The following is a 229266-nucleotide window of genomic DNA, read 5'->3' as shown; positions in this document are numbered from 1 at the left end:
CTGGCGGTGAACTCCTCGCCCGAGCCTGTCTCCAACCTCGGCGCGTCCCTCGCCGGGGACGTGTCCATGCTGAGCGTCACGACGCTGGCCGTGCTCTACCCGGTGCCCGCCGCGATCGTCGCGGCGATCCTGCTTGCCCTGCTCCTGTGGCTCGCCTGGACGTTGATGTCGCGCATCCGCCGTGGGCTGCTGTGGTTGCGTGGCCGGCTGACGCTCAGTCATGCCGACGGGTGACCGCCTCGCAGGTAGGTTGCGTCCATCCGCCGGATTCGACGCAGCTGTGTCAGCGCCACATGTACACTGCCGCGGTGACCAACAGCTCTGAGACCCGGTTCGCGGTGGCCGCGGAGGTCGTCGTCCTGACGCTGCATGACCACCGCCTGCACGTGCTGCTGACCAGGGTGACCCTCCCGGGCTTCACCGGCCGGTTCTCGCTGCCCGGCGGCTTCGTGCAGCCGGAGGAGAGCCTGGAGGAGGCCGCGTACCGTGAGCTCCGTGAGGAGGCACACGTCGCCCCCGAGGACGTTCGCCTCGAGCAGCTCCGCGCCTACGGCCAGCTCCCCGATGAGACCCGGGCAGAGCACGTCGTCTCCGTCGCATGGGTCGCGCTCGGTGCCGATCTGCCCGACCCGGACGAGTTCTTCGCCGAGCGCGCGAAATGGGTTCCCGTGGACGAGATCGCTGAGTGGAATCTGGCGTTCGGACACGAGGCGATCGTCCGCGACGGCGTCGAGTGGGCCCGCGAGCGCCTCGAATCGACGACGCTCGCCACTGCCTTCTGCACCGAGCCGTTCACGCTGCCCGAGCTGCGTCGGGTCTACGAGGCCGTCTGGGGCGCGACGATCGACCCGCGCAACTTCCAGCGCAAGGTGCTGCACGCCGGGGGGTTCGTCGAGCCGACGGGGGAGGTCGTCCACGGCCGGGGACGCCCCGCGCCCCTGTTCCTCCGCGGTGGTGCCAGCCGCCTGCACCCCGCCATCCTGCGGCCAGAGCCTCACCACCAGGCGGTCGACGGGACTGTCGGCGCTGAATCCCTCCCGCAGATCACCCTCTGACAAGGGGCTGGGCCCTCGCCGCGCCCGGGAGTGTGTACCTGACGCGGATCGTGTAGGGTGATCGCTCGTTGCCCCTATAGCTCAGTAGGCAGAGCGTCTCCATGGTAAGGAGAAGGTCTGCGGTTCGATTCCGCATGGGGGCTCTGGACCCGGGCTTCGACCCGGGTCCCGGTGTTTTCAGGGGCAATCAGCGACGACGCCGAAGCCCCGCCGCCACCAGCCCGCCCACCGCTGCGACGGCCACGACGACGACCGCTCCGATCAGCCACGGCGACCAGCCGCCCGCCTCGGCGGACGGATCGACGGCCGGCGCGCGTGATGCCTCCCACGGCCCGCCGAACGCCTCGGCCGCCAACTGCAGGGCGGTGGCCTCATCCGCGGGCTGGCTGCAGAGGTTGGTCGAGTACGTGTCGGAGGAGCCGAACCCCCACAACACCATCTCGGTGCCCACCGGCAGCCCGCTGACTCCGCAGGATGCCTCGTCCGCGCTGGTGGTGACGGTCACCGTCGCCGCAGGGTCTCCCTTCCAGACGCGCGTGACCGTCGCGGAGTAGGTGAGTTCCCCGGCCGACGCGACGGGCGGCCCCAGCGTGACCGATGCGATGACGTCGACGTTCTTCACGAGGTCCGCGTCGTCGGGCGCGGCGCAGGAACAGGCGGCGGCGGGGGCGGCGTTGACGGTGTGCAGGAACCCGATGCCCAGCACCGCCAGCAGGAGCGACAGGATCCAAGATGAGGCGCGCATGACCCAGTGTCCCGCAGACCGTCATGGGTTGTCACCGGCGCGTGGAAGACTGTCGGCATGGAGTTCGCCTCGCTGTACAGCCACGGTTTTGCGCGCGTTGCCGCATGCACGTTCCACGTCGCGCTGGCCGACCCGGCCGCCAACGTCGCGCGGATCGTCGAGCAGGCGACCGCCGCGCACAACGACGGGGCCGCCGTCGCGCTGTTCCCCGAGCTGTCGCTGTCCGGCTACTCCCTCGACGACCTGCTGCTGGCCGACGTCCTGCTCGACGCCGTCGGCGACGCGATCGTCGCGCTGGCGGAGGCCACCGTCGAGTTGACGCCGCTGATCGTGGTCGGGGCGCCGCTGGAGGTCGGCGGGTCGCTGTACAACTGCGCCGTCGTGCTGCACGAGGGGCAGATCCGCGGCGTCGTGCCGAAGACCTACCTGCCCAACTACCGCGAGTTCTACGAGAAGCGGCACTTCGTCTCGGGCGCCGATGCCCCGTCGACCCTGCGACGCCCGGGCTGGCCCGGGGCCGACGGCGACGGCGAGATCCCGTTCGGCACCGACCTCATCTTCCGCGCCGGCGACCTGCCCGACCTGAGCGTCTTCGTCGAGATCTGCGAGGACATGTGGGTCCCGCTGCCCCCGTCGACCCGCGCTGCACTGGCAGGGGCGAACGTCGTGCTGAACCTGTCGGCGTCGCCCATCACGATCGGCCGCGCGGAGGACCGCGCGCTGATGGTCCGCTCGCAGAGCGCCCGCGGCGCCGTCGCGTACGTCTACGCGGCCGCCTGCTTCGGCGAGTCCACCACAGACCTGTCCTGGGACGGGCAGACGATCGCGTACGAGGCCGGCGACCTGCTCGGCGCCTCCGAGCGCTTCCCACTCGAGGGGTCGCGGCTGGTGGTCGACGTCGACCTCGACCGGCTCCGGCAGGAGAAGCAGCGCCAGAACTCGCTGCACGACAACGCCGTCGCATCGGGGGTCGGGCCGGATGACTTCAGGTGGATCGAGTTCACGCTCGACCCGCCGTCGTACGACCTCGGCCTGCGGCGGCCCCTCGACCGGTTCCCGTTCGTGCCCGACGACGCCGCCCGGCTGGAGCAGGACTGCTACGAGGGCTACAACATCCAGGTCTCCGGGCTGGAGCGGCGCATGCTGTCGATGAGCGGCGGCGACCCGGCGAAGGCGCCGAAGATCGTGATCGGCGTGTCCGGCGGCCTCGACTCGACGCACGCCCTGATCGTCGCGGCGAAGGCCTGCGACCGGCTCGGCCTGCCCCGCACCCACATCCTCGCCTACACGCTGCCCGGGTTCGCGACGTCGGGGCACACGAAGAACAACGCGACGATCCTGTCGCAGGCGCTGGGCGTCACGTTCGAGGAGGTGGAGATCCGGTCGATGGCGCAGTCGTTGCTGAAGGCGCTGGGCCACCCGGCCGGCGACGGCGAGCCCGTCTATGACGTCACCTATGAGAACGTCCAGGCCGGGCTGCGGACCGACTTCCTGTTCCGGGTCGCCAACCATCGCGGCGGTTTCGTGCTCGGCACCGGCGACCTGTCGGAGCTGGCGCTCGGCTGGTGCACCTACGGCGTCGGCGACCAGATGAGCCACTACGCGGTCAACACCGGCGTCCCCAAGACGCTGATGCAGCACCTCATCCGGTGGGTCATCAGCTCCGGCCAGTTCACCGAGCCGCAGGTCAACGAGACCCTCGACTCCATCCTCAACACCGAGATCTCGCCCGAGCTGATCCCCGTCGCCGACGGTGCCAAGCCGCAGTCGACGCAGGACTCCATCGGCCCGTACTCGCTGCACGACTTCACGCTCTACTACCTGCTGCGGCGCGGCTACCGGCCCAGCAAGACGGCGTTCCTCGCCTGGCACGCCTGGCGCGACGAGGCGGCCGGCGACTGGCCGGCCGGCTACCCGGACGAGGACAGGACGTCATACGACCTCGCCACCATCAAGAAGTGGATGCGCGTGTTCCTGCGCCGCTTCTTCAGCAACCAGTTCAAGCGCACGGCAATCCCCAACGGCCCGAAAGTGCTGGCGGGCGGGTCGCTGTCGCCGCGCGGCGACTGGCGGATGCCGTCCGACGCGTCGTCGGCCGCCTGGCTGTCCGAGCTCGACCGCAACGTCCCGGAAGATCTGCTGATCGGCTGAGGTCGTCCACTTCGGTTCCCTGAGCCTGACTTCGGTTCCCTGAAGGTGTCTCCTTCGGCTCCATGAGCCTGTCATCGGTTCCTTGAGCGGGTCTTCGGTTCCCTGAGCCTGTCTTCGGTTCCCTGAGCTCGTCGAAGGGCGCCGAGCGGAGCGAGGCGGAGGTCTCGGGTTGGACCCTTCGCTTCGCTCAGGGCGGTTCGACAGGCCTGTGCTGAGCTTGTCGAAGTGCTCAACGACCCGGTGGCATTGAAGGGCTCACCGACCCGGCTGGGCTGAGACAAGGGCTGACCGACACGGTTCCGAGCGTGTCCCGTTCGGTTCCCTGAGCTCGTCGAAGGGCGCCGAGCGGAGCGAGGCGGAGGTCTCGGGTTGGACCCCTTCGCTTCGCTCAGGGCGCTTCGACAGGCCTGTGCTGAGCTTGTCGAAGTGCTCATCGACCCGGCGGCATCGACAGGCTCAACGACCCGGGATCGTCGATGACCTCAACGACCCGAGCGGGTGACTGTCGGTGGGGGTGCCTAGGGTGGAGCCCATGCGCGATGACTGGAGCGACGTTCCACCGGACGACGACTGGGCGCCGCCGCCGGAGGACGACTTCCTGCCACCCGACGACCTCCACGGCGCGGGCTGGGAGGCCGGCCTCCCGCGCCGGGGCATCGAGCCGGAACCCCGTCAGTCGGCGGGGCCGCTGGAGCGCACCACCGTCGCCGAGTGGCCTCCCGCGCCACGCGACGAGGCCGAGACCGTGCTCCGTCGCCTCGTCGGCCGCGACGACGTGGCGCTGCGCGAGGACCAGTGGTCGGCGATCGAGGCGCTGGTCAACGACCGCCGCCGCGTGCTGGTCGTGCAGCGCACCGGCTGGGGCAAGTCGGCCGTCTACTTCGTCGCGACGGCGCTGCTGCGCGCCCGCGACGCCGGGCCCACAGTCATCATCTCGCCGCTGCTCGCGCTGATGCGCGACCAGATCGCCGCGGCCGAGCGGGCCGGCATCCGGGCCGTGACGATGAACTCGGCCAACGTGACCGAGTGGGACGAGGTGCGCGAACGCATCTCCTCAGGCGACATCGACGTGCTCCTCTGCTCGCCCGAGCGCCTCAACAACCCGGACTTCCGCGACACCGTGCTGCCGCGCCTGTCCGCCGACGCCGGGCTCATCGTGGTCGACGAGGCGCACTGCGTCTCCGACTGGGGCCACGACTTCCGGCCCGACTACCGGCGCATCAGGGACCTGATCGCCAACCTGCCGGTCAACATCCCGGTGCTGGCGACCACGGCGACCGCCAACGAGCGCGTCACGCGCGACGTCGCCGAGCAGCTGGCCGTGCATGCCGACGGCAGGGCCGAGGACGTGCTGGTCCTGCGTGGCTCGCTGGACCGCGAGTCGCTGCACCTGGCCGTGCTGCCGGTGACGGACCAGCCGACCAGGGTCGCGTGGCTCGTGGAGGCGCTGCAGAGCTTCCAGGGGTCCGGCATCGTGTACACGCTCACGGTCGCGGCCGCGAACCAGGTCGCGGAGCAGCTCCGCGAGCGGGGAATCGACGCCCGGGCGTACACCGGACAGACCGACAACGCCGAGCGCGAGCAACTCGAGGCCGACCTGCTGGCCAACCGAGTCAAGGCGCTCATCGCGACAAGCGCACTCGGCATGGGCTTCGACAAGCCGGACCTCGGCTTCGTGATCCACCTCGGCGCGCCGAGCTCGCCCATCGCGTACTACCAGCAGGTCGGACGTGCGGGTCGCGGCGTTGCCGACGCCACCGTCGTGCTCGTTCCCGGCGAGGAGGACGGCGCGATCTGGAGCTACTTCGGGTCGCTGGCGTTTCCCGCCGAGCGCCAGGTTCGCGAGGCGCTGTCGGTGCTGGGGGAACACGGCACGATGTCGCTGCCGAAGCTCGAGACCTACGTCGATCTCAAGCGCAGCCGCCTGGAGCAGATGCTGAAGGTGCTGGACGTCGACGGCGCCGTCCGCCGCGTCAAGGGCGGCTGGACGGCCACGGGGCAGTCGTGGACCTATGACGCCGAGCGATACGAGCGCGTCGAGCAGTCCCGGCTCCACGAGCAGCAGGCCATGAAGGACTACGAGGCCACCGCCGGGTGCCGCATGGCGTTCCTGCGCGCCCAGCTCGACGACCCCGAGCTGGTCGACGGCTGGCGCTGCGGTCGCTGCGACCGCTGCTCCGACCTGCACCTCCCGCCGTTGCCCGACCGCGCGGCCATCGACGCCGCCCGCGCCGCGATGGACCGCCCAGGCATCGAGATCACGGCGCGTCGGCAGTGGCCCTCGGGCATGAGCGCGCTCGGCGTGAGCCTCTCCGGCCGCATCCCCGTCGACGAGCAGGCCGAGGCCGGCCGCGCCGTCGCCCGGCTCGACGGCCTCGGCTGGTCCGCGCCGCTGCGCGACCTCTTCGCGCCCGACGCCCCCGACTCCGAGGTGCCCGTGCCGCTCAGGCACGCACTGGCCCGCGTCCTGGAGGCGTGGCCGGAGGCGTCCGAGATCGACGGGATCGTCTACCTCGCCTCCGCCACCCGGCCCCGGCTCGTCGAGCATCTGGCCCAGGGGTTGGGAAGGATCCTCGACCGGCCGATCGTCGGCGAGATCCGGCCCAAGGATGGCTCCGAACCGGGCCGGCACGACGTCGGCTCGGCGCTGCGGCTGGCCGGCATCGCCGGCAGGCTGGAGCTGGCGCTGTCCGACCAGGCGCGCGCCGGTCTGCCCGGTCGTCGGATCCTGCTGGTCGACGACCGCACCGACTCCGGCTGGACGCTCACCTTCGCCGCCCGGCTGCTGCGCCAGGCCGGCGCGTCGGTCGTGCTGCCGTTCGTCCTGGCTCAGGAGTAAGGCGGAGGGCGTCGAATCGGCGGGTCGTCAGCCGCAGAGCGATTCCGCAGGCTGCAGGGCCTCGCGGAGCTGCTGCTTTGCCGCGGCGTAGCGGCTGCGGGCCGTCGACGGGTTGACCCCGAGCACTTCGGCGGCTTCCGCGACCGTGAACCCGTCCCAGTGGACGAGGGTGACCAGGTCGCGCTGGTCGGGGCCCAGGTTGTCAATCGCCGCCCTGACCGTGACAGCGTCCTCAGGTGACGCTGTAATCGGAACCGTGAACTGGGACCGAAGCTTGGCGGCCAGCGCCAGACGTCGACGCCGACCGCGCCGTTGGTTTGCGAGCACGTTTCGCGCGATGCCAAACAGCCACATCCTCAGCGGTGTTGCCTCCGCAGGGGCGTCAGCGAGGCGGCGCCAAGCCTGGAGCATGGTCTCGGCAAGGAGGTCCGCAGCGTCGTCGCGCGGGTCCACACGCCGCTCGAAGTAGGCGAGTAGGTCGTCGGCGTTGAGGCGCAGGGCAGCGCGCAGCTCGGCGCTCACTTCTCGCCGCACTCGAGGTACCCGGAGACTGAGCTGATCGTTTCCATCGGGAGGCCCCTGGACGCGAGATAGACCTCGAGGTCGTCGTAGAAGACGCGCAGCGTGCCGCTCATCTCCGCTTCCCAGTCTGACACGCGAGGGGCGGCCTCTGGCTGAGTCAACAGCTCCTTCTCGCTCTCGCGGAAGTCACTGCGTGCCTCGTTGCGGTCGATGGACGCCCAGTCATAGCTGGCGGCGAAGCCGTTTGCCGCGTCGCGGGTCTTGACCTGGATGTCATGCGGCCAGTCCTGGGTCATGGGCTCGCCGCCCATTTCGTCGTGGGTGTAGAACTCGACATCGAAGTGTGTGGTCTGTCCGTCGGGGCACACGACCGGGATCTCGGGCGACATCAGTTTCTGGGCCACGGCAACCGCGAGTCCACCGCTGAACAGTAGAGCCGTGGTGGTGGCGATCACGCCAACGATGCGAGGTGACCTTCGTGGGCGGGCCTTCGCCTCCGTCGTGGCGACGAGAGCTGCGAGCTGGTCGTGTAGCTCGTCGCCACGCTGAAGAAGTGGCGGAGTTGCCGTCATGAGCCGTTCGTCCAGGTCCATCATCAGGCCTTTCATCGGGGTGCGTTCATCGGGTACCTGTCCGCTAACCGCCGATGTGTCCATTCTGAACCTAGGGCTCCTCCGACGGAATCCCGGGTTCAGCCCGACGCAGGCGGGATGACTGCCTGGGATCCGGCCCATTCGCCAGGTAGTGCCTCGAAGGTGACGGGGCTCTGGGCCGCCAGGTGCGATCGGGGAGCCCCAGAGGGAAGCTGGCTTTGAGACCCGGGCGTTTAGGTAAGGCTCCCCTCATGTAATACTGGCCGGGTGACAGCCACCGTCGTCGAAGCAACCGAACGCCCCGCCTACCGCGCCTTCGAGGTGCGCGTCGCGGCCAGAACGCAGCTGAGCCCGCATTTCGTGCGCCTCACGTTCGTCGGCGACGACCTCCACGAGTTCGGCACCGCCGGCCTCGATCAGCGCATCAAGCTGATCCTCCCTCATCCCGTCACCGGCATGGAGACGTTCCCGCGCACGCAGGACTGGTACTCGCAGTGGCGGCTCCAAGACGAGGACGCCCGATGCGACGTGCGGACCTACACCGTCCGCGCCGTCCGCCAGGAACTGCGCGAGGTCGACGTCGACTTCGTGTGCCACGGCGACACAGGCCCCGGCTCGGCGTTCGCCTGCTACGCGAGCGTCGGCGACGAGCTCGTCATCATCGGCCCCGACGACCTGAGCCCCGGCCGCGAGCTGGGCATCGACTACCGCCCCGGCTTCGTCGACTCCCACCTGCTGGTCGGCGACGAGACCGCCGCACCCGCCATCTGCGCGATCATCGAGTCGCTCGGCGCCGACGCCCGTGGGCTGGCCGTCATCGAGGTGCCCAGCGCGGAGGACGCCCTGCACGTGGACGCGCCCGCCGGCATGACCGTGAAGTGGCTCGCCCGCGAGGGTGCCAGGGGCGAGCGGCTGACCGCCGAGGTGCGCGACTGGGTCGCCCGCACCTGTGCCGCCCGCTGCTGCGACACCTGCGACATCGCAGCCCTCGAGATCCCCGACGACGAGCTCCTGTGGGAGGTGCCCGAGGGCACCAGCGCCGACGGCGGACTCTACGCCTGGCTCGCGGGCGAGGCGGGCGTGATCCGGTCGCTGCGCCGGTTCCTCGTCGGCGACGCTGGCATGGACCGTCGCCGTGTCGCGTTCATGGGCTACTGGCGCGTCGGCGCCGAGGGCTGATCACCGCGCCTCCTTGACGCCACCCTTCTTGGCAGACGCCACCGTTGCGCGCAGACGCCACCCTCGGTCACCGATGCCACCGCCATGGCGATGGCATCGGTCGTTGGAGGTAGCGTCTGTCGGTAAGGGTGGCGTCTGTCGGTAAGGGTGGCGTCGGTCAAGAAGGGTGGCGTCGGTCAAGAAGGGTGGCGTGGTGGTCAGCGCTGATGCGCAGCGCCGGACGCGGTGGCTAGATTGACGCCATGCAGGCATCCCGCGCCGTCCACCGCACCACACGGCTGGTGATCTGCGCCGCGGTGGGGGTTGCCGTCGGGCTGCTGGTCGCCGCGTTCGCGTCCCCGCACCTGGCTGCCTCGGCCGGCTGGACGGGCGGAGTGCTCTTGTACTGCGTCTGGACCTGGGCCAAGCTCTGGCGCCTCGACGCGAGGCAGACCGCCGCCAACGCACGCCAGGAGGACCCCGGGCGCGGACCCACCGACCTCGTGCTGGTCCTCGCCTCGCTCGCCAGCGTCGGGGGCATCGGCTTCGTGCTGCTCGCAGGCCAGGCCGCCGACGACGCGTCCGCGGCACTCGGCGCGACCACCGTCGCCGCCAGCTGGGTCCTCGTACACACCGTCTACGGCGTCCGCTACGCCGACCTGTACTTCTCCGCGCCCAGCCCGCCCATTGACTTCGGCGACGAGGCTCCCACCTACTCCGACTTCGCGTACCTGTCGTTCTGCCTCGGCATGACCTACCAGGTCTCCGACACGACGTTGCGCACCGGCCAGCTGCGTCGCGCGGTGCTCGCGCACACGTTGCTCAGCTACTTCCTGGGTGCGGTCGTGCTGGCGTGCACCATCAACCTGGTCTCCGGGCTGGCGACGCACTGATCGACCGCCAGGAGAGGGCACGGAGCCGGGAAAGCCAGTCCCTTCGCTGCGCTCAGGGCCCTTCGACGAGCTCAGGGAGCCGGGGGTGGGTCCTTTGACAGGCTCAGGGAACTGGGTCGGGTCGCCGAGCTTGTCGAGGTGCCTCGAGCGGAGCGGGAGGGGTGACCCCTCGGCAGGTGAGTCCCTTCGCTGCCGCTCAGGGCCCTTCGACGAGCTCAGGGAACCGGGATAGCCCCTTCGGCAAGCTCAGGGAACTGGGTCGGGTCGCCGAGCTTGTCGAGTGCCTCGAGCGGAGCGGGAGGGGTGACTCCTCGGCAGGTGGGTCCCTTCGCTGCGCTCAGGGCGCTTCGACAGGCTCAGGGAGCCGGGTTGGCTCAGGGAGCCGGGGTGGGTCCTTTGACAGGCTCAGGGAACTGGGTCGGGTCGCCGAGCTTGTCGAGGTGCCTCGAGCGGAGCGAGAGGGGTGACCCCTCGGCAGGTGAGTCCCTTCGCTGCGCTCAGGGCCCTTCGACGAGCTCAGGGAACCGGGTTGACTCAGGGCCCTTCGACGAGCTCAGGGGACCGGATCAAGAGCGCTCCAGCACCTCGGCGACTGTCGTCCACTCATGGCCAAGGGCCTCGGCGACGGGCTGGGACGTCAGGCGGCCCGCGTGCGTTGCGAGGCCTCGGGCCAGTGCCGGATCGACGCGCATCGCGTCATGCCACCCGAGCTGGGCCAGCTCCACCAGGTACGGCAGCGTCGCGTTCGTCAGCGCCCTGGTCGAGGTCCACGGCACGGCGCCCGGCATGTTGGCAACGCAGTAGAACACCGACTCGTGTACCCGGAACGTCGGCTCCTCGTGCGTCGTGGGGCGGCTCGACTCGAAGCAGCCGCCCTGGTCGATCGCCACGTCGACCAGCACAGAGCCGGGTCGCATCCGCGCGACCATCTCGTCGGTGACAAGCCGCGGAGCCCGCGCGCCGGGGATCAGCACCGTGCCGATGACGAGGTCGGCGGCCGTGACCTGCTCCCGGACCGCCAGCGCCGACGACGCGACAGTGTGGACCCGCCCGCCCCAGCGGCGACCCGCGTCGCGGAGCTTGTCCAGGTTGGTGTCCAGCAGCGTGACGTCGGCGCCCATGCCGACGGCGACCGCAGCGGCGTTCTGTCCAGCGACCCCGGCGCCCAGCACCACGACCTTCGCCTCGGGCACACCCCCGATGCCGCCCATCAGGATCCCGCGCCCGCCGCCGACCCGCATCAGCGCCTGCGCCCCGACCTGCGGCGCCAGGCAGCCCGCGACCTCGCTCATCGGGTACAGCAGCGGCAGCATGCCGGCGGCCGTCTGCACCGTCTCGTACGCGATGGACGTGGTGCCGGCCGTGAGCAGGGCCCTCGTGAGGGCGGGGTCGGCGGCCAGGTGCAGGTAGGTGAACAGGACGAGGTCGTCGCGCAGCAGCGGATACTCGGAGGCGACGGGCTCCTTCACCTTGCACACGAGATCCGAGAGGTCCCAGACCTCGGCCGCGTCGTCGAGGATGGTGGCGCCCGCGGCGCGGTACTCGTCGTCGCTGATCGACGACCCGCCGCCGGCACCCGCCTCGACGGTGACGTGGTGCCCGTGGGCGGTCAGCTCGTGCACCCCGGCTGGCGTGATCGCCACCCGGAACTCGCTGTTCTTGATCTCTCGTGGAATCCCGATGCGCACGGCTGCCTCCTGGGGTCAGGCTAGGGCCTCGGCCAGCTCCGCGCTGGTGGGGCCGGCTGCCGACCCGAATCGTGATACGGCGAGGGCGGCCGCTGCGTTGGCGCGCCTCACGGCGGCCGGGAGGTCCAGCCCGTCGGCGAGAGAGGCGAGCAGCGCGCCGGCGTGCGCGTCGCCCGCGCCCGTCGTGTCGACGGCGGTGGAGGGGAAGGCGGCGACGCGGAACGGCGCCTCACTGCGCCGGTGGACCCAGGCTCCTTCGGGGCCGACACGCGCGATCACCGTCGCGTCGTCGGGCAGCCGACCCCAGATGCCCAGCGGGGCGTCGACGGGCTCCCCGATGATCCCGAGCTCGCGTTCGTTCAGGCTGAGGATCGTGGTGTGCGCCAGCACCGCGTCGAGGACATCGCGGGGGATCTCCCCGAGCAGGGGGCCGGGGTCGAGCAGCACCGCGACGGGCCGCAGCCGCGCGAGGAGCCGCGCGACGGCCGGCCCGGTCGACGGGTAGAGCAGGTCGTACCCGCTGACGTAGAGCGCGTCGTCCGCCCGCCACGCGACGGCGTCGAGGTCCTCGTCCGTCAGCGTCTGCTCGACGCCGGGGCTGGTGACGAACGTGCGCTCGCCGTCGGGCTCGATGAAGCCGATGCAGCAGCCGGAGTCGCCGTCGAGGGCGCGGGGGAGCAGCACGTCGGTGCCTGTCGCGGCGAGTTCGCGCCAGATCAGGTCGCCGATCAGCCCGCTGCCGACCCGTCCGGCCAGCGCCGTGGGCATGCCGAGCCGCGACGCCGCCGCGATGACGTTGAACAGCCCGCCAGCCTGCGCGACCACTGGACCGCCCATGACGTCGCCGCCGCGCTCCGGCAGCCGCGGGACCGTCATCATCTGGTCGACGATGACGGATCCGAGGATCACGAGCCGGGCGATCATCCACGCACCGCCATCAGCTCGGAGGCCACGCGGCGCAGGTCGAATCCGGGGTTCGCGGCCTCCAGGAACGCCACCGCGTCGGGCGGGAAGCCCTCGACGCCATGCCGCGCGCCCAAGACCGCGCCGGCCATCGCCGCGACGGTGTCGGAGTCGCCGCCGAGCGAGGCCGCGGCGCAGACGCCGCGCCAGGGATCGTCGGGGAAGGCGGCGACGATCGCCAGCGCTGCGGGCACCGATTCCTGCGTCGCGACCGAGGTGCCGACCAGCGTGGCGATCGCCTCGCACGGGTCGTCGGCGGCCGCGGCCAGCGAGATCGCCCACATGATGCGCATCGCCACCGACGGGCCGGCCGTGTCATGCCCGCGCAGCGCGCCGAGCTGGGCCGCCTCGACTGCGGTGCCGAGCTGGTCAGCGACCGTCGCGCCGTCGATCCCGGCCGACACTGCCGCGCCGATGGCGGCCGCGCCGGCGTTGCCGAGCGTGGTGTTGTGCGTCAGGACGTTGACCTCGGCGAGGCGGGCGACGAACGGCTCCAACGGCAGCGCGCGGTGCGCGATCCCGAACGGCGCGACGCGCATGGCGGCGCCGTTGGTGTCGCCCCAGCGGCCGGTCTCCGTCGCCGGCGTCCCGGCCCGGAAGGCGGTGATGGCGCGCAGCGTGGAGGGGCCGAGCAGGTCCAGCGAGCCCGCGGCCTCCATCCGCTCGTGCCAGGCGATGAGCTCCACCGCGAAGGAGTCGAGATCGACGGCGCCGTCGCCCTCGATCAGCAGCCGGGCGAGGATCATCGCCTGATGCGTGTCATCGGTGACGGTCCCGGCCAGCTGGCCCGGCGAGATGGGGTTCTCTGCCGGACCGGCATGGAAGGTGTCTAGCTCCCCGAACAGGTCGCGGATCCGCGACCTGGTGAGCAGCTGCGTCGGCATGCCGAGCGCGTCGCCGAGCGCGAGCCCGATCAGCGCCCCTTCCGCTCGCGTGTTCATGCCGCCACCCTACGGTTGCGGCTCGGCGCGTTGCAGGACCCCGAGCCCCTCCAGCCAGGCGCGCGTGTCGTCGTCGCTGACGAACAGGTGCGCCTGCCAACCCTCGGCCGCGGCTGCCTCGACGTTCGCGATCCGGTCGTCGACGAACGCGATGCGTTCGGCCGGGAGCCTGAGGTCGGCGGTGACGAGGCGGTAGATCTCGGGGTCGGGCTTGACGACGCCGTAGCTGGCCGAGATGAAGAGCCGGTCGAGGTCCTCGCGCCAGGGCGCGCGGTCGGCCATGACCTGCATCGCGTGGGGAGAGTTGCTGAGCACGGCGACCTGGCGGCCGGCCCGGCGGCAGTCGCGCAGCAGCTGCCTGGCGTCCGGCCGCAGCCCGGTCCAGATGCCGGCGTCGAGCAGCGCGATCTCATCCATGAACTCGGCGTCGGTCGGCCGGTCGAGGGCCTCGAGCAGCGGGGCCCAGTAGGCCGCGTCGTCGGCCCCGGTGTCGTATGCGTCGCGCCCGACCCAGTACAGCGGCGCCAGGTCGTCGACGGGTACGACGAGATGCTCGGCGATCATCGGTAGCAGGTCGGGCGGCGAGGCCAGCACCTCGCCGAGGTCGAACACGACAGCCTGGATCATGGGTCGAGCCTAGTTGCGGGCTCCGACATGGCCTAGGTTCGGGGTCATGCTCTCGCTGAGGTCCATCGCGCTGTTCATCGCCGCCGCCGTGTGCGAGATCGGCGGCGCCTGGCTGGTCTGGCAGGGCATCCGCGAGCACCGGGGCTGGCTGTGGATCGGGGCCGGCGTGGTCGCGCTCGGCCTCTACGGCGCCGTCGCGACGCTGCAGCCCGATGCCAACTTCGGCCGGATCCTCGCCGCATACGGGGGCGTGTTCATCGTCGGTTCGCTCGCCTGGGGCATGGCGCTCGACGGGTTCCGCCCCGACCGCTGGGACGTGGTCGGGGCGTTGATCTGCCTCGTCGGCGTCGGCATCATCATGTACGCCCCGCGGGCGTCGTGACGCCGGCCGCCCGGAGGGCGTCGTCGGCCGTCGTACCTGGCTGACGTGATCGGGGCGGCGGTCAGGGGAGGGTGAGCCCCGCGGTCGCCCGGGCAGCAAGCCGGTCGGCGACCAGCGAATCAGCGCAGCGGACCAGCTGGTCAGGGTCGGGCCAGGCGACGTCGGCCAGCGGCACCGGACCGTGGGCGGCACGTAGCGCGGCCATGATCCGGCCGCGGCACTGACGGTCGGTGCCCTCCCAGGCCTGCGCCACGCGCGGTGCGCCGTCCCACTCCGGGCGGCCGGCCGCGAGCCAGGCGCAGTGCCGGGCGACGGGGCAGGCCTCGCAGCGGGGCGCCCGTGCGGTGCAGACCACGGCGCCCAACTCCATCGCGGAGGCTGACCACAGCGCGGCCTCCGCGTCGTCGTCGGGCACCCACTCCCAGGCCGCGGCCCGCTCCGCGGCCGTCTCGTGCGCCGCCGGATGCTCGACGCCTGTCGCCAAGCGGGCGAGGACCCGTCGGACGTTGACGTCCAGAACCAGGGACCGGCGGCCGAACGCGAACGCGCGCACCGCGGCCGCGGTGTAGCGGCCGATGCCCGGCAGCGCGAGCAGTTCGGCCTCGTCGTCGGGCACCTTGCCGTCGTGGCGGTCGACGATCGCCGTCGCCGCATCGCGCAGCCTGAGCGCCCGGCGCGGGTAGCCGAGCCGGTCCCAGGCGCGCAGCACCTCGTCGACGGGGGCGGCTGCCAGGGCTGCGGGCGTCGGCCAGCGGGTCAGCCAGTCGCGCCATCGCGGCTCGACCCTCGACGCGGGGGTCTGCTGCAGCATGATCTCGCTCACGAGCACGCCCCACGGCGTGACGTCGGCGCCCCGCCACGGCAGCGGCCGGTGCACGGCGGCGAACCAGGCGGCCAGCTCGTGCCGGACGGCGGCGCGGTCGTGGGTCACGTGTGTCCTTTCGCTTCGCTCAAGGCCCTTCGACCAAGCTCAGGGAACCGGGTGCGGCCCAACGACCAAGCTCAGGGAACCGGGTCGTTGAGCCTGTCGAAACGCCCTGAGCGTAGCGAAGGGCCGAGGTGCCCTTCGACAACCGGATCGTTGAGCACTTCGACAGGCTCAGCACGGGCCTGTCGAAACGCCCCGAGCGGAGCGAGGGTTCGATGGCGGGCACGGGCGGCGGCTCACGGGGCCGGTGGCTGGGGCAGACGGTCGGCGACGGCGGCCTCGACCTCGGCGAAGCGGGCCACCGCGGTCCTCACCTGTTGCTCCAGGCCCGGAGCGGCGAGCAGCAGCCCGTCGAGGTAGAGGCCGGGCAGGTCGGCGGCGGAACCGTCGAGTGCCCCCGAGTCGATCATCAGCCGCGCGGCCTGCGCGTACTCCAGCGCGATCTTGCCGCGCAGCTCCGCGTCGTCGAGGCGCTTGAGGCCGAAGAGCGTGCTGGAGTACTGCGGATCGGTCAGGCAGCTGCCCCAGTAGAGCTGGGCGGCGTCACGGAGCTCGGCGTGCAGCGCGGCGACCCCCGCCTCGTCGACCGCGGCCCGCGTGTCCTTGACGAACCCGCGGATCGTCCGCGCGACGTTGCGGCGGTCGCCGCCGAGGGAAGCGTTGCGGCCCGCCACCGCCAGCTCGAGCCAGAACCCGACGAAGCGGTCGCCGGTGCCGAGGCGTCGGCCGAAGCGGGCGCGCTCCAGCGCGGTGCGGGGTTCACTCACGTCTGCCATGCAGAGACCCTAACAAGCCGGTCCGCTGGCCTCGCCCCGTGGTGGCCGCAGGGCGCCGGGGGAGGGCCGGCGGTAGGCGGCGCGGTCGTGAGGTCGCCCGTCGCGGTGGGCCGCCAAGAAGTGTCGCCGGTCACGTCCGATCACATGGGTGCGTTGGTGAACCGGGAGTAGTGGCCCTGGAAAAGGGCGTCGATCTTGCCCGTCTCGCCGTTGCGGTGCTTCGGGATGTGGAAGGCGGCAAGGCCGCGCTCCGCGTCGGTGGGGTTCTGCGTGTACATCTCCGGGCGGTGGATCATGATGACCATGTCTGCGTCCTGCTCGAGCGAGCCGGACTCTCGGAGGTCGCTCAGCTGCGGGATGCCGTCCTTGCGGGCCTCGGTGTTACGCGACAGCTGTGACAGCGCGATGACCGGGATCTCCAGCTCCTTGGCGAGCAGCTTTATCTGGCGGGAGAACTCCGAGACCTCCAGCTGGCGGGACTCGACCTTCTTGCCGGAACTCATCAGCTGGATGTAGTCGATGGCGAGCAGCTGCAGGTCATTGCGCTGCTTCAGGCGCCGCGCCTTGGCGCGGATCTCCATCATCGTGAGGTTGGGGGAGTCGTCGATGAAGAGGTTCTTCTCGCCGAGGACCGCCGACTTGTCCGTGATGCGCTGCCAGTCGGTCTCGTCCATCTTGCCGCCGCCGCCGCGGATGCGGCCGAGCGGGACGGTGGCCTCCGCCGACAGGATCTTCATCACGATCTCGGTGCGGCTCATCTCGAGCGAGAAGAACGCGGCGGTGAGGTCGTGGTGGATGGCGGCGCTGCGGCAGATGTCGAGCGCGAACGTCGACTTCCCGACGCCGGGTCGGGCGGCCACGATGATCATCTGTCCTGCGTGGAAGCCGTTGGTGAGCCGGTCGAGCTCCGTGAATCCGGTGGGGACGCCCGAAAGTGCGTCGCCGGAGGACTGGATGGACTCGATCTCGTCGAACGTGGGCTCCAACAGCTCGCGGATGGACTTGTAGTCCTCGGAGGCCTTCTTCTCGGTGACCTCGAAGAGCGTCTGCTGCGCCTCGTCGACGATCTTGTCGACCTCGCCCTGGCCCTGGTAGCCGAGCTGCGCGATGCGGATGGAGGCGTTGACGAGGCGTCGGAGGACGGCCTTGTCGCGCACGATCTCCGCGTAGTAGGGCGCGTTGGCCGCGATGGAGACGCTGGAGAGCAGGTCGTGGAGGTAGACGGCGCCGCCGACCTTCGCCAGCTGGCCGATCTTGCCGAGCTCGCCGGCCACGGTGATGGCATCCGCCGGCTCGCCGCGGCCGTAGAGGTTGATGATCGCGTCGAAGATCGTCTCGTGGTTGGGGCGGTAGAAGTCGACGCCGCGCAGCACCTCGACGACGTCGCTGATGGCATCCTTCGACATCATCATGGCGCCGAGCACGCTCTGCTCCGCCTCGAGGTCCTGGGGCGGGGTGCGATCGAGGTCGCGGTCGTCGTAGACCTGAGCGGCCTGGGACATGTGCCACCTCCAACGCGCGAGAAATCTGCCGGTAGCAAGGCTAGGGCACGGGTCCGACGGTTCCTCGGCCAGCTGACGTGCCCACCGCCCACAGCTGTGGACAACTCTGTGGACGCCGTGTGGACAGCTGAGGACAACCCGGGCGGCCCCGGCGGAGGGATGTGAACGAAGCTGTGCACTTCCCTTGAGCGATGTTATCAAACCGTTATAAATGCCCCTGGTGTCTCCTTCGGGGGATTTGTCCACAAATCCCCTTGGGTCCTGAGCTCGCACCGGCTGCTCCATCGGTCGGCCATATCACGGCCCCCGCCGCGTGGCAATAGCGGAACCACAAGGGGTGATGCACTTCAGTGCCGCCGGAGGTGTCGAGGTGGCCGAGTTCTGCATGCCAAGTGCTGCCGCGAGTTGTCCACAGGTTGACCGGTTCGCTGTGGATAGCCGTCGTGGTGCCTCGGTCCCCCCTGTGCCCCGGGGCTCCCGGTGGGCTCGCGCCACCGTCGGCCGTTTCGACGGCCCCGCGCCGCCGTCGGCCACACCCCCTTGTGTGGACGCCAGCGCCATTCGCGTGAATTTCGTTGGCGTCGGTGAACTTCGTTGGCGCCTGCGGATGAGGGGGGCCGTGGTTGAAGGGGGTACCCCCTGGGGGTATAGTCACAGAAGGAGGAACCCATGAACGAGCACGCGCACCACGGCTACACGCCCCAGAAGGCGGAGTACCTGCGTCGGCTGAAGCTGATCGAGGGTCAGGCGCGCGGGATCGCGCGGATGGTGGAGGAGGACAAGTACTGCATCGACGTCCTCACCCAGATCTCGGCCGTGACCAGTGCGCTCAAGGCCGTCTCGATGGGCCTCCTGGAGGACCACCTGTCCCACTGCGTCGCCGACGCCGCCCGCAAGGGCGGACCCGAGGCCGACGAGAAGCTCGACGAGGCCATGCAGGCCATCCGACGGCTCGCGAAGTAACCGAACCCCACCACCCAAGGGAGCAAGAATGATCGCCACGTACACCGTCTCGGGCATGACCTGCGGCAACTGCGTCAACCACGTCACCGAGGAGGTCTCCGAGGTCGAGGGCGTCAAGAACGTCAACGTGCAGCTCGAGGGGACCATGTCGGTCGAGTCCGACGAGCGCATCCCTTTCGACTTCATCGTCGAAGCCGTCCGTGAAGCGGGCGACTACACCGTCGTCGAGGCCTGAGAAGAGGCGTAACCCACCCGTGTCCACCACCACGATCAACCTCGACATCTCGGGCATGACCTGCGCCTCGTGCGCGGCCCGGATCGAGAAGAAGCTCAACAAGGTCGACGGCGTGTCCGCGACGGTCAACTTCGCGACCGAGAAGGCGACCGTCGACGCCCCGGTCGGGCTGACCGCCACCGACCTGATCGAGGTGGTGGAGAAGGCCGGCTACGGCGCGAGCCTTCCCGCCCCGACCCGGCGCAACGACGACGAGACGGCGGAGCTCGGTCGACGCGCCGTCACGTCGTTCGTGCTGAGCGTCCCCGTCGTCGCCGTGTCGATGGTGCCGGCGCTGCAGTTCGACGGCTGGCAATGGCTCGCGCTCGTCGCGTCGACGTTCGTCGTGCTCTGGCTCGGCCGCGGCTTCCACAGGGCCGCCTGGGTCAACCTGCGGCACGGCACCACGACGATGGACACGCTGGTCAGCCTCGGCACGCTGACCGCCTACGCCTGGTCGCTCTACGCCATGCTGTTCGGCCACGCAGGCATGATCGGCATGAAGCACAGCTTCACGTTCGACCTGGTCGCGCAGGACGCCATGGGCTTCATCTACTTCGAGGCCGCCGTCACGATCATCTCGTTCCTGCTGTTGGGCAGGTGGATCGAGGCCCGCGCGAAGAGCGAGTCCGGGGCGGCGATGCGGGCGCTTCTGGAGGTCGGGGCGAAGAGCGCGACGCTGCTGTCGGACGGTCGCGAGAGCCAGGTCGATGTCGCGAGTCTGCGCGTCGGGGATCGTGTCGTCGTGCGACCCGGCGAGAAGGTCGCGGTCGACGGGGTCATCGTCGAGGGTCGCTCCGCCGTCGACGCCTCCATCATCACGGGCGAGTCCCTCCCCGTCGAGGTGGACGAGGGTGACGACGTCGTCGGCGGCTCCATCAACACCACCGGCAGGCTGGTGGTGGAGGCCCGCGCCGTCGGCTCGGACTCCCAGCTGGCCCGCATCGCGCAGATGGTCGAGGAGGCGCAGACCGGCAAGGCCGACGTCCAGCGCCTCGCCGACAAGGTGTCGGGCATCTTCGTGCCCGTCGTGCTCGCCGTTGCCGCCGTCACCCTGATCGCACACCTGGCACTGGCGCACGGCTGGACCATGGCCCTCTCGGCCGCGATCTCCGTCCTGATCATCGCCTGCCCCTGCGCCCTGGGTCTGGCGACGCCGTCGGCCCTCATGGTCGGCACGGGTCGTGGCGCGCAGCTCGGCACCGTCATCCGCGGCCCGCAGGCGCTGGAGCGGGCTCGCCGCGTGGACGTGGTGATGTTCGACAAGACCGGCACCCTGACCACCGGACAGATGTCCGTCGTCGACGTCGAGCCCGCCGACGGGGTGACCCGCGACGAGCTGCTGAGGCTGGCCGCTGCCGTCGAGTCCGGCTCCGAGCACCCGATCGCCCGCGCGATCGTCGCGACCGTGCCCCAGCACGAGCCGGTTTCGGGGTTTGTCAACGTGGCCGGGCGCGGCGTCAAGGGCGAGGTCGACGGTCGCGTCATCTACGCCGGGTCCCCTGTCTTCATCTCCGAACTCGGCCACCTGGCCCCGACCTGGCGGGGCAACCTGCTCGGCAGCATCCTGGAGATCGCCGACGACCACGACGTGCTCGGCCGCATCATCGTCTCCGACACCGTCAAGGACAGCGCCGCCGTCGCCGTGGCGCAGCTCAAGGACCTCGGCATCACGCCCGTGATGCTGAGCGGAGACAACGAGGCGACCGCCCGCTCCGTCGCCGGCCAGCTCGGCATCGACGAGGTGCGCGCAGGGGTGACCCCGGCCGGCAAGGTCGAGGCCGTCCACGAACTCCAGGCCGCTGGCCACCGGGTGGCGATGGTGGGCGACGGCGTCAACGACGCGGCCGCGATCGCGGCCGCCGACCTCGGCATCGCCATGGGCACCGGCACCGACGCGGCCATCGCCGCAGGCGACATCACCGTGATGCGCCACGACCTCGGCGCCGTCGTCGACGCGGTGCGGCTGGCGCGCGCCACGCTGCGCACCATCAGGTCCAACCTGGTGTGGGCGTTCGGGTACAACACGGCCGCCATCCCGTTGGCCGCGATCGGCATGCTGACGCCCATGATCGCGGGCGCCGCGATGGCCTTCTCGAGCGTCTTCGTCGTGCTCAACAGCCTCCGGCTGAGGGGCTTCAGGTCGTCCGCGAACCAGCCCTCCTTGAAAGATTAAGATTTCTCAGGAAGCGTTTGGAGTTTCTCAGGAAAGGCTCTAGGCTTAGGCCGTCCGGCGTACCGGACGTGGACCACACTGGAGCTCACCTGATGGCAAAGATCCTCATCCCCGCGATCGCCGGCGGGGCAGCGCTCGCCCTCGTCGGCACGGCCGCCATCGCCACGGCGCTGCAGAAGAACGACGTCACCCTCACGGTCGACGGCGTCAGCAGCTCCATCGCGGTGCGTGAGACCACCGTCGGGGACGTGCTCGACCTGCAGGGCATCGACCTCGGCACGCACGACGTGGTCCTGCCCGCCGCCGACACCACCATCACCGACGGGATGGAGATCTCCGTCGCCTACGGCCGCGAGCTCGCGCTCACCGTCGACGGCGAGCAGCGCACCGTCTGGACCACCGCGCAGACGGTCGGTCAGGCGCTCTCGCAGCTGCAGCTCGACGACGCGGACTCCAAGCTGTCCGCCACCCGCTCCGTCGGCATCGGCCGCGAGGGCCTCGACCTCGAGGTCTCCACGCCCAAGGAGGTCACGCTGAAGGCCGACGGGGCCAGCGCGGCCGTCCGCGCCGCGGGCACCGTCGCCGACCTGCTCGCGCAGGAGGGCATCGAGGTGGACGCCGACGACGAGGTGAAGCCGTCGCCCGAGACCGAGCTGAGCGAGGGCATGACGGTGAAGTACGTCGACGTCGAGGTCAAGACCAGCACGAAGAAGGTCTCCGTCGCCTACGACACGAAGAAGGTCAAGACGGACAAGCTCGCCAAGGGCACGACCAAGGTCACAACCGAGGGCGTCAAGGGCAAGGCCACCGAGACCCACACGGACACCTACCGCAACGGCAAGCTGGTCTCGTCGGAGCTGACATCCACCAGGACCACGAAGGAGCCCGTCACCGAGGTCGTCCGGGTGGGCACCAAGGAGACCGAGAGCACCGCGCCGTCGGACCTGACGCCCGCCTCCGGCACCACCTGCCGCGCGTCCTACTACGACACGGGTTCCGTGACAGCCAACGGCGAGTCCTTCAACCCCGACGGCCTGACCGCCGCGCACCTCAGTTTCCCGTTCGGGACCAAGCTGAAGGTCACCAACAAGGCCAACGGCAGGACGACCATCGTCCGCATCAACGATCGCGGCCCCTACGTCGGCGACCGCTGCCTCGACCTGTCCCGCGGCGCCATGCGCGCAGTCGGCGGCCTGTCGTCCGGCATCATCACGCTGACGTACGAAGTTGTCTCCTGAAACTATTTCCGGAAAAACACCCCGATCAACTTGACTGGTCTGACCTTTCTACGTCTATAGTTGAAGCGTGCCTCGCGAGGTGCACAAGAAGCCCGGTCCCCTGCCGCCCCCCAATGCAGCGGGCCGGGCTTCTCCTTTGCCCAGCCGCGGTTGAGCCGTGTGGCACAGCCGGGCGGGACGCGCCGAATCGTCGGTGAGGGGTTGACCGCGGCGGTAGGTTCTAGGGCATGGGACACCGCATAGAGACTGATTCCATGGGCGACGTCGAGGTCGCCGACGACCGCTACTGGGGCGCGCAGACCGAACGCAGCCTCCACAACTTCGACATCGGCCGCGACACCTTCGTATGGGGTCGGGCGATGGTCAAGGCCCTCGGGGTGCTGAAGAAGGCCGCCGGCGAGGCCAACGCCCAGCTGGGCGAGTTGACGGCCGAAAAGGGCGAGCTCATCGCCCGGGCCGCCGACGACGTCATCTCCGGAGAGCTCGACGACCACTTCCCGCTCGTGGTCTTCCAGACCGGGTCCGGCACCCAGTCGAACATGAACGCCAACGAGGTCATCGCCAACCGCGCCATCGAGCTGGCCGGGGGAGTGCGGGGCTCCAAGAAGCCCATCCACCCCAACGACGACGTCAATCGTGGCCAGTCGTCCAACGACACGTTCCCCACCGCGATGCACATCGCCGTGGTCACGGAACTCAACGAGCGCCTCTACCCGGCCATCGTCGAGCTGCGTGACGTGCTGGACGCGAAGGCCAGGGAGTACGACGACGTCGTCATGGTCGGCCGCACGCACCTGCAGGACGCCACGCCCGTGCGCCTCGGCCAGGTCATCGGCGGCTGGGTCGCGCAGATCGACTTCGCGCTCGAGGGCGTGAAGGCGGCCGACGCCCGCGCCCGTGACCTCGCGATCGGCGGCACCGCCGTCGGCACCGGGCTCAACGCCCATCCCGACTTCGGCCGGACCACCGCCGAGCGCATCTCGGCCGAGACCGGGCTTGAGTTCCGCCAGGCCGACAACCTGTTCGCGGCGCTGTCCGCGCACGACTCCCTCGTCGAGGTCAGCGGCGAGCTGCGTGTGCTCTCCGGGGCGCTGATGAAGATCGCGAATGACGTGCGCTGGTACGCCTCCGGCCCCCGCGACGGCATCGGTGAGCTGCTGATCCCCGAGAACGAGCCCGGGAGCTCGATCATGCCCGGCAAGGTCAACCCGACGCAGTGTGAGGCCCTGACCATGGTGGCCGCGCGGGTGTTCGGCAACGACGCGACCGTCGGCTTCTCCGGCACGCAGGGCAACTTCCAGCTCAACGTGTTCAAGCCCGTCATGGCGCATGCCGTGCTGGAGTCGATCCGCCTCCTCGCCGACGGGGCCCGCTCCTTCAACGTCCACTGCGCCGTCGGCATCGAGCCGAACCTGCCGCGGATCGAGGAGCACCTTGCCTCCAACCTGATGCTGGTCACGGCGCTGAACCGCCACATCGGCTATGACAAGGCCTCCAAGATCGCCAAGCAGGCGCACCATCAGGGCATCTCGCTGCGCGAGTCCGCGCTGGCCAACGGCCTGACCGAGCAGGAGTTCGATGAGTGGGTCGTGCCGCGCGACATGACCGGAAAGTGACCTGAGACATCGGGGCCCTCGGCGTCGCCGAGGGCCCCGATGCGTGTCAGGCGACCGACGAGGCGCGCACGACCAGGTGCGGTGCCATGTACTCGACACCGTGGGACACGTTGCCCTCCATGGCCTCGGCGAGCCGCTGTGCGGCGAGCCTGCCGATCTCCTCGAGGTTCATCTCGATGCTGGTCAGCGTCGGGCGGGCACCCGTCGCGAGGATCTCCCAGTTGTCGTGCCCTACCACCGAGACGTCGTCCGGTACGCGACGACCCTCGTCGCGGAGCGTGTCGAGGGCGCCCCGGGCTATCTGGTCGTTGCCGCACAGCACGCCGTCGACCTCGGGGTACTGCGTGAGGATTGTCCGCATCGCCGCGCGGCCCCACGGCTCGGTCCAGGAACCGAAGAACGCGTCGCCGCCCAGTGACTCCAGGCCGGCCTCCGACAGGCGCCGCTTCGCACCGTGCACGCGCTCGACGGCCGCGCCGTAGGTCGTGTCGCCGGCGATGATCGCGACGTGGCGGCGCCCGGCCGCGAGCAGATGTGAGACGCCGAGGTCGCCGGCCGCGACGTTGTCGGACACGATCGAGCAGTCCTCGGGGTCGTCGGACGGCGCGTAGGCGTAGACCACAGGCACGGGGAGCCCGCGGCCGAGCGTCGGGCGCGTGTCGGGGCGGGCGCCGACGATGATGAGGCCGTCGACGCGGCGCTGCATCAGGACGTCAAGGTGGTAGCGCTCCCGGATGGCGTCTCCGCGGGCGTCGCAGAGCAGCACCGAGACCTTGTTGACGCCGAACGCGTCCTCCGCCCCCATCAGCAGGGGGATGGAGAAGCGGCCGTCGAAGTCGTGGGTGATGAGCCCGACGGTGCCGGAACGGCCCGTCTGCAGCGACTTCGCGAGCGTGTTCGGCACGAAGTTCAGGCGCCGGGCCGCCTCGACGACACGCTCCCGCGTGGTCTCGGCCACGTCGGAGCGGCCGTTCAGGGCCTTCGACGCCGTAGACACGGAGACGCGCGCCAGCTGTGCGACGTCGATGAGCGTCGCGCTCTTGGGGTTGCGCCTCGCGGCGGCTTCGGTCCTCGGCACCGTGTCCTCCAGGTCCCGTCTCCGGCGGCTTTGCAGGGTGAGCATCTCCTCGTGGGAGTTTCGGTCACCATACCGGAAACCATTCCGATCGGGTGCATTGACGCAATCGAGTTGCCATGTCAAGATTCCCTCAAACGTTTTCGAGCATTTCGTGGTGCCGGTGAAGGTGCCGTCGCGACCACGCCCTAGGAGTGACCATGGTTTCCGCTTCCTTCCTGCCCGTCGCGCCCGGCGGCGGACGGCTGCAACCCGTCGGCATCGACCAGATCCGCATCCTCGGCGGCTTCTGGGGTGACCGGCAGCAGCTCAACGCCGACAAGCTCATCCCGCACTCCCTGAGGTGGGAGACCAAGGTCGGCTGGATCGAGAACTTTGTCCGGGCAGCCGAGGGGACCATCGGGGGCCGCCACCAGGGCCGCGAGTTCGCGGACTCCGACGTGTACAAGCTGATCGAGGCCATGGCCTGGGAGGTCGGCCGCACCGGGGACGAGGACCTCGACGCCGAGATCGAGCGCCTCGGCGCGCTCATCGAGGCCGTGCAGGGCGACGACGGCTATCTCAACACCCGCTTCGGCAACCCCGGCCAGGAGCCGCGCTACTCGGCCTTCGCCTGGGGGCACGAGCTGTACTGCTACGGGCACCTGATCCAGGCCGCCGTCGCGCGGATCCGCACCGGTCACGAGGGAGCGATCGTCCGCGTCGCGATCAAGGCGGCCGACCACGTCTGCCGCGAGTTCGGCAAGGGCGCACGCGAGGACGTCTGCGGGCATCCCGAGATCGAGGTCGCGCTGGCCGAGCTGTCGCGCGCCACCGGGGATGCCAGGTACCTCGAGCAGGCCCGAATCTTCCTGGACCGCCGCGGCCACGGCATCCTCCCGGACATCGAGTTCGGCCGCTCCTACTACCAGGACGACGAGCCCTTCCGGGAGTCGACCGTGCTGCGCGGCCACTCGGTCCGCGCTCTCTACCTGTGCGCGGCGGCCGTCGACATTGCCGTGGAGAAGGGCGACGCCGAGCTGCTGGAGATTGCGCGCCTGCAGTTCGACGCGACCATCGCCCGGCGTACCTACATCACCGGAGGCATGGGATCGCACCACCAGGACGAGGCGTTCGGCGTCGACTTCGAGCTCCCCCCGGACCGCTCCTACTGCGAGACCTGCGCGGGCATCGGGTCGGTCATGGTCGCGTGGCGGCTGCTGCTGGCCACCGGCGACCTGCGCTACGGAGACGTCATCGAGCGCGCGCTGTACAACATCGTCGCGGCGTCTCCGTCCGAGGCGGGCGACGGGTTCTTCTACGCCAACACGCTGCACCGCCGCACCCCGGCCATGCCCGCCGACCCCGACGAGGCGCTGCCGCGCGCCAACGCGTCGCTGCGCGCCCCGTGGTTCGAGGTGTCCTGCTGCCCGACCAACGTGGCCCGCACGTTCGCCAGCCTGTCGACCCTGGTCGCCACGGCCAGCGACGACGCCGTCCAGATCGTGCAGTACGCCCCGGCGAGCATCGAGGCCGAGGTCGCCGGCAGCCCGGTCCGCCTCACCATGGCCACCGGCTACCCCTACGACGGCCGCGTCGTCGTCACCGTCGACGAGGCCGAGGCCCCGTTCGACCTCGAGCTGCGCATCCCCGGCTGGGCCGCGGGCGCCACCCTCGGCGGCGAAACCGTCGAGCCCGGCACCTGCCGCATCGAGGGCCTGACCACCGACGACGTCATCGAGCTCGACCTGCCGCTCGCCCCGCGGCTCGTCCGCCCCGACTCCCGCATCGATGCCGTCCGCGGCACGGTCGCCGTCGAGCGCGGCCCGTTCGTGCTGTGCGTCGAGTCAGTCGACCTGCCGGGCGGCCTCGACGTCGCCGAGATCGAGGTGCTCCGCGGGGCCGAGCCGACGGCCTCCGGCCGCGGCGCCGCCATCCGCGGGCGTCGCGTCCGACACGCCGCAGCCCCCTGGCCGTACGGCCCGGACGCCGCCGTCGCCGAGGGCGACGCGGAGTTCGACATCACCCTGGTGCCGTACCACTCGTGGGCGAACCGGGGCCCCGTGACGATGCGGGTGTGGGTGCCAGAGCAGGCCTGAGCCCACACCATCTCCTGCGCATCGACGAGCGGGCGGCCCTCACCGGCCGCCCGCTCGTGCGCTGCGACCCTTGCGCTGCCCCTCGTCAGAAGCGATAGGCTGACCGGACCTGTCGCGGGCACCGTCGCCCACCACCCTGGAAGGGACCTCTCAATGCTGAAGGGGATCGATCCGATCGTCACGCCCGAGTTGCTGTCCGTGTTGGCGCGGATGGGGCACGGCGACACCCTCGCCGTCGTCGACCGGAACTATCCGGCCCACTCGACCGGGCTGGAGGTCGTCGCCATGCCGGGCGTCGACACCACCCGCCTCGCGGCCGCGCTGTTTGCCCTCCTGCCCGTCGACACGTTCATCGAGACGCCCCTCGCGCGGATGCTCCCCGTCGACGATCCCGACGGCGAGCTGCCGGTGCAGGTGGAGTTCATCGCGGCCGCCGAGCAGGCCGAGGGACGGAGCATCCGGGCCGAGGGGGTCGAGCGGATGGACTTCTACGCCCGCGCGCGGCGCGCCTTCGCCGTCGTCGCGACCAGCGAGGACCGCCCCTACGGCTGCTTCCTCGTCACCAAGGGCGTGGTGTTCGAGGACTGACGTCCCGGACCCAGCCCGCTTCACCACCCCGGAGGATCCCGTGGCCCGTGTCGTCGTCGTCGGCTCGCTGAATGTCGACCTTCATCTCCTGCTCCGCCGCCACATCCTGCCGGGGGAGACCCTCATCGCGTCCGGCGGCACGTTCTCGCCGGGAGGCAAGGGCGCCAACCAGGCCTGCGCGGCCGCACTCGCCGGCGCAGACGTGACCATGTGCGGCGCCGTCGGCGACGACTCGTCCGCCCCCGTCGCGACGACCCTACTGGCCGAGGCCGGCGTCGACCTGACCCACGTCCGCCGCCTGTCAGGGGCGACGGGTCTGGCCGTCGTGAGCGTGGACGCGGAGGGCGAGAACACCGTCGTCGTGGTGCCGGGGGCCAACGCGGCCGTCACGCCCGAGTTGGTCAGGGGATGGGAGCCCGTCATCGGGGCGGCCGACGTCGTCGTGCTGCAGGGCGAGATCCCGGCCACCAGCGATCTCGAGGTCGTCGGCTGTCGGCCGAGGCGCCTGATAGTGAACCTCGCGCCGGTCATCGACGTCGCCCCGCAGTTGCTGCTGGCCGCCGACCCGCTCGTCGTCAACGAGCACGAGGGGGCGGCGGCGCTTAAGCAGCTCGGCGGACCCGATGTCACCGAGCCGGCCGACGTCGTCGCCGGGCTGCGGGCGGCCGGGGTCGCGTCGGTGGTCATGACACTGGGGGCGGCCGGGGCGCTGGTCGCCTCGTCGGGCGGCACGGTGTCGGTTCCGTCGCCCCGGGTACGCCCCGTTGACACCGTCGGGGCCGGCGACGCCTTCTGCGGCGCGCTCGCCGCGCGGGTCGCCGACGGGGATTCCCTCGAGGTTGCCGCGGCCTTCGCAGCGCGTTTCGCGGCGTACACGGTCCAGTTCGAGGGCGCCCAGGCCTCCTACCCGGCCCCCGGAACGGCCCTCCCCGACTGACGCACCGGGCCAATACCTGCCGCCGCGCCGACCACATCCAGGCCGTCGCGCCCGACCCTTCCCGCCGACGCCAACGGTATGCACGGACGCCAACGATATTCGCGCGAATGTCGTTGGCGTCCGTGTTCTTCGTTGGCGACGGGGCGACGGGGCGGGGGATCGGGCTGGGCGAGACTATTTCGTTATCTGCGAACTATTGACACGGTTCAACCCCGCCGCATAGTCTCGTGCGTGTTGATTCACTGATGAATAGATATGCAGGACGCCATGACTCATCCCCCTCAGGCCATCGGTCTGATCCTCGCGCTCGACCAGGGCACGACGAACAGCAAGGCGCTGCTCGTCGATGCCGCCACGGGCGCGGTCGTCGGGCGGGGGAGCGCGGGCGTAGCGATCTCGTATCCCCGCCCGGGGTGGGTCGAGCAGGACGCGGACCAGCTGTTCGACGCCACCATGAGCGCCGCGGAGCAGGCCCTCGCGACGGTCGACCCCGGACGCGTCGCCGCGGTGTCGATCTCGAACCAGCGTGAGTCCGTCGTCTGCTGGGACGCCGCCACGGGCGAGGCCTGCGGCCCGGTCCTCGGCTGGCAGGACGCCCGCACCGCCGACGAGTGTTCCCGGCTGGCCGCCGACGGGCTCGACGCGGTGGTGCTCGCAACCACAGGCCTCTCGCTCGACGCCATGTTCTCCGCGCCGAAGATGCGCTGGCTCCTCGACCGCGCCGTCGCCGACGGGCACCGCCCAGACGACCTGCGCGTCGGCACCGTCGACACCTGGCTCGTCCACCGGCTGACCGGCGAGTTCCTCACCGAGTCGGGCAACGCGTCGCGCACCATGCTGATGGACCTCCGCACGCGCACCTGGGCGCCAGCGCTGCTCGAGGGATTCGGCGTGCCGGCCACCGCACTCGCGACCATCGTCGGGTCCGATCACAGTTTCGGCCGCGTCCGCGACGGGCTCCCGATTCCCGGCGGGGTGCCGGTCGCCACGGTCCTGGCCGACTCGCACTCCGCCCTGTACTTCCACGGCCAGGGACGCGCCGGACAAGCGAAGGCCACCTACGGCACCGGGTCATCGGTCATGCTGCCCGCCGCGCTCCCGGCTGCCGGCCCCGTGGCCCTCGCCGGCGGCGTGGCCGCCACCTGCGCCTGGGAGACCGACACCCCGGTCTACGCGCGGGAGGGGAACGTCGTCGCCACGGGGGCTGCGCTGGCCTGGGCGGCCCGGATGCTCACCGACGGCGACGTGCCCGCACTCGGCGAACTCGCCGGCCTCGCAGAGGATGCCGGGGGAGTCTCCCTCGTGCCGGCCTTCTCCGGCCTCGGCGCCCCCTACTTTGACCGCGGCGCGGTCTCCGTCTGGTGCGGCATGACGGCAGGCACCACACGCGCCCAGCTCGCCCGCTCCGCGTTCGAGGCCGTCGCGCACCAGGTCGCCGACGTCGTCGAGGCGATGACCGCCGACGGCGCCGCCGACATCGAGACGCTGCACGCCGACGGCGGCGCGACGGCCTCGGCGCTCCTCATGCAGCGGCAGGCTGACCTGCTCGGCCGGGACGTGCAGGTGTCCGGCGTCGCGGAGGCCTCCGCGCTCGGCGCCGCGCTGCTCGCCGCCCGTTCCATCGACCCGGAGGTGGCCTGGGAGGCCCACGAGGCGCGACGCGTCGTCCCGTCCCAGAACCCCGGCGGCGCAGCAGCCGACCGGGCCGCCTGGCGCTCGGCGGTCAGCCGTGCCCGCCACACCACACCCGCGGGCTGACCCGCTCCACCCGAACCGAACCCCTAGGAGAAGACAGATGGCAGGCAGAGTCGCCAGACCACTGTGGAGACGAGGCATCGTCGTCTGGCCCGTGCTGATCGTCGTGCTGCTGGTCCTCATGTTCGTCAACACGACGTTCGTGAAGGCCGGCAGCCAGGCGCAGGCGGCCGACACGGCGGTCGAGTACGCCGACCTGAACTACGAGTCCGTCGTCGTGCCCACGATCCAGGACGCCGCGCAGCCCCTCGCCGACATCGCGAACGGCATGGTCGACGACCCCGAGGCGACGGGCGAGGAGTTCGGTCGTCGGGAGGACGCCGACAAGCCGTTCAGTTTCTCAGTGACCGCGACCGGCACCCTCGCCGAGGGGTCGTTCGGTGAGGTCGGCCTCGAGGTCGACGGGCTGCCCGAGGGCATCACCGCAGGCATCGCCATTCCGCCGCTCGGCTCCTCCACCGCGATCCGCGACGCCGGCACCGATCTCGGCTTCGGGTCCTTCACCAACCAGACCGAGTACCAGAACGTGGCCATCGAGCTGAACAAGCGTGCGGCGGAGACCGTCTTCGCGGACCTCGACCTCACCCAGATGCTCGGCCAGCAGGTCACGGTCACCGGGGCCCTGACCTGGTCGTCGAAGACGGGCGGCGAGGTCACGCACGCGACCATCGTGCCCGTGCAGATCGAGACCGGATCATGACCCACGCCGCACAGGAGACCGTCCTGCTCCGGGCGGAGGCCGTCACCAAGGCCTACGGCGGCACGCACGCGCTGCGCGGCGTCGACTTCGAGGTCCGGGCCGGCGAGGTGACCGCACTGATCGGCGAGAACGGCGCGGGCAAGTCCACACTGATGAAGATCCTGGCCGGCGTCGAGCGGCCGAGCTCCGGCACCATCCTCCTCGACGGCGAGCCGGTGACGTTCTCGAGCCCGACCGAGGCGCTCGACAACGGCGTCGCGATCATCCACCAGGAGCTCAACCTCTGCCCGAACCTGTCCATCTCGGACAACATCTTCCTCGGCCGCGAGGAGCGCCGCGCGGCGGGACTCGCCGTGGACTACGGGAGGCAGCAGTCCGTGGCCGCCGAGGTGCTGGCACGGCTGGAGGAGGAGATCGATCCCGACACGCTCGCCGGAGACCTCCGACTCGGGCAGCAGCAGCTCGTCGAGATCGCCCGCGCGCTGAACGAGGAGGCCCGCGTCCTCATCATGGACGAGCCCACCAGCGCGCTGTCCCACTCCGAGGTGCAGGTGCTGTTCAAGGTCATCGAGGACCTGACCCGCCGCGGCGTCGCCATCATCTACATCTCCCACCACCTCGACGAGTGCCTCGAGATCGCCGACCAGGCCGTGATCCTCCGCGACGGCGCAGTCGTCGCGAGGGCGGCCATGGCCGACGTGGACATGCAGTGGATCGTCACGCAGATGGTGGGCCGCGAGGAGTCCGACCTGTTCGCCGACCTCACGCACGACCCCGGCGATGTCCTCCTCGAGGTGCGCGACCTCGTCGTCGCCGACCCTGACACCCACGGCCGGCTCGCGGTCAGGCGGGTCAGCCTCGACGTGCACGAGCGCGAGATCGTCGGCATCTTCGGGCTGATGGGCGCCGGTCGTACCGAGCTGCTCGAGGCCCTCGCCGGACGTAACAAGGTGCTCGGCGGAACCGTCAGCCTCGCCGGCCGGGACGTCGGCCACCTGCAGGTGTCGGAGCGCATCGCCGACGGCATCGTGCTCGTGCCGGAGGACCGGCAGCGGGACGGGCTCGTCCAGTCGCTGTCCATCGGCATGAACATGGCGCTCGCCTCGGTGCTGCGCTTCATCAAGGGCGGCTTCGTCTCAGCCGGTGACGAGCGACGCACCTCGGAGGAGACCGGCCGCCAGGTGCGCCTCAAGATGGCCAGCCTCGACGCCGCCATCGGCTCGCTGTCCGGCGGCAACCAGCAGAAGGTCGTCATCGCCAAGGCACTCATGACTGAGCCGCGCGTCGTGCTGCTCGACGAGCCGTCCCGCGGCATCGACGTCGGCGCCAAGGCCGACATCTTCACCCTCATGGCGCAGTTCTCCAAGGAGGGACGCGCCGTCCTTTTCGCCACCTCCGAGGTCAGCGAGGCGCTCTTCGCCTGCGACCGGGTGCTCGTGATGAACCGCGGGGAGATCGTCGCCGATCTCGACCCGCGCCACGCCACCCGCGAGCAGCTCATGGCGCTCGCCGACACCGGTACGACCACCACCGAGGACTGAGTCATGACATCCACCACCGCCGAAGCCCCAGCCGTCCGCCGCCCACTGTTCAAGAACCGGTCGTTCGGGGAGTTCCTCCTCGATCAGCGGGCCTTCGTGGCGCTGATCGTCCTGATGATCGTGTTCTCCCTCCTCTCGGACCACTTCCTCACGGCCGACAACCTCGTCACCATGACCAGGCACGTCGCCTACAACGCGATCCTCGCACTCGGCGTGCTGCTCGTGATCGTGACGGGCGGCATCGACCTGTCCGTCGGCTCCGTCGTCGGCCTGTCCGGCATCGTCGCCGGCGTCCTGCTGCAGGGCTGGGAACTCAGCCTGTTCGACGTCACCGCGTACCCCGCCGTGTGGGTCGTGATCGTCATCGCGCTGGCGGTCGGCGCGCTGGTCGGGGCGTTGAACGGCCTGCTCATCACCCGATTCAAGGTCGCGCCCTTCATCGCCACCCTCGGCACGATGTACATCGCCCGCGGCGCGGCGCTGCTGATCTCCAACGGCTCCACGTTCCCCCGCCTGCAGGGCGAGGCCGAGCTCGGCAACACGGGCTTCAGCTTCCTCGGGGTCGGGCGCCCGCTGGGCATCCCCACGGCCATCTGGATCATGGTCATCGCCGCGGTGCTGGTCTGGGTCCTGACCCGCATCACGCCGTTCGGCCGCTGGCTGTACGCCACCGGCGGCAACGAGCGGGCCGCCGAGCTGTCCGGCGTCCCGGTGAAGAGCGTCAAGATGCGCGTCTACATCATCTCCGGCATCTGCGCCGCCATGGCCGGCCTGATCATCGCCTCGGAGCTGACGTCCGCCGCGCCGCAGACGGGCACCGCGTTCGAGATGAACGCCATCGCCGCCGTCGTCATCGGCGGCGCATCGCTCGCCGGCGGTCGCGGCACGGTCAAGGGCGCCCTGATCGGCGCGTTCGTGATCGGCTTCCTCTCCGACGGGCTTGTCCTCGTCGGCGTCTCCAGCTTCTGGCAGACCGTGATCAAGGGCCTGGTCATCGTCCTGGCCGTGATCCTCGACCAGAGCCAGGAGCGACTCAAGTCCTCTCGGGCCGCCGCCCAGGCAGCCCAGAGCGTCAAGCGCGAAGCAGCGGAGCGCGAAGCCTCCGCCGCGACCGCCTGACAGTCCCACCGTCCACCCACTCATCACCACCCACCACCAGCAAGGAAGTGAAACCGATGCGAAGCATCCTCAGCAAGGGCGCTGTTGTCCTCTCCGCAACCACCGCCCTGTTCCTGAGCGCCTGTGGCGCCTCGAGCTCGACCACGTCCACCACCGCCGCCGAGACCTCGTCGGCCGCAACCTCGTCGAGCGCGGCGGCCCCCGCCGAGGCCGGCGGCCTGATCTCCGTCATCACGCCGGCGCACTCCAACGTGTTCTTCAAGGCGGAGGCCGACGCGGCCGTCGCCGCCGCGGAGAAGCTGGGCTACACCGCCCAGGCCGACTCGCACGACGACGATCCGAACAAGCAGTCCGAGCTGATCGACGCCGCCATCTCCAGCAAGGCCGTCGCGATCATCCTCGACAACGCCGGAGCCGACGTGACCGTGGGCGCCGTGCAGAAGGCCAAGGACGCCGGCATCCCGGTCTTCCTGATCGACCGCGAGATCAACGAGACCGGCGTCGCCGCGGCCCAGATCGTCGCCAACAACTCCCAGGGGGCCGGCCTGGTCGGCGAGGCCTTCGTGGAGGCGATGGAGGGCAAGGGCGACTTCATCGAGCTGCTCGGCCGTGAGACCGACACCAACGCGGCCGTCCGCTCGGATGCCTACCACGCCGTCATCGACCAGTACGCCGACATGAAGATGGTCGCCCAGGAGACCGCCAACTGGGACCAGCAGGAGGCCTTCACCAAGGTCTCGACGCTGCTGCAGGCCAACCCTGACGTCAAGGGCATCATCGCCGGCAACGACACCATGGCGCTCGGTGCTGTGGCCGCGGTCGACGCAGCCGGTCTGACCGGCGACGTCATCGTCGCCGGCTTCGACGGCAGCCCCGACGCCGTCGCCGCCATCAAGGAGGGCAAGATGCTCGCCACCGGCCTGCAGCCCGCCGTGAAGATCTCCGAGATGGCCGTCGAGCAGGCTGACGCCTTCATCCGCACCGGTGACACCGGCCAGGAAGAGAAGCAGTCCGTCGACTGCTACCTGATCGACGCCAGCAACGCCGACAAGTACACCACCTTCGCCCTCGAAGACTGACCACAACCCGACGTGGGGGCGGCGGCCCCGTCGCCCCCACGTCACCCAACCACAACACCGAAACGGAGTTGACCCACCATGTCCACACCTCAGTTTGGCGCCGGCCTCTGGAACTTCGCGAGCTACGTCGACCGCTACGCGACCGACGGCTACGCAGAGCCCGTCTCGACGCTGGAGCAGATCCGCCTGGCAGGCGAGGTCGGTGACCTCAGCTACGTCGACCTGAACTTCCCCTTCTCGCACGGCGCGACCATCGACGACGTGAAGGAGGCGCTGGACAAGGCCGGCCTCAAGGCCATCGGCGTCACCCCCGACATCTATCTGCGCCAGTTCTCCCGCGGCGCGTTCACCAACCCCGACCCCGCCATCCGCGCCGAGGCCCTTGAGCTGCTGCACCAGGCCGCCGACGCCGTCCGCCAGCTCGGAGCGAAGTACGTCAAGGTGTGGCCCGGCCAGGACGGCTGGGACTACCCCTTCCAGGTCAACCACCACGACATCTGGCAGCTCGCCAAGGACGGAATGCGAGAGCTCGCCTCCGCGCACCCCGACCTCAAGTTCGTCATCGAGTACAAGCCGCGCGAGCCCCGTGTGAAGATGCTCTGGGACTCCGCAGCCCGCTCGATCCTCGGCATCAAGGAGATCGGCCTCGACAACATCGGCGTCCTGCTCGACTTCGGCCACGCCCTGTACGGCGGTGAGTCGCCCGCCGACGCGGCGCAGATGCTGATCGACCACGGACTGCTGTGGGGCATGGACGTCAACGACAACCTCCGCGGCTGGGACGACGACCTGATGGTCGGCTCCGTGCACATCACCGAGGTCTTCGAGTTCTTCTACACCCTGCGCATCAACGGCTGGGAGGGCGTGTGGCAGCTCGACCAGTTCCCCTTCCGCGAGGACACCGTCGAGACGGCCCGCACGTCGATCCGCTTCCTCAAGGCGATCAACCGCGCGCTCGACGAGCTCGACTACGAGGCGCTCAAGGACGCCCAGGCACGCCAGGACGCCATCGGCGCCCAGCGCATCGTCCAGGACGTGCTGCTGTCCTGCATGCGCAAGGAGGCCTGAGCACGATGACCGCGACCACCGTCGGGCCCCACTTCGGTCTCGTGCACGAGGTCACCACCACGCTGCTCGCCGCCCCGGACAGGGAACTGCCCGTCTTCGAGCGCGTGGATCTCGGCGACCGCGGGGCCGCCGTGCTCCAGCTGCGGAGGGCCGCCACCGAGATCCGGCGCCGGGCGATCCAGACCGTCGGCGCTGCTGGGGCCGGGCACATCGGTGGCGAGTTCTCGATCATCGACGCCCTGGCGACGCTGTACCTGGCCGTGCTGAACACGTCTCCGGCGCAGGCCGAGGCCGGCGATCCCGAGCGCGACCGCCTCGTCCTGTCCAAGGGACATGCTGCCAACGCCCTCTACACGACGCTGGCCGCGGCCGGGTTCATCTCGCCCGAGGCCCTTCGGACCTTCCTGCAGCCCGAGTCGATGCTCAACGGGCATCCGGCGCGCAACAAGATCCACGCCGTCGAGGCCAACACCGGGCCGCTCGGGCACGGGCTGCCGATCGCCGTCGGGATGGCCGTCGCGGCCGAGCTCGATGGATCGGAGCGCCGCACGTTCGTGCTGCTCGGCGACGGCGAGCTGCAGGAGGGCTCCAACTGGGAGGCCCTCATGACCGGCGGGCACCGGAAGCTGCGCAACCTCGTCGCGCTCGTCGACCGCAACCGCCTGCAGCAGGGGGCGAAGGTCGCCGAGACCAACGACCTCGAACCGCTCGCCGACAAGGTCCGCGCGTTCGGGTGGGAGGTCGTCGAGATCGACGGCAACGACATCGGCCAGCTGCTCGACGCCTTCACGGGTGCGCCGGCGGCCTCCGGGAAGCCGACGTTCATCATCGCCCACACCGACAAGGGGTTCCCCGTCAGCTACATGCGCGACAACGTGGCCTGGCACCACAAGGTGCCGAGCACGGAGCAGGTCGCGCAGGCGCTGACGGAGCTCGACGAGATTCTTGCCTCCATCGAGGCCGAGGAGGAGAAGTGACCGAGACTCTGTACGACTGCCGCGACGCGTGGGCCGAGACCCTCGCGGAGCTGGCCAGGGAGGATGAGAGGGTCGTCGCCGTCGTCAACGACTCGGTGGGATCCTCGAAGCTTGGCGCGTTCCAGCAGGAGTTCCCCGCCCGTACCGTCAACGTCGGCATCGCCGAGCAGGACATGGTGGGGGTGGCCGCGGGGCTGGCCAACGGCGGGAAGATCCCGTTCGTCTCGGCCGCCGGGTGCTTCCTGACCGCCAGGGCCATGGAGCAGATCAAGGCCGACGTCGCGTACTCGCAGTACAACGTGAAGCTGATCGGGCAGTCGCCCGGCGTCTCCTACGGCGACCTCGGCCCGACGCACCACTCCATCGAGGACTTCGCCTGGATGCGGACCCTGCCCGGCCTCGTGGTGCTCGCACCGAGCGACCCGCAGGAGACCGAACAGGCGCTCAGGTGGGCAGCCGCTCACGAGGGGCCGGTCTACATCCGCATCGCGCGGATGGGCGTCCCGGCCGTCACGCCCGAGGGCTACGCCTTCGCGCCCGGCCGGGCCGTGCGGCTCCGTGACGGCGACGACGTGGCGCTCATCGCCACCGGGGTCACCGTCGCGCGGGCGCTGGCCGCGGCCGAGGTGCTCGCCGCGGAGGGCATCGCGGCTCGCGTGATCTCGATGCCGTCGGTCAAGCCGCTCGACCGTGAGGCGGTCCTCGCGGCGGCGAGGGAGACCAGGGGAATCGTCACCGTCGAGGAGGCGCTCGTCACCGGGCTCGGCGGGGCCGTCGCGGAACTCGTCTCGGCCGAGCAGCCGACCAGGGTGCTGTCGGCAGGGTTCCACGACCAGTTCGCGAACACCGGGGCGGCGGGCTGGCTGCTCGACCACCACGGCATCAACGCCGAGGGGATCTCCGGGCTGGCGCGCAGGATCGCACGGGCACAGGCCTGAGCATGGTGCCCGACGGGTCGTCGCGCGAGGGCGCGGCGACCCGTCCAGCACGATGCGGGTAGGTTTCTCCTGGATCCGAGCGGCGACAAGGGGTGTGAGAATGTCGGACGGTTACACGCCGGTGGTGGGCCTCGACACGGCCGAGCTGATGGTCAAGGTCGCGCGGCTCTATCACGAGCGGGGGATGAAGCAGCAGGCGATCGCCGAGCAGCTCCATCTGTCCCAGTCGCGCGTGTCGCGGCTGCTCAAGCAGGCCGCGGCCCAGGGCATCGTCCGAGTCAGCGTTGTTCCGCCGGCCGGTCTCGAGCCGGACCTGGAGGACGAGGTACGCGACCGCTACGGCCTCCGTGACGTCGTCGTCGTGCGGACCGGGAGCCTCAACAGCGAGGAGATGCTGCCGGCGCTCGGCGGCGTGGCAGGCCGGTATATCGAGGCGACGCTGACCGGCGAGGACGTCGTCGGGCTGTCCTCCTGGTCGCGGACGCTGCTGCGCGCCGTCGACGCGATGAGCATCGGTCGTACGCGGCTGGCCACCGCCGTGGTTCAGCTGATCGGTGGGGTCGGCCGGGCCAAGGCCCAGCTGGACGCCACCCGGCTGGCGTCGCGGTTGTGCGAGGTGACCGGGGCGGAACCGTATCTTCTGAACGTGCCTGGCCTCGTCTCCACCGCCGCGGCTCGCGACGCGCTCCTGGCCGACCCCAACTTCGTCCGCACCGCCGAGCGGTGGCGTGACGTCACCGTCGCGCTGGTCGGCGTGGGCAGCCTGTCACCGTCGCCCCTGCTGCGTGACTCGGGTAACTCCGTCTCTGAGGATGAGGTCGAGTCGCTGCGGGCGCTGGGCGCCGTGGGTGACGTGGTGCTGAAGTTCGTCGACAGCGAGGGCAGGCGCGTCGGCGCCGACCTGGACCAGCGGACCGTGAGCATCGACCAGGAGACGTACCTGCGGATCCCCCGTCGCCTCGGCGTGGCCGGCGGCGAGGAGAAGTTCGAGGCCATCCGGGCCATGCTCCGCGGCGGCTGGCTCAACGTGCTGATCACCGACGACACCACCGCCCGTCGCCTCGTCGCGACCTCCGACTGACCGAGTCGGGTGAGCGGGTCAGGGGCGGCGGCGCAGGGTGTCGACGAGGGCCCGGAGCGGGGCGACCATGTCGACGGTGGGGTCCTGCAGGAACTGCAGCTGGAGCCCGTCCGCGGCGGCCTGGAGGAGTCGGGCGGTCGTCTCGGGGTCGGGTACGACGGTCGCCTCGGAGGTTCCTGCCGCCGACGCCGAATGGGAGCCAAGGGCCTGGGCGAGGCTCGCGCGGAGGGTGGTGCCGCGCTCGAGGAAGTAGTCGTGGGCGGGGTGCTCGGGGTCGGCGGCCGCGACGGCCATCCGTGAGAACAGCTCCACCAGGCCGGGGACGCTCGCGTTGTGCTCGACGACCTCCAGGAGCGCCTCGACGGGGTCGTCGGCGTTCTCGAACGTCCGGTTGTCGCGCTCGTCGCGTCGGCGCAGCACCTCGACGAAGAGGTCGTCCTTGGAGGTGAAGTAGTGCAGCAGCCCGGCCTGGCTCAGCCCGACCTCGTCGGCGATCTCCTTGACGGAGGCCCCGTGGAACCCGGCGCGCGCGACGACGTCGAGCGCACTGACAAGGATCTCCTCGCGTCGGGCGAGGCCCTTCGCGTAGGGACCTCTCGGCTGTGTCGACATGTGCACATCTTAAACCGAACGACGCTTGCCTTTTGAAAACCAAGTGTCGTAAGGTTTTTCCAGACATCGCCGTCCGAGAGGATCCCCGTGACCGACATCACCGACCTGACGCTGGAGGAGAAGGCCTCCCTCACCAGCGGAGCAGACTTCTGGACCACCAAGGCCGTCGACCGGCTGGGCGTGGCCTCGATCATGATGACCGACGGCCCGCACGGCCTGCGCAAGCAGTCCGGCGCCACGGACCACCTCGGCCTTGCGGGCAGCGTGCCCGCCACCTGCTTCCCGCCCGCCGTCGCGCTGGCCTCTACCTGGGACGCGGCGCTGGCCGAGCGCGTCGGCGAGGCGCTCGGCGTCGAGTCGGCGATCGAGGACGTGGCGGTCATCCTCGGCCCCGGCATCAACATCAAGCGTTCCCCGCTGTGTGGCCGCAACTTCGAGTACCTGTCGGAGGACCCGCTCGTCGCCGGGGTGCTGGGCTCCGCGCTCGTCCGCGGCATCCAGTCGAAGGGCGTCGGCGCGTCGCTCAAGCACTTCGCGGCCAACAACCAGGAGACCGACCGGATGCGCGCCAGCTCCGACGTCGACCCGCGGACGCTGCGCGAGATGTACCTGCGCGCGTTCGAGCGCGTCGTCTCCGGCGAGCAGCCGTGGACCGTCATGTGCTCCTACAACCGCATCAACGGCGTCTACGCCTCGGAGGACCCGTGGCTGCTGACCGACGTGCTGCGAGGCGAGTGGGGCTTCGCGGGTCTGGTCGTCTCCGACTGGGGTGCGGTCAACGACCGCGTCGTCGGCCTTCCCGCCGGTCTCGACCTGGAGATGCCGTCCAGCGGCGGCCGCACCGACGCCCAGCTCGTCGCGGCGGTGCGTGAGCAGCGGCTGTCGGAGGCCGCCCTCGACCTCGCCGCCTCCCGCGTCCTCGACCTCGTGGCCAAGGCCGGGCGGCGCCCCGTGGCGGGCCCGCTCGACGTCGACGCCCACCACGCGCTGGCCCGCGAGGCCGCCGCCCGCGCCGTCGTCCTGCTCAAGAACGACGGCGGCCTCCTGCCGCTGAGGGCGGGCAGCAGCGTTGCGGTGATCGGCGAGTTCGCCCGGACCCCGCGCTACCAGGGGGCCGGCTCGTCGCTCATCAACCCGACCCGCCTCGACCCGGCGCTCGACGCGCTGGCCGCCGACGCCGACGTCACCTTCGCGCCCGGCTTCACCCTCGACGACACCGGCGACGCCGCCTCCCTGTGCGCCGAGGCCGTGGCCGCTGCGGCGGCCGCCGAGGTTGCGGTGGTGTTCCTGGGCCTCCCCGCGGTGGAGGAGTCCGAGGGCTACGACCGTACCCACATCGACCTGCCCGCCGTCCAGCTCGAGACCCTCGCCGCGGTCCGCGCGGCGAACCCCAATGTCGTCGTCGTGCTGTCCAACGGCGGCGTCGTGGCGCTGCCGTTCCGCGACGACGTCCCGGCGATTCTCGAGGGTTGGCTGCTCGGCCAGGCCGGAGGCTCCGCCACCGCCGACGTGCTGTTCGGCCGGGTCAACCCGTCGGGCCGGCTCGCCGAGACCATCCCGCTGCGGCTGGAGGACAACCCGAGCTACGGCAGCTTCCCCGGCGAGTTCGGGCACGTCCGCTACGGCGAGGGGATCCTCGTCGGGTATCGGGGCTACGACGCGAAGCGCCAGGCCGTCGCCTACCCGTTCGGCCACGGGCTGAGCTACACGACGTTCTCCTACTCCGAGCCGTCGGCCGTCGTGACCGCCGACGGCGACGTCGACGTGACCGTGCTGCTGACCAACACCGGCACCGTCGCGGGACGGGAGGTCGTCCAGGTCTACGTCGGACGCGCGGAGTCCGCCGTCCAGCGCCCGCCCCGCGCGCTCGCGGGCTTCGCGTCGGTCGAGCTGGCGCCGGGGCAGTCGACGTCGGTCACCGTCCGCGCCGAGGCCCGCGACCTCGCCTACTGGGACGTCCGCGTCGACCGCTGGATCGTCGAGCCGGGCGCCTACACGTTCGAGGTCGGTGCCTCCAGCCGCGACCTGCGCGGAAGCGTCGTCGTCGAGCTGGAGGGTGACCAGGTGACCTTGCCGATCAGCCTGGACTCCACCATCGGGGAGCTCGCCGACCACCCCGTAGCGGGTGCGATGGCCCGCCAGATCCTGGAGGTGCTCGACCAGGCCGGAGACGGCGCGGCGGAGATGATGGCCTCGGTCCCGATCGGCCGCGTCGCCACCTTCCCCGGCATGCCCGTCACGCTGGAACAGGTCCGCGAGCTGATCGACACCGCCAACGCCGACCTCTGAGGGCCCCTCCGGCGAGCCGGGCCGTCGGGTCGTTGAGCACTTCGACAAGCTCAGCACAAGCTTGTCGAAGCGCCCTGAGCACAGCGAAGGGGGGCCAGCCCGGTACTGCGCACAACTGTGGCCAGAGCCGGAGCACGCGCCGTATATCCGAGTGCTCCGGCTCTGGCCACTCTTATGCACGGGTTCACGGATCGCTGAGCACTTCGACAAACTCAGCACGGGCCTGTCGAAGCGCCCTGAGCTCGACGAAGGGGCACGCCCCCGCCCCACGACGTTTCGTCAGCGCTGGCGCGCTTCCGTCAACGCCCTTCGACAGGCTCAGGGATCCGGATCGGCTCAGGGAACCGCAGCGGCTCAGGGAACCGGATCGGCTCAGGGAACCGGGGATTCAGCCCGTCGGAACGCTGGAGTTCAGCGAAGGTGACGGCTCGGTTCGGGCACAAGTGTGGCCTGGGCCGGAGCACGCGCCCTATATCCGAGTGCTCCGGCTCTGGCCACTCTTGTGCACAGAAAGGCGCGTGGGCTGAGGCCGGGAGAGAACGCCGCGGGCGAGTGGCCAGGCGTCGCGGACGAGGCGGGCGGGGTCAGGCGTCGACGAGGGCGCCGGCGAGCTCCTCGTAGATGTCGAGCATCGCGTGGGCCTGGGAGTCGATGCTCCACTGGCTGGCCAGCTCGACGGAGCGCGTCTTTGCCCGGGTGCGCCAGGCGTCGTCCTCCAGCCGGTCCATCACGCGCAGCAGGCCGGCGGCGAGCGACGCTGGGGTCGGGCGGGTGAACTCGCCGTTGACGCCCGGCTCGACGACCAGGTCGAGCTCGTGGTCGACGGAGACGATCGGCAGCCCGGCCAGCGCGGCCTCGTGCAGCACGAGGGCCTGGGTGTCGGTCTGGCTGGCGAACGCGAAGATGTCGGCCATGCAGTAGTAGGCGCCCAGCGCGTCGCGCTTCTGCTCGCCCGGCAGGATGATGCGACCCGCGGCGCGACCCTCCTGCAGGATCCGCTTGATGTGCGTGTACCGCTCCCAGTCGCCGACGATGCACAGGCGGGCGTCGGGGCGCTGGGCGTGCACGAGCGTGAAGGCATCGGCGAGCAGCGGGATGCCCTTCTCCGGCGCGATCCGGCCGGCGTAGATCACCATCGGGCCGTCCGGATGCGGGAACGGCGGGGGGCCGGAAGGCAGCGGGTCGACGCCGTTCGGGACGACCCGGACCGTGATGTCGGGGGCCATCTGCAGGCACCGCTTCGCGGTCTTGGGCGACGGTGTGGTCACCAGGGTGGCGCTCTCCAGCATCTTCTGGCACACGCCGAGCAGCAGCGCCGTCGACCGCCCGCGGTCCTCGTAGCGGACCTCGGCCATCTTCAGGTCGTCCGAGTCGACGAGCTCGCCGCGCGACAGGGCGGTGAAGGCCCTCAGCACGCCGGTCAGCAGCGGCAGGACGGCGGAGTAGTGGTCGGCGTAGGCGTCGAAGTCGGTGTGCCAGGTCAGCAGCATCGGGATGCCGAGCCGGCGGGCGGTCATGGCGCCCAGCGCGCCGACGGTCCCGAAGCCGTGGACGTGGATCACGTCGGGGGCCATGTCGGCGACCCGATCGATCGTGCGCTCGAAGTGCCGGCCGTTGGCGACGCGCGTCGGCATCTTCGGCACCCTGACCGACGGCAGGCGGATCTCGGTTCGGCCGGTCCGTCCGAAGTGCGGGTTGGGGCCCTTGGCCGCTGGGGCGACGACGACGACCTCGTGGCCCGCGTCGAGCAGATTCCCCTCAAGCTGCTGCACCGCGAACATCAGCCCGTTGCTTCCGGGCCCGTAGTTGTCGACGAACTCGGCCACCTTGATGGGCCGGCGAGCGCGCTGTGCGGAGGAGGTCACCCGGACACTCTATCGGCATCCCTCAGTGCGTCGGCTCCGCCCACGGGCGGGTCGGGCTCAGACCGGGGTCGTGTCCCTGGCGAGCGACACGACGCGGTCGCAGACCCGGATGATCTCAGGGTCGTGCGTGATGACGAGCACGGCGGCGTCGCGGAACGCGGTCCACACGTCGGCCATCAGGGCGTCGGCCGTCTCGCGGTCGAGGTGCTCCGTCGGCTCGTCGAGGATGATGAGATCCCTGCGGCCGACGAGCAGCCTGGACAGCGCGAGGCGCCTCCGCTCACCGCCGGACAGGGTCGTGCCGTCCTCCCCGATGGAGCGGGAGGGGGCGAGGTCGAGGCCGGCGCGGTGCAGGGCGTCGTGGATCTGGTCGTCCGTGGCGTCCCGGAGTCCGACGCGGACGTTCTCTCCGACCGTGGTGGCGAAGATGTGTGCGTCCTGCTCGAGGTAGCCGACGCGACCCGTGCGGTGGACCGAGCCCGACAGCGGCGGGATCAGCCCGAGCGCTGTCGCGGCGACGGTCGTCTTGCCGATCCCAGACGGGCCCACCAGAGCGACCCGCTCGCCGGGCGACACACGCAGGTCGAGGTGGCTCAGCACCTCGCCGGTGTCCGGCCAACCGACCGTCACGTCCTTGAACGAGAGGTCGGGGGTCTCTCCCTCGCCGTCCGTCACATCCCCCTCGCCGACGGGGTCCGCGTCGAGGATCTCCGTGATGCGTCCCAGCGCGGACCGGGACCTTGTCCACGTCTGCGCCGCCTGGGTGAAGGCCGCGAAGACCTCGTGCAGCGCCAGCGGCGTCAGGGCGAGCACGGCCAGGAACCGCGGGTCGAGGTCGACGGCGACGATCGCCACCGTCCCGAACCACAGCGCCGCGGCGACGGCGATGCCCGCTGCAAGGATCTGCCCGCCGGTCGCCAGTCCGCGAACCCAGGCGCCGCGCGCCTCGGCGCGGCGCAGTTCGTCGTCGACCTGCAGCAGTCTGTCGAGCGCGGCTCTGTCGGCTCCGTAGGCCACCAGATCGGTGGCGGTGTGGGCCAACTCGCGTGTCTCGTCGGCCAGCCGTCCCCGAGCGGGGACGACGGCGACATCGGCCGCGCGGCTCAGCCGCATCGCCACGAGCGGCAGCCCGATGCCCGCCAGCAGCGCCGTCGCCAACAGCCACAGCGCGGTCGGAAGGTTGAGCAGCGAGATGGCTCCGGTCGTCGCGACCACCACGACTGCGGCGGACGCGAACGGCAGCACGACACGAACCACGAGGTCCTGGATCGCGGTGACGTCAGCGACGACCCTGGTGAGGAGGTCGCCGCGGCGGCGGCCGATCAGCGTGGTGCCGGCCAGCTTGTCGTAGACGCGGATGCGCAGCGCGCCCTGCATGCGCAGGGCGACATCGTGGCCGACGACGCGCTCGAGGTAGCGGAACACGCCGCGGGAGATCGCGAAGGCGCGGACCCCCACGGCCGGGGCCTGCAGGAACAGGACAGGCGGAGCGAGCGCGGCGAACGAGATCAGCCAGGCGCTGACCCCCATCAGCGCGACGGACGACAGCGAGGCCAGCGACGCCAGCAGGATGGCAAGCACCAGGCGACGGCGACCGTTCGGCACCGCCGCGAGCAGGCTGGTCAGGAGCTTCCTCATGCGGGAACCACCTCCACGACGCGGTCGGCGGCGGCCAGCACCGCGGGTCGGTGGGATACCACGAGCACGCCGGCGCCGGTGGCGCGGACCGTGTCGATCACGTGGGCCTCGGTGTCGGCGTCGAGGCCGGCGGTGGGCTCGTCGAGGATGAGGAACCGGGCGCCGCCCAGCCTGATCCGCACGAGGGCCCTGGCCAGCGCGACGCGTCGCCGCTCCCCGGCTGAGAGGCCCTCGCCGTCGTCGCCGACGTGCTTGTCGGCCTGGAAGTCGGCGCCCGCCTCGGCCAGCGCGGCGGCGACCGCGGCGGCGTCGGCGGTGGGGTGCCCGAGCCGGACATTGTCGCCGACGGTGCCGTCGATCAGTCCCGGCTCCTGTGCCACCCAGGCCGTCCGCGCCCGCCAGGACGCCGCATCGATCTCGCGGAGGTCGACGCCGCCGATCAGGACGCGGCCGGACTCCGGCGTGATGAAACCCATCGCCATCGCCAGCGCGGTCGACTTGCCGCCGCCCGACGTGCCGCTGAGCGCGACAACCTCACCCGGGGCGACGCTCAGCCGGACCCCGTCGGTGGCGGGGGAGTCGTCGCCGGGGTAGGTGTAGGAGACGTCGTCGAGAGTCAGGGGGCCGTCGGGGGCGGGCGTGGTGCCGGTGGGGGAGGTGGCCCCGTCGATGATCTCGAAGGCGGCATCGGCAGCGGCCACCCCGTCGGCGGAGTCGTGGAAGTGCACGCCCACCTGGCGGACGGGCAGGAACGCCTCGGGGGCGAGGATCAGCACGAACAGGGCGGTCGGGAAGTCGATCTGGCCGTAGACCAGCCGGAAACCGACAGTGACGGCGATCACGGCCACCGACAGCGACGCGAGGATCTCGAGCGCGAAGCTGCTGAGGAACGAGATCCACAGCGTCTTCATCGTCGCCTCGCGGTAGTTCTCCTCGCCCAGCTCGACGCCGCGGCGCTGCGCGCGGGCCCGTGCGAAGGCCTGCAGGGTGGGCAGGCCGGCGATCAGATCGGCGAAGTGGTTGGCGAGCCGGTCCGCGACGGAGAAGCTGCGGGCCGTCGCCTTCTGCGTCGTCCAGCCGATCAGCGCCATGAAGACGGGGATGAGCGGGAGTGTGAACGCGACGATGAGCGCGGACTCCCAGTCCGTCACCAGGATCGCGGCGCCGACGATGAACGGCACGGTCGCGGCGAGGCCGAGCTGGGGGAGGTACTTGGCGAAGTACCCGTCGAGCGCGTCGAGGCCCTGCGTGACGATGCGCACCAGGGACGCCGACGAGGCGCCTTCGACGGGGGTGGCCAGCCGGGCGGCGAGCACGTCGCGGCGCAGCTCCGACTTCACGGACGCCGAGGAGTGGTGCGCCAGCACGGCGCTGGCCCAAGCCAGCAGTCCGCGGCCGGCGAAGACGCCGAGCAGCAGGAGCAGCGTGGCGGCCGAGTGGGCGGGGAAGGCAGCCGCGTCGAACACGCTGGTGATCCAGTCGGCCAGCAGGCGCGCCTGCACTATGAGCAGCACCGCGGTGACGATGCCGACGGCGACGCTGGACACGAGGAATACCTGGGTCGCCTTGGCGCGTCGGAGCAACCGGGGATGGATGGGGCCTGCCATATCGTCGCCAAGTCTTGCATGTGTTGCTGTGCCCCTGCGCGGCACGGCGGGAGAAGGACCCGGTTCCCTGAGCCTGTCTCCCGGTTCCTTGAGACTGTCTCCCGGTTCCCTGAGCCTGTCCTCCCGGTTCCCTGAGCCTGTCGAAGGGCGCCGAGCGGAGCGAGGTGTCTCCCGGTTCCCTGAGCCTGTCGAAGGGCGCCGAGCGGAGCGAGGTGTCTCCCGCTTCCGGCGGACCTTTCGCCTCGCTCAAGGCGTTTCGACAGGCTCAACGACCCGGGGCGGGGAACGGGAGGGCCCCGCACCATGCGGTGCGGGTGGGACCTTTCGCTTCGCTCAAGGCGTTTCGACAGGCTCAACGACCCGGGGCGGGGAACGGGAGGGCCCCGCACCATGCGGTGCGGGTGGGACCTTTCGCTTCGCTCAAGGCGTTTCGACTGGCTCAACGACCCGGGGCGGGGAACGGGAGAGCCCCGCACCATGCGGTGCGGGTGGGACCTTTCGCTTCGCTCAAGGCGTTTCGACAGGCTCAACGACCCGGGGAGGGAACGGGAGGGCCCCGCACCATGCGGTGCGGGGCCCTCGCTCTGGCTCCCTGAGCCGGTCTGCCCGGTTCCCTGAGCCTGTCCTCCCGGTTCCCTGAGCCTGTCCTCCCGGTTCCCTGAGCCTGTCGAAGGGCGCCGAGCGGAGCGAGGTGGGCTCCCTGCGCCGCTTCCCGACTCCCGGGGTGGCGTGCACAACGATGCCTATGTCGTGCGTGCTGGCACATACGCTCAGCGCTCCCGGTATAGGCAATTGTTGTGCCCGGTTCCCTGGCTTGGCCGAGTCCCCTGAGCCTGCCGAAGGCGTCAGGCGGCGGGCTCGACCTCGTCGGGGATGTTCTTCGTCGAGATGCGACGGTGGAACACCCAGTAGCTCCAGCACTGGTAGGCCAGCACGATCGGGACGAAGATGATCGCGGCCCACATCATGATGGTCAGGGTGGTCTCGCTCGAGGCTGCCGTGATGATGTTCAGGCGCTCGGTCGCCGCCACGGTCGTGTCCTGAGCGAAGCCTAGGTTGCCGTAGAGCTTGATGAAGATGCCGATGAACAGCGTCAGGATCGTCGCGCCGGTCAGGATGAAGCCCCAGCCGTCGCGGCCCTTGCGGATCATCAGCGTCGCGCCCGCGATGCAGACGATGGCCAGGATCCCGCAGATCCACGCGGCGACGGTGAAGTCGCCGAACTCGGAGTTCGCCGGGTAGAAGATGTTCTGGCACAGCACGAAGGCCGCGACGAGCACCGTCGCGACGATGCCGGCCTTGCCGCCGAAAGCCTCGGCCCGCTCGTGGATCTCGTACTTGGTCTTCAGTGCGATGAACGCCGAGCCGTGCACGAGGAACAGCGTCACGAGCATCACGCCGCCGAGCAGCGCGAACGGTCCGAACAGGCCCCAGAAGGAGCCGTTCCACAGCAGATTGTCGTTGGCCAGCCCGATGATGAAGTTCGCGAACCCGACGCCGAACACCAGCGAGGGCAGGAAGGAACCGATCGTCGCGAACCAGTCGAGCATGTTGCGGTAGCGGGTATCGGGGTGCTTCGAGCGGTACTCGAAGGCGACGCCGCGCAGGATCAGGCCGACCAGCACGAGCAGCAGCGGCAGGTATAGGCCGGAGAACAGCGAGGCGTACCAGCCTGGGAACGCCGCGAACATCGCGCCGCCTGCGGTCAGCAGCCACACCTCGTTGCCGTCCCAGACAGGGCCGATGGTGTTGACGATGACGCGCTTGTCCTTGTCGTTCTTGCCGAGGACGGGGATCAGCATGGCCACGCCGTAGTCGAAGCCCTCGAGGAAGAAGTAGCCGAGCCAGAGCACGGCGACCAGGCAGAACCAGACGGTGGCGAGCACGGGCACCTGGGGTGCGCTCTCAAGAAGGTGAAGCATGTCGTCCGTCCTCTCAGTACGCGAAGGTCAGGGGGGCGTCGGGATCCTTGATGACCTCAGGTGGAGCGACGTCGGGCAGGCCCTTCTTCGCGTACTTGAGGAACAGCCACACCTCGATCACGGCCAGGAAGCCGTAGATCAGCGTGTAGACGATCATCGAGAACAGGACCTCTCCATTGGAGACGGTCGGGGACACTCCTGCGGCGGTGGGCAGTACGCCGGCGACGAGCCACGGCTGGCGACCCATCTCGGTGAAGATCCAGCCGAAGGAGTTGGCGGCCAGCGGCAGCAGCGGCATGGCGAACATCAGCAGGGTCCAGATGCGACCCGCCGGGGGGAACTTGTTCTTGCGGGTCATCCACAGCGTCAGCAGTGCGAGCGCGATGCCCAGCATGCCGCAGCCGATCATCAGACGGAACGTCCAGTAGGAGACCGCGACGTTGGGCATCGGGTCGACGTCGTGGGTGGCGGCAAGGGTCTCGGCGTACTGCTCCTGGAGAGTCGTCTGGCTGCCGTCGCGGCGCATGAAGCCGTCGGTGGCGAAGCTCTCGCGCAGGTCGTTGATGCCGAGGACCTCGTCGTGGCCGGACAACGCGGACAGGAGTCCGGGCACCTCGAGCGAGAAGACCGCCTCGGTTCCCTCGCGGTTGCCGATGGTGAAGATGGAGAAGGGGGCGTTGGTCTTGGTGTAGAACAGAGCCTCGGCCGCCGCCATCTTCATGGGCTGGACCTCGGTCATCACCTTGGACTGCAGGTCGCCGGTGTACATGGTGACCGCGGAGGCGATCAGCAGCACGACCGCGCCGAAGCGTGTGCCGAAGCGGTAGGTCTTGGCGTCGCCCTCGCGGGCCTCGCCGTCGCGGCCGATCTTCGCCAGATGCCAGCCGGAAATGGCGGCGATCAGGCCGCCCGCGACCATGTAGGCACCCGCGATGACGTGCGGGAAGGTGACGAGGAACACGGGGTTGGTCAGCACCTCGAGGAAGCCGGAAACGCCGTCAAGCTCCGCGCGGCCGTTGTTGTAGATGGTGCCGACGGGGTTCTGCATCCACGAGTTGGCGGCCAGGATGAACACAGCCGACAGCATGGTGCCGAACGCGGCGAGGTAGATGCACATCAGGTGCAGACCCTTCGGCAGCTTGTCCCAGCCGAAGATCCACAGGCCGATGAACGTCGACTCGAGGAAGAAGGCGAGCAGCGCCTCGAGGGCGAGCGGGGCGCCGAACACGTCGCCGACGAAGCGGGAGTACTCGGACCAGTTCATACCGAACTGGAACTCCTGCACGATGCCGGTCACCACGCCGAGCGCGAAGTTGATCAGGAAGAGCTTCCCGAAGAACTTGGTCAGCCGGAGGTACTGCTCGTTGCCGGTGCGCACCCAGAAGGTCTGAAACACGGCCACCAGCATCGACATGGCGATCGTGATCGGCACGAAGAAGTAGTGGTAGACAGTGGTGATCCCGAACTGCCATCGGGACAGGGCTACAGCGTCCATGGCGGAAAACTACTACTCGAGGTCGTAAACCGACAACATGTCGCAAAAAATCCGCGCGGCGGGCCCTATGCTGAGCGCATGCCGTCCCGGGGAGAGCTTGAGCAACGCATCATGGAGGTGCTCTGGTCCTCCGACGCGCCCAGGAGTGTCGCCGACGTACACGCGATCCTGACCGTCGAGCGCCCGCTCGCCTACACCACCGTCATGACGGTGCTCGACAGGCTCGCGAAGAAGGGGCTGGTGACCCGTGAGCTGGTCGCCCGCGCCTGGCGCTACGAGGCGGGCTACTCGCAGTCCGACCTGCTCGCCGCCGAGCTCGCCACAGCCCTGCAGTCCGTCTCGGGTTCCGTCCGGCGGGAGGCCCTCACGCGGCTGGCGAAGCTGCTCTCCGACGAGGACCTCACGGCCCTCCGCGACTGACCGTCGCCCGCCCCGTCGCCTCCGTCCGCCAGGTCATGCTGTCGGCATTCCGTGCATAAAAGTGGCCAGAGCCGCAGCACGCGGATATACGAGGCGTGCTGGGGACCTGGCCACAGTTGTGCGGTTGAGTGGACGTCAGGAGGACTTCTTGGCCTTCTTGCCGCCCTTCGACGAGCCCTTCTTGCCCTTGCCCGAGGACTTCCCCTTGCCTGCGGACCTGCTGGCCTTGCCCGCTGACTTGTCGGCCTTGGGTGTGCTGACGTTCATCGAAGGATCGGCTGGGACCAGCTCCGGGGCGAGCGCCTGCAGCAGCTCCCGCTTCTGCCGAAGCGTGGTGGCCAGATCGTTCTCCCAGAAGGCGCGCTTCGCCTCGATGGCGGCGAAGGCGGCGTCCCGGCTGAGGTCGTCGTAGCGGTGGGTCTTGAGCTCGGCGGCGTCCTCGTTGACGTCGATGCTGGCCTCCATGGCCTCCAGCACGGTCGCCTTCGTCTCCGACAGCGACTCCGCGAGCGCCTGGGGGGTCATGGTGGCGACGAGGCGCTTGCGCTGGGCCTCCGGCTGCCAGCGGGGCCTCGGCCACTGGAGGTCCATCTCGATGAGGGTCCGGGTGAGAAACTCCGTGACGACCAGGCGCGAGAACCACTTGGTGTCGGCGGGCAGCACGTGCCACGGTGCGTGCGCGGTGGAGGTCAGCCGGAAGACGTCTGAATAGGCCTCCTGGTACGCGTCCCAGTTGGCGCGGGTCTTGAGGTCGCTCATCGAGTACTTCCAGCGCTTGTCCGGGCGGTCGAGGCGCTCCATCAGCCGCTTCGCCTGTTCCTGGTAGCTGACCATCAGCGCGAACTTCAGGATGCGCGTGCCGCTGTCGACGAGCGACTTCTCCCACTTGTTGATCTCGTCGAAGCGCTTCGACCAGACCTCCGGCTCGACGAGTTCGTCGACCCTCACCACGAGCACGTCCTCGTAGTGCGAGCGGTCGAACAGGCCGATCTGACCGGGCTTCGGCAGCGCCTTCTTGATCCTCCAGAGGTAGTGATGCGAGCGCTCCTCCGGCGTGGGGACGCCGAAGCTGCGCAACGCGACCCCCTGCGGGTCGACCAGCCCCATAACGTGGCGGGCGATACCACCCTTGCCTGCTGTATCGAGGCCCTGCACGATGATCAGCACGTTCTCGGTGCCGCCGGCGCGGCCGTTCGCGTAGAGCCGCTCCTGCAGCTCGGCAAGCAGCGCGCCCCGTTCGGCGATCAGTCTCTCGGCGTCGCGCTTCTTGCCGGTGAACCCGCCTCGCGAGGCGCGATCGAAGGCGGCGAGGTCGAAGTCCGGTCCGACGCGCAGCGTCTCTCGCGGATCTGAGGTCCACAGGTCAGCCATCGTCGGCTCCTCACTCTGGGCGGTGGGCCACAGTCTAGGACCGCGGCAGGGCCGTGACTAGGGACGAAGCGCACGCGATGGGCCGCGGCCTCCCCCTTGCAGACGCCAACGAAATACACGGACGCCAACGATATTCCCGCGATTATCGTTGGCGTCTGCGTACTTCGTTGGCGCCTGGGAAATATCGTTGGCGTCGGCAGGGGAGGCCCGAGGGCGAGGGCCGACCGGGAGGGGCGGGCCGCGGCGGGGAGGCCCCGTCAGCCGACGGCGAGGCGGATCTCGTTGTTCCACGGGTCGAGCACGCTCAGCGTCCGACCGTCGTGGCGCGTCGCATGGCCGGCGAACGTCAGGCGCTCGACCGCCCGGCCGAGTTCGTCGGCCGTGGGTACGAGGATGTCGACGACGCCCATGCCCAGCGTGTGGTCGCGAGGCCCCGCGCCCCGCGAGTTCCAGACGTTCATCGCCATGTGGTGGTGGTAGCCGCCGGCCGAGACGAACAGCGCGCTGCCGTGGAACGTCAGGGTCTCCTCGAACCCGAGCGCCGAGACGTAGAAGTCCCTGGCGCTCCGGATGTCTCCGACGCTGAGGTGAACGTGCCCGAGCTGGCCGGTCGCGTCTGGCAACGAGGCGGGATCGAGGCCTCCGAGGTGGTCGTTGACGAAGCGGGCCGGGTCGAGCGCGAGGGTGTCCATCGCGACCTGACCGTGCGTCCAGGTCCACGACTCCCGCGGCCGGTCGTGGTACAGCTCGACGCCGTTGCCCTCCGGGTCGGTGAAGTAGAACGCCTGCGAGACGAGGTGGTCGCCCGACCCGGCGTACGTCTGCGGGTACTTCGTGAACATGCTGACCAGCGTCGCCGCGAGGGCCTGCTCGTCGCGGTAGACGACGGCCGTGTGGAACAGCCCGGCCGCGCCGGGGCGGGCGGGACGCAGGTCCTTCGACTCTGTGAGTCGGACGACGGGGACGCCCGCCAGGCCGAGGGTGACGGCACCCTGCTCATCGGTGAGCGGCGTCAGGCCGATGCCGTCGGCGTAGTAGGCGAGCTGTGCGCCAAGGTCGCGCACGCGGAGCTCGAGTCGCCCCATGCGGGTATCCGCGGCGAGAGTCTCGGTCATCAGGTCCTCCGAAAAAGTTGAAGTGTCAACTAAAAGTAGCGCGCAACACGCGATGGCGCAAGGAGGGGGGCGTCTGGGCGGTGCCCGCACTCGCCGACACGGTTCGCGCCGTCGAGTTGCTGGATGGTGACTCTGACGTCGGGCCGCGAGCCGTGGGTGAGGTGCGCGGTGGCTGGTGGGCTCGTCGGACGCCAGCCCCTTCGTGACGGGGCTGGCGTCATCGCGTTGAGTGGGCTCAGCCCTTCCGGCCCACGAGCGCGCGGAGCACGTTCAGGATGCCGAGTACGACCAGGGAGATGCCGAGGAACCACCAGAGGAACACGACGCCCCACAGTGGGCTGCTGAGGAGAGTGAAGCCCGCGATCACGGACAGAACTGCGAACACGATCGTCAGCACCTTGGATCCGGACTGGCCGAGGGTGAACAGGGCGGTCAGGCCCTCGGCGATCCACATGACACCCACCATGATCGTGATGAACACGGCCAGGAATGCGGCCGAGCGCTGCAGGGAGGTGAAGGCGTAGACGCCCGCGACCATGTACAGCACGCCGAGAATGACGTGTCCGATCCGCCCGCCGACGCCGAGGCCCTTGGCAAGGAGCCCGAGCGCGATGTAGATGACGCCGGCGAGGAGCGCGTAGAAGGCCATGACGGCGGTGATGGCGACGGCGGCCTTGGTGGGCCAGACGAGCACCGCGATGCCGAATCCGGCAGCGACGATGCCCCCGATCAGGAGGGCAAGACGTGCGCCCTTGCTGGAGGAGATGGTCTCGGTCATTGGTTTTCGGCTCCTCGATGGGATGGTCGGGCGAGCGCCCGATGATCGGACTGTAGCGGGCGATGCGCTGTCTCGACCATGAGGCAGGGTGGACCGCAGAACCACGAGCCGGGTGGACCGCAGGCGCCAACGAAAAACACAGACGCCAACGATAATCGCGCGAATATCGTTGGCGTCCGTGCATACCGTTGGCGCCTGGGATTTTTCGTTGGCGTCCGCGGGGTGGGGGGGCAGGGGTAGCGAGGGGGTGGGGACGGGAGAGGGGTTCGGTCAGTGGGTAGGGTCAGTCCTCGATCGCGCCGGCGAACTGCGACTGGTACAGGTTGTAGTACGCGCCCTTCGCGTCGAGCAGCTGCTGGTGGTTGCCCTGCTCGACGATCGAGCCCTCCTCCATCACGAGGATGAGGTCCGCGTCGCGGATCGTCGACAGCCGGTGGGCGATGACGAACGAAGTCCGGCCCGCGCGCAGCGCGGCCATGGCCTTCTGCAGCAGCAGTTCCGTGCGGGTGTCGACCGAGCTGGTCGCCTCGTCGAGGATCAGCAGGCTCGGGTCGGCGAGGAATGCCCGCGCGATCGTGATCAGCTGCTTCTCGCCCGCCGAGACGTTCGAGCCCTCCTCATCGATCACCGTGTCGTAGCCGTCGGGCAGCGAGTGCACGAAGCGGTCGACGAACGTGGCCTTGGACGCCGCGACGATCTCCTCGTCGGTCGCGTCGAGGCGGCCGTAGGCGATGTTGTCGCGGATGGTGCCGCCGAACAGCCACGTGTCCTGCAGGACCATGCCGACCTCGGACCGGACAGCGGACCGCGGGACCGAAGCCACGTCGACGCCGTCCATGGTGATGCGGCCGCCGTTCAGGTCGTAGAACCGCATGATCAGGTTCACCAGCGTGGTCTTGCCAGCGCCCGTCGGGCCGACGATCGCGACAGTCTGCCCGGGCTGCGCCGTGAGGTTCAGGTTCCGGATCAGGGGGCGGTCGGGGGTGTAGGAGAAGTCGACGCCCTCGAACGACACGCGGCCCGCGATCTCCTTCGGCAGGTGCCCCTCAGGCTCGGAGGACATCTCGTCGGCGTCCAGCAGTTCGAACACGCGCTCGGCCGAGGCGACGCCCGACTGCAGAATGTTCGCCATCGACGCGACGGTGGTCAGCGGCTGCGTGAACTGGCGCGAGTACTGGATGAAGGCCTGCACGTCGCCGATGCTCATCGTTCCGGACGCGACCCGCAGACCGCCGACCACCGCGATCACGACGTAGTTCAGGTTCCCGACCAGGAACATGACGGGCATGATGATGCCCGAGATGAACTGTGCTCCGAAGCCCGCCTTGTACAGCTCCTGGTTGCGGCGGCCGAACTCCTCCTCGACCTCGCGCTGACGGCCGAAGACCTTCACGAGGGAGTGGCCGGTGAAGGCCTCCTCGATCTGGGCGTTCAACTCGCCGGTGGACTTCCAGTTCTGTGCGAACAGCTTCTGGGAGCGCTTGCCGATGACGGTCGTCACGATCATGGCGATCGGCACCGTGAGCAGCGCGATCAGCGCCAGCGTCGGGGAGATCCAGAACATCATCACGAGCACGCCGATCACGGTCAGCAGCGAGTTGAGCAGCTGCGACATGGTCTGCTGCAGCGTCTGTGACACGTTGTCGATGTCGTTGGTGACGCGGCTCAACACCTCGCCGCGGGCCTGCTTGTCGAAGTAGCTGAGCGGCAGCCGGTCCAGCTTCTCGGAGACGCGCTGACGGATCTGGAAGATCGTCTTCTGCACGGCGCCGTTGAGGATCCAGCCCTGCGCGTAGGAGAAGCCGAAGGAGACGACGTAGAGGGCGAGCACGACGATCAGGACGACGCCGACTGCGTGGAAGTCGATCCCCTGGCCGGGGGTGAAGTCCATGCTGCGCAGCATGTCGGCCATGTCGCCGTTACCCTGAGCGATCAGAGCGTCGATGGCCTGCTCCTTCGTGATGCCGGAGGGCATCTGGCCGCCGATGGCGCCGGCCAGCAGGAGGTTGGTGGCGCGCCCGAGGATCTTGGGGCCTACGACGCTCAGCGCGACGGACAGGACGCCGAGGCACAGCGCCGCGACGATCCAGTTGCGCTGCGGACGCAGGTAGCGGACGAGCCGTTTCAGGGAGACGCCGAAGTTGGCCGCCTTCTCGCCGGAGCCGCCCAGGCCCGGACCGCCCGGGCCGCGATGCCGCTGTCCGGCGTACTTCGGCCGCTTGTTGGCCTTGACCTTGATGGTGTCGCTCATGCCGCGGCCTCCTCTGCGCTCAGCTGCGAACTCACGATCTCCTGGTATGTCTCGTTGGTGGCGAGCAGTTCGGAGTGGGTGCCGCGGCCGACGATCTCGCCGTGCTCCAGCACGAGGATCTCGTCGGCGTCGGTGATGGTGGACACCCGCTGGGCGACGACGAGCACGGAGGCGCGGGCCGTCTCGGGCTCCAGCGCCGCCCGGAGGCGGGCGTCGGTCGCGACGTCGAGCGCGGAGAACGAGTCGTCGAAGACGTAGACGGAGGGCTTCTTCACCAGCGCCCTCGCGATCGCGAGGCGTTGGCGCTGGCCGCCGGACACGTTGGTGCCGCCCTGCGAGATCGGCGACTCCAGCTGGCCCTCCTTCTCCTCGACGAAGTCCCTGGCCTGCGCGACGGTGATCGCGTGCCACAGCTCCTCTGGGGTGGCGTCGGGGCGGCCGTAGCGCAGGTTCGACGCGATGGTGCCGGTGAAGAGGTACGGCTTCTGCGGGACCAGTCCGACGCGCGCCCACAGGTCGTCCGGGTTGAAGTCGCGCACGTCCACACCGTCGACCAGCACGCGGCCCTCCGTGGCGTCGAACAGGCGTGGAATGAGGTTGGTCAGCGTCGTCTTGCCGGACCCGGTGGAACCGATGATGGCCGTCTTGCGGCCGGGCTTCAGCTCGAAGGTCAGGTCCTTCAGCACGGGCTCCTCGGCGCCGGGGTAGCGGAAGGACACGCGGTCGAAGACGACATCCCCGCGTGCCTGAGGGGTCGGGGCGGGGTTGGCCGGCGGCGCGACGGTCGACTCGGTCTTCAGCACGGCGTCGATGCGGTCAGCACACACGGCGGCGCGGGGCGCCAGCACCAGCAGCATCGTCGTCATCATGACCGAGATCAGGATCTGTGCCAGGTAGGACAGGAATGCCGTCAGCTGACCGATCTGCAGGTCGCCGTTCTCGATGCGGAATGCGCCGAACCACATGACGCCCACCGTGGAGATGTTCATCACGAAGCCCACGAACGGGAACATGAACGCCATCAGGCGGCCGACCCGGGTGGCGGTGTCGACGAGCTCACCATTGGCCTTCTCGAAGCGCTGGGCCTCGTGCGGCTCTCGGACGAACGCCCGCACCACGCGGATGCCGGTGATCTGCTCCCGCAGCACCCGGTTCAGGGTGTCGATGCGCGTCTGCTGGATCGAGAACAGGGGGCTCATCAGGTAGATGAGGACCGCGATGCCGGCGCCGAGCAGCATGACGGCCGCGAGGATCGTCCAGGACAGCCCGACGTCCTCGCGCAGCGCCATCACGACGCCGCCGACCATGGTGATGGGCGCCGAGATGAGCACCGTCGAGATCATCAGCACCAGCTGCTGCACCTGCAGCACGTCGTTGGTGTTGCGCGTGATCAGCGACGGCGCGCCGAACTTGTTCAGCTCACGGGTGGAGAAGCCGAGCGCGCGGTCGAACACGGCGGCGCGGACGTCGCGGCCGAACTGCATCGCCGCGTTCGCCCCGGCCCAGACGGCGCCGACCTGCGCCAGACCCTGGACCGCGGACAGCGCAAGCATGATGCCGCCCGTGCGCCAGATGAAGTTGGTGTCGCCGGTGACGACGCCCTCGTCGATGATGCGGGCGTTGAGCGTCGGCAGGTAGAGGCTCATCACCGTGGCGATCAGCTGGAGGACCAGCACGACCGTGAGCAGCCCCCAGTAGGGCTTGATGAAGCGGCCGATGAGCCGCACGAGAGTGCCTAGCACTGGACATCCTTCCTGAGTGCCCCGTGGAGGGCGAAGGTGGTGAGGTCGTCGACGCCGAGGCGGGACGCGGTGGAGAAGTTCATGGCGTTGCCCATGGCGAGGAGGCTCAGCAGGTTCACATAGTCGCCGACGGGGCAGGTCAGTTCGCTCTCGTGGGGCTGGAACTGGGCGGTGAGCCACTCGTCCATCTCGATGCGCCTGGCGTCCAGCTCGTCCCTGATGCACGGGTTGGGGTGGTGCGGCGCCTTCCTGGGCCCGTGGACCAGCACCATCAGCGACCGGATGGTCGTGATGCGGCCGGCGATCAGGTCAAGGGTCGCGTGGGTCTTCTCCTCGAGGGTGGACCCGAGGCTGATGGTGGAGAGGGGGTCGCTGATCCGGCGGGCGGAGAGCGACTCGATGACCGTCGCCTCGATCAGGTCCTGCATCGAGTCGAAGACGCGGAAGATGGTTCCCTCGGCGACGCCCGCCGCCTCGGCCACCTGCTTCGTGGTGAGGCGGGTCCCCTGCTCCTGGAGCAGCGGGATCGTCGCCTCGATGATGGCCGCCCGCCGTCGCTCGGGTGGCATGGGTACTGCGCGTGACACGTCGATGAACTGTAGTGAGTGAATACTCACTCATCAAGTCGGTTCGCTTCCGGGTGACGACGTGGTCGACTGGCCTCGTCTCCCGGAGGCCACGCTCAGACGCAGACGCCACCCTTACCGACGGACGCTACCGTTCTCAACCGATGCCACCGCCATGGCGGTGGCATCTGCGAATAAGGGTGGCGTCCGTCGGTAAGGGTGGCGCGTGGGGTCGGGGCGTCGGTGGTTGGCTGCGTCCTCTCGCTGCGCTCGAGGCACCTCGACAAGCTCGGCGATCCGGGTGGGCTCGGCGAACCGGGTGGTGGGCTCGGCGAACCGGGTGGGCTCGGCGATCCGGGTGGGCTCGGCGTCCGGTTCGTTGAGCTCGTCGAAACGCCTTGAACGAAGTGAAAGGACCGGGCTTGGGGGTCGGGTCGTCGGTTCACGTTCTGCAGTTCTGCGTGGGGAGGGTTTCCCTCTCGCTTCGCTCGAGGCACCTCGACAAGCTCGGCGATCCGGGTGGGCTCGGCGAACCGGGTGGGCTCGGCGAACCGGGTGGGCTCGGCGTCCGGTTCGTTGAGCTCGTCGAAACGCCTTGAACGAAGTGAAAGGACCGGGCTTGGGGGTCGGGGTCGTCGGTCACGTTCTGCAGTTCTGCGTGGGGAGGGTTTCCCTCTCGCTTCGCTCGAGGCACCTCGACAAGCTCGGCGAACCGGGTGGGCTCGGCGAACCGGGTGGGCTCGGCGAACCGGGTGGGCTCGGCGTCCGGTTCGTTGAGCTCGTCGAAACGCCTTGAACGAAGTGAAAGGACCGGGCCTGGGGGTCGGGGTCGTCGGTTCACGTTCTGCAGTTCTGCGTGGGGAGGGTTTCCCTCTCGCTTCGCTCGAGGCACCTCGACAAGCTCGGCGATCCGGGTGGGCTCGGCGATCCGGGTGGGCTCGGCGAACCGGGTGGGCTCGGCGATCAGCGGTCGGTGAGGCTGGAGAGCTCGTCGGCGAGGTTGGCCCGGGCCTGGGCGTCCCACAGCTCCCGGCCGTGGGCGGTGTGGAACAGCGGATCGGCGGCGAGGAGACCTTCGAGGACCCGTGAGCGGCCGACGCGCCACGCGGCGTCGTCGACGTGGGCGTAGTCCAGGCGGACATCCCGCACGTAGACGTGGTAGCGGCCGGGGACCTGGCCGAGGATCGACAGGTCAGCGTCGGAGAGCAGCGCGCCACGCTCGTCGGTCGGGCGGTGGTCGGCGGTCATGCGGACCAGCCGCGCGACCTCCGCGACGCGGTGGGCGTCCAGCTGGCCGTCGAGCAGCCGCTCGGCGAGCCGGGCCGAGGCCTCCTCGTCGCCCGTGCTGGCCGCCTTGTTTGCGTCACCCGCGTTGGCCGCGTCGCCCGCGTCGCCCGCCCTGTCCGCGTCGCCCGCCCTGTCCGCGTCGCCCGCGTCGCCCGCGTCACCCGCGTCGCCCGCGTTGGCCGCGTCGCCCACGTCGCCCGCGTTGGCCGCGTTGGCCGCGTCGCCCGCGTCGGCTGCGTCGGCTGCGTTGGCTGCGTTGGCCGCGTCACCCGCGTCACCCGCGTTGGCCGCGTTGGCCGCGTCGCACGCGTCGGCTGCGTCGCCCGCGTCGCCCGCGCTTCCCGTGTAGACGGCGTCGTGGAACCAGGCCGCCAGCTCGACGATCGGGTCGTCGCAGCCGAGCACCTCCAGCGCGGCCAGGCACTGCCACAGGTGCCGCACGTCGTGGTAGTGCCTGTCCTTGTGGTGCCACCGGGCGAGCAGGTCGTCGCGGATGGCCATGGGCAGCCCCAGCGGAGCCCAGCGCTCCTGGACCCGCCGCAGCGCGGTGGCCCTCGTCGGCGTGCGCTCGGGAGAGCGGACGCGCAGCCCGCTGGCGGTGAGCCGCGCGACGAGGTCTTTCTCGCCGACGATCGTCGCGCCGGCCGCGATCAGCTCGCGGTACCGTGACTCGGGGACGTCGTAGTGGTCGTGGTCGAATGCCTGCGCCGGCAACCCGACGGTGCGGGCGAAGGCGTGCAGTTCCGCGAGCGTCGAATCGGACACCAGATGTCCGAAAACCGTGCCGTGCGCAGGCCAGCGGGCCGCGTCGAGGAGAATCGCCACGACACCACACTAGGCCGCCCCGGCGGCAGCGGAAGGAGACCCATGCGGCTGGCGACGGGAGCGATCCTGCTGGTCACGGCCATCTGGGGCTCGACCTTCTTCATCATCAAGGACGCCGTCAGCCGGGTCGACCCCATCGACTTCCTGGCCGTCAGGTTCCTGGTCGGCGCGCTGGTGCCGTCCCTGATCTTCCTTGGCCGGCTCCGGCGGCTCAGCTGGCGACAGTGGAGCATCGCGCTCGGCCTGGGCGTGCTCTACGGGTTCGCGCAGATCGCCCAGACGACAGGCCTCCAGACCACGGCGGCCTCCGCCTCGGGATTCCTGACCGGCGTCTACGTCGTGCTGACGCCCCTGATCCTGTGGGCCCTGTTCCGGGTGCGGCCGCACCGCGTCACCTGGCTGGCCGTGGCGCTGGCGATGGCGGGCATCGCGGTGCTGAGCCTGTCCGGCCTGACCGGCATCGGCCGCGGCGAGGCCCTCACCCTGCTCGGCGCGGCGCTCTACGCCCTGCACATCGTCATGCTCGACCGCTTCTCCCGTGCCATGGACCCCGTCAGCCTCGCGACGGTGCAGCTGATCGGCATCGCCATCATCTGCGGCGGCGCGGCGCTGCCGACGGGCATCGACTTCCCGCCCGACGGCGTCGTCTGGGCCGCCGTGCTGTACACGGCCATCGCAGCCGGCATCGTCACGATGGTGCTGCAGACCTGGGCTCAGCGGCACATCCCGCCGTCGCGCGTGGTGCTGCTGATGGCCTTCGAGCCCGTCTTCGCGACGCTCTTCGCCGTGCTGTTCGGCGGCGAGACCCTCACCCTGAGATTCCTGCTCGGCGGCTCGATGATCCTGGCCGCCACCCTGATCGGCGTCCGGGCAGGGCCGGGCGACCGCGCGGAACCCCTCGTCGCGGCAGACTAGGCGCAGCACACCGACGAAGGGACGTGGCCCGTGACCGGCTGGGATGAGAGCGACCAGGTCCGCTTCTTCACCGACGAGGCCGCGCCGGTGGTCGCCGCGCAACTCTCGACGGAGGCCACCGCAGAGCTCGTCGAGCTGCACCACCGCCCGGGGGCGGGCGTCTCGGGGCTGTTCGAGGTGACCGACGACGGCACCAGGCGCTACCTCGTCGCCACGACGGAGAACGTGCACGGCGACCTCGTGGAGGTCGAGGTGCCGCGCGGCCGGCTCCGCATCTGGGAGCATCCCGGCGACCCGCTCCTGCCGGGCCTCCCGCTGGCCAGCGTCCCGGCCGAGGTGCAGGCGACCTGGGGCGACGGGGCCAGGCTCCGATCGCTGGAGACCGTGACCTACCGGCCGCTGCGGCGCGCCGTGCTGCGCGCCACCTTCGACGGCGGACCCGGCCAGGTATTCCTCAAGGTTCTGCGCCGCGACGCCGACCTGCTGGCCCGACGACACCGCCTCCTGAGCGAGGCGGGGATTCCGGTGCCAAGCGTCGTCGGACCGGTGAGGCAGCAGGTCGTGGCCCTCAGCTCGGTGACGGGGACCCCGCTCGCCCAGGCGTTCATGGACTCCGCGGAGATCCCCCTTCCCCCCGCCCGGATCACCGAACTCGTCGACGCCATGCCCGATGACCTCACCACCCTGCCGGCCCGCGAGGCATGGACGGACCGCATCGTCGACTACGCGAGCGCAGCGAAGGTCGCCTTCCCTGCCGGAGCGCGGCGGATCGACGCCGTCGTCGCGACCGTGACAGGCATCCTGGACGGGGAACCCCGCGGCCCGGTCGTCGCGACGCACGGCGACCTCTACGAGGCGAACCTGTTCGTCGCCGACGGCCGGGTCAGCGGCGTCATCGACGTCGACGCCGTCGGCCCAGGGCACGCCGTCGACGACCTTGCCTGCTTCCTGGCCCACCTCGCGGTGCTCCGCACGATCCACCCCGGCTACGCCCACACGGAGGCCTTCCTCAGCTCCTACCTCGACGCGTTCTCGGCCTACGTCGACGCCCACGGAGCCAGCCGCGCCGGGCTCCTGGCCCGCACCGCCGCCGTCGTCTGCACGCTGATCGCAGGGGCCCGCGACGAGGGCCTGCCCGAGTGGGAGGCCGCCGCCGACCAACGGCTACGCATCGCGGAGGGCTTCGCCGCGCTCGCGTGGGGCTCGTGGCTCATCGCGCACCCCGGAGGTTGATGAGAGGACTCTCACGGCGCTCTCCTCTGCGTCTCAGCGCGCCCCTGTTCAGTGGTGTCAACAGGGAAACCGGGCCGAGGCCCCCACAGACAAGGAGACTCCCATGAGCAGGACAACCAACTGGATCCTCGCCGGCGCGTTCGGCATCGCCGCCCTCGGCGGCACGACGCTGGCCTTCGCCGACGACGCCGACACCCCCGACGAGGTCGCGCCCTCGTCCGCGGCGGTCTCGCCGCTCACCACCCCGACGTCACCCAGCTCGACGTCACCCACCTCGACGGGCACCTCCCCGGGCGCCTGGACCACGGCGTCCGCGGTGACGGCGGCCAGCCCGGTCTCCGCAAAGACCGCGGCCTCCGTGAAGACCGCCGTGTCGGCGAAGACGGTCGCCTCCCCGGTCTCTGCAAAGTCGGCGGTCTCGCCCGTCTCCGCCAAGTCGCCCATCTCTCCGGTCTCCGCGAAGTCCGCCGTGAGCCCGGTGTCCGCCCAGTCGGCCAGGTCGGCAGCCTGACAGACGACGAGGGCCCTCGACCAGCCGGTCGGGGGCCCTCGTGCGTCTCGGCGGGCTCAGCCCTGGGGGCGCAGCAGCGGGTAGAGGATCGTCTCGCGGATGCCGACGCCGGTCAGCAGCATGACGAGGCGGTCGACGCCCAGCCCGAGGCCGCCCATCGGCGGCACCCCGTACTCCAGCGCCTCCAGGAAGTCCTCGTCGAGCTGCATGGCCTCGGGGTCGCCGGCCGCGGCGGCCAGCGACTGGGTCATGAGCACGTCGCGCTGGATGACCGGGTCGATCAGCTCGGTGAAGCCGGTGCCGCGCTCCATGCCGCCGATGATGAGGTCCCAGGCCTCGATCTTGCCGGGCTCGCTGCGGTGCGGGCGGGCCAGCGGCTGCGCGACGGCCGGGTAGTCGCACACGAACGTCGGCTGGATCAGCGTCGGCTCGACGAGTTCCTCGAACAGCTTCATGACGAGCTTGCCCTCGGCGAACTTCGGGTCGAACTCGATCTCGTGCTCGTCCAGCAGCGCGCCCAGCCGCTCGGCGGGGGTGTCGGGCGTGATCTCCTCGCCGACGGCCGCAGAGACGCCCGGGTAGACGCCGAGCCAGGTCCACTCGCCGTCGAGGTTGATCTCGCCCTTCGACGTCTCGACGGTGCGGCTGCCGACGGCGTCCGCCGCGGCGACGATGATCGACTGGATCAGCGCCGCGATGGTCTTCTGGTCGCCCCACGACTGGTACGCCTCGAGCATGGTGAACTCGGCGGAGTGCGTGGAGTCGATGCCCTCGTTGCGGAACACCCGGCCCAGCTCGAACACGCGGTCCGCGCCGCCGACCATCGTCCGCTTCAGGTGCAGCTCCAGCGCGATGCGCAGGCTCATGTCGATGTCGAAGGCGTTGATGTGCGTCTCGAACGGGCGGGCCGCGGCGCCGCCGTGCACCAGCTGCAGGATCGGCGTCTCGACCTCAAGGTAGCCCTGGCCGTAGAGAGTGTCGCGGATCGCGCGCGTGATGGCGGAACGCTTGCGGACCATCTCGCGGGCCTCGTCGCGAACGATCAGATCCACGTAGCGACGGCGCACGCGGGCCTCCTCAGAGAGGTCCTTGTGCAGCACGGGCAGCGGGCGTAGCGCCTTGGACGCCATCCGCCACTGGTTCGCCATGATCGACAGCTCGCCGCGCTTGGAGCGGATGACGCGCCCCTGCACCCAGACGAAGTCGCCCAGGTCGACGTCGGACTTCCAGGCTGCGAGGGCCTCCTCGCCGATCTCGGCCAGCGACAGCATCACCTGCAGGCGCTCGCCGTTCTGTTCGGGGGCGAAGCCGTCCTGCAGCGTCGCGAAGGCCAGCTTGCCGGTGTTGCGGATGAAGACGACGCGGCCGCCGACGGTGACGACGTCCTGGGTCTCCTCGCCCGCCTCGAGCGCATTCCAGGCCTCGTTCGCGCGGATCTCGCTGAGCGTGTGGCTGCGGCTGAGGTCCGCCGGGTACACCTGGGAACCGGCGTCCAGCAGCCGCTGCCGCTTCTCCTTGCGGACGAGGGTCTGCTCGGAATCGGTCACTTCGGTGGGGGTGGTGTCAGTCACGCAGGCATCCTACTTGTCCGACGTCGCCCGGCCACTTCCGGGAGCCAGGCTCAGGCGAGGGAGACGGCGACGCCGTCGGCGGTGACGGCGAAGGAGACCTCGGCGAGCGATCCGACGTGCCAGTCTGCGCCCAGCTCGTCGGCCGTGTGGCTGGTCAGGACGCCGAGCACGCGGCAGCCGGCCGCGTGCGCACCGGCGACGCCAGCGGGGGCGTCCTCCGCGACGAGGCAGCGGGCCGGGTCGACGCCGAGGCGCTGCGCGGCCACCAGGAACGGGTCCGGGGCGGGCTTGCCGTGTGCGTACTGCTCGCGGGCCACGACCACCGTCGGCAGGGGCAGGCCCGCTGCGTCCATCCGGGCGACGACCAGCGCCATGGTGCAGGAGGTGGCGATGGCGCGACGGCCGTCGTCGAGGGCGGAGAGCGCATCGAGGGAGCCGGGCAGCGCGATGACGCCGTCGGTGTCGGAGACCTCCAGCGCGTCGAGGCGGAGGCCGGCCTCCTCCGCGCGGCCGTCGGTGACCAGGGCACGCGCGACTGCCTCGGACGGGCGGCCGGTGTACATGCGGGCCTGAGACAGGTCGACGCCATACTCCTCCGCCCACCGCACGTAGGACCGCATCATCGCGGCGTGCGAGTCGGCCAGGGTGCCGTCGAAGTCGAAGATGACCGCGTCGAAGACGCCGAGCCGGGAGCTCACTTCCACAGGGTCATGAAGGAGAAGCACGCGACGATCAGGCCAAGCCCGATCGCGACGTTCCAGTCGCCGAGCGACTGCATGAAGGGGATCATGTTGCCGGCCAGGTTGTAGACGACCATCCACAGCACGCCGAGCAGGCCCATCGGGACGAACACGGCGGGCACCCAGTTCCGGGACGCGGGGGCAAGCCGCTTGGCCTCACGCCGCTTCTCGGCGAGTTCGGCCTTCTCCTTGGACTTCTTCTTGTCCACGGCCTGCTTGCGTGTCTTCGACTCGGGCACGGTTTCTCCTTGGGGGTCTGACCGCTACAGCTTAGTTGCTTCTGCGCCGATCCACGATTCGGGAGGTGACGAGGGCGACGGTGGGACGCTTTCCGCCGGTCCGCGGCGCCGTGTGCCCGCCGATGCCGGGTTAGGCTGGGCGCATGAGGATCAGGGAGTGGCTGGGGGGCCGGGCGCGCAGCGTCCGGGCCAGCGTCGGCCGCAACCAGGCCCGGCCTCGCACCCTCCGCGGCCGCACCGCGACGGTGCTCGTGTGCCTCCTTGCCGGCCTCATGATGACGGTCTCTGCCATCGCCGCCCGCGGCGAGGACCTCCGCAGCGACCGCGAGGCCGACATGCGCGACCTGATCGTTTCCCAGGGCCAGCGCAACGAGCAGCTGCGTGGGCAGTCCTCCGAGTTGTCCGACGAGGTGGACGCCCTCACCGACGCGGCCAGCGGCGACGAGGACCTGAGCGGCGAGGTGACCGCTGCCGAGAGAGCCGCCGGCCTGACCGCCGTCTACGGCCCCGGCCTGCGCGTCACGCTCGACGACGCACCGCTGGACGTGAAGCCCGCAGGCGTCGACGACGACGATCTCGTCGTGCACCAGCAGGACATCCAGGGCGTGGTGAACGCGCTCTGGTCCGGCGGGGCGGAGGCCCTGACCATCCAGGGGCAGCGGGTCATCGCGACGACCGGCATCAAGTGCGTCGGCAACACCGTCGTCCTCCACGGCGTGCCCTACGCGCCGCCCTATGTGATCGAGGCGATCGGCGACCAGGCGGCCCTGGAGGCCGCGCTGGAGAACGACCGGACCGTGCAGATCTACCGGCAGTACGTGGCCGCCTACGGGCTGGGCTACTCCGTCAGCGCCGTCGACGAGCTCGACGCCCCCGACTACTCCGGATCGGTCGGCCTCACGCACGCCAGCCGGGGCTGAACGTCAGCCGAGGTTGTCGGCGTCGACCAGCGGGCTCAGCCCGGCCGCGCGGCGCGGGGCGTCGGCGTCGCCGCACTCGGCGAGCCAGTTCGCCAGCATCTGGTAGCCGCCCTCCGTCAGGACCGACTCGGGGTGGAACTGCACGGCCTCGACGGGCAGCTCCCGGTGCCGGACCGCCATGATGACCCCCGTGTCGGTGCGGGCCGTGACCTCGAGGACGTCGGGAACAGTGTCCTCGACGATGGCAAGCGAGTGGTAGCGGGTCGTGGTGACCGGCGACGGCAGGCCGGCGAAGACGCCCTTGCCCTCGTGGAACACAGGCGAGGTCTTGCCATGCAGCAACTCGGGGGCGCGGTCGACGACGCCGCCGTAGGCCACGGCCATCGCCTGCAGACCGAGGCACACGCCGAACAGCGGACGGACCCCGCCGACGGATGAGACCACGTCGACGCAGACGCCCGCCTCCTCCGGGGTGCCGGGGCCGGGGGAGATCAGGATGCCGTCGAACGGCCCCCACCACTCGTCGACGTCGAACCGCGGGTCGTCGTTACGCCACACCTCGACCTCGGCGCCGATCTGCGCCAGGTAGGAGACGAGGTTGTAGACGAACGAGTCGTAGTTGTCGATGACGAGGATGCGTGCCACAGGCATATTCTGCCATCGGCACCTGCGTGGTAGCCGAGCCGCCCGCCGACCCCTCTCGGGGCGGGCGGGCGTCTCGGCGGTCCTGGCTCGGGTCAGGAGTTCTCGGACTCCTCCTCCGTGGGTTCCTCTGTGGTCCCCTGGTCGGGCTCCTGGGTGGTGGTCTCGGTGGCGTCCGGGGTTGGGGACGTCTCCGGGGTCTCCACCACCGGCGCCTGCGCGATCTTCACCTTGATCTTGACCTTGCGCTCCGCGGTGGAGCTGGGCTGCGGATCCTGGTCGAACACCAGACCGGGCGCCTGCGCGTCGGTCTCCTCGTAGGTCACGTCGATGTCGAAGCCGGCCAACGTCGCCTCACGGGTGGCCTGGCTCTCGGTCAGGCCGGTGAGCCTCGGCACCTTCGAGGTACCGGTGGCCACGGTCAGCGTGATCTCCTGCGTGACGGGCACCTCCGCGCCGGACGCGGGGTTGCTGGAGATGACGTTGCCCTTGACGGAGTCGATCGGCTCCGAGGCCGGGTCGGCGTCCTGCGGGGAGGCGATGTTCGTGAAGCCCGCGGCCTTCAGCACCGCGACAGCGTCGTCGTAGGAGACGCCGGTGATGCCGTCGGGGATCGCCCTGGTGTCGGGGCCCTGCGAGATGTCGAGCGTGACGGTGCTGCCGACCTCGACGGAGGTGCCGCCGTCAGGGTTCTGGCCGATGACCTTGCCCTCGTTCTCCTCGGTGCCCGTCTTCTCGACGATGTCGACCTCGAGGCCGAGCCTGATCAGGGCGCTCTCCGCCGTGGCCTGCGTCTGGTCGGTCAGGTCGGGGACCTCGACCATCGCGACGGGCGTATCGGAGGGCTCCGGGGTGGCCGGCGGGTTGAAGATCGACCACATGGCGATGATCAGGCCGATGAGCACGACGCCGGCGATGATCGACAGCGCGATGATGCCCTTGCGGCTCTTCTTGACCTCCTCGTCCTCCTCGTCGACGATCTCGTTCGGCGAGGCCCCCGACATGCCGGAGGCTGCGGCTGCGGCCGTGGGTGCTACGGCGGTCGGCACCACGCCTCGGCGCGCCGTGGTGGTCAGCGGATCGCTGCTGATGACGCGGGTCGCCTGGTCGTCGACGGCGGGCATGCCAGCCAGCACCGGCTGCCCGTCGAGTGCGCGCAGGATGTCCTCGCGCATCTCGGACGCGTCCTGGTACCGGTCGCGCGGATCCTTCTCCAGCGACTTCAACACGATCGCGTCCATCGACGGCGTGATCTCGGAGTCGAGCTGCGACGGCGGAACGGGGATCTCGCGGACGTGCTGGTACGCCACCGAGACGGGCGAGTCGCCTTTGAACAGCGGCTGCGACGTGAGCAGCTCGTACAGGAGGCAGCCGACGGAGTAGATGTCGGAGCGGTTGTCGACCTTCTCGCCGCGCGCCTGCTCGGGGGACAGGTACTGGGCGGTGCCGATCACGGCGGCCGTCTGTGTCATCGTCGCGGAGGTGTCCGCGACGGCGCGGGCGATGCCGAAGTCCATCACCTTGACGGTCCCGTTGGGCGTCAGCATGACGTTGGCGGGCTTGATGTCGCGGTGCACGATGCCCGCGCGGTGCGCGTAGGCGAGTGCGTCGAGCACGCCGGCCGTGAACTCGAGCGCACGCTCGGGGAGGATCTTGCGGCCGTCGCGCAGCACTTCGCGCAGCGTGACGCCCTCCACAAGCTCCATCACGATGTAGGGCACCGACACGTCGGAGGTGGTGTCGAGCTCCTCGCCGGTGTCGTAGACGGCAACGATGTTCGGGTGGTTCAACCCCGCGGCGGACTGGGCCTCCCGGCGGAAGCGCGCCTGGAAAGTGGGATCGCTGGCCAGGTCGACGCGCAGACGCTTGACGGCCACGTCGCGCTCGAGGCGGATGTCGCGCGCGCGCCAGACCTCGGCCATGCCGCCTCGGCCAATGATCTGGTCGAGCTGGTAGCGGCCGCCGAGCAGGGCTCCTCGCTCTGTCATCGCTGCAGGTCCTTTCGGTCAATCAGGCACCATCTTGGGCCATGCACATGAGAACTGTCCGGGATGCTCACCGAAGTGCCTCCAGAATCGCCGTGAAGATGGGGGCGGCCAGACGGCCGCCGGAGATGTCGTTTCGTTCGATGTCGGCGTTCTCGACGAACGCGACGATCGCGACGCTCGGGTCCTCGGCGTAGCCGACGAACCAGGCGTAGGGCGGCTGGTCGAGGTCCCACTGGGCGGTGCCTGTCTTCCCGCCGACGACCAGCCCGCTGACCTGGGCCGGGGTGCCGGTGCCGGACTCCACGGTGGCGACCATCATCTGCTGCAGCATTTCGGCGGTCGCGGAGCTGATGGGCTGCCCGAGTTCGGTCGGCGTGGTGGACTGCAGCACGCTCAGGTCGCGGTTGGTCACCGCGCTGGCGATGTAGGGCCGCATCATCGTGCCGTCGTTGGCGATGGTGGCCGCGACCTGCAGCATCTGCAGCGGGGAGGCCGCGACCTCGTACTGGCCGATGGCAGACAGCGCCGTCTGCGCCGCGTCGATGTCGGTGGGGAACCGCGAGGTGGCCGCCGAGATATCGATTGTCTGCTCCTGGTTGAACCCGAAGGCCTCTGCCATCGCCTGCAGCTTCTCGGAACCGAGCTGGAGGCCGACGTTGCCGAAGGCGGTGTTGCAGGAGACCTTCAGCGCCTGCTCGAGCGTGATCCGGGTGCCCCCGCAGTTGGTGGAGTTGCCCATCGAGCGGCTGGAGCCGGGCAGGGGAAGCGAGTCGGGGGAGTCGACCTCGGTGGACGGCACCCAGCCGTCCTCGATCGCGGCGGCGGCCGTGACGAGCTTGAACGTCGACCCCGGCGGGTACACCTCGCGGGTCGCGCGGTTCTTCAGCGGCTCCTCGTCTGCGTTCAGCAGCGTGCTCCACGCGTCGCGGGCCGCGGTCAGGTTGGTGTCGGACAGGAGCGACGGGTCGTAGGTGGGCGTCGAGGCCAAGGCAAGGATCTCGCCGGTGGTGTAGTCCATCGCGATAGCGGCGCCCTGCTTGTCGCCGAGGGCCGTGACGGCCGCCTTCTGGGCCGCGGTGTTGAGCGTGGTGGAGACGTTGGCGCCCTGGGACCTGCGGCCCGTCAGCACGTCCATGACGCGGGTGAACGTCTGCTCGGACGACGTGCCGGCCAACACATCGTTGTAGCTCTGCTCCAGCCCGGAACGCGCGTAGTCGTAGGAGTACCAGCCGGTGACCGAACTCCACGTCTCGCCGTCGGGGTAGCTGCGCACGTAGGGGAAACGGGTCCCATCGCCGGATACTGACTCGGCGATCGCCGTGTTGCCGACGAGGATCGCGCCGCGGTTCGCCGCGAATTCCGCATCCCGGACGCGGCGGTTGCGGGCCTCCGCGTTGAGGGAGTCGGTGCGGAACACCGAGATGTAGGTGGTGTTGGCCAGCAGCGCGGCCATCATGATCGCCACGAAGACTGCGACCTTGCGGATGGGGCCGTTCACCTGATCACCGCCGTCTGGTCCTCCGAGTTCGACGCCACGTCCTGAGGCGCGGCGGTGGCGGCCTGCGGGCGGCGGGCATGGTGCGAGATCACCATCAGGATCCCGATGATGATCCAGTTGGCCACCAGCGACGAGCCGCCCTGGCTCATGAACGGTGTCGTCAGGCCCGTCAGCGGCAGGAGGCGCGTCACGCCGCCGATGATTGCGAACACCTGCAGTGCGAACGTGAAGCTGAGGCCGGCGGCGAGCAGTTTCCCGAAGCCGTCCGGCGACGTCACGGCCGTCTTGAAGCCTCGCGCCACCAGCAGGCCGTAGACCATCACGATCGCCATCAGGCCGAGGATGCCGATCTCCTCGCCGAGCGCCGCCGCGATCATGTCCGACTTCGCCAGCGGCGTGAGCCCGGGCCGCCCGAGCCCCCAGCCGCGGCCGAACAGCCCGCCCCAGGCGAGCCCGAACTGTGCGCTGATGATCTGGAGGTTGGCGTCGTAGTTGCTGAACGGGTCGAGCCACGCGTTGACGCGCCGGGCCACGTGGTTGGTGAAGAAGAAGGCGGCGAAGGCCGCGCCGACGAACCCGGCACCGGCCAGGATCGGCCAGGCGATGCGCTCCGTTGCGATGTAGATCATGACGGTGAACAGGCCGAAGAACAGCAGCGAAGTGCCGAGGTCGTTCTGGAACACCATCACGAGGATGCTCAGGACGAACATGACGGCGATCGGCCCGAGGTCGCGGGCGCGGGGCAGTTCGAGCCCCATGAAGCGGCGGCCGGCCAGCGCGAGGACCTCACGCTTCTCGTAGAAATAGGCGGCGAACGCGATGGCCAGCAGGATCTTGGCCACTTCGGCGGGCTGGAACGAGAAGCCGAAGACCCGGATCCAGATCTGCGCGCCGCCGGAGGCGTGGCCGATGAAGGGGGCGAGCGGCAACAGCAGCAGGACGAGGCCGGCGATGAACAGCAGGTACGGGTAGCGCTGCAGGCGTCGGTGGTCGCGGAGCAGGAACACGACGAGGGCGAACAGCCCGAGCCCGAGCGCCGTCCACAGCAACTGCGTGGCCGAGTCGGTCTTGATGGGGTCGGGGATCTGGTCGATCCGGTAGATCATCGCCAGCCCCAGCCCGTTCAGCAGGAAGACCGACGGCAGGATCAGCGGGTCGGCATACGGCAGCTTGAGGCGGACGATCAGGTGCGCTGCGATGCCCATGCCGAACCAGATGCAGGCGACGGGGATGAGGTTGTCCGGCAGGTCGCCGTGCAGGTTGAGGTTGGTGATGATCCAGCCGCCGAACCCGAAGGTCTGGGCGAAGAGGATCAGCGCCAGCTCGGTGCCCCGGCGCTTGTTGTAGACGATGACCTGGTCGGAGACGGCAGGCTGGACCTGGACTGACATCAGCAGGCCTCGGGGTCGGCCTCTTCGGCGTCCGCAGTCGGGGTGCCGAGGGTCGTGGGGCGCAGCAGGCCGGGCGTGGGGGCGGGGTCGGGCAGCGGGGAGGTCGTCGGCGAAGCCGTCGCCAGGAGGCTGCTGGTCGGCAGGCCGGGGACTGTCGGGGTCGGGTCGGGGGTGGCGTTCGCGCGCTCGGCGCGGACCTCCATGCAGCGCTCCGCCAGGGCCCTGAGCTCGGTGGTCGTGCTCTCGCCGGCCGCCTCGTCGGGGACGGTGATGGTGGCGTCGACGGCCCGCTGGTAGAACCGTGGCAGGTTGCTGACGGGAATGTCGGTGCTCGAGACGAGGCGGTTCAGGGAGACCCCCAGCACGTTGCCTGGCACGCCGTTGTAGAGCGCGACGTAGCCGGCGTCGTCGACGGCGACGTAGTAGCGGGACTGGCCGTAGGACACCAGGCCCCAGCCGCCGAGACCGAGCACTAGGAGGATCGCGAGGATCGACAGCGCGATCCCGGGCCAGCGTCGACGCTGCTCCTGCGGCGCGTACCTGGCGACCTCCGCCGCGTCGTGGTCTGCGGTGGTCTCGGGCTCGGGCGCCGATGGGGTCGGGTACTTCGGTCCCTTGTCGGAGGCTGCCCCGGTGCGGGGGATCGACACCTCGGTGGCGGACCCGACCAGCAGCGGGGCCGCCGCGTCGAGCTCGTCGTCCTGGGGCACGACCTCGCCGATGACGACCGTGATGTTGTCGTGGCCGCCGTTGGCGTTGGCGGTGTGCGCCAGGCCCGCGGCTGCGGCCTCCAGGTCGTCGGTCGCGAGCAGCTCGGCCATCGTGGCGTCGTCGACGAGCCCGCTGAGCCCGTCGGAGCAGAACATCACCCGGTCGCCGAGCTGCGCGTCGAGCAGGTCGAGGTCGGGCTCGAAGGCCGCCTGGCCGTTGAGGACCTTGAGGATGAGGGAGCGGTGCGGGTGGACCGCCGCCTGGGCGGGCGTGATCTTGCCCTCGTCGATCAGCGACTGCACCCAGGAGTGGTCGTGCGTCAGTTGCGTGAGCTCGCCGTCGCGAAGCAGGTAGCCGCGGGAGTCGCCGATGTGGCCGATGCCGAACTGCGTCCCGTTGAACAGGGCCCCGCAGAAGGTGGTCCCCATGCCGTCGAGCTCGAGGTCGTCGTCGATGAGGTCGGACAGCTTCGCGTTGGTGCGGGCCATCATGCCGGCGATGCGCTCCAGCATCTCCTCGCCGTCGGCGGCCCGGACGTCGGAGCGGGCGGCCTCGGTGGAGGCGACGGCGGAGGCGAGGTCTCCCGCCGCGGCGCCGCCCATGCCGTCGGTGACCAGCAGCATGTTCGGCGAGGCGTAGCCGGCGTCCTGGTTGTTCTTGCGGACGCGGCCGACCTCGGAGTGGGCGACGAAGCGGAGGCTGAACAAGCTAGATCTCCAGTCGCATCAGGGTCTTGCCGATGCGCACCACGTCGCCGACGGTCACCCTGGTGGGCTCGGTGACGAGTTTGCCGTTGACGTAGGTCCCGTTGGTGGAGCGGAGGTCGGTGATCAGCCAGCTGTCGGCGTCCTGTTGGACGAGCTGCGCGTGGCGGGCCGACGCGTAGTCGTCGTCGAGCAGGAGGGTGGAGTCGGCGGCCCGCCCGAGGTTGATCGTCGGTTCGACGGGGACGGAGACGCCCTGCTGAGGGCCGGCCGTGATGGCGAATCGCGTCGGTACCTTCGAGCGGCCCTTGCCCCGCCCTCGGTCGGCCGGAATCGCGGACAGGGAGGCGACGGGCACTCGGCGGCCGTAGAGGTCTGTGCGCACCACGTTTGCCACGAAGAGGATGAACATCCACAACAGCACCAGGAAGACGACCTTGATGGCCGCAATGATGAGGTCCGACACCCTCAGGACTCCGAAGGCGTGTGGATCAGCATGCGTGTGCGCCCGATCTCGATCCGGGCCCCCTCGCCGACGCGGGTCTTCGTGACGCGGCTTCCGTTGACGTGGACGCCGTTCGTGGACCCGAGGTCCTCGATGGTGATGATGGGGTGCTCCGGGTCGCCGGAGACGCTGATCAGCGCGTGCCTGCGGGAGACTCCGGGGTCGTTGAGGCGGAGGTCGGCCTCGGCGCCTCGGCCGATCAACAGGCCGGGGGCGACCAGCGGGTGCCGGACGCCGCTGACCTCGAGCACCATGGTGCCGGGCCGGGGCTGTGGGCTCGAGGAGGGGGTGTCCTCGCTGGAGACGGCCTGACTCGCGACCGTGAACTGGCCCGTCGGCAGCGAGGTGTCGAGGACGTAGTCGATGGCGATGGGACCGTTAAAGACGTAGCTCCGGTCCGCGGCGTGGTCGCGGATGCCCGGCAGGATCTCGGTGTTCAGGGTCTTCGCGTAGGGCGCGAGGCGGTCGTAGTCATTCTGCGACAGACCGATGGTGAACACGTTGGGCACCAGGCGCTTGTCACGGCTGAGAAGCTTGGCCTCGGCGTCCAGCTCCCGCTGGATCCCGGCGACGATCTCGACGGGATGCACGTAGCCCTTGAAGGCGCGTGCAAAAACCTTGCCGACCGCGGACTCGATGCGCTTCTCGGCCTTGTCGAAGACTCCCATGCGCCTCCTTCCTAGGGTCGTCGATGTAAACGCTACCCGCGAAGTGTACCGGCTCGTGATCCGGAGGTGGATCCGGCTGAGCCCCGGGTCGGGCGTCGGGATATGTCAGTCCACGGTGTGTCGGCCCCACGGGAAGGTCGTGATCGCGTCCGCGAAGGCGCCCAGGATGTCCTGCGCGCCCTCGAGCGCGGACAGCGTCTCCGTGTTCAGTTTGGCCTCAACCCCAGCCGCCACAGCCTGCACCTCGGGAGAAGTCCGTAGGGCCTCGGAGAGTTCGTCACGCACCATGTTCCACAGCCAGTCCCGCTGCTGGGCGTGGCGTCGGGAGGAGAGGTCGCCGTCGGCCTCCAGCTCGGCGCGGTGCTTCAGCACCGCCTCCCACACCTCGTCCAGACCGTCGCCGGTGTAGGAGGAGCAGGTCAGCACGGGGGCGCGGCGCTTGTCGTTGTCGCTGGAGATCAGTTTCATGGCGATGGCGAGTTCCCTGGCCGCCACCCGCGCCGCCTGCTCGTTGTCACCGTCGGCCTTCGTGATGGCGATCACGTCGGCGAGCTCGAGGATCCCGCGCTTGATGCCCTGCAGCTGGTCGCCGGTGCGGGCTACCTGCAACATCAGGAACGTGTCGACCATGCCGGACACCGCGACCTCCGACTGCCCGACGCCCACGGTCTCGACGAGCACGACGTCGTAGCCCGCAGCCTCCAGGACGAGCATCGACTCGCGCGTCGCGCGGGCGACGCCGCCCAGGTGGCCGGCCGACGGGGAAGGGCGGACGAACACGTCGTCGAGGGCGGCGAGGTCGGCCATGCGGGTGCGGTCGCCGAGGATGGATCCGCCGGTGCGAGAGCTCGACGGATCGACCGCCAGCACTGCCACGCGGTGATGGCGCTCCTGCACGAGCTTGACGCCCATGGCGTTGATGAAGGTGGACTTACCGGCGCCGGGGACGCCGGAGATACCGACGCGGAACGCCTTGCCTGTCATTGGCTGGATACGCTGGAGGAGCTGGTGCGCCAGTTCGCGGTGGGCGGGCTTGACCGACTCGACGAGCGTGATCGACTGCGCGATCAGCGCCCGGTTGCCCTGTGTGATGCCCTCAACGAGCTTGTCAACGTCGAACTTGCGCATGACCCCAGACTAGCCCCCACCCTCGGGCGACCCCGTGCCGCGGTGGGTGGGCCGGATCGGCGTGTCAGGAGCGATGACCGGTGGGAACGACGGATTCTCACCTAAGGTCGTCGTGGGGGCCAGGGCGATTCTGATTGGAGTGCTTGCCGTCGTGGTGGACGATCTTCTCGCGGCTCTGGAGCCGAGTCCTTCTCTGGTGGGGTACCGCCGGGTCGGCGGTGTACGGGTGGCCGTTGCGCGGCCGTCCGCGCCAATGACGCGGAGACGCCGACAGGGGGCGACCCACTCGCTGATCGCCATGTTCGGCGAGCAGGCCGGTGGTGTGCGTCGCGGCGACGGCGCCGAGAGCAGGGTCCGGCTGGTCATCGCCCCGCCTGAGGTCGACGTCACGCTCACATCGGAGGGAGACTCGTCCGTCACGCTCTGCTGGGTCCCCCGTGACCTGCTCGCCGCGCACCTCGACCACCCCGGCCGGGTCGTGACCCGCGTCGAGGAGGGGCCGATCGCCCGCTCATGCCGCGCCTTCGTGGCGGCCCTGTGCAGCCGCTCGGACAGCCTCACCGATGCCGAGAGTGCCATCTGTGAACAGCTCACCGCGGGTATGGGCGTGGCGCTGGCGGTCGAGGCGACGCAGTCGGCGGGCGCCCGCCCCGTCGGCCTGTTGGAGCATGCCAGACAGCTGATCGCCGTGCGCCGCGCCGACCCGCAGCTCGGCGTAGCCGCGCTGGCGAGGGAGTTGGCAGTCTCGCCGCGGCAGCTGCAGCGCGCATTTGCCGACGTCGGTTCGAGACCGTCTGCCGAACTGCGGAAGGCGCGGGTCGAGTTGGCGTCCAGCATCAGGCGGGAGTATCCGCGCATCTCGCGTGAGCAGTTGGCTCTGCGTTCCGGATTCGCGACCGTACCGCAGCTGCGGCGCGCGTTCGCCGCGGAACCGTACTGCGGAGCCACGTGCCATTGCAACGGTTCAATTTGCGACAGGTTTGCGACACGATCCGACACCGGGTAGTAGGAGCGGGGGATCGTCGGCCAGACTGCTGGCGGATCGAGGGCCCATCCCCCCAAGGGCCCGGATCTCCTATCTGCGGATGGCGGCTTGAGTCAGCCCCCCATTGGTTCGAGCCGCCTCCGCAGGCTCACTCGTCAGAGTCGACGAGACCCCCTCCCCGTCGCTGATGTGCAGCATCCCGCCGCGACCTCGTCGGCCCCGCCTCCAGCCCCGTTGAGCGCCTCGCTAGGCTGCCCGTAAAGGTTGGAATTGGTTCGATGCGGCTGCCGACCGCGGAAGAAGGTCACGCGCATGAGTGAGGAGCAGCTCGCCGACGTCGTCGGCGGCATCGTGGAGGTCTCGGCGGAGGCGATCGGGCAGGCCACTGCCCGACAGGCACAGCTCACGAAGCCCGCCGGGAGCCTCGGCGCGTTGGAGCGCGCCGGCATCCAGCTGGCGGGCATCTACCGGACGAGCCCGCCGCCCGTCCCCGGCTGCGCGACCGTCGGGGTCTTCGCCGCCGACCACGGCGTCTGCGCGCAGGGCGTGACCCCCTGGCCTCAGGAGGTCACCGTCTCCATGCTGCTGAACATGGCAGCAGGCGGAGCGGCCATCAACGTGCTCTCCGGCCAGGCGGGTGCCGACGTGATGATCACAGACGTCGGCGTGAAGCTCGACTACCCGGCGTCGCCCCGGGTGCGCGACCGCAAGGTGGCTGCCGGGACCCGCGACCTGTCCGTCGAGCCGGCCATGACCCTCGAGCAGGCGCTCGCCGCCGTCGCGGTGGGCCTCGATGCCGCAGACGAGGCCGTCGCCTCTGGCGCGACGATCCTGCTGACCGGCGAGATGGGCATCGGCAACACCACCCCGTCGGCCGCGCTGATCTCCGTCTTCACAGGGGCGGCCGTGGCGACGGTCACCGGCCACGGCGCGGGCGTCGACGACGAGGTGCTGGCGCACAAGGTCGAGGTCATCGAGCGGGCGATCGCGCTGCACTCGCCCTCGGCCGATGATCCGGTCAGCGCGCTGGCGGCCGTCGGCGGCCTGGAGATCGCGGCGCTGGTCGGGTTCATCCTCGGCGGGGCCCGGAGCCAGGTGCCGGTGATTCTCGACGGAGTCATCGCTTCCGCGGCCGCATGCGTCGCCGCGGCGATCGCCCCCGCCGCGAAGGGCTACCTGATCGCCGGCCATGCCGGACTCGAGCCCGGCATCACAGCGGCCCTCGCCCACCTCGGGCTGGAGGCCCTCGTCGATCTCGGGCTCCGGCTGGGGGAGGGATCCGGGGCGGTGCTCGCGCTGCCGATCGTGCGCTCGTCGGCCGCGATCCTCTCAGGCATGGCGACGTTCGCCGACGCGGGTATCGAGGCCTGAGCCCACGCACAACGACGGCGGGCCGTCCCTGCGAGAGGGGCGGCCCGCCGTCTTCTGTCAGGTGCCGGTCAGGCGTCGACGCGCTTCAGGAGGTCCTGCAGCAGCTCGACGGCCGATTCGGGGACGATCGTGCCGGGCGGGTAGATCGCGTCGGCACCGCTGGCGCGGAGCTCTTCGAAGTCCTGCGCGGGGATGACGCCGCCGACGACGATCATCAGATCCTCACGGCCGAGCTTGTCCAGCTCCTTGCGCAGCGCGGGCACCAGGGTGAGGTGGCCGGCCGCGAGCGAGGAGACGCCGACCACGTGCACGTCGGACTCGACGGCCTGGCGGGCGACCTCCTCGGGGGTCTGGAACAGCGGGCCGACGTCGACGTCCATGCCGAGGTCGGCGTAGGCGGTCGCGATGACCTTCTGGCCACGGTCGTGACCGTCCTGGCCCATCTTGGCGATCAGAATGCGGGGACGACGCCCCTCCTTCTTCTCGAACTCCTCGACCAGCTTGCGGGCCTCTTCGATGCTCTTCGTGGAGCCGGACTCCTTGTTGTACACACCGGAGATCGTACGGATCTGCGCCGTGTAGCGCCCGAAGACCTTCTCAAGAGCGTCGGAGATCTCGCCGACGGTCGCCTTCGCGCGGGCAGCCTTGATGGACATGGCGAGCAGGTTGCGCTCCGGGTCGGTCGGGTCGGGGTTCTCCGCGGCCCAGGTCAGGTGCGCGAGGGCAGCCTGCGTGGCCTCCTCGTCGCGCTCGGCGCGCAGGCGCTGCAGCTTGGCGATCTGCTGCTCGCGCACGGAGCGGTTGTCGACCTTCAGGACCTCGAGCTGATCCTCGTTGTCCAGGCGGTACTTGTTGACGCCGATCACGGGCTGACGGCCGGAGTCGATGCGCGCCTGGGTACGGGCGGCCGCCTCCTCGATGCGCATCTTCGGGATGCCTGCCTCGATGGCCTTCGCCATGCCGCCGGCCTGCTCGACCTCGGTGATGCGCTCCCATGCCTTGCGGGCGAGCTGCTCGGTGAGCTTCTCGACGTAGGCGGAACCGGCCCATGGGTCGACCGTGCGCGTGGTGCCCGACTCCTGCTGCAGGAACAGCTGGGTGTTGCGGGCGATGCGGGCGGAGAAGTCCGTCGGCAGCGCGATGGCCTCGTCGAGCGCGTTGGTGTGCAGCGACTGGGTGTGACCCTGGGTCGCGCCCATCGCCTCGACGCAGGTGCGGACCACGTTGTTGTAGACGTCCTGCGCGGTCAGCGACCAGCCGGAGGTCTGCGAGTGGGTACGCAGCGACATCGACTTCGGGTTCTTCGGTCCGAACTCACGCACGAGGCGCGCCCACAGCATGCGCGCTGCGCGCATCTTGGCGACCTCCATGAAGAAGTTCATGCCGATGGCCCAGAAGAAGGACAGGCGCGGGGCGAACGCGTCGACGTTCAAGCCGACCGACTCGCCTGCGCGGATGTACTCGACACCGTCGGCCAGGGTGTAGGCCATCTCGATGTCGGCCGTCGCGCCGGCCTCCTGCATGTGGTAGCCGGAGATCGAGATCGAGTTGAACCGGGGCATGTTCGCGCTGGTGTAGGCGAAGATGTCCGCGATGATCCGCATCGACGGCTGCGGTGGGTAGATGTAGGTGTTGCGGACCATGAACTCCTTCAGAATGTCATTCTGAATGGTTCCGGCCAACTGCTCAGGCTTGACGCCCTGCTCCTCCGCCGCGACGACGTAGAGGGCGAGCACTGGGAGCACCGCGCCGTTCATCGTCATCGAGACGGACATCTGGTCGAGCGGGATGCCGTCGAACAGCTGACGCATGTCGAGGATCGAGTCGACGGCCACGCCTGCCATGCCGACGTCGCCGGCCACGCGCGGGTGGTCCGAGTCGTAGCCACGGTGCGTAGCGAGGTCGAACGCGATCGACAGGCCCTTCTGGCCGGCCGCGAGGTTACGTCGGTAGAAGGCGTTGGACTCCTCGGCGGTGGAGAAGCCCGCGTACTGGCGGATGGTCCACGGCTGGTTGACGTACATGGTGGCGTAGGGGCCACGCAGGAACGGCGGGATCCCGGGGGCCGTCTTCAGGAAGTCCAGGCCGGAGAGGTCCTGGCCGGTGTACAGCGGAGGAACCAGGATGTGCTCCGGGGTCTGCCAGCCGGCGGTGTGGCCGCTGCCTTCATTGAGAGCCTCGAACTTGGCCGCCTCGTCGGCGGTCGCGGCGCCGGTCAGCGCCACATCGGAGAAACGGGGGAATGTCATCTGTATCAAGCTCCCAACTTGTCCAGAGTGTTGGTCAGCAGATCGACCACGTTCATGCCGTCGAAGACGTTGCCGTCGACTGCGGCATCGCCGCCTTCGCCCAGCTCCTTGACCTGACCGGCCACGAGGACCTCGGTTGCCCCGGCGGCGCGGAGCGCCTCGGCGACCTCGATGCCCTTGGTTGCGTAGACCTTCGCGCTGGAGCAGAGGACGGCGACGGTGGTGCCGGCCTCCTTCAGCGCCTTGGCGAAGTCCTCCGCGCTGTCGCCCTCGGCGAGCACCGTCTCGATGCCGCCGACGTGGTACAGGTTGGAGGTGAAGCCCTCACGGCCGCCGAAGTCGCGACGTGCGCCGAGGCAGGCGAGCAGGACCTTCGGGCCCTTGCCGGCCTCGCGGGCCGCCGACGAGCGGTCGCGCAGCGCCTCGAACACCTCGGAGTCGCGCACCTGCGTGAGACCGTTCAGCGCGGGGGCTGCGGGGCGAGCCGTGCGCTTGACCGGCTCCTCCTCGTAGTTCGGGAACATCGACACGCCGGTGACCGGGATCCTTCGGGTGGCGAGCAGCTTGGCCCGGTCCGCGTTCAGCGCGTCGAGCTCGGCCGCGACGGTGCCGTCGGCCAGCTTCGCGGCGAAGCCCTCGCCGTCGAGCTGCTGGAACAGCACCCAGGCCTTCTCGGAGAGCTGCCTGGTCATCGACTCGACGAACCAGGCGCCGCCGGCGGGGTCGTTGACCCGGCCGATATTGGACTCCTCGGCGAGCACGATCTGCGTGTTGCGCGCGATGCGGCGCGACAGGTCGTTGGGGAGGCCCTCGACGGTGTCGAACGGCAGCACGGTCTGGATCTCGGCCTGGCCGACGGAGGCGGCGAAGCAGGAGATGGTGCCGCGCAGGACGTTCACGTAGGTGTCGTCGCGCGTGATGTCGCGCAGGGAGGTCACCGCGTGCTGGATGGCGCCGCGCTTGGACTCCGCGACGCCAAGCACCTCGCCGACGCGGGACCACAGTCCGCGCAGGGCGCGGAGCCGCGCGATCGTCAGGAACTGGTCGGTGGTGGCCGACACGCGGAAGATCAGCGACTCGAACGCCTCGTCGGCGGTCAGCCCGGCCTCAGTCAGCGCGCGGACGTACTCGACGCCCACCGCGATGGCGTAGGCCAGCTCGTTGACGTCGCCGGCGCCCGCGTTGTTGTAGACGGTCGCGTCGACGACGATCGGGCGGACCTTGGGGTACGGCTTCGCGAGCTCGACGGCCTGCGTCAGCTGCGACAGGTCCGGGGTCGTGCCGGCCAGCGCCGCGGCGCCGATCGGGTCGACACCCAGGTTGCCTGCGACCGAGGCCGCGTCATTGCCGGAGGCGGCGAACGCGTCGACGAGGGCCTTGGCGGCCTCGAGCTGCTGCGTGGCGCTGGTCAGGTAGACCGGCGCGAGGTCGAGCAGGACGCCGCTCAGCACCTCGGCGACGTCGCCGGCTGCGACGGCGTCGGGATCGACGCGCAGGAACACGCCGGTGGTCCCGCGCTCAAGGTCGGTCAGAATGGCGCGCTTGGTCTCAGCAGCGTCGGGATCCTCGTACTTCTGCGCAATCTCCCACGCGTCCATCTCACCGGTGCGCACGGTGGTGCCGCGCACGAACGGCGCGACGCCCGGGTAACCCAGGTCGTCGGTGCCGTCATCCTCGGTGTAGAGGGGCTTGATGGTCAGGCCGTCGACGGTGGAGCTCGTCAGGCGCTTGTACGCCTGCTCGATGTTGAGTTCCTTGCCTTCGGGGCGCCTCCGGTTGAGGACCTTCAGGACCTCCTTCTCCCACTGCTCGCGGGAGGGAGTCTCGAAGTCCGCGGCCAGACTGATGTCAGCCGCGCTCGTAGCTTGATCGCTCATCGCTCTCCGTATTTGGTCTTCTTGGGCTGTTACCCGCGATCCAGCCTAGTCCTACGTCCGTCGCACCTGCGCGCGGGGGCGTGCTAGACGATGTGCTGGCAATCGCTTCAGGCTCAGCCTATGGCTGAGCGCATAGGTACACGCCAGATGAGCGGTCGTGGCGCATTCGTGCAGAAGGAAGTGAGCGATTCCGGTCGGGCGTTCAGCGGCCGCGCAGCGACAGGACGGGAGGGCGGTCACCGCGGATGCTGGCGACCATGTCCAGCACGCGACGGGTCGCCAGTACGTCGTGGGCGCGGAACACCGTCGCGCCCTGCCAGGCCGCGATCGCCGTGGCCGCCAGGGTGCCCTCGAGGCGCTCATCGGCGGGCAGGTCGAGGGTCTCGCCGACGAAGTCCTTGCGGCTGATGGCCTGCAGCACCGGGTAGCCGAGGTCGACGATCCGACCGGTCGCGGCGACCAGGGCCAGCGAGTGCAGGGTGGTCTTGCCGAAGTCGAGGGTCGGGTCGACGAGGATCTGTGAGGGGGCGAGCCCTGCGGCCTCCGCGCGGCTCGCACCGTCGGCGAGGACGCGCAGCACGTCGGCCACGACGCCGCCGTCGTAGGCGACGCTGACGGGGTCGGTGCGGGGCGGCAGGCCGCCGGTGTGCGAGACGACATAGCCGGCGCCGGTGCGGGCGGCGACGCCGAGCAGTTCGGGGTCGGCGCCCTGCCAGGTGTCGTTGACCAGGTCGATCAGGCCGGAGCAGGCGTCGGCGACCTCGGCGCGCCAGGTGTCCAACGACGTCAGCAGCTCGGGGAGTTCGCGGCGCAGGGCGGTCAGCAGGGGGCGGACGCGGTCGATCTCCTCGGCCGCATCGACCCACTCGCCCTCCTGGCCGGCGCGGACGCCGCCGACGTCGACGATGCAGACCCCTTCGGCGACCATCGCGGCGGCCCGGTCGATGGCGCTGTCGACGCTCGCGTGACGGGCCGGCGCGTAGAACGAGTCAGGGGTGCGGTTGATGATGCCCATCACGGCGGGGCGGGCCGCGTCGAAACGCTGGCCCCGCAGGATCAGCGGAGCGGGGCCGGTCACGGCTCGAGCGTCGGATCCGTCGGCTGCTGGCCCTGCAGTTCGATGAGGCGGGCGTTGACCTCGGTGAGGACCTCGAGGGTCTCGGCTGTCAGTGCCTTCAGGGCCTTCTTGCGCGCGGTGCCGGTGTTCGCCGTCCAGGCCAGATCAAGGCGGAGCCTCAGCGCGGAGGCCTGGCGCCGCCAGCCGGCGGGCTCGCGGGCGCCGGGGAAAGAGGCCTCCACCGCGTCGGCTGCGACCTCGATGGCCTTGATCTTCGCGTCGAGGCGCAGCCGCGGGTTCTCCGAGTTCGCCGTCTCCTTGAGCTTGGCGACGGCGCCGTCGATGGCCTGGGAGATCTGGGGGTTGTCGCGGAGCAGGGCCAGCAGCGTCGTCGTGGTGGCGACGATGCCGCCCGCGGTCTTGACGAAGACGGAGAGCTTGCTCATGGCATCGAGTGTAGGTGCGCAGGCGTGGAAGGGCGTGGCGCCGTTCGCCGACGGCGTGCAATGCATTAGGATTGCGACACAACAAAAACTCAGTGAGGAGTTCCCATGTCTCTGGTGGCGGGCATCGATTCGTCGACGCAGTCGTGCAAGGTCATCGTCGTCGACCCGGCGACCGGTGCGATCGTGGCCTCGGGCCGCGCGTCGCACCCCGAGGGCACCGAGGTCGCGCCCGCCGCGTGGTGGGAGGCGCTGCAGGAGGCCGCGGGTCAGGTCGACCTGGGTGACGTCGTCGCGGCGGCCGTCGCCGGCCAGCAGCACGGCATGGTGCTGCTCGACGCCGACGGCGAGGTCATCCGCGACTCGCTCCTGTGGAACGACACGCGCTCCGCGCAGGCGGCCCTCGACCTGATCGCGGACTTCGGCGGCGGCGACGAGGCCGCCGGCGCCGCGTGGTGGGCAGAGGCCGTCGGCTCCGTCCCCGTCGCCTCGTACACCGTCACCAAGCTGCGCTGGGTCGCCGATCACGAGCCCGACAACGCGGCGCGGATCGCGGCCGTCGCGCTGCCGCACGACTGGCTGACCTGGAAGCTGCTCGGCACCGGCCGCATCGAGGACCTGGTCACGGACCGCTCCGACGCCTCGGGCACCGGCTACTTCGATCCGGTCTCCGGCGAGTACCGCCGCGACATCGTGGCCGCCGCGCTGCGCATCGACGAGGCCGCCGCCGGTCGGATCGTGCTGCCGCGCGTCGCGGCCCCGGGGGAGGTCGTCGGCACCGGCTCGCTGGCCGGGCAGCCGGTGCAGCTCGGCGCGGGCATGGGCGACAACGCGGGCTCGGCGCTCGGCATGGGCCTGACCGCCGGCGACGTCGTCGTCTCGATCGGCACCTCCGGTGTCGTATGCGGCGTCTCCGACACGCCCAGCCGCGACGCCTCCGGGCTCGTCTCCGGGTTCGCCGACGCCACCGGCCGCTTCCTCCCGCTGGTCTGCACCCTCAACGGGGCCCGCGTCCTCGACGCGACCGCGCGCCTGCTGGGCGTCGACCACTCCGCCCTCGCCGACCTGGCGCAGGCCGCGACCCCTGGGGCTGACGGGCTGGTCTTCGTGCCCTACATGGAGGGCGAGCGGACGCCGAACCTGCCGGACGCCACCGGCTCGATCCATGGCGCCACGCTGACGAGCATGACGCGGGAGAACCTCGCCCGCGCCGCCGTCGAGGGCATCGTGTGCTCGCTCGTCGACGCCCTCGAGTGCCTCACCGACGCCGGCGGCCAGGCCGGGCGGGTGTTGCTGACCGGTGGGGCGGCCGCGTCGCCGGCGGTGCAGGCCGCGGCCGCGACGCTGTTCCCGGTCCCCGTCGCGATGCCCGCCGCCGGCGAGTACGTCGCGCTGGGCGCCGCCCGCCAGGCCGCCTGGGCGGCGTCGGGGGAGAAGGAGGCCCCCGTCTGGCCCCTCCCCGTCGAGGAACTGCCTGCCGTCGAGCAGGCGACGGAGGTCGTCGCGGCGTACCGCGCCGTGCGCCCCTGGAGCTGACGTCGGTCAGGCGTCGACGTCGGCGAGGAAGGCGGAGATGATCCTCCCCGCCTCCTCCTGCTGCTCCGCAGCGGTCAACCGGGTCGCTGATTCAGCACGGCACGCTGCGTCGTCGCGCTGGGCGGCGTCGTCGACCGCGTCCACGACGCCCGGGCCGGGTGTCCACTGGGTGTTGAAATAGTTGTGATTGGCGCCGGTCATCACCTCGGTGCGCGAACCCGCGCCCGTGAACGCCGTCGCCCAGACAGCGGGCATGTCCAACGCGTCCCCGTCGCACGTTCCGTAGAGGGTGAGCGTGGGCGTCGCCGACGTGCCGAGATCAACGCCGGTGGGATCGTCGACGGGGAGGACGGGGGCCAGAAGGACCGCAGCCTGGACCGACTCCGCATCGATACCCTCAGCGCCCGGTCGACCTGTCAGGAGCTGGGCGACGGCGTCACCGCCGCGAGAGTGGCCGATCAGCACCAGGCGGTCGGTGTCGAGTCGGCCGGCGAGGTCGGGCAGCGGACCCGTGCCCGAGTCGAGGGTCTCGAGCCACCAGGCCAGCAGCTTGGCCTCGCCGTCCACGTCTGCGCTGCTGCCGATCGTCGCGTTCGCCGACACGGAGACCGCGAGGTACCCCTCGTCCGCGAGGCGGGTGCCAAGCCAGTCGTAGCCGAGGTAGCTGGGCGTCCGTTCTTCCGGCGACGCGCACGGCCACGGGTCTTCAGCCGTCGCGCAGGGGGTGTGCCCGCCGTGCTGGATGAGGGCGACGGGGACCCGGCCATCCGCTGGCAGCGTCGGGATGTAGGCCACAGCGGCGATCTCGTTGGACGTCGATCCGACGTGGATCCCGTCGACCGCGCCGGCGAACGTGACTGCGCTGCCCTCTCGGGCGACGACCTCGGTCGGCGGGGCCGCCGCGCAAGCACCAAGGGCGAGGGCGGCGGCCGCCACGCAGGCGAGGGCTGCCCGGCTCATGTGTGTGTCAGCGCTCGGGGTGCGTCAGGGCATGGTCGCCCCAGCGCTCGATGCGCCAGCCGTCCTCGGTGCCGCCGTTCAACACGATCCACTTGGTGTTCTCGAGCGGCATGGCGATCTCGTGGCTGATGGTGGGGTCCTGCGTGAGGGCCCATACCCGCAGTGCCGCGCCGTGGCTGACGAGCGCGACGTGCTCGTCTCCCGCCTGTTCCATCGCCGCGATCGCGTTGGTGAACCGGGTGATGAACTGGCGGGCGGTCTCGCCGCCGTCCAGACCGACGTCGAGGTTCGTGGGCGACCACGACATCAGCATGTCGACGTAGGGGCGCCAGTCGGTGTTCATCTCCTCGACGCCCGCGGCGATCTCCTGGATACCCTCCACGATCACGGCGTCGAGGCCGCGGGTCGCGGCGAGCGGGGCCGCTGTCTGTTGGGCGCGGGTCAGGGTGGAGCAGTAGAGCGCGTCGATCCGCTCGTGCGAGATCGCGTCGACGAGCGCCTTCGCCTGCGCGTGCCCGTTCTCGTTGAGGGGCAGGCCGGGGTAGGCCGTGTCGAGCTGGCGGCGCACGTTGGCGTCGGTCTGGCCGTGGCGGATCAGGATCAGGCGCATGTCGTCACCATACCCGCGCCGTCGCGGAGCTTGTCAGGGCAGGTGGGGGACCTGTCCGACCAGGCCTGTCGACGTGACGATGGGTTCGGTCTGGCCCCCGGAGTGGGTGATCGTCGCGCCGTCGTTGTGCACCGTCAGCTGCGTGCGGTGGTTCCGCAGTGCTGACGCGACGCGCGGGAGGTAGCCCGTCAGGTCGAACCAGCGGGTCGCCTTGTCGCGGTCGGTGGTGAGAGCGGCGAAGGGGAGCCCGAGCTCGTCGGCGGCGGCCTTCGCCACGTCGTGCATCCTCACGTGGTCGGGGTGTCCGTAGCCTCCATCGTCGTCGTAGCTGACCACCAGGTCGGCGCCGCAGTGCCTCAGGTAGGCCACCGCATCGGCGACCTCCTCGGCCTCGTCGGAGCGGCACAGCGAGGCCGCGTCGGACTCAGGGGCCGGGCCCGCGACGCCGGGGCGGAGCCAGACCATGCCTGAGTCGAGGTAGCGGCGTGGCTCATCGGTGGCGCGGGCGGGAGGTGTGCCGAGGTAGGCGTGGCCCCGCACGCCGAGCGAGGTCAGCGCGCCGGCCAGCTCGGCCTCGCGGCGGTCCTCGAGCGCCGGTGTGCCCGCCAGATGCGAGAGCGGGCCGGGGACCACCTCGCCGAACTCCCCGCGGGTGGCCGTCAGCACCGAGACGTCGAATCCGTCGTCGACGAGGTGGGCGATCAGCGCTCCCGAGGCGAGGGTCTCGTCGTCGGGGTGGGCGTGCAGGAAGGCGATGTGCCTGACCGGACCGGATGCGATCGCGCGCCGGTAGGCGTCGCGGGTGCGCCCGGCGACGTGTGCCCAGGACATCTGTTCCGCCCGCTGACGCCCCGTCGCACCGATCCGGACGCGCAGATCGTCGTCGCGGAGGAGGGGGAGCAGCGCATCGGCCCAGTCCTGCGGGTCGTGCGACGGAACCAGGATGCCGGTGTGGGTGTTGCAGATGGCCTCGGTCAGGCCGCCGGCCGCGGCGGCAAGGACCGGGACGCCCGACGATGACGCCTCGAGCGCGACAAGGCCGAACGTCTCGGAATGCGACGGGACGAGCATCACCGAGGAGTGCCGCATGAGGCGCGCGAGAGACTCGCGGTCCTGGCCGGGCAGGAAGGTGATCTTGTCGGCGACGCCGAGGTCCTCTGCCAGTCGGTGGATCTCCACCTCGTAGTCGGCGAAGTCGGCGGACACCTCCCCGACGACCACCAGGTCGGGGCGTTCGGCCTCGGGCAGCGCGGCCAGCGTGCGGATGGCGAGGTCGGGTGCCTTGAGCGGCTGGAGGCGGGCGGCGAACAGCAGGTAGCCGGGCGTGACCGCCGGGTCCGGGGTCCACTCGTCGCCGGGTGCTGCCGGGCGGAAGAGGTCCGTGTCGACACCGGGCCAGACGACGGTGACGCGCGCGGGGTCGGCCTGGCAGCGGCCGATGACCACCGCGGCCTCGTAGCGTGACACGGCGATGATCAGGTCGGACTGCGTCGCGCAGGTGACCTCGCCGGTGAGGCGGGCCGGCGACTCCGGCGGCTCCCCGTCTCGCAGGGGGGAGTTGGGGTGAGCCGCGACCGAGTGGAACGTCATGACGTGCGGGATGCCAGCCGCCCGGGCCAGCGGCAACGCGGCGATCCCGGACATCCAGTGGTGCGAGTGCACGACGTCGAACGCGTCGAGCGAGCCGAGGTTGTCGCGGAACTCGTCGATGTACTGGTCGATCTCGCTCTTGGGTAGCGGCCGCGCCGGGCCCGCGTCGATGTGGTGCACGACCAGCCCGTCGTCGAGCGTCGCCGTGTCGGGCTGCTCGGGGCGGGAGCGCCGGGTGAAGAACTCGACGTCGTCGCCTCCCCCCTGCAGTGCCCGCGCGAGGGCGCGGATGAGCACGTTCATGCCGCCGGCGTCGGCGGTGCCCGGCCGTTCGGCCGGTGAGGTGTGCAACGAGATGAAGGCGACGCGCATGAGGGAGAAACTACCGTCCCCCCGAAGCGGGGCCACACACGCGGCGCCCCGCATCCGTCCAGTGCGCCCTGGCCTCGGACGGGTCGCCTTGGCTTCTGGCCGGTTCGCCCTGGTTTCCCTGAGTTGCCCCGCCTGCGTGCTTCAGCCGCGCCCTTGTCTCTCTCCGGCCTCGGTGCCGCCGACCCCGTGCACAAGAGTGGCTAGAGCCGGAGCACGCGGATATACGGCGCGTGCTGGGGGCCAGGCCACAGTTGTGCGCGGCACGGGGACCGGGAGGGCTGCGCTGGGGAGCGTGCGGATGTGGCAGTCGGATGCTGTGCTGCCGACCCTCCATCGACGGCGGCTGCCCGCCCTTCCGTGCACAACAGTGGTCAGGGCCGGAGCACTCGGATTTATGACGCGTGCTGGTGGCCAGGCCACAGTTGTGCGCGGTCCGGAGGTGAGGAGGGGGCAATGGGTGCGGCGCGGATGGGGCAGTCGGATCATCTGTCGCCGGCGCGCTGGTGCCGCCGACCCCGTGCACAAGAGTGGCTAGAGCCGGAGCACGCGGATATACGGCGCGTGCTGGGGGCCAGGCCACAGTTGTGCGCGATCCGGGGGGCGAGGACTGTGGGGCGAGGACAGGAGACGGGGTGCCGGCGACGATGGCGGCACGTTTTGTCACGACCGGCGAGTCGATGCTAGTGTTTCACCTCGGGTCGCAAGGCCCGATGCGCGCGTGGCGGAATGGCAGACGCGCTGGCTTCAGGTGCCAGTGTCCCTTGGGACGTGGAGGTTCAACTCCTCTCGCGCGCACAAACCGAACCCCTGGTCATGATGACCAGGGGTTTTCCTGTCCTCGCCGATCCCCGATCATCCATCCCCTGAAAATCGTTCACTGGTCGATTCTGATCGGTCCCGCGACGAGGATCGCCCACTGCCTTGCCGCGGGAAGCCTGCCGGCGGTGAGCGGCGCTGCGTCGCGGCCGCGGCCCCCGCGCCTCGGTATACTCCTGGTATGACTACGACCATCAAGGTCAGCGATGAACTCCGAGACCGGCTCAAGGCGCAGGCGGCGCGGGACGGGCTCACCCTCGGAGCGCACCTGGCGCACCTCGCAGACGCCGAGGATCGACGCCTGCGGCTGCAGGCCCTGAAGTCAGCAATCCGTGCGTCCAGCCCCTCGGATATGGAGTCACACGCGGCCGAGACCGCAGACTGGGAGCGCGCCGAGCTGTCCGAAGAATCGTGACCAGTCTGGAACTGGTGCCCGGGTCCGTCGCGTGGGCCGTTCTCGAGCCGGTCACAGGCAGGGAGCAGGGAGGGCGCAGACCGGTGCTCGTCGTGTCCTCGGCCGGGTATCTGGACGCGGTGAGGACGCTCGTCATTGTCCTGCCGATCACGACGACGGATCGGGGCTGGCCCAACCACATCCGGGTGGAGGGGTCGAGCGGACTGGGGCGCCCTTCGTGGATCATGACCGAGCAGCCGCGCACACTGTCTCGAGAACGGCTCACTTCCATATCGGGAGAGGTGTCGGCCGAGTGCCTGGCGACGGTGCAGGTCTGGATGGCGGACTTTCTGGACATCTGACTGAGCCATCAAGGTGAGTGGGCTTGCCCCACGCGTTTTGCGGCCCGGTGGTGTATGGGCCCTTATGGCCTCTCGTTGTCGCCGGCCCATAGAGCCGGAGGGCTCTCTTACGTTTTCGACGCCCCCATCGCAACCTCCGCCCAACCGACCAGAGGTCCCAGCAGGACAGACTCCCGCTCCTCCGCCGGCCGGAAGTCGCCGTCTGGGTGCGCCGCTCGGCGACGGTTCTTCTGCACGTCTCCGGGGTACCTCGGCGGCAGGATGGCGGCGCGCAGGCCATGGCCGTGTCGCGGGGAGGTTCAGCCGGACAAGCCCAACCGTTTGATCAGGGCCGGGATGTCGCGTCGGAGTGTGACGAACATCAGGTCGTCATTGACCTTGTCGTACTTGTGGGCAACCAGGTTCCGCATGCGGGTGATGTTCGCCCACTCGACGTCCGGGTATCCGGCCTTGAAGGCGTCTGGCAGGCGTTCGACGACCGTGGCCACCTTGATCAGGAGACGCTCTCCCGCGTTACGCAGGAGACGCCCCTCTGGTGTGTCGGCGAGATAGGCGTTCTCGCCCAGGCCGACCAGGTAGTCGGCGTCTGCCCCGAAGCCGGCCAGATCCTGCAGCCAGTCGTGGACTCGGCCGTGGTGTGCAGATCCAGGTCTGGTCACAGCGGAATTGTCTCGCTCAGCGCGCGCCCGATGACCCGTCCGGAGGAACCGGCAGAGACCACGTCGACGGGAACGGTCAGCAACTCGGCAAGCTCGTCCTCCATCGCCAGCAGATCGGTGATCCCCGCATCGTCGGAGAACCGGACCAGGAGATCGAGGTCTGACCCAGGCTCGTCCGTGCCTCTGGCGACCGACCCGAAGATCAACGGATCGCAGCCTCGATGACGGGCGATGACCGCAAGCACCTCCGGCCGGAGGTGCCGAAGTAGATCGGAGGGCCTCACCTCCAGTGCGCGGTCCAGCGCTGCCCTGGCGGCGGCCGTGGGCTCTCGCCTGCCCGACTCGATGGCTGAGATCAGAGGTTGCTTCACCCCCGCGCGGGCGGCGAGATCACGCTGGGACAGCTGGAGCGCTTCCCTCCGTGCCTTCACCCGGTGCCCGTAGTCCATGCGCACATGATAACGCGGCTGTTATCAACGGGGGCTGTTGCCGCTCAGCCGACCAGGGGACCCAGCAGGAACGACGCGAGTTCGTCCGCCGGGCGGGAGTCGCCGCTGTGCTGGCCCTCGAAGGCCGACGTGCCGTCCGTGCCACACAGCGCGACGATGTGGCTCGCGCCGCCGGGGTGCTGGCTGATCCAGTCTGTCAGGTCGTAGACGTTGCCCTCGATCGCGGCCCAGCAGCTGTCCTGCGTGTTGTGGGCCTCGACGTCGGCCATGGTGTAGCCGCTCGCCGAGCTGGTGGTCTCGGTCGGCTCGGTGGAGGTCTCCGTCGGCTCGGACGATCCCCCGGTCGCCTCCGGTGAGGTGGCCTCAGGCGAGGCTGTCCCGGTCGACTCCGGCTCGCTCGCCGTGGCCGACGGTGTGGGCTCGGCCGAGGCGGACGGGGTGGCGGCGATCGCGCCCGACCAGGCCGCGGACGCCCCCGAGTGTCCCGCTATCACCGTCAGCGCGACGACCACGGTCGCCACCGCGGCGACGACCCAGCCGAGGACGTCCTTCGCCCGCATCGACTCGCCCGTGCGCACCCAGATCAGCCACGCGCCGCCGATGAGCAGCAGCGCGACGGCGCCGATCACCAGGTTCGTGCCCGCGGCCGCGTGGGCGTTGGGGCGGCCGACGTGCTCGGCGAACGCGTTGCCGGAGACCATCGCCAGGACGGCGCCCGCGGTGCCGACGGCCAGGATCGCCAGGACGGCCATCGCGAAGCGGGGCCGCCACGACCGGATCGCGGCCAGGAGGATGAGCCCCACCGCAGCCAGGGGTAGCAGTACGACGGGCAGGTGGACAATCAGCGGATGGGCCGGGAGCCCGGCGATCACGTCGAACACGGCGCCAGTCTACGGGTGGACGGCACCGCCCTCAGGGTGACCGGCCGGCACAAATCTCAGTCGACTCTCCAGCGCACTTTCTGGTCTCATAAACGGCCGCGCTGCTAGTCTGACGGCAAGATATCGATGCCTGCGGATCGGGTCGAGGCATTCGCCCGCTCCCCGGATTTCGAGCCAATGAAAGGGAGGTCGGAAATGACTCGTTTCCTCATCCGCGCACTCGTGTGGATCCTCAGCTCGCTCCTCGGCCTGCTCGCCGCGAAGCTCCTGCTGCCGGGATTCCACCTCTCGACGGGCGGGCTGATCCTCGCCGTCATCGTCTTCGCGATCCTGCAGAGCCTGCTCGCCCCGCTGGTCGTCCGACTCACGAGAAAGTACGCGAGCGCCCTGATCGGCGGAGTCGGTCTGGTCACGACGTTCCTCTCGCTGCTCATCACCAGCCTCCTCCCCGGCGGCCTCAGCATCGACGGGTTCGGCACCTGGGCACTCGGCACGTTCATCGTCTGGATCGTGACGGCTCTCGCCACCTGGCTGCTCCCTGGGATCATGCTCCGGGAGAAGCAGCCCGAGGGGCAGAAGGGCTGAAATGCCCGATTTCTGGTCGACGATCTGGAATGCGATCTGGTGGTTCCTCCTCGCGTTCGTGTTCATCGCCTACCTGATGGCGCTTTTCGCGATCATCACCGACCTCGTCCGGGATCGCAGTCTCAGGGGAATCCTCAAGGCCCTGTGGCTGATCTTCCTGGTCTTCCTGCCATTCCTCACCGCAGTGATCTACCTCATCGCCCGCGGTTCCGGCATAGCCGAGCGCACCGCCGAGCGGGCGCACGAGACCAGGCGTGAGACAGACGACTACATCCGCCAGGTGACCGGCACGACGGTCCCCGGCGAGATCTCCGAGGCGAAGCAGTTGCTCGACTCGGGTGTCATCAGCCACGACGAGTTCGAGCTCCTGAAGGCGTCCGCCCTCAGGCGCGCCTCGTAAACCGTCGTCGAGCGCCCCGGCCTGCCAGGCCGGGGCGCTGCCGCGTCTGGGAGATCCGGCAAGATGGACTCCATGAACCTGCCACCCCGACGCCCGCTGATCCCCTGCCTGCCGGACGCGCCGCTCGACGACCACATGGCGGTCGTGGAGGTCCTGATCCAGGAGGGCTTTCATTCGTTCGGGGTGCCGGTCGGCTCGGATGCCATTGCCGACCTCGTTCGGGTCTTCGGGGCCAGGGCGACGTTCTGGGCGACGAGGGTCGCCACCGCGGACGACGTGAGCCACGCCGTCGAGGCGGGCATCACCCGGCTGCTCGCTGACGACGCGCCGGGGGAGCTGGTGGACGAGGCGACCCGCGTCGGGGCTGAGATCTGGGCGTCGGCGATGACGGCCACGGAGATCCGCGCTGTTCTGCGGCTGCGGGTGGCCGGAGCGGTGCTCTGGCCGGCCGACGTGGTCGGCCACTCGCTCGCCTCCCGCCTGGCCGAGGTCGGCCTCGCCACCGCGGTGATACCGATGGGCGGGGTCGGGGCGTACGCCGCGGGGGAGTGGCTGGCCGCCGGAGCGCCGGCGGTGTGCGTGGACTCGGCCCTGCTGGGCGACGCCTACCAGGGCGGGTCGCTGTCCAAACTACGTGAGCGCTGTGGCGCGTTCGTCGCCGTGCAGGCGCGGCATGCCGAGGCCGACGCGGCTGCGTCCTGACGCAGCCTCAGATGCCGCGGCGGCCAGCGGTAGGCGGCTGAGGAGCGTCCCCGTCGGCCGGGAGCCCGCGGGACGGACGCGGCGGCTCCTGATCGACGGCGGACCTCACCCCAGGCGCAGTGGCTGCCTCGCCGGGGCTTTGGGCGGAGGGGGCAGAATCCGAGTCGAGGAGGCCGAGCGACTCCTCGTCGTCGTCGAGGAAGCCGCCGGTCTCCAGGTCCTCGTCGGCCCGCGCCCTGCGATCCCGGTAGATCAGGAAGGCGGTCGACGCCGCGGCGATTCCGCCGAGCCCGACGAGCGCCCCGATGAACCACGTCCACACGCCGAGGCCAGGGCTGCTCGAGCTGCTGGTGGGCTCCGCGGCAGGCGTGGCGGTGGCCGCGACGCTCTGCCCGGCGTCCGTCTCCTCGGGCGGCGCGACGTCCGCCTCCTCGGACTCCACCTCGTCAGCTGACGGGGACGCGGTGCTGATATCGGTGTGCTTGACCGTCAGCGACACGCTCGTGGTCGCCTCGGTGGGGGTCTCTGAGATCAGCGTCAGCGTGAGCGAGCCGTCGCCCTGGTCCTCCGGCACCGCATACATCGTGATGTACCGGCCGTCCGCATCGGTCACCGTGAAGGAGTCGGCTACGTCACCGTTGGCATCACTCACGTTGATGCCGCAGTTCGGAACTGCCGCTCCGTCCTGCGTCAGGGTGCCGGAGATGGTGACCACCTCCCCGTTCCCGGCCTTCCCAGGACCGCTCGCGGTCAGGGTGGGCGGGACGGCCTCGGGAGTCGGCTCCTCCGACGCCTCGACAGTGGGGGTGGCGTCGGAGGCCGTGGGGGTCGGGCTGACGGTCACGTCGTCGGCAGGCAGGCCGATGGTGACCGGAGCGGCGGGCATGCCGTCGCCGGTGGCCGTCGCGGGGACCATGGGAAGGAGGAACAGGGATGCCAGGCAGGTGACCGAGGCCCATCTCGTCGCGTGCATCCGGTATCTCGTTCTCCCGTGGTTGTGAGCAATTCGGCTGAAAGGCTAGCTGATCGCGCGACGGCACCCGTCGCCAGCGTCGTTTTTACTCGCTGTGAATCGCGTGGCGGGAAGAGTCTGGTGGTGAGGGGTTGGGGAGACGGGTGTTTTCCCCTATCCTGAGGAAACTTAAGAAACTCTCAGGGAGGTGGGCATGGCGGGAGCCAGAAGGGCGGCGCGCGACGACGACATCGTCGAGGTGTCGACGGCAGATCATGCCGCCACCCCGCGGAGGGGCTCTGGGCGCGCCGGCGGCGCATCGCTCAGGCTCGTGCTGGCGCCCCTGGCCGTCGCGACGGTGACTGCGCTGGTCGGCGGGCTCATGACCCTTCCCGCCGACGGCGAGACAGTCGATCGGACAGACCCGGTACGGGTCGCCGCCTTCTCCGGGCCGCTCGGCACCTCGCGTTCCCTGCCCCGCACCGCGCTCGAGAGCCCCAGCCCCTCGCCCGCCGCCGCGGAGGCCGCGCAGAAGAGCAGCCCGTCGGCCGAACCCTCCGCCACGGCGGAGAAGAAGGCCGAGAAGGTTGACAAGAAGACCAAGGAGAAGGCGCCCGACTACGACGAGTTGGCCGACACGGCCCGCACCCTCTACGCCGAGGCGGCCGTCAACGTGCGCACCGGGCCCGGCACGGACTACGACTCCGTCGGGACCCTCGGTACGGGCGAGGACGTGAAGAGCACACAGTGGAAGGTCGACGGCTGGCGCCAGGTGAAGTTCGACGGCGAGGCCGGGTGGATCAAGGCCAGTTTCCTCACGGCGGACGAGCCGGCGGAGTCAGGCTTCTCCACCGCGACCTGCGCCAAGGCGAACGGCCTCGAGGCCAACCTGACGACGGCCGCGGACGGTGTGCTGCGCGCCGTCTGCGCACGGTTCCCGGCCGTCACGAGCTTCGGAGGCTACCGGGCGGGCGATTCCGGCTACCACGGCTCCGGGCAGGCGATCGACGCGATGATCAGCGGGTCGGCCGGGTGGGAGATTGCCGAGTGGGCCAGGGACAACGCCGGCGAGCTCGGCATCGTCGAGGTCATCTACCAGCAGAAGATCTGGACAACCCAACGCGCCGCCGACGGTTGGCGGTCGATGTCGGACCGGGGCAGCACGTCCGCCAACCACTACGACCACGTGCACATCAGCATCGGCTCCTGATGCCGCACCCGTCGTGGGAAGCGCCCGGGGCGAAATACTAGGCTGGCCCCATGACTACTCCGGTTGACGCCACCACCACCGAGGCGTGGGAAGACCTGCGCACGCTGAAGGACGCCCTCGTCCCCGACCTGCGCGCATGGTTCACCGCCGACCCGTCCCGGGCCGAGAAGTTCACCTTCGACCTGGCCGACCTGCACATCGATCTCTCGAAGAACCTCATCGACACGGACGTCGTCGATGCGCTCCTGCGCCTCGCCGATCAGGTCGAGCTTCCCGCCCACCGTGAGGCCATGTTCAGCGGCGAGCGCATCAACGTCACCGAGGACCGCTCGGTGCTGCACACTGCGCTGCGGCTGCCCGCCGACGCCGAGCTCGTCGTCGACGGCCAGGACGTCGTCACCGACGTCCACGAGGTGCTCGACACGATGTTCGCCTTCGCGGACAAGGTCCGCTCCGGCGAGTGGAAGGGCGTCTCGGGCAAGCGCATCGAGACCGTCGTCAACATCGGCATCGGCGGCTCCGACCTCGGCCCCGTGATGGTCTACGAGGCGCTGCTCCCGTACAAGCAGCAGGGACTGACCTGCCGCTTCATCTCCAACATCGACCCCGCCGACTGCGCCGAGACCCTCGCGGACCTCGATCCGAGCACCACGCTGTTCATCATCGCGTCCAAGACCTTCACGACGCTCGAGACCCTCACCAACGCCCGCATGGCCCGCGACTGGCTGCTGCGCGCACTCGCGGCCGACGGCGAGATCGAGGACACCGACGAGGCCCGCCGCGGCGCGATCGCCAAGCACTTCGTCGCCGTCTCCACCGCGCTCGACAAGGTCGCGGAGTTCGGCATCGACCCCGTCAACGCGTTCGGCTTCTGGAACTGGGTCGGCGGCCGCTACTCCGTCGACTCCGCCGTCGGCCTGTCCGTGGCCATCGCGATCGGCCCCGACGGGTTCCGCGACTTCCTGGGTGGTTTCCACGCCGTCGACGAGCACTTCCGCACGACCCCGGCCGAGCGCAACGTGCCGCTGCTGATGGGCCTCCTGAACGTCTGGTACGTCAACTTCTTCGACGCGCACAGCCACGCGGTGCTGCCCTACGCGCAGTACCTGCACCGCTTCGCGGCCTACCTGCAGCAGCTGACCATGGAGTCCAACGGCAAGTCCGTGCGCGCCGATGGCACTCCCGTCACGAGCCAGACCGGTGAGATCTTCTGGGGCGAGCCCGGCACCAACGGCCAGCACGCGTTCTACCAGCTGATCCACCAGGGCACGCGCCTCATCCCTGCCGACTTCATCGCCGTCGCGAACCCCGCGCACCCGGTCAAGGATGGCGACACGGACGTGCACGGCCTGTTCCTGGCGAACTTCTTCGCGCAGACCGCCGCGCTGGCGTTCGGGAAGACGGCCGACGAGGTCCGCGCCGAGGGAACGCCCGAGGCAATCGTCCCCGCCCGCGTGTTCGAGGGGAACCGACCCACCACGTCGATCATGGCCTCCGAGCTGACCCCGTCGGTCGTCGGCCAGCTGATCGCGCTGTACGAGCACATCACGTTCGTGCAGGGCATCGTGTGGGGCATCGACTCGTTCGACCAGTGGGGCGTCGAGCTGGGCAAGAAGCTCGCGCTCGAGATCGCGCCGGCCGTGTTCGGCGACGCCGAGGCGCTGTCCCGCCAGGACCCGTCCACGCGGTCGCTGGTCAGCTGGTACCTGGAGACGCGTGCCTGACCGCCGACTGCTGGCCGCCGCCGGGACACTCGCCCTGCTGGGCGCGCTCCCGGTGGCGGCCAGCGCCGCGCGCGTCCGGTGGCTGTCCGCCGGTCGCACGCACCTGCCCGAGGACGTCCCTCACCGCGGGGTGGGGATGGTGCTGGGTGCCCGCGCCTACCCGACGTTCCCGTCGACCTTCCTCGCCGCCAGGCTCGACGTCGCCGTCGAGCTGTATGCCCGCGGCAAGATCAACGCGGTCCTGGTGACGGGCGACGGGCTTCCCCGCTCGTTCGACGAGCCGAAGGTGATGAAGGACTACCTCGTCGAGCACGGGGTACCCGCCACGGCGGTCTTCGAGGACGGCGCCGGCTTCGACACCTACGACTCCTGCATCCGCGCCCGCGACACGTTCGGGCTGACCGAGTTGACGGTCATCTCGCAGGACTACCACCTGCCCCGCATCATTGCGATCTGCCGCGAGCTCGGCATCGACGTGGTCGGCGTGCCGGACCGCACCATCCGCCGTCGCCGCGGCCCGAAGTGGGTCCGCGGCCTGGCGCGCGAGCAGCTCGCCAACCTCAAGATGGAGTGGGACCTGTTCACCCACCGTCGCCCCCAGCGCGACGACCCCCTCGACCCGACGCTGCGCGACCACTCCCGCCGCGGCTAATCCGCCCTCGGTGGGCCCGTCCGCTCGCCGCGATGAGCACGACACACTTGTCGTCGCGCGAAAAAGCGATGTGACCGTTCAGGTCGCCGACGAGCAGGAGGATGTGCTCATCGCGGCCCGAGCGGTTACGGCGTCACCAGACGGAGACGCCGCGGCCCATGCCGAAGTAGCGCCACCCGGCGTCGTGCCACCGACGCGGATCCAGCACGTTGCGGCCGTCGATGATCACCGGCTGGTTGACGAGGCCGCGGATCGACTCCGGGTCGAGGTCCACGAACTCCTTCCACGGGGTCAGCACCATCACCGCGTCGGCGCCGGCGACGGCCTCCTCGACGGTGGCGGGAGTCTCGAACTCGGGCCGGCGTTCGTTCAGGCGCGGCGCGGCGGCCGGGTCGACGATGGCCAGTCGGGCGCCCCGGTCCCACAGCCGGTTGGCGATGTCGAGGGCCGGGGAGTCGCGCAGGTCGTCGGTGTCGGGCTTGAACGTGATGCCGAGCACCGCGATCCGCTTGCCCTCCAGCCCGCAGATGGCCTCCTCGGCCAGCGCGACGGCGCGGTCGCGGCGACGCAGGTTGATGGCGTCGACCTCCCGCAGGAACGTCAGCGCCTCGTCGACGCCCAGCTCGCCGGCCCGCGCCATGAACGCCCGGATGTCCTTCGGCAGGCAGCCGCCGCCGAAGCCGATGCCCGCCTGCAGGAACTTCGGCCCGATCCTGTCGTCGTAGCCGATGGCTTCAGCCAGCCGCGTGACGTCGCCGCCGGTCGCGTCACACAGTTCGGCCATGGCGTTGATGAACGAGATCTTGGTGGCCAGGAACGAGTTGGCCGCGACCTTCACCAGCTCGGCGGTCGGGTAGTTCGACACCACCAGCGGCGCACCCTCGGCGAGCAGCTTCGCGTAGCACTCGTCGAGCAGAAGCTTGGCCTGCTCGCCGCGGGCCACGTCGTCGCTCAGCCCATAGACGATGCGGTCGGGGTGCAGCGTGTCCTTGACTGCGTAGCCCTCGCGGAGGAACTCCGGGTTCCAGGCCAGCAGGAACGGCTTGCCCGACACGTCGAGCCGGTCGGCGAGCCGTTGAGCGGTGCCGACTGGCACCGTCGACTTGCCCGCGACAAGCACCGGGACCCCGTCCTCGCCCGCGGCGGTGTGCTCGATGATGGTCGCGATCGCCTGGTCGACGTAGGACATGTCCGCGCCGAGACGACCCTGCTGCTGCGGCGTGCCGACGCCGATGAAGTGGATCTGCGCGTCCGCGATCAGCGACGGGTCCGTCGTGAACGTCAGCCGTCCCGACTCGACGCCACGGGCCAGCAGCTCGGGGAACCGCGGCTCGTGGAACGGCGCGACGCCGGCCGCGAGGTCGGCGACCTTCCGCTCGTCAACGTCGAGGCCAATGACCTCGTGCCCCAGTTCCGCCATGCACGCGGCGTGCACGGCGCCGAGGTAGCCACAGCCGATCACGGAAATACGCATGACGCCAAGACTAACCAGTCCGCCTCAGGCGCGTCCCCGGCGCCCTCGTGGAGGAGGAAGGAGGGGGACGGGATGGTCGCCCTTGATGTGAACGGTCTCATCGGGCGCGTTACGCTTAGCCTCGGAGGCGTTTGCCTGCCACGGACTCGCCCGACGTGGGGCGACTGACACGGAGGTCACCAGTGGATCAGAAGGCCCAGGACGCGATCACGTCCGGCAACACCGCTCTCGGGATCGAGTTCGGATCGACCCGCATCAAGGCCGTGCTCATCGGCCCCGATCAGCAGCCGCTTGCCACCGGCGGATTTGAGTGGCGCTCCAAGCTGGAGAACGGCCACTGGACCTATGACCTCGACGCCGTCTGGTCGGGCGTGCAGGCCGCCTACGCCGAGCTGGCCGCGGCTGTTCGTGAGGATCACGGGGTCGAGCTGACAACGGTGGGAGCCATGGGATTCTCCGCCATGATGCACGGCTACCTGGCCTTCGACGCGGCCGGCGGGCTGCTCGTCCCCTTCCGCACCTGGCAGAACACCAGCACCGGCAAGGCGGCCGGGGAGCTGACGCAGCTGTTCCAGCACAACATCCCGCAGCGGTGGAGCATCGCGCACCTCTACCAGGCGATCCTGAACGGCGAGGCGCACGTCGGGCAGGTCGCTCACTTCACCACGCTCGCCGGCTATGTCCACTGGAAGCTCACCGGTGAGAGGGTGCTGGGCGTGGGCGACGCGTCGGGCATGTTCCCGATCGACGTGGCCACCGGCCAGTTCGACACGGGCATGATCGCGCAGTTCGACGAGCTGGTCGCCGGCCGCGGCTACGGCTGGAAGCTCGCCGACCTCCTCCCCGCCGTGCTGCCCGCCGGCACCCAGGCCGGGTCGCTGACCGCCGACGGCGCGTTGCTGCTCGACCCGACCGGCACCCTGCAGCCGGGTATCCCCTTCGCGCCCGCCGAGGGCGACGCCGGCACGGGCATGGTCGCCACGAACTCCGTCGCCCGCCGCACCGCCAACGTGTCGGCCGGCACGTCGATCTTCGCGATGGTCGTCCTCGAGGGCCCGCTGAAGTCGCTGCACGAGGAGATCGATCTGGTCACCACCCCGGCCGGCGATCTGGTCGGCATGGCGCACTGCAACAACGGCACGATCGATCTGAGCGCGTGGGTGTCGCTGTTCGGGGAGGTCGCGGCGGCGCTGGGGGCCACGGTCGACACGAACACGCTGTTCGAGTCGCTGTACCGTTCCGCGCTGACCGGCGACGCCGACGGCGGCGGGATGCTGGCCTACAACTTCCTGGCCGGCGAGCACGGCGTCGGCCTGGAGGCCGGGCGGCCGTTGTTCGTGCGCAGCCCGGAGAGCACGTTCACGCTGGCGAACTTCATGCGCACGCACCTGTTCGCGTCGCTCGGCGCGCTGCGCGTCGGGATGGATGTCCTCCTGAAGGACGAGGGCGTGCAGCTGGATTCGATGTTCGCGCACGGTGGCCTGTTCAAGACGAAGGGTGTCGCGCAGGGTTTCCTGGCCGCGGCGATGGACACGCCGGTGTCCGTCGGCGACCTGGCCGGGGAGGGCGGCGCGTGGGGTATGGCGCTGCTCGCGTCCTTCCTCCGTGCGGGCGGCGGTGACCTGACCGGCTGGCTGGCCGACGAGGTGTTCGCGGGCGCCGAGGTCGAGACGATGGAGCCGGTGCCGGCCGATGTCGCGGGCTTCGACACGTTCATGGAGCGGTTCCGCGCGGGGCTCGCGATCGAGCGCGCCGCCGTCGACAACCTCTGAGCCCGGTTGGGGCAGGCGGCGACAGGGTGACACAATTGGCCCCATGCAATCGCTGCCTGCCCTACTTGACGCACGCCTGCGCGCGCTCACCGGTGTCGATCCCGAGATGCGCCCGGCCACCAAGCCCCAGTTCGGACACTTCCAGTCGAACGTTGCGCTGAGGCTCGCGAAGCAGCAGGGGCGCCCGCCGCGCGAGGTCGCCGCCGACCTCGTGGCGCAGCTGAACATCGAGGACCTGTGCGAGCCCCTCGAGATCGCCGGCCCGGGCTTCATCAACTTCCGGATGCGTTCCGACGTGCTGGCCCAGGCCGTCTCATCGCTGCTCGAGGACCCGAACGACGGGCTGAACCCGGCCCGCTTCCCGCAGCGCGTGGTCATCGACTACTCGGCGCCGAACGTCGCCAAGCAGATGCACGTCGGCCACCTGCGCACCACGATCATCGGCGACTGCTTCAACCGCGTGCTCGGCGCCCTGGGTAATACCGTCATCGCGCAGAACCACATCGGCGACTGGGGCACGCAGTTCGGCATGCTGATCGAGGAGGTCCTCGACGAGGGCCTCGACGTGCACACCCTGACGCTGGCCGACGCAGACGCGCTCTACAAGCGGGCGGCCGCCAAGTTCAAGTCCGACGAGGAGTTCGCCGCCCGCGCCCGCGCCCGTGTCGCGACGTTCCAGGGCGGCGACGAGGAGTCGCTGGCCATCTGGCACGGCCTCGTCGACATCTCCAAGCCTGCGTTCAACGTCGCCTACGAGCGGCTGAACGTGCTGCTCACCGACGACGACATCGCCGGCGAGTCCACCTACAACGACGACCTCCCCGTGCTGGTCAAGGAACTCGAGGACTCCGGCGTCGCCGTCGTCGACAACGGCGCGCTGTGCGTGTTCGTCGACGGCTTCGACGCCCCGCTGATCGTGCGCAAGTCGGACGGCGGCTACGGTTACGCCACCACCGACCTGGCCGCCATCCGCCGCCGCGTGCGCGAGCTGCACGCCGACCGCATCATCTACGTCACCGACGCCCGCCAGGCCGGCCACTTCGCGCAGGTGTTCGCCGCGGCGCGGAAGGCGGGCTTCCTGCCCGACGACGTCGTCGCCCAGCACGTCGGCTACGGCATGGTGCTCGGCCGCGACGGCAAGCCGTTCAAGACCCGCGACGGGTCGGCGGCGACGCTCGAGTCGCTGCTCGACGCCGCGGAGGAGCAGGCCGCTCCGAACATCGCGCTCGCGGCGATCAAGTACGCCGACCTCAGCAACGGCCTCCAGAAGGACTACACCTTCGACGCGGAGCGCATGGTGCAGACCACCGGCGACACAGGCCCATACCTGCAGTACGCGCACGCCCGGGTGTCGCAGATCCTGCGCAAGGCGGAGGCTGAGGACATCCACTTCGGCGCCGTCACGGTGCTCGCCGACCCCGTCGAGCAGCAGCTGGCGCTCCTGCTCAGCCGCTTCGGTGAGGTCGTCGACGACGTCGCGCAGAACCTGACCCCGCACAAGCTCTGCGGCTACCTGTACGACCTTGCCGGCTCGCTGGCGTCGTTCTACGAGGCCTGCCCGGTGCTGAAGTCGGAGGGCGATGTCCGCGCGTCGCGCCTCGCGCTGTGCGAGGCCACGCGTCGCGTCCTGGCCGCGGGCCTGTCGCTCCTCGGCATCGACGCGCCGGCCCGGATGTGACGACGAGAGGGGCGGCGTCGAGGAGTCCCCTCGACCCCGCCCCGTCGTCGTCGTCCCACGGGGCAGCCCCACCCCTGAAAACCGTTCAGTGATCGATTCTCCTCGGTCCCGTGTCGAGAATCGCACACGAGCCCGGCCGTCCGTGCGCCTCAGCGTCGAGCCGACGGAGGCGGTGTGCGCTTCTCGTGGTCAGACCGAGGAGAATCGACCACTGCCCGTTTTTCGGAGGAAGGGAGCAGGAGAGCGAGGCGACCGGAGGTGGTGTGCGCGGTGCACAACTGTGGCCTGGTCCCCATCACGCGCGTTATATCCGGGTGCTCCGGCTCAGGCCACTCTTGTGCACGGAGTGGGTGGTGAGGGGATCGACGGGGCCGCGACGAGGGGGCCGACCTCGCGGTCCGGCCCCCTCGGGTTCGTCTCAGCCTTCAGGCCAACTCAGGCCTCAGACCAGGTCGGGGTGCTCGTCGGCGTCGCGGGCGGCAAGCGCCGCGCCGATGATGCCGGCGCGGTTGCGGAGTTTGGCCGGGATGATCTCCGTGTTGAGGTCCAACAGGTGGCCGAACTTGTCCCAGTCCTTCGACACGCCGCCGCCGACGACGAACAGGTCGGGGGAGAACAGCATCTCGACATGCTTGTAGTACGGCTGCAGGCGCTTGGTCGTCCATTCCTCGTAGGAGATGTTCTCCTTGTCCTTGATCGACGACGCCGCGTAGGTCTCGGCGTCGCGGCCGTCGAGCTCGAGGTGGCCGAGTTCGGCGTTGGGGATCAGCACGCCTCGGTAGATGATCGCCGCGCCGATGCCGGTGCCCAGCGTGGTGAGGATGACCAGGCCGTTGTTGCCCTTGGCGGCGCCGAGGTGGACCTCGGCGAGGCCGGCGGCGTCAGCGTCGTTCACCAGCGTGATCTTGCGACCCAGCTTGTCGGACAGGTACTCATCCGCCTGCAGACCCGCCCACTTCTGGTTCAGGTTGGCAATGAACGGCACGCGGCCGTGCACGACGGGGGCCGGGATCGTCAGGCCGATGGACGTGTCGCCGATCTGGTCCGAGAACTCGTCGACGATCTCGCCGAGGATGGCCGCCACGTTGCTCGGGGTCGACTTCTCAGGGGTGGGGATGCGCAGACGCGGGGCGGCGAAGTCGCCGGCCTCCAGATCCACGGGGGCGCCCTTGATGCCGGAGCCGCCGACGTCGATACCCAGGTAAATGCTCATAACAAAAATCCTACCGTTGGTTTGCTTCGAAGTGGCGATCGGCCCCCGTCAGGTCACAGCCCGCCAGACGTAGGTGTTGGCGGTCACGACCATGCCTCCCACCTCGATGGTGGTCGGGGTCTGGTCGCGCACCAACTCCGGCTGCTTTCCCGCCTGCGCGTCGATCTCCCGCGACAAAGCCGCGTCGGTGATGGCCGACGCAACCTTGGTCCATTCCCTGACGCCCTGGAGCTGCAACTCGACCTCGTTGACGCGCGAAACGCGTAGGTGGGAGGCCTGTCGGGTGCTCTCCGCGACGAGCACGAGGTCGTCGTCGCCGATGCTGCGGAAGTGCCACAGATGCCCCGGCCCCTTTGTCCACTTCCGTCGATCCTCAAGCACCGCGTCGATGACCGCCGTGGCCGTCTCCAGATCGCAGGTGAAGTCGACGGTGCCGCGGACGTCGTCGAGGTCCGTGGCAATTCGCCTGGCCGAGGCGGCCTCGCCCTCGGCGTTGATCGCTCGCGTGAGCTTCCTGCCCCACCACGGTCTGGTCACGAGCACGAGCAGCAGTACGAGGGCGAGGGCGAGGGCGTACTCCACAGGGGCGGCCTTTCTTCGACGTCTGTGAAACTGGCTGTCAGCGTATCAATCGGCCCTGGGCGGTGGAAGGGATCTGCTCAGCGGTCAGCAGCTGCCCGGGCGAGCCTGGCGAGGCGGAGCTGCTCGAACAGCACCCCTCTGGCAGCCTGCGCGTCGAGGTGATAGAGCCTGAGGTCGACTGGACCGTCGGTGGTGTGGATGGCGACCGTCGCCAGGTCCAGCCTCCGCTCCAGTGGGCCCTGGTGAAGCCCGGCGGACTGCATCCGGCGGTGCGGAACGATGGTGCGCGTCTGCGTCAGCAGCCCGTGCTGCGCGACGATGACCGTGTCGTCGAATCCCCACGTGTGGGTCCGGAACGTGACCGGGGTCAACCAACGGGCGCGGGCTGGCTGCTGCCGCGGCCTGATCGCGGTCAGATCGACGTCGGGCCAGATCGCGTGCAGGACGGCGGCGACGTCCTCGGCCGTGCCATAGGGGAGGATCAACGCGTTGCTGCCCTCGTTCTCGTCACCGACGTCGCCGTAGCCGAGCACCGTCACGCTCACCGAGTACAGACCGAAGGGCCTGTGAAGGATGTCCTGGCGAACCTGTACGCCCTGGATGCGCCGGGGGTGCAGTCCCTGCGCCGCCTTGTTGAGCGCACCCCGCGAGATGTGGAGCGTCTCCCCACGACGCGACATCACGAAGCCCCAGTTCTTGCCTGTCTGGCTCCAGACCCAGCCGCCGACGGCGAGCAGGGCCGGGATGGCTGTGATGGGCTCGCCCGCGACCAGCCCGACGATGAGGACGGCGGCGGCGATCACCACCCACACGGCGGTGCTGCTCGACACGAACGCGCCGATCAGTAGGTTCCTGGGGCTGACCCGCGCGACGACCACGTCCTCCGCGGACTCGAGGTCGGGTGCGAGGTTGTCGGCCCCGGTCGTGATCGGTGTGGCGTCGGGGGGCGTCGGCAGCCCGCGTCGAGCTCCGCGCATGCGTGCCATCAGGTGGTCGCGCAGCGATTCGGCTCGTGCCAGCGAGAGGTAGACGAGGTCAGCGCCGCCTGCGCCGCCAACGTCGATGTGGACCTTCGCCAGCCCGAGCAGGCGGGCGACGATCGGCTGCTGGATGTCGACGGACTGCACCTTGGTGTAGTCGATGCGGGTCGAGGTCTGGGACACGAGGCGCCGCTCGATACGGAACTCCTCGTCGTCGGCGATGAACGTGGTCATCCGCCAGGTCAGCACCCCCGAGACGCCCGCGATGATCGCGTAGATGCCCAGGACGACGCCGATGATCACCACGCTGCCGCCGAGCTCTTCGCCCTCCAGGATCTCGCGGGTCAGGAACCACGCTGCGGCGACCAGCGCGATGCCGCCGCGGGCCAGGCCAGTCAGAGGGCTGGGCCGCTCGACGATCTTCTCCGGCGCGGGAGTCGGCGTGGCGGGGATGACGGGATGCTGCCCTACGGGGTCGGGATCGACGGGGCCCTGCGTCGGCGTCGGCAGATCGGGTTCCGTCTGCGGACCCGTCATCAGATGCCCGCCTGCTGCTGCTCGCCGCGCGAGATGAGGCGGTCCCGCAGAGCTGCGGCGTCGGCGGCGGCCAGGCCGGGGATGTTGATCGTTCCGCTGGTCGAGGACGTGACCATCTTCACGCTCGCCAGTCGGAAGGCGCGGTCGAGGGGTCCGGCCTCGACCTCGACCAGCTGCATCCGGCCGTAGGGCACGCACTGGAGCGAGCGCCACCACAGCCCGCTCGTCAGGTACACGTCCTCGTCGCGCTCGGCGTAGCCCCAGCGCCGGAACACCCGTGGAGCACGGAACATGCGCCAGGCGATCCACGCCACGGCGGCGGCGAGCGCGGACCAGGGCAGCCAACTCGGCACCCGGTCCCACCCGAGGAAGATCGTCGCCGCGACGCCGACGGCCGCAAACAGAAGCCCCCACACTACGGGGATCAGGACCAGCTTCATCCGCAGGTAGTTCGGCGACAACCGTTGCCAGGCGACCCCGGGCGGCGCGAACGGGTCATCGAGCGTCTGGGTCTGGTCAGGGGCGTTCGTCACGGCGCGTACTTCTCACACTCGATCTGTATTAGGCGTCTAATACAATAGCAGGGGCTGTGGGCGGCCGGTGCCCCCTATTGCGCGAACTTCTCGTACTTGCGCTGCTTGGCGATGCGCGGCCCGAGCACTGTAACCTCGCCCATGATGACCGTGCCGACGAGCGTGAGCACGATGCCGTCGGGGTGCGGCGCGACGCCGTCGACCTTCGTCTCGGCCATGACGTTCGTGATCTGGGAGGTGTTCACCTCGACGCCCTCGGGAACGCGGATCTTCACCTCGCCCATCAGAACACCGACGTGAACCGTCGTGTGCCGCGACGCGAACGTCGCCCCGACGAGGTCGAGGCGCACCTCGCCGAGCCACGAGTTGAGGGTGAGGTCGCCGGCGACGGTGCTGATCGAGCCGGACTTCTGCGTCGACAGGATCGCGTTGGCGCCCGTGTAGGCGCCGGGGATCGCGACGCTGTCCAGCCGCTGCGCGGCCGGTGCCGGGGTGGCCGGCTGCGCGGCGACGTGCGGGTCGCGGGGGAGCAGGTCCGCCGTGAGTACATCCAGGTCGCCGAAGGTCTTGGCGTCGTAGGCGGTGGCGATGCGGTCCGCGTGCTCGTCGAACGTCAGCCGTCCCTCCGCGTAGGCGTTGTTGAGCACCTGCGCGACCAGCTCGCGGTCCTGGTCGGCGCAGCGCAACTGGTCGAATCGCGGGGTCATGTCGGTGGCCATGGAACGATCCTACGGCGGGGCGCCGGCGCTGGAACAGGATGGGGAACCCGAACCGGGGGAGGCTCAGGGACCACCCTGGTAGCCGTTACCCCTGCCCAAGTGACGGTCGACGGCAATAGGGTGTGGCAAACAGGCTCTGAGGAGGAACGATGACCAGACGAGTGGGAATCCTGACGGCCGGCGGCGACTCGCCCGGCCTCAACGCCGCCATCCGCGGCTTCGGCAAGGCGGCGCTCGGGCACGGCATGGAGCTCATCGGGTTCCGCGACGGCCTCAAGGGGCTCGTGGAGGACCGCTGGCAGAAGCTCGACGGCCAGGCGCTGGCCGGGATCCTCACGATCGGCGGCACCATCCTCGGCACCTCGCGAGACAAACCCCACAAGATGCTCGTCGACGGCGAGATCCGCGACATGACGCCCACCATCATCGAGAACTACGAGCGCAACAAGCTCGATGCCATCGTCTGCATCGGCGGCGGCGGTACGGCGAAGAACGCCAACCGCCTCTCGAAGGCGGGGCTCAACGTCATCCACCTGCCGAAGACGATCGACAACGACATCGCCCACACCGACACCAGCTTCGGTTTCTCGACGGCGCTCGGCATCGCCACCGACGCGGTCGACCGTCTCCACTCGACGGCGCACTCGCACCACCGCGTGATCGTCGTCGAGATCATGGGCCACAAAGCCGGGTGGCTGGCGCTCGGCGCAGGCATCGCCGGCGGGGCGGACATCATCCTCATCCCCGAGATCCCGTACTCGATCGAGTCCGTCGCCGAGTCAGTCCGGGGCCGCGCCGCGTCCGGGAGACCGTTCTCGGTCATCGCCATCGCCGAGGGTGCCCGCGACCTCCAGGGCTCCGCCGACCTCGCGGCCGCCGTCGCCCTGAAGAGCAGCGCGACGTCCCCGGAGGCCAGGGCGGCAGCCGACAAGCACAAGGCGTCCGTCGAGGCGGCGCACCGCGACAACGCCTTCCGCGTCGCGTCCGCGCTCGAGTCCGCGACCGGGCTCGAGTCCCGCGTCACGATCCTCGGCTACGTCCAGCGGGGAGGCACCCCCGACGCGAACGACAGGCTCCTCGGCACGCTCCTTGGCTCCGCCGGCGCCGACCTCGTGGCCGCGGGCGAGTACGGCGTCACCGTCGCCTCGCAGGGCGGTGACGCGGTGCCCGTGCCGCTCGCCGAGGTGGCGGGCAACCTGAAGACCGTCCCGCTCGACCACCCCTGGCTCACCGCAGCCCGCGGCGTGGGCACCGGCCTGGGCGACTGACCGGTGCCGCGTCGTCGGCGGGCGGTCGTCGCGGGCTCGGTGGTCGCCGCCGTGGCCCTCGTCGCGGTGGGCGGGTACTGGTCGGTGCGGCCGCTGCTGCGCACCGGCACGGGCTACGCCGCGCACAGCAATTGCGCAGTCGCCCACCTCGCCGGCCGCGACGACCCCGCCTCGGATCTGCCGCCCAACCCGCTGGTCCCGTTCCTCGTCTCCCAGGCCGGGGAGACGTCGGCCACAGTGACCGTGCTCGGTGCGCTCGCCTGGCAGACGGCCTGGTATACGCCCGGCCTCGGCTGCACGCTGGGCTCCGGCCCCCTAGTCGCCCCCGAGCCGACGCCCGTCGAGGCCGCGACGCTCGAGTCGGCGCTCGACCCCGCCCTCGACGACGCCCTGGCCGCAGCATTCGGCGACGACCTCGACGCCTCCGCCCGCGACGAGCTGGGCACCCGCGCCGTCGTCGTGCTGCGCGACGGCAAGGTCGTCGCCGAGCGCTACGCCGACGGGTTCGACGCCGACACGCGCCAGTTGGGCTGGTCCATGACCAAGTCCGTCACCAACCTGATGGTCGGACGCATCATCCACGACGGTGACACCGACCTCACGCTCGACTCCGACCACCTCCGCGACGAGTGGGCCGACGACTCCCGCGCCGACATCACCGTCGACGACCTGCTGCGCATGACCGGCGGGTTGGCCTGGGACGAGACCTACGACCTCGGCACGCCCATCACCCAGATGCTCTACGGCGAGCCGGATATGGGGGCCTTCGTCGCCAGCCGGCCCGCGACCCACGACCCCGGCACGTTCCAGCAGTACAGCTCGGGCTCGACGACCCTGCTGTGTTCGGTGTTGGCCGGGTCCGTCACCGGCGACGGGCCGCTGCTGCCCCACGACGTCCTGTTCGAGCCGCTCGGTCTGTCGACGGCCGTCCTCGAGCCAGACGCCGTCGGCACACCCGTGTGTGGCTCCTATCTCTGGGCCACGGCCCGCGACTGGGCTCTCATCGGCCAGTTCGCGCTCGACGACGGCGTCGTCGACGGCGTGCGGCTGCTACCAGACGGATGGATGGCTAGTTCGACAACCGTCGAAGAAGTGGCGGAGACGGATTCCCCGAACCTCGCCGCCTCGTGGTGGGTCAATGAGCTGCCGGACGGCGCCCTGATGAATCCGGAGCTGCCCGCCGACGCGTACTGGGCCAGCGGCCACGACGGGCAGCGGGTCTACGTCGTGCCGAGCGAGGATCTGGTCGTCGTCCGACTCGGCTTCTCGCCGTCGGTCGACGACATCCGTGCGGACCAGCTGGTCGCCGACGTCGTCAGCGCCAGCTGAGTCTGCCCCTGGCCGGCGCGTCCTGCGTCGGGCGCGTCGCGCGGGCGAGGAGCTCCAGGATGTGCAGGTACGTCCGGCCCGTCGCCTGCGACATGCCGATCTCGCACGTCCGGTTGAGCGACGCGTAGGTCGCGTACTCGCGGCGGCCCAGCTCTGCGGCCATCTCGCGGGTCGCGGACCGCGTCAGCTCGGGGTGCAGCAGGCCACGGTCGCCCGCGAAGCCGCAGCAGGCCCAGCTGTCGGGGACATGCACGTCGTCGCTGATGAAGCGCGCCACCTTCATGAGGTCGTCGTTCATGCCCGCGCGCGTCGATGAGCACGTGGGGTGCACGGCCAGCGATGCGATGGGCGAGATCACCGACAGCCGGGGCAGCAACTCGGCGACGGCGAACTGCACGACGTCGCGCACCTCGACGTCCCAGTCCTCGGCCATGCGTCGCAGGGACTGGGTGCAGCTGGAGGCGTCGGTCACGATCGGGATGCCGGGAGGCAGGTCGACCGCCGCGCGGACCCGGTCGCGCATCATGGCATAGCCCTCGTCCATGCCCTTGGCCTGCCACGGCGCTCCGCAGCACAGGTCTGCCGCGTCGAGGAGCGTGACGCGCACGCCCGCGCGGAGGCAGAGCTCCCGGAAGGCGGCGAAGACGCCCTCGTCGGAGGAGGATCCGAGCATCGATTGCAGGCAGGACGGGAAGTAGGCCGCCACACCCGGCGTCGTGTAGCTGCGACGGCGCGGGCGGCGTTTCAGCCCCGACCCCCGCGGCAGCGACGCCGCGTAGTCCGGGACCGTCTCGGTACCGAGCGCACGTCGCCCGATGCCCGTCGCCGCCCTGGCCAGCGGCGGCGCCGTCTTCGCGACGGTGAGGGCGGCGGACCCGAGCCGCGTGAGCAGGCCCCACGAGCGGGCGGCGTTCTTCCAGGAAGTCCGCTCGGTGGGCGTGGCGGCGTCGGCGCGCTGCCGGCGGACGAGGGCCCCGGTGTCGATGCCGAGCGGGCAGGCCAGCGCGCACATGGAGTCGACGGCGCACGTGTCGATCGCCTCGTACTGGTACTCCTGATCGACGCGCGCCAGCAGCTCAGCGTCGTCCCCGCGGGCGGCGATCTCGCGACGCAGCACGATCCGCTGGCGTGGGGTCAGCGTCAGGTCGCGCGACGGGCAGCTCGACTCGCAGAAGCCGCATTCGATGCACCCGTCGACGGACTCCTCGATCGGCGGCATGAGCTTGAGGTGGCGCAGGTGCTCGTCGGGGTCGTCGGTGATGATGACGCCGGGGTTCAGGATGCCCATCGGGTCGAAGAGGTGTTTGATGGCGCGCATCACCTCGAACAGCTCGTCTCCGTACTGCTGGTGCACGAACGGGGCCATCGCGCGGCCGGTGCCGTGCTCCGCCTTCAGCGCGCCGCCGCGCTGCAGCACCCTGCGGACCATCTCGCGGGTGAACTTGCGGTACCGCTTGAGGCCGGTCGCGTCGTCGAACCGCTCGCTGAGGAGGAAGTGGACGTTGCCGTCCTTCGCGTGTGCGAACAGCGGCACGTTCATCACGCCGTAGCCGTGCCGGTCGAACATATCGTCGAGGTCGGCGAGCATGCCGGGCAGCTGGTCCAGGGGCACGCAGATGTCCTCGAGGAGAGTCGTCGCGCCCGACGGGCGGACGCCCGCGACCAGCGCGTACAGCGACCGGCGGAGCGTCAGGAGCTCCCGGCGGGTGGCCTCGTCGGTGGTGATCAGCAGCTCGCCGAGGATCCCGAGCGCACGCAGCCTTGCCGCCACGGCGTTGAGCCGGAGCGTCAGGGCCGTGTCGTCCTCGTCGTGCAGCTCGACGATCAGCGCCGCCTGCGTCGTCACCTCGGCGTCGCGGAACTCGTCGGGGCTGCCGGGCTGATGCTGCAGGACCCGCAGCGTCGCGGCATCCATCAACTCGACCGCCTGGCAGTTCTCGTCGGCCAGCGCCACCGCGGCCAGTGCCGCCGCCTGCAGGTCGGGGAACACGGGGACCAGGACGGCGGTGCGGCGCGGGAGGGGCACCGTCCGAAACGTCGCCTCGGACACGAAGCCGAGCGTCCCCTCGCTGCCGATCAGGAGGTGGGAGATGATGTCGACGGGGCGGTGGAAGTCCATCAGCGCGTTGATGCCGTAGCCCATGGTGTTCTTCATGCCGAAGAAGTGGTTGACCTGCGCGATCGAGTCCGGGTTGGTGCGCAGCCGCTTGCGGAGCATGTGCAGGCCGCCGACGAGGTGCGTCTCCTCGAGGCGCAGGGTCATGTCGGCGGCGGGGTCCGCGGTGTCGACGACGCGTCCGCTCGGCAGAGCGAAGACCATCGACTCCAACGTGTGGTAGCTGTTCTGCGTCGTGCCGCACAGGACGCCGCTGGAGTTGTTGGCGATGATCCCGCCGATCGTGCAGGCGATCGCGCTCGTCGGATCGGGACCGAGGCGGCGCCCGTACGGCGCGAGCCGGGCGTTGACCGCGCTCAGCGTCGCGCCGACGCCCGCCCGCACGCGGCGACCCTCGTCGAGGACCTCGATGTCGCGGAACCAGCGCCGGGTGTCGACCAGGGTCTTGTCGGTCACGGCCTGGCCGCTGAGGCTCGTGCCGCCCGATCGGAAGGTCATGGGGCGCCTGGTCCGAGCCGCCTCGGACATCAGAAAGGCCACGTCCTCGATACGCGTCGGGGTGATGACCTCTTTGGGGGTCAGGAGGAAGTGTGAAGCATCGTGCGCCATGGCGAGGCGGGTGATGGCGCGGCTGTCGCGCGTGATCGGTGCGCTTGCAGCCTCCTCGCTCATCACGGTCGTCACACTACTCACGCGCGGCGCTTTCGGCACGGCACGCCCGAAGCGGACGTGCCCTGTCTCGGGGGTGCGGGATCCAGGGGCGCTCCGGCGTTGCATGCACGGGTCCTCGCCATCGCCGGCTCCATAGGTCTCGGCGTTCGGAATCACGGGTGCGGTACGGCGTTGCATGAACCGCGGTGGCTTCCGCGTCGGCAGCAGACCGCGGGCGATGCGTGCGCAGAGCGGCGCTTGGCGTGGCCCGTCGGAAAGCTGCTAATCTTGGCTCCGTCGCGGGCGTAGCTCAATGGCAGAGCGCTAGCTTCCCAAGCTCGATACGCGGGTTCGATTCCCGTCGCCCGCTCCACGACGACCGGTGCGAAACCCCTCCTGACAAGGAGGTTCGCCGCTGGTCTTGTCGCTTGTGGCGCCCTTCGCCATCAAGTCGCACGGCACCTATGAGTCATGCCACCCCGGTTTCCTGAGCCGCTTCCCGGTTCCCTGAGCTCGTCGAAGGGCGCCGAGCGGAGCGAGGCGGTGACCTGGCCAGCCCCTTCGCCTCGCTCAGGGCGTTTCGACGAGCTCAACGAGCCGACGCCACCGCTATCGCCAGACGCCACCCTTCTCGACAGAAACCACCGCCATGGCGGTGGCATGTGTGAAGAAGGGTGGCGTCCGTCGGTAAGGGTGGCGTCGGCGAACAAGGGTGGCGTCCGTCGGTAAGGGTGGCGTCTGCGAGTAAGGGCGGCGTCGAGAACAGGTCAGTCGACGGGGGCGGGGACCACGGTGGCGACGGAGTCGCCCTCCAGCAGGCTTCCCCGGATCCAGACCTGCTCTGTTGCGTGGCCCGGTTGGGTCATCGCCTTGAGCATCACGCGCGCGGTCGCCTCGGCGATCTCGGCCAGCGGCTGCTGCATCGTCGTGAGCTTGGGCGACCAGTAGCGGGCGAGATCCAGCCCGTCGTAGCCGACGAGCGAGCAGTCCTCCGGGACCCGGAGGCCGGCCTCGCGCAGGGCGCCCGCCGCACCGATCGCGACCTCGTCGCACACCGCCACGAGCGCGGTGAAGTCGATCATCCCCTCCATCAGGCGGGTGGCGAGCGAGTCGAAGCCGTTCTCCAGCGTGTACAGCCGCTCGGGGACGGCCGCGCGGATGATGAGGCCCGGATCCTGCGCGATGCCCGCGTCGGCGAGCGCGTTGCGGTAGCCCGCGAGACGCTGCGCCCACGCGTGACCCGCGTCATTCTCCGGACCCGCGCCGACGAAGGCGATCCGACGGTGCCCGCGTTCGATCAGGTACTGCGTCAGGTCGGCGGCTCCGCGCTGATCGTCCGCGGACACGAACGAGTGCATCGCGCCCGAACTGGAGTAGTCCGACGTCGTGCAGAACACCATCGGCACGTCGATCCGGGCGAGTCGGCGGCTCAGCGTCACCGACGCCTCCCTGTCGCGGTTGCCGTAGCGGCCGAGGAACACGACGCCCCGGTAGCGCTCCGCGCGCACCACGCGCTCGATCGTCGAGGCCTCGGCCTCGCTGTCGACGACGTGGGTGAGGTTGGTGGTGAACCCTGCCTTCGCGAACGCCGTCTCCAGCAGCTGGAGGACGGAGATCAGGAGCCTGCCGGTCTCACCCTGGATGACCACGAGCACCGAGTTGGTCTCGGAGAGCTTCAGCGTCCGGGCGCTGGAGCTCGGCACGTAGCCGTGCTTCTCCGCGGCAGCCCGGATCCGTTCCTTGGTCTCCGGGCTGACGTCCTCACGGTCGTTCATGGCCCGGGAGACCGTCGAGACGGCGACGCCGCAGAGCTTGGCGAGCTCGCGGATCGTCACACCTCCACTCACTGGCGGATCACCCCTTCACGGCGCCTGCGACGACGCCCTTGATGATGTGCTTCTGGCTGAACAGGTAGAAGATGATCACGGGGATCATCGCCAGGACGAGGACGCCCATCATCGCGCCCATGTCCACGGTTCCGTACCCGCCCTTAAGGTACTGGACGGCGATCGGCACCGTCTTGTACTTGCGCATGTCCAGGGTCAGGTAGGGCAGCAGGTAGTCGTTCCACAGCCACATGACCTCGAGGATCGCGACCGTGATGACGGCCGGCTTCATGATCGGCAGCACGACGAGGAAGAAGGTGCGCACGGGGCCGCACCCGTCGATCGTCGCCGCCTCCTCGATCTCGGTCGGGATGCCCTTCACGAAGCCTGTGAAGATGAACACCGCGAGGCCGGCGCCGAAGCCCAGGTACACGATCCACAGGCCGAACGGGTTGCCGAGGCCGAGGTAGTCGGTCAGCCAGGACAGCGTGAACATGACCATCTGGAAGGGGACCACCAGGTTGAACAGGAACACGATGTACAGCGACTTGGCGAACCTGTTGTCGGTCCGCACGATCCACCATGCGGTCATCGACGTACAGAGCAGGATCAGGAAGGCAGATCCGATCGTGATGACCAGCGACCAGCCGAATGACGACAGGAAGTCCGTCTTCGCGATGCCGGTGATGTAGTTCTCGAGCCCGACGAAGGTCTCCGCGTTGGGCAGGGCGAACGGCTCCGAGGAGACGAAGACCTTGCCCTTGAAGGAGTTGATCAGCACGAGCAGGATCGGGAACAGGTAAGCGACCGCGACGATCGCGAAGAGGACCGTCCAGAGCTTGGGGTGTTTCGGGTCTCGCATGTCACGCCTCCTTCGAGCGGGCGAAGCGGTTCTGCAGCAGCGAGATCGCGGCGACGATGATGAGGAAGATGACAGCCTTGGCCTGGCCGACTCCCTCGAAGCCCGTGCGGCCGTAGAACGTGTTGTAGATGTTGAGGGCCAGCAGTTCCGACTGCCGCGACGGAGCCCCGTTGGTCAGCGCGAGGTTCTGGTCGAAGAGCTTGAAGCCGTTGGTGATCGTCAGGAACGTGCACACCGTGATCGACGGCATGACCAGCGGGATGATCACGCTGCGCAGGGTCTGGCGCGGCGTCGCGCCGTCGACCTCCGCCGACTCGATCAGCTCGCCCGGGATCGACTGCAGGCCGGCGATGTAGATGACCATCATGTAGCCGATCTGCTGCCAGCACACCAGGATCACGAGGCCCCAGAAGCCGTAGGTCGCCGAATAGGTGATCGAGCGGGCCCAGTGGCCGAGGATGCCGTTGAGGAGCAGCAGCCACACGTAGCCGAGCACGATGCCGCCGATGAGGTTCGGCATGAAGAACACGGAGCGGTAGAGGTTCGAGCCCTTGAACTTCTTCACGAGCATGTACGCGACGGCGAAGGCCACCACGTTGATGACGACGGTCGTGACCAGCGCGAATGCCGCGGTGTACCAGAGGGAGTGCAGGAACGTGTCGTCACTGAGCAGTCGCGCGTAGTTGTCGAGGCCGACCCAGCGGCTCTTCGTGACGGTCGTGAACTTCGTGAAGGACAGGTAGACGCCAAGCGCGAACGGCGCGACGAACCCGATGATGAAGGCGGCGATGGTCGGCCCGGTGAACAGCCACCACCAGCGCTTGAGCGATCTGTACATATTTCTTCTCCTACGCGCGACGGTGCGGGCGCACTGTGAAGTGCGCCCGCACCGTCACACCGTTTCAGTTTGGGTCAGGGGCTCCGTCTCTCCGGCGGAGTCCCGTGGGGGTCAGCCCTGGTTGGAGAGCTCGACCTCGGTGGCCCAGTTGTCGACGAAGGTTGCCCGGACGGCGTCCCAGTCGCCGGTGCCCTGTGCGTAGGCCAGCATCGCCTGACCCAGCGTGTTCTTCCACTCCTCGGAGGGCATGGTGGTGAAGTTCCACGTCACGGCCGTCTTGCCGGCAGCGGTGTAGGCGGCGTCGGCCTGGACCAGCGGGTTGCTGGACTCGTAGTCGGCGAACGTCTTGAAGGGGGTCACGAAGCCCATGGTGTTGGTCAGGGTGTCGCGGCCGGTGTCGGAGCTGATGACCCAGTTGAGGAAGTCCTTGGTGGCCTTCTGGTCGGCCTCGGAGGCCTCGGAGTTGACGACCCAGTAGTTCTCGGAACCGGTGGTCAGGCCCTGGTTCTCCTCGCCGTCGGCGCCGATGTAGATCGGCAGCATGCCCATGTCGGCGTCGTCGACCTTCTGGTCCTTGATGTCGTTGTAGGCCCAGGTGCCGTTCTGGTAGAAGACGGCCTTGCCAAGGGCGAACTCGGAGTTGGCGTCATCGATCGTCTTGCCCGACAGCAGCGAGGGCTCCGTGGTGGAGTTGCTGATGTACAGGTCGAAGATGTTCTTGAAGCCGTCGAGGTACGTGCCCTTGATCGACTCGGGCTGGCCCACGATGCCGTCCGCCTTGTACTCGTAGTACAGCGGGATGTTGGCCAGGTGGGTCTTGAAGCGCCAGTCGGACGAGGAGTCGAAGCCGGCCGAGGTGAACGCGCCGTCGATGCCGAGGTCGTCCTTCTTGGCCTGGATGTCCTCGACGACCGACTTCAGGGTGTCGAAGCTGGTGATCTCGTCGGCGGAGGTGATCTTCGCGCCGTCGGTCGCGATGTAGTCCTCGAGGATCGCCTTGTTGTAGATGATGCCGTAGGTCTCCATGACGTACGGGATGGCGACGGGGTTGCCGTCGTCGTTCGTCAGGGCGATCGACTGGTCGTTGAGCTGCGCGTAGACCTCGGTGTCGCTGAGGTCGGCGGCGTAGTCCTTCCAGGTCTGCAGGCCGACGGGGCCGTTGACCTGGAACAGGGTCGGGGCCTCGGACTTGGCCATCTCGGACTTCAGCGTGGTCTCGTAGGTGCCGGACGCCGCGGTCTGGACATCGACCTGGACGCCGGTCTCCTCGGTGTAGGCCTTGGCGAGGGCGACCCAGTCGTCGGCCTGCTCGGGCTTGAAGTTCAGGTAGTAGACCTTGCCGGTCGCATCCGCGCTGTCGTCGCTGGAACCGCTGCAGGCGGTCACACCGAAGAGCAGGGCACCTGCCATGAGGCCGGCCGCGAGCTTCGCTGTCTTGCGTGTTGCCATAGTCCTGTTGCCTTCCTTGGAATGAGGACTCACTGTGTCTCACGTGGTTGTTTCCGACCGAAACGCCGGAAACGATTCCGCTGAGCGTCAGAGTACAGAACGGCAGGATGGCCCGCAAGAGGTGGGGTCGAATAAGGTCAGGAGGCCCGGTCGAGCAGAGGGCGGAACGCGCGCTCGATCAGCGGCGCCGAGGCGACCCAGGGAAGCGAGACGCCGAGCAGCAGGAGCACCGGAAGGCCGGCGGGCAGGTAGTACGCAGTGGCCACCACCAGGGCGATCATCCCGGCGTGGATCGCGAGCACCCCGAGGGCGAGGGGGAGGTTGCCGATCGCCACGAGCCAGGCGTTCTTCAGGTGGGCTCCCACCGTGTTCTCGAAGCGGGCGATCAGCGACCACAGGAACGGGAATCCGAGCAGCAACACGGCACTGAGAAGCGCTTTCAGGACGACAAGCTCGTCGGCCTGCACGAAGATCCAGGCGGCGAGCAGGGCGAGCGTCACGGGTCCGACCGCCGCCCAGGCGAGCGACGCGGTCCGGAAGTTGCGCCGAAACGAGGTCAGGAACATCCGCCAGACGGCGGTGCCCTCACCCTGGGCCATGCGGCGGGAGGTGTCGGCCAGCGCGGTGAGGCTGGCGCCCGCCGTGACCACGGGCAGCGCGCAGATGCACGCGAGCAGGTTCAGGACGATCAGGTCGCCGACGGTGCTGATCGCCCGCCACAGGGGGGCGTCGTACTGGAACAGCCGCACGCTGATCACCTCGTTTCCACGGACAAGACTACGTCGTCGCGCTCGGCTCGCCCCGGGGGGTGACTCTCAGAGCCCGGCAGGTTATGGTGCTCCCGGATACGTTTCCGGAATCAGGGAGGCCGTGTGCGCGTTACCGGTTCCGGGGCAGCAGAGAAAGCGACGAGCATGATTGACCGAGTATTCGACGTCGAACCGACGGCCCTCACGACCCGCGTCCTCAACCGCGACAAGCTCCGGCTGATCGAGTCCCTGACCTCGATCGGCAACGGGCACATGGGCATGCGCGGGAACTTCGAGGAGGGCTACTCCGGGGACCACCACCTGGGCACCTACCTGGCCGGCGTCTGGTACCCCGACCGCACGCGGGTCGGCTGGTGGAAGAACGGCTACCCGGAGTACTTCGGCAAGGCCATCAACGCGCTGAACTTCGCGGCCGTCGACGTCCTGATCGACGAGGCTCCCGTCGACCTCGCGACCGTGGAGCCGTCGGACTTCCGGATCCGCCTCGACCTCCGCAACGGGCTCCTGACAAGGTCGTTCGAGCTCGCCGCTGCCGGGTCGACGTTCCGGATCAGCTTCGAGAAGTTCCTCTCGGTCGTCGAGGTCGAGACCTGCTGGCAGCGCGTCGTCGTCGAGTGCCTCACCGGCGGCGCGAACGTCGAACTGCGGCCGCGCATCGACCGCGACGTGCACAACCAGGACTCCAACTACGGAGAGCAGTTCTGGGAGGAGACCGGGCGCCGCGTCGGCGAGCAGCCGGCACTTTCCACCAGGACGGTCCCGAACTCCTTCGGCGTGCCGCAGTTCACCGTCACGGCGGTCAGCCGGGTGGCGGCCGACGTCAAGGTCGAGCCGCTCGAACTCCCCACGTCGGTCGGCGTGAGCGTCGCCTCGGGGCTCGAGGCAGGGCAGCGGCTCGAGATCGTGCGCACCACCGCGGTCCTGACCTCGCGCGACCACGAGGCGGACACGCACGAGGCTGTCGCCGACGCGCTGCTGGAGCGCCTCTCGGCCGAGAGCTTCGACGAGCATCTGGCCCGCCACACCGCGGCCTGGGAGGCCCGCTGGGCGACCGCGGCAGTCACGGTCGTCGGCGACGACGAGGCGCAGCAGGGCATCGCGTTCAACCTGTTCCAGCTGTTCTCGACCTACTACGGCCACGACTACCGCCTCAACATCGGCCCCAAGGGCTTCACCGGCGAGAAGTACGGGGGCGCGACCTACTGGGACACCGAGGCCTACCTGGTGCCGCTGTACCTCGCGGTCGCGGACCCCGAGGTCACGAAGGCGCTGCTCCGCTACCGCCACGAGCAGCTGCCGCAGGCGCAGCACAACGCCCGCCAGCAGGGGCTGGCCGGCGCGCTGTACCCGATGGTGACCTTCAACGGCATCGAGTGTCACAACGAGTGGGAGATCACCTTCGAGGAGATCCACCGCAACGGCGCCATCGCGTTCGCAATCCACAACTACGCCAACTACACCGGCGACCGCAGCTACCTCGAGGGCGACGGCGCCGAGGTGCTGGTGGAGATCAGCCGGTTCTGGGCGGACCGCGTGCACTTCTCGAAGCGCCGCAGCCAGTGGATGCTGCACGGCGTCACGGGCCCGAATGAGTACGAGAACAACATCAACAACAACTTCTACACGAACTACCTCGCCGCGTGGACCATGCGCTCGACGGCGGAGCTGGTCGCGGCCGGGCACGGGCCGGAGGTCGCGTCGGAGGAGGTCGCGCGGTGGCGCGAGATCGCCGAGGGGATGTACTTCCCGACCGACGACGAGCTCGGCATCTTCGTGCAGCACGACACGTTCCTCGACAAGGACCTCACGCCCGTGGCGGAGCTCCGTCCCGAGGACCGGCCGCTGAACCAGACCTGGTCGTGGGACCGGATCCTGCGCTCCTGCTACATCAAGCAGGCCGACGTGCTGCAGGGCATGTACCTGTTCGAGGACGACTTCACCGTCGAGCAGCTGCGTCGTAACTTCGCGTTCTACGAGCCGCTCACGGTGCACGAGTCGTCGCTGTCGGCGAGCGTGCACTCGGTGCTCGCGTCGTCGATCGGCGAGCGGGAGAAGGCCGTCGAGCTGTACCAGCGCACCGCGCGCCTCGACCTCGACAACTACAACGCCGACACCGAGGACGGCCTGCACATCACGTCGATGAGTGGCGCGTGGCTGGCGATCGTGCAGGGCTTCGCCGGGATGCGCGTTCGCGACGGTCAGCTGTCGTTCGCGCCGTACTGCCCCGACGGCTGGGAGTCGTACTCGTTCAGCCTGGAGTTCCGCGGCCGCACCGTCGGCCTGACGGTGAGCCCGGGTGAGGCGGCGGTGCAGCTCCGGGCCGGGGAGAAGGTCACCGTCGTCGTCGCGGGGGAGCCGTACGAGCTGGCTGACCGGATCGTCGTCCCGCTGTCCTGAGCCGGAGCCGCGGTCGAAAAACGCTCGCTGGTGGCCTGAGTCGCTGCATCGCGCCGGGCAGGCTGATCCAGGCAGTCATGCCGGCCCTCGTCGCCTCGTCAAGCTGTTGTCAGCCTGACGAGGCGATGCGCGTCTTCGCCGCACCCCGGCCGACCACTGCCAATGCTCCCCTCCCGAGAATCGTTCAGTGGTCGATTCTCCCTGGTCTTGTGCCGAGAATCGTTCGATGCCTCGTCGGACTCTCGCGCGCCTCCTGAAGCGTTGTGCGGTTTTCGTCGCCACACCGGGGAGAATCGACCTGCCATGTCTCGGTGCTTCGTGGACGGTTGTGTCTCAGTGGCTTGTTGACGGTTATGTCTCACGGTGGCTGGTGGTTCTGGGGCTGATTGTGAGCAGTCGGGTGGTGCCGGTGGGGACTTTGCCGGGGTGTGGGGTGGTGCCGACCAGGACGCCGTTGGTGTCGAAGATCTCGATTGTGGTGGCGTTGAACATGATGTGCAGTGTTTCGCCGATGTGGCTGCTGCCGACGTAGATCTTCGCGTTGCAGATGTGTACGCGGCCGCTGCGGGAGACCTGCCGGTCGGCCCAGCGGGCCTGGCTGGGGTCGGTGGCGGGGCGTTCTCCTTTCAGGCGGCGTGTGATGCCGGACTTCACGGTCCGTCGGCTGGTCGGGGTTGGCTGGGGTGGTGGGGGTGTCGGTGGGCCGGGGAGTGCTTTCGGGCGGGCTTGGTAGGCGTCGGCGGGAGTCTGGTCGGGGTCCAGTGCCTGGTGGGCCCGCTGGGTGTTGTAGTACTGGGCGAACTGGTCGGCGAGTTCTGCGAGTCGGGCCTGGGAGCGGATCGGGCGGTGCGCGTCGAGGAAGGTGTGGAACGTCTGGTGCAGGCGTTCGCTCTTGCCCTGGGTGGTGGGTTTGCCGGGCCGACCGGTGATCGGCTCGACGCCCTGGCGTCGGAGGAAACCCTCGAGCTGGGAGGTCCTGCCGCGGCGGGACTGGTTGAACGCGGTCCCGTTGTCGGTCAGGAATCGGGCCGGGGCGCCGTGGTGACCGATCGCCGCGGCGACGACGGTGATCGCTGCCTGGCTGGTCTCGGACAAGGCGACGTGTGAAGCGAGGATGAATCGGGAGTGGTCGTCCTCGACCTGGAGTACGCATCGTCTCGACCCGGCCTCGTCGTCGAGAACGATCTCGACTCCGTCGAGTTGCCAGCAGCCGTTCGGGTCCGGGTAACGGAACCGGCGATACGACGCCCGGGGACGTTTCGCTGGCTCCGGACGCACCACCCCGTGCCGGGTGAAGATCCTGGCCAGGGTGGCCCTGGACGGCGGGTCGATCCCCTGACGCCGCATCGCGGCCGCCACGGACAACGGCCCATGGTCCCAGCCTTCCCGCTTCAACCCGGCACGGACCTGCAACGCGATCGTCTCGATCTCGTCGCTGGTGCGTCGCGCCACGGACCTGGCGATCGGCTGCCGGGCCGTCACCGCGGCGAGTTTGCCCTCGTCGGCGGCCCGGGACCGGACCTTATAGAACTCCGCGCGAGAGATGCCGTGCTCCCGGCAGAACCTGGTGACCTCGCCCCTACGAGGACTGTCAGGGAAGTTGATGATCCGTTGACGAACACGAACATCGATACGAGCAGCCATGGCCCGACCCTCACCGCGGACACCCGCAACTGTCCACGAAACCGTGAGACAGAACCGTCAACACCCACTGTCAACGAAGGTCGAGACACATCTGTCTACGAAGCTATGAGACACAACCGTCCACGAAGGTATGAGACTTCACAGGGGAGAATCGACCACTGAACGATTTTCGCGATGGGGTGGTCAGCGGTCGGTCGGCGGTCGGCGGTCACCGGTCGGGGGTTGGGGCCGGTGGTCGGGGGTGTGGAGGCCCGGCGACGGTGTGGTCGGGGATGTGGAGGCCCGGTGACGGTGTGGTCGGGAATGTGGAGGCCCGGTGACGGTGTGGTCGAGCACGTGGAGGCCCGCCGACGGTGCGGCCCAGAGCCTGAAGGAGCAGAGGCCGACGAGCGGTCAGGCGTCCTTGCCGCCCGACTCGATGGCCTCGCGCTCGTCGGAGTAGCGGTCCTCCACCTTGCTGAACAGGTACGACGCGACGACGCCGACGACGAGCAGGGCCGCGGCGAAGGCGATCGAACCGCCCAGTGACAGCCCGCTTGCGGCGAGGCCGGCCGGTGCGAAGGCGGGGAACACCACCGTCGGGAAGATGGCGACGGATGAGCCGATCACCATGCCGAGGATGAAGTGGTACATGCCGGAGTAGTACCGGTCGAAGGCCCAGGCCGCGGCCTTGGCGAGCAGCATCACGCACGCGATGAGGCCGAGCGCGAGCGGGATGATCGTGCCCATGTCGAAGTTCTTGATACCGGAGGCCATCTTGTCGTAGAGGCCGAAGTAGATCAGGAAGTTCGACGGGCTCATGCCCGGCACGATGACGCCGAGCCCGATCAGGGCACCGGAGCCGAACCAGACAGGGACGCTCGGCTCGACCTGCAGAAGCTGCGAATCGCCGCCGATGTACATCAGGGCGAAGATCGCCAGCGCCGCTAGGCCCATGATGACAAGGTCCTTCGTGCTGCGACCCCGCTTGCCGGCCTGGCGGTACAGCGACGGGAACGTGCCGATCACGAAGCCGATGAACAGGCACGTGAACTGCGCGGCGTAGCGGCCGAACGCGGCCTCGACGATCACGGAGAACCCGACGATGCCGAGCATCATGCCGATGCCGACGGGGGTGAAGAACAGCACGTTCTTCACGAAGTTGCGTCGCAGGTTCGCCAGGAACCGGATCATCGGGTCGTAGAGCTTGAAGATGACGGCGAGCACGCCGCCGGACAGGCCGGGGAGGATGGCGCCGACGCCGACGGCCATGCCTTTCAGCAGCCGCGACACCCAGCCCTTCGGCGTATCGGGCCTTGTCACGTCGATGGCGGCGGGGTCGTTGCGCAGTTCGTCAGCGGGGGCCATGGGCGCGTCTACTCGTCTCGGTCGGTGGCGATTACCGCTCCACCCTACGCAGCCGGGCGGTGACTTCGAAACGGTGACGACCTGATTCAGGGTGACTCAGGGGTTGCCAGGGCGTCGACGATCATGGCAGGCTCGCCCCATGTTCGCATTCCGTCGCTGACCGCGCAGACGCCTTGAGCCGCACAGGCTCGGCGTCCGTCGCGCGCCCGAACACACCCCTTTCACCACCCGAGGACACCTCATGCCTGTTTCCATCATCGACGTCCCGCTGCCCGAGCAGCCCGACGACCTCTGGCACGCCTACTGCGAGCTGATACGCACCAGCAACCACCTCCTGATCGACGGTCCCGGTTGGGACGCCACCGACGAAGCCTCCCTCCACCGGGCACGGGCCAACCTGGCCGAGCGGACGACCGAGCGCCTCCTCGCCGTCGACGAGGACCGCCCCGTCGGCTTCGCCAGTCTGTCCGTCCAACTCGTCGACGATCCCGACGCACCCCAGGTGTTCGTCTTCGTCCTGCCCGACGAGCGCGGCCGCGGCATCGGCGGGGAGCTTGCCGCCCGCCTCGACGAGCGGCTCGCCGCACGGGGAGCGAAGCGCGCCACGGCCTGGGTCGAGGCCCCCCGCCCCGGCGACGACCGCGTCGTCCCGACCAGCGGAATCGGCGCGGCGCCCGCCGACCACGACGGCGTCCGGTTCGCGCTCAGCCGTGGCTATGTCCTGCACCAGATCGAGCGGGTCAGCCGCTACGACTTCGCAGCCCCGCTCGTCGACCCCGTCGTCGCCCGCGACTCGGCGGCCGCCGCGGCGGGCGACGAGTACGAGGCGCTCACCTGGGAGGGCGCGACGCCGGACGTGTTCCTCGCCGACATCGCCGTCCTCAAGGAGCGGATGAGCGTCGACCCGCCGTCGGGCGGGCTCACCGTCGTCGAGACCACGTGGGATGCCGAGCGCGTCCGCCGCATGGAGGATTCCATGCTTCCGACCATGCGCCGCTGGGTCGCCGTCATCCGCCACCGACCTTCGGGCCGGGCGGTCGCCATCAGCGAGCTGATGCTCGAGCGCGACGCGCCCGACGCGTTCGTCGACCAGTGGGACACCATCGTCCATCCTGATCACCGGGGCCACCGGCTGGGGATGATGGTCAAGGCCGCGAACCTTGTCCAGGTGCGGGAGGCCGCGCCCGACGCCACTGCCATCGTCACGTGGAACGCCGAGGAGAACCGCTACATGCTCGACGTCAACGAGGCCCTCGGGTTCCGCCCGATCCTCGTCGAGGCCGCGTTCGAGAAATCGCTGAGGCCCTAGGGTGGCAGTAACCGATCAAGGAGGATGCCGATGTACTTCATCGTCGTGAAGTTCCCTGTCAAGCCGGAGTTCGCCGACCAGTGGCCCGAGATCTCGCGCCCTTTCACCGAGGCGACGCTCGCCGAGCCGGGCAACAAATGGTTCGAGTGGTCGCGCTCCGTCAAGGACCCCAACGAGTACGTCCTTGTCGAGGCCTTCGACGACGATGGTGCGGGTCCGCACGTGAACTCGGCCCACTTCAAGCAGATGCAGGTCGACCTCCCGCCGTACCTGTCCACGACGCCGAAGATCGTGTCGCGCCAGGTCGACGGCGACGACTGGGACGAGATGGGCGAGCTGAAGGTCGGCTGACGTACCGGTTCCCTGAGCACTTCGACGAAGCTCAGCGCAGGCCTGTCGAAGGGCCCTGAGCCACACCGGTTCCCTGAGCCTGTCGAAGGGCCCTGAGCGGAGCGAAGGGTTTTCCTCTCGCTTCGCTCGAGGCACCTCGACAAGCTCGGCGACCCGGTTCCCTGAGCCGCTCCGGTTCCCTGAGCTTGTCGAAGGGCCCTGAGCGGAGCGAAGGAGGTGTCCTCTCGCTTCGCTCGAGGCACCTCGACAGGCTCGGCGAACCGGGAAAGCTCGGCGACCCGCTTCCGCGCCGCGGCCCCACCAACCACTGCAAGGAGGAGAGAAGTGACCGACGACAGCTATCTGAACATCAACCGCGCCAACTGGGACGCGCGGGCGGACGTGCACGTCGGCCCCGACGGCTACCAGCTGGAGGCGTTCGACGACCCAGCGTGGATCTCCGACGTCGTGGCGTTCGACCGGCCCCGGCTCGGCAACCTGACCGGGCTCGACGCCGTCCACCTGCAGTGCCACATCGGCACGGACACCGTCAGCCTGGCCCGGCTCGGCGCGCGGATGACCGGACTCGACCTCGCCCCGCGGGCGCTGGCCCACGCCCGGACCTTCGCCGCGCGGGTCGGCGTCGACGTCGACTTCGTGGAGTCCGATGTGTACGGCGCCGTGGAGGCCTTGGGTCCGGGGCGCTTCGACCTCGTCTACACCGGCATCGGCGCCATCTGCTGGCTCCCCGACATCGACCGCTGGGCACGCACCGTCGCCGCGCTGCTACGGCCCGGCGGCAGGCTCTTCATCCGCGACGGGCACCCGGTGCTGAACTCACTGGCGGCCGTGGTCGTCGGGGACGAGTATGCGGAGCGCGGCCAGCAGCCCGACATGACCGCCCCCGGGGGGATGAGCCCCGCGCTGGAGTTCGCTTACTACACACAGCCCGAGTACCGGGTCTGGTGTGAGGAGACGAGCTACGCGGGGTCGACGCCGGTGGCCTCGCCCGTCTCGGCCGAGTGGAACCACTCGATCGGTGAGATCCTAACGGCGGTGCTCTCCGCGGGGCTGACCATCGAGACCTTCGTCGAGCACGACAGTGTGCCCTGGGATGCGCTGCCGGGGATGATGACGCTCGGCGACGACGGTGAGTACCGGCTTTCGGACCGCCCCGAACGCCTGCCGGCCAGCTTCACGCTGATCGCCACGCGTCCGGCGTCGGTGGGTTGAGGTCCCGGTCCTTGAGCGCATTCGGGTCCTTGAGCCTGTCGAAGGGCCCTGAGCGGAGCGAAGGGTTGGGACCCGGGCGCGGGTTTTCCTCTCGCTTCGCTCGAGGCGCCTCGACAAGCTCGGCGACCCGGGTGGCTCGGCGAACCGAGAAGGCTCCGCCACCCGGTCCCTGAGCCACCCGGTTCCCTGAGCCTGTCGAAGGGCCCTGAGCTTGTCGAAGGGAAAGGACCGGGCGAAGGGGTTGTCCGAAGGGGCAAGCGTGAGACCAGGCGTCAGGAGCCGAGCAGGACGCCGATGCCGTAGGTGGCCGCCAGCGCCAGGGCGCCGCCCACGACGGTGCGGGCGACGGCCCGACCCCACGGCGCGCCGCCGATCCACGCGGCGACGGCGCCCGTCGCCGCCAGCGCGACCAGCACCGACACGAAAGTCACCGGGATCCGCAGCCCGGCGGGCGGCAGCAGGATCGCCAGCATGGGTAGCACGGCCCCGAGTGTGAACGCGACCAGCGACGCGGCCGCTGCCCGCCACGGGCTGACGACGTCGTCGGCGCTGATGTGCAGCTCAGCGTCTAGGTGCGCCGCGAGCGCATCGTGGGCCGTCAACTCGTCCGCGACCCTCCGCGCGGTCTCCGGCGACAGGCCCTTCTGCTCGTAGAGGTCGGCCAGCTCGGCCAACTCCTCGCGGGGCATCGTCCGCAGCTCCTCGCGTTCCTTGGCGATCAGCGCCCGCTCGGTGTCGCGCTGGCTGCTGACCGAGACGTACTCGCCCAGCGCCATGGAGATCGCACCTCCGATCAGCGCTGCCATGCCGGCCAGCAGCACGGTCGCTGAGTCGGTGGTCGCGGCCGCGACGCCGACGACGACCGCCGCCACCGATACGATCCCGTCGTTGGCGCCCAGCACACCGGCCCGCAGCCAGTTCAGTCGCTGAGCCAGCCCCTCGCGGTGCGGCTCATCATGCGTGGGCGCCGCGTCCCCGGGCGACGGCGCGGCGCGACCAGCGTCGGGGGAGGTCATGCGTCACCGGCGAGGACGACGGGCGCGACAGCCGAGGCCTCCGAGACGACCAGCTCTGCGCCGGCGGCGAGCAGCTCCTCCGCGGAGCTGGCACCGGTGGTCACGCCGAGCGGCCGCATGCCGGCGGCCCGCGCCATCACGACGTCCGAGACGGCGTCGCCGACGTACCAGGTGGCGCTGGGATCGATGCCGAGCTGCTCCGCCGCAAGGAGGGCGGAGTCGGGGGCGGGCTTCCCATGGGTCACGAGGTCGGTGCCGACGACGATGTCGACCAGGTCGGCGATGCCGATCGCCTGCAGGAGGTGCTCGGCCCCGTCGGTGGTCTTGGCGGTGACGACGCCGACGCTCAGCCCGGCCTCGCGCAGCGAATCGAGCAGCGCCCGCGCGCCAGGCAGGAGCAGGGTGACGCCGTGCTCGTCGACGACGCTGCGCCACGTCTCGCGGTAGGCGGCGACCATCTCGGGGATCTGAGGGTCGTCGTGCTGCAGCCCGCTGAGCTCGACCAGCGCCACCTCGAGCGGCCTGCCGACGTAGGGGACGACGGCCTCGGGGACCACCAGGGTGCCGAAGCTGGTGACCGTGAGCGCGATGTGGTGCGCGATCACCGGAACGGTGTCCGCGAGAGTGCCATCAAGGTCGAAGAGAACTGCGCGCGCCACATCTGCACCCTACCGGTGCGAGCGGCCCCGCGGGTCTGTCGGGGGACGCGAGAGGGGCCGCCACGCTCTCGCGTGACGGCCCCTCGGTTGCCGGATGCCCCTCAGGGCTCAGCGGTGGGTGATCAGCCGGGGATCACGTCACCTGCGGGCCACTCGGACTTGATGAACTCGGCCACCTCGTCGGAGTGCAGCAGCTCGTCGAGCTTCGCGATGGCGGCGTTTCCGTCGTCCTCGGTGCGCCACACGAGCACGTTGGCGTACGGGTTGTTCTCGACGGACTCGATCGCGATGGCGTCCTCGGCCTTCAGCCCGGCGTTCAGGATGAAGTTGCCGTTGATCAGCGCCGCGGCGACCTTGGGATCGTCCAGCTGCTTCACGACGACCTCAGGCTGCGACTCCTCGAAGGCCAGGCCCTTGGGGTTCTGCTCGTCGCTCAGGGTCAGGACGGTGGTGTCCTCGGTGATGCCGGCCAGCAGACCGTTGTCCTCGAGGAGCTTCAGGCCGCGGTACTGGTTCGACGGGTCGTTGGTGATGGCGATGGTGCCACCGTCGGGGATCGCGTCGACCGAGTCGTACTGGTTCGAGAACAGCGCGAACGGCTCGATGTGGATGCCGGTGCCGTGCGAGAACTCGTAGCCCTTCTCGGCGATCTGGCTCTCGAGGTACGGGACGTGCTGGAAGTAGTTCGCGTCGAGCTCGCCGGAGGCCAGGGCCTCGTTCGGCAGCACGTAGTCGTCGAACTCCTGGATCTCGATCTCGAGGCCGGCGTCGGCGGCGAGGTTGTCGCGGACGTACTCGAGGATCTTGGCGTGCGGGACGGGGCTGGCGCCGACGACGAGCTTCGTCGGGCTGGCCGGGTCCAGGGTCGCGGGGGCGCTGGAGGTGTCGGTCGTCGTCGACGAGCCGCACGCGGACAGCGCGAGGGTGGCTGCCAACGAGGCAGCGACTACGGTGAGAATCTTTCGCATGAGGAGTACTCCTTGCTCTGGGCCGACAACAAGTCGGCCATCTTCTGTGGCCTGGTGGCCGTTTCCCGGTACGTGGGAAGTTCTTGGGGGATCAGCGGTGGTCGATGGCTTTGCCGATCCTGTCGCCGATCCACTGGACCAGCTGGACGATGATGACCAGCAGGATCACCGTGATGACCATCACATCGAGCTGGTAACGCTGGAAGCCGTAGTTGTAGGCGAGGCGCCCGAGGCCGCCGCCGCCGATCAGGCCCGCCATGGCGGAGTAGCCGATCAGCACGACCACGGTGGTGGTCACTGCTGCGACCAGCGCCGGCATGGCCTCCGGGATCAGCACCTTGGTGACCGACTGCAGCTTCGTCGAGCCCATCGCGTGCGCCGCGTCGAGCTTGCCGGGGTGCACTTCACGCAGGGCGGACTCGACAAGACGGGCGAAGAACGGGATCGCGCCGATCGCCAGCGACACCGACGCCGCGATCGGGCCGAGCGATGTCCCGACGAGCACGCGCGTGACGGGGATCAGCGCCAGCATCAGGATGGCGTAGGGGATCGAGCGGGTGATGTTGACGATGACGCTGGAGAGGATGACGTTGACCGGACGGTTCTCGCTCATCCCGCCCTTCTGCGTGACGAACAGCACGACGCCGAGTGGTAGTCCGATGATGACGGTCGCGAGCGACGAGATGCCGACCATGATGAGCGTCTCCCACAGGGCGGGGAGGAGGGCCTTCTGGATGGCCGGGTTGCTGAGCCAGGTGTCGAGGAGGATCACGCCGCGTCCTCCTCGGTCAGCTCGCTGGTGAGTCGCGCGTCGGCGCCCAGCTTGCGCAACTCGGCGATCGCGGCCTGCGGGTCAGCGTCCGGCGGGACGAGGAGGCGCAGGTGCGAGAAGGTCGTTCCGGCGAGGTGCTCGACGCTGCCGGCGATGATCGCGATCTCGGCGCCGATGGCGCGCGACGCCATCGCGACGACGGGCTGGTTCGCCCGCTCGCCGGCGGACAGGACGTCGACGAGGGTGCCGCGTGAATCGTCGATCGACTCGTGCGGCGGGATGCCGAGCAGTGCCTTGCTGAGGCGACCGTCGAGGCGGTTGACGACCTCGGTCAGCGGCCCGGACTCGAGCACCCGGCCCCCGTCGAGCAGGGAGACGGAGTCGCAGATCTTCTTGACGACGTGCATCTCGTGGGTGATGACGAGGACGACGAGGTCGGAGCGGTGGTTGCGCAGCTGCACGATGAGGTCGAGGATCTCGTCGGTGGTGCGCGGGTCGAGCGCCGAGGTGGGCTCGTCGAACAGGAGCACGTCAGGGTCGGTCGCGAGCGCCCGGGCGATGCCGACGCGCTGCCGCATTCCGCCGGACAGCTGAGCGGGGTACGCCTTGCCCGAGTCCCCGAGGCCGACGAGACGGAGCAGCTCCGCGACCTTCGCCTCGCGCTCCGTGCGCGGCACGCCGGTGATCTCGAGGGGGTATCCGACGTTGTCGGCGATGGTGCGCGAGTCGAAAAGGTTGGCCTGCTGGAACACCAGCCCGATCCGGCGGCGCGCGGTCCGCAGCGCGTCGGAGCGGGCGGCGGTGAGGTCGACGCCGTTGATCTCGACGGTGCCCGACGTCGGGTGGTCGAGCAGGGTGAGGCAGCGCACCAGGGTCGACTTGCCGGCGCCCGAGTGGCCGATGATGCCGTGGATGGAACCGGACGGGACGCTCAGCGACACGCCGTCGAGGGCGCGCACCTCCCGCTTGCCCTGGAAATAGACCTTCGTGAGGTCTTTCACAGTGATCAACCCGACTCCTTCAACCGTATGGTGAGATATTCAAGCAGCCGACCGGCGTGCCGGAACAATCGCGGTCACGTAGTTCCGCATGGTGTTCACCGATGGCGGAGCCGTCTTAGTAGTGCCGGCGCACCTCGACGGCGACCGCCTCGAAGGTCGGCCGGTCCAGGACGGCGCCGATGCGGCGTACTGCGTCGGGGTCGATGCGGATGATGCGGTTGACCCTGGCCTCGCTGGGGCGGTGCTGCGGGTCCCACGCCCCGGTGCCGATGTCGACCCAGAATCGGCCGGCTTCGGCCTCCTGCTCCGCGTCGCGGTCGTGGTCCTGGCTGGTCACCTGGAGCGCGAGCAGCCAGCCGCCGTCGCGCCCGATGATGAGCGCCGGCCGGTCCTTGCCCTGTGTGGGGTCCTCCTCGTAGGGGACCCAGGTCCACACGATCTCGCCCGGGTCCGGCTCCCCGTCGTGACGGGGGCTGTAGACGATGTCGGGGAGCCGGTCGTAGTCGCCGGGGTAGTCACCGCCGTCGACTGAGGGCCGGGCGGCTGAGCGGCTGCCGTCGGTCCGAGGCTTTGTTGGCCGGGGGTCGCCGCGTCGCGCGGCGTTGTCCGAACCGGGGCGGGTCGCGTTGTTGAGTGCGGTGTCCGCGACGCCGCGGAGCACGCGCAGCACGCCGTCGAGGAAAGCGCTGGAGCCGGCCATGTCGGCAGCCTAGTGCCGGCGCCACCCCTTGCCGGCGGACGCCACCGCAGCAGACAGACCTGCCAGGTCCCGCGGAAGCAGATCGTGGTTTCCGTCGGCCGGCCGACGGAAACCACGATCAACCTCGCCCCAGATCAGCGGAAGCGGGGGAGGCGGCCGTAGAAGACGCGCTCGGGGCGTCGGTAGAGCTCGGGTCGTTCGGCGCGGACGCGGTCCTGGTCGCGGAAGTAGCGTGTCACCGGCGGGAGGAACAGCAGCGCGGCGCCGAGGACCGTCAGCGCGAGGGCCGGGACGGCCCACGTGCTGGTGATCGCGAGGTATCCGCCGACGAGTCCGACGGCGACGAGCCCAGCCCAGCGGGACCAGCGCCAGCCGTTCCAGGCCTGGAAGCCCGCGACGCCCGCGGCTCCCGCGGCCAGCACCGTCGCGGCTGCCAGGGCAGCCTCGAGGGTGAGCGAGAGCCACTTGCCGGGATCGGGCTCGACCCAGGCGATCAGCCGGGCGGACGTGGGGTACGAAGACGGGTGGACGGCGAGCCACCAGTGGTGCGCGTAGGCGACGGCGGTGGCGGCGACGGCGAGCTGGAGCAGGATCGCGGCGACGAGCAGCACCGCAGGGCGGCGGGGCTCGCCCGTGCGAGGGCTGCGCACGACCTCGTTGTGCAGCTCCTCGATCGGAGGCAGCGTGGCGATCTGCTTGTCGTCGGTCACGCCCACCAGAGTAGTGCCCTCCCCGGGCGGGGGTCCCGCCAGCCGTTCCGCGGCGGTGTGCCGTCCGCGGGCGGGTTGGAACCTCTCGCTTCGCTTCGAGGCACCTCGCCAGGCTTGTGCTGAGCTTGTCGAAGTGTCGGCGATCCGGTTCCCTGAGCTTGTCGAAGGGCCCTGAGCGGAGCGAAGGGACTACCGATTCGGTTCCCTGAGCTTGTCGAAGGGCCCTGAGCGGAGCGAAGGGGGTTCTGGGTCGGGGGAGTCCTCTCGCTTCGCTTCGAGGCACCTCGACAGGCTCGGCGACCCGGGGTTCAGGTCGGCGACCCGGCTCCCTGAGCTTGTCGAAGGGCCCTGAGCGGAGCGAAGGGGGTTCTGGGTCGGGGGAGTCCTCTCGCTTCGCTTCGAGGCACCTCGACAGGCTTGTGCTGAGCTTGTCGAAGTGCTCGGCGACCCGGGGTTCAGGTCGGCGACCCGGCTCCCTGAGCTTGTCGAAGGGCCCTGAGCGGAGCGAAGGGGGTTCTGGGTCGGGGGAGTCCTCTCGCTTCGCTTGGAGGCACCTCGACAGGCTTGTGCTGAGCTTGTCGAAGTGCTCGGCGACCCGGGGTGGGCCCGGCGATTCGGCTCCCTGAGCTTGTCGAAGGGCCCTGAGCGGAACGAAGGGACTACCGATTCGGTTCCCTGAGCTTGTCGAAGGGCCCTGAGTGGAGCGAAGGGGGTTCTGGGTCGGGGGAGTCCTCTCGCTTCGCTTCGAGGCACCTCGACAGGCTTGTGCTGAGCTTGTCGAAGTGCTCGGCGACCCGGGGTGGGCCCGGCGACCCGGGGTCAGACGGTCGGTGCCGTGGAGGCCTCCACCGGGCTGACGTCGGGGCGGAGCTTACGCAGCACCGGCTGGCGCAGGGCCCCGCCCTTCGACGTCGACAGGTAGCGGATCTGCACGCACACCATGGGTTCGACCCAGTGCGTTCGCCGGACCTCGGGCCCCTCTGGGAGCGGGTGGAACGGGGCGGTGTCGCGGGCGAGGCCGCGCAGCACCGTCATGAGCGCGTCCCGTTCCTTCGACTTCAGCCCCGAGCCCACCCGCGCAAGCGGGTAGAGGACCGGGTCGGCATCGAAGGTCGCCTCGTCGGTCGCGTGTCCGACCCACAGGGCGCCGAGCACGTTGTCGGTGCCGGCCTGCGGGACCCAGCCGCCGATCACCGCGACGACCTCCCTGCGATGGGGCGTCTTCACCCAGTCGGGGCTGCGGTGACCCGGCTGGTAGCGGGAGCCGCGGCGCTTGCTCATGACCCCCTCCATGCCCGCGTCGGCCGTGAACTGCGTGATGGCCTCCGCGTCGTCGAACACGTCGGACAGATGCCAGCACGGACGGTCGAGGTCGATGAGGGCCAGCCGCCGACGGCGCTCCTCAAGTGGCAGCCCGGTGAGATCGGCCCCGCCCTCGCGCAACAGGTCGAACACGACGAGCAGCGCGGGACGCTCCGCGGCGAGCTTCGCCGCCTTCTTCGCGTTGCTCACGTGGATCCGCGGCGCGATGGCCTGCAACGTCGGGATCCCGGTCGTCGGATCGAGAGCGGTGATCTCGCAGTCGAACAGCAGCCCGTCGGGCAGGCCGACGGCCCCGGCGACGATCTCCGGGTAGGCGACCGTCACGTCGACCTGGTTGCGGTTGTAGATCCTGAGTTCGCCGTTGACGGTCTCGGCCAGTGCTCGGACGCCGTCCCACTTCACCTCGTGGACCCACTCGTCGCCCGACGGGGGAACCCCGGGGGTCGCGGTGGGTGTCGCCAGCATGGGTCGCATGGATGCCATTGTGTCGCGGTCAATCCGGTTGCGGGAGGGGTATCAGGCCAGGTGGCGCAGCGCCAGTTCGGTCAGCAGGCGGGCGCCGTCCGGTACGACGGAGTCATCGAAGCGGGCGTAGGCCGAGTGGTTGAACGGGGCGGTGGCCGGATCGAGCTCCGGCGGGCAGGCCGACAGACCGATGAAGCAGCCGGGGGCCGTCTCGAGCAGGCGCGAGAAGTCCTCCGCGGCCGGCAGCGGGTGCCGCCAGCGCAGGTGCCGATCGTCTCCGAACAGCTCGCCGACGAGCCCGGCGACCAGGTCGGCCTGCTCGTCGTCGTTGACCGTGACCGGATACTGCTCGATCAGCTCGAACTCGGCCTGAACGCCGTGGATGGCGGCGACGGAGTCGGCGACCAGCGGGATCATGCCCACCGCGCGGTCGCGGGCCTCGCGGGAGAACGCTCGGATGGTCGCGGCGAGGCGCCCCTCCTCGGGGATGACCGTGGCCATGGTGCCCGCCTGCAGGAGGCCGACGGTGATGACGACAGGGTCCTGCACGACGTCGTACTGGCGCGTGACAACGGTCTGGAGTGCCGTGGTGAGTTCGGCGAGTGCTGGGACGGGGTCGGCCGCGCGGTGCGGCGACGAGCCGTGGCCGCCGCGCCCGACCATCCGCACGCGCACCTCGTCCGAGCTGGCCATGACCGTGCCCTGCTTGGTCGAGAAGGTGCCGCACGGGTCGAGCGACGACCAGACGTGGATGCCGTAGACGCGGTCGGGGCGCGACCCGGCCACGTCGAGGAGGCCCTCCTCCAGCATGTAACGGCAGCCGTCCGCGCCCTCCTCTCCGGGCTGGAACATGAAGATGACGTCGCCGGCCAACTCATCGCGCCGGGCGCACAGGTCGTGCGCGGCGCCGACCAGCATCGACATGTGCAGGTCGTGCCCGCAGCCGTGCATCGCGCCGTTGGTTGACGCGTATTCGAGCCCGGTCAGCTCCTCGACGGGCAGCGCGTCCATGTCCTCGCGCAGCAGCACGACGGGACGCTTGCCCTCGGTGGGGCGACCGCCGCGCAGCACGCCGACGACCGACGTCACGCTCTGGCCCAACGTGATCTCCAGCGGCAGCCCGTCGAGGGCCTGCAGGATGCGCTCCTGGGTCCGGGGCAGCTGCAGCCCGACCTCGGGGATCTGGTGGAGTTCACGGCGCAGGGCGATCAGGTCGATGGTCATGACAGATGTCTACCGCATCCGACAAGCCGACGGGGCTCCGTTGACCCCCGTATCGGTAGTCGATACTATCGTTTTTCGATACTAGTGAGGAAGTTGGTTCCCATGTCGCGACCCGTCGCCTGGTTCTCCCGCGCCGACTACGCCGTCTCCCGCGTCGTGCTCGTCCTGTGCGGCGTCGTCGTGACGCTGGCCACCGTCGGCGTGCCGCTGCTGCGGGCTGTCACGGGGCAGCCGATGGTGGGGAGGATCTCCGTCGACGAGGCGGCCGCCGGCGCCATGGCGAAGGGCGCGACGCTGGTGCCGCCCGCGCTCGTGCAGGTCGAGGTGCCCGACGTCCCCGTCGGCATCAGCGTGCTGCTGATCCTCCCCGGCATCGTGCTCACGATGGCCGCCATCTCGGTCATCGTCGCGCTGTGGCGCGTGACCGCGTCGGCCGAGAAGGGCGACCCGTTCACGATCCGCAACGTCCGCGGCCTGCAGGCTTCCGGTGTCACGCTGGTCTTCGGTGGACTGCTGCACTGGCTCATCTCGGGCATCGCGTCGGGCGCCATGACGGACCTCGTCCTGGGGGACGGATCGATCTTCGTCGCCGAGATCACCAGCACCCAGTTTCTGATCTTCGCCTTCGGCGTGATGATGGCGCTGGTCGCCGCGATCCTTGAGCGCGGCGTCAAGCTCGAGGAAGACGTCGAGGGGCTGGTCTGACATGCCGGCCGACGACGACCACAAGGTGGTATGTCACCTGGACCGGCTCCTGGACGAGCGCGGCATGACCCTGGCCGCGCTCGCGGAGACGATCGGCGTCACGGCCGTGAACCTGTCCGTCCTGAAGAACCAGCGGGCCAGGGCGGTGCGGTTCAGCACGCTGACCGCGCTGTGCGACGCGCTGGGCTGCCAGCCCGGCGACCTGTTCACCGTCGCCCGCTGACCCGGCGCGTGGGGCGAGGCTCCCTAGAATCGCCCGCATGACGACGCACGGCACCGTGGCACGGCTGAGGCCCTTCGGCGGCACGATCTTCGCCGAGATGTCCGAACTCGCCGCCCGCCACGGCGCGGTCAACCTCGGCCAGGGGTTCCCCGACTGGGACGGCCCGCCGCGGATGCTGGAGGTCGCCCGCGAGCAGATCGCGGCCGGGACCAACCAGTACCCGCCCGGCCGCGGCATGCCAGGTCTCCGCGCCGCCATCGCCGACGACCGCGCCGCGCGGTACGGCACCGTCTTCGACCCCGCGACCGAGGTGCTCGTCACCGTCGGCGCCACCGAGGCGATCGCCGCCGCGGTCCTCGGCCTGGTCGAGCCGGGACGAGAGGTCATCCTGATCGAGCCGTACTACGACTCCTACGCCGCCGCCGTCGCGCTGGCCGGCGCCCGCCGCGTCGCCGTACCCCTCGTCCGCGACGGCCGGGGATTCGCGCTCGACGTCGACGCCCTGCGTGCCGCGGTCACGCCCGACACGGCGATGATCATCCTCAACACCCCGCACAACCCCACCGGGACCATGCTCACGGCCGACGAGCTGGGCGTCGTCGCGGAGATCGCGTGCGAGCACGACCTGCTCGTCCTGTCCGACGAGGTCTACGAGCACCTCACCTTCGACGCCGGCCACGTCCCCGTCGCGTCGCTGCCCGGCATGCGAGAGCGGACCATCACGGTCTCGAGCGCCGCCAAGACGTTCAATGTGACGGGTTGGAAGATCGGCTGGGCGCTGGCCCCCGCACCGCTGCTCGACGGGGTGCTCGCCGCCAAGCAGTTCCTCACCTTCGTCGGCGGCGCTCCCTTCCAGCCCGCCGTCGAACACGCACTACGCCACGAGCAGGCGTGGGTCGAGGGGCTACGACGCGACCTGCTCGGCAAGCGCGACCGGCTGTCGGCTGCGCTTCGGAACGCCGGATTCGACACCCTCGCAAGTGCCGGTACCTACTACGTGTGCGTCGACCTCGGCGACGGCGTCGACGGCCTCGACTTCTGCCGCCGGCTCCCGGCTGAGCGGGGTGTGGCCGGCGTGCCCGTCTCCGTGTTCACCGACCACCCTGGACCGTGGCGAGGCATCGTGCGCTTCGCCTTCTGCAAGCGCGACGAGGTGCTCGACGAAGGCGTCCGGCGGCTCCTGGCTGCGAACAACTGACGTCGGGCCCGGGCTCTCAGACGGTTGTCTCGGCCTCGCTGGCCCGCCACTCGGCCCAGCCGGGCTCACCCTCCATGAACGCCTCGACCTCCGCCTGGCTCGCCGTGAGCTTGGGGTCGTGCTTGAGGTAGGCCCGGGTCTCGCGCGCGACCAGCCCGGACAGGATGAGCAGGCCGATCAGGTTCGGCAGGGCCATGAGGCCGTTGGCGATGTCAGAGAAGGCCCATACGGCGTCCAACGCGGTGGTGCAGCCGAAGTAGGTGATGATCGAGAACACCACCCGGAAGGGGAGCACCGCGCGGTGCCCGAGCAGCCGCTCGACGTTGCGTTCGCCGTAGTAGGCCCAGCCCAGGATGGTTGAGAAGGCGAACATCACCAGGGCGATCGTCACGACGATGTGCCCCCACTGCCCCGGCAGACCGTGTGAGAAGGCCTCACCCGTCATCACGGACGCCGAGATCTGGGCGCCGGACTCGTCCACGGCGGACCAGGCGCCGGTCGTCACGATCACGAGGCCGGTCATCGTGACCACGATGATGGTGTCGATGAAGGTCTGGGTCATGGACACCAGGCCCTGCCGGACCGGGTGGCTCGTCCGTGCCGCCGCCGCCGCGATGGCCGCCGAGCCCATGCCGGACTCGTTGGAGAAGATGCCGCGCGCCACGCCGAACTGCACGGCGATGATCAGCACGGAGCCGACGAAGCCGCCTGTGGCAGCCGAACCTGTGAAGGCGTCGTGGAAGATCTGGGCGAGGGCGGCGGGCACCGACCCGATGTTGGCGATCAGGATCACGATCGCGCCGACGACGTAGAAGACGATCATGATCGGCACGAAGCCCGCCGTGACCTTGCCGATGGACTTGATGCCGCCCACGAGGACCAACAGAGTGACGGCGGCGATCACGAGCCCGGTTGCCCAGGTGGGGATGGCGAAGCTGTGGCTCAGGTTCGCCGCGACCGAGTTGGCCTGGGTCAGGTTGCCGATGCCGAAGCAGGCGACGATCGTGAAGATGGTGAACGACCAGGCGAGCACCTTACCGAGCGGGCCGCGGATCCCGCGCTCCAGGTAGTACTGGGGCCCGCCGTTGCGCTCGCCCACCTCGTCGGTGGTGCGGTACCGCACGGCCAGGAACGCCTCGGTGTACTTCGACGCCATGCCGAGCAGGCCGGTCACCCACATCCAGAACAGGGCGCCGGGACCACCGATGCCGATGGCCGTGGCGACGCCGACGATGTTGCCGGTGCCGACGGTCGCGGCCAGTGCGGTGGTCAGCGCCTGGAACTGCGAGATGTCACCCTCGGAGCCGTCGTCGCTGCGCTTCCACAGCCCCAGACGCAGCGCGGCGCCGAGTCGTAGGAACTGGATGCCGCCCAGGCGGACGGTCAGGTAGAGCCCAGTGCCGAGCAGCAGGGGAATCAGGAGAAACGGTCCCCACACGATGCCGCTCAGGGCATTGAGAAAGTCGGTCAGCTGGTCCATCGCGGGGGTCCTTGCGGTGTTGGGAGCGGGGAACCCGTCGAGCCTAGTGGCAGGGCCGCGCCGTCGCGGATGGATCCACCAGACGGTCCGATCACCAGAGCTGGTGCGTCTCCTCCGCGAAACCCGCAAGGGAGTCGAAGGCGACGACCACGCCGCCGTGCGTCCAGGTGCCGGACCACGTCCCGAACACCTGGGTCGTGCTGGAGGCGAGGATGCCGACGTTGGTGTGTGCCCGTTTCGGGTGCTCGGGTGTCAGCGTCGCATCGAGGCCGGCGCCGTGGATGTGCCAGGGGGCGGCGGCGTCGTGCAGGTCGTAGTCCCAGACCAGTTCCTCGCTGATCTTGTGCAGCCGCCCGTCGATCAGGACCGCGTTCTCCGTCGAGCCGGTGTCGACCGTCCACTTGCCGCCCAGCTGCAGACCGACGGTGCGGCCGTCGGAGCCTCTGCCCGCCCCGGCGGCCCAGTTCCAGGTGATCTCGCGTGGCCATCGGCCCCGACCGTGGTCGAGGATCGCCCACGACTGTCCCTCGGGGACCTCGCGCCGCACGCCGTGCACCGTCACATGGCCGCGCGCGGGCCGACCGACATCCTTGACCGTGTACTGGAAGCGCCTGTCGTCCCATGGGACGGCGACAGCCAGCCGCTCGTGGTGGGGCGGGCGCTCGGCGGTCACGTCGAAGGAGAACCGTCCCCCGTCGGCGCGGATGCGGGTGCCGCCCTCGACCTCCTCGACCGTGACGCGGACGTCCCCGATGCGCAGAGTTGCGACGGTGCCCTCCAGGTTGCCGGGCAGCCGGGCCCAGCGCGACCCCGGCGCGAAGCGGGTGCGGCCGAAGCTGCGGTGGGTCGCCCGCTCGTGGACGAAGATCTCGCCGAGGCACAGGTAGTCGAGCGAGGAGATGGTGCAGGCGAGCAAGTGGGTCGGCGTGACGACGCACCAGTACTCCCAGCGCTTGTTGCGGCCCCAGTTGGCGCGACCGTCGATCGCCGAGGCGTCGACGAGGTTGTCGCGGGCCCAGCCGTGCGCCTCGCGGTTGAACCGCCCGTGCGCGTCGGTCAGCGACACGGGATACGTGAGCTCGCGTTCGCGCATCAGAGCCAGCCCCGCTTCTTGAACGACCAGTAGAGGACCACGCTGACGAGCCCGATCGAGATCACCGACGCCCACACGCCCCAGTCCTGGCCGAAGCCGAGGTAGGGGAGGTTCTGCCCGAACCAGCCGGTGATCGCCGTCGGCACGGCGATGATGGCGGCCCACGCGGCCAGCTGGCGCATCACGACGTTGAGCCGGGTGTCCTGCAGGGACATGTTGGTCTCGAAGATCGTCGTGACGAGGTCGCGGAGCGAGTCTGCCCACTCCGCGGCGCGCAGCGAGTGGTCGTAGAGGTCATCGAACCAGGGGTCGAGCGACGGGTCGCCGTCGGTCTCGCGGCGGTGCCGCATGATCGAGGCGACCACCTCGCGCATCGGGACGACGGCCCGGCGCAGCCTGACGAGCGACTTGCGGAGGCGGTAGATGCGCCGCTGCAGGCCGCGCGTCGTGCCGGCGTGCTGCTCGAGAACCTCGTCCTCCAGCTCCTCGATCTCGTCGTCGAGGCTCTGCGTGCGGTGGAAGTAGCCGTCGACGATGTAGTCGAGCATGCCGTGGACCAGCATCGGCGACCCGTGCCGGCCCAGGTTGCCCGCCTCGTTCCAGCGGTCGATGATCTCGTCGAAGCTGAAGCGGTCGTCGTACCAGACCGAGACCATGCCCCGCTTGAACACGAACGACGAGACCTTGGCCAGCGCGAGTTCCTCGTCCTGCTCGACGTTGTCGACGATCGGCGGCTGCTCGACCGCCGCGTACACCGTGACGAAGGAGTAGGTGCCGTAGCGCACGGCCTTGGGTCGCTCGACGTGGTTGAGCGCGTCCTCGATGGCGGCGGGTTCGAGCCCGAGCTCGCCGCCGAGCCGCTCGAAGATCTCGGCGTCGGGGTTGCGGATGCCCACCCAGATCAGCGACGACTCGTCGGCGAGGTGGTCGGAGATGGTGGCGAAGGGGACGTCGCGCGCGGCCACGGCGTCGCCCTTCCAGACGACCGAGTGGATCTCGCTGTTCTTCACGGGGCCCATTCTTGCCCCGTGGGTGCGCAGGCGGCCACCGGCCTGCTAAAGTGATATCACATTGATAGCAGTTTCCAGGAGGATGATTATGGAAGACATCACCACCCCCGACGAGGCCTCGGTCGGCGGCGAGGCCGCCGGCCGCCCCGTCGGACACGACGGCACGCGCGTCGTGATCGATGAGCGCACGGCCTGGACGATGAACGGCGGCCTCGCGCTGCTGCTCGGCCTCGTCATCTTCGGTCTCAGCACCTGGGGGACCATCGTGGCGGCCGTCGCGGCGGAGGCCGGCGACGAGGTCAGCCCCATCCTCGGGATCGGGATCGTGGTCGGCTGGCTGGTCGCCATCGTCATCTTCTCCTCGCTGACGATCGTGTCGCCAGGCGACACCAAGGTCCTGCAGTTCTTCGGCCGCTACGTCGGCACCATCCGCAAGCAGGGCCTCCTGCTGACCGTGCCGCTGACCACCAAGAAGAAGGTCTCGGTCAAGGTCCGCAACTTCGAGACCAATGAGCTCAAGGTCAACGACGCCGACGGCAACCCGATCAACATCGCCGCGATCGTCGTGTGGCAGGTCGCGGACACGGCCAAGTCCGTCTTCGCCGTCGAGGCGTATGAGGACTTCGTGCAGGTCCAGTCGGAGGCGGGGCTGCGCCACGTCGCCACGTCGCACCCGTACGACTTCGCCGACGAGGGGGAGGAGTCCCTGCGCGGCTCGACCGACCTCGTGTCCGGGGAGCTGGCGCGCGAGGTCGCCGCCCGCATCGCGATCGCAGGCCTGGAGGTCGTCGAGACGCGCATCTCGTCGCTGGCCTACGCCCCCGAGATCGCCCAGGCGATGCTTCAGCGGCAGCAGGCCTCCGCGGTCCTGTCGGCTCGTTCGAAGATCGTAGAAGGAGCCGTCGGCATGGTCGAGTCGGCGCTCGAGCGCCTCGAGGCCGACCAGATCGTCGAACTCGATGACGAGCGGAAGGCCGCCATGGTGTCCAACCTGCTCGTGGTGCTGTGCTCCGACTCGCGCTCGACGCCGGTCATCAACACGGGCACGCTCTACGGCTGATGAGCGACGAGCAGCCCGGCGCCGACTCCGCAGAGCCTGCGAAGGCCTCGCGGAAGTCGGTGCTGCTCCGGCTCGATCCCGGGGTGCACGAGGCGCTGGCGCAGTGGGCGGCCGACGACCTGCGCAGCCTGAACGCGCACATCGAGATGCTGCTGCGTGACGCCCTGCGCCGGTCGGGTCGCGAGGTGAAGGCCAGGCCCATCCGCCGCCCCGGTCGCCCCCCGAAGGAGGGCTGAGCGCCCGGCCCAGGCCTGGGCGGAGGCGGAGGGTCCGTGGCACGAAAGTGCCACGGCAAGATGACAAGCCCGTTGTCAGGCGGCATTGTGGGGGTCCTCGGCCAACGTGCGAGAGGACCCTGATGTGATGAGACGGGCTGTGGGCTGCGTGATGATCGCGGCAGTGCTCGCCAGCGTCGGCTGCGCCGATCATCGGGTGGCCGGAGCCGCGCAACTGACTGAGGGCGAAGCGCCGCCGTCGGCGCGGTACGCCCTGCTGTTCGGCAACATCTTCGGCGGGTATCGCGAAAAGGACGGCAGTGCGGACGGGCTGGTGTGGCTGATCGACGGCCAGGGGGCTGTGGTGGCCGAGACTCCGAGGTTCGAGCCCCTGTCGATGGCTGCCCTGCGTGCGTCGGCCGGAGGCGCCTATTTCATCGGGGAGAGGGCCGGCTACCGGATCGACGCGACGGGGCTGACGTCCTTTCCCCACCAGGTCGACGCCGAGTATGCCGGCAGCGGCGGGCCCGTCGTCCAGGTCGCCGAGGGTCGGATCCTGGCCTCGGTCAACGTGGGTTCGGGAGCCGGCGGCGGGTACCGCACCGACATCCTCGACATCAGCGATCCATCCATGGACCGCACCATCGACAGGTATCTGGATGCGATGTCGGTCTGCTCGGGGAGTGCGTATCTGCTGACCACCGGGGGGCTGACGTTCGACGAGGCGCGCTGGGAGGATGCGGCGACCGGGGAGGTGCTGGCGACGACTCCGGATGACCGGGTCGGCGGCATCAACGGCGAGCTGCTCTGTCAGGACGGCGTCATCTACGCCTTCGAACGCGTGCCGTCCGGCCTGGAGCTGGGATCCGTCGAGCTGTCGCGTTGGGACACACGCGACTCCTTCGCGAGGTCCAGCATCCCGCTCGTCGATGAGCAGGGGCGGCCGCTCGCGGAGGATGGAACGTGGGACGACGGTGGGCGGGGCCCGAGTGAGCAATGGCTCATGGACGGTCAACTGGTGTGGACGAATCATCAGGGCGAGGTGTGGGGTGCCGACCTCGACACGGGTGTGGCGCGGGTTCTCAGCACGTTCCCGCGATGGATCCGCGGAACTCGAGCACAACCCAGCAGGGTGACACCGTGGTGAAGGCCTACCAGTTCGCGGACGAGATCGTCATCCGCCGCTACTCGATCCCCGACCTTCGTGTCCTGGATGAGGTCACCGTGGACCAGACCCCGAGGCCGAGGGACATGCTGGTGAGTGACGCCGTCGCCGTCGACTTCTAGGTCCCACTGACGCGGATCCGCCACGCCGTCTGCTCGCCCACGAGCTTTCGCGAACCGTGCGGCCTGGGATCCTCTGCCAGTGCGGTGATCGAGTCGAGTAGGCGATCACGGACCGGGCGGGGCAGCTTTCGTAGCTGCCGTGCCGCAGCGGTCGTGAACTCGACGGAGTAGGTCACGCGGGGAGGCTGTTGCGGAGCTCGTCGAGCGTGACGCGACGACCGTCGTCGTCGCCCTTGGCCGCACGGTAGGCGGCGACGTCCTGGGCCATCTCGAACGCCTCGAGGGCTTCCAGATCCTCCACGGGCACGACGACGGCGGCGAGCTTGCCGTTGCGGGTCACGCCGATCCGCTCCCGACCGTACATTGCGCGGCCCAACACGTCCGAGAGGTGCGAGCGCAACTCGCGCGTGGTCACCTGGCTGCTCACTGAGTCCATGTGGTCATAATAGCAACTATTGCAATTGTGTACGCAACGGTGTGAGAACGGTGAAGCGACCCTACTCCGGAGTAGCCGGGCCGGACCCCTCCCCTGAACCCTGCACGCAAGAATGCCCCAGAGGGAGGCGTGTCCTATGCGGGCACGCCTCCGGCTCTGGGGCATCTTTATGAGGGAAGGAGCCGATCAGGCCTTGGCGAGGCGGGCAGCCAGCTCCTCCAGCACGTGCACGTACGTCTTGCCGACGGCGCGCGTCATGCCGATCTCGCAGGTGCGGTTGAGCGACAGGTAGAGTTCGGCGTCCGCCTCGCGGGCGTTGCGGGCCTCATCCTGCGTCGAGGTGGCGGTCAGCTCCTCGTGCAGCATGCCGCGGTCGCCGGCGAAGGCGCAGCAGCGCCAGCCCTGCGGCGCGATGACCTCGTCGGCGACGAGGCCGGCCAGGAACAGCAGGTTGTCGTTGACGCCCATCAGCGTGGAGGAGCACGTCGGGTGCACGACGGCCGTGCCGGCCTTCGCGACGACGGGAAGCTTCGGCGCGACCTTCTCCGCGACCCACTGGACGGCGTCGTAGACGTGCACGCTGGTCACGCCGCGATTCTTCAGCGCGACCTCCATGCCCTCGGAGCAGGAGACGTTGTCGCTGACGAGCGGGAGGCGGCCGTTGTCCGTGGCGGCCACGACCCAGTCGACGAGCTTCTCGCTCATGGTGTCGTAGCCCTTGGCCAGCCCCTTCGACTTCCACGGCGTGCCGCAGCACAGCTCCTTCACCCCGTCGGGGGTGCTGAGCGTCAGCCCGGCGTGCGCGGCCAGCTGCCGCACCGCCCCCGCAACGCCGGTGCCGCATCCGTGCTGCGAACCGAACATCGAGCCGACACAGGCGGGCAGGAAGATCGCGTCCGGGTTCGCCGCCGGCTCCGGCTTCCGGATCGGGCCGCCGCCGGGCATCTCCTTGGTCAGCAGCGGCACGACGTCGGTGCCCGCGACGGCGCGCGCCGTGTGCAGGACGCCACGCACCAGCGGGGTGGGGACCTTCTCGACGACGCTCATGCCGATCGACGCGGTGCGCAGCACGACGCCCCAGTGCTCGGCCGCGACGTTCCAGCCGGCGTCGAGGGCGGGCTTCTGACGTTCCTTGCGCAGCGTGCGGATCAGGTCGCCGGTGTTGATGCCGACGGGGCAGGCCGTCGAACACATGCCGTCGACCGCGCACGTCTGCACGACGTCGTAGGTCTCCTGCTTGAACAGGGCCTCCGCGAGCTCGGTGTTGCCCTCGGCCTCGGCCGCCTCGATGGCGCGCTGGATCACGATGCGCTGGCGCGGAGTCGTCGTCAGGTGCTGGCTGGGGCACACGGGCTCGCAGTACCCGCACTCGACGCAGTTGTCGATCACCTCGCGGACCTCGCCCGTGGGCTTGATGTCCTTGAGGTGGAGCTTCGGGTCATCGGTCAGGACTGCGCCGGGGTTGAGGATCCGCTTCGGGTCGCAGGCGTTCTTGACGTCCCACATCGCCTGGTACAGGTCGTCGCCATACTGGCGCTGCACGAATGGAGCCATGATGCGGCCGGTGCCGTGCTCGGCCTTCAGCGTGCCCTGCGCGTCCAGCACGAGCGAGACCATGTCCTCGGTGAACGCGTCGTAGCGGGTCAGCGACTCTGGCCCGGCGAAGTCCTCGGTGACCAGGAAGTGGATGTTGCCGTCCTTGGCATGGCCGAAGATCACCGCGTCGTGGTAGTCGTGCTTCGTGAACAGCGTCTGCAGCTCGTTGCAGATGCCGCCCAGCGTCTCCATCGGGACCGCGATGTCCTCGAGCAGCGCCGCGGTGCCCTTGGGGCGGTTCTTCGCGACCTTCGTGTAGAGGCCCTTACGCATCAGCCACATCTGGCCGCGGCGCCTGTTGTCCTCAGTCAGCTCGGGGGCCGACGCGAGGCCGCCCAGGTCGGCGAACGTCTTCATGCCCGTCGAGGCGCGCTCGGCGATGCCGTCGGCGTCGTCGGCCTGGTACTCGACAAGCAGCGAGGCGTGCTGCTCGGGCACGAAGCCCTGCGGGAGAACGTCCTTCGCGTCGTCGCCCATGGCGCGGATCGCGGCGGCATCGATCAGCTCGACGACGTCGGCGCCGGAGTAGACCAGCGCCGGGAGGGCGGTCGTCGCAGCGTCGAGGGAGTCGAACAGCAGCAGGCCGGTGGTGGTGCGGGCGGGCACCTTGACCGTGTTGAACACGGCCTCGGCGACGAAGCCGAGCGTGCCCTCCGAGCCGATCATCAGGTGCTCGAGGATCTTGACGGGGGAGGTGTGGTCGATGAACGAGTTGATGCCGTAGCCCATCGTGTTCTTGATGGCGTAGCGGCGCTCGATGTCGGAGCGGAAGGCGTCGCCGCCCAGCTGGTCGCGCAGGCGCACCAGCACGTCGACCAGCGCCGGCTCGGCGCGGCGGAGCCGCTCATCGGCGTCCGGTGCGCCGGTGTCGATCACGGTGCCGGAGGCCAGCACGATCGTCATCGACTCGATGGTCTGGTAGGCGTTCTTGACCGTGCCGCAGGTCATGCCGGAGGAGTTGTTGGCGATCATGCCGCCGACGGTGCAGGCGATCTCCGAGGCGGGGTCGGGGCCGAGCTTCGTCTTGTACGAGGCGAGCGCGCCGTTCACGGCGCGGATGGTCGCGCCCGGCTGCACGCGCACCTTCGCGCCGTTCTCGAGCACCTCGATGTCGCGGAAGTGGCGACGCACGTCGACGGTCAGCCCCTCCGACAGCGCCTGGCCGGACAGGGACGTGCCGCCGGAGCGCAGGGTCAGGGGCCAGCCGAGCTGGTTCGAGATCGACATCGCGACGGCGACGTCCTGAGCGTGGCGGGCGCGCATGATGGCGTCGGGGGTGCGGAGGTAGTGCGATGCGTCGACCGCGAGTGCGACGCGGTCGAGTTCACGGGTGCTGACGGCGTCGTTGCCGAGTGCGGCGCGAAGCGCGTCGATAGCGGCCTGATTGCCCGGGGTGAGGACCGCGCGGGACGTTGTCACGGACATATGACCGGCTCCATTCTTCATTGGGGAGTGCTGGTCTGACCAAGTCACGATAACAACACCACGCCTCCCTTCTCAGGGGTGGGGTCGATGTACCGCAACAGCCGTGCCACAAGGGCATTTCCGCAACGAGAAAGGGTTGAAAACAGGCTGTCGACGTGTTGTCGAAATGGCTTGTCAGGCCATGAAGAATGCCTTGGTTCCCTCGAACATCATCTGCACGGACAGCAGGACGAGGATCATGCCCATCAGCCGCTCGACCGCGACCAGCGCGCGGGTGCCCACGACCCGCTGCAGGAACCCGGAGAAGTACAGGGTCACGGTGGTGACCAGCCAGGAGATGACCAGGCCGCCGAGGTACCAGGGCACGTTGTCGGGGTCCTGGCTCACGAATACCACGATCATGGCCAGCAGCGACGGTCCCGCGACGTACGGCACGGCCAGCGGCACGATGAAGGGCTCCTCGTGCGTGACGGGCTCCTTGAGGCTCTTCTCGGGGGTGGGGAACACCATCCGGATGGCGATGAGCATCAGGATCACGCCGCCCGCGGCCTTCAGGGCCGCCTCGTCGATGTGGAGGACGGTCAGCAGCCCCTTGCCGGCGAACACGAAGACCACCATCACCAGCAGCGCGATCAGGCACTCTCGGAGGATCACCCACTGGCGACGCTCGGGGCTTGTCTTGCGCAGCGACGTGAGGAACAGCGGCACGTTGCCGAGGGGATCCATGATCAGGAGGAAGGTCATTCCGGCGGTGAGCATGATCTCCATGCGGCGGGGCTCCTAGTCGCGCTCGACGGACGAATCTCGTCCGGGCAAGGCGATGGGCCGAGCGGTGGTGCGCTCGGCCCATCTCAATCACCCTGGCGAGGGTGATGTAAGACACACCCGGAGGTGGTCAGAGGCCCAGTCTAGACCACGGCCCCGGCTGGGCCAAACGCCGGTCGCCTCCCCTTCGTCGCGCCGTCTACCAAGGTGACGCCGCAGCGGCAAACCCCGCTCGCCTCCCGCTCTGACCCCGCAGCGCCTCCAGGCCTGGGTTGCGGTGCCTACGGACCCAACCCAATGCCTCCGGGCTGATCACGAAAAACGGGCATTGGTCGGTTCTCCCCGGTCCGGTCCCGAAAAGCGCTCACCGCCTGACGGGCCAGACCGACGCGCCACCAGGCGTTGGGCGATTCTCGACGCACGACCGGGGAGAAGTGGGCACTGCTCGAAAGTCGTGGGGGAGTGCCTCGTCAGGGTCCTTGCATTCCGCGTGCGCGCAGTTCTTGCTGAAAACACGAGTGCCCCACCGCGGCTGCGGTGGGGCACTCGGCTGTCTCGTCGATCAGGCCTGCATGGTGCCGGTCTCGAGGAAGCGCACGTGCCAGCCGAGGGCGGTGGCGAGGTCGTGCGGGGTGTGCTGCCCGTTGGCCTTGGTTGCCGCGAACTTCACGTACTCGCGCAGGGGTTCCTTGTAGTCAGGGTGCGCGCAGTTCTCGATGATGACCTGGGCGCGCTGGCGGGGAGCCAGGCCGCGGAGGTCGGCGAGACCCTGCTCGGTGATGATGACCTGGACGTCGTGCTCCGTGTGGTCGACGTGGTTGACCATCGGGACGATGCAGGAGATCGCGCCGCCCTTCGCCGTCGACGGGGTCACGAACGAGGAGATCCAGCCGTTGCGGGTGAAGTCGCCCGAGCCGCCGATGCCGTTCTGCATGCGCGAACCCATGACGTGGGTGGAGTTCACGTTGCCGTAGATGTCGGCCTCGATCATGCCGTTGCAGGCGATGACGCCGAGTCGACGGATGACCTCGGGGTGGTTCGAGACGTCCTGCGGGCGCAGGACGATCTTCTCGCGGTACTTCGCGGCGTTCTCGTTCATGCGGTGCGCGGCCTCGGGGGACAGCGAGAACGCGGTGGCCGAGGCGACGGTGAGCTTGCCGGAGTCGAGCAGGTCGACCATGCCGTCCTGGATGACCTCGGTGTAGGAGGTCAGGCGCTCGAACGGGCCGTCGAGCAGGCCAGCGAGGACCGCGTTGGCGATGTTTCCGACGCCGGACTGCAGCGGGAGGAGGTTCTTGGGCAGTCGACCCTGCTTCACCTCGTTGCTCAGGAAGTCGAGCAGGTTGTTCGCGATCGCGCGGGAGTCGTCATCGAGCGGCTTGAAGGGCGAGTTGCGGTCGGGATCGTCCGTGACGATGACGCCGATGACCTTCTCCGACTTGATGCGCATGACCTGGTCGCCGATGCGGTCACCGGGGTTGATCAGCGGGATGGGCGCGCGGCGCGGCGGCAGGGCGCCGATCGGGTAGTAGATGTCGTGCATGCCGAAGAGATCCTCGGACTGCCACTCGTTGACCTCGATGATGATGTGCTTCGCGTACTCGAGGTACGTGCGGTTCATGCCGACCGACGACGACGGGATGATGTTGCCGTCGGCGTCGATGCCGCTGGCCTCCACGACGGCGAGGTCGAGGGGGCCGAGGAAGCCCTGGAAGACCTGAGGTGCCATGTGGGACAGATGGATGTCCTGGTAGTACGTGACGCCCGTGTTGATGGCTTTGCGCATGTCCGGGTCGGACTGGTAGGGGGCGCGGTACGAGACGCCGCCGGTCCGCGCGAGCGCTCCGTCGAGCTCGGGGGCCGTCGAGGCGCCGGTCCACACGCCGACCTTGAACTCTTCACCGCGGTCGTGGGCCGCGTTGATGACGTCGGCCAGCGCGACCGGGAACTCCTTCGGGTAGCCGGCGCCGGTGAACCCGGAGAAGCCGATGTTCCAGCCGTTCTGGACGAGTGCGGCAGCGTCCTGTGCCGACATGACCTTGCTCTTGAACAGTTCGCTGTGGATGCGACCTGACATCTGTCCTCCTTGAAGAGATCGCGGTGCTGTGCCCAACCCTAGCGGGCGCCCCCAGACAACATGTCGGGGGCGCTCAAATCACCATTGGCAAGATTCAATCGGGGGCGTCTGGTTCATTGTGTGGACGAAATGACCGCTAGTCGGTACGAAAAGCGAACGCGGCGACGGCGTCCAGCCGCGGAAAGCCGATCGCCACGTCCGCGGCGGCCGCGGTGACGGGCTTCGCGCAGTACGCGACGGAGAGACCAGCAGCGGCGAACATACCCAGATCGTTGGCCCCGTCGCCCACCGCGACGGCCATGCCGGGGTCGACGCCGGACTCGTCGGCGAACCGCAGCAGGTCGCGGGCCTTCTGGTCGCGGTCGACGATGGTGCCGACGACGCGGCCCGTCAGCACCTCGCGGCCGTCGACGACGGCGGTCTCGAGCTGGTTCGCGTTGGAGAAGTCCAGGCCCAACTGCTCGGCCAGCGGCCCGACGAGGTGCGTGAAACCGCCGGAGGTGACCCCGACCCGCGCCCCGGCCTGCCGGGCCGCGGCGATGAGCTCGACGGCGCCGGGCGTCAGGGTCATGGCGGGGAACACGTCGTCGAACACGCTGACTGGCAGGCCTTCCATGGTGGCGACGCGCTCGCGCAGCGACTCGCCGAAGTCCAGCTCCCCGCGCATGGCGCGCTCGGTGATCTCGGCCACCTCGTCGCCGACGCCGGCGTGGCCGGCGAGCAGGTCGATGGCCTCGGTGGTGGTCAGGGTGGAGTCGACGTCCATCATCAGGAGCTGTGCCGAGTGGCGCGCGATGGGACCGGACACGACGCCCACGGCCACGTTCCCGGCGACGGAGCGAAGGGCTGCCAGCAGCTGCTCCGGGTCGTCGTGCTCGGTGAAGACGCTGATGCGTTGGCCGTACAGCGTCTCATCGCTGATGACCTGCTCGGACTGGGGGACGAGCGCCACCAGCGAGGCGGGAATGGGGCCCATGGCGGCCAAGGTCACGCGGATCTCCATGCTGAGAGCCTAGCCGGGGCCCGATCCGCGTCCCCGTCGCGCCCGGAAACGGCGAAAGCCGCGCCCGAAGGCGCGGCTCTCACACAGGGAGATTCTCAACGAAGTTCCTGCCAACCTGTCTCCTCTCGTCGACGATGAAGCCTGATGCGGGTCAGTTGGCGGCGGCGGTCGGGGTCACCGACACGTCCTGCTCCGTGCCGTTGCGGATCACGGTGAGCGTCATGGGCTTGTCGACCTGGCCGGCCCTGACGAGCGCGACGAGCGACTCGGTCGAGGAGACCGCGTTCCCGTTGACGGCGGTGACGACGTCGCCCGCCTCGAGGCCAGCCTCCGCCGCGCCCGAACCCTCGGTCACGGACACGATCTGCGCGCCCTGCTGGCCGGTGCCGGTCACGTCGGTGGCGGTGACACCGAGTTGCGGGTGCTCGGCGGTGCCGTTGGCGATGAGCTGGTCGACGACGTACTTGACCTGGTCGGAGCCGATCGCGAAGCCGATGCCGATGTTGCCGGAGGACGACTCGCTCGACGAGGACGAGGAGAGCGTCGCGATCGAGCTGGTGATGCCGACGAGCTCACCCGAGGTGTTCACGAGAGCGCCGCCGGAATTGCCAGGGTTGATCGCCGCGTTGGTCTGGATGGCCGCCGTCACGACCGTCTCGCTGGTGGAGGTGGTCGCGCTCTGGTTCTGTTGCTGTTGCTGTTGGCCGCCGAACGGGTTGTTGCCGTTCTGGGGCACCTGCGTCTGGGACTCGGTGGTCGTGTCATCGGTCACGGCCTCGGTGGTGACGGGCCGGTTGAGGGCCGACACGATGCCGGTGGTGACGGTGTCGGAGAGGCCGAGCGGGTTGCCGATCGCCATCACCGGGTCGCCGACCGAGAGGGCCGTGTTGTCGCCGTACGACATCACGGCGAGGTCCTTCGGCGGGTTGTCCATCTTGATGACCGCGAGGTCGGTCGACGGGTCGGTGCCGACGATGGTCGCCGCGTAGGACACGTTGTTGAGGAGCACCGTGATCGTCGCACCGCTCATGCCGGACACGACGTGGTTGTTGGTCACGATGTAGCCCTCGGCGTCGATCACGACGCCCGAGCCCTGGGCCTCGCCAGAGGAGCTGACCACGTCGATCGCGACGACGGACTGTGTGGCGGCCTCCGCGACGGTGGTCCAGTTCGGGTTCGAGGCGTCCGCCTGCACGACGGTGGTCGTGACGCCCGAGGCGGATGTCGAGCCGCCGAGCTGAGTCGCCGCGTAGCCGGCCCCGCCGCCCGCGCCGACGGCGAGGAGCGCGAGCGCGAGCACGCCCGCCACCTTGCTGCGGCCCTTGGAACGGGTCTTGGTCTGCGTCCCGGCGGTCGCCTGCGGCTGGCCGAAGGGGCCAACCGGCTGGTAGCCGGGGTTGCTGGTGGGGTAGCCCTGCTGAGCGTCGGGGCCGCTGGTGGGGTAGCCCTGCTGCGAGGTGAGGTTGAGCGTCGGCTCGTTGATCGATGCGGATGCCTGTGAGGGCTGCTGCTGTGTCGCTTGCTGCTGGGGCGGCGTCGCCTGCTGCGGCTGATGCGCGGCGTCACCCTGTGCGGCCCACTGCTGCTGCGGGGCCGACTCGCGGGGGGTGCCGGACGTGCTCCACGCCTCGCGGCTCCAGGGGTTCGGGTGCTGCTCGTTGCTCATGTCCACTATGAAACCCTGCGAGTCTATGTGAATCCTGTGAGTCGGCTGATGGGCTGCTAAGACTCCTGGCGGAATCGATATTGGTGATCTAGGTCGGTCGGAGGGCCGATGGCGGGATGGCAAGGGGTTCCGTCGCGCCGGGTCGTCGAGCGCTTCGACAGGCTTCAGCACATGCACTTCGACGGGCTCAGCTCAGGCGCTTCGTCGGGCTCAGCTCAGGCACTTCGTCGGGCTCAGCACATGCACTTCGACGGGCTCAGCTCAGGCGCTTCGACACGCCTCGAGCGGGCGACCGGACAGGGCGTGCACAACTGTGGCCTGGTCCGAAGCGCGTCGCATATATCCGGGTGCTGCGGCTCTGGCCACAGTTATGCACGGGAAGGGGGCGTGGACTTCGAGGGGCGGTGCCTGGGCGCGACCCTTCGACAAGCTCAGGGCCCTTCGACAGGCTCAGGGAACCGGGGCGGCTCAGTCTCCGGGGTGAGTCCCATAGCGTGGTGTCAATCCTGTGGGGGTTCTCGTCGTCGTGGACGTTGAAGGGCCATCGTGGGATGACCAGTTGTTTCCGGCAAGAAGCAAAGCAGAGATCCCACGATGACCCAGTACCAGTCTGCCCTTTCGACCCTGATCGGTGAAGTTCTCGCCGATCCCGACCTCGCGCATCAGGACGTGTTCCGCCGGATGCTGCAGGCCGGCCTGCAAGACCTTGTCGACGCGGAAGCGACCGCGAAGATCGGCGCCGCCCGTTACGAGCGCACCCCGGAACGGACCACCCGCCGCAACGGCACGCGCCCGAAGGTCCTCGCGACCCCGGCCGGGGAGGTCGACCTGCAGATCCCGAAGCTGCGGGAAGGGTCGTTCTTCCCGTCTCTGTTGCACCCGCGGCGGCGGGTCGATAAGGCCCTCTACGCGGTGATCTGCCAGGCCTGGATCGACGGGGTCTCGACCCGGAAGGTCGAGCACCTGATCCGTGCGCTCGGCAACGACACCGGCATCTCCCGCTCGACGGTGTCGCGGATCTGCGGCGAGATCGACGAGGCAGTCCACGAGTTCCTGCACCGCAGACTCGATCACACCTGGTTCCCGTACCTGTTCCTCGACGCCACCTACCTCGACGTCCGCCACCGCGGCCGGGTCGTCTCCCAAGCACTGGTCGTCGCGACCGGAGTCTCTGGTGAGGGCCGACGCGAGATCCTCGGGATGGCGCTCGGTGACGCGGAGACCACCGACTTCTGGACCGAGTTCCTCCGCTCGCTGCGCGACCGTGGCCTCAAGGTCGCCACCGATGCGGACCCGCTCGGGGTGACCCTGGTCACCAGCGACGCGCACGCCGGACTGAAAGCGGCAGTGAAAGCGATCCTGCCCGGAGCGGGGTGGCAGAGATGCCGGGTCCACTTCGCCCGCAACGTAACTCAACGCCTCGGATCGGCCCACTCGAAACCGGTCAACGCGCTGATCTCCACGATCTTCGCGCAGACCACGACCCAAACCGTGATCGCGCAATACAAGGCCGTCACCGACAGCCTCCGCTCCGCGTTTCCCGAGGTCACCGCGATGCTCGAGGCCGCCGAAGCGGACCTGACCGGGTTCGCGACGCTGCCGCGCGAGCACTGGCAAAAGGTCTGGTCGAACAACCCCATCGAGCGCCTCAACCGGGAGATCAAACGACGCGCCGACGTCGTCCAGATCTTCCCCGACCGCGACTCCGTGACCCGCCTCATCGGCGCCGTCCTCCAGGAGCAGCACGAGGAATGGTCTTACGGCGAACGCCGCTACTTCTCCGACATCTCCATGCGCAAACTCGTCCACACCCTCCACGAACACACCGAACCCGCCCACCACGAGCTCTACCTCACCGCCTGACCATCACCCACCAACAGGAAGCAACGGAATGACACCACACCACGGGACTTGACCAGTCTCCGACCGGGCTCAGGGAACCGGGGCGGCTCAGGGATACACGGGTCACCGAGCTCGTCGAGGTGCCTCGAGCGGAGCGAGAGGGCGATGCGTGGGTGCGACCCTTCGACAGGCTCAGGCCCTTCGACAGGCTCAGGGGACCGGTGGGGCTCAGTCTCCGACCGGGCTCAGGGAACCGGTGGGGCTCAGGGATACACGGGTCGCCGAGCTCGTCGAGGTGCCTCGAGCGGAGCGAGAGGGCGATGCGTGGGTGCGACCCTTCGACAGGCTCAGGCCCTTCGACAGGCTCAGGCCCTTCGACAGGCTCAGGGGACCGGTGGGGCTCAGGGAACCGGTGGGCTCGGCGAGCCGGTCAGCGCAGCGTGGTCACCGTCACGGTGAAGTTGGGATCCTGTGCCGCCACCTGGGTCTGCCCGAGGCGGACGTTCAGCTCTCGACGGTAGGGCAGGTGCGAGTTGAACACGCACCAGAGCTGGCCGCCTGGGCGCAGGACGCGACGGGCATCATCGAACATGGCGAGCGTGTCGGTGGTGTCCTTGGCCACGCCCTGGTGGAACGGGGGATTGGTGACGATGGCGTCGAAGGAATCGTCCTTGAAGCCGTCCAGCCCGGCGCCCCAGGACGCGTCGACGTCGAGCCCGTTGACCTCCGCCGCGACGGACGTGCCCGCGACGGCCGACCAGCTGATGTCGCGCGCGCTGACGTTGAGTCCGTCCTTCGCCAGGCGCATGGAGAGCGTGCCGTTGCCGCAGCCGAAGTCCAGCACGTCGTCGGCCTCGAGGCCGGGCGTCCGGCCCCCGCCGGCCAGCGCCATCATCAGGAGCCGGGAGCCGGGATCGATCTTCGTGCCGCCGAACGTGTACCCGTGCGCCGCGACCGCGAAGCCGAAGTCATCGTGCATGCGCACCTTGGGCCAGTCGGACTCCTGGTTCTCCGGTCCCCAGGCGCGCAGCACGCGAGACTTGGAGCGGCCGAGCGACGCGGCGACGGCGGCGAAGTGCTTGTTCAGCACCTCGTTCATGCTGCGGTTCAGGTGCTTGATGCGGGCCCCGCCGACGAACGTCACGTCGGGCGCGCCCTGCACGGACGCGGCCTGCTCGTCGAGGGCGGCGAGCGACTTCGGGAGTCGGGAGAGCACGACGTCGACGCCGTGCAGGTCGTCGGGGTGCTCGACGAGGAGGTCGGGGTCGACGAGGGCTGCGTCGCGCCAGTCGTCGCAGAACACGCGGACGTCGGGGGTCAGGGTGAGCGCGTCGGCCACCAGTTCGGGGGCATCGAACACCGCCACGGCCGAAGCCTGCTTCGGTGCCTCGTCCCAGATCAGTTCGTCAACCACGTCGCGCATGCACCGATCCTAGAGTGCGGCGCCGCCGACCCGCAGCGTAGGTTGGTGCCCGTGAAGGACCCCATGGAGTTCCACGTGACCATCGACCCGTCCGACGATGCGGCCGTCGCCCTGCTGCGCGAGCTCGCGGGCCGCGGCGAGGTGATGGTGCCGGTGCACGGCCCCGGCACTGCGCTCGTGCTCGGCGGGGCGCGGTCGGGCAAGTCGTTCTGGGCCGAGTCGCAGCTTGCCGACGCGGCGGACGTCGAGTACGTCGCCACCTCCTACTACGACCCCGACGACGCCGAGTGGGTCGAACGGATCCGGCTGCACCGCGAGCGGCGGCCCTCGTCGTGGCGCACGACCGAGACCGTCGACCTGCCCGCCGTCCTCGCCGCCGACGACCCGGCTCCCGTGCTCGTCGACTGCCTCGCGGTGTGGCTCGACAGGGTCCTGTTCGACGCTGACGCCTGGAACGACGCGCCGGGCTGGCGCGAGGGGCTGAGGTCGAAGGTCGACGCGCTGGTCAACGCCATCCGCACCACGCGCCGCGACGCCATCTTCGTCACCAACGAGGTCGGCCTCGGCATCGTCCCCGCGACCCCTGGTGGCCGCCTGTACCGCGACGAGCTCGGTCGGCTCAACGTCGCCGTCGCCGCTGCGGTCGACGAGGTGTGGACCTGCACAGCCGGCATCGCCAGGCGCATCCGGTGAGGGCCCTGCTCGAGGCCACCGGCCTGTTCACGCTCATCCCCGTGCGGCCGTTCGACGTGGACCGCGACACCGCCCGTCGCGCCATGGCGGCGATGCCGTGGCTCGGGCTGGTGCTCGGCTCGGTTGCTGGCCTCGTGTTCGTTGCTGTGGCGCGGTTCGCGTCGCCGCTCCTCGGCGCGGTTCTCGCGCTGGCACTACTCGCCGCGGCCACCGGAGCCCTCCACCTCGACGGCGTGGCGGACACTGCCGACGGGCTCGGCTCCCGCAAGCCGGCCGAGGACGCGCTGGCGATCATGAAGCGCTCCGACATCGGCCCGATGGGTGTCGTGACGCTGCTGTTCGTGCTGCTGGTCGACGTGACCGCGGCTGTGTCGCTGCCCGGTGCGTGGGTCGGAGGGGCCGCGATCGCGTGCGCGGCGATGGCCGGCCGGGCTGCGGTCATGACCGCCACCGTGTCCCAGTCGTCCGCCCGCACCGTCGGATTCGGTGCGCTGTTTGTCGGCGTGACCCCGCGCTGGGCGGCCGCAGCCAACCTGGCCGTCGTCGCGGCCGTCACCCTCGGGCTGGGCTGGCTGACCGGGGGAGTGCACGCTCTGGCCGCGTTCACCGTCGCCGGTGTGGTCGCGGCCGGCGTAGCGGTCGTCTGGGGTCGGCACCTGCTCCGCCGGCTCGGCGGCTGGACCGGCGACCTGTTCGGGTCGCTCATCGAGGTCACGCAGGCCGCGTTCCTCATCGTCGCCGCGCTGACCATCGGGACGATCTGACACTCCGGGGGGCACCCGCGCACGCGCCCGGAGTCGCCCGCCCGCCCACCCGCCTGCTAGCTGGTCCCGACGCCCGCTCAGACGCCACCCTTACCGACAGGCGCCACCCCTACCGACAGGCGCCACCCCTACCGACAGGCGCCACCCCTACTGACCGACGCCACCCTTCGCCACCGATGCCACCGCCATGGCGGTGGCATGTGCGAACAAGGGTGGCGTCCGTCGGTAAGGGTGGCGTCGGGTGGCCCTGGGTCTGTCGAGGGAGCCGAGCGGAGCGGGGCGTACTTTCCCGTCAACTGCTCACAACCTCCCAGGGAAGTGCACCTGGCGGAGCGAGGTGGTGGGCTCGGCCCTTTCGCTTCGCTCAAGGCGCTTCGACGGGGCCTGTGCTGAGCCTGTCGAAGTGCTCAGCGATCCGGGTCCCTGAGCTTGTAGAAGGGCGCCGAGCGCAGCGAGGTGGTTGCGTTGTTCCCTTCGCTTCGCTCAGGGCGTTTCGACGGGGCCTGTGCTGAGCCTGTCGAAGTGCTCAACGATCCGGGCGACGGACAGTCGGCCGGCGATGTCGTGGGTCTCATAGCTCGCCAGGGTCAGGTGGTCGACCCTCACCTCCAGGTCCGGGCACTGGAACCCCTCCAGGCGGCGGCGGACGTCCTCCACCGGGACGCTGACCGCGTAGTGGCCGGTGGTGACGTGCGTGACGTAGGTCGGGGCGAAGTCGGCGGTGCGGGGGCGCTCGCGGATGAGCGCCTCGTGCAGGAGCGCCAGCTGCGGCGCCTCGGCGACGAGGTACGGCGTCGTCGTGAACGTGTCCCAGCCCGAGATCCGCACGGTGAACGGGGCCACGCCCAGATCCCGCACGCGGGCGGCGTGCAGGTCGGCGAGATCCGGTGGGTACAGCACGCCCGTCGGCGTTGCGCCCGGCTCCGGCGCCAGCCCGCCGAACGCGACCGTCACGTGCGGCTGGCGCTCGTAGCGAGGCAGCAGCAGGTCGCCGAGTCGGGCACGCATCGCGGCGACGGCCTCGCGCACCTCGGGTGTGTCGACGTCGGTCACCCACACCAGCGCGTGCCGACACCCGCCGTGCCAGTCGACGAAGTCCCGGTCCTCGATCGCGACTGTGTGTTCAACGTTCCGGGCTCCCTGAGCCCGCCCGGATCCCCCTTCCCCGGCACAACGATGCCTATCTCGGGGTTGCTGCAACATGGGTGCAGCAACCCCGAAATAGGCATTGTTGTGCGCCGGAATCGAGCTGGGGCGTCCCTCGCGCCCGGCGTCGCTGTCCTCGATGGCGACCGTACGACTCATGTCGACAGGTTACCGGCGAGCGCCGCGGCCTCCTGCTCCTCCATACCGGCCACGAACTCGCGCTTGGAGCTCTGCCAGCCGTCCTCCGTCATCCCGGTGCGCCAGTAGCCGGAGATCGACACGTCGGCGCGGTCGAGGCCCAGCTCGACGAACAGGTAGCGGCGCAGGTCCTTGACCATCTCCGCGACGCCGTGGACGAACCAGGCGACGCCCTTGTCGGTGGGCGCCTGCGCGCGGACGGTCTCGGTCAGCCTCGAGCCGTACGGGGCCCCGTCGCGCGGGACCCAGACGACCTCGGCGCCCTCGGGGGCGGGGACGGCGAAACGGGAGGCGTCGTCGGCGACCTCGATGAAGGCGACGGCGCGGGCGCCGGCCGGCAGCGACTCCAGCGCGGCCGAGATCGCGGGCGCCGCGGCCTCGTCGCCCGCCAGGACGTAGCTGGTGTGCGCTGCGTCGGGCGCCCAGGCCCCACCCGGACCGAAGAAGCCGATCTCGTCGCCCACCTTCGCGCGTGCCGCCCAGGGTCCGGCCAGGCCGTCGTCGCCGTGCTCGACGAAGTCGACGGTGATCGTTCCCGACTGTGCGTCGTGCGTCCGCAGCGAGTACGTCCGGGTCACCGGCGCGTGCTCCGGGAACCGCTCGCGGACAACCTCAGGGTCGAACGGCGCGGTGTAGGGCGCGCCGGCGGGCGGGAACAGGATCTTGATGTAGTGGTCGGTGAACGGCAGGTCCGCCCCCGCCAGGTCGGGGCTGGCGAACGTCAGTCGGACGAGGCAGGGGGAGACCCGTTCGGTCGCGGTGACCGTGGCATGGCGCAGGACGCGCTGACGCGGTGGCATGTGTCTCCTTTGAGCATGGGTAGTTTCGTCAGCCTAACCTTTCTCAATCCCCGTCGCTGCCCGATGTCCAGAGCCCCGCAGGTCTCCCGCGAGGCATTTTCGCGACGGGCTCAACGCGGCGGCTGCCTCGCCGGGGGGCGAGGCGAATCGCCCACCTGTCCCTGCGCCAGATGACCCCCGCGGCTGCACAAACAATCAGCGCTCCGGAACCGTCCGGCGGCCCGGAGTGGTGGAGGGGCGCGCGACGTAGATTCGTCTGACCACCTTTGAACGCAGGGAGTCGACATGCGCATGAAGGCGCTCATCATCGTCCTGCTGGCCGCCGTCGTCGGGCTCCTGGCCCCGGCCACAGCGGACGCGGCGACGGGGGTCACGATCAACAGGATCACGGTCGCGCCCATCGCGGCCGGCAGCAAGGTCACGGTCCGCCCGGCCCTCACCGTCAGGGGCGAGGTCAGGATCACGAAGAAGTACGTCACCATCTGGAACGCGGCCGGCGACAAGATCGTGTCGAAGAAGAAGTCCGCCAAGCTGGGGACGGGCACCTACACCGTCAAGACCGTCGTGACGTACAAGGTGAAGAAGCGCAGCGGCGGCTACTACGCGGCCACGACCGTCAAGCGGTTCCAGACGCTGAAGATCCGCAAGGCCGCGACCTGCGGCTGCGCGACGGCGGCCGACGTGTCGCGCGTGGCCATCGGGGACACCAGGGCCGAGGTGGCCGCGAAGCTTCACTCGCCCGGCCGCCTCGACTACGCCGACGGCGACCACGAGGACTGGCGCTACACCTACTGCGGCAGCGACGTGCAGTGGGTGTGGGTGACGTTCGAGGACGGCGTCGCGGTCGACACGGCCTGGATCGAGTGAGCCGGAGCGCCGCCGGGGATGGCTTCCCGGCGGCGCGTCGCGGTCAGGCCTCGTCGCGGTGTCGGCGTGCGCCTGCCAGTGCGATCAGCCCGACCAGGGCCAGCAGGCCGACCCCGAACGAGACTCCCTGGCCGCCGCCCGCGTTGGGCAGCCTGACCACCGTCACCGTGCCCTCCGCGCTGGCCTCCACCACGTCGTCCGACGCGTCGGAGGTGGCCGTGGCGACGTTGATGATGTCGCCGCTCGCGTCCGCCGACACGTACACGGTCAGGTCGACGGTGACCGTCTGCCCGACCTCGAGGCCGTCGACGAGGCAGGTCACCTCGTCGGCGTCCACCTCACACGAGCCGTCGGCCCCGGTGAGCTCCGCACTCCTGGCGACGAGGCCGTCCGGCATCGGGTCGGTGACCGTGACCGGGCCCGGATCGGGCGTCGGGCCCTGGTTCGTCACCGTGACGACGTAGTGCGCCGTCTTGCCCGTGATGAGGCCCCCGGTCAACTCCTTGGTGATCGCCAGGGCACTTAGCGCCGGCACCTCCACCGTCGCGGTCGAGGAGTTGTCCGCGAGCGTCGCCGCGTCCTCCGGCGTGGTCGACGAGACCGACGCCGTGTTGGCGACGGTCGGGTACGCGGCCGGCAGCACCCTGACCAGCACCGTGATCACCGGGGCGCTCTGGCCCGCGGCCAGCTCGGGCAGTGCGCACGAGACGGCTCCCGTCGAGGAGTCGAGGCCGCAGGACCAGCCCTCGCCCTCCGCGGAGACGGCCGCCAGGGAGGCTGGGAGCAGGTCGGAGACCAGCACCCCGCGGGCCATGGCGGGCCCGGCGTTGCGCACGGCCAACTCGTAGGCGAACGTCTCGCCGACCACCGGCCTACCGGTCGCCGTCTTCACGATCGACAGGTCCACCCGCTCCGCTACCGTGCCGGTGGCGGTCCCCGTGTTGTTGTCGGGGTCGGGGTCGGGCGTCGTGGCAGACACCGTCGCGGTGTTGACGATGTCGCCCGTCAAGGACTCGTCAGCCGTGACGTCGATCAGCAGCGTGAGCGACGCGGCGGGCGCCAGGACCTCGGCGTAGGAGCACTCCACCTCCTGGCCATCGGCGGCGCACTCCCAGCCGTCGCCGGTGGCGGCGGCGAACGTGAGGCCGTCGGGCAGGGTGTCGACGATCTCGACACCGCGGGCCGTCGACGGGCCGAGGTTGGTGACCGTCAGTGCGTACCGACCTCCGGAGCCGGCGTTGATCGTCTCGGCGACGGCCTTCGTCAGCAGCAGGTCGGCGGACTCCCCGACGGGCGCGTTCGCGTGGTCGGTGTTCCCGTCACGGCTGCCGTCGGGCTCAGGCGTGAGGCCTGGCCAGACCTCGACCTCGTTGCGCACCGAGTCCTGCACACCGGGATCGATGAGCCCGACGATCGTGATCACGGGGGCGCGCCCCACGGGAAGGTCGGACGTGAGGAGGCACTCCACCGTCTCGCGGCCGTCGACCACCTCACCGGCCGCGCAGGCCCAGCCGGTTCCCTCGGCGGACACGAACGAGACGCCGGAAGGCAGCGTGTCCACGACACGGATCGGGTCGTCGGGCGACGCGTCCGAGTTGGACGGGCCGCGGTTGATGACGTGGACCTCCCACTCGATCTGGTGCCCCGCCACCACGTCGTCGGCCGCGGTCACGACCCCCTTCTCGACGGCGAGGTCGGCGACCTCCGCCACCGGGACAGTGTCGGTGCCGGTGTTGTTGGCGAGGTCGGGGTCCGCGGTGTCGCCGGGGGTGGCGGTGGCCGAGTTGGAGAGTTCACCGGCCAGGGCCTCGTCGAGCGCGACCCGCACGTCGACGCTAGCCGAGCCGCCCGCCGGGATCGTCTGCTCGATGAGGCACACGACGAGTTGCGGGTCGGCGGGGTCGACGCTGCACGCGTCGGAGGACCGATCCGGGACGAACGTGGTGCCGTCCTCCAGACGGTCGGTCACCGTGATGGGCGAGGCCTCGGACGCGACCGAGTCGCTCGGCCCGTCGTTGGTGACGGTGACCGTCCAGGTGAACTCCTCGCCGGCGACCGCCGGCAGCTCGGGGTCGTGGGACTTGGCGACGACGAGGTCGGCGGAGGTCACCAGCGTCCCGTCGACGCCGTCGGTGTTGTTGGCCGGGTCGGGGTCGGGAGTCGAGGAGGTGACCGTCGCCGTGTTGGTGACGTCGCCGGTCAGGTCCGCCGCGGCGGACATCTCGATCTCCAGGGTCACGGCCTCCGGGCCGGGAACGATCGACCCGTCGTAGGTGCACTCGATGACCTGCGGGTCACCGGACGACGGCGCGCAGGTCCACGGGGACGCCTCGCCCTCAGGCGTCACGACCCGCTCGAAGGTCAGGATCTCCGGCAGCCGGTCCGTGACCGTCACGTCGCGGGCGGTCGACGGGCCGCCGTTGAACACCTGGATCAGGTAGCGGCCGGTCGCTCCGGCGACCACCTCGCCGCTGATGTCCTTGACCAGCCGCAGGTCCGCGGACTCGAGCACGGTGGACGTGGCGGTCGCCTCGTCGTTGTCGGCCGAGTCGGCGGGCTGCGCCGTGAGGCCGGGGGCGACGGCCGCGGTGTTGGTGACATCGCCCCGGGTGTCCGGGTCGATCATGGCCTGCACGGTGATCGTCTGCGGGTCGCCGGTGGCGAGGTCGCTGTCGAGCGTGCACGTGACGGTCTTCTGGTCCTGCGACACGGCGCAGTCCCATCCCTGGCCGCTGGCCGACTGCGCGGTCACGCCCTCGGGCAGGGTGTCGGTCACGACGATTGGGTGGTCGGCATCCGCATCGGAGTTCGACGGGCCGAGGTTGGTCACCGTGAGCTGCCACGCGATCGGCTGCCCTGCCACGATGTCGCCGGCGTCGGTGGTGACCGCCTTCGCGATCGCCAGGTCCGCCTCCTCGATGACGGGCTCCGTGACGTTGGTCGCCTCGTTGGGATGGGTCGCGCCGTCGGGCTCATCGGTCAGCGACGGGGTCACGGTGGCCGTGTTGCTGATCACCCCGCTGGCTGCCTCGTCGACGGCCACGCGGAGGGTCACGGCGACGGAGTCGCCCGCGGCGAGCGTGCTGCGCAGCTCGCAGGTCACTGTGTCGTCCTCGTCGCTGCAGGCCGCGCCCGACCCCGACACGAACGTGACGCCCGTGGGCAGCTCGTCGGTGATCAGGATGGGATCGGTCGCGCTGGCCACCGAGTCGCTGGGGCCGTGGTTCGTCACGGTGATCGTCCAGGCGAACTCCTCGCCGGCCGTCGGAGTGCCGACGGCCGTCTTGGTGATGCCGAGGTCGGCGAACGTGACGACGTCCACGTCGGCGGTGTCCGACGGCGGGGTCGGGTCGCTCGGCGACGTGGCCTTCGCTGTGTTCGTCACCTTCCCCGCCGGCAGCGCCGCGTCCAGGACAGCGGAGATCTGGAGAACGGGCGCGTCGGTGCCGGCCGCCAGCGTCACCGGGTCACCGTCGGCGTCCCGGAGCGTGCAGACGACGTCATCGCCCCCGTCCTCGCAGGCCCACTGCGCGGGCCCGCCGATGGTGGAGGAGGAGATGAACGTGGCTCCGTCGGGCAGCGTGTCGGTCACCTTCACGGCCGCCGCGGCGTCGGAGGGACCGTCGTTGCCCACCGCGATGCGGAAGATGGCGACCTCGCCGGCGGAGACCGTCGGGGTGGTCGCCGTCTTGCTGATCGTCAGCTCGCTCCTGGCGATGGTGGCGATCTCGTCCCCACCCGTCGCGGTGGCGGGGTCCCCGGTGCTGGGATCGATCGTCGACGAGGTCGCGGTGGCCTCGTTAGGGATCGTCGTGCCATCGACGACCGACGACCGGACCCGTGTCACGACGGAGATCCGTACCGTCTCGCCCGCCGCGATCGTGCCCAGTGAGCAGGTCGCCGCATCTTCGGCGCACGTGACGCCCGAGGTGGAGGAGCCGGCCGAGACGAACTCCAGCCCGGGTTCGAGGACGTCCGTCAGGAGCACATCGCGGGCGTCCGAGGGGCCGTCGTTGTCGACGACGATCGTCCACGTGACGGTGTCGCCGGCCGTGACGGTCTCAGCCGACGGGGTCTTGGTCACGCGGAGCGTGGCGCGCGAGATGATGTCCAGCGTCGCGGTGTCCGCATTGTTGCCGGTGTCGGGGTCATCGGTGACGGAGGTGACCGTCGCCGTGTTGTCAACCGAGGTGCCGTCGAACGAGGGGTCGACCAGCACCGTGAAGGAGAAGGTCCACGGGTCGTCGTCGGCGTCGAGGCCGTCGGCCAGGACGCACGTGATCCTGCGGCCGTCTGCCTCACACTGCTCCGGCAGGTCGCCGTCGACGCTCAGGCCGACGGGCAGGACGTCGGTCACCGTGACGGTGCCCGCGTCGGACGGCCCACGGTTGTCGACGGTGATCGTGTAGACGGCCGTCTTCCCGGCGACCACGGAGTCACCGGCCTCGCCGCCGGTCGGACGTACTGACTTGTCGAGAGCCAGGTCCGCCTCCGGGTTCGGCACTCCGGGGATGGCGCTGCTGGAATCCTGGTTCGCCTTCCACGCCGAGGAGACCGTCGCGACGTTCTCCAGATCCGCCGGGTCGCCCGTCACGTGCGCGCCGAGCTTCGCCGTGTAGGTGATCAGCGGCGCGTCGGCCCCGGCGGCGAGCGTGCCCGCGTAGGTGAACGTCACCGTGTGGTCAGCGTTCGCCGTCGCGGTCCAGCCGTTTGCGGCGCCGACGATACTGCCGAACGTCAGGCCCTCGGGGAGGGCGTCGACGATGAAGACGCCGCGGGCATCGGAGGGTCCACCGTTGCTCACCCGGAGGGTGTAGGTCAGCTGGTCACCCGGGGTGACCTCGGCGGGCGGGGCGGGGTCGGTGATGGCCTTGACGATGGTCAGGGCCTCGCGCACCACCACGTCGGTGGTGGTCGTCGAGGAGTTGTTCGGCGTGGCCGGATCGGTGGTGACCGGCGTCACCGAGGCGGTGTTGACGATCGCGCCACGGCCGGCGGGCACGCTCGAGGCGACGGTGCCGGCGACGCGCACGACGATCGTGTCGCCGACGGCGAGGTCACGGTCGATCTCGCAGCGCAGCTGACGGCCCGTCAGGGTGCATCCGTCCGGCGCCGTGCCCGTGATCGAGAGCCCCGTGACGGTGCTCGGCAGCGTGTCCGTCAGCACGATCGGCGTCGCCGCGCTGCCGCGCGACACCGACGGACCGAAGTTGGTGAGCGTGACGGACCACTCGATCGCCTGCCCGGCGGTGACGGCCCCGCTCGCGGGGTTCGTCACGGCCTTGGAGACGGCGAGGTCGGCGGACGTGATGACCCTGCCGGTGGCCGTCGCGGTGTTGTTGCCGGGCGTGCGGTCCTCGGTGCGCGCCGAGACGGTCGCGGTGTTGGGGACCTCCGTCCCGGAGGCGACGTCGGCCGCGACCGAGAGGCCGACGGTGATGGTCCAGGTTCCGCCCGAGGCGAGTGGAGCCGGGTTCGTGCAGTCGAGGACGCTGCCGGTCAGGGAGCAGGTGCCGCGGGTCGTGACGACGCTGGCGACGGATACTCCCGTCGGCAGGGTGAGGGTGTCGCGGACGCTGGCGCCGACGGCGGGGTCGGCGCCCTTGTTGGTGACGACGATCGTGAAGCTGCCCGTGCCGCCCGCGGTGAACGTGCCGGCGGTCTTGGTGATCGCCAGGTCGGTCTGGTGGATGCGCGCGGTCGCCGAGTCGCCGGTGCCGACGTAGGGGAGTGCGCCGCCGGTGAGGGAGGTGCCGCCCGTCGCGTCGGTCACGTCCGCCGCGGTGACGGCGTTCGTGTGGGCGACGGTGCTGCCCACCTGCACGCCGCTGCCCGCGACCGCCTGGTAGGTGATCGTCGCCGACTGGGCGGGTGTCAGGGGGCCGAGGCCGGCCCAGGTGAGTCGCTGGCCGGAGACGGCGGGGTCGGCGAGGGCGGAGCCGCCCAGCCTGGCCGACCCGGCGACGTACGTCCACCCGGTGGGCAGGGTGTCGACCGCGCTCAGGGAGACCGCTGTTGCGGTGCCGCTGTTGGTCAGCGTGAGTGAGAACGTCACGTTGTCGCCGATGTAGACGGGGTTGGCGGTCACCTGCTGCTTGGTGGCGTCGACCTTCGGCGCGGCCGGGGTGACGGACGCCGTCGCGCCGGTGGACGAGGTGTAGGTCTTCCCGTCGGTAGGCAGGGAGTCCCACGCGGTGGGCGTCGCGGTGTTCACCAGCGCCGCGCCGGTGAGTCTCGTCGCGAGGTCGAGCTTCGCCGGGTAGGTGACGCTGGTCGCGGTCGCGCCCGGGGTGAGCGACGCGAAGGTCCAGGTGATGGTCCGGGCGGTCGCGTTCCACACGCCGCCGCCGGCGAGGGTCGCGTTGTCGGCCAGCGGCGTCGGGTCGGTGGAGCTCACGACGGGGATGACCCCGGTGGGCACCTTGTCGACCACCTTCACGTTGTAGGCCGGCTTGCCGTTGGGCGAGGTGTTCTGGACCGCGCCGGCGGTGACCGTGTAGATGAAGATCTCACCCTGGGCCTTGGGCGTGGAGGCGTCGCTGACGGACTTGGTGACCGTCACGAGTGGGTGCCGCAGGTCGACCGTGGCACTCACGTTGGACGTCGAGTTGGTGCCGGCGACCGCGGTGGTCGGCGGCGTGCCCGCCGTGGTGTTCCAGCTGATGCGGGCCTGGTTGGTCGCGGTCAGGACGGTCGCGGCCGTCGAGGTGGGCACGACGGTGGTGACGTCGACGTAGAGGGTCCGCGCGGCGTCGGCGGCCGCGATGTCGTCGAGGTAGACGCCGAGCACCTGCGGCGAGCCGGACGGCGCGGCGAGGCGGGAGCCGGTCGGGCAGGGGCCGGTCCAGTCGTCGGCGCAGGACACGGCGAACGTGGCGTTGGCTGCGGTGCCCAGCGGCGTGCCGAGCGTGTCGAGGATCCGGGCCTCGTGCAGCAGGACGCCGGCGGGGACCTTCATGGTGAGGCGCCAGGTGACGGTCTCGCCGGGCACGGCCGCGCCGGTGGGGGAGACCCGGACCTTCGTGAGGGTCGGCGGGGCGGCCGTGACGGTGCGGTTGGCGGTCGCGGTGAGTGTGCGCTCACCGTCGACGACGCCGGCGACCGTCGACCCTGCCAGCGCGGCGTCGTTGCGGAACGTGACGCCGCCCGCGATGGGGTTCGGCACGGTGGCGCTGTAGATGATCGTCGCGCTCGAGGCGAGGTCCTGCGCCAGGGTCCACGTGTACTTCGTGCGCCCGGTGGCGCAGCCGTTGGTGCCATCGCCGGCGACGGGTCCGCCGAGAGTGGCGACCGTCGAGGAGGTGAGGTTCGAGAAGTTCGTGAGGCGGGAGTCGATGCAGTCGACGATCACGGTGTCGTGCACCGGAGGCCGACCGCTGGTGTTGCTGGCAGTGAGGCGGTAGTACAGGGTCTGGCCGCCGCCGGCGACGAGGCTGTCGGCCGTGGTCCAGCCGGCGGTGGCGGAGGTCACGGACGCGGCCTTCGCCAGCGCCGGGGCCGCGACCACGACGCCGACCTGCGCCGTGGCGCTGCCGCGGGTCACGGACCCGGTCGGCGCGGTGCCGGGGGTGCTGGTCAGCGTCGCGGTGTTGGAGATGGTCGACGAGTGGGTGTTGGCCGCCACGTCGGCGACCCGAGTCGGCAGCGTGACGGTGAAGGTCACGGCCTGGGCGGAGGTGTTCGTCCAGATGGTCGGGAAGAGCAACGAGCCGAACTGGGGGTCGGCGGCGTCGCTACACAGGCGGAAAGCGGTGGCGTCGGCCGTGCAGCCGGTGGTGATCGTCGCGCCGTTCGAAGCGGTCGCGGTGGGTGTTCCGGCGCCGGAGACAGTGAGGCGGGAACCGACCGGCAGCCCGTCGCTCAGCACCCCGTTGAAGATGCTGGTGTTCGCCGGGATGGTCGCGGTGTAGCGCCAGGTCACGGTCTCACCGATGGTGGCCTGCGTGTCGGCGGAGTTGTTGGTCTCGGAGACGCCGGTGGAGACCACCGCCTTCGTGACGGCGGCCGGTGCGAGCCCGACCGTCGCCTGGTCGGACGCCTCGGGGGCGTTCTTCGTCTCGTCGGGGTAGGCGCCGACGGGGTTGGTGGGGTAGAAGGTCGGACGCCCGGTGACGGCACTGATCCCGTCGGTACTGATCGGCGTGTAGCGGACCACCGCCGCGGTGTTGGTGTGCGTCGAGGAGATCGACAGCGGCGTCGGGACTGAGAGGGTGTACGAGATGGTCGTCTTCCCGCCGCCGACGAGCGGAGTCGCCAGGTCGAGGTTCCAGACCACGCGGGTGCTGCCGTCGGGCAGCGTCGTGCAGTCCGAGCCGGGGGTGATGGCTGGAGATGCCGAGGTGATGTCGCCACAGTCGAAGCCCGCGGGCAGGACATCCCAGACCTCGACCTCGTCGACGGGGTCAGCGGTCGAGTTCGCGGTCGTCCCGGTGTGCGAAACGTCAATGGTGAAGGAGAGCGACTGGCCCTCCCGCACCGGGGTGAGGGAGTCGGCGCCGTTGACCTTCTTGTCCAGCGCGAGCGGGGGTGGCGGCGACAGCTGGAGGTCGACGGCGTCGCGCAGACCGACCACCCGGTTGTCGTCAGTGCTGTACCGCAGTTTGGCCAGGTTGCCGGTGACACGCGGCTTGGTCGCGGGGACGGAATCGACCCGCGCGAGGATGTCGATCGTCGCGGTCGCTCCCGGGGCGACGAAGCGGGTGCCGGAGGTCTCCTCGCCGAGCGCCCAGCGGGTCGCCGTGGCAGGCGTGCTACCCATCGGCGTGACGGTGGTGGTGTTTCCGGGGGCGGTTGCCCAGCCGACCATGGACATGCCCGGGGGCAGGAAGTCGGTGAGGAACACCGACCTGGTCGACACGCCGACGGGGAACGTGGACTCGATGCGGAAGCAGACGAGGTCGCCGAGCTGGTAGCTCGGGGCATCCGACGGGGCCTGGGTGTACTCGCCATTCTGGCAGGTCGATCCCGTTCCGGAGATACCGGTGATCGGCGTGCGCGAGCTGTTGAGCCAGATCGACTTGGCCAGGGTCACGTCGGCCGTCCCCAACGATGCGGCCGAGTCGTTGGTCACGCTGAGATCCTCGTCGTCGGCGTGGGTGGTCCCCGCGACGGTGACCGCGTTGGTGAACCCGTCTCCGACGGCCGTCGGCTCGCCGTCCTGGTAGTTCAGGCGCATCAGCACCGAGTAGCGGACGGTGGCGTCCTGGTCGGCGTCGAGGTCCCGGAGGGTGAAGTCGACCGTGAACACGCCGGTGGCGGCGTCGAAGTCGACGGCTGTCATCGTCGCGCCGGTGACCGAGCCGGTGCCCGCCGCGGCGTTGGCGCACTCGGCCGGCCAGGTGTCTCCGGTGAGCTGCACGCCGGCCGGCAGCACGGGGCACATGCCGTTGGGGATGATGTCTCTGAGCGTGATGCCCGTCGTGGAGACGTACTGGCTGGTCCGGACGTTCAGGGTGTAGCGCAGGGTGTCCCCACCGACGAAATCGCTGGCGGAGGCGGTCTTCACGACGCCGAGGTCGAGCACGCGCACCGTAGCGGAGTCGGAGACGGTGACGTCCGCCTGGGATCCGGGGGCGACGTCGCCGGCGTAGGTGCCCGTGAGGATCGCCGTGTTGCTGACGTCGTAGCCCTCGCCGTCGGGGCGGGTGCTGGCGCCGGTGGCTTCACCGTTGGGCATCGTGATCTCGCGCTCGCCGACATAGGCGGTGTAGGTCAGCTTGACTGTGGTGTCGGCCGCGACGGTGCCGAGGTCCCAGGCGAGGCGGGTGAAGACCTCGCCGTCGACCTCGACGGTCGTGCGGGTGCACGGGAACGCACCCGTGCAGCCGGTGACCGTGAACTGGGCGGGCACGTCGTCGACCACGACGACGCCGGCCGTGCCGCCTTCAGGGGCGGTGCGCACCGTCACGGCGTAGGTTGCGGGGTTCTGGGGGCCGCGGTAGACCTCAGCCTCGGCGTTTGCCGTCTCCGACTTGGTGATGGTGACAGGGACGACCTGGACGGTCGCGTCCTTGTCGCCTCCCTCGGTGGCGTCGCTGATGACGGGCGGGCCGGAGTCGGGGATGGTGACGTCGGGGGCGTTGCGCTCGTTGTCGCTGGCGTAGAAGCCGACGCCCACCTCGTAGGACGAACCGGCGGGGTAGAGATCCGGATCTGCGACGGTCCCGAAGGTCAGGCCGACGTCGGAGCCGATCGGCAGGTCGGCGATGTTCGACCAGACCAGCACCTGCGCTGTGGCCGGGTTCTCCGCGTCGGGGTCGTCGGGGTCCGGGATCCAGGTGAGGATCGTCGGTTCGCCGAGGCTGCTGGGGCTGATGCTGCCCGGTGCGTAGGCGACGCCCACGGGGAGCACAGCCACCGCGAGGGCGTTGAACAGGTCCACCCCGGCCGGGTTGCTGACCGACGCATTCACCTGCCCTGTGGCACCGGCGAGGACGGCGTCGCCGTGGACCGTGACGGTGATACCGTCCGCCACGCCGGGAGCGACAGGGACCTCAGCGGACGCCGGGACGGTCGCCCCGATTCCCGCCAGCAGAGCCAACACCACGACCAGGAGAAACGAAATACGGGCACGCACGCGTCTTGACCATCCCTACAGATTCGTCCGGGAGTCGCGAGGTCCGCGCTGACTACCCCCGAAGTACAGTGATCGGCAGGCTAGGGGTATCTGTGACCGTGACGTAAATCGGTTGCGCTCTGTGTGCGTAATATGACACTACGTCGTGTAGTACCGACGTGATCACCGTGATGCGAACCGCAGGGTCTGGCGTGCTGCGGGTAGTGTCGAAGGGACCGGCAGCGCCGGCCGGCGAGAGGCTGTCGGCGGCGGCCGGGCGTCAACGAGAAAGGCATGTCGTGCAGAACCCGTCCGACCTCTTCCGCTTCGAGTCCGACGCCGACGCGGATGTTCCACGCTCCGGCGTGCTGGTCGTCGCCGTTGGATCGTTCATCGACGCGGGCAAGATCCAGGGGCTGCTGGGCGAGCACCTGGTCGAGGCCGGGGACCCGGAAACGGTCGCCGCGTTCGACGTCGATCAGCTGGTCGACTACCGCGACCGCCGCCCCACCATGATCTTCGACCGCGACCGCTGGGACGGCTACGACGAGCCCACGATCCTCCTCCGTCGCCTGACCGACCGCGACGGCCGCCTCTACTACCTGTTGACCGGCCCCGAGCCCGACTTCCAGTGGGAGCGGCTCGTCGCGGCCGTCCGCGAGCTGATCGACCGGCTCGATGTCTCCCTGGTCGTCACGGTGCACGGCATCCCCATGGGTGTGCCGCACACCCGCCCGATCGGGATGACGTCGCATGCCACCGATCCCGAGCTGATCGGAGAGGCGCGCTCCCCCTTCGGCCGGGTCCAGGTGCCCGCCTCGTTCCCGGCCCTGCTCGAGTACCGGCTCGGGGAGTCGGGTCAGCGCGCCGTCGGGTTCGCCATCCACGTCCCGCACTACCTGGCGGCCGCCGAGTTCGCAGAGGGCGCGCTCGCCGCGCTCAATGCCGTGGTCGACGCCACCGGGCTGAGTCTGCCCAATGACGGCCTGGTGGAGAAGGCGGAGATGAACCGGCGCGCCATCGCGGCCGAGGTCGAGGACAACGACGAGGTCAAGGCGATCGTCGAGGCGTTGGAACAGCAGTACGACGCGTTCATGCGCGGCCAGCAGGCCCCCAACCTGTGGGTGCCGGAGGGGTCGCAGATCCCGTCGGCCGACCAGCTCGGCGCGGAGTTCGAGGACTTCCTGCGGACCATCTCCGACGACGAGGGTCGCGACCCCTCATGATCCCTCGCCGCGCCCCCTAGGCTGAGCCCACGGGTGAGCGAGGGAGGAGTCCATCATGTCGACAGGTGGAGGCAGGGCCTCGGCGGAGGCCGTCAGGCGCCGGCGGAGGCTGATCGCCGAGAAGGTGGCCAAGCGCGGGACGATGTCGGTGGAGGACGTGGCCTCCGAAGCCGGCGTGTCGACCATGACGGCCTACCGCGACATCGAGGCGCTTGTCGAGGAGGGCCTCGTCACGCGTCAGGGGCGAGGCACCGTGTCGGCCGCGGCCTCGCGCCTGAGCGAGGTGAGTGCGCTGCTGAGGCTCGAGCAGAACTCCGCCGAGAAGGCGGCGATCGCCCGGGCCGCCGCCGCTCTGATCCGGCCAGGCAGCTCCGTCCTGATCGACGACTCCACCAGCGCCCTGTGGGCCCTCCGCGAACTCGCGTCCGTCCCGTTGACGGTCGTCACGAACTCGTTGCTCGTCGCGCGCGAGGTCGAGCCGCGGAGCGCGGTCCGCCTCCTGGTGACCGGAGGCGAGTACCAGCCGTGGGCGGAGTCTCTCCTCGGGAAGACGGCCCTCGACATGATCGACGGCGTCCGCACGGACTACTGCCTCCTCAGCGCCTCCGGCATCAGCGACGGGAGGTGCTTCCACCCCTATGAGGATGTCGCCCTGGTGAAGCGCGCCATGGTCGCCTCGGCCGAGAAGGCGATCCTCCTGCTGGACCACACCAAGTTCGCCAGACGGGCCCTCCACAGCTTCGCGGCGCTGACCGACTTCTCGCACATCGTCACCGACTCCGCGATCGACCCCGCAGACCTGGAGCTGGTCAGGCAGCTTGGACCGGAGGTCATCGTCGCCGAGTAGGACCACCCGCCAGAGAATCTCACACATTCGCTGTTGTTTCTTGCACAAGTTGTGATACTTTCATCACAACTTGGTGCGCGCATCGATGCGCGCACGTGTGAGAGGACACGCATAATGGGACTTCGCATCGTGGTTGCCGCCGACTCGGCCGGTTATGACTACAAGGAGCAGCTGAAACAGGACCTGGCGGCCGATCCCCGCGTCGATGAGGTGATCGACGTCGGCGTGGGCCACGGTGAGAACACCGACTACCCGCACGTCGCGGTGACGGGGGCGCGTCTGATCGCGGCAGGCAAGGCGGATCGAGGCCTGTTCGTCTGCGGCACCGGGATGGGCGTCGCGATGGCCGCCAACAAGGTGCCTGGCATCCGCGCCTCCGTCGCCCACGACTCCTTCTCGGTCGAGCGGCTTGTGCTGTCCAACGACGCGCAGGTGCTCACGATCGGCGAGCGCGTCATCGGCCTCGAACTCGCACGCCGCCTCACGCGGGAGTGGCTCGGCTACACCTTCGACCCTGCGTCCGCCTCGGCCCCCAAGGTCGCCGCGCTCTGCTCCTACGAGCCCCAGACCCAGTCCGCGGACACCTCCGCCTGACCCCCTCCGCCCACCGCGGACCCCTCCCGGCGGCACCGCAGCCGCCCCATTCCAGAAGGACACGACAATGGAGTTCCTGTTCATGCTCATCGCCGCGCTCGGCGGTGGCTTCTTCGGCGCAGCGATCGGCGCCAACTTCGCCTTCGTCATGGTTGGCTTCAGCCTGCTCGCCGCCGTCGGTTCTGCCGTCGCCGGTGCGCCGGAGATGAGCAACATGATGTTCAACTACGTCTCATTCGGCCCCTTCATGGGCCCCCACGTCGCCTTCGCAGGCGGCGTCGCCGCCGCGGCCTACGCAGCCCGCCGTGGCTACTCCGACTCCGGCAAGGACATCGTCCTTCCCCTGGCACGTCTCGGAAAGCCCGATGTGCTGCTGGTCGGCGCCCTGTTCGGCGGCATCGGCTACGCCCTGCAGCAGGCGATCCATCTCATCCCCTGGTTCGGCAGCCACACGGATTCCGTGGCGCTGTCGATCATCATCTCGGCCTTCGCCGTGCGCCTCATCTTCGGCGACGGGTCGCTGCTCAACCTGGACAAGTGCAACCCGTCCGGTCCTCGCTTCGCACCACACGGGGACTCCTCATGGCTGCGGTACCAGGAGAAGCCCGGCCAGATGCTCACCATCGGAGCCTTTGCGGGCATCCTCGCCGCGGGTGTCTCCGTGGTGCTCTCGACGAGCTTCCCGGCCGTCGCCGCCTTCGGCAACGCCAACACCCTGCCCTTCGCCATCTCGGCCATCACCATCTGCCTGCTCAACATGGGCTACAACGTGCCTGTCACGCACCACATGACCAACATCGGTGGGCTCGCGGCGATCGTGTTCTATCCCTACCTCGCCGGCGCGGCCTCCATCTCCGAGGCGGGCTGGGTGCCGGAGGCTGCGGTGGGAGCCCTGATCGTCGGCGCCGTCTTCGGCGTGCTCGCCGCGTTCCTCGGCGAGTGGATGGCCCGGTTCTTCCTCGCGAGGGGAACGACCCACGTCGACCCGCCGGCCTTCGCCATCTGGCCCATGAACACCGTCATCATGCTCATCGCCGCGCTGCTGCCGGCCGTCAGCTGACCCTGACCCGGAGGACTCCCATGACCGAGACCGTGCTGCGCGCCCCCGCAGAACTGTTCGACGCCTACGTCTTCGACATGGACGGGACGATCTACCTCGGCGATCACCTGCTGCCCGGCGCAGCGCGCCTCATCCGCGAGCTGCGTCGTCGGGAGATCCCCGTGCGGTTCCTGTCCAACAACCCGACCAAGGACCCGGCGATGTACGCCGAGAAGCTGGAACGGCTGGGGCTGCCGACCCCCATCGAGGACATCGCCAACACCATCGTCACGACCGTCACGTGGCTCGGGCAGCACCACCCCGACGCCGTGCTGTATCCCATCGCGGAGGCGCCCCTCATCAACGCTCTCGTCGAGGCCGGGTTCCGCCTCAGCGAGGATCCCTCCGAGATCGACATCGTGATCGCCAGCTACGACCGCAGCTTCGACTACCGGAAGCTGCAGATCGCGTTCGACGCGCTCTGGTTCCACCGCGGCGCGTTCCTCGTGCAGACGAACCCCGACCGCTTCTGCCCGTTCCCCGGGGGGCGCGGGGAGCCCGACTGCGCCGCGATCACCGCCGCGATCGAGGCCTGCTCGGGGGTGAAGTGCCGGGTCAGCTTCGGCAAGCCCGACCCGATCATGCTCGAGGCGGTCATGGCGACGCTCGACTGCCCCGTCGGGCGGGCCGTCATGGTCGGAGACCGGCTGCAGACCGACATCGCCATGGCCCTCGACACCGGGATGACTGCAGCCGCGGTCCTGACCGGTGAAACCACCGTCGAGGAGATCGCCGCGCAACCCGAGGACCGGGCCCCAGACCTGGTGCTCGACCGCGTCGACCGCCTCATACCCGCCCACCTCTGGGACGAACTCGGCTGGGCCGAGTCCGATCCCTCCTGACCCCTGTGTCAGTGTTTCAGTCATCAAAGGAGATAGACATGCCAGGTCCCTACGTGATGGGAATCGATTACGGCACGGAGAGCTGCCGCGTCGCGATCTTCGATCTGGTCGGCACGCCGGTCAGCATTGCTGCCACGACCTACGCGACGACGCATCCGCGTCCCGGGTGGGCCGAACAGTCGCCCGACGACTGGTATCTCGCTCTGCAGTCCTCTGCTCGGCGGGCCATGAACCAGGCAGGGATCAGCGGCGATGAGGTCGCCGGGATCTCGTACGACGCCACCACCATGACGGTCGTCGCCATGGACAGGGAGGGCAACCATCTGCGTCCCGCGATCATGTGGATGGACGTCCGCGCCACTGAGCAGGCGGCCCGCGCGCTGACCACCGATCACTGGGCCCGTCTGTACAACGGTGGCGGGACGATGCCGGCCACGGCCGAGTGGTACCCCTTCAAGGCTGCCTGGCTGCGCGAGCACGAGCCGGAGACGTATCGCAACGCCTACCGCCTGGTCGATGCGCCGGAGTGGGTGACCTTCAAGCTCACGGGCGAGTGGACGCTCAACATCAACTCGGCGGCGCAGCGCATGTACTACAACCGCGACCGCGGTGGGTGGCCGGTCGAGTTCTACGAGCACATCGGCTGTGGGGACGTCTTCGACAAGATCCCCGAGCGGGTCCTCGATCTTGGGGAGCGTGTCGGTGGCCTGACGCCGCGTGCCGCGGAGGACCTCGGCCTGCCGGTCGGTACGCCCGTCGCGCAGGGCCCGGCCGACGCATGGGCAGGCCAGATCGGACTTGGCGTGGTCAACCCGGGCAAGATGGCACTCATCACGGGCTCGTCGCACGTCCTCAGCGGGCAGTCCGCCCATTCCGTTCACGGCCCCGGCTTCTTCGGATCCTACACGGACGGTGTGGTGCCCGGTCAGTACACCGTCGAGGGTGGCCAGGTCTCCACAGGGTCGGTGATGAAGTGGTTCAAGGACAACTTCGCCCGTGACCTCGTGTCGGCGGCGGACCGCACCGGCGCCAACGTCTATGACGTCCTGAACGCCGAGAGCTCGCACATCCCCGTCGGATCCGACGGCCTCATCGTCAACGAGTACTTCCAGGGGAACCGGACCCCGTACACCGACTCCAAGGCGCGCGGGATCATCTGGGGCCTCTCGCTGGCCCACGGGCCGGCGCACGTCTACCACGCGATCCAGGAGGGCATCTGCTACGGCTCGGCCCACATCCTGCGCGAGATGTCGCGCGCCGGGTTCCAGGTCACCGAGCTGGTCGCCGCCGGCGGGATGACGAAGAGCCGTTCCCTGCTGCAGATGCATGCCGACGTGACGGGTACCCCCATCACGCTTACCCGGGTGGGCGACGCCGTCGCCCTCGGGTCGTCGATGTGCGCCGCCGTCGGTGCAGGCTTCTACGACAACCTGCAGGACGCGGCCGCCGGCATGGTGCACGAGGTGGATCAGCTGGTGCCGGACCTCCAACGGCACCTCGACTACTCCTTCTATCTGGATGCCTACTGCGCCGGGTACCCCGCACTGTCCGAGCAGATCCACCGGATCGTCGACCACGAGGCGGTGCGGGCATGAGTGAACTCGTCCAGCGGGCCCTTGCCGCGGCGACGGACACCTCCGAGGTGCTGATCGGGCAGGGCGTGATCGCCGACCTCCCCGCGGCCTTCCGCCGCGTCTTCGGGGGAGCGACGGCGCTGGTCGTGGCAGACGAGCGGACCCAGGATGCCGCCGGGCATGACGTCTGTGATGTCCTTGCCGCCGCCGGAGTGCCGATGGCTCCGCCATTCATCTTCCCCGGCGATCCCGAGCTCTACGCCCGCTATGAGAATGCCGAGCTGCTCCGCGACCGGATCGCCGAGGTGGATGCCGTCGTGGTGGCGGTGGGGGCAGGCACCCTGAACGACCTGGCCAAGCGCGCCTGCGGGGAGCTGGGCCGCCGTTACGTGGTGGTGGGCACCGCCGCGTCGATGGACGGGTACACGGCCTTCGGGGCCTCGATCGCAGTCAACGGCTACAAGCAGACCCTCGACTGCCCGGCCCCGGCGGTCGCGGTCGCCGACCTCGACGTGATGGCGGCGGCGCCCTCGGCGATGACGGCCTCCGGGTACGGAGACCTGCTCGGCAAACTCCCGGCCGGAGCAGACTGGCTCCTGGCCGACGTTGTCGGGGCCGAGGCGATCGACACCAGCGTGTGGGACCTCGTCCAGGGGCCGCTCCGTGGTGCCCTGCAGAGGCCGGCGGCGCTGGCCGCCGGCGACGCGGACGCGCTGGGTCAGCTGGCCGAGGGCCTGGTGATGTCCGGCCTGGCCATGCAGGCTTACCACGGCTCCCGTCCGGCCTCCGGGTCCGAACACCTCTTCTCCCACCTGTGGGAGATGGAGGGTCATGGCGTGGACGTGACCCCGCGACGGCTGTCGCACGGATTCAAGGTGGCCGTCGGCAGCGTGGCCATCTCCGCGCTCTACGAGGAGCTGCTCGCTGACGATCTCGCCTCCCTCGATATCGACGGAGCCGTCAGGGCCTGGCCCGGGCGCGACGAGATGGAGCTCCTCGTCCTGTCGCAGCATCGGCGACCGGGTCTGCGCGAGGCTGCGGTCCAGCAGACCATGGCCAAGTACGTCGATGGGACGAGTGTCGGCCGACGCCTCGAGACCCTCGCACAGGGGTGGCCGACTCTGTCAGCCCGGCTGCGCGAGCACCTGATCCCCGCCGACACGCTGCAGGCCATGCTCCGGGCCGCTGGCGCTCCGGCCCACCCGGATGAGATCGGCCTCGCCTGGGACGAGTTCCGCGCCACCTATGTCCGCAGCCAGCTCATCCGGTCCCGCTACACCATCCTCGACACGCTGGCGGAGGCGCACCTGCTGGACGACTTCACCGAGCGACTGTTCGCGCCCGGTGGCTTCTGGGGGGCCCAGGGATCTGTGAGGGCCGCATGAGTGCGCTGAACTGGACCGACACGGACAGGGCCGCGGTCGACGCGGCCAGGGCGCTCGCCGCCGATGCGGTGGAGAAGGCCGGCAACGGCCATCCGGGAACGGCGATCTCGCTCGCCCCCGTCGCCCACCTCCTCTACCAGAAGGTGATGGTGGGAGACCCTGCCGATCCGCGGTGGCTCGGCAGAGACCGCTTCGTCCTGTCGGCCGGGCACTCCTCGCTGACGCAGTACTGCCAGCTCTTCCTCGCCGGATACGGGCTCGAGCTCGACGATCTCAGGGCGCTCCGGACCGAGGGCTCCCTGACCCCGGGGCATCCCGAGTACGGACACACCGCAGGCGTCGAATGCACCACGGGGCCACTGGGTGCCGGTATCGCGATGGCAGTCGGCTTCGCGATGGCCGCACGCAGGGCGCGCGGGTTGTTCGATCCGGAGGCCGCCCCCGGCACGTCCGTGTTCGACCACATGGTCTACGCGCTGGCCGGCGACGGCTGCTTCCAGGAGGGGGTCTCTGGCGAGGCATCCTCGCTGGCGGGCGCGCAGAAGCTGGGAAACCTCGTGGTCATCTACGACGACAACCGCATCACGATCGAGGGTGAGACCCAGATCGCGTTCACCGAGGACGTCGCCGCACGGTACGAGGCGTACGGCTGGCATGTGGCGCACGTGGACTGGACCCAGGGAGGATCCGGCTACGCAGAGGATGTCGACGCGCTGTACGCGGCCATCGAGGAGGCGAAGGCGGTCACGGACAGGCCATCCCTGATCCGCCTGTCGACGGTCATCGGATGGCCGCTCCCGACCCGGGCCGGCCATCACAGCGTGCACGGCGCCGCTCTCGGTGCCGAGGAAATCGCCGGCCTGAAGACCCGACTCGGGCTCGATCCGACCCAGAGCTTCGCAGTCCCGGAGGACCTCGTGGCGAAGACCAGAGCGAATGCGGCGTCGCGGGCGGCTGAGGCCCGGGCCGCGTGGCAGGCCCGCTTCGACGCCTGGCGCACCGCCCACCCCGACAAGGCCGCGCTCCTCGACCGCATCCTGGCGGGGAAGCAGCCCGACCTTGAGCGGGCCCTGCCGACATTCCCCGAGGGCAGGAAGTCGACGAGGGCCGCCTCCGGCGAGGTGCTGACCGCAATCGCGGACGCGGTCCCGGAGCTGTGGGGTGGATCCGCCGACCTCGCAGGGTCGAACAACACGACCATGCGTGGCCAACGCTCCTTCCTGCCGCCCGAACAGGCGTCCACGGACTTCGCCGGCGACTACAACGGCCGGACCCTGCACTTCGGCATCCGCGAGCACGCGATGGGCAACATCCTCAACGCCATCAACATCGACGGCCTGACGAGGGCATACGGCGGCACCTTCCTCGTCTTCGCCGACTACATGCGTCCGGCGGTCCGGCTGGCGGCTCTCCAGAAGGCGCCCACCATCTGCGTGTGGACGCACGACTCGATCGGCGTCGGCGAGGACGGGCCGACGCACCAGCCGATCGAACACCTCGCCAGCCTGCGTGCCATTCCGGGCCTGGACGTGATCCGCCCCGCCGACGCCAACGAGACCGCTCAGGCCTGGGCCGAGGCGCTGCGACACACCGACAGGCCCAGCGCGCTGATCCTCTCCCGGCAGGACCTTCCTGTCACCGCCCGCGGAGCGGACGCCGCTGCCCCGGCCGAGCTGACCGTCCGCGGCGGCTACACCCTGTTCGACGCGGATGGGGAGCTCGAGGTGGTCCTCGTGGCAACCGGGTCCGAGGTCGCTCTCGCCGTCGAGGCCAGGGACCTGCTGCAGGCCCAGGGCATCGGGACGCGCGTCGTGTCGATGCCCTGCCGGGAGTGGTTCGACCATCAGCCAGCCGCATACCGGGCCGAGGTGCTGCCCGAGGCGGTGGCCAGGGTCTCGGTCGAGGCGGGCATCGCTCTGGGCTGGCGCGAGGTCGTGGGCGCCGCAGGGGAGATCGTCTCCATCGAGCACTTCGGCGAGTCGGCCCCCGGGGCGGCGCTGTTCGCCAAGTACGGGTTCACGGCGGAGAATGTGGCGGCGCGGGCGAAGGCTGCGATCTCCCGAACCACTCGTGCGGTGTGATGGGTCCGACAGGAAGGAGCCGCCATGGCCAGGATCGTCTACGGGATGAACCAGTCGCTCGACGGCTATGTGGACCACGACCGGTTCGGCCCCGACGAGACGCTGTTCAGGCACTTCGTCGACGAGGTCGGCTCGCAGGCCGGATGCCTCTACGGCCACACCATGTACGGGTTGATGCGGTACTGGGACGACGACGATCCCGGCTGGAGCGACGACGAGCGCGCCTACGCGACCGCCTGGCGCGCCCTGCCGAAGTGGGTGGTCTCCAGCACGCTGACCGGCGTCGGCCCGAACGCCACGCTCATCCGGGGTGACCTCGACCAGGCCGTCCGCCGGCTGAAGGGGGAGGTCGACGGCGAGATCGAGGTCGCCGGGCCGGTGCTCGCCTCCGGCCTCGGGAGGCTCGGCCTCATCGACGAATACCGCATCTACCTCCATCCCGTCGTCCTCGGGCACGGCACCCCCTACTTCAAGGGCTTCCGGCCGGAGCTGCGCCTGACGGGACACGAGCAGATCGGCGAGCGCGCGCTCAAGCTGACGTTCGAGCCGACGGGTGGGGGAGCAGCATGCGCAGCGGAACCCTGATGTTCACCGGCGTGCTGGCCGCGGTGACGGGCGCCCTCCTGTTCTTCATCGCGGGGATGGCGGCCTTCGACTGGTTGGAGACCGTCGAGGAGGGACCGTGGCCGCTGGAGTTGTGGATCTCCCTTGCGGGCGCCGTGCTGGCCTTCGGCGGCGGGATGGCCGCGCTGTTCGGCCTCAGCGAGCGGCTCGTCAGGCGCGAGTTGGACCGCTGACGGCAGCCGGGCCGCCCGCGCGTTCCTCGGCCGTGACGAGGTTGACGAACACGTCCTCGATCGATGGCTCGACTGAGGACACGGCCGCGTCGGCGAACCCCGCCCCGTCGAGCCGCTCCATGAGCTGATCGCCCGTGACGCTCGAGCCCTGCGGCAGGACGGCGTGCAGCGTCGCGCCCGACAGATAGGCGTCATCGACCCAGTCCTGCCCCTCCAGCCAGCCGAGCGCGGCGTCGACGTCGGCGAGCGAGACGTCGAAGATCGGCTGCCCGTGCCCGGCCCGCAGCTCGGCGGGGCTCCCATCGGCGATGAGCCGGCCCCGGTAGATGAACGCGAGCCGGTCGCAGTAGGCGGCCTCGTCCATGTAGTGCGTCGTCACGAACAGCGTGACGCCGCGGCCGGCCAGCTCGTAGAGCAGGTCCCAGAACTGGCGACGCGCGACGGGATCGACGCCGGAGGTGGGCTCGTCGAGGAACAGTAACTCAGGGTCGTGGATGGTGGCCGTCCCGAGGGCGAGCCGCTGCCGCCAGCCGACCGAGAGGTTGCGGGTCAGCTCCTTCTCGCGCCCGACGAGGCCGGCCATCTGGAGCACGTAGTCGCGCTGCTCCCGGAACCGGTCGGCCGACAGCTGGTAGACGCCCGCGTAGAACCGGAGGTTCTGCTCGACAGTGAGGTCCTCGAACAGCGCGAACTTCTGGCTCATGTAGCCGATCCGCGGCGCGACCCGGTGCGCGTGGCGCACGACGTCCTCGCCGAGCACCCGGACCTTGCCCGCGGTGGGGCGCAGGGTCCCGGTCAGCATCCGGATGGTCGTGGTCTTGCCCGAGCCGTTCGGGCCCAGGAAGCCGAAGATCTGGCCGCGGGGCACGTCGAGGTCGATGTGGTCGACGGCGGTGAACCCGCCGAAGGCCTTCGTCAGCCCCCGGACGTTGACGGCGGTCCCCGCGGGGAGCGTCGGCCGATCTGTTGTGGTGCTCACGGCTCTCCTACGAGGTGATCCGGCGGCGGGTGGCGAGGACGGCGGAGGTGAAGATCACGACGCCGAACACCGCGAGGATGATCAGCGGCTGCGCGAGGTCCGCGAAGCCGGCGCCCTTGACGAAGCTACCGCGCAGCACCTCGAGGATGTAGGTCATGGGGATGCAGGCGCTGATTGCCTGCATCCAGCCCGGCATCGCCTCGACGGGGAAGATGAACCCGGACAGGATCATGAACGGCATCATCAGGAACACCATGACCTGCTGGGCCTGCTGACGCGTGCTCGCAAGCAGGGAGACGAGCAGCCCGAGCCCGATGCTCGTCAGCATGAACAGCAGCATGCCGACGGCCACGACCGCTACGTTCCCGTTTAACGGGACCTTGAACCAGCCGATGCCGACGCTGGCGACCAGCACCATCTGCACGACGGCCAGCAGCGCGTAGGGGGTGATCTTGCCGATGATGTACTCGCCGGCCCGGATGGGCGTGACGAACATCTGCTCCAGCGTGCCCGCCTCACGCTCCTTCACGACGGCCTGGCTCATGACGATGAGCAGCGAGACCATCGTGATCATCGCGATCAGGCCTGGGACCATCGTGTTGACCGAGGCCAGCGTCGGGTTGAACAGCACCCGCACCTGCGCGTCGACGCCCGGCCCCGCGACCGCGACCCCCGAGGCCGCCAGCCGGGCGGCGTTCACGCCCGCGACGACCCGCGCCGAGTAGGCGCCCGCCGCCGTCGAGACCTGCGAGTCGGACCCGTCGACGATGACGCCGACGCCGGCCGTCTCGCCGCGGGTCAGGGCGTCCTGCGTGCCCTCGGGAATCACGACGGCCACCTGGATCTCCCCGCGGTCCATCAGCTGACGCACCTCCGCCTCGCTGGAGGGGCGCTCGGTGACGGTGAAGTACTCGGTGCTGGAGAACGCCGAGTCAATGGAGCGGGAGATCGTCGAGCGGTCCAGATCGACGATCGCGGTGTCGAGGTGGCTGATGTCGACCGCCACGACATAGCCGAACATAATGAGCTGCAGCACGGGGGCGACGATGAGGATCCCGCCGAGGAAGGGGTCGCGCCGCAGCTGCAGGAACTCCTTCCAGATCAGGAGCCGGATGCGGCGGATCATCGTCGTGCCTTCCTGGAGTACATGACCGTCGAGACGGCGATCAGGACCGTCGCCGCGAAGGCGAGGGCGAGCAGGTCCGGCCAGAGCTCGGCGAAGCCCGCGCCCTTCAGGAACACCCCGCGCGACAGCGAGACCATGTAGCGCGCGGGCAGCACGGCCGAGATCCACTGCAGCACCACGGGCATCTGGTTCAGGGGAAAGACGAAGCCCGAGAGCATGAAGGACGGCAGCAGCGCGATCATCATCGCCGCGATGTTGGCCGTGTCCTCCGTCGGCGCGACGGCGGAGACCGCGAGCCCCATCCCCAGGCTGGCGAGGATGAACAGCGCGGCCCCCACCGCCAGGGCGGCGACGCTGCCCCGCAGCGGAACCCCGAGGACGAGCACCCCGATCGCGACGATCACGACCACGTCGACCAGCGCCAGCAGGGTCCACGGGATCAGCTTGCCGATCATCAGCTCCAGCTTGTGCATGGGGCTGACCTCGAGCTGCTCCTCCGTGCCCAGCGTCCGCTCACGCACCAGCGTGACCGCCGTCTGCTGGATCGTGACGATGGCGAGGATCACCACCATCAGGCCGGGGATGAGGAAGTCCGAGGACCGCTGGTCCGGGTTGTACCAGGTGCGGATGCGGGCATCGAGCGTGCCGACGCCGGACACGTCGATGCCCTGGCTCTCCGCCCACTCGCGGGTCATGGCGGTCGAGGACAGCTGGTTGATCGCGACGGAGTACGAGCGGCCGACGCGCGCCGAGTTCGGCTCGGTCCCGTCGACCAGCACCGCGACCTCGGCGTGCCCGCCGGCCTGGATCGTGCGCTCGAAGCCGGCCGGGATGATGACCGCGACCTTCGCCGTGCTCGTCGCGAAGGCCTCGTCCGCGTCGGTCATCGACGAGCCGCGCGCCACGACGTCGAAGAAGTCCGACTGCTCGTAGCCCTGCAGGTAGCGCTGGCTCGTCGCCGACTGGTCCTGGTCGATCACGATCGTCGAGACGCTGCGGATGTCGAAGCTCAGGGCGTAGGAGAACAGCACGAGCAGCAGGATCGGCAGGAGCACGACCGCGGCCAGCATGCGTGGGTCGCGGCCGAGGTGCCGGAACTCCTTGACGACGACGGCGCCGATGCGCGTCGGGGCTTTCACGACGGCTCCCCGTGGCCCACGTCGGCGAGGAACCCGAAGACGGTCTCCATGTCCGGCGCGATGGCCTCGATGGCGGCGCCGGGCAGCCCGGCGGACTCGAGGGCGCCGCCCAGGGCGGCGACCGGCTCGTCGTCGCCGTCCCACAGCACGCGGACGACGTCGCCGAGCGGGTGAGCCGACCGGACGCCGACGACGGAGGCCAGGACCGGCGTGGCGGCGCGGGACTCGGCGGTGCGGACCTCGAACAGCGTCCCCGGCACCTGGGCCTTGATCTCGGCGGGGGTGCCGGAACGCGTGATGCGGCCCGCGTCGAGGAACGCGATGTGGGTGCAGCGCTCGGCCTCGTCCATGTAGGGGGTCGCGACGAGCACGGTGCGCCCCTCGCGGTGCAGCCCGGCGAGGATCCGCCAGAACTCGCGCCGGGAGACGGGGTCGACGCCGGTGGTGGGCTCGTCGAGGAGCAGCAGGTCGGGCTCGTGCATGAGGGTGGTCGCCAGCATCAGCTTCTGCTTCATGCCGCCCGAGAGGTGCTGCGCCTGCCGGCGCGCGAACTCGGCCAGCCCCATCGCCTCCAGCAGCCGCCCGGCGCGCTCGCGGCGCGCCGCGCGGGGGACGCCGCGGATGGTCGCGAAGAACTCCAGGTTCTCCGCGACGGACAGGTCGGGGTACATGGAGAACCGCTGCGACATGTAGCCGATCCGCGGAGTCACCAGGTCCCGCTCCGCGATGACAGAGTGGCCGAAGATCTCGGCCGCGCCCGCGTCGGGCGCCAACGTGGTGGCGAGCATGCGGATCAGCGTGGACTTGCCGGCCCCGTCGGGGCCCAGCAGCCCGAAGATGCCCCCGGCCTCCACGTCGAGGTCGACGCCGTCGACGGCGACCACCGCGTCGAAGGTGCGCCGCAGCCCCCGCGCCCGTACGGCCAGCTCGATCCCGGTCATGGCTCAGGACAGCTCCACGTCGACCGGCATGCCCGGCTTCAGCGTCCCCGAGTCGTCGTCGACCGAGACACGCACCTCGTAGACGAGCTTCACCCGCTGGTCCTTGGTCTGGATGGTGTTGGGGGTGAACTGCGCGGTGGTGGCGACGTAGGTCACGGCGCCGCCGAATGTTGTGTCGCTGGAGTCGGTGGTCGCCGTCACCTCCTGTCCGATCGTCACGTCGCCGATCTCGGTCTCCGACACGTAGACGCGGGCGAACAGGCTGGCCGGGTCCGTCAACGTGATCAGGGTCCTGGCGGCCGAGGCGTTCTCGCCGACGTTGACAGTCACCGATGTCACGGTGCCGTCGTGCGGGGCGGTGACGGTGGCGTAGCCGAGCTGGACCTTCGCCAGTTCCACCGCGGCCCTCGCCTGCTTCACCTTCGCCTTCGCGGCGGTCTCGTCGGCGTCGGTCGCGTCGTCATCGTCCTTGACGTTGGTCAGCGCGGCCTTCGCGGCAACGACGCCCTGCTCGGCCTGCTCGACCTGGAGCTTCATGGCGGTCTGATCGAGCGTGACCAGTGTGTCGCCCTCCGCGACGGTGTCGCCCTCGGCGACGAGCACGTCCGTCACCCGCCCGGCGATCGCCGGGACCACCTGGTAGGTGTCGGCCTCGACGGTGCCGGACAGCGTCGTGGGCTCGTCGGCCGACCGTGTGGCCTGCGTCGCGCTCCACCACCACCAGATCCCGCCGCCGATCACCAGCAGCGCCACGAGCACGATCACCGGGACCGGCGGCCGCCTCCTCTTCGCCTCAGCCATGTCAGTCATCCGTTCTCGTCGCGGCCCGCCGGGGCGCAGCCGGTGATGGTGATGTCCACCGGCACGCCGGCGGGCAGGGGATCGGTGGTCGTGGTGACCTGGACCTCCAGGGCCCGGGTCAGGTGGATCTCGTCGGTGGTCACGTTGGTCGGCGGGTACTGGTAGCTGGTGCCGATGCGTGTCAGCGTCGCGTCGCTGGCGGCCCCGTCGGGCATCCAGTCACCGACGATGGAGGCGGCGTCGCCCTGGCACACCCGGGTCGCCTGGGCGGGGGACAGCCAGGCGGTCGCCGTCGCCGGGCCGTCGGGGCGGATCTCGGCGACGGTCGCCCCCGGGGCCAGCACGGCCCCGGGGTCGGCGGCCGACGTCACGACCCCGGACACGGGGGCGGTGAGTTCGGTCCGGTCGAGGTCGGCGCGGGCCAGGTCCACGGGGATGGCGGCCGCGCTGGCGGTGATCCTCGCGAGCTCGCGCGCGTCCTTCAGGCCCGCGCGGGCGTCGGTGATGCCCTCGGTCGCCTCCTCGAGGTCGGCCAGGGCGGAGCGGGCCGTCTCGATGCCCTCGTCGATCTGGGTCAGGGTCTGCCGGATGGTGGCGAGGTTCTCATCGGCCGTGGCGACGCCGGCGGTGAGCTGGGCGATGGTGGCCTGCAGCTCCTGGGGCGTCGGGGTCCCTGTCGGCGGGGTCGGGGGGTAGTTGTCGGCCAGCTTCTGTGCGGCGTCGAGCTGCGTGACGAGCTGGGCCCTGGCCTGCTGGATCTGGGTGAGCGAGGCCTCCAGCTGCTCCCTGGTGTCGGTGGCCTCGGTGATCTGGTCGCGGACCTTGTGCTGCGCGTCGGCCACGTCGTCGGCCTGGTCGTAGGTCTTGTCGATGGCCGCGTCGAGGACGCCGACCTGAGCCTTCGCCGCCGTCTCGTCGGCCTTCGCGACGCTCAGCTGGGCCCGCTGTGCGGTGTCGTCGACGGTGGCGATCGTCTGCCCGGCCGTGACGGTGTCGCCCTCGCGGACGGCGACGGTGGCCAGCCGCACCGTCGCGCCCAGTCCGAGGGTCGAGGCGGCGTCGGTCGTCGAGGCGGTGTCGCCGGATGGGGTGGCAGCCGAGGTTGCGTCGGCGGGGAAACCCGCATCCACGTCGACGGTGGGGGACGTCAGGATCGGCGCGGAGACGGAGACGAGGGTGTCGTCGACGGTGCCGGTCACGGTGAAGTCCGGGCCGTCCGCCGCCGAGCAGCCGCCGGCCAGCGCGACGGCGGCCAGCGCGCCGACCGCCCAGATCTGCCCGGTCCAGACGCGCCTCGCCCGGGTCAGTCCGGCCGGGACGCGCCCCGCCGGGACGTTCCCCGCCCGGTCAGCTCGTCGCGCGGCCATGGAGGAACCCGTCGACGTGGGTGCGGGCGTCCCACCGGAGCGCGGGGCCGCCGGCCGTGGGGATGACGTGGGTCATGAGGATGGGCCCGAGGAAGGCGGGGACGAGGGTCTCCATCGGTTCGGGTCGCAGGACGCCTTCGCGTTGGTACCGCTCGAGGACCTCGGAGAGTGCCGCGAAGGCCTGCTGGGCGGCGGCAAGGGCGCCGGAGAGTTCGGGGCGGTGCGGGGCCTCGGCGAGGATCACCCGCGCCGCGGGCCCGAAGCGGGTCATGGCGGTCGCGTACCCGTCGGCCAGTCGGGTGAGGTCATGCTCGAGGTCGCCGGAGTAGACGATGAACTCGTCGCGCGCAGTGGTGAAGCGGTTCTCGATCGCGGTGCGGATCAGCTGCGACTTGGTGCCGAACTTCCGAAACAGGGTCACCTCGTTGACGCCTGCCCGCTCGGCGATGAGCCGCGTCGTCGCGCCCTTCACGCCCCGTTCCCCGATCACCAGCAGCGCCGCGTCGAGCAGGGCCGCGCTCGTCGGCTCTGTCCCGGTCGGCTCCTGCTCGATGCTCATGCGAGCAATCTAGAACTCCTTTGCCCCGGATGCAAGCACTTGCTTGCATCCGGGCGCCTGGGGGTGCGATGAGCACGACACACTTGTCGTCGCCGGAATCCGGCGATTTGGGGCACTTTTCGCCGACGAGCAGGAGGATGTGCTCATCGGGCCTCGGGCGGCAACCGACCGACGGGGGCTGACAGCGCGGGTCGACGTCTGCGACGATCGGCCCAGCACCTGCGCGGCGCGGCGTGAGGGAGGGACATGAAGGCACTCGTGAGCGAGTCCGCGATCTACGGCGTCCTGCTCGTCGCGGGCCTCGTGTTCATCGCGGGGGAGGCTGCCGAGGAGTACTGGGACGTGTTCGTGAAGGTGTGCGCGACGCTCGCCGTGTTCTGGGTGGCGCACGTCTACGCGGGCGCCGTCGCCCACCTTGGCGACGAACCCGCCGGCGGTGCAGTGCTCCGGGTCCGCAACGCCGTCGCCGACGCCGCCCAGCACTCCTGGGGCATGTTGCTGGCGGCCGTCCCGCCGATGATCGTCCTGCTGCTCGGCCGCGTGAGGTTCATGGACCCGCAGATTGCCGTCTGGGCGTCGCTGTGGGCGTGCGTGGCGCTGCTCGGCCTCCTCGGCTACGCCAAGGTGGCGATCTGGACGACGCGCACGTCGGCCCGGGTGGCCGGTGGCATCGCCACGGCGGCGCTGGGGCTGATTCTCGTCGTGCTCAAGACCTGGGTGCACTGAGACACTGGAAAGGTGAAGGCGATGATCATGGCCAACCCGGTGCATCCGGGCGAGATCCTCCGTCAGGATGTGCTCGCCGATCTGGGGCTCACCGTCGGTGAGGCGGCTTCCCGTCTCGGGGTTTCGCGGGTGACGCTGAGTCGCGTTCTGCACGGTCACGCGCGGATCAGCCCCAACCTGGCCATCAGGCTCGAGCAGGCCGGCGTCAGTACCGCGAGGGCATGGCTGGCGATTCAGTCCGCTCACGACCTCGCAGTCGAGCGGGCGGCTGGGCTCCCGACTGTCACGCGGCTGGTGCCCGTCGCCTGATCACTGATCCATGCGAACGGCGCCCGCTACTGCCCAAGCAGGACGTCCAGAACCCTCGGCGCGTGGAAGCGTCGGCCGTACACCCGCTCGTCGTAGGGGGCGAGGATGCCGTGATTGACGAGTGAGTCGATGAGTTTCTTGGCGCCGGCGTTGCCGATGCCCAAGGTCCGGGCCGCCTGAGCGACGGTGAACGTGGGTTGGCCGATGGCGAAGTCGACGAGCAGCCGTGCGTTTCCGGTGCGGATCGGGGTGGCCTGGAGGCGTTCGGTCAGTTCGGCCTGGACCGTTGCCAGGGCCAGCATCCTTCTCCGCGCGGCCTCGGCCGAATCCGCCAACCCCTGCGCGAAGAACTCGATCCAGGTGGACCAGTCGCCGTCGGTCGAGACGCCGAGCAGGGCGTCGTAGTACTCCGCCCGCCGCGCCTCGAACCAGGTCGACACCGAGAGTGTCGGCTCGGTGAGGACGCCGGACGCGTAGAGCTGGAGGACGATCAGCAGTCGTCCCAGTCGTCCGTTGCCGTCGTGGAAGGGATGGAGCGCCTCGAACTCGTAATGACCCATCGCCGCGGCGACGACGGGATCTATGAGGTCGCCGTGAGCTGCCTGCATCCACGCGCTCAGGTCGCGTAGTCGTGCAATGAGATCGGCTCCCGGAGGCGGTGGCACGTACCGTGCCGCCTTGATCGGGATTTCGCTGGGCGGCATGCCCTCCCTGCGACCGATCACCACCTGTACCGTCCGCACCTGCCCGGAGTGTTCACGCTCGGACGACGTTCCGCGCATGAGCAGGTCTTGAAGTGTGGCCAAGCTGGAGGCGCCCCAACTGCGGCCCTCCTCTGCCCAGCCGAACGCGGTCTCGGCCACGATCACGTAGTTGAGTACTTCACGCAGCGAGGGGTCCTGCACGTCGTCGGAGTCGGCGGCGAGCACACGAGCCAGTGGTTCGTAGGTGCCCTCGAGCGCGGCAGTGGACTGGGCCTCCAGGCGTAGCGTCGAGCTCCTGAACAGCCTCGGATTGGGCAGCCGTAGGGCGGTCGAGTCGAGTGCGGCGAGGGCCGCGCGCGCATCGCCGACGCTCCGGTACGCCCGACCGCTCAGCTCCGGGCTGTCATCCGGCAACGGGTCGGGGAGAAAGGCCCAGTGCTCCCAGACGCCGCCACCGGGAAGCGAGCCGCTGATCGGAACAAGTTTCCCGAACGGCGCCTTCTGGAACAGTTTGATGTCCACAATGCAACACTACTGCCCGTTGTGGAAACTTTCATCGGTGTGATTGCTCCAGATGTTGCCGGACTCGCTCGTCGATTCGTTATCGCTGAGGGACTCGCCCCAGGCGACGAGGTCGCGCACCACCTGCAGGCCGGACGCATCGCCATGCTCCAGGGTGTACGCGTCGAGGGCCGGGGCCAGGGTGTCGTGAATCAGAAGGGCAGCCTCGATCGCGTCGGGGGACACTTGGCGAAGGACTCGGCCCGCGCACTCGATTACCCGTGTGGCGTCCCTGATAGAGAGGGCCGCATCGTCGTGCGACACGGAGGACGGGGACACAACGCCGTCACATCGTCGGTCGACGTAGATGGCCGACAGCTTCTGACGATGGAGAGCGTCGGAGTCGATCTGGCTGAGGAGCGACTCCAGCTCGGACAACTCGCCGTCGAAGAGAAGATGCAGAAGTGCGGCTGAGGTGAGCTTGTCTTCGTGTCGGGTCTCCTTGAGCCCGCCAAGGTCGTTGTCGGGATTCAGACTCGCGATGGCGAGGAACGCCTTTCCCGCCGCCTCGGTCGCCAACACCGCGAGTGCCAAGGTTCGCGCCCACCGTTGGTGTTCGAACAACAGTTGCGCATCGGCAAGTAGCGACTCGGCGTTGCACTGGAGCTGTCTCAGGTACTCCGCTGTGAGCACCAGCTCCTGAGCGGGGTGGTGTGAGCTGCTCGTCATCGAAGCACCATCCTCTAGTCGCGGCTCAGCCGGTGCCACCAGCTGAAGTGACCGTAGCCGAGCACACTGACAATTCCCGGAGGTGCGTTCGAAGGCAACATCGGTGGTCCTCGCTGAGGGTGATTGCAAGCAAGAGAGACCCGACCCCAGAGAGGTCGGGCGGTGGTCAGTAGCTTGGCCGCGCAGGTTGGCTGGGTGAGTCAGTCGCTGTCCCAGCGCGCTGCGTCCCAAGAGAAATGCCATCCCTGCGCGAAGCAGGAATGGCGGTGGCGGAGGATACGAGATTCGAACTCGTGAGGGCGTGAACCCAACCCGCTTTCCAAGCGAGCGCCATAGGCCTCTAGGCGAATCCTCCGTGGGGGACTCTACCGGAGGCCGCGCCGTCGTCTCAAATCCGGGTCGGTCACATCCCTGCGAGTGCCGCCAGCAGGTCCTGCGACGCCGAAACCCGCCCGACGACCCTGCCGTGGCCCAGCACCGGCTGCGGCTGGAACTCACGCAGCACCTCCGTCGCGAGGCCGAGCGCGTCGAGCACCGCGACGACGACGGGGACGGTCGCGCGGTGGGCCCCGTCGGACGCCTTCACGACGATGCCGGTCCCGTCCGACAGGCCGACGGCGAGGGTCCCCTCTGCCCCCATCTTGCAGACTAGACCGGGCACCTCGTGGTGCAGCACGACCTCGTCGCGGCGCGTGCCCGAGACGTATTCGGGGTGCGCTCGGTAGGCGTCGGCCAGCTTCCGCGACTCGACGGTGTCGCCGGCGGCGAACCGACCGAACGCCCTCGCCAGCCCTGCGACCGTGCAGGGGAGGGCTGGGGCGCCGCAGCCGTCGGGAACAGGGTCGCCGATCTCGTCGCCCGTGTAATCGCCCAGCGTCTCACGGATCGCGAGCTGCAGCGGGTGTCCTGGCACGAGGTAGGTCTCGAGCGGCCAGCCGGCGCGCACGCAGGTCCGCACCATGGCCGAGTGCTTCCCGGAGCAGTTGTGGATGATCCGTTCGTCGCCGTGGCCGGCGGCGAACCACTCCCGCGCCGCCTGGGGGTCCAGCGGGGTGCCGGGCGTGACCTGCAGAGCGTCCTCCGTCAGGCCGGCGCCGACCAGGATGTCGCGCGCCCCCTCGACGTGGATCTCCGCGCCCGAATGCGATGCCGACGCGAGCGCCAGCTCCGCGCCGGTCAGGTCCAGCCCGGCCCTGAGCATCGCGATCACCTGGAAGGGCTTGATCGCGGAACGGGCGAGGAAGGGGGAGTCGACATCGCCGAGTCCGAGCGCCAGGGAGCCGTCGGGATTCGTGACCGCCAGGCAGCCGTGGTGCACGGCCTCGAGGTAGTCGCCCCTCCACACCTCGGCGAGAGCGGGATCTGCAGTCTTGACCATGCGCGTCACCCTACTGGCGCGAGCCCCGGGCGCCGCACGGGACCCTTCGGGCATGCGCTACAGTGGTTCCCGGTTCCTCGCGCGGCGGTATCTCGCCCAACTCCCCCAGGGTCGGAAGGCAGCAAGGGTAAGTGAGCTCTTCCGGGTGCGCGAGGGGCCCTTTTTTCTGTCCGGAAACTGTCTGCTGGCTGGAATAGGGTGGATCGGGTGAACGACGACTACGACGACGAGGACGACTACGCCCCCATCGACGGGGACGCCTACGGCTCGGCCGACACGCCCGATTTCGTCCCGATGGACGGCCCCGGCCTCTTCGACGAGGCCGAGGAGGAGATCGAGGTCGTCGCCGAGGTCGCGGCCCCCGTCGTGGAGGCCCCGCGCACGCCCGCCGCGCCGCGACCCCAGACCCCCGACGCCCCGCTGGCGCTGTACCGCCGTTACCGTCCCGACACGTTCGCCGAGGTCATCGGCCAGGAGCACGTCACCGTCCCGCTGCAGCGCGCCCTCGCGAACAACAAGGTCGGCCACGCCTACCTGTTCTCCGGCCCCCGCGGCTGCGGCAAGACGACGTCGGCGCGCATCCTCGCCCGCTGCCTGAACTGCGAGCAGGGCCCCACCCCCACGCCGTGCGGCGAGTGCCAGTCCTGCCGTGACCTGGCGCGCGGCGGCCCCGGCTCCATCGACGTCATCGAGATCGACGCGGCCTCGCACGGCGGCGTCGACGACGCCCGTGACCTGCGCGAGCGGGCCTACTTCGCCCCCGTCGCCAGCCGCTACAAGATCTACATCATCGACGAGGCCCACATGGTGACGACGCAGGGCTTCAACGCCCTGCTGAAGCTCGTCGAGGAGCCGCCGCCGCACACCAAGTTCATCTTCGCGACCACCGAGCCCGAGAAGGTCATCGGCACCATCCGTTCCCGGACGCACCACTACCCGTTCCGGCTCGTGCCGCCCCGGGTGCTGGGCGACTACCTGACCCAGATCTGCGAGGTCGAGGGCGTCTCGATCGAGCACGCGGCCATCCCGCTTGTCGTGCGCGCCGGCGCCGGCTCCGTGCGTGACTCGCTCTCGGTGCTCGATCAGCTCCTCGGCGGAGCCGCCGACACGGGCGTCAGCTACGAGCAGGCCGCCGCGCTGCTCGGATACACGCCCGACGTGCTGCTCGACGAGATCGTCGACGCATTCGCCGCCGGAGACTCCGCGGGCGTCTTCACCACCATCGACAAGGTCATCGAGGTCGGGCAGGACCCGCGCCGGTTCGGCGAGGACCTCCTGCGCCGCCTCCGCGACCTCGTCATCCTCGCCGCGGTGCCCGAGGCCGTCACCACCGGCATCCTCGGCGTGGCCGAGGACCAGGCGCAGCGGCTCCAGACGCAGGTCGCCGGCATGGGCGCCGGCGAGCTGACCCGCGCCGCCGAGGTCATCGCCACCGGCCTGACCCAGATGCGCGGCACCACCGCGCCCCGGCTCCACCTCGAGCTGATGTGCTCCCGCGTCCTGTTGCCCGGCGCCGACGACGACGAGCGCGGCCTCCACGCCCGCCTCGACAGGCTCGAGCGCCGCGTCGGGATGATGGGCGACGCGCCCGCGGCGGCAGCCCCGTCGATGCCCGCCGCCCCGGCTCAGCAGCACTCCGCCCCCGCGCCTCAGCAGCGGCCGGCCGAACGGCCCGCCCAGCAGCGCCCGGCTGAGCAGCCCGTCCAGCAGCGTCCCGCGGAGCAGCCCGCCCAGGAGCGACCGGCCGAGCAGGCTCCCGCCGCCCAGCCCGTCGCCGAGGCTCCCGCCCCGCAGCCCGCCGCGCAGCAGCGCCCCGCGGGGAGTGCTCCCGCAGCGCAGCCCCAGCCCGCCCCGGCGCAGCCCGTGCAGGCCGCCCCGATGCCCGCGCCCGCGGCGCAGACCGCCCCGTCGAGCGGGCAGCTGACCGCCGCCGAACTGCGCCGCGTGTGGCCGACCGTCCTCGACGAGGTCAAGCGTCGCCGCCGCTTCACCCACATGCTGCTCGCCCAGCACGCGCAGGTGCTCGACATCTCCGACGGCGTGCTGACCCTCGGGTTCAGCGCCGCCGGCCCCCGTGAGAACTTCGGCTCCGGTGGGTCCGCCGACGTGCTCGCCGACTCGATGATCGAGGTCATGGGCGTCGAGCTGCACATCAACACGGTCGTCAACGACGGATCGACGCCGGTCGACGCGGCGCCGCAGCAGCGTCCGGCGGCAGCGCCGCCGGCCGATCAGCGTGTCCAGCCCGTCGAGCAGCGGCCTCAGCCCGAGCGCCAGCAGCCGGCTGAGCCGGCGCCGGTCGAGCAGCGTCGTCCCGTCGAGCAGCGGCCCGCGGGGGCCGAGCCGTCGGGGAACCCTTCGACAGGCTCAGGGAACCGGGATGGCTCAGGCCCTTCGACAAGCTCAGGGAACCGGGATGGCTCAGGCCCTTCGACAAGCTCAGGCCCTTCGACAAGCTCAGGCCCTTCGACAGGCTCAGGGAACCGGGATGGCTCAGGCCCTTCGACAAGCTCAGGGAACCACGGTGGCCCTTCGACAGGCTCAGGGAACCGGGATGCCCGCCGGAGCAGGGAGAACGAGGTCTCCGCGGAGGACGCCGTCCTCGACGCGGAACACAACGCAGAGGAGCTCCTGAGCACCGAGCTCGGGGCGGAGATCATCGCGGTCCGCGACGCGGACTGACGTCTCCAGCTGCTCCTATTCTTGACCCCAACCCACCAAGGAGAGACCGATGTTTGGTGACTTCGACATCAACGCGCTGATGGCCCAGGCCCAGCAGATGCAGGACGACCTCGAGCGCGCGCAGCGTGAGGTCTCCGCCATGACCTTCACAGCCCAGTCCGGCGGCGACCTCGTCGAGGTGGTCCTCAACGGCAAGGGCGAGATCGACGCGCTGACCATCAAGCCCGAAGCCTGCGACCCGGACGACACGGAGACCCTCGCGGACCTGATCATCGCCGCCTACCGCTCCGCCAAGGAGCAGGCCGACACCGCGATGGCCTCCGCCATGCCGCAGATCCCGCAGATCCCCGGCTTCGGGGGCTGACCCGCCGGATGTACGAAGGGCCCATCCAGGACCTCATCGACGCGCTGAGCCGGCTCCCCGGCATCGGGCCGCGCGGCGCCCAGCGCATCGCCTTCTTCCTGCTCGACGCGCCAGAGGAGGACGTGTTCGAGCTGTCCGACACCCTGCGCCGGGTGAAGGAGTCGTCGCGCTTCTGCGAGGTCTGCTTCAACGTGTCGCAGGAGGCGCGCTGCCGCATCTGCCGCGACCCGCGCCGCGACCCGAGCCAGCTCTGCGTCGTCGAGGAGTCGAAGGACGTCGTCGCCATCGAGCGCACCGGAGAGTTCCGCGGGCTCTACCACGTGCTCGGCGGCTCCATCTCGCCCATCGACGGGCGCGGCCCGGGCGACCTGCACACCCGCGAGCTCTTCCAGCGCCTCGCCGACGGGTCCGTCACCGAGGTCATCCTCGCCACCGACCCCGACACGCAGGGCGAGGCCACGGCCGCGTACCTGAGCCGGATGCTCCGCGACTTCGGCGTGCGCGTGACCCGCCCCGCCTCCGGCCTGCCCGTCGGCGGCGACCTCGAGTACGCCGACCAGGTCACCCTCGGCCGAGCCTTCGAGGGCCGCCGCACCATGTTCGAACCCGGCACGTAAAGGAACCACATGCGCATCGACCAGGCCGTCGGATCGCGCGGCTTCGACCCCGCCGCGCCCATCGTCACCGTCCTCCTGCACGGCTTCGGGGCCGACGAGCGGGACCTCGCCACCATCGGCGAGGCCCTCTACCTGCCCTGGATCTCGCCCCGCGCGCCGCTGCCGGTGCAGGGCGGCGGCGCCGCCTGGTTCAACCTCGGCTACCCCTCGGACGTCGACGAGGTCACCGCCGCGACCGAGGCGCTGTGGGCCCTGCTCGACGAGGTGCTCGACCCCGCGACCCGCATCCTCGCCGTCGGCTTCTCGCAGGGCGGCCTCATGGCGACGCAGCTGCTCCGCACCCGCCCCGAGCGCATCGCAGGCACCGTGATCCTCTCCGGCTTCCTGCTCGACGCCGAACAACCGGCCGACGCTCAGCTGGCCGAGAGCCGCCCGCCGGTCTTCTACGGGCGCGGCGAGCTCGACCGGATCATCCCGCCACAGGCGGTGTCGGGCCTCCTCGACTGGCTGCCCGGCCACGCCGACGCGACCGTCTTCGCGTACCCCGGCCTCGAGCACGGCACCAGCTCCACCGAGATGCAGGACCTGACCGACTTCCTGAGGTCTACGGGGATCGTCGAGTGAGCGCCCCGGTCATCACGGCCAGGGGCCTGACCAAGCGCTACGGCGACGTCACCGCCGTCGACGGCATCGACGTCGACATCGCGCCGGGCGAGTCCTTCGGGTTCCTCGGCCCCAACGGTGCCGGCAAGTCGACGACCATGCGGATGATCGCCGCCACCTCCACGCGCACCGCCGGCAGCCTCGACGTGCTGGGCCTCGACACGAACCACCATGGCCCGCAGATCCGGGCCCAACTGGGCATCGTGCCGCAGGGCGACCTGCTCGACGAGGAGCTGCGTGTCATCGACAACCTCATCGTCTACGGCCTCTACTTCGCGCTGCCGCGCGCCTGGGTCAAGGCCCGCGCCGAGGAGTTGCTGGACTTCGCGCAGCTGCGCGAGAAGCGCACCGCCCGCGTCGACGGCCTCTCCGGAGGCATGAAGCGGCGCCTCACGATCGCCCGCGGGCTGATCAACGACCCGAAGATCATGCTGCTCGACGAGCCGACCACCGGCCTCGACCCGCAGGCCAGGCACATCCTCTGGGACCGGCTGTTCCGGCTCAAGGAGCAGGGCACCACGCTGGTCGTGACCACGCACTTCATGGACGAGGCCGAGCAGCTGTGTGACCGGCTCGTCGTCGTCGACCACGGCAGGATCGTCGCGGAGGGCTCCCCGACGTCGCTGATCTCGCAGTACGCCACCCGCGAGGTGCTCGAGGTGCGCTTCGGATCCGGCCGCAACGAGGAGGTCGCCGCCCGGCTCGACGGGATCGGCGAGCGGCGCGAGGTGCTGGCCGACCGCGTCCTGATCTACGCCGACAACGGCGAACACGCGCTCAAGGCGGTCATCGACCGCGAGCTGGAGCCCATCGCCTCGCTCGTGCGTCGCTCCTCGCTCGAGGACGTGTTCCTCCGGCTGACAGGCCGGAGCCTGATCGAATGAGCCTCGCCACCCGCCCGACGACGGCCGTCGACCCTCGCCGCGTCGCCCGCTGGGGCTGGCTCGGCGTCGTGCACCACCAGCTGCGCCTGATGCGCCTCTACCTGCCGACGATGCTGCTGACGGGCATCGGTTCGCCGTTCCTGTACCTCATGGGACTCGGGCTGGGGCTGGGCGTGCTCGTCGACGGGGGCAGCGGCATCGAGGGCGTCGACTACATCGTCTTCGTCGCCCCGGCCCTGGTCATGGCTACCGCCATGCAGACAGCCGCGCAGGAGAACACCTACGGCGTGTTCGGCGGGTTCAAGTGGTCCAACATCTTCACCGCGATGCGGCTGACCCCGATGAGCCCCCGCCAGATGGCCTTCGGGTTCCAGGTCTCCACGCTGCTGCGCGTCCTGCCGATGCTGGTCTTCTACTGCCTCGCCGTCATGGTGTTCGGGCTGGGGCACCCGCTGCGGGTCCTCCTGATGATCCCCATCGGGCTGCTGCTGGCCTTCGCCGTCGGGTTCACCGTCATGGCGTGGGTCGCCAGCCAGAAGGACGACCGCGGCCAGCTGTCGTTCGTCGAGCGCTTCGTGATCCTGCCGCTGACGCTGTTCTCCGGCAGCTACTTCCCGCTCGAGACGCTGCCCGGCTACCTGCAGCCCGTCGGCTGGGTCTCGCCGCTGTGGCACGCGGCCGAGCTCGGCCGCGTCGCGCTCTACTCCGCGCCCGTGCCGGGCTGGCTCGTCGCCGTCCACGTTGCCTACCTCGCGGTCCTCGCGCTCGTCATGGGGCTCGTCGCGGCCCGAGTCTTCCGGAGGAGGCTCGACCAGTGAACAGCCTCTACGCGGGCAACACCCGCGCTGTCGTCGAACGCGGCGTGCGCGTCATGATGAAGCACAACACGCTCGTGATCCTGTCCGGCTTCTTCGAGCCGGTGTTCTACCTGCTCAGCATGGGGTTCGGCCTCGGCGCGCTGATCGGCACCGTGTCCTTCTACGGGCACGACGTGCCCTACGGCGCGTACATCGCGCCGGCGCTGATGGCGGTGTCCGCCATGAACGGCGCCGTCTACGACTCGACGATGAACGTCTTCTTCCGCATGCGGTACGCGAAGCTGTACGACCAGATGCTGTCGACGTCGCTGGGTCCGCTGGACGTGGCGCTCGGCGAGATCATCATGGCCCTGATCCGCGGCCTGCTGTACGCCATCGGGTTCATGATCATCACGACGATCCTCGGGCTGAACCTCGCCTGGACCGCGGTCCTGGCGATCCCCGCCGCGCTGCTCGTCGCGTTCGGCTTCGCGTCCATCGGGCTGGCGATCACCAGCTTCATGAAGCGGTTCCAGCATCTCGACATGGTCTACTTCGTGCTGCTGCCGATGTTCCTGCTGTCGGCGACGTTCTTCCCGATCGAGGTGTACCCGGAGGCGGTGCAGTGGGTCATCAAGGCGCTGCCGCTGTGGCACGGCGTCGACATGATCCGCCAGCTGACGACGGGCCTGATCCAGCCCACCATCTGGGTCCACGTCACCTACTTCGTGGTGATGATCGTCGTGGGCGTCACGCTCGCCACCGCCCGCCTCCGGGCGCTGTTCCTCCGCTGAGCTACAGCTCCTCGCCCGGCAGCAGCGCGCCCACCTGGTAGCGCAGCGCGTCCATCGTCTCCATGACGGCCATGGTCTCCGACCACGGCATCAGGTCCGACTGCTGGCGACCCTCGGCCACCATCGTCGCGAAGTGCGCCGCCTCGAAGCACAGGCCCTCGTGCGCCTCGATGACGGGAGCCTCCGAGAAGGCCTCCTCCCCGTCGCGGGTGAAGACGCGGACCTTCTGCGGCGTGTAGAACGTGCCGGGGATCTCCAGCGTCGCGAGGTCGCCGGAGACGAACGCGATGTTCGGCGTCAGCGACGCGAGCGTCGTGGAGATCTGCGCCTGCGCGTTGTCGTGCCCCGGGTAGCCCTCGAGCGTCGCGGAGATCTGCCGGTCGACGCCCGTGAACGCCTTGGTGCCCAGCGCGGAGAGGCGGCTGGGCGAGCCGAGGACGAAGTGCGTGAACGAGACGGGGTAGACGCCGAGGTCCAGCATGGCGCCGCCGGCCTTGTCGGGGTCGAACATGCGGTGCGACGGGTCCGGCGCGAACCACTGCCCGTGGTCGGCGAACACCGACTCGATCTCGCCGAGGGCGCCGATGTCCAGCAGTTGCCGCACGACGTCGATGTGGGGCAGGAAGCGCGTCCACATCGCCTCCATGACGGCCACGCCCGCGGAGCCGGCGGCCTCGAGGACCTGCAGTGCCTCGTCGGCGTTGCGGGTGAAGGCCTTCTCGACCAGGACGGGCTTGCCCGCGGAGATCGCCAGGAGCGCGTTGGCGAGGTGTTCGCTGTGCGGGGTCGCGACGTAGACGATGTCGACGCCCTTGTCGGCGACGAGTTCCTCGTAGGAGCCATAGGCGCGCTCGGCGCCGACCGTCGAGGCGAAGGCCCGCGCACGCTCGAGCGTGCGGGAGCCGACGGCGACGAGGCGCTGGCGGGTGTGCTTGTGCATCGCGTCGACGAAGCGTTCGGCGATCCAGCCGGTGCCGATGATGCCCCAGCGCAGCGGGGGAGCGGTCATCGGGTCCGGGGTGCGGGGGGTGGGCAGCGTCAGGCTCATGGCCCTATTCAACCGCAGATGCGGCCTTCGCAGGAGGCGTGAGCGCGGGAGACAGCGCCAGCATCGCCAAGGCGGCAACGGGGATGACGATCAGGGCCCACCGGATGGTCAGGGAGTCGGCCACCAGGCCGATCAGCGGAGGCGAGACGAAGAAGCCGAGCCGCATCAGCCAGCTGACGAACGTCAGGCCGTTGCCGGCCGCCATGCCGGGCAGCTCGTCGGCCGCGTGCATCACCATCGGGATCGCGGTGGCGATGCCCCAGCCGGCGCAGGCGAAGCCGACCAGCGTGAGCGCGGGCGACGGGAAGGCCACGGCCAGCGCCATGCCGACCCCGGCGACGATCGCGCCCTGTGTCACCGCGGCGCGCGGGCCGAAGCGGTTGGTCAGCGCGTCCCCGGTGAACCGCCCGACGACCTGCACCGACTGCAGCGCCACGAAGGCCATGCCGACGAGGAACGGGCTCACCTCGAACATCGAGTCCATGTAGACGGCGCCCCAGGAGGCGCCGGAGTCCTCGATCATGCCCGCGAACGCGCCGAGCAGGCCGAGCGCGATCAGGCGGGGCAGCCAGCGTCGCGCGACGCCCTTGCCGACGGGGGCGGCCGTCGCCTCGGGGGTGGGATCGACGACGGTGTCGGGGCCCTTCAGCAGCAGCGTCCTCGCGTACAGGGCGACGCCGGAGAAGATCACGAAGGCGGCGAGGCACTGGATCCAGATGGGCAGCTGCGCCTGAGCCGCGAGGGAGCCGAGGAAGCCGCCGCAGACGGCGCCGACGGACCACCAGCCGTGGAAGCCGTTGAGGATCGACGAGCCGTGCAGGCGCTGTACGCGCAGCCCGTGCGAGTTCATGGAGATGTCGGTGAACGCGTCGAGCGCGGACATGAGCAGGATGCCGAGCACGAAAACGGCCCAGTGGGTCGCGTTGCCGTAGATCGACAGGCACGCGAGCCCGAGGATCGCGGACACGACGGTCACCGTCGACGACGTATGGCGCCGGATCAGCCGGGCGGTGAACAGCCCGGCCAGCAGTCCGCCGAGGGGGCCGAGCCCGACGGCGAGCCCCCACTGCAGGTCGCCGAGGCCGAGGTTGGCCTTCAACTCGGGGTAGCGGGGCAGCAGCGACGCGAAGCCGACGCCGTTGAGCCAGAACATGATGGTGACGCCCCACCGGGCGCGCACGACCTCGCGGGTGGGTGCCATGGCAGGAGAGCCTAGCGGTACCGACCGCGGGGTAGATAGCCGCCGCCAGGGGGTGCGATGAGCACGACACACTTGTCACGCGTCGGGCGAACGTTCACAGGGCGGTTTTCGGTCGACGAGAAGGAGGATGTGCTCATCGGGCCCCGGACATGCGGAACCCCGCAAGGCCGACGCCCCGCGGGGTTCCGCCGCCGGTCACATGCCGAACGTGCTCTCCGGCTGGCCGAGCGCCGACTCCAGTTGTCGCAGCTCGTCGACGAGGTCGCGCGGCAGCCGCCACCCGAACGTGTCGAACCAACGGCCGATGCGGGGCACCTCGTCGCGCCACTCCTGCGGCTGGTAGCGCACGACGTCGTGCAGGTCGTCGGCCGAGATGTCGAGCCCGTCGACGTCGAGGCCGTCCGCGGTCGGCAGGAGGCCGATCGGGGTCTCGACGGCGTCGACGAGCCCGTCGACTCGCTCCGCGACCCACTTCAGCACGCGGGAGTTCTCACCGAACCCCGGCCACATGAAGCGACCGGAGCAGTCGCGGCGGAACCAGTTGACGTAGAAGATCTTCGGGAGCTTGTCCGGGTCGGCCTTGGCGCCCAGGTTGAGCCAGTGCTGCACATAATCGGCGACGTGGTAGCCGATGAACGGGAGCATCGCCATCGGGTCGCGGCGGAGCACGCCGACCGCGCCCTTCGCCGCGGCCGTCGACTCCGACGAGCACGTCGCCCCCATGAAGACGCCGTGGCGCCAGTCGCGCGACTGGGTCACGAGCGGGACGGTGTTCTCGCGGCGGCCGCCGAAGATGATCGCGTCGATCGGCACGCCGTCGGGGTTGTCGTAGTCGGGGCTGAGGATCGGGCACTGGCCGATCGGGGTGCAGAAGCGGCTGTTCGGATGCGCGGCGGTCTCGTCGGGTCGGCCGCCCTCGGGCCCGGACTCGGCGCGCCAGGTACGCCCCTTCCAGTCCGTGAGTACGGCGGGCTTCTCCTTCGTCATGCCCTCCCACCACACGTCCCCGTCCGGGGTCAGGGCGACGTTGGTGAAGATGGAGTTGCCGCGATCGATGGCCGCCATCGCGTTGGGGTTCGTCGCGGCGCCGGTGCCGGGGGCGACGCCGAAGAAACCCGTCTCGGGGTTGGTCGCGTACAGGCGGCCGTCCTCGCCGAAGCGCATCCAGGCGATGTCGTCGCCGAGCGTCTCGACCCGCCAGCCGGGCACCGTCGGCTGCAGCATCGCGAGGTTGGTCTTGCCGCAGGCCGACGGGAAGGCCGCGGCGATGTGGTATTCGCGCCCCGTCGGCGAGATGAGCTTCAGGATCAACATGTGCTCGGCCAGCCAGCCCTCGTCCCGGGCCATGGCCGAGGCGATCCGCAGCGCGTAGCACTTCTTGCCGAGCAGCGAGTTGCCGCCGTAGCCGGAGCCGTACGACCAGATCATCCGCTCCTCGGGGAAGTGGACGATGTACTTGGTGGAGTTGCACGGCCAGGCGACGTCGGGCTGCCCGTCGGACAGGGGCATGCCGACGGAGTGGAGACACGGCACGAAATCGGCCCCGGTCTCCTCCATGACGCGCAGCACCTCGGCGCCCATCCGGGTCATGATCCGCATCGACAGTGCGACATAGGCCGAGTCCGAGACCTCGACGCCGAACTTCGGGTCCTTCGCATCCAGGTGGCCCATGCAGAAGGGCATGACGTACATCGTGCGCCCGACCATGCAGCCGTCGTAGAGCTGCGTCATGACGCGCTTCATCTCGGCCGGGGCCATCCAGTTGTTGGTGGGGCCGGCGTCGCGCTCGTCGACCGAACAGATGAAGGTGGAGTCCTCAACGCGCGCGACGTCGTCCGGATCGGTCCGGGCGTAGATGGAGTTCGGCTTGCGGTCTTCGTTGAGCCTCTGGACGGTGCCGGCGGCAACCAGCAGGTCGACCAGCGAGTCCCACTCCTCATCCGACCCGTCACAGTAGTGGATGGCGTCGGGCCGGCAGAGCTCGACGACCTCGTCGAGCCATTCGAGGAGCCTCGGGTGGGTGGGCTGGTCGCCCGTGGTGGGGAGTGAGTTTCGTAGGGATAGGCCAACAGTGGTGCTCATGATCGGCTATTTCCTTGTCCGCGTCGTTGCGTCAGGCATCCGCCCCGGGTGCCTGTGCTGTCACCATAACCGTGGCGAGGCGGATGTGGTGGGCGGATGATCAGTTTCGCCCGATGCTATTCTCGGCGGCGTGGGACGTCAGCTAACATGCGCCGCCATTCTCCTGACGCTGGGAGCGGTCGCCGGATGCGCAGGCCAGGAACCTGTCACGGGTCGGCCGGCTTCCTCCCCGACGCCGACGCCCGCGGTGAGTTCACCTCCGGTCGTCTCCCCGACCGAGGAGCCCGACGCCACCACCCCGCCCACCGCGGAGTCCGCGCCCGCCACGTCGCTTGCGTCCGTCGAACAGTCGTCGCCCCAGGGTGGCACGTGGACTGTGGTCGACGCCGAGATCACCAGCGCCGCACAGCTCGACAGCCTCGACGCGGTGCCCCCGTCTCTGCGGTCGTTCCTGGCGGGGCGACTGGGTGAGGACGAGACGACAGGCTGCGTCACCGAGAGCATCCGCCTGCGCGGCGTCCACCCGGACGGGTACGCGTTCGGCGCCGAGGACTCGACCTGCGGAGACGGCCAGTCGCTCTGGGGCGTGGACGACGGCCAGTGGCAGTACGTGCTGCAGTTCGCCGACCCGCAGCCCTGCAGCACGTTCGCGCGGCTCGACATCCCCGCCGGTGTGCCGGGTCTGCGCTGCACGGAGGACGGCAAGGGAGTCGACTACTAGGCGACACAACACGAAAAGGGGGCGGGGACGCAGTGCGCCCCGCCCCCTTTCTCGTTGTCGTCAGGACAGCAGCTTGGCCTTGGCCGCGGCGAACTCCTCGGCGCTCAGCACGCCGGCAGACTGGAGCTGCGCGAGTCGCTCCAGCTGAGCGATCAGGTCGCCCGCGCCCGAAGGGGCGGGAGGCTGCGGGGCGGCCTGAACGGGCGGCGCGGCCACGACCTGAGGCGGCGGCGCGGCCGCTGCCTGGGCCTGCTGCGCACGGGCGTGCTGGCGGCTGGCGACCGCTCCTGCGGTCGCCTGCGCCGTGCCTGCGATGACGGCTGTTCGGGCTGCGGTCGCGAGGAGACCGGGGCGTCCGATTCGACGGATCATGGAATCACTCCTTGTCAGACTTCGAGGCCGGCCGCGGTGGCCACCTCATTGACGACCTCGGCGGGGAACCGCTGGACCGACAGCGGGCGGGCGTCCGAGTCCCGCATCGCCGTCGCGATCTTCCGGGCCCAGGTGTTCTCCACCAGGACCGCCAACGCGATCGCGCCCGGAGCCAGGTCCTCGGTGAGCTCCAGCAGGTCGTCCTCGCCGATGAGCCCGTCGGCCTCTGGCGTTGCGCCGGACAGGTCGAACTCTCCGGCCAGCTGATCCAGCTCGACGACCTCGCGGGCGCCACCGTCACCGTGGCGGACCACCGCGACGTCGAGCAGGGTGAGCACCCCGGCGGAAGTGACCTCGCGGAGGGTCGCGGTCACCTCGGACGGCGAGGAACCGGACGGAAACTCGACCACGTACAGGTCGGCAGGTCCGAAGCTGGTCATGTCAGGCCAGCGCCTTGGCCTTGAGCTGCGCGAACTCGTCGGCCGTGATGGCTCCCGAATCGAGCAACGCCTTGGCGTCGGCGATCTGCTTGGCCGGGTCGTTGCCCGCCACCGAGCGGATGTACTCCTCTGTCGCCTCGCGGGACTGCTCGACGGCCGCGTACTGACGCTTGTTCATCCCGCCGCCGCGTGCGATCAGGTAGATGAGCGCGCTCAGGACCGGCACGACAAGCAACGCCAGGATCCACAGTGCCTTTGCCCAGCCCTTGAGCCCGGAGTCGCGGAAGATGTCGACGACGATCTGGAACATCACGATCAGGTACATGATGAAGAAGAAGCCGTAGATGACCAGCCACAGAGATTCCCAGAATGACATCCGTCAGTCCTTTCGTAGGGGCCGAGTCCGGCGTCGACCCACGGTGGGACGACGTCCCGAATCCGGCGGAGTCGATGCCAGTCTAGCCAGCGGTCGGTATCCGGGAATACCCTTCCATATGGCCGGAATCCATCGGATGGATGCGACCTCGGGAACCGTGAGCGCGCGTCAATCCGAGGCGGTGGGCCGGTAGCGGGAAGGGAGCTCCGATGACCGGGAATGCGGGCGCGACGGCGCGCCGGAGACTGGAGCCGAGCGACATCGAGCGGCTGACGGCACGGCTTCTGGTCACGGAGGGCGACGACCGCGGCCGCAAACTGTCCGCCTTCTGGGTGCTGATCATCCTGTCGACGGTGATCGCCAGCGCAGGCGTGATGGCGGACTCGACGGCCACCGTCATCGGCGCCATGATCGTCGCGCCCCTCATGACGCCGATCCTGGGGACCGCCCTGTCGGTCGTGATGGCGAGGCGACGACTGATCCTGGTCAACCTGGGAATGGTGGTTGCCGGCGCGCTGTGCGTCGTCGTCATCGCGTACCTTCTGGGCCTGACGAATCAGATGCTGCTGGTCGCCGACACGAACGCGCAGATCGCGGCCAGGGTGACGCCCCGCCTGATCGACCTCGTCGCCGCCCTCGCAACCGGCGTGGTGGGCGCCTTCGCAATGGTCCGGTCGGACATCTCGGACGCGCTGCCGGGGGTTGCCATCGCGATCTCCCTGGTTCCGCCGCTGGCCGTGGTCGGGCTGACTCTGGAGTCAGGGGCCCCCGAGCAGGCGGTGGGGGCGCTCCTGTTGTTCGGGACGAACGTCACGGCGATCATCGCCACCGGCACGATCGTGTTCCTCGCCTACGGGGTGCGCACCACGGCGCACGATGCCGGCATACCGCTGGGGAAACTGCGGGCGAGCACCGTCGCCGTCGTCATCGGAGCCCTGATCGCGCTGTGCATCCCGCTGGGGGTCGGCAGCGCCGTCGTCATCAGGCAGGAACTCATCGCGTCCCGCGCGGCACCGGTCGCGCGCGAGTGGGCCGAGGCGCAGGGGTGGCAGATCCAGGACGTCAGCGTGCGGCAGGGTGTGTTGCGGATCGTCGCGCTCGGTCCGCCGCCCACGATCCAGGAGTCCGGTCTGCGGGACCGCCTCGACCAGGCAGGGCTCGGGTCCGTCGACGCGACCGTCACGCTGGTGCTCGGCGGCAGCGTGACCCTGGAGGGCGAGAGGTAGCGAGTGCTCAGGCGGCCCTGTCGGGAGCCGCCAGGAGCCGGCGCACGCCCGCCCGGGCGGCCATCAGGACCAGGATCAGCCCGGTCACGGCGAAGAAGCCGCCCAACACCACCCGCCCGGCGAAGACCAACGCCATCAGTTCCAGCACGACGAACTTGCTGCCGAACAGGACGGCCCACAGCAGGAGGCCGGCGCCGACCTTCCCGGCGACGGTCTGCGCGCTCTTGAACCGGGTCTTGACGCGGTTCTTCGCGAGGACGACGACCTCGAGGACGCCCTTGAGCAGCACGGCGGCCAGCAGCGAGAGCGTGAACGTCTCGGCGATCACCATCGGCAGGTACTCGGCCACGAGGTTGAGGACGACGACGTAGACGAAGACGTCCACCACGTCGGCGGGCCTGAGCAGCCGACGCCGCGTGGCAACGGGCTGCCTCACGTGCGACATGCGCGCAGCCTACCGCCGGGGAGCGGGCGCCGGGCCCCTACAGCTCCTCCTCGTTGACCAGCTCGACGAAGCGGTTGCGGATCCGTCGTGCCCGGAGGGGATCGTGCGTGGAGATCGCGGCAACCGTCACGCCTGACGCATCGCCGGTCGCCGGCGTCCAGGCGGACCCCTCGTCGGCGCTGTCGACGCGGACGCAGTAGGTGTGCTGTCTCTCGGCCTCGGCGACGATGGCCGCGTTGACGGCGCCGGAGTCGGTGGTTGCCAGCACGTACCAGGCCCCGTCGATGTCGCCGGGGGCGTAGTCGCGCGCGTGCCAGGTGAACTCCCCGGCTTCGGCCATCGCGCCGAGTGCCGGGTGCAGCTCCGGCGCGACGACCTCGACCAGGGCTCCAGCCTCCACGAGCTTGGGCACGCGGCGGCGCGCGACACAGCCGCCGCCGACCACGACCACCTTCCGGCCGGTCAGCAGCAGCCCGGTCAGGTACGCGCGGGAGCCGGTCGCGGTGCGGGCCCGGAGGGCGCCCTCCTTGTGCGCTGTGCCACGACCTCGGCGAGTTCGTCGCACGGGCCGATCACGTCGGCGATCCGGATCTCCGCGTCGGGATGGCTGGCCCGGAACTCGTCCACCAGCCTGCGCACCGACTCGTCCAGCCTGCCGGAGAAGAGCGCGTGCGGCATGACGACGATCCGGCGGCTGCCGGACGAGTAGTACTGGTGCAGGATCTGCGGCAGGTCAGGTCCGACGATCTGGATGAAGGCCGAGAGGACCTGCCGGTAGCCGCCGGTCTCGAAGATGACGCGCGACAGGCGGACGTGGTCGGCGTTCGCGTCGGTGTCGTTGCTGCCGCGGCCGGCCATCACCACGTCGGTCTCGTCGGCCGGCCACGTGTCGCGGGCCGCGGTGATCCGCTGGTGGATCGCGTCGATCAGCGGCTGGGGGGATCCGAGATGCCTCGTGGGGATGACTGTGGCGTCCTCGTGGCGCGCCTTCGCGCCCTCCACGGCGCGCGGGACACCCTGCCGGACGTGCCCGCCGGGGCCGGCCATGAGCGGCACGACGACGGCGGCCCCCGACTCGACGAGGATCGTGTCGAGCACCTCGTCGAGGGCCGGTTCGGCCAGCTCGACGTAGCCGACCTCGACCCGCACCTCGGGCAGCAGCGCACGCACCAGGTCCGCCAGCCGCGTCGTCTCGTCGAGGCCGGCCGGAACACGGGTGCCGTTGCCGACCAGGATCAGCGGTGGCGCTTCGGTCGGGACGGCGGCCGGGGGAGGAGCGGGTTGCGTGTGGGTCATGGCTTCTCCTGCAGAGGGGCGTGCGTTCGGCCAGCGTATCCCCTGGGCTGTGCGCAACAGGGGTGGTCCAGGGGCGATCTGGCCCACCGCCGGAGGTCGTCATACGATGGGTTCCCATGAGTCGTGAACTAGTGCTGATCGGCGTCGGAGCCGGCGACCCCGACTGGCTGACCCTCGCCGCGGTCGACGCGATCCGGCGGGTCGATGTCCTGTTCGTCGTGGTCAAGGAGGCCGAATACGACGACCTCGTGGAGGCCCGGCGCGAGCTCATCGCGCGGCACCGGGACACGCCGCTGCGGACCGTCTCCCTGCAGGACCCGAAGCGCCCCTGGCGCACCACGCCCGACTATCCGGCCGCCGTGAGGCGGTGGCGAGCCCAGCGCCGCGACGCCTGGGGCGCGGCCCTCGCCGCCGAACTCGGCGAGGGGGAGACCGGGGGCTTCCTGGTGTGGGGCGATCCGTCGCTGTACGAGAGCACCCTGGCGATCATCGAGGAGGTCATCTCCCATTCGCAGACCGACATCGAGCTGGACGTCATCCCCGGAGTGAGCAGCGTCCTCGCGCTCGCCGCCCGCCACCACATCCCCCTGAACCGCCAGGGGCACGCCGTCCAGATCATGCCCGCGCGCCTGCTCGCCGACGGCATGCCGGACGGGGTCGTCGACGCCGTCGTCATGCTGGATGGCAAGCAGGCATTCGCCTCGATCGACCCCGAGGGAATCGACATCTACTGGGGCGCCTATCTCGGCTCGCCCGACGAGATCCTCATCTCCGGACCCCTGGCAGAGGTCCGCGACGAGGTCCTCAGGGTCCGCAACGAGGCCATCGAGCGCAAGGGGTGGATGTTCGACACCTATCTGCTCCGGCGCGTCGACCCGGGTCGGTCGGCTGGGTCGGCCGACTGACTCAGACCGCAGTGGCCTCCCGGTCACAGGCCGTCCAGCCATCGCCCAGACAGCTCGACACCCGAATGTCACCAACCCGTTCACCCGGTGCAAAGTCGGAGCGGCGGGCAACGTCGGCTACGCGGGCCTACGCTGAGCGCAGTGTTTGGACGACAGGGAGGACATCGATGACGGCCTGCTACTTCATCCGACTCGGTAAGCAGGGGACCTTCGTCCAGGACGCAGTCGAGCGGGGCTACGTCGGAGTCGACTACGGCATGGTCGACGACTTCAAGGGCAAGTTCCCCGACGAGTGGACCGCATTCAACAAGACCTACATCCCTCGTTACCTCGACCTGCACCCGGACAAGACCAAGGTGGCCGCGGGTCTTGCGTGTGGCACGATCTGGACCCTTGGCAAGGGAATGAAGGACGGAGACCTCGTCGTCACCCCGGACCCCGCTGGAATCCTGCACGTGGGCCGAGTCACCGGCCCTTACGCCTTCGTTCCAGGCGAGGAGTTGCCGCACCGCCGGCCGGTGTCGTGGCAGTTCGGGACCATCAACCGCGATGAGATGAGTGCCGAGTTGAGGCGCTCGACGGACAGGTACCCGGCCACTGTGTCCAACATCAGCCAACACCTCGCTGAGATCGAGAGTCTGCTCCAGGAATACCCGCAGTTGGTTTCGACGGATCCAGACGTTGAGGATCCCGTTCAGTTCGCCCTGGAGAAGTACCTGGAGGAGTTCCTCGTCGACAACTGGACGAGGACTGAGTTGGGGAAGCGCTACGACATCTACTGCGATGATGAGGGAAACCAGATCGGCCGCCAGTACCAAAGCGACACAGGCCCGCTCGATATCTTGGCCGTGAGCAAGGATGGCGCGGACTCCTTGTCGTCGAGCTCAAGAGGGGAAAGGCCAGCGACTCAGTCGTCGGGCAGATCCAGCGCTACATGGGCTACATCAAGGATCAGGTGGCCGAGCCCACTCAAGCAGTTCGCGGCGTGATCATTGCGCTCGAGGACGACCTCCGGATCCAGCGGGCCCTCTCCGTGGCCAGCGGCATCGAGTTCTACCGCTATCAAGTGAAGTTCACCCTGATCAAAGCGTGACATCCCCCGGGCGGAGCGGCATCCCGGGGCTGTCCAACTCCCGCAGGAAGCCCAAGGCTTGCCGACCGACTTCCGAGTGTGAGCGTTGCGGGCGGAGGAACACCTTCCGCACCCGGCCGAGGCGGTCGCCTTCGCTGGCTCTACTCGTCGAGTTTCTGGATTCGCACGGCGGCTCGGTCACCCGCGGCGATACCCGGACCGGCGACCCAGACCGATGGCGGGTCGTTCGGAGAACGCGACTCAGGATCGTTGGGTACTTGCAGGACTCCGTCTGAGCGCGACTCCGCCGACGCGGGGCCTTGCAAGGACCCGCCGGGTAGTCATTGGGCTCGGTGATCGCTACGCAGGCGGGCGAGCGTAGGGAGGGTCGTCGCGAGTTCCTCGCGCTCAATCTGGTCAAGAGGGCCAATAAGGTGCTCGACAGGGCGGGCGTTGCTGCCCGTGCGCAATCGGCGTGACAGAGTGCGCAGAACCCCGCAAGAGTTGGCAGGGCTGAGGATGCGCGGGACGCACGACGCGGAAAGCCGCTCTGATTCGGAGTGAAACTCCAAACCAGAGCGGCTTTCCAACTGTCGGGGTGACAGGATTTGAACCTGCGGCCTCGTCGTCCCGAACGACGCGCGCTACCAAGCTGCGCCACACCCCGATGGCCCTTGGGCCACCGAAATACTAGCCCACCTGCGCCGGAAGTGCGAAACGGGGGCGCGTCACAGTCGGGGCTGCAGGGTCAGCATCGTGACCTCCGGTCGGCACGCGAACCGGTACGGGGCGTACCTCGACGTGCCGAGGCCCGCAGACACGTGCAGCGCGGACGTGTGCGGCCCGACGGTGTGCTCGGACAGGCCCTTCACCCGGGCGGGCTCGATGTCGCAGTTGGTCGCGAGCGCGCCGTAGCCGGGCACGCAGACCTGTCCGCCGTGTGTGTGGCCGGCCAGAATCAGGTCGGGGTCGTCAGCGGTGAGCTGGTCGAGCACCCTCAGGTACGGCGCGTGGGTGACGCCGAGCTTGAGGTCGGCCGCAGGGTCGAAGGGCCCGGCCACCTGTTCGTACTCGTCGCGGTTCAGGTGCGCGTCGTCGGTGCCTCGCAGGTCGAGGTGCAGGCCGCCGACGTCGAGTTGCGCCCGGCGGTTGTCCAGGTCGACCCAGCCGAAGCTCTCCAGTCCGGACTTGAGTTCGCGCCAGGGGAGTTCGACCCGGGGATGCCGGACAGTGCGCGGCCGACGGGAGACGTACTTGACCGGGTTCCGGAAGCTCGGCGGGTAGTAGTCGTTGGACCCGAACACGAAGGCGCCGGGCGCGAACGACAGCGGGGCGAGTGCCTCAAGCAACGGCTCGACGGCCGCGGCCTCGGTGAGGTTGTCGCCAGTGTTGACGACGAGGTCCGGCTCGAGCGAGGCGAGCGATGACAGGAAGGCCAGCTTGCGGCGTTGCGTGTGGAGCAGGTGCACGTCGGAGATGTGCAGCAGCTTCAGCTCACGCGCGCCCGGGCGCAGCACCCGGACCTCTGCCCGGCGCAGGGTGTACAGCCCGGCCTCGAACAGTCCCCAGGAGAAACACGCGGCTCCGGCGGCGGCCGTCACGGCCGCCGCCTTCAGGATCGGATGCCCCATCAGTCGCCGTCGTCCTTGTCGTCCTTCTTGGAGTCGTCCTTCTTGGAGTCATCCTTCTTGTCACTGTCGGAGGACTTGTCCTCATCCTCCTTCTCGGGTTCGGCCGCGACCGGCTTCGGCCCGACGGAGACCTTCAGGCTGATCGTCGAGAACTTCGTGGCTGTGCCCGAGGGGGAGATGCCCAGGAACGTGCCCACGGAGTAGTTGGAGTAGATGCCCCAGCGCTGGGTGCTGAACCCGGCCGCCTCGAGCGTCTCCTTCGCCTCGTTGTAGGACATGCCCGACACGTCGGGGACCTTGACCTTGACGCCCTCGAGGATCTCGTCGGACGGCTGGGTGAAGCTGGTCTTCGGGAGGTCTCGGAGAGCGGACTTCATGGCCGCCTTCCAGATCAGGCCGGCGTCGCCGCCACCCGTACCGGCGAGGTAGCCGCCCTTGACCCGCAGGCCCGTCAGGGACTGGCTCCGGCCCTCCCAGTAGTCGTTGGTCTTGTCGACGGCGATCATCGCCACGCCGGCAAGCTCGGGGGTGTAGCCCGCGTACCAGACGGCGGTCGCGTTGTTGGTCGTACCGGTCTTGCCGGCCTCGTCGCGACCGTCGTTGATGGCCGCGGGTCGGCCGGTGCCCTGCTCGGCGACCGACTGGAGGATGTAGTTGACGCCGTCGGCCACGTCCTTCTTGATGACCTGCTTGCAGTTCGCGTCGGGCACCTCGAGGTTGGCCCCCTCGACCGTCTCGACGCTCTCGAGGATGATCGGGTTGCAGTGCTTGCCGCGGTTGGCGAACGTCGCGTAGGCCTCCGCCATGGAGATCGGCGTCACGTCCGCGGTGCCGAGCACGAAGGACGGGTAGTTCTGCATGGTTTTGAGGCTGTCGCCGCTGGCCAGCTCGACGCCGGCCTTCTGCGCCATCTCGATCGACGAGCAGATGCCCGTGTCGCGGATCAGCTGCATGAAGTACGTGTTGACCGAGTTCTGGGCGGCCTTGAGCATGTTGATGGTGCCGTAGCCACGCAGGTACTGGTTGCCGAGCAGGTAGTCCTGGTTGAACGTGAAGGAGCCGTCGCAGTTCTTGAAGGTCTGCCCCCGGAACTGCATCTGGCCCGGCGCGTTGTACGTCTTCTGCGGAGTCATGCCCTGGTCGAGGGCCGAGGCGATCGTGAACGTCTTGAACGTCGAACCGGCCTGGTAGCCCTCCGCGCCACCCAGCGCCTTCGACGCGTTGTAGTTCCAGTACGTCTCGCCCTTGCCCGTGCCCATGTCCGGTCTGGACTGGGCCATGGCGACGATCAGCCCGGTCTTCGGCTGGATCAGCACGCTCGTGGCGATCGCCGCGTCGGTCGGGGCTACCTGCAGCGCGACGGCGGCCTCCGCGGAGTCCTGGGCGACGGGGTCGATGAGCGTCTGAATGGTCAGGCCGCCGCGGTTCAGGCGGTTGGCGCGCTCCTCCTTCGTGTCGCCCATGCTGGTCATGTCGTCCGAGAGGAGGGTGAGGCGCACGTAGTCGCACAGGAACGGGTAGTCCGACGCCATGCACCCGTTGGGCGTCGGGGTGACCTGCTTGGGCTCGAAGGTCTCCTTCTTCGCCTCGGCGGCGGTGTCCTCGGAGATCATGCCCCACTTGACCATCTGGTTCAGCACCACGTCGCGGCGGTCGAGCGCGCGCTGCGTGTGGTTGACCGGGTTCAGGTTCACGGGGTTCTGCACGATGCCGGCAAGCAGCGCGGACTGCCCCAGCGTCAGCTCCTTGGCCGACGTGCCGAAGTAGTGCTGGGCGGCGGCCTCGACGCCGTAGGCGCCGTCGCCGTAGTACGCGATGTTGAGGTAGCGCTCGAGGATCTCGTCCTTCGTCAGCCGCTCCTCGAGGGCCATGGCGTAGCGGGCCTCGATGATCTTGCGCTCCAGCGTCACCTCGGTGGCGGCGCGGACGGCCTCGGCGTCGCCCGACACGGAGGCCGTCTCGACGCGCACGAGCTTCACGTACTGCTGCGTCAGCGTCGAGGCGCCCTGGGTATCGCCCGACAGCGTCTTCAGCAGTGCGCGGCCGAAGCCCTGGAAGTCGATGGCGCCGTGCTCGTAGAAGCGGTGGTCCTCGATCGCGATCTGCGCGTCCTGCATGTTGGTTGAGATGTCCTCGAGCGGCACATAGACGCGGTTCTCGTCATAGAACGTGGCCAGCTCGGACCCGTCGGCCATCAGCACGACGGAACGCTGGGACTGCGTGGGCGTCTCCAGGTCCGCGGGGATGTCGTCGAGAGAGTCGGCGGCGAGCTTGGCTCCCCCGCCGGCCAGCGCGGTCAGTGGCACGGCGAGTCCGGAGAGGAGCAGGCCGGCCAGCACGCTCACCGCCAGGAACATCAGCAGGGAGTACGCCTTCTGGCTCAGGGAGGCTGACTTCATGATCGACATGATACGTGACGGTTCTGTGGTGCCCGCCCCCGCGGCGCGTCCGCCCTCGGCGAGGGCATTCCTGCGAGTGGGAACATATCGTACAGCAGCCCACTTTGTCTGGGTGTGAAAATGCGCTAACGTCGGTGTCAACCGGATGGGTTGATCTGCGCAAGGGAGGGCAGAAATGTTTCTGGCTGAAGTGAGCGAGTGGACACTGCGAGCGAAATGCCGCGACATGGCCGATGCACTCTTCCCCGAGGGGAAGGACCAGAAGAGGGCCAGGACGGTGTGCGCCGGGTGCCCGGTGCGGTCCGAGTGCCTCGCGGAGGCCCTGGACAATCGCATCGAGTGGGGCGTCTGGGGTGGCATGACTGAACGTGAGCGCCGCGCGTTGCTCCGTTCGCGACCCGACATCGACTCGTGGCACGAGGTGCTCCTGACGAACCCTCGGCAGCCCGGCGGGCGCGTGGTGGTCCTCCCGAGTCGGGTGCATTGACGATCAACCAATATCCGAAGGGGTGGGAGCCGACTGGCCCCGCCCCTTCGGCTTTAGTGGAGAATTGCGCATGCGAGGCCCGATTAACTACGCGACATAGCGCGAATACCGTCGCTCGGGAAATGTAACGAACAAACGGGATATCCGGGGCATCAGGATCAGTCCCGGAGGAACTGCGCGGGGATGTCGACGACGCGGTCGATGTCCCAGTGTCGCGCCCATCCTGCCAGATCGAGCACCCAGTCCACGAGATGGGCGGTCAGGCCCCAGATGAAGACTTCGCCCATCGCGAACGCCGGGCCCGTGAATCCGACGGGGTGGCGGGCGGTGACGCGGTTGGCCGGGTCAGTGAGTTCGGAGATGGTGAACCGCTCGACGGAGCCAGTCTCGGCGGGGTCCATCGGCGCCAGCGTCGCGTCTCCGGGCCAGGTGGCGACAACCGTCGTCACGTCGAACCTGGAGGCGGGGACCCAGAGGGGAGGGAGCTGCCCGAGCAGGCTGACCGAGCGGCGGTTGAGACCGATCTCCTCGTCGGCCTCCCGCAACGCGGTGTCGGTGGCGTCGATGTCGCCGGGGTCCACCGCCCCGCCGGGGAGCGCGACCTGGCCCGCATGGTTGCGCAGGGTCTCGGCCCGGGTGACGAAGGTCAGGGCGGGGTCGGTGTCCCGGGTGAAGAGCATCAGCACCGCAGCGGCCCGCTCGCCGCGGGGCGTCCGGTCGAACCCCAGCGTCCTGGGCCGCGGATCCGCTGCGAGCGCAGTCCTGAGCCTGTCGAAGGGGGCTCCCCTGAGCTTGTCGAAGGGCGCCGTCATGACACCTCCAGGTACTTCTCGGCCAGGTCGAGCAGCTGCTCGGTCGACTCCAGCTGACCCGCGTGAACGCCGGCGATGCGGCCGTCCGCGCCGACGAAGAACGTCGTCGGAATCCCGGCGATCGACAGCTCGGCCCGCAGGGACCGGTCGGGGTCCATGACGTGCGGCCAGGCGAAGCCGGCCAGCGAGGCGAACTCGATCGCCCAGTCGGGCTGTGGATCGTCATAGTCGACGCCCAGGAACGAGACGCCATCGAGCTGCGCAGCCGCCTCCCGGAGGAACGGGGACTCGACGCGGCAGGGGCCGCACCACTGGGCCCAGAAGTTGATGATGGTAGGCGTCCGCGGCAGACCTGCCAGGTTCACCGTCGTCGACCCGTCCAGGCAGGTCAGAGCGGTCGCGGGGAGGCCTCCGTCCACGGCCACGGCGTCAGGGTCGGTCTCTGGGCAGGCCTGCAGCCCGTACTGCTCGGCCAACGCGGCGAGGTCCGCCGGTGCCGTGGAGGGTGTCTGCCCAGGCGAGGCGGTGGAGGCCGTACTGCAGCCGGTCGCCAGCGCGACCATGAGCAGGGCGGGGAGCAGTAGCCTCATCAACCTCGTACTGTACCTGCGCCTACCGACGGGGCTCCCGGATCAGCTTCGCGGCCTTCCCCAGGTCACCAGACCCTGCCACGCCCCATCAACGAATCGGCGGTCTAAGACCAGCGCCGCGATACTGCCATCGAGCCACACATGACGCACAAGGGACCCGTCGATGCCCTCGACGCAGGCGGCCAGGCCCTCACTCGGCGCCGCATCCTCACTCAACCAGCTGAACCGCTGGCTAGGCTCATCACTCGACGAGCCCGCGTCGAGGCCAGCTGCACGCCGACGCATCCACTCACCACGCTCAGCCAGCGAACCAAACTCCGAGATCTTCCTAGTCACACCAGCACGCTAGCTGACCACTACGACACTCCCAGCACCTCACAACCAAATAACAAACAATGGGCCGTTATCCACCACCACAACCCTGCCCGGGTCGTGGTGGTGGATAACGGCATATTGCCGAGGGGGATAGCCCTGATTAGGGTCTGGGCCCCCGTAGTATTAGCGATGTCGGAGGAGTTAAACCAACCCCCGACTGAAAGGCTCGTTGAAAAGGGCCAGTGTCTTTACGAAGGGGAAATGTGATGGAGACTGTGCAGAAGGTCGCTGAGGAGACCTGAACTGTCGTGCGGAACGGAGTGCTGCTCTCGGTGGTGGTCGGGCCTGAGGGTGTGAAGGTGGGCGATGAGGTGTTGCCGATCGGTGAGGTGACGGTCCTGCCGCAGCCGGGCCAGCGGATCAACCTGTGGGGGCGGGGGCTGTTCTGGATCAAGCCCGCGGACCTGCTCGAGGACGCCACCAACGTTCGCGTGTTCCTGCTGGAGAGCGAAACGATGCGCACCTGGCCCTACATGATCCCGCTCACCACTGCGCGGGGGCTGGAGCCAGTGGGGGAGTCCCTGCGCATCGCGTACGCCGCCGCCTCCATCGTGCTGGAGAAGGAGCGGTGGCTGGATCACCTCGCAGAGGACGCCCGCACCTTCGCCGACGACAACAACCTGTGCGAGGTCTTCGACCAGTTCATGGAGGAACACGGCATGAAGGGCCGCACCCGCGACTTCCGAGCCGAGTTCACGATCACCTTCACCGCCTATGTGGAGGGCAGCACCTTCGACAACGCCACCGAGAACCTCACCAAGGCCGACGTCCTCGAACTGCTCAACAACGAGGACTGGACTGGGAAGCAAGCGAATATTGACCAAAGCAATGCGGGGTGGGGCCAGCCAAGGGCCCCATCCCGTAACACCACGACAACCCTACCCGGGTCGTGGTGGTAACCAGCTACACCACACACCTATTAATGATCCTTTGCCGGTAGTAGAGTCAGAGACGGCAGGTGGAGCTAAACCAGCCATCACAAAGTGATTCTTTGAAAGGAATCTCGAAAATGACTCTAGACAATGTGACTGTCGCCATCGGCACCGACGTTTTCAGCGGTCCCGTCATCGTTGAAATCGGAGAATACGAGCAAGGCGCAACTGCGATCACGCTGTATGCGGCCGAAGATGGCGAGCAGCTCATGGCTGGCGAGTTCCTCGACGTCATCACCGTCAACCTAGCCAACGTCGGTCACCTGACCCAGCCGGGACACGTGTTCGTACCCCAGCGCTACACCCAGCACGCCAACGAGCTGGAACGCCACGGCCTCCTCAGCCCAGCCAAGCGCAGCGTCACCTACGGATCGTTCGGCCAGCTTGCAGTCGAGCGTGAGCTGCTCGCCCGCTAGCCCCGGGAGCGGCTCGTCACCCCCCAGGCGTGTGTTGCCGGGTGGCTGCTTCGTCTTAGCGTGCATGCGGTCCCGAGATCAAGAGCCTGTGGTCCCTTGTGTTCCTACACGCGGTAGGACATGCTGGCCTCATTCTCCTGTGAGTAGGCAATGAATTTCGTGTCAGGACCCTGTTGATCAGAGTGGAGTCGAGGGTGAACGCAGTGTCGCGTTGGTTGTGGGTTGTTGTGTGTTGGGCTTTGGCGATCTCGGTGGGGGTTGCTCAGCCGTCGTGGGCGGATCCTGTTGATGATGGTTCGGGTCCGGCGGAGCCTGTGGCTGGCGAGGTGTCGCGGCCGGATTGGACCTCGGCGACGGTGACGGCGCGTGCGCAGGGTGTGCGGGTGGAGGTGCTCTCTGAGCGTTCGGAGACTACTCGGGTGTTTGTGGGGCCTGATGGTGTGGTGGTTGAGAAGACTGCGTTTGCGCCGGTGAGGAACCCTCCAAAATCTGGAAATACGGCATCACCCGCCAGGTAAACTGGACTGCCAGGGCAAGAGTTGGCGTACGAGCATGCCAGACATTTCACAGAGATTTCAAATGTGGATTCGCGATGGTCGCGAGGGTTACAGGTGAAGGTATGCCAGGATCGTGGAGTACTCCTATCTGATGGCGTATGTTAAGAGATACGGGAAGTGCCCTCGGGGTAACCAGACAAGGACAGGAAGAGCGTGCAAGTAGAGCACTCGGGACATGTCGCGTCGCCAACCGATGAGGACAAGTTCTTTTTGTTGGGGTGGGAGATGGCGGTGTATCCAGACCGCGAGGTGAAGCGCAGTTTGGAGGCTTCGACGAAGGCCAGTGAGCCTGAGCAGCCGTGGCCTGAGGTGTTGGAGTGGCTGGCGAGCGTTTCGGGGCTTAGCGGGGTGCTGGTGGATTTGGATTTCGTTAGTCGGCGTGCGACGAGGGCTTTCTGGGTCGAGAACTGGTGTGAGGGCGTGTGGATTGATGTGGCGGCTCGTCCTCCGTTGCGGCGCGATCCTGTGGGGTGGGGGTTGGCGTTTGCCCGGTACGGGGATGCGGCGCTGTTGGCGTTGTCGAGGCACTTTGATGCTGGGCCGCCGCCTTTGGTGCCTCGGTCGCCGGAGGAACGCGAGCTGGAGCTGAGTGGGACGGAGCCTGCTCCGCCCGCGTTGGCGTTCACGATTCTTCCGGAGCACGTTCGGCCTGCGTCGCGGGCGAAGATCTGGGAAGAGATCGACTTCTACCTTGCCCATGGTCAGGAGGCGCTGAATGCCCGGTGGGCAGAGATGGACCCTAAGGTGTCGATGAGCTTGCAGGCTGCTGGTGTCCGGGAGGTGGATCGGTGGGTTGCTGCTGCCGCGTCGGTGGAGGAACCTGCCTGCGGGGCGGAGCGTGAGCTGCAGGCAACGCTACTGATGGGCCTTGGCCGGAAGAAGTTCGACGCGGCTGTGAGGAACCCGGCTAAGTACCTGGATGAGTGGCCGGAACAAGACAACAACGATGGCGAGTCGCTACTGATCGCCTTCGAGATCGGATGATAAGGTCCTTCAGATCCTAACCCGCAGGCACAGGAGGTCGTGGTGCTGCGCAATGGGCTGCCTCATATTCGCTGGGGGCAGGAAGACACTGTTCCACCTGGGCAACAGGGAATGCCCGTGCTACATCAACTATGCGCAGAGGAGGCAGCAAGCGTGACGACCCGTGGTTACCTCGTTCTTGACATGGTAAAGAATGAGGTCCAGAAACGTTATCCTGGAATCCTTATCAGGCTCTTCGGACCTGAGCGTGGGTTGAGCGTGGATCCGATGGTGGGCGTGTCGGTGGGGTGGAGGGGGTCGAGGCCCTCAAGAATCGGGGTTACCACACCACTCGACTTCGAGGACCTCGACGATGCCCGATCCTACTTCCTACTGCCAGCGCTGTGATGTTCTTCTGGGCCTGCCCGGGCTCCATGTGACCGGTGTCCATCGCGACGACGCGGGGCTTCGGGTTGAGGTCGAGTCTCGGCCTCCTGCGGTGATGGGCTGCGCGACATGTGGGGTCGTGGCGCATGCGCATGGCCGGCAGCGGGTGGAGTTGATCGACGCTGCCTGTTTCACGGCGCCGGTGCGGTTGTGGTGGCGGAAACGACGATGGCTGTGTCCGGAGCCGTCGTGTCCGGTGACCTCGTTCATGGAACAAGACCCCGACGTGGCGCGGCCCAGAGCGTTGCTCACCGCTCGGGCGACATCGTGGGCGGTCGGGCAGATGCGCCGCGAGAACGCTTCGGTTCAGGGTCTTGCCCGTCAGCTGGGTTGTGCTTGGAGGACGCTGTGGCGAGCCGTCAAGCCGAACCTTGAAGCCGCTGCTGCCGATGAGTCGCGCTTCGCCGGTGTCACCTCGCTGGGTGTTGACGAACACATTTGGCATCACGTCTCGACCAGGCCTGTCGAGCAGGGTGGACGCGGCCCGAAGGAGTTCACCGGCATGGTTGATCTCACCCGTGACAAGGACGGACGCGTCCGGGCGCGGCTCCTTGATCTGGTCCCGGGTCGTTCCGGCGAGGCCTACACGTCGTGGCTGAAGGTCCGCGGCGACACGTTCCGCGAAGGCGTCGAGATCGCCACGCTGGACCCGTTCCACGGCTACAAGAACGCCATCGACGACCAGTTGGAGGACGCCATCGCGGTGCTTGACGCGTTCCACGTCGTCAAGCTTGGCACGGCCGCGGTCGATGAGGTCCGCCGCCGGGTCCAGCAAGACATCCACGGCCACCGCGGCCGCAAGAACGATCCGCTGTATCGGATCCGGAACCTGCTGCGCGCCGGTCTGGAACACCTCAGCGACGGGCAGAAGACCCGCCTCAAAACCGCGTTCACCGCCGATGACCGCCACGTCGAAGTCGAGGTCGCCTGGCACTGCGCCCAACAACTGCGCTCGGTCTACCACCAGCCAAGCCACGCCGACGGGCGCAGGGTCGCAGAGAAGATCCTGGCCACGTTCCCGTCGTGTCCGATCCCGGAGATCGCCCGCCTCGGCCGGACCCTGAACCAGTGGCGAGACGCGTTCCTAGGCTACTTCACCACCAGCGGCGCCAACAACGGCGGAACCGAAGCCATCAACGGGCTGATCGAACTCGCCCGCCGCATCGCCCGAGGATTCCGCGACCCCGACAACTACCGCCTCAGAATGCTCCTCATCGGCGGCGGACTACGCCTCTGACCCCACGCTCAAGTCAGAAGAGCCCCTTATCAGGGCTTGGGTGGATTCTCCAGGGGTGATCTGTATTGTGTACCGAGAGATCTACACTGAGTTCGAACCACTGATACTTGGGTTGAGAAGGACTCTGGAGCCCTATGTCCCGGTTGATTCACTTGTGGATGAGATTGTCAATCGTGAGATTGGTGAACATCTTGGGAGTCTGCAAAATGAGCTTCTCGAGGATGCGGATGGTGTGTGGTGGTTTGAGGGTAATCGCCCAGAGTGGCGACTCTACTAGGTTGCAGGGAAATCCATTAGCTCGAGCTGCTCAACGCTGAGCGCCCTCGCGTGCCGCAGTATTTCAGGGGCGTCGCCGCTGTCAATAGATGGACATCGGAAGGCTTTTGTGAACAGGCAGACGCACCTCAATGGACGGGTTGCCGATTTCGAGAAGAAGTGTGCTTATTCGCGCTACGGTAAGGGTTTCAAATCGACGGTTCGCCACTGACAAAGGAAGACAATCTCATCACCTTGGAATATTCGTTACTACTCGAAGGGTCGTTTTAGTATGAGTATGTACCGAGCGTCAGGGGTGGCTCGAAATCTCGGGTACGGGCGCCTCATGTATGTGAGGGGTGGGGCCGGGGGCGGACGTCCGTGGGGAACGAAATGACGGACACTGGATGGTGCGAGAGTCGATCGGGACTGCTGCATGAGTAGGTGACAACCGATCTGTGGGGCCGCAGGGTCCTGCTGGAAGGATGTGCACCATGCCGAAACCCCATCCGAGAGAGTTCCGGGACGATGTTGTGGCGGTGGCCCGGAAGGGCGAGGCGCCGATCGCTCAGCTGGCCAAGGACTTCGGGATCTCCGAGTCGTGCCTGCGGAACTGGCTCCACGCTGCCGATGTCGCCGACGGGGTCCGCCCCGGTGTGACCGAGACCGAGGGCAAAGAGCTGCGTGACGCCAAGCGCAGGATCCGGCTTCTCGAGCAGGAGAACGAAGTCCTGCGCCGGGCGGCGGCGTATCTGTCGCAGGCGAACCTGTCGGGAAAATGATGTACCCGCTCGTGAGAGAGCTGGCCGGCGACGGGATCCCCGTCACGGTCGCGTGTCGGGTATTGAAGCTCGCCCGCCAGCCCTACTACCGCTGGCTCGCCTGTCCGGTCACCGCCCGGGATCTCGACCAGGCGTACCTCGCGAACGCCCTGTTCGACGCCCACCGCGACGATCCCGAGTTTGGCTACCGGCTGCTGGCTGATGAGGCCCGCGAGACCGGGCTGGCCGGTTGTGACCGGACGGTGTGGCGGATCTGTACCGACATGGGTTGGTGGAGCGTGTTCGGGAAGAAGCGCGGCGAGAACGGCAAGAAACCCGCCCCACCAGCCCACGACGACCAGGTGAAACGGGACTTCACCGCGACGGGTCCGAACCAGCTGTGGCTCACCGACATCACCGAGCACTGGACCGATGAGGGCAAGTTGTACGAGTGCGCGATCAAGGACGTGTGGTCCAACCGGATCGTCGGCTACTCCATCAGCGACCGGATGAAGTCCCGCATCGCGGTCGACCCGCTCAACATGGCCGTCGCCCGCCGCGGTGACGTGACCGGCTGCATCGTGCATTCCGATCGAGGATCCCAATTCCGATCCAGGAAGTTCCTGGCCGCACTCCGACGCCACCACCTCAAAGGGTCGATGGGCCAAATCGCCTCCGCCGGCGACAACGCCGCCATGGAATCCTTCTTCGCCCTGCTCCAGAAGAACGTGTTGAACCGGCGCCGCTGGCACACCCGCCACGAACTCCGGATCGCGATCGTGACCTGGACCGAACGCACCTACCACCGCCGCCGCCGGCAAGAACGCCTCGGCCGATTGACCCCCATCGAGTTCGAGACCATCATGACCACACCGGCCACCCAGGCCGCCTAACCCAACCTGTCACCTAAAGGTGCAGCAGTCCCCTCTCCTCGCCGGTGGGGGTACGGCGTCGGCTGGGAGTGGGGTTCGTTGATTGAGGCTCTGGAACTGGCGTGCACGTCATCGGAGCGCCGTTTCCTCATGAACGACGCGCTGTGGGACACCGCTGATACTTGCCGATGAAGCCTGGCCCGAAGTGTCTGTCGATGAACCCTTTGACAGGGAGCGCCTCGAGTGGCTTCTGGGTTTCGGGGAAGGCGATCATGAGTTCCGTGGTGAGATGATGTGGAATCTTGTCGACGAGGAGCGCGTGGGATCCTGCTCGCCGATGTGGCGCGACGGGCACAGGTCCGCGACGGGACACGCGCCGCAGGCTGGCCGCCTGGCGTGACAGCAGCGTCGACCGTGCCAGATGACGCGGTGACACACCATGACCCAGTCGCACGGCGGAAACAGCCGTCCGACGGCCCGCTCAACGTCGTCCGGCTTCGTGCTGGCGACCCAGCCGAACCGGTTCGCCAGCCGGATGAGGTGGGTGTCTGGCGTGACGCCGGGGACGTCGAAGGCGTTGCCGAGCACCACATTGGCGGTCTTCCTGCCGACTCCGGGCAGCGTGACGAGCTCCTCAAGCGTGCCGGGGACGACGCCGTCGAAGTCGTCAACGATGCGCCGCGACAGCCCGATGACGGACGCGGTCTTCGTGCGGTAGAAGCCCACGGGCGTGATGACCGACTCCACGTCGAGCGGCTCGGCCGTCGCCAGTTCGGACGCCGTGGGCCAGCGTTCGAAAAGTACCTCCGATACCGCGTTGACCCGGCGATCCGTCGACTGCGCCGAGAGGACGGTCGCGACGAGCAACTCGAACGGGTTCCGGAAGTCCAGTTCGCACCTGGCGTCGGGATAGGCCCGCCCCAGCGCCGAGTTGATCTCGGCCGGCGGCGCGGAAAGCATCAGGCCTCGACAACCAGCTCGACCTCGACCGGCGAGTCCAGCGGCAGCACGGCCACCCCGACGGCGCTGCGGACATGCACCCCGGCCTCGCCGAAGATCTCCCCGAGCACGGTCGACGCTCCGCCGGCGACGGCCGGCTGCGCGGTGAATGATGCCTCGCTTGCGACGTAGACGACGACCTTGACGATGCGGGTGATCGCGTCTATCCCGCCTGCCACCGCGGCGGCGGCGGCCAGCGCGTTGAGCGCGGCTGTGCGGGCGGCGTCGGTCGCCGCCTCCTGCGTCACCTCCGCCCCGACCTTGCCGGTCAGGGGCAGCCTCCCGTCGATGAAGGGGAGCTGACCTGACGTCCACACCTGGCTGCCCACCCGGGCGGCCGGAACATAGGCGCCGACGGGGACGGCGACGTCCGGCAGCTGGATGCCGAGCTCCGCCAGGCGCTCAGCGGCGCTCATCACTGCACCGGGCGCTTGAAGTAGCCGACGAGGGTGTCGGGGTTGGGGCCGGGTGCGAGCTGGATGAGTTCCCAGCCTTCGGAGCCGAAGTTGTTCAGGATCTGCGCCGCGACATGGCTGAGGATCGGAGCCACGAAGTATTCCCACTTGGTCATGGGCCCAGACTAGGAGCCCACGCAACCCTCCGGCCAGCCGTGGTGTCGGTCAGGGGCGGCCGAATGCCCGCTCGAGCTCATCGTCAGACGGGGCCGGCTTGACCACGGCACCCGGTGACGGCCGCGAGGCGATGGCGTCGACGACCGCGTCGAGGGTCGCCTTCGCCTCGGCCAGCGTCGCCTCGGGCTTCTTCACCTGGGCGAACTTCCCGCGGCCCAGCGTGAACAGGACACCGGCCACAAGCAGCGAGAACAGCACGCTGACCAGGAAGCCGAGGGTGAACGATGCCCACGGGCCAAGCGGGGTCACGGCGTGCAGCAGCAGGCCGATGGCCAGCGCGACGAGGATCACCAGCATCCAGATGGCGTGGAACGCGAACAGCGCCGCGCCCGCGAAGAACCCCGCTCCGACTCCGGCCGCCTTCGCCGTGGGCTTCAGCTCGGCCTTGGCGAGCTCGGCCTCGGTGCTGACGAACTCCGAGACGGCGTCCTTGATCTCGACGAGGGGATGGCGTGGCTCAATGGGCATGGATGCTCCTTCCGCAGATGCCAGCCTAGTAGCCGGGGAGGGCCTGCTGACAGGGGTCGGCAATTGTCGTCACAGAGGGATGTTCAGCGCGCTGTCCGGGATCTCGACGGGACCGGTCAGCTCCTCGTGGCTGACCCAGGCCCGCCAGGCCAGCAGCTGGAAGGGCAGCCGCAGCGACTCGCTCGGGCGGACGGCCCCGTCGTACAGCTCTCCCACCTGGTCGAGCAGCTGCGCCAGCTGCCCGTCGTCGAGGCGTCTGGCGAGCGGCTGAGCCATGACGAGCTTCATCAGGTCGTCGCGGGACACCGGCTGCCAGACTCGGAACGCGCGGTCCTCGACCTCCGGGAAGTACCGGGAGTCGCGCAGCCGCTCCAGGGAGGCGTGCCCGTAGTCCCCCTTCATGGCCATCGGGTCGTAGCGGCGCAGCAGCGCGGACAGCCGCCTGACCCACGGGACGGAGTCGTCGCGCACGAGGTAGGACGCGCTGAGGCAGCCGCCGGGGCGCAGGACGCGGGCGATCTGGGGGAGGGCCTGGTCGAGGTTGTAGCGGTGCAGACCCTGGTGGACGAAGACCACCTCGAACTGGAACGGGTCGGTGGGGATGGCCTCGGGGCGTGCAAGGAGCGCCGTCACGTTGTCGCGCGCATCGAGCCGTTCGGCGAGGCGCGGGTCATCGGTGAGCGCGAAGAGGGTGTGGTCCCGGTCGCTGAGCAGCCGCGCGAAGGCCGCATCGTGCGCGAGCACCAGGCCGCGGACCCCCGACCAGACGGCGAGCCAGTCGATGGCTTCGGTGGGGATGGCGGTGCGGGCCATGGGATCCTCTCGGCTGGTGGACGGTTGCTCGATACAGGGTAGCCCCGCGCGGCCCGCCGGTCCCGGGGCGCGGCGGCGAGTTGTCCACACGTACGGAACCTGCTGGCGTGCAGCCGCCTGTGCCCGTCATCACGGAGGCATGGAGACGGTTGGAGGGGTGCTGTTGTGCGCCCGGGACACCAGGATCATCGAGGCGGTCGAGATCAGCGCCGCGGCGCTGGGGGTGGCGGTGCGCGTCGCCGCCCATCCGGACGAGATCGCCGATGCCTGGCAGGCGGCATCGCTGCGGTTGGTGGGCGTCGAGGTCGCCGCACGCTGGGAGTCGGTGTCGCCTGGCCGGGCAATCCTCGTCGGCTTCTCGGTCGACGAGCTGGCCCGCTGCTCGGCGGCCCTCGGTCTGCCGGTGATCCGGCTGCCCGACGCGACCGGAGCCCTCGCGGGGCAGCTCCGGCGGATCGCGCCGGGGGTGGCCGATCGCGGGCAGATCATCGCGGTCCTCGGGGCCTCGGGGGGAGTCGGGACCAGCACGCTGTGCGTGGCCCTGGCGTTGCACGCGGCGAGCCTCGGGCGACGCAGCGCGGTCGTGGACCTCGCGCAGGGTGGCGGCGGACTCGACCTGCTTCTGGGAGCCGAGACAGAGCCGGGGCTGCGCTGGGGGGACCTGGCCCGGGCCAGGGGCGAGGTCGGACAGCTGGCGGCCTCCCTGCCGAGTGTGCGTGGGGCCGCCGTGGTCGCGCAGTCCCGCGATGCCCTGGCGCCCGATGACGAGGCCGTCCACACCGTGCTGGGGGCACTTGCCGCCGAGCTCGACGTCATCTTCGTGGACGCGGGCCGTCACCCTCCGCCGATCGCCCCTGACCGGCTGCTGCTCGTGGTCGCGGCCGACGTCCGTGGCGTCGCGTCCGCGCGCATGTTGGCCGACCAGCACAGCCTCAGCCTGACCGGCATGGTGCTGCGCGCCGCCCGGCACCGCGCCATTCCGGCACAGGTGGTCTCGCGCTCGCTCGGGCTGGAGTGCCTGGGCGTCATCGAGGAGGACGCGGCCGTCCGGGAGGCCGCAGAACTGGGACTGGCTCCCATCGCGGGCAGGGCGCGCCGGTTCGCGCGCTCCGCCGCGTCGGTGCTCGGACGGATCGACGATGCCTGACCTGCCGCTGGATCCGCTCCGGGCCAGACTGGCGATGCTGGGGAGGCCGCATACCCCCGGAGACGTCGCCGCCGCGTTGAGGGGACTCGGAGTGGTGGTCACGGATGCCGCCATCGCCCAGGCGATGCGCGAGCTGAGGCTCGGCAGCGTCGGTGCGGGCCAGCTCGAGCCCCTCCTCCACGCGCAGGGTGTCTCTGACGTCCTGGTGAACGGGCCGGATGCCGTGTTCGTCGACCGCGGTGGCGGCCTCGAGAGGGCGGACATCCGGTTCGCCGACGACGAGGAGGTGCGCCAGCTCGCCACCCGTCTCTCGGCCGCGGCCGGACGCAGGCTCGACGATGCCGCGCCCTTCGTTGACGGGCGGCTGCCGAGCGGGGTCCGCCTCCACGCGGTACTCGCCCCGGTCGCCGCGCCGGGAACCTGCATCTCCCTGCGCATCCCGGCGGTCAGGAGTCTGCGCCTCCAGGACCTGGTGGACGCTGGTTCCCTGCCGCCTGCCGGTGCCGAGCTGCTCGCGGCCGTGGTGTCGTCGAAGGTGCCGTTCCTCATCTCCGGTGGGACCGGCACGGGCAAGACGACGCTGCTCTCGGCTCTTCTGTCGCTCGTGCCCGGC

202 protein-coding genes, 5 tRNA genes, 1 other RNA gene and 1 pseudogene (2 of these 209 cut by a window edge) are annotated in these 229266 nt (G+C 69.6%); 96 read left to right on the top strand and 113 right to left on the bottom strand.

What is annotated here, in order from left to right:
- The 3 genes from KDB89_RS13030 to KDB89_RS13020 form a co-directional block, all read left to right on the top strand.
- Positions 1–234, top strand: partial view of a DUF4126 domain-containing protein gene (locus KDB89_RS13030; RefSeq protein ID WP_219081725.1) — the 3' portion only. The gene continues 360 nt to the left of window position 1, outside the view; only the last 234 of its 594 coding nucleotides appear in the window; the start codon falls outside the window, past its left edge; it ends in the stop codon at positions 232–234.
- 74 nt (positions 235–308) lie between these two features.
- Positions 309–1055, top strand: coding sequence for an NUDIX hydrolase (locus KDB89_RS13025; protein WP_255555957.1), 747 nt, complete (start codon positions 309–311; stop codon positions 1053–1055).
- Positions 1056–1125: 70 nt separating this feature from the next.
- A tRNA-Thr gene (locus KDB89_RS13020) sits at positions 1126–1198 on the top strand.
- A 44-nt stretch (positions 1199–1242) separates the two neighbouring features.
- On the opposite strand, the gene KDB89_RS13015 is transcribed toward KDB89_RS13020, so the two are convergent.
- Positions 1243–1800, bottom strand: coding sequence for a hypothetical protein (locus KDB89_RS13015; RefSeq protein ID WP_219081722.1), 558 nt, complete (start codon positions 1798–1800; stop codon positions 1243–1245).
- A gap of 57 nt (positions 1801–1857) precedes the next feature.
- Here KDB89_RS13015 and KDB89_RS13010 point away from each other — a divergent pair, with 57 nt between their 5' ends.
- On the top strand, positions 1858–3951 hold the full coding sequence (locus tag KDB89_RS13010) for an NAD(+) synthase (protein ID WP_219081719.1): 2094 nt from the start codon (positions 1858–1860) through the stop codon (positions 3949–3951).
- Between the two features lie 532 nt (positions 3952–4483).
- A complete protein-coding gene (locus tag KDB89_RS13005) occupies positions 4484–6790 on the top strand; it encodes a RecQ family ATP-dependent DNA helicase (protein ID WP_219081717.1) in 2307 nt (768 codons plus the stop codon).
- Between the two features lie 27 nt (positions 6791–6817).
- Here the strand turns inward: KDB89_RS13005 and KDB89_RS13000 are convergent, their stop codons facing one another.
- Positions 6818–7312 carry an RNA polymerase sigma factor gene (locus tag KDB89_RS13000; protein ID WP_255555955.1) on the bottom strand — a complete coding sequence of 165 codons (495 nt, stop codon included), beginning with the start codon at positions 7310–7312 and terminating at the stop codon, positions 6818–6820.
- Positions 7309–7767, bottom strand: a complete 459-nt coding sequence (locus tag KDB89_RS12995) for a hypothetical protein (RefSeq protein WP_219081713.1) — start codon at positions 7765–7767, stop codon at positions 7309–7311. The genes KDB89_RS13000 and KDB89_RS12995 overlap by 4 nt, the downstream gene beginning before the upstream one ends.
- 405 nt (positions 7768–8172) lie before the next feature.
- Here KDB89_RS12995 and KDB89_RS12990 point away from each other — a divergent pair, with 405 nt between their 5' ends.
- Positions 8173–9084 (top strand): siderophore-interacting protein, encoded by a 912-nt coding sequence (locus tag KDB89_RS12990; protein ID WP_219081711.1) that lies wholly within the window; start codon positions 8173–8175, stop codon positions 9082–9084.
- A gap of 242 nt (positions 9085–9326) precedes the next feature.
- A complete protein-coding gene (locus KDB89_RS12985; protein ID WP_219081709.1) occupies positions 9327–9956 on the top strand; it encodes a DUF1345 domain-containing protein in 630 nt (209 codons plus the stop codon).
- Between the two features lie 566 nt (positions 9957–10522).
- Here the strand turns inward: KDB89_RS12985 and ald are convergent.
- Genes ald through KDB89_RS12965 form a run of 4 tightly spaced genes read right to left on the bottom strand, consistent with a single transcriptional unit; the run spans position 10523 to position 14175 of the window.
- The gene (gene ald, locus KDB89_RS12980) at positions 10523–11644 is read right to left on the bottom strand and encodes an alanine dehydrogenase (RefSeq protein ID WP_219081707.1); all 1122 of its coding nucleotides are present in this window, start codon (positions 11642–11644) and stop codon (positions 10523–10525) included.
- Between the two features lie 15 nt (positions 11645–11659).
- Positions 11660–12568, bottom strand: coding sequence for a PfkB family carbohydrate kinase (locus KDB89_RS12975; protein ID WP_219081705.1), 909 nt, complete (start codon positions 12566–12568; stop codon positions 11660–11662).
- Positions 12565–13548, bottom strand: coding sequence for an ADP-ribosylglycohydrolase family protein (locus tag KDB89_RS12970; RefSeq protein ID WP_219081703.1), 984 nt, complete (start codon positions 13546–13548; stop codon positions 12565–12567). The genes KDB89_RS12975 and KDB89_RS12970 overlap by 4 nt, the downstream gene beginning before the upstream one ends.
- 9 nt (positions 13549–13557) lie before the next feature.
- Positions 13558–14175 (bottom strand): HAD family hydrolase, encoded by a 618-nt coding sequence (locus KDB89_RS12965; protein ID WP_219081701.1) that lies wholly within the window; start codon positions 14173–14175, stop codon positions 13558–13560.
- A gap of 46 nt (positions 14176–14221) precedes the next feature.
- On the opposite strand from KDB89_RS12965, the gene KDB89_RS12960 reads away from it, so the two are divergent.
- Positions 14222–14557 (top strand): YnfA family protein, encoded by a 336-nt coding sequence (locus tag KDB89_RS12960; protein ID WP_219081699.1) that lies wholly within the window; start codon positions 14222–14224, stop codon positions 14555–14557.
- Between the two features lie 61 nt (positions 14558–14618).
- On the opposite strand, the gene KDB89_RS12955 is transcribed toward KDB89_RS12960, so the two are convergent.
- The 3 genes from KDB89_RS12955 to dnaB all read right to left on the bottom strand — a co-directional run bounded on the left by KDB89_RS12955 (position 14619) and on the right by dnaB (position 17763).
- On the bottom strand, positions 14619–15488 hold the full coding sequence (locus KDB89_RS12955) for an iron-sulfur binding domain-containing protein (RefSeq protein ID WP_255555953.1): 870 nt from the start codon (positions 15486–15488) through the stop codon (positions 14619–14621).
- Between the two features lie 233 nt (positions 15489–15721).
- Positions 15722–16261: a DUF6553 family protein gene (locus KDB89_RS12950; RefSeq protein ID WP_219081697.1), complete on the bottom strand. Its 540-nt coding sequence runs from the start codon at positions 16259–16261 to the stop codon at positions 15722–15724.
- Positions 16262–16401: 140 nt separating this feature from the next.
- Complete coding sequence (gene dnaB / locus KDB89_RS12945) at positions 16402–17763, bottom strand: replicative DNA helicase (RefSeq protein ID WP_219081695.1); 1362 nt, start codon at positions 17761–17763, stop codon at positions 16402–16404.
- Between the two features lie 669 nt (positions 17764–18432).
- Here dnaB and KDB89_RS12940 point away from each other — a divergent pair.
- The 5 genes from KDB89_RS12940 (at position 18433) to fumC (ending at position 24030) form a co-directional block, all read left to right on the top strand.
- Entirely contained in the window at positions 18433–18726 is a 294-nt protein-coding gene (locus tag KDB89_RS12940; protein ID WP_219081693.1) for a metal-sensitive transcriptional regulator, read from the top strand.
- Positions 18727–18754: 28 nt separating this feature from the next.
- On the top strand, positions 18755–18961 hold the full coding sequence (locus tag KDB89_RS12935) for a heavy-metal-associated domain-containing protein (protein WP_219081691.1): 207 nt from the start codon (positions 18755–18757) through the stop codon (positions 18959–18961).
- Positions 18927–21176, top strand: a complete 2250-nt coding sequence (locus KDB89_RS12930; RefSeq protein ID WP_439654855.1) for a heavy metal translocating P-type ATPase — start codon at positions 18927–18929, stop codon at positions 21174–21176. The genes KDB89_RS12935 and KDB89_RS12930 overlap by 35 nt, the downstream gene beginning before the upstream one ends.
- A 92-nt stretch (positions 21177–21268) precedes the next feature.
- On the top strand, positions 21269–22414 hold the full coding sequence (locus KDB89_RS12925; RefSeq protein ID WP_219081689.1) for a septal ring lytic transglycosylase RlpA family protein: 1146 nt from the start codon (positions 21269–21271) through the stop codon (positions 22412–22414).
- 227 nt (positions 22415–22641) lie between these two features.
- Positions 22642–24030 (top strand): class II fumarate hydratase, encoded by a 1389-nt coding sequence (fumC, locus tag KDB89_RS12920; protein ID WP_219081687.1) that lies wholly within the window; start codon positions 22642–22644, stop codon positions 24028–24030.
- Between the two features lie 46 nt (positions 24031–24076).
- Here the strand turns inward: fumC and KDB89_RS12915 are convergent, their stop codons facing one another.
- Positions 24077–25108 carry a LacI family DNA-binding transcriptional regulator gene (locus tag KDB89_RS12915; protein ID WP_255555950.1) on the bottom strand — a complete coding sequence of 344 codons (1032 nt, stop codon included), beginning with the start codon at positions 25106–25108 and terminating at the stop codon, positions 24077–24079.
- Between the two features lie 197 nt (positions 25109–25305).
- Here KDB89_RS12915 and KDB89_RS12910 point away from each other — a divergent pair, with 197 nt between their 5' ends.
- The 12 genes from KDB89_RS12910 to KDB89_RS12855 all read left to right on the top strand — a co-directional run bounded on the left by KDB89_RS12910 (position 25306) and on the right by KDB89_RS12855 (position 38966).
- The gene (locus KDB89_RS12910; RefSeq protein WP_219081684.1) at positions 25306–27183 is read left to right on the top strand and encodes a glycoside hydrolase family 127 protein; all 1878 of its coding nucleotides are present in this window, start codon (positions 25306–25308) and stop codon (positions 27181–27183) included.
- Positions 27184–27336: 153 nt separating this feature from the next.
- Positions 27337–27771, top strand: a complete 435-nt coding sequence (locus KDB89_RS12905; RefSeq protein ID WP_219081682.1) for an RbsD/FucU family protein — start codon at positions 27337–27339, stop codon at positions 27769–27771.
- 40 nt (positions 27772–27811) lie between these two features.
- Complete coding sequence (locus KDB89_RS12900; protein WP_219081680.1) at positions 27812–28708, top strand: ribokinase; 897 nt, start codon at positions 27812–27814, stop codon at positions 28706–28708.
- Positions 28709–28975: 267 nt separating this feature from the next.
- Positions 28976–30466, top strand: coding sequence for an FGGY family carbohydrate kinase (locus tag KDB89_RS12895; protein WP_219081678.1), 1491 nt, complete (start codon positions 28976–28978; stop codon positions 30464–30466).
- Between the two features lie 37 nt (positions 30467–30503).
- On the top strand, positions 30504–31163 hold the full coding sequence (locus KDB89_RS12890; protein ID WP_219081676.1) for a DUF2291 family protein: 660 nt from the start codon (positions 30504–30506) through the stop codon (positions 31161–31163).
- Positions 31160–32704 (top strand): sugar ABC transporter ATP-binding protein, encoded by a 1545-nt coding sequence (locus tag KDB89_RS12885; protein WP_219081674.1) that lies wholly within the window; start codon positions 31160–31162, stop codon positions 32702–32704. Before KDB89_RS12890 ends, KDB89_RS12885 begins: the two co-directional genes overlap by 4 nt.
- Before the next feature lie 3 nt (positions 32705–32707).
- Entirely contained in the window at positions 32708–33823 is a 1116-nt protein-coding gene (locus tag KDB89_RS12880) for an ABC transporter permease (RefSeq protein WP_219081672.1), read from the top strand.
- A gap of 56 nt (positions 33824–33879) precedes the next feature.
- The gene (locus KDB89_RS12875) at positions 33880–34902 is read left to right on the top strand and encodes a D-ribose ABC transporter substrate-binding protein (RefSeq protein ID WP_219081670.1); all 1023 of its coding nucleotides are present in this window, start codon (positions 33880–33882) and stop codon (positions 34900–34902) included.
- A 78-nt stretch (positions 34903–34980) separates the two neighbouring features.
- Positions 34981–35970 carry a sugar phosphate isomerase/epimerase family protein gene (locus KDB89_RS12870; RefSeq protein WP_219081668.1) on the top strand — a complete coding sequence of 330 codons (990 nt, stop codon included), beginning with the start codon at positions 34981–34983 and terminating at the stop codon, positions 35968–35970.
- A 5-nt stretch (positions 35971–35975) separates the two neighbouring features.
- A complete protein-coding gene (locus tag KDB89_RS12865; protein WP_219081666.1) occupies positions 35976–36947 on the top strand; it encodes a transketolase in 972 nt (323 codons plus the stop codon).
- A complete protein-coding gene (locus KDB89_RS12860; RefSeq protein ID WP_219081664.1) occupies positions 36944–37885 on the top strand; it encodes a transketolase family protein in 942 nt (313 codons plus the stop codon). The genes KDB89_RS12865 and KDB89_RS12860 overlap by 4 nt, the downstream gene beginning before the upstream one ends.
- A gap of 100 nt (positions 37886–37985) precedes the next feature.
- Positions 37986–38966 (top strand): sugar-binding transcriptional regulator, encoded by a 981-nt coding sequence (locus KDB89_RS12855; protein WP_219081662.1) that lies wholly within the window; start codon positions 37986–37988, stop codon positions 38964–38966.
- A gap of 18 nt (positions 38967–38984) precedes the next feature.
- Here KDB89_RS12855 and KDB89_RS12850 read toward each other — a convergent pair whose 3' ends face one another.
- On the bottom strand, positions 38985–39578 hold the full coding sequence (locus KDB89_RS12850) for a TetR/AcrR family transcriptional regulator (protein WP_219081660.1): 594 nt from the start codon (positions 39576–39578) through the stop codon (positions 38985–38987).
- 87 nt (positions 39579–39665) lie between these two features.
- Between KDB89_RS12850 and KDB89_RS12845 the strand changes: the two genes are divergently transcribed.
- Positions 39666–41867, top strand: coding sequence for a glycoside hydrolase family 3 C-terminal domain-containing protein (locus KDB89_RS12845; RefSeq protein ID WP_255555945.1), 2202 nt, complete (start codon positions 39666–39668; stop codon positions 41865–41867).
- A gap of 584 nt (positions 41868–42451) precedes the next feature.
- Here the strand turns inward: KDB89_RS12845 and KDB89_RS12840 are convergent.
- From KDB89_RS12840 to KDB89_RS12820, 5 genes are all read right to left on the bottom strand, one after another.
- Entirely contained in the window at positions 42452–43732 is a 1281-nt protein-coding gene (locus KDB89_RS12840) for a glycosyltransferase (RefSeq protein WP_219081658.1), read from the bottom strand.
- 57 nt (positions 43733–43789) lie between these two features.
- Positions 43790–45370 carry a thiol reductant ABC exporter subunit CydC gene (gene cydC / locus KDB89_RS12835; RefSeq protein WP_219081656.1) on the bottom strand — a complete coding sequence of 527 codons (1581 nt, stop codon included), beginning with the start codon at positions 45368–45370 and terminating at the stop codon, positions 43790–43792.
- A complete protein-coding gene (cydD, locus tag KDB89_RS12830; protein WP_219081654.1) occupies positions 45367–46977 on the bottom strand; it encodes a thiol reductant ABC exporter subunit CydD in 1611 nt (536 codons plus the stop codon). Before cydD ends, cydC begins: the two co-directional genes overlap by 4 nt.
- Positions 46978–47822: 845 nt before the next feature.
- Positions 47823–48899: a cytochrome d ubiquinol oxidase subunit II gene (gene cydB, locus KDB89_RS12825; protein ID WP_219081652.1), complete on the bottom strand. Its 1077-nt coding sequence runs from the start codon at positions 48897–48899 to the stop codon at positions 47823–47825.
- 13 nt (positions 48900–48912) lie between these two features.
- Entirely contained in the window at positions 48913–50394 is a 1482-nt protein-coding gene (locus tag KDB89_RS12820; RefSeq protein WP_219081650.1) for a cytochrome ubiquinol oxidase subunit I, read from the bottom strand.
- 78 nt (positions 50395–50472) lie between these two features.
- Here KDB89_RS12820 and KDB89_RS12815 point away from each other — a divergent pair, with 78 nt between their 5' ends.
- Positions 50473–50814 carry a BlaI/MecI/CopY family transcriptional regulator gene (locus KDB89_RS12815; protein ID WP_219081648.1) on the top strand — a complete coding sequence of 114 codons (342 nt, stop codon included), beginning with the start codon at positions 50473–50475 and terminating at the stop codon, positions 50812–50814.
- A gap of 135 nt (positions 50815–50949) precedes the next feature.
- On the opposite strand, the gene KDB89_RS12810 is transcribed toward KDB89_RS12815, so the two are convergent.
- The 7 genes from KDB89_RS12810 to KDB89_RS14705 form a co-directional block, all read right to left on the bottom strand.
- Complete coding sequence (locus KDB89_RS12810; protein WP_219081645.1) at positions 50950–52185, bottom strand: PPK2 family polyphosphate kinase; 1236 nt, start codon at positions 52183–52185, stop codon at positions 50950–50952.
- 257 nt (positions 52186–52442) lie between these two features.
- Entirely contained in the window at positions 52443–53300 is an 858-nt protein-coding gene (locus KDB89_RS12805) for a VOC family protein (RefSeq protein ID WP_219081643.1), read from the bottom strand.
- A gap of 235 nt (positions 53301–53535) precedes the next feature.
- On the bottom strand, positions 53536–54078 hold the full coding sequence (locus KDB89_RS12800) for an HdeD family acid-resistance protein (protein ID WP_219081641.1): 543 nt from the start codon (positions 54076–54078) through the stop codon (positions 53536–53538).
- A gap of 283 nt (positions 54079–54361) precedes the next feature.
- Complete coding sequence (locus KDB89_RS12795) at positions 54362–56329, bottom strand: ABC transporter ATP-binding protein (protein ID WP_219081639.1); 1968 nt, start codon at positions 56327–56329, stop codon at positions 54362–54364.
- Complete coding sequence (locus KDB89_RS12790; protein ID WP_219081637.1) at positions 56326–58071, bottom strand: ABC transporter ATP-binding protein; 1746 nt, start codon at positions 58069–58071, stop codon at positions 56326–56328. The genes KDB89_RS12795 and KDB89_RS12790 overlap by 4 nt, the downstream gene beginning before the upstream one ends.
- Complete coding sequence (locus tag KDB89_RS12785) at positions 58065–58658, bottom strand: TetR/AcrR family transcriptional regulator (RefSeq protein ID WP_219081635.1); 594 nt, start codon at positions 58656–58658, stop codon at positions 58065–58067. Before KDB89_RS12785 ends, KDB89_RS12790 begins: the two co-directional genes overlap by 7 nt.
- A 942-nt stretch (positions 58659–59600) precedes the next feature.
- On the bottom strand, positions 59601–60749 hold the full coding sequence (locus tag KDB89_RS14705; protein WP_255555943.1) for a DUF4031 domain-containing protein: 1149 nt from the start codon (positions 60747–60749) through the stop codon (positions 59601–59603).
- Positions 60750–60791: 42 nt separating this feature from the next.
- Here KDB89_RS14705 and KDB89_RS12775 point away from each other — a divergent pair, with 42 nt between their 5' ends.
- The 3 genes from KDB89_RS12775 to KDB89_RS12765 all read left to right on the top strand — a co-directional run bounded on the left by KDB89_RS12775 (position 60792) and on the right by KDB89_RS12765 (position 63408).
- Positions 60792–61664: a DMT family transporter gene (locus KDB89_RS12775; protein WP_219081633.1), complete on the top strand. Its 873-nt coding sequence runs from the start codon at positions 60792–60794 to the stop codon at positions 61662–61664.
- A 30-nt stretch (positions 61665–61694) separates the two neighbouring features.
- A complete protein-coding gene (locus KDB89_RS12770) occupies positions 61695–62897 on the top strand; it encodes a phosphotransferase (RefSeq protein ID WP_219081631.1) in 1203 nt (400 codons plus the stop codon).
- 103 nt (positions 62898–63000) lie between these two features.
- Positions 63001–63408 carry a hypothetical protein gene (locus tag KDB89_RS12765; protein WP_219081629.1) on the top strand — a complete coding sequence of 136 codons (408 nt, stop codon included), beginning with the start codon at positions 63001–63003 and terminating at the stop codon, positions 63406–63408.
- 56 nt (positions 63409–63464) lie between these two features.
- Here the strand turns inward: KDB89_RS12765 and lysS are convergent, their stop codons facing one another.
- Genes lysS through KDB89_RS12750 form a run of 3 tightly spaced genes read right to left on the bottom strand, consistent with a single transcriptional unit; the run spans position 63465 to position 65958 of the window.
- Positions 63465–64979 (bottom strand): lysine--tRNA ligase, encoded by a 1515-nt coding sequence (gene lysS, locus KDB89_RS12760; protein ID WP_219081627.1) that lies wholly within the window; start codon positions 64977–64979, stop codon positions 63465–63467.
- Positions 64980–65029: 50 nt separating this feature from the next.
- Positions 65030–65677, bottom strand: a complete 648-nt coding sequence (locus KDB89_RS12755) for an HAD family hydrolase (protein WP_255555942.1) — start codon at positions 65675–65677, stop codon at positions 65030–65032.
- Positions 65674–65958, bottom strand: a complete 285-nt coding sequence (locus KDB89_RS12750) for a cell division protein CrgA (RefSeq protein WP_219081625.1) — start codon at positions 65956–65958, stop codon at positions 65674–65676. Before KDB89_RS12750 ends, KDB89_RS12755 begins: the two co-directional genes overlap by 4 nt.
- A gap of 143 nt (positions 65959–66101) precedes the next feature.
- Here KDB89_RS12750 and KDB89_RS12745 point away from each other — a divergent pair, with 143 nt between their 5' ends.
- Positions 66102–66878: a DUF881 domain-containing protein gene (locus tag KDB89_RS12745; protein ID WP_219081623.1), complete on the top strand. Its 777-nt coding sequence runs from the start codon at positions 66102–66104 to the stop codon at positions 66876–66878.
- A 3-nt stretch (positions 66879–66881) separates the two neighbouring features.
- Here KDB89_RS12745 and KDB89_RS12740 read toward each other — a convergent pair whose 3' ends face one another.
- From KDB89_RS12740 to meaB, 8 genes are all read right to left on the bottom strand, one after another.
- On the bottom strand, positions 66882–67529 hold the full coding sequence (locus KDB89_RS12740) for an aminodeoxychorismate/anthranilate synthase component II (RefSeq protein WP_219081621.1): 648 nt from the start codon (positions 67527–67529) through the stop codon (positions 66882–66884).
- 86 nt (positions 67530–67615) lie between these two features.
- Positions 67616–69508 (bottom strand): Stk1 family PASTA domain-containing Ser/Thr kinase, encoded by a 1893-nt coding sequence (pknB, locus tag KDB89_RS12735; protein WP_219081619.1) that lies wholly within the window; start codon positions 69506–69508, stop codon positions 67616–67618.
- A gap of 67 nt (positions 69509–69575) precedes the next feature.
- Entirely contained in the window at positions 69576–71006 is a 1431-nt protein-coding gene (locus tag KDB89_RS12730) for a peptidoglycan D,D-transpeptidase FtsI family protein (protein WP_219081617.1), read from the bottom strand.
- On the bottom strand, positions 71003–72397 hold the full coding sequence (locus KDB89_RS12725) for an FtsW/RodA/SpoVE family cell cycle protein (protein ID WP_219081615.1): 1395 nt from the start codon (positions 72395–72397) through the stop codon (positions 71003–71005). The genes KDB89_RS12730 and KDB89_RS12725 overlap by 4 nt, the downstream gene beginning before the upstream one ends.
- Positions 72397–73815 (bottom strand): PP2C family protein-serine/threonine phosphatase, encoded by a 1419-nt coding sequence (locus tag KDB89_RS12720; protein ID WP_219081613.1) that lies wholly within the window; start codon positions 73813–73815, stop codon positions 72397–72399. Before KDB89_RS12720 ends, KDB89_RS12725 begins: the two co-directional genes overlap by 1 nt.
- A 1-nt stretch (position 73816) precedes the next feature.
- Entirely contained in the window at positions 73817–74278 is a 462-nt protein-coding gene (locus KDB89_RS12715) for an FHA domain-containing protein FhaB/FipA (protein ID WP_219081611.1), read from the bottom strand.
- 2 nt (positions 74279–74280) lie between these two features.
- Entirely contained in the window at positions 74281–74985 is a 705-nt protein-coding gene (locus KDB89_RS12710; RefSeq protein WP_219081610.1) for an FHA domain-containing protein, read from the bottom strand.
- 105 nt (positions 74986–75090) lie between these two features.
- Positions 75091–76113 (bottom strand): methylmalonyl Co-A mutase-associated GTPase MeaB, encoded by a 1023-nt coding sequence (gene meaB / locus KDB89_RS12705; protein ID WP_219081608.1) that lies wholly within the window; start codon positions 76111–76113, stop codon positions 75091–75093.
- A gap of 298 nt (positions 76114–76411) precedes the next feature.
- Here meaB and KDB89_RS12700 point away from each other — a divergent pair, with 298 nt between their 5' ends.
- Together KDB89_RS12700 and cobT are read left to right on the top strand one after the other, a co-directional pair.
- On the top strand, positions 76412–77119 hold the full coding sequence (locus KDB89_RS12700) for a helix-turn-helix domain-containing protein (protein ID WP_219081606.1): 708 nt from the start codon (positions 76412–76414) through the stop codon (positions 77117–77119).
- A gap of 291 nt (positions 77120–77410) precedes the next feature.
- Positions 77411–78469: a nicotinate-nucleotide--dimethylbenzimidazole phosphoribosyltransferase gene (cobT, locus tag KDB89_RS12695; protein WP_219081604.1), complete on the top strand. Its 1059-nt coding sequence runs from the start codon at positions 77411–77413 to the stop codon at positions 78467–78469.
- 68 nt (positions 78470–78537) lie between these two features.
- On the opposite strand, the gene scpA is transcribed toward cobT, so the two are convergent.
- From scpA to KDB89_RS12675, 4 genes are all read right to left on the bottom strand, one after another.
- Positions 78538–80718 (bottom strand): methylmalonyl-CoA mutase, encoded by a 2181-nt coding sequence (gene scpA / locus KDB89_RS12690; protein WP_219081601.1) that lies wholly within the window; start codon positions 80716–80718, stop codon positions 78538–78540.
- Between the two features lie 5 nt (positions 80719–80723).
- Positions 80724–82595: a methylmalonyl-CoA mutase small subunit gene (gene mutA, locus KDB89_RS12685; protein WP_219081599.1), complete on the bottom strand. Its 1872-nt coding sequence runs from the start codon at positions 82593–82595 to the stop codon at positions 80724–80726.
- A 202-nt stretch (positions 82596–82797) separates the two neighbouring features.
- Positions 82798–83673 (bottom strand): dihydropteroate synthase, encoded by an 876-nt coding sequence (folP, locus tag KDB89_RS12680; RefSeq protein ID WP_255555940.1) that lies wholly within the window; start codon positions 83671–83673, stop codon positions 82798–82800.
- Complete coding sequence (locus tag KDB89_RS12675) at positions 83670–84098, bottom strand: hypothetical protein (protein WP_219081597.1); 429 nt, start codon at positions 84096–84098, stop codon at positions 83670–83672. The genes folP and KDB89_RS12675 overlap by 4 nt, the downstream gene beginning before the upstream one ends.
- A 105-nt stretch (positions 84099–84203) precedes the next feature.
- On the opposite strand from KDB89_RS12675, the gene xylB reads away from it, so the two are divergent.
- The gene (gene xylB / locus KDB89_RS12670) at positions 84204–85631 is read left to right on the top strand and encodes a xylulokinase (RefSeq protein ID WP_219081595.1); all 1428 of its coding nucleotides are present in this window, start codon (positions 84204–84206) and stop codon (positions 85629–85631) included.
- A gap of 6 nt (positions 85632–85637) precedes the next feature.
- Here the strand turns inward: xylB and KDB89_RS12665 are convergent, their stop codons facing one another.
- From KDB89_RS12665 to KDB89_RS12655, 3 genes are read right to left on the bottom strand one after another with little or no spacing between them, the layout of a single operon-like run.
- Positions 85638–86591: an alpha/beta hydrolase gene (locus tag KDB89_RS12665; protein WP_219081593.1), complete on the bottom strand. Its 954-nt coding sequence runs from the start codon at positions 86589–86591 to the stop codon at positions 85638–85640.
- Between the two features lie 7 nt (positions 86592–86598).
- Positions 86599–87201: a histidine phosphatase family protein gene (locus KDB89_RS12660; RefSeq protein ID WP_219081591.1), complete on the bottom strand. Its 603-nt coding sequence runs from the start codon at positions 87199–87201 to the stop codon at positions 86599–86601.
- A 33-nt stretch (positions 87202–87234) separates the two neighbouring features.
- Positions 87235–89163: a glycosyltransferase gene (locus KDB89_RS12655; protein ID WP_219081589.1), complete on the bottom strand. Its 1929-nt coding sequence runs from the start codon at positions 89161–89163 to the stop codon at positions 87235–87237.
- 712 nt (positions 89164–89875) lie between these two features.
- Here KDB89_RS12655 and KDB89_RS12650 point away from each other — a divergent pair.
- The 3 genes from KDB89_RS12650 (at position 89876) to KDB89_RS12640 (ending at position 90735) form a co-directional block, all read left to right on the top strand.
- Positions 89876–89958: transfer RNA gene (locus tag KDB89_RS12650), tRNA-Leu, on the top strand.
- Between the two features lie 37 nt (positions 89959–89995).
- Entirely contained in the window at positions 89996–90394 is a 399-nt protein-coding gene (locus KDB89_RS14820) for a ribbon-helix-helix protein (protein WP_439654888.1), read from the top strand.
- Complete coding sequence (locus tag KDB89_RS12640) at positions 90391–90735, top strand: type II toxin-antitoxin system PemK/MazF family toxin (protein WP_255555938.1); 345 nt, start codon at positions 90391–90393, stop codon at positions 90733–90735. The genes KDB89_RS14820 and KDB89_RS12640 overlap by 4 nt, the downstream gene beginning before the upstream one ends.
- A 299-nt stretch (positions 90736–91034) precedes the next feature.
- Here the strand turns inward: KDB89_RS12640 and KDB89_RS12635 are convergent, their stop codons facing one another.
- Genes KDB89_RS12635 through KDB89_RS12625 form a run of 3 tightly spaced genes read right to left on the bottom strand, consistent with a single transcriptional unit; the run spans position 91035 to position 92724 of the window.
- Entirely contained in the window at positions 91035–91394 is a 360-nt protein-coding gene (locus KDB89_RS12635) for a HepT-like ribonuclease domain-containing protein (RefSeq protein WP_219081585.1), read from the bottom strand.
- The gene (locus tag KDB89_RS12630) at positions 91391–91843 is read right to left on the bottom strand and encodes an XRE family transcriptional regulator (protein ID WP_219081583.1); all 453 of its coding nucleotides are present in this window, start codon (positions 91841–91843) and stop codon (positions 91391–91393) included. Before KDB89_RS12630 ends, KDB89_RS12635 begins: the two co-directional genes overlap by 4 nt.
- A 44-nt stretch (positions 91844–91887) precedes the next feature.
- On the bottom strand, positions 91888–92724 hold the full coding sequence (locus KDB89_RS12625) for a cytochrome b5 domain-containing protein (RefSeq protein ID WP_219081581.1): 837 nt from the start codon (positions 92722–92724) through the stop codon (positions 91888–91890).
- A gap of 195 nt (positions 92725–92919) precedes the next feature.
- Here KDB89_RS12625 and KDB89_RS12620 point away from each other — a divergent pair, with 195 nt between their 5' ends.
- The 3 genes from KDB89_RS12620 to KDB89_RS12610 all read left to right on the top strand — a co-directional run bounded on the left by KDB89_RS12620 (position 92920) and on the right by KDB89_RS12610 (position 94411).
- Entirely contained in the window at positions 92920–93309 is a 390-nt protein-coding gene (locus KDB89_RS12620; RefSeq protein ID WP_219081579.1) for a phage holin family protein, read from the top strand.
- 1 nt (position 93310) lies between these two features.
- Positions 93311–93709, top strand: a complete 399-nt coding sequence (locus KDB89_RS12615; RefSeq protein ID WP_219081577.1) for a PLDc N-terminal domain-containing protein — start codon at positions 93311–93313, stop codon at positions 93707–93709.
- A 72-nt stretch (positions 93710–93781) separates the two neighbouring features.
- Positions 93782–94411: a beta/alpha barrel domain-containing protein gene (locus KDB89_RS12610; RefSeq protein ID WP_219081575.1), complete on the top strand. Its 630-nt coding sequence runs from the start codon at positions 93782–93784 to the stop codon at positions 94409–94411.
- Positions 94412–94418: 7 nt separating this feature from the next.
- Here the strand turns inward: KDB89_RS12610 and KDB89_RS12605 are convergent, their stop codons facing one another.
- Entirely contained in the window at positions 94419–95384 is a 966-nt protein-coding gene (locus tag KDB89_RS12605) for a hypothetical protein (RefSeq protein WP_219081573.1), read from the bottom strand.
- A gap of 193 nt (positions 95385–95577) precedes the next feature.
- On the opposite strand from KDB89_RS12605, the gene KDB89_RS12600 reads away from it, so the two are divergent.
- From KDB89_RS12600 to KDB89_RS12590, 3 genes are read left to right on the top strand one after another with little or no spacing between them, the layout of a single operon-like run.
- Positions 95578–96573: an SH3 domain-containing protein gene (locus KDB89_RS12600; RefSeq protein ID WP_219081571.1), complete on the top strand. Its 996-nt coding sequence runs from the start codon at positions 95578–95580 to the stop codon at positions 96571–96573.
- A gap of 50 nt (positions 96574–96623) precedes the next feature.
- Entirely contained in the window at positions 96624–98297 is a 1674-nt protein-coding gene (gene pgi / locus KDB89_RS12595; protein WP_219081569.1) for a glucose-6-phosphate isomerase, read from the top strand.
- The gene (locus KDB89_RS12590) at positions 98290–98949 is read left to right on the top strand and encodes a SanA/YdcF family protein (protein WP_219081567.1); all 660 of its coding nucleotides are present in this window, start codon (positions 98290–98292) and stop codon (positions 98947–98949) included. The genes pgi and KDB89_RS12590 overlap by 8 nt, the downstream gene beginning before the upstream one ends.
- A gap of 133 nt (positions 98950–99082) precedes the next feature.
- Here KDB89_RS12590 and KDB89_RS12585 read toward each other — a convergent pair whose 3' ends face one another.
- Positions 99083–100423: a UDP-glucose dehydrogenase family protein gene (locus KDB89_RS12585; protein WP_219081564.1), complete on the bottom strand. Its 1341-nt coding sequence runs from the start codon at positions 100421–100423 to the stop codon at positions 99083–99085.
- Between the two features lie 182 nt (positions 100424–100605).
- Between KDB89_RS12585 and KDB89_RS12580 the strand changes: the two genes are divergently transcribed.
- Together KDB89_RS12580 and argS are read left to right on the top strand one after the other, a co-directional pair.
- Positions 100606–102195: a xylulokinase gene (locus KDB89_RS12580; protein ID WP_255555937.1), complete on the top strand. Its 1590-nt coding sequence runs from the start codon at positions 100606–100608 to the stop codon at positions 102193–102195.
- A 43-nt stretch (positions 102196–102238) separates the two neighbouring features.
- Positions 102239–103873, top strand: a complete 1635-nt coding sequence (argS, locus tag KDB89_RS12575; RefSeq protein WP_219081562.1) for an arginine--tRNA ligase — start codon at positions 102239–102241, stop codon at positions 103871–103873.
- Between the two features lie 442 nt (positions 103874–104315).
- Here the strand turns inward: argS and ppgK are convergent, their stop codons facing one another.
- The 5 genes from ppgK to KDB89_RS12550 all read right to left on the bottom strand — a co-directional run bounded on the left by ppgK (position 104316) and on the right by KDB89_RS12550 (position 108437).
- Positions 104316–105125, bottom strand: a complete 810-nt coding sequence (gene ppgK, locus KDB89_RS12570) for a polyphosphate--glucose phosphotransferase (RefSeq protein WP_369408102.1) — start codon at positions 105123–105125, stop codon at positions 104316–104318.
- A 9-nt stretch (positions 105126–105134) separates the two neighbouring features.
- Positions 105135–105668: a hypothetical protein gene (locus KDB89_RS12565; RefSeq protein ID WP_219081557.1), complete on the bottom strand. Its 534-nt coding sequence runs from the start codon at positions 105666–105668 to the stop codon at positions 105135–105137.
- A 77-nt stretch (positions 105669–105745) separates the two neighbouring features.
- Complete coding sequence (locus KDB89_RS12560) at positions 105746–107185, bottom strand: PH domain-containing protein (protein ID WP_219081555.1); 1440 nt, start codon at positions 107183–107185, stop codon at positions 105746–105748.
- Positions 107185–107718, bottom strand: coding sequence for a PH domain-containing protein (locus tag KDB89_RS12555; RefSeq protein ID WP_219081553.1), 534 nt, complete (start codon positions 107716–107718; stop codon positions 107185–107187). Before KDB89_RS12555 ends, KDB89_RS12560 begins: the two co-directional genes overlap by 1 nt.
- Before the next feature lie 74 nt (positions 107719–107792).
- Positions 107793–108437, bottom strand: a complete 645-nt coding sequence (locus KDB89_RS12550; protein WP_219081551.1) for a DUF1707 SHOCT-like domain-containing protein — start codon at positions 108435–108437, stop codon at positions 107793–107795.
- Between the two features lie 149 nt (positions 108438–108586).
- On the opposite strand from KDB89_RS12550, the gene KDB89_RS12545 reads away from it, so the two are divergent.
- On the top strand, positions 108587–109705 hold the full coding sequence (locus tag KDB89_RS12545; RefSeq protein WP_219081548.1) for a 6-phosphofructokinase: 1119 nt from the start codon (positions 108587–108589) through the stop codon (positions 109703–109705).
- A 3-nt stretch (positions 109706–109708) separates the two neighbouring features.
- Positions 109709–111034 (top strand): serine hydrolase domain-containing protein, encoded by a 1326-nt coding sequence (locus KDB89_RS12540; protein WP_219081546.1) that lies wholly within the window; start codon positions 109709–109711, stop codon positions 111032–111034.
- On the opposite strand, the gene KDB89_RS12535 is transcribed toward KDB89_RS12540, so the two are convergent.
- On the bottom strand, positions 111021–113843 hold the full coding sequence (locus KDB89_RS12535; RefSeq protein ID WP_219081544.1) for an FAD-binding and (Fe-S)-binding domain-containing protein: 2823 nt from the start codon (positions 113841–113843) through the stop codon (positions 111021–111023). The two genes, KDB89_RS12540 and KDB89_RS12535, sit on opposite strands and share 14 nt — an antisense overlap.
- Positions 113844–114100: 257 nt before the next feature.
- Here KDB89_RS12535 and KDB89_RS12530 point away from each other — a divergent pair.
- A tRNA-Gly gene (locus KDB89_RS12530) sits at positions 114101–114174 on the top strand.
- Between the two features lie 394 nt (positions 114175–114568).
- On the opposite strand, the gene KDB89_RS12525 is transcribed toward KDB89_RS12530, so the two are convergent.
- From KDB89_RS12525 to KDB89_RS12505, 5 genes are all read right to left on the bottom strand, one after another.
- Entirely contained in the window at positions 114569–115648 is a 1080-nt protein-coding gene (locus tag KDB89_RS12525) for a LacI family DNA-binding transcriptional regulator (RefSeq protein WP_219081542.1), read from the bottom strand.
- Positions 115649–115655: 7 nt separating this feature from the next.
- Positions 115656–116489 (bottom strand): carbohydrate ABC transporter permease, encoded by an 834-nt coding sequence (locus tag KDB89_RS12520; RefSeq protein ID WP_219081540.1) that lies wholly within the window; start codon positions 116487–116489, stop codon positions 115656–115658.
- Position 116490: 1 nt separating this feature from the next.
- Entirely contained in the window at positions 116491–117327 is an 837-nt protein-coding gene (locus KDB89_RS12515; protein WP_219081538.1) for a carbohydrate ABC transporter permease, read from the bottom strand.
- Between the two features lie 111 nt (positions 117328–117438).
- A complete protein-coding gene (locus KDB89_RS12510) occupies positions 117439–118776 on the bottom strand; it encodes an ABC transporter substrate-binding protein (protein WP_219081535.1) in 1338 nt (445 codons plus the stop codon).
- Positions 118777–118913: 137 nt separating this feature from the next.
- On the bottom strand, positions 118914–119525 hold the full coding sequence (locus KDB89_RS12505) for a DUF624 domain-containing protein (RefSeq protein WP_219081533.1): 612 nt from the start codon (positions 119523–119525) through the stop codon (positions 118914–118916).
- Between the two features lie 165 nt (positions 119526–119690).
- Between KDB89_RS12505 and KDB89_RS12500 the strand changes: the two genes are divergently transcribed.
- Entirely contained in the window at positions 119691–121943 is a 2253-nt protein-coding gene (locus KDB89_RS12500; RefSeq protein WP_219081531.1) for a family 65 glycosyl hydrolase domain-containing protein, read from the top strand.
- A 351-nt stretch (positions 121944–122294) separates the two neighbouring features.
- Here KDB89_RS12500 and KDB89_RS12495 read toward each other — a convergent pair whose 3' ends face one another.
- Both KDB89_RS12495 and KDB89_RS12490 read right to left on the bottom strand, forming a co-directional pair.
- Positions 122295–123587: a DDE-type integrase/transposase/recombinase gene (locus tag KDB89_RS12495; RefSeq protein WP_219081529.1), complete on the bottom strand. Its 1293-nt coding sequence runs from the start codon at positions 123585–123587 to the stop codon at positions 122295–122297.
- A gap of 393 nt (positions 123588–123980) precedes the next feature.
- On the bottom strand, positions 123981–124934 hold the full coding sequence (locus KDB89_RS12490) for a DUF368 domain-containing protein (protein WP_219081526.1): 954 nt from the start codon (positions 124932–124934) through the stop codon (positions 123981–123983).
- Positions 124935–125175: 241 nt separating this feature from the next.
- Between KDB89_RS12490 and KDB89_RS12485 the strand changes: the two genes are divergently transcribed.
- The 3 genes from KDB89_RS12485 to KDB89_RS12475 all read left to right on the top strand — a co-directional run bounded on the left by KDB89_RS12485 (position 125176) and on the right by KDB89_RS12475 (position 127806).
- A complete protein-coding gene (locus KDB89_RS12485; RefSeq protein ID WP_219081524.1) occupies positions 125176–126243 on the top strand; it encodes a GNAT family N-acetyltransferase in 1068 nt (355 codons plus the stop codon).
- A gap of 30 nt (positions 126244–126273) precedes the next feature.
- Positions 126274–126594, top strand: a complete 321-nt coding sequence (locus KDB89_RS12480; protein WP_219081523.1) for a putative quinol monooxygenase — start codon at positions 126274–126276, stop codon at positions 126592–126594.
- Positions 126595–126918: 324 nt separating this feature from the next.
- Positions 126919–127806, top strand: coding sequence for a class I SAM-dependent methyltransferase (locus tag KDB89_RS12475; RefSeq protein WP_219081520.1), 888 nt, complete (start codon positions 126919–126921; stop codon positions 127804–127806).
- A 272-nt stretch (positions 127807–128078) separates the two neighbouring features.
- Here KDB89_RS12475 and KDB89_RS12470 read toward each other — a convergent pair whose 3' ends face one another.
- The 9 genes from KDB89_RS12470 to KDB89_RS12430 form a co-directional block, all read right to left on the bottom strand.
- A complete protein-coding gene (locus KDB89_RS12470; protein ID WP_219081518.1) occupies positions 128079–128822 on the bottom strand; it encodes a VIT1/CCC1 transporter family protein in 744 nt (247 codons plus the stop codon).
- Positions 128819–129481: an HAD family hydrolase gene (locus tag KDB89_RS12465; RefSeq protein WP_219081517.1), complete on the bottom strand. Its 663-nt coding sequence runs from the start codon at positions 129479–129481 to the stop codon at positions 128819–128821. Before KDB89_RS12465 ends, KDB89_RS12470 begins: the two co-directional genes overlap by 4 nt.
- Positions 129482–129603: 122 nt before the next feature.
- Positions 129604–130449, bottom strand: coding sequence for a MetQ/NlpA family ABC transporter substrate-binding protein (locus KDB89_RS12460; RefSeq protein WP_219081515.1), 846 nt, complete (start codon positions 130447–130449; stop codon positions 129604–129606).
- Positions 130450–130540: 91 nt separating this feature from the next.
- A complete protein-coding gene (locus KDB89_RS12455) occupies positions 130541–131221 on the bottom strand; it encodes a methionine ABC transporter permease (RefSeq protein ID WP_255555936.1) in 681 nt (226 codons plus the stop codon).
- Positions 131218–132222, bottom strand: coding sequence for a methionine ABC transporter ATP-binding protein (locus KDB89_RS12450; protein WP_255556455.1), 1005 nt, complete (start codon positions 132220–132222; stop codon positions 131218–131220). Before KDB89_RS12450 ends, KDB89_RS12455 begins: the two co-directional genes overlap by 4 nt.
- Before the next feature lie 115 nt (positions 132223–132337).
- Positions 132338–132922 carry a type II toxin-antitoxin system PemK/MazF family toxin gene (locus KDB89_RS12445; protein ID WP_219081511.1) on the bottom strand — a complete coding sequence of 195 codons (585 nt, stop codon included), beginning with the start codon at positions 132920–132922 and terminating at the stop codon, positions 132338–132340.
- 134 nt (positions 132923–133056) lie between these two features.
- Complete coding sequence (locus tag KDB89_RS12440; protein ID WP_219081509.1) at positions 133057–133632, bottom strand: hypothetical protein; 576 nt, start codon at positions 133630–133632, stop codon at positions 133057–133059.
- 819 nt (positions 133633–134451) lie between these two features.
- The gene (locus tag KDB89_RS12435; protein ID WP_219081507.1) at positions 134452–135429 is read right to left on the bottom strand and encodes an ATP-dependent DNA ligase; all 978 of its coding nucleotides are present in this window, start codon (positions 135427–135429) and stop codon (positions 134452–134454) included.
- Positions 135430–135471: 42 nt separating this feature from the next.
- On the bottom strand, positions 135472–136644 hold the full coding sequence (locus KDB89_RS12430; RefSeq protein WP_219081505.1) for a M20 metallopeptidase family protein: 1173 nt from the start codon (positions 136642–136644) through the stop codon (positions 135472–135474).
- A 102-nt stretch (positions 136645–136746) separates the two neighbouring features.
- Between KDB89_RS12430 and KDB89_RS12425 the strand changes: the two genes are divergently transcribed.
- Genes KDB89_RS12425 through KDB89_RS12415 form a run of 3 tightly spaced genes read left to right on the top strand, consistent with a single transcriptional unit; the run spans position 136747 to position 138770 of the window.
- Entirely contained in the window at positions 136747–137349 is a 603-nt protein-coding gene (locus tag KDB89_RS12425) for a DUF2975 domain-containing protein (RefSeq protein WP_219081503.1), read from the top strand.
- A gap of 1 nt (position 137350) precedes the next feature.
- The gene (locus KDB89_RS12420) at positions 137351–137572 is read left to right on the top strand and encodes a helix-turn-helix domain-containing protein (RefSeq protein WP_219081501.1); all 222 of its coding nucleotides are present in this window, start codon (positions 137351–137353) and stop codon (positions 137570–137572) included.
- 37 nt (positions 137573–137609) lie between these two features.
- Positions 137610–138770 (top strand): pyridoxal phosphate-dependent aminotransferase, encoded by a 1161-nt coding sequence (locus KDB89_RS12415; protein ID WP_219081499.1) that lies wholly within the window; start codon positions 137610–137612, stop codon positions 138768–138770.
- 16 nt (positions 138771–138786) lie between these two features.
- On the opposite strand, the gene KDB89_RS12410 is transcribed toward KDB89_RS12415, so the two are convergent.
- The 3 genes from KDB89_RS12410 to KDB89_RS12400 form a co-directional block, all read right to left on the bottom strand.
- On the bottom strand, positions 138787–140250 hold the full coding sequence (locus KDB89_RS12410) for an alanine/glycine:cation symporter family protein (protein WP_219081497.1): 1464 nt from the start codon (positions 140248–140250) through the stop codon (positions 138787–138789).
- Positions 140251–140341: 91 nt separating this feature from the next.
- Positions 140342–141343: a DUF2804 domain-containing protein gene (locus tag KDB89_RS12405; protein ID WP_219081495.1), complete on the bottom strand. Its 1002-nt coding sequence runs from the start codon at positions 141341–141343 to the stop codon at positions 140342–140344.
- Entirely contained in the window at positions 141343–142353 is a 1011-nt protein-coding gene (locus KDB89_RS12400) for a magnesium transporter CorA family protein (RefSeq protein ID WP_219081494.1), read from the bottom strand. Before KDB89_RS12400 ends, KDB89_RS12405 begins: the two co-directional genes overlap by 1 nt.
- Before the next feature lie 88 nt (positions 142354–142441).
- Between KDB89_RS12400 and KDB89_RS12395 the strand changes: the two genes are divergently transcribed.
- The 4 genes from KDB89_RS12395 to KDB89_RS12380 all read left to right on the top strand — a co-directional run bounded on the left by KDB89_RS12395 (position 142442) and on the right by KDB89_RS12380 (position 144915).
- Positions 142442–143413 carry an SPFH domain-containing protein gene (locus tag KDB89_RS12395; RefSeq protein WP_219081492.1) on the top strand — a complete coding sequence of 324 codons (972 nt, stop codon included), beginning with the start codon at positions 142442–142444 and terminating at the stop codon, positions 143411–143413.
- Positions 143413–143649 (top strand): type II toxin-antitoxin system antitoxin, encoded by a 237-nt coding sequence (locus KDB89_RS12390; RefSeq protein ID WP_219081490.1) that lies wholly within the window; start codon positions 143413–143415, stop codon positions 143647–143649. The genes KDB89_RS12395 and KDB89_RS12390 overlap by 1 nt, the downstream gene beginning before the upstream one ends.
- A 151-nt stretch (positions 143650–143800) precedes the next feature.
- A complete protein-coding gene (locus KDB89_RS12385; protein ID WP_219081488.1) occupies positions 143801–144775 on the top strand; it encodes a hypothetical protein in 975 nt (324 codons plus the stop codon).
- Positions 144769–144915 carry a hypothetical protein gene (locus KDB89_RS12380; RefSeq protein WP_219081486.1) on the top strand — a complete coding sequence of 49 codons (147 nt, stop codon included), beginning with the start codon at positions 144769–144771 and terminating at the stop codon, positions 144913–144915. The genes KDB89_RS12385 and KDB89_RS12380 overlap by 7 nt, the downstream gene beginning before the upstream one ends.
- 172 nt (positions 144916–145087) lie before the next feature.
- On the opposite strand, the gene KDB89_RS12375 is transcribed toward KDB89_RS12380, so the two are convergent.
- The 6 genes from KDB89_RS12375 to KDB89_RS12350 form a co-directional block, all read right to left on the bottom strand.
- Complete coding sequence (locus KDB89_RS12375) at positions 145088–145351, bottom strand: type II toxin-antitoxin system Phd/YefM family antitoxin (protein ID WP_219081484.1); 264 nt, start codon at positions 145349–145351, stop codon at positions 145088–145090.
- Between the two features lie 186 nt (positions 145352–145537).
- On the bottom strand, positions 145538–148372 hold the full coding sequence (locus KDB89_RS12370; RefSeq protein WP_219081482.1) for an FAD-binding and (Fe-S)-binding domain-containing protein: 2835 nt from the start codon (positions 148370–148372) through the stop codon (positions 145538–145540).
- Positions 148373–148546: 174 nt separating this feature from the next.
- The gene (locus KDB89_RS12365) at positions 148547–149140 is read right to left on the bottom strand and encodes a MarC family protein (protein ID WP_219081480.1); all 594 of its coding nucleotides are present in this window, start codon (positions 149138–149140) and stop codon (positions 148547–148549) included.
- Positions 149141–149699: 559 nt separating this feature from the next.
- Positions 149700–151214: a succinyl-CoA:acetate CoA-transferase ScpC gene (gene scpC, locus KDB89_RS12360; RefSeq protein ID WP_219081478.1), complete on the bottom strand. Its 1515-nt coding sequence runs from the start codon at positions 151212–151214 to the stop codon at positions 149700–149702.
- A gap of 136 nt (positions 151215–151350) precedes the next feature.
- On the bottom strand, positions 151351–152217 hold the full coding sequence (gene serB, locus KDB89_RS12355; protein ID WP_219081476.1) for a phosphoserine phosphatase SerB: 867 nt from the start codon (positions 152215–152217) through the stop codon (positions 151351–151353).
- 151 nt (positions 152218–152368) lie between these two features.
- A complete protein-coding gene (locus KDB89_RS12350; RefSeq protein WP_219081464.1) occupies positions 152369–153883 on the bottom strand; it encodes a S1C family serine protease in 1515 nt (504 codons plus the stop codon).
- A 594-nt stretch (positions 153884–154477) separates the two neighbouring features.
- Here KDB89_RS12350 and KDB89_RS12345 point away from each other — a divergent pair.
- Positions 154478–155746, top strand: coding sequence for an IS256 family transposase (locus KDB89_RS12345; protein ID WP_219080107.1), 1269 nt, complete (start codon positions 154478–154480; stop codon positions 155744–155746).
- A gap of 409 nt (positions 155747–156155) precedes the next feature.
- Here KDB89_RS12345 and KDB89_RS12340 read toward each other — a convergent pair whose 3' ends face one another.
- Complete coding sequence (locus tag KDB89_RS12340) at positions 156156–157148, bottom strand: class I SAM-dependent methyltransferase (RefSeq protein ID WP_219081462.1); 993 nt, start codon at positions 157146–157148, stop codon at positions 156156–156158.
- Between the two features lie 162 nt (positions 157149–157310).
- On the opposite strand from KDB89_RS12340, the pseudogene cobU reads away from it, so the two are divergent.
- Both cobU and KDB89_RS12330 read left to right on the top strand, forming a co-directional pair.
- Positions 157311–157841 (top strand): annotated as a pseudogene (cobU, locus tag KDB89_RS12335) (bifunctional adenosylcobinamide kinase/adenosylcobinamide-phosphate guanylyltransferase); the annotation flags it as partial.
- Positions 157838–158605, top strand: coding sequence for an adenosylcobinamide-GDP ribazoletransferase (locus KDB89_RS12330; RefSeq protein WP_255555928.1), 768 nt, complete (start codon positions 157838–157840; stop codon positions 158603–158605). The pseudogene cobU and the gene KDB89_RS12330, both read left to right, overlap by 4 nt.
- Before the next feature lie 483 nt (positions 158606–159088).
- Here KDB89_RS12330 and KDB89_RS12325 read toward each other — a convergent pair whose 3' ends face one another.
- The gene (locus tag KDB89_RS12325) at positions 159089–159658 is read right to left on the bottom strand and encodes a 2'-5' RNA ligase family protein (RefSeq protein WP_219081458.1); all 570 of its coding nucleotides are present in this window, start codon (positions 159656–159658) and stop codon (positions 159089–159091) included.
- Between the two features lie 248 nt (positions 159659–159906).
- Positions 159907–160749, bottom strand: coding sequence for a siderophore-interacting protein (locus KDB89_RS12320; RefSeq protein ID WP_219081456.1), 843 nt, complete (start codon positions 160747–160749; stop codon positions 159907–159909).
- A gap of 285 nt (positions 160750–161034) precedes the next feature.
- On the opposite strand from KDB89_RS12320, the gene KDB89_RS12315 reads away from it, so the two are divergent.
- Positions 161035–161616, top strand: a complete 582-nt coding sequence (locus KDB89_RS12315) for a hypothetical protein (protein ID WP_219081454.1) — start codon at positions 161035–161037, stop codon at positions 161614–161616.
- A 43-nt stretch (positions 161617–161659) separates the two neighbouring features.
- Here KDB89_RS12315 and KDB89_RS12310 read toward each other — a convergent pair whose 3' ends face one another.
- On the bottom strand, positions 161660–172192 hold the full coding sequence (locus KDB89_RS12310; RefSeq protein ID WP_219081452.1) for a DUF11 domain-containing protein: 10533 nt from the start codon (positions 172190–172192) through the stop codon (positions 161660–161662).
- A gap of 278 nt (positions 172193–172470) precedes the next feature.
- Between KDB89_RS12310 and KDB89_RS12305 the strand changes: the two genes are divergently transcribed.
- The 10 genes from KDB89_RS12305 to KDB89_RS12260 all read left to right on the top strand — a co-directional run bounded on the left by KDB89_RS12305 (position 172471) and on the right by KDB89_RS12260 (position 182616).
- A complete protein-coding gene (locus KDB89_RS12305; RefSeq protein ID WP_219081450.1) occupies positions 172471–173397 on the top strand; it encodes a proteasome assembly chaperone family protein in 927 nt (308 codons plus the stop codon).
- A gap of 55 nt (positions 173398–173452) precedes the next feature.
- On the top strand, positions 173453–174244 hold the full coding sequence (locus tag KDB89_RS12300) for a DeoR/GlpR family DNA-binding transcription regulator (RefSeq protein WP_219081448.1): 792 nt from the start codon (positions 173453–173455) through the stop codon (positions 174242–174244).
- Positions 174245–174358: 114 nt separating this feature from the next.
- Positions 174359–174838 carry a ribose-5-phosphate isomerase gene (locus KDB89_RS12295; RefSeq protein WP_219081446.1) on the top strand — a complete coding sequence of 160 codons (480 nt, stop codon included), beginning with the start codon at positions 174359–174361 and terminating at the stop codon, positions 174836–174838.
- A 67-nt stretch (positions 174839–174905) separates the two neighbouring features.
- On the top strand, positions 174906–175898 hold the full coding sequence (locus tag KDB89_RS12290) for a DUF7973 family transport facilitator (protein WP_219081444.1): 993 nt from the start codon (positions 174906–174908) through the stop codon (positions 175896–175898).
- 20 nt (positions 175899–175918) lie between these two features.
- A complete protein-coding gene (locus KDB89_RS12285; protein WP_219081442.1) occupies positions 175919–176779 on the top strand; it encodes an HAD-IIA family hydrolase in 861 nt (286 codons plus the stop codon).
- A 38-nt stretch (positions 176780–176817) separates the two neighbouring features.
- Positions 176818–178374, top strand: a complete 1557-nt coding sequence (locus KDB89_RS12280; protein WP_439654854.1) for an FGGY-family carbohydrate kinase — start codon at positions 176818–176820, stop codon at positions 178372–178374.
- Positions 178371–179738 carry a sn-glycerol-1-phosphate dehydrogenase gene (locus tag KDB89_RS12275; RefSeq protein ID WP_219081440.1) on the top strand — a complete coding sequence of 456 codons (1368 nt, stop codon included), beginning with the start codon at positions 178371–178373 and terminating at the stop codon, positions 179736–179738. The genes KDB89_RS12280 and KDB89_RS12275 overlap by 4 nt, the downstream gene beginning before the upstream one ends.
- A complete protein-coding gene (tkt, locus tag KDB89_RS12270) occupies positions 179735–181819 on the top strand; it encodes a transketolase (RefSeq protein ID WP_219081438.1) in 2085 nt (694 codons plus the stop codon). Before KDB89_RS12275 ends, tkt begins: the two co-directional genes overlap by 4 nt.
- 24 nt (positions 181820–181843) lie before the next feature.
- Positions 181844–182404, top strand: a complete 561-nt coding sequence (locus KDB89_RS12265) for a dihydrofolate reductase family protein (protein ID WP_219081436.1) — start codon at positions 181844–181846, stop codon at positions 182402–182404.
- Positions 182386–182616 carry a hypothetical protein gene (locus KDB89_RS12260; protein WP_219081434.1) on the top strand — a complete coding sequence of 77 codons (231 nt, stop codon included), beginning with the start codon at positions 182386–182388 and terminating at the stop codon, positions 182614–182616. Before KDB89_RS12265 ends, KDB89_RS12260 begins: the two co-directional genes overlap by 19 nt.
- Here KDB89_RS12260 and KDB89_RS12255 read toward each other — a convergent pair.
- The 7 genes from KDB89_RS12255 to KDB89_RS12225 are packed head-to-tail and all read right to left on the bottom strand — an operon-like array spanning position 182594 to position 189528.
- Positions 182594–183595, bottom strand: coding sequence for an ABC transporter ATP-binding protein (locus KDB89_RS12255; RefSeq protein WP_219081433.1), 1002 nt, complete (start codon positions 183593–183595; stop codon positions 182594–182596). The two genes, KDB89_RS12260 and KDB89_RS12255, sit on opposite strands and share 23 nt — an antisense overlap.
- 7 nt (positions 183596–183602) lie before the next feature.
- Positions 183603–184721 carry an ABC transporter permease gene (locus KDB89_RS12250; protein WP_219081431.1) on the bottom strand — a complete coding sequence of 373 codons (1119 nt, stop codon included), beginning with the start codon at positions 184719–184721 and terminating at the stop codon, positions 183603–183605.
- Entirely contained in the window at positions 184718–185860 is a 1143-nt protein-coding gene (locus tag KDB89_RS12245; RefSeq protein WP_219081429.1) for an ABC transporter permease, read from the bottom strand. The genes KDB89_RS12250 and KDB89_RS12245 overlap by 4 nt, the downstream gene beginning before the upstream one ends.
- Positions 185857–186801 (bottom strand): ABC transporter ATP-binding protein, encoded by a 945-nt coding sequence (locus KDB89_RS12240; RefSeq protein WP_219081427.1) that lies wholly within the window; start codon positions 186799–186801, stop codon positions 185857–185859. Before KDB89_RS12240 ends, KDB89_RS12245 begins: the two co-directional genes overlap by 4 nt.
- 3 nt (positions 186802–186804) lie before the next feature.
- The gene (locus KDB89_RS12235; protein WP_219081425.1) at positions 186805–187602 is read right to left on the bottom strand and encodes an HlyD family secretion protein; all 798 of its coding nucleotides are present in this window, start codon (positions 187600–187602) and stop codon (positions 186805–186807) included.
- Between the two features lie 5 nt (positions 187603–187607).
- Positions 187608–188969 carry an HlyD family secretion protein gene (locus KDB89_RS12230; protein ID WP_219081423.1) on the bottom strand — a complete coding sequence of 454 codons (1362 nt, stop codon included), beginning with the start codon at positions 188967–188969 and terminating at the stop codon, positions 187608–187610.
- Positions 188950–189528: a TetR/AcrR family transcriptional regulator gene (locus KDB89_RS12225; protein ID WP_219081421.1), complete on the bottom strand. Its 579-nt coding sequence runs from the start codon at positions 189526–189528 to the stop codon at positions 188950–188952. Before KDB89_RS12225 ends, KDB89_RS12230 begins: the two co-directional genes overlap by 20 nt.
- A gap of 246 nt (positions 189529–189774) precedes the next feature.
- Here KDB89_RS12225 and KDB89_RS12220 point away from each other — a divergent pair, with 246 nt between their 5' ends.
- Together KDB89_RS12220 and KDB89_RS12215 are read left to right on the top strand one after the other, a co-directional pair.
- Positions 189775–190254 carry a hypothetical protein gene (locus KDB89_RS12220; RefSeq protein ID WP_219081419.1) on the top strand — a complete coding sequence of 160 codons (480 nt, stop codon included), beginning with the start codon at positions 189775–189777 and terminating at the stop codon, positions 190252–190254.
- A gap of 21 nt (positions 190255–190275) precedes the next feature.
- A complete protein-coding gene (locus KDB89_RS12215; RefSeq protein WP_255556454.1) occupies positions 190276–190563 on the top strand; it encodes a HigA family addiction module antitoxin in 288 nt (95 codons plus the stop codon).
- A gap of 26 nt (positions 190564–190589) precedes the next feature.
- On the opposite strand, the gene KDB89_RS12210 is transcribed toward KDB89_RS12215, so the two are convergent.
- The 4 genes from KDB89_RS12210 to KDB89_RS12195 all read right to left on the bottom strand — a co-directional run bounded on the left by KDB89_RS12210 (position 190590) and on the right by KDB89_RS12195 (position 193875).
- Positions 190590–191789 (bottom strand): Fic family protein, encoded by a 1200-nt coding sequence (locus tag KDB89_RS12210; RefSeq protein ID WP_219081415.1) that lies wholly within the window; start codon positions 191787–191789, stop codon positions 190590–190592.
- 9 nt (positions 191790–191798) lie between these two features.
- Entirely contained in the window at positions 191799–192497 is a 699-nt protein-coding gene (locus KDB89_RS12205; RefSeq protein WP_219081412.1) for an AbiV family abortive infection protein, read from the bottom strand.
- A gap of 267 nt (positions 192498–192764) precedes the next feature.
- Positions 192765–192852, bottom strand: a tRNA-Ser gene (locus tag KDB89_RS12200).
- A 48-nt stretch (positions 192853–192900) separates the two neighbouring features.
- Positions 192901–193875: an asparaginase gene (locus tag KDB89_RS12195; protein ID WP_219081410.1), complete on the bottom strand. Its 975-nt coding sequence runs from the start codon at positions 193873–193875 to the stop codon at positions 192901–192903.
- A 68-nt stretch (positions 193876–193943) separates the two neighbouring features.
- Between KDB89_RS12195 and ffs the strand changes: the two genes are divergently transcribed.
- From ffs to KDB89_RS12155, 8 genes are all read left to right on the top strand, one after another.
- An RNA gene (gene ffs, locus KDB89_RS12190) (signal recognition particle sRNA small type) lies at positions 193944–194040 on the top strand.
- Between the two features lie 129 nt (positions 194041–194169).
- On the top strand, positions 194170–196557 hold the full coding sequence (locus KDB89_RS12185) for a DNA polymerase III subunit gamma and tau (protein ID WP_219084316.1): 2388 nt from the start codon (positions 194170–194172) through the stop codon (positions 196555–196557).
- A gap of 49 nt (positions 196558–196606) precedes the next feature.
- On the top strand, positions 196607–196921 hold the full coding sequence (locus tag KDB89_RS12180; protein ID WP_219081408.1) for a YbaB/EbfC family nucleoid-associated protein: 315 nt from the start codon (positions 196607–196609) through the stop codon (positions 196919–196921).
- Between the two features lie 8 nt (positions 196922–196929).
- A complete protein-coding gene (gene recR / locus KDB89_RS12175) occupies positions 196930–197538 on the top strand; it encodes a recombination mediator RecR (protein WP_219081406.1) in 609 nt (202 codons plus the stop codon).
- A 9-nt stretch (positions 197539–197547) separates the two neighbouring features.
- Entirely contained in the window at positions 197548–198162 is a 615-nt protein-coding gene (locus KDB89_RS12170; RefSeq protein ID WP_219081404.1) for an alpha/beta hydrolase, read from the top strand.
- The gene (locus tag KDB89_RS12165) at positions 198159–199085 is read left to right on the top strand and encodes an ABC transporter ATP-binding protein (protein ID WP_219081393.1); all 927 of its coding nucleotides are present in this window, start codon (positions 198159–198161) and stop codon (positions 199083–199085) included. The genes KDB89_RS12170 and KDB89_RS12165 overlap by 4 nt, the downstream gene beginning before the upstream one ends.
- Positions 199082–199903, top strand: a complete 822-nt coding sequence (locus KDB89_RS12160) for an ABC transporter permease (RefSeq protein ID WP_219081391.1) — start codon at positions 199082–199084, stop codon at positions 199901–199903. The genes KDB89_RS12165 and KDB89_RS12160 overlap by 4 nt, the downstream gene beginning before the upstream one ends.
- Positions 199900–200676 (top strand): ABC transporter permease, encoded by a 777-nt coding sequence (locus KDB89_RS12155; protein WP_255555922.1) that lies wholly within the window; start codon positions 199900–199902, stop codon positions 200674–200676. The genes KDB89_RS12160 and KDB89_RS12155 overlap by 4 nt, the downstream gene beginning before the upstream one ends.
- A gap of 1 nt (position 200677) precedes the next feature.
- Here the strand turns inward: KDB89_RS12155 and KDB89_RS12150 are convergent, their stop codons facing one another.
- From KDB89_RS12150 to KDB89_RS12140, 3 genes are all read right to left on the bottom strand, one after another.
- Positions 200678–201724: a Gfo/Idh/MocA family protein gene (locus KDB89_RS12150; protein ID WP_219081389.1), complete on the bottom strand. Its 1047-nt coding sequence runs from the start codon at positions 201722–201724 to the stop codon at positions 200678–200680.
- Between the two features lie 4 nt (positions 201725–201728).
- Positions 201729–202925 carry an MFS transporter gene (locus KDB89_RS12145; protein ID WP_219081387.1) on the bottom strand — a complete coding sequence of 399 codons (1197 nt, stop codon included), beginning with the start codon at positions 202923–202925 and terminating at the stop codon, positions 201729–201731.
- A 195-nt stretch (positions 202926–203120) separates the two neighbouring features.
- A complete protein-coding gene (locus KDB89_RS12140) occupies positions 203121–205007 on the bottom strand; it encodes a phosphoenolpyruvate carboxykinase (GTP) (RefSeq protein ID WP_219081385.1) in 1887 nt (628 codons plus the stop codon).
- Positions 205008–205254: 247 nt separating this feature from the next.
- Here KDB89_RS12140 and KDB89_RS12135 point away from each other — a divergent pair, with 247 nt between their 5' ends.
- Positions 205255–205728 carry a hypothetical protein gene (locus KDB89_RS12135; protein ID WP_219081384.1) on the top strand — a complete coding sequence of 158 codons (474 nt, stop codon included), beginning with the start codon at positions 205255–205257 and terminating at the stop codon, positions 205726–205728.
- A 60-nt stretch (positions 205729–205788) separates the two neighbouring features.
- Here KDB89_RS12135 and KDB89_RS12130 read toward each other — a convergent pair whose 3' ends face one another.
- Genes KDB89_RS12130 through KDB89_RS12120 form a run of 3 tightly spaced genes read right to left on the bottom strand, consistent with a single transcriptional unit; the run spans position 205789 to position 206916 of the window.
- A complete protein-coding gene (locus KDB89_RS12130; RefSeq protein WP_219081382.1) occupies positions 205789–206100 on the bottom strand; it encodes an SHOCT domain-containing protein in 312 nt (103 codons plus the stop codon).
- Positions 206101–206114: 14 nt separating this feature from the next.
- On the bottom strand, positions 206115–206540 hold the full coding sequence (locus KDB89_RS12125; protein ID WP_219081380.1) for a DUF6325 family protein: 426 nt from the start codon (positions 206538–206540) through the stop codon (positions 206115–206117).
- Position 206541: 1 nt separating this feature from the next.
- On the bottom strand, positions 206542–206916 hold the full coding sequence (locus tag KDB89_RS12120; protein WP_219081378.1) for an SHOCT domain-containing protein: 375 nt from the start codon (positions 206914–206916) through the stop codon (positions 206542–206544).
- A gap of 209 nt (positions 206917–207125) precedes the next feature.
- Between KDB89_RS12120 and KDB89_RS12115 the strand changes: the two genes are divergently transcribed.
- A complete protein-coding gene (locus KDB89_RS12115; protein ID WP_219081376.1) occupies positions 207126–208142 on the top strand; it encodes a TIGR00341 family protein in 1017 nt (338 codons plus the stop codon).
- Positions 208143–208149: 7 nt separating this feature from the next.
- On the opposite strand, the gene KDB89_RS12110 is transcribed toward KDB89_RS12115, so the two are convergent.
- The 3 genes from KDB89_RS12110 to KDB89_RS12100 are packed head-to-tail and all read right to left on the bottom strand — an operon-like array spanning position 208150 to position 209883.
- The gene (locus tag KDB89_RS12110; protein ID WP_219081375.1) at positions 208150–208587 is read right to left on the bottom strand and encodes a hypothetical protein; all 438 of its coding nucleotides are present in this window, start codon (positions 208585–208587) and stop codon (positions 208150–208152) included.
- A gap of 37 nt (positions 208588–208624) precedes the next feature.
- Entirely contained in the window at positions 208625–209152 is a 528-nt protein-coding gene (locus KDB89_RS12105) for a precorrin-2 dehydrogenase/sirohydrochlorin ferrochelatase family protein (protein WP_219081373.1), read from the bottom strand.
- Entirely contained in the window at positions 209065–209883 is an 819-nt protein-coding gene (locus KDB89_RS12100; RefSeq protein WP_219081371.1) for a sirohydrochlorin chelatase, read from the bottom strand. Before KDB89_RS12100 ends, KDB89_RS12105 begins: the two co-directional genes overlap by 88 nt.
- A 116-nt stretch (positions 209884–209999) precedes the next feature.
- Between KDB89_RS12100 and cobF the strand changes: the two genes are divergently transcribed.
- The 3 genes from cobF to KDB89_RS14780 all read left to right on the top strand — a co-directional run bounded on the left by cobF (position 210000) and on the right by KDB89_RS14780 (position 211881).
- Positions 210000–210788, top strand: a complete 789-nt coding sequence (gene cobF / locus KDB89_RS12095) for a precorrin-6A synthase (deacetylating) (protein ID WP_219081369.1) — start codon at positions 210000–210002, stop codon at positions 210786–210788.
- A gap of 167 nt (positions 210789–210955) precedes the next feature.
- Positions 210956–211777 (top strand): restriction endonuclease, encoded by an 822-nt coding sequence (locus tag KDB89_RS14700; protein ID WP_255555921.1) that lies wholly within the window; start codon positions 210956–210958, stop codon positions 211775–211777.
- Positions 211711–211881, top strand: coding sequence for a PDDEXK family nuclease (locus KDB89_RS14780; RefSeq protein WP_369408100.1), 171 nt, complete (start codon positions 211711–211713; stop codon positions 211879–211881). The genes KDB89_RS14700 and KDB89_RS14780 overlap by 67 nt, the downstream gene beginning before the upstream one ends.
- A gap of 572 nt (positions 211882–212453) precedes the next feature.
- Here the strand turns inward: KDB89_RS14780 and KDB89_RS12085 are convergent.
- The 3 genes from KDB89_RS12085 to KDB89_RS12075 all read right to left on the bottom strand — a co-directional run bounded on the left by KDB89_RS12085 (position 212454) and on the right by KDB89_RS12075 (position 215890).
- A tRNA-Pro gene (locus tag KDB89_RS12085) sits at positions 212454–212527 on the bottom strand.
- Between the two features lie 61 nt (positions 212528–212588).
- Complete coding sequence (locus KDB89_RS12080; RefSeq protein ID WP_219081367.1) at positions 212589–213491, bottom strand: metallophosphoesterase; 903 nt, start codon at positions 213489–213491, stop codon at positions 212589–212591.
- Positions 213491–215890 (bottom strand): transglycosylase domain-containing protein, encoded by a 2400-nt coding sequence (locus KDB89_RS12075; protein ID WP_255555920.1) that lies wholly within the window; start codon positions 215888–215890, stop codon positions 213491–213493. Before KDB89_RS12075 ends, KDB89_RS12080 begins: the two co-directional genes overlap by 1 nt.
- 175 nt (positions 215891–216065) lie before the next feature.
- Here KDB89_RS12075 and KDB89_RS12070 point away from each other — a divergent pair, with 175 nt between their 5' ends.
- Positions 216066–216377 carry a WhiB family transcriptional regulator gene (locus KDB89_RS12070; protein ID WP_219081365.1) on the top strand — a complete coding sequence of 104 codons (312 nt, stop codon included), beginning with the start codon at positions 216066–216068 and terminating at the stop codon, positions 216375–216377.
- A 158-nt stretch (positions 216378–216535) separates the two neighbouring features.
- On the opposite strand, the gene KDB89_RS12065 is transcribed toward KDB89_RS12070, so the two are convergent.
- Genes KDB89_RS12065 through KDB89_RS12055 form a run of 3 tightly spaced genes read right to left on the bottom strand, consistent with a single transcriptional unit; the run spans position 216536 to position 218115 of the window.
- The gene (locus KDB89_RS12065) at positions 216536–217189 is read right to left on the bottom strand and encodes an NUDIX hydrolase (RefSeq protein ID WP_255555919.1); all 654 of its coding nucleotides are present in this window, start codon (positions 217187–217189) and stop codon (positions 216536–216538) included.
- Entirely contained in the window at positions 217186–217779 is a 594-nt protein-coding gene (locus tag KDB89_RS12060; RefSeq protein ID WP_219081363.1) for a TlpA family protein disulfide reductase, read from the bottom strand. Before KDB89_RS12060 ends, KDB89_RS12065 begins: the two co-directional genes overlap by 4 nt.
- Before the next feature lie 42 nt (positions 217780–217821).
- Positions 217822–218115: a hypothetical protein gene (locus tag KDB89_RS12055; protein WP_219081361.1), complete on the bottom strand. Its 294-nt coding sequence runs from the start codon at positions 218113–218115 to the stop codon at positions 217822–217824.
- A gap of 287 nt (positions 218116–218402) precedes the next feature.
- On the opposite strand from KDB89_RS12055, the gene KDB89_RS12050 reads away from it, so the two are divergent.
- The 5 genes from KDB89_RS12050 (at position 218403) to KDB89_RS12030 (ending at position 224615) form a co-directional block, all read left to right on the top strand.
- Positions 218403–219053, top strand: a complete 651-nt coding sequence (locus KDB89_RS12050; protein ID WP_219081359.1) for a hypothetical protein — start codon at positions 218403–218405, stop codon at positions 219051–219053.
- A 125-nt stretch (positions 219054–219178) separates the two neighbouring features.
- Entirely contained in the window at positions 219179–219502 is a 324-nt protein-coding gene (locus KDB89_RS12045; protein ID WP_219081357.1) for a hypothetical protein, read from the top strand.
- 710 nt (positions 219503–220212) lie between these two features.
- Positions 220213–221043 (top strand): hypothetical protein, encoded by an 831-nt coding sequence (locus KDB89_RS12040; protein WP_219081355.1) that lies wholly within the window; start codon positions 220213–220215, stop codon positions 221041–221043.
- A 352-nt stretch (positions 221044–221395) separates the two neighbouring features.
- Positions 221396–222706 carry an ISL3 family transposase gene (locus KDB89_RS12035; RefSeq protein ID WP_219079767.1) on the top strand — a complete coding sequence of 437 codons (1311 nt, stop codon included), beginning with the start codon at positions 221396–221398 and terminating at the stop codon, positions 222704–222706.
- A gap of 749 nt (positions 222707–223455) precedes the next feature.
- Positions 223456–224615 (top strand): IS3 family transposase gene (locus tag KDB89_RS12030; protein ID WP_439654852.1). Its coding sequence is split into 2 segments (ribosomal slippage): positions 223456–223716 and positions 223719–224615, totalling 1158 coding nucleotides; the frame shifts between segments, so codons are not numbered across the junction.
- 249 nt (positions 224616–224864) lie between these two features.
- Here the strand turns inward: KDB89_RS12030 and nth are convergent.
- From nth to KDB89_RS12005, 5 genes are all read right to left on the bottom strand, one after another.
- Positions 224865–225554 carry an endonuclease III gene (nth, locus tag KDB89_RS12025; protein ID WP_219081351.1) on the bottom strand — a complete coding sequence of 230 codons (690 nt, stop codon included), beginning with the start codon at positions 225552–225554 and terminating at the stop codon, positions 224865–224867.
- On the bottom strand, positions 225554–226009 hold the full coding sequence (locus KDB89_RS12020; RefSeq protein ID WP_219081349.1) for a RidA family protein: 456 nt from the start codon (positions 226007–226009) through the stop codon (positions 225554–225556). The genes nth and KDB89_RS12020 overlap by 1 nt, the downstream gene beginning before the upstream one ends.
- Positions 226009–226164, bottom strand: a complete 156-nt coding sequence (sp36, locus tag KDB89_RS12015; protein WP_219081347.1) for a Sp36 family protein — start codon at positions 226162–226164, stop codon at positions 226009–226011. The genes KDB89_RS12020 and sp36 overlap by 1 nt, the downstream gene beginning before the upstream one ends.
- 49 nt (positions 226165–226213) lie before the next feature.
- Entirely contained in the window at positions 226214–226693 is a 480-nt protein-coding gene (locus KDB89_RS12010; RefSeq protein ID WP_219081346.1) for a phage holin family protein, read from the bottom strand.
- A 69-nt stretch (positions 226694–226762) separates the two neighbouring features.
- Complete coding sequence (locus tag KDB89_RS12005) at positions 226763–227506, bottom strand: class I SAM-dependent methyltransferase (RefSeq protein WP_219081344.1); 744 nt, start codon at positions 227504–227506, stop codon at positions 226763–226765.
- Between the two features lie 139 nt (positions 227507–227645).
- Here KDB89_RS12005 and ssd point away from each other — a divergent pair, with 139 nt between their 5' ends.
- Both ssd and KDB89_RS11995 read left to right on the top strand, forming a co-directional pair.
- Complete coding sequence (gene ssd, locus KDB89_RS12000; RefSeq protein WP_219081342.1) at positions 227646–228653, top strand: septum site-determining protein Ssd; 1008 nt, start codon at positions 227646–227648, stop codon at positions 228651–228653.
- Positions 228646–229266: the 5' portion of a TadA family conjugal transfer-associated ATPase gene (locus KDB89_RS11995; protein ID WP_219081340.1), read on the top strand. 519 nt of this gene lie beyond the right edge of the window; 621 of the gene's 1140 nt are visible here — the first part of the coding sequence; its start codon is at positions 228646–228648; the stop codon falls past the right edge of the window. Before ssd ends, KDB89_RS11995 begins: the two co-directional genes overlap by 8 nt.

This window comes from Tessaracoccus palaemonis, assembly GCF_019316905.1.
Taxonomy (GTDB): domain Bacteria; phylum Actinomycetota; class Actinomycetes; order Propionibacteriales; family Propionibacteriaceae; genus Arachnia; species Arachnia palaemonis.
The sequence above is the reverse complement of the archived record's forward strand: the minus strand, read 5'-3'. Positions and strand labels throughout refer to the sequence as shown.

Bases quoted from the DNA above. Each gene is read 5' to 3' on its own strand.
- KDB89_RS12150 (WP_219081389.1), bottom strand. From the start codon at position 201,724: ATGAGCCTGACGCTGCCCACCCCCCGCACCCCGGACCCGATGACCGCT.
- KDB89_RS12910 (WP_219081684.1), top strand. From the start codon at position 25,306: ATGGTTTCCGCTTCCTTCCTGCCCGTCGCGCCCGGCGGCGGACGGCTG.
- KDB89_RS12495 (WP_219081529.1), bottom strand. From the start codon at position 123,587: ATGGCTGCTCGTATCGATGTTCGTGTTCGTCAACGGATCATCAACTTC.
- KDB89_RS12545 (WP_219081548.1), top strand. From the start codon at position 108,587: ATGACCAGACGAGTGGGAATCCTGACGGCCGGCGGCGACTCGCCCGGC.
- KDB89_RS12320 (WP_219081456.1), bottom strand. From the start codon at position 160,749: ATGCCACCGCGTCAGCGCGTCCTGCGCCATGCCACGGTCACCGCGACC.
- cobT (WP_219081604.1), top strand. From the start codon at position 77,411: ATGAGTGAGGAGCAGCTCGCCGACGTCGTCGGCGGCATCGTGGAGGTC.
- pknB (WP_219081619.1), bottom strand. From the start codon at position 69,508: ATGACAGAGCGAGGAGCCCTGCTCGGCGGCCGCTACCAGCTCGACCAG.
- KDB89_RS12100 (WP_219081371.1), bottom strand. From the start codon at position 209,883: ATGACCCACACGCAACCCGCTCCTCCCCCGGCCGCCGTCCCGACCGAA.
- KDB89_RS12235 (WP_219081425.1), bottom strand. From the start codon at position 187,602: ATGGCTGAGGCGAAGAGGAGGCGGCCGCCGGTCCCGGTGATCGTGCTC.
- KDB89_RS12110 (WP_219081375.1), bottom strand. From the start codon at position 208,587: ATGTCGCACGTGAGGCAGCCCGTTGCCACGCGGCGTCGGCTGCTCAGG.
- KDB89_RS12820 (WP_219081650.1), bottom strand. From the start codon at position 50,394: ATGGACGCTGTAGCCCTGTCCCGATGGCAGTTCGGGATCACCACTGTC.
- KDB89_RS12080 (WP_219081367.1), bottom strand. From the start codon at position 213,491: ATGGGGCATCCGATCCTGAAGGCGGCGGCCGTGACGGCCGCCGCCGGA.
- KDB89_RS12485 (WP_219081524.1), top strand. From the start codon at position 125,176: ATGCCTGTTTCCATCATCGACGTCCCGCTGCCCGAGCAGCCCGACGAC.
- KDB89_RS12775 (WP_219081633.1), top strand. From the start codon at position 60,792: ATGCGGCTGGCGACGGGAGCGATCCTGCTGGTCACGGCCATCTGGGGC.
- KDB89_RS12295 (WP_219081446.1), top strand. From the start codon at position 174,359: ATGGGACTTCGCATCGTGGTTGCCGCCGACTCGGCCGGTTATGACTAC.
- KDB89_RS12965 (WP_219081701.1), bottom strand. From the start codon at position 14,175: ATGATCCAGGCTGTCGTGTTCGACCTCGGCGAGGTGCTGGCCTCGCCG.
- KDB89_RS12950 (WP_219081697.1), bottom strand. From the start codon at position 16,261: ATGGCAGACGTGAGTGAACCCCGCACCGCGCTGGAGCGCGCCCGCTTC.
- KDB89_RS12905 (WP_219081682.1), top strand. From the start codon at position 27,337: ATGCTGAAGGGGATCGATCCGATCGTCACGCCCGAGTTGCTGTCCGTG.
- KDB89_RS12385 (WP_219081488.1), top strand. From the start codon at position 143,801: ATGATCGCGGCAGTGCTCGCCAGCGTCGGCTGCGCCGATCATCGGGTG.
- KDB89_RS12960 (WP_219081699.1), top strand. From the start codon at position 14,222: ATGCTCTCGCTGAGGTCCATCGCGCTGTTCATCGCCGCCGCCGTGTGC.
- KDB89_RS12350 (WP_219081464.1), bottom strand. From the start codon at position 153,883: ATGAGCAACGAGCAGCACCCGAACCCCTGGAGCCGCGAGGCGTGGAGC.
- scpC (WP_219081478.1), bottom strand. From the start codon at position 151,214: ATGTCAGGTCGCATCCACAGCGAACTGTTCAAGAGCAAGGTCATGTCG.
- KDB89_RS12875 (WP_219081670.1), top strand. From the start codon at position 33,880: ATGCGAAGCATCCTCAGCAAGGGCGCTGTTGTCCTCTCCGCAACCACC.
- KDB89_RS12660 (WP_219081591.1), bottom strand. From the start codon at position 87,201: ATGCGCCTGATCCTGATCCGCCACGGCCAGACCGACGCCAACGTGCGC.
- KDB89_RS12195 (WP_219081410.1), bottom strand. From the start codon at position 193,875: ATGGTCAAGACTGCAGATCCCGCTCTCGCCGAGGTGTGGAGGGGCGAC.
- KDB89_RS12010 (WP_219081346.1), bottom strand. From the start codon at position 226,693: ATGCCCATTGAGCCACGCCATCCCCTCGTCGAGATCAAGGACGCCGTC.
- KDB89_RS12765 (WP_219081629.1), top strand. From the start codon at position 63,001: ATGAGCAGGACAACCAACTGGATCCTCGCCGGCGCGTTCGGCATCGCC.
- KDB89_RS12605 (WP_219081573.1), bottom strand. From the start codon at position 95,384: ATGCACGCGACGAGATGGGCCTCGGTCACCTGCCTGGCATCCCTGTTC.
- KDB89_RS12445 (WP_219081511.1), bottom strand. From the start codon at position 132,922: ATGGCCGGCTCCAGCGCTTTCCTCGACGGCGTGCTGCGCGTGCTCCGC.
- KDB89_RS12205 (WP_219081412.1), bottom strand. From the start codon at position 192,497: ATGACGAGCAGCTCACACCACCCCGCTCAGGAGCTGGTGCTCACAGCG.
- argS (WP_219081562.1), top strand. From the start codon at position 102,239: ATGCAATCGCTGCCTGCCCTACTTGACGCACGCCTGCGCGCGCTCACC.
- KDB89_RS12170 (WP_219081404.1), top strand. From the start codon at position 197,548: ATGCGCATCGACCAGGCCGTCGGATCGCGCGGCTTCGACCCCGCCGCG.
- KDB89_RS12370 (WP_219081482.1), bottom strand. From the start codon at position 148,372: ATGTCCGTGACAACGTCCCGCGCGGTCCTCACCCCGGGCAATCAGGCC.
- serB (WP_219081476.1), bottom strand. From the start codon at position 152,217: ATGGAGATCCGCGTGACCTTGGCCGCCATGGGCCCCATTCCCGCCTCG.
- KDB89_RS12215 (WP_255556454.1), top strand. From the start codon at position 190,276: ATGATCATGGCCAACCCGGTGCATCCGGGCGAGATCCTCCGTCAGGAT.
- KDB89_RS12740 (WP_219081621.1), bottom strand. From the start codon at position 67,529: ATGCCTGTGGCACGCATCCTCGTCATCGACAACTACGACTCGTTCGTC.
- KDB89_RS12935 (WP_219081691.1), top strand. From the start codon at position 18,755: ATGATCGCCACGTACACCGTCTCGGGCATGACCTGCGGCAACTGCGTC.
- KDB89_RS12850 (WP_219081660.1), bottom strand. From the start codon at position 39,578: ATGTCGACACAGCCGAGAGGTCCCTACGCGAAGGGCCTCGCCCGACGC.
- pgi (WP_219081569.1), top strand. From the start codon at position 96,624: ATGACTACTCCGGTTGACGCCACCACCACCGAGGCGTGGGAAGACCTG.
- xylB (WP_219081595.1), top strand. From the start codon at position 84,204: ATGTCTCTGGTGGCGGGCATCGATTCGTCGACGCAGTCGTGCAAGGTC.
- KDB89_RS12895 (WP_219081678.1), top strand. From the start codon at position 28,976: ATGACTCATCCCCCTCAGGCCATCGGTCTGATCCTCGCGCTCGACCAG.
- KDB89_RS12430 (WP_219081505.1), bottom strand. From the start codon at position 136,644: ATGACCATCGACCTGATCGCCCTGCGCCGTGAACTCCACCAGATCCCC.
- KDB89_RS12275 (WP_219081440.1), top strand. From the start codon at position 178,371: ATGAGTGAACTCGTCCAGCGGGCCCTTGCCGCGGCGACGGACACCTCC.
- cobF (WP_219081369.1), top strand. From the start codon at position 210,000: ATGAGTCGTGAACTAGTGCTGATCGGCGTCGGAGCCGGCGACCCCGAC.
- KDB89_RS12675 (WP_219081597.1), bottom strand. From the start codon at position 84,098: ATGAGCAAGCTCTCCGTCTTCGTCAAGACCGCGGGCGGCATCGTCGCC.
- KDB89_RS12395 (WP_219081492.1), top strand. From the start codon at position 142,442: ATGGAAGACATCACCACCCCCGACGAGGCCTCGGTCGGCGGCGAGGCC.
- fumC (WP_219081687.1), top strand. From the start codon at position 22,642: ATGGGACACCGCATAGAGACTGATTCCATGGGCGACGTCGAGGTCGCC.
- mutA (WP_219081599.1), bottom strand. From the start codon at position 82,595: ATGAGCGATCAAGCTACGAGCGCGGCTGACATCAGTCTGGCCGCGGAC.
- KDB89_RS13010 (WP_219081719.1), top strand. From the start codon at position 1,858: ATGGAGTTCGCCTCGCTGTACAGCCACGGTTTTGCGCGCGTTGCCGCA.
- KDB89_RS12500 (WP_219081531.1), top strand. From the start codon at position 119,691: ATGATTGACCGAGTATTCGACGTCGAACCGACGGCCCTCACGACCCGC.
- KDB89_RS12240 (WP_219081427.1), bottom strand. From the start codon at position 186,801: ATGACCGGGATCGAGCTGGCCGTACGGGCGCGGGGGCTGCGGCGCACC.
- KDB89_RS12285 (WP_219081442.1), top strand. From the start codon at position 175,919: ATGACCGAGACCGTGCTGCGCGCCCCCGCAGAACTGTTCGACGCCTAC.
- KDB89_RS12745 (WP_219081623.1), top strand. From the start codon at position 66,102: ATGAGGATCAGGGAGTGGCTGGGGGGCCGGGCGCGCAGCGTCCGGGCC.
- KDB89_RS12630 (WP_219081583.1), bottom strand. From the start codon at position 91,843: ATGGACTACGGGCACCGGGTGAAGGCACGGAGGGAAGCGCTCCAGCTG.
- KDB89_RS12260 (WP_219081434.1), top strand. From the start codon at position 182,386: ATGCGCAGCGGAACCCTGATGTTCACCGGCGTGCTGGCCGCGGTGACG.
- KDB89_RS12970 (WP_219081703.1), bottom strand. From the start codon at position 13,548: ATGAACACGCGAGCGGAAGGGGCGCTGATCGGGCTCGCGCTCGGCGAC.
- KDB89_RS12865 (WP_219081666.1), top strand. From the start codon at position 35,976: ATGACCGCGACCACCGTCGGGCCCCACTTCGGTCTCGTGCACGAGGTC.
- KDB89_RS12460 (WP_219081515.1), bottom strand. From the start codon at position 130,449: ATGCGAAAGATTCTCACCGTAGTCGCTGCCTCGTTGGCAGCCACCCTC.
- KDB89_RS12620 (WP_219081579.1), top strand. From the start codon at position 92,920: ATGACTCGTTTCCTCATCCGCGCACTCGTGTGGATCCTCAGCTCGCTC.
- KDB89_RS12805 (WP_219081643.1), bottom strand. From the start codon at position 53,300: ATGACCGAGACTCTCGCCGCGGATACCCGCATGGGGCGACTCGAGCTC.
- KDB89_RS12060 (WP_219081363.1), bottom strand. From the start codon at position 217,779: ATGAGGCTACTGCTCCCCGCCCTGCTCATGGTCGCGCTGGCGACCGGC.
- KDB89_RS12145 (WP_219081387.1), bottom strand. From the start codon at position 202,925: ATGGCACCCACCCGCGAGGTCGTGCGCGCCCGGTGGGGCGTCACCATC.
- KDB89_RS12035 (WP_219079767.1), top strand. From the start codon at position 221,396: ATGCCCGATCCTACTTCCTACTGCCAGCGCTGTGATGTTCTTCTGGGC.
- KDB89_RS12020 (WP_219081349.1), bottom strand. From the start codon at position 226,009: ATGAGCGCCGCTGAGCGCCTGGCGGAGCTCGGCATCCAGCTGCCGGAC.
- KDB89_RS12880 (WP_219081672.1), top strand. From the start codon at position 32,708: ATGACATCCACCACCGCCGAAGCCCCAGCCGTCCGCCGCCCACTGTTC.
- KDB89_RS12220 (WP_219081419.1), top strand. From the start codon at position 189,775: ATGAAGGCACTCGTGAGCGAGTCCGCGATCTACGGCGTCCTGCTCGTC.
- KDB89_RS12940 (WP_219081693.1), top strand. From the start codon at position 18,433: ATGAACGAGCACGCGCACCACGGCTACACGCCCCAGAAGGCGGAGTAC.
- KDB89_RS12250 (WP_219081431.1), bottom strand. From the start codon at position 184,721: ATGATCCGCCGCATCCGGCTCCTGATCTGGAAGGAGTTCCTGCAGCTG.
- KDB89_RS12700 (WP_219081606.1), top strand. From the start codon at position 76,412: ATGTTCGGCGAGCAGGCCGGTGGTGTGCGTCGCGGCGACGGCGCCGAG.
- KDB89_RS12315 (WP_219081454.1), top strand. From the start codon at position 161,035: ATGCGCATGAAGGCGCTCATCATCGTCCTGCTGGCCGCCGTCGTCGGG.
- cydD (WP_219081654.1), bottom strand. From the start codon at position 46,977: ATGGCAGGCCCCATCCATCCCCGGTTGCTCCGACGCGCCAAGGCGACC.
- KDB89_RS12070 (WP_219081365.1), top strand. From the start codon at position 216,066: ATGTTTCTGGCTGAAGTGAGCGAGTGGACACTGCGAGCGAAATGCCGC.
- tkt (WP_219081438.1), top strand. From the start codon at position 179,735: ATGAGTGCGCTGAACTGGACCGACACGGACAGGGCCGCGGTCGACGCG.
- KDB89_RS12725 (WP_219081615.1), bottom strand. From the start codon at position 72,397: ATGTCAGTCCAGGTCCAGCCTGCCGTCTCCGACCAGGTCATCGTCTAC.
- KDB89_RS12375 (WP_219081484.1), bottom strand. From the start codon at position 145,351: ATGGACTCAGTGAGCAGCCAGGTGACCACGCGCGAGTTGCGCTCGCAC.
- cydB (WP_219081652.1), bottom strand. From the start codon at position 48,899: ATGCTTCACCTTCTTGAGAGCGCACCCCAGGTGCCCGTGCTCGCCACC.
- KDB89_RS12120 (WP_219081378.1), bottom strand. From the start codon at position 206,916: ATGTCATTCTGGGAATCTCTGTGGCTGGTCATCTACGGCTTCTTCTTC.
- KDB89_RS12345 (WP_219080107.1), top strand. From the start codon at position 154,478: ATGACCCAGTACCAGTCTGCCCTTTCGACCCTGATCGGTGAAGTTCTC.
- KDB89_RS12420 (WP_219081501.1), top strand. From the start codon at position 137,351: ATGCCGGCCGACGACGACCACAAGGTGGTATGTCACCTGGACCGGCTC.
- KDB89_RS12415 (WP_219081499.1), top strand. From the start codon at position 137,610: ATGACGACGCACGGCACCGTGGCACGGCTGAGGCCCTTCGGCGGCACG.
- KDB89_RS12490 (WP_219081526.1), bottom strand. From the start codon at position 124,934: ATGGCCCCCGCTGACGAACTGCGCAACGACCCCGCCGCCATCGACGTG.
- KDB89_RS12520 (WP_219081540.1), bottom strand. From the start codon at position 116,489: ATGCGAGACCCGAAACACCCCAAGCTCTGGACGGTCCTCTTCGCGATC.
- scpA (WP_219081601.1), bottom strand. From the start codon at position 80,718: ATGACATTCCCCCGTTTCTCCGATGTGGCGCTGACCGGCGCCGCGACC.
- KDB89_RS12340 (WP_219081462.1), bottom strand. From the start codon at position 157,148: ATGCGCGACGTGGTTGACGAACTGATCTGGGACGAGGCACCGAAGCAG.
- KDB89_RS12795 (WP_219081639.1), bottom strand. From the start codon at position 56,329: ATGAGCGACACCATCAAGGTCAAGGCCAACAAGCGGCCGAAGTACGCC.
- KDB89_RS12510 (WP_219081535.1), bottom strand. From the start codon at position 118,776: ATGGCAACACGCAAGACAGCGAAGCTCGCGGCCGGCCTCATGGCAGGT.
- KDB89_RS12280 (WP_439654854.1), top strand. From the start codon at position 176,818: ATGCCAGGTCCCTACGTGATGGGAATCGATTACGGCACGGAGAGCTGC.
- KDB89_RS12470 (WP_219081518.1), bottom strand. From the start codon at position 128,822: ATGACCTCCCCCGACGCTGGTCGCGCCGCGCCGTCGCCCGGGGACGCG.
- KDB89_RS12480 (WP_219081523.1), top strand. From the start codon at position 126,274: ATGTACTTCATCGTCGTGAAGTTCCCTGTCAAGCCGGAGTTCGCCGAC.
- dnaB (WP_219081695.1), bottom strand. From the start codon at position 17,763: ATGTCCCAGGCCGCTCAGGTCTACGACGACCGCGACCTCGATCGCACC.
- KDB89_RS12435 (WP_219081507.1), bottom strand. From the start codon at position 135,429: ATGCGACCCATGCTGGCGACACCCACCGCGACCCCCGGGGTTCCCCCG.
- KDB89_RS12230 (WP_219081423.1), bottom strand. From the start codon at position 188,969: ATGGCCGCGCGACGAGCTGACCGGGCGGGGAACGTCCCGGCGGGGCGC.
- KDB89_RS12125 (WP_219081380.1), bottom strand. From the start codon at position 206,540: ATGACCAGCTTCGGACCTGCCGACCTGTACGTGGTCGAGTTTCCGTCC.
- KDB89_RS12265 (WP_219081436.1), top strand. From the start codon at position 181,844: ATGGCCAGGATCGTCTACGGGATGAACCAGTCGCTCGACGGCTATGTG.
- KDB89_RS12975 (WP_219081705.1), bottom strand. From the start codon at position 12,568: ATGATCGCCCGGCTCGTGATCCTCGGATCCGTCATCGTCGACCAGATG.
- KDB89_RS12870 (WP_219081668.1), top strand. From the start codon at position 34,981: ATGTCCACACCTCAGTTTGGCGCCGGCCTCTGGAACTTCGCGAGCTAC.
- KDB89_RS12925 (WP_219081689.1), top strand. From the start codon at position 21,269: ATGGCAAAGATCCTCATCCCCGCGATCGCCGGCGGGGCAGCGCTCGCC.
- KDB89_RS12160 (WP_219081391.1), top strand. From the start codon at position 199,082: ATGAGCCTCGCCACCCGCCCGACGACGGCCGTCGACCCTCGCCGCGTC.
- KDB89_RS12815 (WP_219081648.1), top strand. From the start codon at position 50,473: ATGCCGTCCCGGGGAGAGCTTGAGCAACGCATCATGGAGGTGCTCTGG.
- KDB89_RS13015 (WP_219081722.1), bottom strand. From the start codon at position 1,800: ATGCGCGCCTCATCTTGGATCCTGTCGCTCCTGCTGGCGGTGCTGGGC.
- KDB89_RS13005 (WP_219081717.1), top strand. From the start codon at position 4,484: ATGCGCGATGACTGGAGCGACGTTCCACCGGACGACGACTGGGCGCCG.
- KDB89_RS12560 (WP_219081555.1), bottom strand. From the start codon at position 107,185: ATGACGGGTCCGCAGACGGAACCCGATCTGCCGACGCCGACGCAGGGC.
- KDB89_RS12810 (WP_219081645.1), bottom strand. From the start codon at position 52,185: ATGGCTGACCTGTGGACCTCAGATCCGCGAGAGACGCTGCGCGTCGGA.
- nth (WP_219081351.1), bottom strand. From the start codon at position 225,554: ATGCTTTCCGCGCCGCCGGCCGAGATCAACTCGGCGCTGGGGCGGGCC.
- KDB89_RS12800 (WP_219081641.1), bottom strand. From the start codon at position 54,078: ATGACCGAGACCATCTCCTCCAGCAAGGGCGCACGTCTTGCCCTCCTG.
- KDB89_RS12290 (WP_219081444.1), top strand. From the start codon at position 174,906: ATGGAGTTCCTGTTCATGCTCATCGCCGCGCTCGGCGGTGGCTTCTTC.
- KDB89_RS12065 (WP_255555919.1), bottom strand. From the start codon at position 217,189: ATGACGGCGCCCTTCGACAAGCTCAGGGGAGCCCCCTTCGACAGGCTC.
- ssd (WP_219081342.1), top strand. From the start codon at position 227,646: ATGGAGACGGTTGGAGGGGTGCTGTTGTGCGCCCGGGACACCAGGATC.
- KDB89_RS12710 (WP_219081610.1), bottom strand. From the start codon at position 74,985: ATGGGAGTCTTCGACAAGGCCGAGAAGCGCATCGAGTCCGCGGTCGGC.
- KDB89_RS12390 (WP_219081490.1), top strand. From the start codon at position 143,413: ATGAGCGACGAGCAGCCCGGCGCCGACTCCGCAGAGCCTGCGAAGGCC.
- KDB89_RS12225 (WP_219081421.1), bottom strand. From the start codon at position 189,528: ATGAGCATCGAGCAGGAGCCGACCGGGACAGAGCCGACGAGCGCGGCC.
- KDB89_RS12410 (WP_219081497.1), bottom strand. From the start codon at position 140,250: ATGGACCAGCTGACCGACTTTCTCAATGCCCTGAGCGGCATCGTGTGG.
- KDB89_RS12425 (WP_219081503.1), top strand. From the start codon at position 136,747: ATGTCGCGACCCGTCGCCTGGTTCTCCCGCGCCGACTACGCCGTCTCC.
- KDB89_RS12855 (WP_219081662.1), top strand. From the start codon at position 37,986: ATGTCGGACGGTTACACGCCGGTGGTGGGCCTCGACACGGCCGAGCTG.
- KDB89_RS12585 (WP_219081564.1), bottom strand. From the start codon at position 100,423: ATGCGTATTTCCGTGATCGGCTGTGGCTACCTCGGCGCCGTGCACGCC.
- KDB89_RS12185 (WP_219084316.1), top strand. From the start codon at position 194,170: ATGGACGGCCCCGGCCTCTTCGACGAGGCCGAGGAGGAGATCGAGGTC.
- KDB89_RS12115 (WP_219081376.1), top strand. From the start codon at position 207,126: ATGACCGGGAATGCGGGCGCGACGGCGCGCCGGAGACTGGAGCCGAGC.
- KDB89_RS12890 (WP_219081676.1), top strand. From the start codon at position 30,504: ATGGCAGGCAGAGTCGCCAGACCACTGTGGAGACGAGGCATCGTCGTC.
- KDB89_RS12140 (WP_219081385.1), bottom strand. From the start codon at position 205,007: ATGAGCACCACTGTTGGCCTATCCCTACGAAACTCACTCCCCACCACG.
- KDB89_RS12615 (WP_219081577.1), top strand. From the start codon at position 93,311: ATGCCCGATTTCTGGTCGACGATCTGGAATGCGATCTGGTGGTTCCTC.
- KDB89_RS12005 (WP_219081344.1), bottom strand. From the start codon at position 227,506: ATGGCCCGCACCGCCATCCCCACCGAAGCCATCGACTGGCTCGCCGTC.
- KDB89_RS12300 (WP_219081448.1), top strand. From the start codon at position 173,453: ATGTCGACAGGTGGAGGCAGGGCCTCGGCGGAGGCCGTCAGGCGCCGG.
- recR (WP_219081406.1), top strand. From the start codon at position 196,930: ATGTACGAAGGGCCCATCCAGGACCTCATCGACGCGCTGAGCCGGCTC.
- KDB89_RS12655 (WP_219081589.1), bottom strand. From the start codon at position 89,163: ATGCGCGTCGCCTTCATCTCGTTGCACACCTCACCGGCCGAACGGCCG.
- KDB89_RS12610 (WP_219081575.1), top strand. From the start codon at position 93,782: ATGAACCTGCCACCCCGACGCCCGCTGATCCCCTGCCTGCCGGACGCG.
- KDB89_RS12600 (WP_219081571.1), top strand. From the start codon at position 95,578: ATGGCGGGAGCCAGAAGGGCGGCGCGCGACGACGACATCGTCGAGGTG.
- KDB89_RS12130 (WP_219081382.1), bottom strand. From the start codon at position 206,100: ATGATCCGTCGAATCGGACGCCCCGGTCTCCTCGCGACCGCAGCCCGA.
- KDB89_RS12075 (WP_255555920.1), bottom strand. From the start codon at position 215,890: ATGAAGTCAGCCTCCCTGAGCCAGAAGGCGTACTCCCTGCTGATGTTC.
- KDB89_RS12665 (WP_219081593.1), bottom strand. From the start codon at position 86,591: ATGAGCCGGGCAGCCCTCGCCTGCGTGGCGGCCGCCGCCCTCGCCCTT.
- KDB89_RS12550 (WP_219081551.1), bottom strand. From the start codon at position 108,437: ATGGCCACCGACATGACCCCGCGATTCGACCAGTTGCGCTGCGCCGAC.
- KDB89_RS12405 (WP_219081495.1), bottom strand. From the start codon at position 141,343: ATGCGCGAACGCGAGCTCACGTATCCCGTGTCGCTGACCGACGCGCAC.
- KDB89_RS14700 (WP_255555921.1), top strand. From the start codon at position 210,956: ATGACGGCCTGCTACTTCATCCGACTCGGTAAGCAGGGGACCTTCGTC.
- KDB89_RS12885 (WP_219081674.1), top strand. From the start codon at position 31,160: ATGACCCACGCCGCACAGGAGACCGTCCTGCTCCGGGCGGAGGCCGTC.
- KDB89_RS12985 (WP_219081709.1), top strand. From the start codon at position 9,327: ATGCAGGCATCCCGCGCCGTCCACCGCACCACACGGCTGGTGATCTGC.
- cydC (WP_219081656.1), bottom strand. From the start codon at position 45,370: ATGAGGAAGCTCCTGACCAGCCTGCTCGCGGCGGTGCCGAACGGTCGC.
- KDB89_RS12365 (WP_219081480.1), bottom strand. From the start codon at position 149,140: ATGGAGATCATGCTCACCGCCGGAATGACCTTCCTCCTGATCATGGAT.
- KDB89_RS12515 (WP_219081538.1), bottom strand. From the start codon at position 117,327: ATGTACAGATCGCTCAAGCGCTGGTGGTGGCTGTTCACCGGGCCGACC.
- sp36 (WP_219081347.1), bottom strand. From the start codon at position 226,164: ATGACCAAGTGGGAATACTTCGTGGCTCCGATCCTCAGCCATGTCGCG.
- meaB (WP_219081608.1), bottom strand. From the start codon at position 76,113: ATGCGCAAGTTCGACGTTGACAAGCTCGTTGAGGGCATCACACAGGGC.
- KDB89_RS12180 (WP_219081408.1), top strand. From the start codon at position 196,607: ATGTTTGGTGACTTCGACATCAACGCGCTGATGGCCCAGGCCCAGCAG.